This window comes from Pedobacter endophyticus (genome assembly GCF_015679185.1).
In the GTDB taxonomy this organism is placed as follows: domain Bacteria; phylum Bacteroidota; class Bacteroidia; order Sphingobacteriales; family Sphingobacteriaceae; genus Pedobacter; species Pedobacter endophyticus.
The window spans coordinates 2,076,173-2,306,858 of sequence record NZ_CP064939.1 but is presented as its reverse complement, the minus strand read 5'-3'; the positions used below and the strand labels follow the sequence as shown (position 1 = coordinate 2,306,858).

General features: G+C 41.9%; 178 protein-coding genes and 1 tRNA gene (2 of these 179 cut by a window edge). 86 read left to right on the top strand and 93 right to left on the bottom strand.

Annotated features, from left to right (window positions below; translation table 11 throughout):
* The 10 genes from secY to IZT61_RS09130 form a co-directional block, all read left to right on the top strand.
* Window positions 1-552, top strand: partial view of a preprotein translocase subunit SecY gene (gene secY, locus IZT61_RS09175; protein WP_196100851.1) — the final stretch only. Its footprint begins 789 nt before the window's first position; 552 of the gene's 1,341 nt are visible here — the last part of the coding sequence; its start codon lies beyond the left edge, outside the window; the stop codon is at window positions 550-552.
* Between the two features lie 122 nt (window positions 553-674).
* Window positions 675-1,451, top strand: a complete 777-nt coding sequence (gene map, locus IZT61_RS09170; RefSeq protein WP_196100850.1) for a type I methionyl aminopeptidase — start codon at window positions 675-677, stop codon at window positions 1,449-1,451.
* 80 nt (window positions 1,452-1,531) lie between these two features.
* Window positions 1,532-1,750 (top strand): translation initiation factor IF-1, encoded by a 219-nt coding sequence (gene infA, locus IZT61_RS09165; protein WP_010599888.1) that lies wholly within the window; start codon window positions 1,532-1,534, stop codon window positions 1,748-1,750.
* Between the two features lies 1 nt (window position 1,751).
* Entirely contained in the window at window positions 1,752-1,868 is a 117-nt protein-coding gene (gene rpmJ, locus IZT61_RS09160) for a 50S ribosomal protein L36 (protein WP_010599887.1), read from the top strand.
* Between the two features lie 70 nt (window positions 1,869-1,938).
* The gene (gene rpsM, locus IZT61_RS09155; RefSeq protein ID WP_187591694.1) at window positions 1,939-2,316 is read left to right on the top strand and encodes a 30S ribosomal protein S13; all 378 of its coding nucleotides are present in this window, start codon (window positions 1,939-1,941) and stop codon (window positions 2,314-2,316) included.
* Window positions 2,317-2,467: 151 nt separating this feature from the next.
* Window positions 2,468-2,857, top strand: coding sequence for a 30S ribosomal protein S11 (gene rpsK / locus IZT61_RS09150; RefSeq protein WP_010599885.1), 390 nt, complete (start codon window positions 2,468-2,470; stop codon window positions 2,855-2,857).
* A gap of 60 nt (window positions 2,858-2,917) precedes the next feature.
* Window positions 2,918-3,526, top strand: coding sequence for a 30S ribosomal protein S4 (rpsD, locus tag IZT61_RS09145; protein WP_196100849.1), 609 nt, complete (start codon window positions 2,918-2,920; stop codon window positions 3,524-3,526).
* A gap of 85 nt (window positions 3,527-3,611) precedes the next feature.
* Window positions 3,612-4,604, top strand: coding sequence for a DNA-directed RNA polymerase subunit alpha (locus IZT61_RS09140; RefSeq protein WP_196100848.1), 993 nt, complete (start codon window positions 3,612-3,614; stop codon window positions 4,602-4,604).
* Window positions 4,605-4,775: 171 nt separating this feature from the next.
* Window positions 4,776-5,321: a 50S ribosomal protein L17 gene (gene rplQ, locus IZT61_RS09135; RefSeq protein WP_196100847.1), complete on the top strand. Its 546-nt coding sequence runs from the start codon at window positions 4,776-4,778 to the stop codon at window positions 5,319-5,321.
* 1,162 nt (window positions 5,322-6,483) lie between these two features.
* Window positions 6,484-9,444: a glycoside hydrolase domain-containing protein gene (locus tag IZT61_RS09130; protein WP_196100846.1), complete on the top strand. Its 2,961-nt coding sequence runs from the start codon at window positions 6,484-6,486 to the stop codon at window positions 9,442-9,444.
* A gap of 250 nt (window positions 9,445-9,694) precedes the next feature.
* Here IZT61_RS09130 and IZT61_RS09125 read toward each other — a convergent pair whose 3' ends face one another.
* Window positions 9,695-10,330: a gluconate 2-dehydrogenase subunit 3 family protein gene (locus tag IZT61_RS09125; protein ID WP_196100845.1), complete on the bottom strand. Its 636-nt coding sequence runs from the start codon at window positions 10,328-10,330 to the stop codon at window positions 9,695-9,697.
* A 1-nt stretch (window position 10,331) separates the two neighbouring features.
* Window positions 10,332-12,068 (bottom strand): GMC family oxidoreductase, encoded by a 1,737-nt coding sequence (locus tag IZT61_RS09120; protein WP_196100844.1) that lies wholly within the window; start codon window positions 12,066-12,068, stop codon window positions 10,332-10,334.
* A gap of 263 nt (window positions 12,069-12,331) precedes the next feature.
* On the opposite strand from IZT61_RS09120, the gene IZT61_RS09115 reads away from it, so the two are divergent.
* A complete protein-coding gene (locus IZT61_RS09115) occupies window positions 12,332-13,534 on the top strand; it encodes a class I SAM-dependent methyltransferase (protein ID WP_196100843.1) in 1,203 nt (400 codons plus the stop codon).
* 101 nt (window positions 13,535-13,635) lie between these two features.
* Here IZT61_RS09115 and IZT61_RS09110 read toward each other — a convergent pair whose 3' ends face one another.
* Both IZT61_RS09110 and IZT61_RS09105 read right to left on the bottom strand, forming a co-directional pair.
* Window positions 13,636-14,211, bottom strand: coding sequence for a murein L,D-transpeptidase catalytic domain-containing protein (locus IZT61_RS09110; RefSeq protein ID WP_196100842.1), 576 nt, complete (start codon window positions 14,209-14,211; stop codon window positions 13,636-13,638).
* An 18-nt stretch (window positions 14,212-14,229) separates the two neighbouring features.
* Window positions 14,230-14,592, bottom strand: a complete 363-nt coding sequence (locus IZT61_RS09105) for a DUF1304 domain-containing protein (RefSeq protein ID WP_230383915.1) — start codon at window positions 14,590-14,592, stop codon at window positions 14,230-14,232.
* 516 nt (window positions 14,593-15,108) lie between these two features.
* Here IZT61_RS09105 and dnaK point away from each other — a divergent pair.
* Window positions 15,109-17,019 carry a molecular chaperone DnaK gene (gene dnaK / locus IZT61_RS09100; RefSeq protein ID WP_196100841.1) on the top strand — a complete coding sequence of 637 codons (1,911 nt, stop codon included), beginning with the start codon at window positions 15,109-15,111 and terminating at the stop codon, window positions 17,017-17,019.
* A 671-nt stretch (window positions 17,020-17,690) separates the two neighbouring features.
* Here the strand turns inward: dnaK and IZT61_RS09095 are convergent.
* From IZT61_RS09095 to IZT61_RS09065, 7 genes are all read right to left on the bottom strand, one after another.
* A complete protein-coding gene (locus IZT61_RS09095) occupies window positions 17,691-18,764 on the bottom strand; it encodes a phosphotransferase enzyme family protein (protein WP_196100840.1) in 1,074 nt (357 codons plus the stop codon).
* A complete protein-coding gene (locus tag IZT61_RS09090) occupies window positions 18,755-19,654 on the bottom strand; it encodes a nucleotidyltransferase family protein (protein ID WP_196100839.1) in 900 nt (299 codons plus the stop codon). Before IZT61_RS09090 ends, IZT61_RS09095 begins: the two co-directional genes overlap by 10 nt.
* A 68-nt stretch (window positions 19,655-19,722) precedes the next feature.
* Window positions 19,723-21,297 carry a helicase HerA-like domain-containing protein gene (locus IZT61_RS09085; protein WP_196100838.1) on the bottom strand — a complete coding sequence of 525 codons (1,575 nt, stop codon included), beginning with the start codon at window positions 21,295-21,297 and terminating at the stop codon, window positions 19,723-19,725.
* A 600-nt stretch (window positions 21,298-21,897) separates the two neighbouring features.
* Window positions 21,898-22,194 carry a chaperone modulator CbpM gene (locus IZT61_RS09080; protein ID WP_196100837.1) on the bottom strand — a complete coding sequence of 99 codons (297 nt, stop codon included), beginning with the start codon at window positions 22,192-22,194 and terminating at the stop codon, window positions 21,898-21,900.
* Window positions 22,195-22,200: 6 nt separating this feature from the next.
* Window positions 22,201-23,097 carry a DnaJ C-terminal domain-containing protein gene (locus IZT61_RS09075; protein WP_196100836.1) on the bottom strand — a complete coding sequence of 299 codons (897 nt, stop codon included), beginning with the start codon at window positions 23,095-23,097 and terminating at the stop codon, window positions 22,201-22,203.
* Window positions 23,098-23,263: 166 nt separating this feature from the next.
* Window positions 23,264-25,681: an alpha/beta hydrolase family protein gene (locus tag IZT61_RS09070; RefSeq protein ID WP_196100835.1), complete on the bottom strand. Its 2,418-nt coding sequence runs from the start codon at window positions 25,679-25,681 to the stop codon at window positions 23,264-23,266.
* A 149-nt stretch (window positions 25,682-25,830) separates the two neighbouring features.
* Complete coding sequence (locus IZT61_RS09065) at window positions 25,831-26,247, bottom strand: DUF1801 domain-containing protein (RefSeq protein ID WP_196100834.1); 417 nt, start codon at window positions 26,245-26,247, stop codon at window positions 25,831-25,833.
* Between the two features lie 326 nt (window positions 26,248-26,573).
* On the opposite strand from IZT61_RS09065, the gene IZT61_RS09060 reads away from it, so the two are divergent.
* The 5 genes from IZT61_RS09060 to IZT61_RS09040 all read left to right on the top strand — a co-directional run bounded on the left by IZT61_RS09060 (window position 26,574) and on the right by IZT61_RS09040 (window position 30,552).
* Window positions 26,574-27,008, top strand: a complete 435-nt coding sequence (locus tag IZT61_RS09060) for an HTH domain-containing protein (protein ID WP_230383914.1) — start codon at window positions 26,574-26,576, stop codon at window positions 27,006-27,008.
* A gap of 653 nt (window positions 27,009-27,661) precedes the next feature.
* Entirely contained in the window at window positions 27,662-28,738 is a 1,077-nt protein-coding gene (locus tag IZT61_RS09055; RefSeq protein ID WP_196100832.1) for a PAS domain-containing sensor histidine kinase, read from the top strand.
* Between the two features lie 40 nt (window positions 28,739-28,778).
* The gene (locus tag IZT61_RS09050) at window positions 28,779-29,429 is read left to right on the top strand and encodes a response regulator (RefSeq protein WP_196100831.1); all 651 of its coding nucleotides are present in this window, start codon (window positions 28,779-28,781) and stop codon (window positions 29,427-29,429) included.
* A gap of 123 nt (window positions 29,430-29,552) precedes the next feature.
* Window positions 29,553-30,071, top strand: a complete 519-nt coding sequence (locus IZT61_RS09045) for an RNA polymerase sigma factor (protein ID WP_196100830.1) — start codon at window positions 29,553-29,555, stop codon at window positions 30,069-30,071.
* Between the two features lie 100 nt (window positions 30,072-30,171).
* Window positions 30,172-30,552, top strand: a complete 381-nt coding sequence (locus IZT61_RS09040; RefSeq protein WP_196100829.1) for a response regulator — start codon at window positions 30,172-30,174, stop codon at window positions 30,550-30,552.
* Between the two features lie 231 nt (window positions 30,553-30,783).
* Here IZT61_RS09040 and IZT61_RS09035 read toward each other — a convergent pair whose 3' ends face one another.
* Window positions 30,784-31,281, bottom strand: coding sequence for a hypothetical protein (locus IZT61_RS09035; RefSeq protein WP_196100828.1), 498 nt, complete (start codon window positions 31,279-31,281; stop codon window positions 30,784-30,786).
* Between the two features lie 673 nt (window positions 31,282-31,954).
* On the opposite strand from IZT61_RS09035, the gene xth reads away from it, so the two are divergent.
* The gene (gene xth / locus IZT61_RS09030) at window positions 31,955-32,728 is read left to right on the top strand and encodes an exodeoxyribonuclease III (protein ID WP_196100827.1); all 774 of its coding nucleotides are present in this window, start codon (window positions 31,955-31,957) and stop codon (window positions 32,726-32,728) included.
* Between the two features lie 170 nt (window positions 32,729-32,898).
* On the opposite strand, the gene IZT61_RS09025 is transcribed toward xth, so the two are convergent.
* The 5 genes from IZT61_RS09025 to IZT61_RS09005 form a co-directional block, all read right to left on the bottom strand.
* Window positions 32,899-33,159, bottom strand: a complete 261-nt coding sequence (locus IZT61_RS09025) for a hypothetical protein (protein ID WP_196100826.1) — start codon at window positions 33,157-33,159, stop codon at window positions 32,899-32,901.
* A gap of 171 nt (window positions 33,160-33,330) precedes the next feature.
* Complete coding sequence (locus IZT61_RS09020) at window positions 33,331-34,446, bottom strand: M42 family metallopeptidase (protein WP_196100825.1); 1,116 nt, start codon at window positions 34,444-34,446, stop codon at window positions 33,331-33,333.
* Between the two features lie 38 nt (window positions 34,447-34,484).
* Entirely contained in the window at window positions 34,485-34,925 is a 441-nt protein-coding gene (locus tag IZT61_RS09015) for a GNAT family N-acetyltransferase (RefSeq protein ID WP_196100824.1), read from the bottom strand.
* A gap of 3 nt (window positions 34,926-34,928) precedes the next feature.
* Window positions 34,929-35,546, bottom strand: coding sequence for a hypothetical protein (locus IZT61_RS09010; protein WP_196100823.1), 618 nt, complete (start codon window positions 35,544-35,546; stop codon window positions 34,929-34,931).
* 4 nt (window positions 35,547-35,550) lie between these two features.
* On the bottom strand, window positions 35,551-36,720 hold the full coding sequence (locus tag IZT61_RS09005; RefSeq protein ID WP_230383913.1) for an MFS transporter: 1,170 nt from the start codon (window positions 36,718-36,720) through the stop codon (window positions 35,551-35,553).
* A gap of 175 nt (window positions 36,721-36,895) precedes the next feature.
* Here IZT61_RS09005 and IZT61_RS09000 point away from each other — a divergent pair, with 175 nt between their 5' ends.
* Window positions 36,896-37,501, top strand: a complete 606-nt coding sequence (locus tag IZT61_RS09000; RefSeq protein ID WP_196100822.1) for a hypothetical protein — start codon at window positions 36,896-36,898, stop codon at window positions 37,499-37,501.
* Window positions 37,502-37,574: 73 nt separating this feature from the next.
* Complete coding sequence (locus IZT61_RS08995) at window positions 37,575-37,913, top strand: hypothetical protein (protein ID WP_196100821.1); 339 nt, start codon at window positions 37,575-37,577, stop codon at window positions 37,911-37,913.
* Between the two features lie 49 nt (window positions 37,914-37,962).
* Here the strand turns inward: IZT61_RS08995 and IZT61_RS08990 are convergent, their stop codons facing one another.
* The 12 genes from IZT61_RS08990 to rpmB form a co-directional block, all read right to left on the bottom strand.
* Window positions 37,963-38,472, bottom strand: a complete 510-nt coding sequence (locus IZT61_RS08990) for a hypothetical protein (protein ID WP_196100820.1) — start codon at window positions 38,470-38,472, stop codon at window positions 37,963-37,965.
* Window positions 38,473-38,604: 132 nt separating this feature from the next.
* Window positions 38,605-38,829, bottom strand: coding sequence for a DUF2442 domain-containing protein (locus IZT61_RS08985; protein ID WP_196100819.1), 225 nt, complete (start codon window positions 38,827-38,829; stop codon window positions 38,605-38,607).
* A gap of 4 nt (window positions 38,830-38,833) precedes the next feature.
* A complete protein-coding gene (locus IZT61_RS08980; protein ID WP_196100818.1) occupies window positions 38,834-39,103 on the bottom strand; it encodes a DUF4160 domain-containing protein in 270 nt (89 codons plus the stop codon).
* An 18-nt stretch (window positions 39,104-39,121) separates the two neighbouring features.
* Complete coding sequence (gene rimO / locus IZT61_RS08975) at window positions 39,122-40,456, bottom strand: 30S ribosomal protein S12 methylthiotransferase RimO (RefSeq protein WP_196100817.1); 1,335 nt, start codon at window positions 40,454-40,456, stop codon at window positions 39,122-39,124.
* Window positions 40,457-40,538: 82 nt separating this feature from the next.
* A complete protein-coding gene (locus IZT61_RS22590) occupies window positions 40,539-40,799 on the bottom strand; it encodes a GxxExxY protein (protein WP_394370740.1) in 261 nt (86 codons plus the stop codon).
* Window positions 40,775-40,915, bottom strand: coding sequence for a GxxExxY protein (locus tag IZT61_RS22585; RefSeq protein WP_394370738.1), 141 nt, complete (start codon window positions 40,913-40,915; stop codon window positions 40,775-40,777). The genes IZT61_RS22590 and IZT61_RS22585 overlap by 25 nt, the downstream gene beginning before the upstream one ends.
* Window positions 40,916-40,975: 60 nt before the next feature.
* Window positions 40,976-41,938 carry a signal recognition particle-docking protein FtsY gene (gene ftsY / locus IZT61_RS08965; protein ID WP_196100816.1) on the bottom strand — a complete coding sequence of 321 codons (963 nt, stop codon included), beginning with the start codon at window positions 41,936-41,938 and terminating at the stop codon, window positions 40,976-40,978.
* A gap of 74 nt (window positions 41,939-42,012) precedes the next feature.
* Window positions 42,013-42,348: a type II toxin-antitoxin system VapC family toxin gene (locus IZT61_RS08960; RefSeq protein ID WP_196100815.1), complete on the bottom strand. Its 336-nt coding sequence runs from the start codon at window positions 42,346-42,348 to the stop codon at window positions 42,013-42,015.
* Complete coding sequence (locus tag IZT61_RS08955) at window positions 42,345-42,575, bottom strand: hypothetical protein (protein WP_196100814.1); 231 nt, start codon at window positions 42,573-42,575, stop codon at window positions 42,345-42,347. The genes IZT61_RS08960 and IZT61_RS08955 overlap by 4 nt, the downstream gene beginning before the upstream one ends.
* 117 nt (window positions 42,576-42,692) lie before the next feature.
* Window positions 42,693-42,848 carry a DUF4295 domain-containing protein gene (locus IZT61_RS08950; RefSeq protein ID WP_010599808.1) on the bottom strand — a complete coding sequence of 52 codons (156 nt, stop codon included), beginning with the start codon at window positions 42,846-42,848 and terminating at the stop codon, window positions 42,693-42,695.
* Between the two features lie 89 nt (window positions 42,849-42,937).
* Entirely contained in the window at window positions 42,938-43,120 is a 183-nt protein-coding gene (gene rpmG, locus IZT61_RS08945; protein WP_196100813.1) for a 50S ribosomal protein L33, read from the bottom strand.
* Between the two features lie 43 nt (window positions 43,121-43,163).
* Window positions 43,164-43,397 carry a 50S ribosomal protein L28 gene (gene rpmB, locus IZT61_RS08940; RefSeq protein ID WP_196100812.1) on the bottom strand — a complete coding sequence of 78 codons (234 nt, stop codon included), beginning with the start codon at window positions 43,395-43,397 and terminating at the stop codon, window positions 43,164-43,166.
* 390 nt (window positions 43,398-43,787) lie between these two features.
* Here rpmB and acs point away from each other — a divergent pair, with 390 nt between their 5' ends.
* The 8 genes from acs to IZT61_RS08900 all read left to right on the top strand — a co-directional run bounded on the left by acs (window position 43,788) and on the right by IZT61_RS08900 (window position 60,665).
* Window positions 43,788-45,680 carry an acetate--CoA ligase gene (gene acs / locus IZT61_RS08935; RefSeq protein ID WP_196100811.1) on the top strand — a complete coding sequence of 631 codons (1,893 nt, stop codon included), beginning with the start codon at window positions 43,788-43,790 and terminating at the stop codon, window positions 45,678-45,680.
* Between the two features lie 135 nt (window positions 45,681-45,815).
* Entirely contained in the window at window positions 45,816-46,001 is a 186-nt protein-coding gene (locus IZT61_RS08930; RefSeq protein WP_196100810.1) for a CsbD family protein, read from the top strand.
* 143 nt (window positions 46,002-46,144) lie between these two features.
* Complete coding sequence (locus IZT61_RS08925) at window positions 46,145-50,299, top strand: hybrid sensor histidine kinase/response regulator transcription factor (protein ID WP_196100809.1); 4,155 nt, start codon at window positions 46,145-46,147, stop codon at window positions 50,297-50,299.
* A 735-nt stretch (window positions 50,300-51,034) separates the two neighbouring features.
* Entirely contained in the window at window positions 51,035-54,085 is a 3,051-nt protein-coding gene (locus IZT61_RS08920) for a SusC/RagA family TonB-linked outer membrane protein (protein ID WP_196100808.1), read from the top strand.
* Window positions 54,086-54,103: 18 nt separating this feature from the next.
* A complete protein-coding gene (locus IZT61_RS08915; protein WP_196100807.1) occupies window positions 54,104-55,597 on the top strand; it encodes a RagB/SusD family nutrient uptake outer membrane protein in 1,494 nt (497 codons plus the stop codon).
* A 483-nt stretch (window positions 55,598-56,080) separates the two neighbouring features.
* Window positions 56,081-57,139 (top strand): glycoside hydrolase family 130 protein, encoded by a 1,059-nt coding sequence (locus IZT61_RS08910; RefSeq protein WP_196100806.1) that lies wholly within the window; start codon window positions 56,081-56,083, stop codon window positions 57,137-57,139.
* On the top strand, window positions 57,129-58,421 hold the full coding sequence (locus IZT61_RS08905) for an MFS transporter (protein ID WP_196100805.1): 1,293 nt from the start codon (window positions 57,129-57,131) through the stop codon (window positions 58,419-58,421). The genes IZT61_RS08910 and IZT61_RS08905 overlap by 11 nt, the downstream gene beginning before the upstream one ends.
* 528 nt (window positions 58,422-58,949) lie before the next feature.
* The gene (locus tag IZT61_RS08900) at window positions 58,950-60,665 is read left to right on the top strand and encodes a hypothetical protein (RefSeq protein WP_196100804.1); all 1,716 of its coding nucleotides are present in this window, start codon (window positions 58,950-58,952) and stop codon (window positions 60,663-60,665) included.
* A gap of 376 nt (window positions 60,666-61,041) precedes the next feature.
* Here IZT61_RS08900 and IZT61_RS08895 read toward each other — a convergent pair whose 3' ends face one another.
* Complete coding sequence (locus tag IZT61_RS08895) at window positions 61,042-63,975, bottom strand: M16 family metallopeptidase (RefSeq protein WP_196100803.1); 2,934 nt, start codon at window positions 63,973-63,975, stop codon at window positions 61,042-61,044.
* A gap of 398 nt (window positions 63,976-64,373) precedes the next feature.
* On the opposite strand from IZT61_RS08895, the gene surE (IZT61_RS08890) reads away from it, so the two are divergent.
* From surE (IZT61_RS08890) to IZT61_RS08800, 19 genes are all read left to right on the top strand, one after another.
* Window positions 64,374-65,216 (top strand): 5'/3'-nucleotidase SurE, encoded by an 843-nt coding sequence (gene surE / locus IZT61_RS08890; protein WP_196100802.1) that lies wholly within the window; start codon window positions 64,374-64,376, stop codon window positions 65,214-65,216.
* A gap of 13 nt (window positions 65,217-65,229) precedes the next feature.
* Complete coding sequence (locus IZT61_RS08885) at window positions 65,230-65,502, top strand: stationary phase survival protein SurE (protein ID WP_196100801.1); 273 nt, start codon at window positions 65,230-65,232, stop codon at window positions 65,500-65,502.
* Window positions 65,503-65,668: 166 nt separating this feature from the next.
* Entirely contained in the window at window positions 65,669-66,778 is a 1,110-nt protein-coding gene (lpxB, locus tag IZT61_RS08880; protein WP_196100800.1) for a lipid-A-disaccharide synthase, read from the top strand.
* A gap of 264 nt (window positions 66,779-67,042) precedes the next feature.
* On the top strand, window positions 67,043-70,150 hold the full coding sequence (locus IZT61_RS08875; protein ID WP_196100799.1) for a SusC/RagA family TonB-linked outer membrane protein: 3,108 nt from the start codon (window positions 67,043-67,045) through the stop codon (window positions 70,148-70,150).
* A gap of 11 nt (window positions 70,151-70,161) precedes the next feature.
* A complete protein-coding gene (locus tag IZT61_RS08870) occupies window positions 70,162-71,832 on the top strand; it encodes a RagB/SusD family nutrient uptake outer membrane protein (protein ID WP_196100798.1) in 1,671 nt (556 codons plus the stop codon).
* A 454-nt stretch (window positions 71,833-72,286) separates the two neighbouring features.
* Window positions 72,287-73,291: a LacI family DNA-binding transcriptional regulator gene (locus IZT61_RS08865; RefSeq protein ID WP_196100797.1), complete on the top strand. Its 1,005-nt coding sequence runs from the start codon at window positions 72,287-72,289 to the stop codon at window positions 73,289-73,291.
* A 978-nt stretch (window positions 73,292-74,269) separates the two neighbouring features.
* Complete coding sequence (locus IZT61_RS08860; RefSeq protein ID WP_196100796.1) at window positions 74,270-76,714, top strand: glutaminase family protein; 2,445 nt, start codon at window positions 74,270-74,272, stop codon at window positions 76,712-76,714.
* Window positions 76,715-76,800: 86 nt separating this feature from the next.
* Window positions 76,801-78,978, top strand: coding sequence for a hypothetical protein (locus tag IZT61_RS08855; protein WP_230383912.1), 2,178 nt, complete (start codon window positions 76,801-76,803; stop codon window positions 78,976-78,978).
* A 17-nt stretch (window positions 78,979-78,995) separates the two neighbouring features.
* Window positions 78,996-81,290, top strand: a complete 2,295-nt coding sequence (locus IZT61_RS08850) for a GH92 family glycosyl hydrolase (protein WP_196100795.1) — start codon at window positions 78,996-78,998, stop codon at window positions 81,288-81,290.
* Between the two features lie 40 nt (window positions 81,291-81,330).
* Window positions 81,331-82,203, top strand: coding sequence for an ROK family protein (locus tag IZT61_RS08845; RefSeq protein WP_196100794.1), 873 nt, complete (start codon window positions 81,331-81,333; stop codon window positions 82,201-82,203).
* Between the two features lie 100 nt (window positions 82,204-82,303).
* On the top strand, window positions 82,304-83,278 hold the full coding sequence (locus tag IZT61_RS08840) for a basic secretory protein-like protein (protein WP_196100793.1): 975 nt from the start codon (window positions 82,304-82,306) through the stop codon (window positions 83,276-83,278).
* Between the two features lies 1 nt (window position 83,279).
* Window positions 83,280-83,945, top strand: a complete 666-nt coding sequence (locus IZT61_RS08835; RefSeq protein ID WP_196100792.1) for a basic secretory protein-like protein — start codon at window positions 83,280-83,282, stop codon at window positions 83,943-83,945.
* A 6-nt stretch (window positions 83,946-83,951) separates the two neighbouring features.
* Window positions 83,952-85,358 (top strand): alpha-L-fucosidase, encoded by a 1,407-nt coding sequence (locus IZT61_RS08830; RefSeq protein WP_196100791.1) that lies wholly within the window; start codon window positions 83,952-83,954, stop codon window positions 85,356-85,358.
* A gap of 34 nt (window positions 85,359-85,392) precedes the next feature.
* On the top strand, window positions 85,393-87,681 hold the full coding sequence (locus IZT61_RS08825; RefSeq protein WP_196100790.1) for a GH92 family glycosyl hydrolase: 2,289 nt from the start codon (window positions 85,393-85,395) through the stop codon (window positions 87,679-87,681).
* Between the two features lie 472 nt (window positions 87,682-88,153).
* Window positions 88,154-89,563: a 3-keto-disaccharide hydrolase gene (locus IZT61_RS08820; RefSeq protein WP_196100789.1), complete on the top strand. Its 1,410-nt coding sequence runs from the start codon at window positions 88,154-88,156 to the stop codon at window positions 89,561-89,563.
* Window positions 89,564-89,573: 10 nt separating this feature from the next.
* Complete coding sequence (locus IZT61_RS08815) at window positions 89,574-91,532, top strand: c-type cytochrome (RefSeq protein ID WP_196100788.1); 1,959 nt, start codon at window positions 89,574-89,576, stop codon at window positions 91,530-91,532.
* Between the two features lie 369 nt (window positions 91,533-91,901).
* A complete protein-coding gene (locus IZT61_RS22420; protein WP_196100787.1) occupies window positions 91,902-94,250 on the top strand; it encodes a TonB-dependent receptor in 2,349 nt (782 codons plus the stop codon).
* 858 nt (window positions 94,251-95,108) lie between these two features.
* Window positions 95,109-95,798, top strand: a complete 690-nt coding sequence (rpiA, locus tag IZT61_RS08805) for a ribose-5-phosphate isomerase RpiA (RefSeq protein WP_196100786.1) — start codon at window positions 95,109-95,111, stop codon at window positions 95,796-95,798.
* A gap of 186 nt (window positions 95,799-95,984) precedes the next feature.
* The gene (locus tag IZT61_RS08800) at window positions 95,985-96,368 is read left to right on the top strand and encodes a LiaF transmembrane domain-containing protein (protein WP_196100785.1); all 384 of its coding nucleotides are present in this window, start codon (window positions 95,985-95,987) and stop codon (window positions 96,366-96,368) included.
* A gap of 1,042 nt (window positions 96,369-97,410) precedes the next feature.
* Here the strand turns inward: IZT61_RS08800 and IZT61_RS08795 are convergent.
* Complete coding sequence (locus IZT61_RS08795; RefSeq protein WP_196100784.1) at window positions 97,411-98,397, bottom strand: GlxA family transcriptional regulator; 987 nt, start codon at window positions 98,395-98,397, stop codon at window positions 97,411-97,413.
* Window positions 98,398-98,515: 118 nt separating this feature from the next.
* Here IZT61_RS08795 and IZT61_RS08790 point away from each other — a divergent pair, with 118 nt between their 5' ends.
* From IZT61_RS08790 to IZT61_RS08770, 5 genes are all read left to right on the top strand, one after another.
* Window positions 98,516-98,920, top strand: coding sequence for a transcriptional regulator (locus IZT61_RS08790; RefSeq protein WP_196100783.1), 405 nt, complete (start codon window positions 98,516-98,518; stop codon window positions 98,918-98,920).
* Between the two features lie 8 nt (window positions 98,921-98,928).
* The gene (locus tag IZT61_RS08785; RefSeq protein WP_230383911.1) at window positions 98,929-99,336 is read left to right on the top strand and encodes a VOC family protein; all 408 of its coding nucleotides are present in this window, start codon (window positions 98,929-98,931) and stop codon (window positions 99,334-99,336) included.
* Window positions 99,337-99,467: 131 nt separating this feature from the next.
* Complete coding sequence (locus IZT61_RS08780; RefSeq protein ID WP_196100781.1) at window positions 99,468-99,845, top strand: DoxX family protein; 378 nt, start codon at window positions 99,468-99,470, stop codon at window positions 99,843-99,845.
* Between the two features lie 80 nt (window positions 99,846-99,925).
* Window positions 99,926-101,245: an alpha/beta hydrolase gene (locus tag IZT61_RS08775; RefSeq protein ID WP_196100780.1), complete on the top strand. Its 1,320-nt coding sequence runs from the start codon at window positions 99,926-99,928 to the stop codon at window positions 101,243-101,245.
* A gap of 151 nt (window positions 101,246-101,396) precedes the next feature.
* The gene (locus IZT61_RS08770; RefSeq protein WP_196100779.1) at window positions 101,397-102,374 is read left to right on the top strand and encodes a YihY/virulence factor BrkB family protein; all 978 of its coding nucleotides are present in this window, start codon (window positions 101,397-101,399) and stop codon (window positions 102,372-102,374) included.
* Window positions 102,375-102,510: 136 nt separating this feature from the next.
* Here the strand turns inward: IZT61_RS08770 and IZT61_RS08765 are convergent, their stop codons facing one another.
* The 12 genes from IZT61_RS08765 to IZT61_RS08710 form a co-directional block, all read right to left on the bottom strand.
* On the bottom strand, window positions 102,511-102,933 hold the full coding sequence (locus IZT61_RS08765; protein WP_196100778.1) for a secondary thiamine-phosphate synthase enzyme YjbQ: 423 nt from the start codon (window positions 102,931-102,933) through the stop codon (window positions 102,511-102,513).
* Window positions 102,934-103,240: 307 nt separating this feature from the next.
* Entirely contained in the window at window positions 103,241-104,275 is a 1,035-nt protein-coding gene (locus IZT61_RS08760) for a DUF2157 domain-containing protein (RefSeq protein ID WP_196100777.1), read from the bottom strand.
* 180 nt (window positions 104,276-104,455) lie between these two features.
* The gene (locus IZT61_RS08755) at window positions 104,456-106,669 is read right to left on the bottom strand and encodes a cation:proton antiporter domain-containing protein (protein WP_196100776.1); all 2,214 of its coding nucleotides are present in this window, start codon (window positions 106,667-106,669) and stop codon (window positions 104,456-104,458) included.
* 82 nt (window positions 106,670-106,751) lie between these two features.
* Window positions 106,752-107,105 (bottom strand): hypothetical protein, encoded by a 354-nt coding sequence (locus tag IZT61_RS08750; RefSeq protein ID WP_196100775.1) that lies wholly within the window; start codon window positions 107,103-107,105, stop codon window positions 106,752-106,754.
* Window positions 107,106-107,163: 58 nt separating this feature from the next.
* The gene (locus IZT61_RS08745; protein WP_196100774.1) at window positions 107,164-108,177 is read right to left on the bottom strand and encodes a bifunctional riboflavin kinase/FAD synthetase; all 1,014 of its coding nucleotides are present in this window, start codon (window positions 108,175-108,177) and stop codon (window positions 107,164-107,166) included.
* A 153-nt stretch (window positions 108,178-108,330) separates the two neighbouring features.
* Entirely contained in the window at window positions 108,331-109,191 is an 861-nt protein-coding gene (locus tag IZT61_RS08740) for a YitT family protein (protein WP_196100773.1), read from the bottom strand.
* The gene (gene truB / locus IZT61_RS08735) at window positions 109,188-109,919 is read right to left on the bottom strand and encodes a tRNA pseudouridine(55) synthase TruB (RefSeq protein ID WP_196100772.1); all 732 of its coding nucleotides are present in this window, start codon (window positions 109,917-109,919) and stop codon (window positions 109,188-109,190) included. The genes IZT61_RS08740 and truB overlap by 4 nt, the downstream gene beginning before the upstream one ends.
* Window positions 109,920-109,945: 26 nt before the next feature.
* Window positions 109,946-110,740, bottom strand: a complete 795-nt coding sequence (locus tag IZT61_RS08730; protein WP_196100771.1) for an undecaprenyl-diphosphate phosphatase — start codon at window positions 110,738-110,740, stop codon at window positions 109,946-109,948.
* A 19-nt stretch (window positions 110,741-110,759) separates the two neighbouring features.
* On the bottom strand, window positions 110,760-111,146 hold the full coding sequence (locus tag IZT61_RS08725) for a type II toxin-antitoxin system VapC family toxin (RefSeq protein WP_196100770.1): 387 nt from the start codon (window positions 111,144-111,146) through the stop codon (window positions 110,760-110,762).
* The gene (vapB, locus tag IZT61_RS08720; protein WP_196100769.1) at window positions 111,146-111,352 is read right to left on the bottom strand and encodes a type II toxin-antitoxin system VapB family antitoxin; all 207 of its coding nucleotides are present in this window, start codon (window positions 111,350-111,352) and stop codon (window positions 111,146-111,148) included. Before vapB ends, IZT61_RS08725 begins: the two co-directional genes overlap by 1 nt.
* 36 nt (window positions 111,353-111,388) lie before the next feature.
* A complete protein-coding gene (locus tag IZT61_RS08715; protein ID WP_196100768.1) occupies window positions 111,389-111,619 on the bottom strand; it encodes a DUF3098 domain-containing protein in 231 nt (76 codons plus the stop codon).
* A complete protein-coding gene (locus IZT61_RS08710; protein ID WP_196100767.1) occupies window positions 111,619-112,497 on the bottom strand; it encodes a cell division protein FtsX in 879 nt (292 codons plus the stop codon). The genes IZT61_RS08715 and IZT61_RS08710 overlap by 1 nt, the downstream gene beginning before the upstream one ends.
* A gap of 196 nt (window positions 112,498-112,693) precedes the next feature.
* Between IZT61_RS08710 and IZT61_RS08705 the strand changes: the two genes are divergently transcribed.
* Together IZT61_RS08705 and IZT61_RS22220 are read left to right on the top strand one after the other, a co-directional pair.
* Window positions 112,694-113,122, top strand: a complete 429-nt coding sequence (locus IZT61_RS08705) for a hypothetical protein (RefSeq protein ID WP_196100766.1) — start codon at window positions 112,694-112,696, stop codon at window positions 113,120-113,122.
* A gap of 1,085 nt (window positions 113,123-114,207) precedes the next feature.
* On the top strand, window positions 114,208-117,459 hold the full coding sequence (locus IZT61_RS22220) for a DUF559 domain-containing protein (protein ID WP_230383910.1): 3,252 nt from the start codon (window positions 114,208-114,210) through the stop codon (window positions 117,457-117,459).
* A 181-nt stretch (window positions 117,460-117,640) separates the two neighbouring features.
* Here IZT61_RS22220 and IZT61_RS08685 read toward each other — a convergent pair whose 3' ends face one another.
* The 3 genes from IZT61_RS08685 to IZT61_RS08675 all read right to left on the bottom strand — a co-directional run bounded on the left by IZT61_RS08685 (window position 117,641) and on the right by IZT61_RS08675 (window position 121,751).
* Window positions 117,641-118,636: a formimidoylglutamase gene (locus tag IZT61_RS08685; RefSeq protein WP_196100765.1), complete on the bottom strand. Its 996-nt coding sequence runs from the start codon at window positions 118,634-118,636 to the stop codon at window positions 117,641-117,643.
* Window positions 118,637-118,884: 248 nt separating this feature from the next.
* The gene (locus IZT61_RS08680) at window positions 118,885-120,183 is read right to left on the bottom strand and encodes a DEAD/DEAH box helicase (protein ID WP_196100764.1); all 1,299 of its coding nucleotides are present in this window, start codon (window positions 120,181-120,183) and stop codon (window positions 118,885-118,887) included.
* Between the two features lie 230 nt (window positions 120,184-120,413).
* On the bottom strand, window positions 120,414-121,751 hold the full coding sequence (locus IZT61_RS08675) for an APC family permease (protein ID WP_196100763.1): 1,338 nt from the start codon (window positions 121,749-121,751) through the stop codon (window positions 120,414-120,416).
* A gap of 348 nt (window positions 121,752-122,099) precedes the next feature.
* On the opposite strand from IZT61_RS08675, the gene IZT61_RS08670 reads away from it, so the two are divergent.
* Together IZT61_RS08670 and IZT61_RS08665 are read left to right on the top strand one after the other, a co-directional pair.
* Window positions 122,100-123,968, top strand: a complete 1,869-nt coding sequence (locus IZT61_RS08670) for a DNA topoisomerase IV subunit B (protein WP_196100762.1) — start codon at window positions 122,100-122,102, stop codon at window positions 123,966-123,968.
* 34 nt (window positions 123,969-124,002) lie between these two features.
* On the top strand, window positions 124,003-126,144 hold the full coding sequence (locus tag IZT61_RS08665; RefSeq protein ID WP_196100761.1) for an ATP-binding protein: 2,142 nt from the start codon (window positions 124,003-124,005) through the stop codon (window positions 126,142-126,144).
* Window positions 126,145-126,266: 122 nt separating this feature from the next.
* Here IZT61_RS08665 and IZT61_RS08660 read toward each other — a convergent pair whose 3' ends face one another.
* The 3 genes from IZT61_RS08660 to IZT61_RS08650 are packed head-to-tail and all read right to left on the bottom strand — an operon-like array spanning window position 126,267 to window position 134,588.
* Window positions 126,267-127,289 carry a YihY/virulence factor BrkB family protein gene (locus IZT61_RS08660; protein WP_196100760.1) on the bottom strand — a complete coding sequence of 341 codons (1,023 nt, stop codon included), beginning with the start codon at window positions 127,287-127,289 and terminating at the stop codon, window positions 126,267-126,269.
* 8 nt (window positions 127,290-127,297) lie between these two features.
* Window positions 127,298-129,613, bottom strand: coding sequence for a translocation and assembly module lipoprotein TamL (gene tamL / locus IZT61_RS08655; protein WP_196100759.1), 2,316 nt, complete (start codon window positions 129,611-129,613; stop codon window positions 127,298-127,300).
* Window positions 129,597-134,588 carry a translocation/assembly module TamB domain-containing protein gene (locus tag IZT61_RS08650; RefSeq protein WP_196100758.1) on the bottom strand — a complete coding sequence of 1,664 codons (4,992 nt, stop codon included), beginning with the start codon at window positions 134,586-134,588 and terminating at the stop codon, window positions 129,597-129,599. The genes tamL and IZT61_RS08650 overlap by 17 nt, the downstream gene beginning before the upstream one ends.
* Before the next feature lie 140 nt (window positions 134,589-134,728).
* On the opposite strand from IZT61_RS08650, the gene IZT61_RS08645 reads away from it, so the two are divergent.
* Together IZT61_RS08645 and IZT61_RS08640 are read left to right on the top strand one after the other, a co-directional pair.
* A complete protein-coding gene (locus IZT61_RS08645; protein WP_196100757.1) occupies window positions 134,729-135,226 on the top strand; it encodes a cytidine deaminase in 498 nt (165 codons plus the stop codon).
* A gap of 3 nt (window positions 135,227-135,229) precedes the next feature.
* Window positions 135,230-135,685, top strand: a complete 456-nt coding sequence (locus tag IZT61_RS08640) for an NUDIX domain-containing protein (protein WP_196100756.1) — start codon at window positions 135,230-135,232, stop codon at window positions 135,683-135,685.
* A 77-nt stretch (window positions 135,686-135,762) separates the two neighbouring features.
* Here the strand turns inward: IZT61_RS08640 and IZT61_RS08635 are convergent, their stop codons facing one another.
* A complete protein-coding gene (locus IZT61_RS08635) occupies window positions 135,763-135,945 on the bottom strand; it encodes a hypothetical protein (RefSeq protein ID WP_196100755.1) in 183 nt (60 codons plus the stop codon).
* A 45-nt stretch (window positions 135,946-135,990) separates the two neighbouring features.
* Window positions 135,991-136,911: a diacylglycerol/lipid kinase family protein gene (locus IZT61_RS08630; protein ID WP_196100754.1), complete on the bottom strand. Its 921-nt coding sequence runs from the start codon at window positions 136,909-136,911 to the stop codon at window positions 135,991-135,993.
* A gap of 64 nt (window positions 136,912-136,975) precedes the next feature.
* Here IZT61_RS08630 and surE (IZT61_RS08625) point away from each other — a divergent pair, with 64 nt between their 5' ends.
* Complete coding sequence (surE, locus tag IZT61_RS08625; RefSeq protein WP_196100753.1) at window positions 136,976-137,701, top strand: 5'/3'-nucleotidase SurE; 726 nt, start codon at window positions 136,976-136,978, stop codon at window positions 137,699-137,701.
* Between the two features lie 125 nt (window positions 137,702-137,826).
* Here surE (IZT61_RS08625) and IZT61_RS08620 read toward each other — a convergent pair whose 3' ends face one another.
* The 3 genes from IZT61_RS08620 to IZT61_RS08610 form a co-directional block, all read right to left on the bottom strand.
* Window positions 137,827-138,564: a DUF3800 domain-containing protein gene (locus IZT61_RS08620; RefSeq protein ID WP_196100752.1), complete on the bottom strand. Its 738-nt coding sequence runs from the start codon at window positions 138,562-138,564 to the stop codon at window positions 137,827-137,829.
* Between the two features lie 230 nt (window positions 138,565-138,794).
* A complete protein-coding gene (locus tag IZT61_RS08615) occupies window positions 138,795-141,329 on the bottom strand; it encodes an ABC transporter permease (RefSeq protein WP_196100751.1) in 2,535 nt (844 codons plus the stop codon).
* Window positions 141,322-142,011, bottom strand: a complete 690-nt coding sequence (locus IZT61_RS08610) for an ABC transporter ATP-binding protein (RefSeq protein ID WP_196100750.1) — start codon at window positions 142,009-142,011, stop codon at window positions 141,322-141,324. Before IZT61_RS08610 ends, IZT61_RS08615 begins: the two co-directional genes overlap by 8 nt.
* On the opposite strand from IZT61_RS08610, the gene IZT61_RS08605 reads away from it, so the two are divergent.
* Complete coding sequence (locus IZT61_RS08605; protein ID WP_230383909.1) at window positions 141,992-142,792, top strand: arylesterase; 801 nt, start codon at window positions 141,992-141,994, stop codon at window positions 142,790-142,792. The genes IZT61_RS08610 and IZT61_RS08605 overlap by 20 nt on opposite strands.
* Window positions 142,793-142,971: 179 nt before the next feature.
* On the opposite strand, the gene IZT61_RS08600 is transcribed toward IZT61_RS08605, so the two are convergent.
* Together IZT61_RS08600 and IZT61_RS08595 are read right to left on the bottom strand one after the other, a co-directional pair.
* Entirely contained in the window at window positions 142,972-143,235 is a 264-nt protein-coding gene (locus IZT61_RS08600; protein WP_196100749.1) for a hypothetical protein, read from the bottom strand.
* 313 nt (window positions 143,236-143,548) lie between these two features.
* Window positions 143,549-144,148 (bottom strand): RNA polymerase sigma factor, encoded by a 600-nt coding sequence (locus IZT61_RS08595; protein WP_196100748.1) that lies wholly within the window; start codon window positions 144,146-144,148, stop codon window positions 143,549-143,551.
* Window positions 144,149-144,367: 219 nt separating this feature from the next.
* Between IZT61_RS08595 and IZT61_RS08590 the strand changes: the two genes are divergently transcribed.
* Window positions 144,368-145,105 (top strand): WecB/TagA/CpsF family glycosyltransferase, encoded by a 738-nt coding sequence (locus IZT61_RS08590; RefSeq protein ID WP_196100747.1) that lies wholly within the window; start codon window positions 144,368-144,370, stop codon window positions 145,103-145,105.
* A 471-nt stretch (window positions 145,106-145,576) separates the two neighbouring features.
* Here IZT61_RS08590 and IZT61_RS08585 read toward each other — a convergent pair whose 3' ends face one another.
* From IZT61_RS08585 to IZT61_RS08550, 8 genes are read right to left on the bottom strand one after another with little or no spacing between them, the layout of a single operon-like run.
* A complete protein-coding gene (locus IZT61_RS08585; RefSeq protein ID WP_196100746.1) occupies window positions 145,577-146,728 on the bottom strand; it encodes a glycosyltransferase in 1,152 nt (383 codons plus the stop codon).
* A complete protein-coding gene (locus IZT61_RS08580; protein WP_196100745.1) occupies window positions 146,728-147,654 on the bottom strand; it encodes a glycosyltransferase in 927 nt (308 codons plus the stop codon). The genes IZT61_RS08585 and IZT61_RS08580 overlap by 1 nt, the downstream gene beginning before the upstream one ends.
* A 40-nt stretch (window positions 147,655-147,694) precedes the next feature.
* Window positions 147,695-148,738 carry a hypothetical protein gene (locus tag IZT61_RS08575; RefSeq protein ID WP_196100744.1) on the bottom strand — a complete coding sequence of 348 codons (1,044 nt, stop codon included), beginning with the start codon at window positions 148,736-148,738 and terminating at the stop codon, window positions 147,695-147,697.
* A gap of 14 nt (window positions 148,739-148,752) precedes the next feature.
* Window positions 148,753-150,081, bottom strand: coding sequence for an O-antigen ligase family protein (locus tag IZT61_RS08570; RefSeq protein WP_230383908.1), 1,329 nt, complete (start codon window positions 150,079-150,081; stop codon window positions 148,753-148,755).
* Complete coding sequence (locus IZT61_RS08565) at window positions 150,081-150,842, bottom strand: glycosyltransferase family 2 protein (protein ID WP_196100743.1); 762 nt, start codon at window positions 150,840-150,842, stop codon at window positions 150,081-150,083. The genes IZT61_RS08570 and IZT61_RS08565 overlap by 1 nt, the downstream gene beginning before the upstream one ends.
* Window positions 150,843-150,849: 7 nt before the next feature.
* Window positions 150,850-152,397, bottom strand: coding sequence for an MATE family efflux transporter (locus IZT61_RS08560; protein ID WP_196100742.1), 1,548 nt, complete (start codon window positions 152,395-152,397; stop codon window positions 150,850-150,852).
* A gap of 11 nt (window positions 152,398-152,408) precedes the next feature.
* On the bottom strand, window positions 152,409-154,724 hold the full coding sequence (locus tag IZT61_RS08555; RefSeq protein ID WP_196100741.1) for a GumC family protein: 2,316 nt from the start codon (window positions 154,722-154,724) through the stop codon (window positions 152,409-152,411).
* A 2-nt stretch (window positions 154,725-154,726) separates the two neighbouring features.
* Window positions 154,727-155,530 (bottom strand): polysaccharide biosynthesis/export family protein, encoded by an 804-nt coding sequence (locus tag IZT61_RS08550; protein WP_196100740.1) that lies wholly within the window; start codon window positions 155,528-155,530, stop codon window positions 154,727-154,729.
* A gap of 206 nt (window positions 155,531-155,736) precedes the next feature.
* Between IZT61_RS08550 and IZT61_RS08545 the strand changes: the two genes are divergently transcribed.
* The 4 genes from IZT61_RS08545 (at window position 155,737) to IZT61_RS08530 (ending at window position 159,514) form a co-directional block, all read left to right on the top strand.
* A complete protein-coding gene (locus IZT61_RS08545) occupies window positions 155,737-157,299 on the top strand; it encodes a glycosyl hydrolase family 28-related protein (RefSeq protein WP_196100739.1) in 1,563 nt (520 codons plus the stop codon).
* Window positions 157,300-157,447: 148 nt separating this feature from the next.
* Entirely contained in the window at window positions 157,448-157,897 is a 450-nt protein-coding gene (locus IZT61_RS08540; RefSeq protein ID WP_196100738.1) for an OmpA family protein, read from the top strand.
* A gap of 412 nt (window positions 157,898-158,309) precedes the next feature.
* Window positions 158,310-159,050 (top strand): hypothetical protein, encoded by a 741-nt coding sequence (locus IZT61_RS08535; RefSeq protein ID WP_196100737.1) that lies wholly within the window; start codon window positions 158,310-158,312, stop codon window positions 159,048-159,050.
* 11 nt (window positions 159,051-159,061) lie between these two features.
* Window positions 159,062-159,514 carry a hypothetical protein gene (locus tag IZT61_RS08530; protein WP_196100736.1) on the top strand — a complete coding sequence of 151 codons (453 nt, stop codon included), beginning with the start codon at window positions 159,062-159,064 and terminating at the stop codon, window positions 159,512-159,514.
* Window positions 159,515-159,547: 33 nt separating this feature from the next.
* Here IZT61_RS08530 and IZT61_RS08525 read toward each other — a convergent pair whose 3' ends face one another.
* Window positions 159,548-160,438 (bottom strand): beta-1,6-N-acetylglucosaminyltransferase, encoded by an 891-nt coding sequence (locus tag IZT61_RS08525; RefSeq protein WP_196100735.1) that lies wholly within the window; start codon window positions 160,436-160,438, stop codon window positions 159,548-159,550.
* 1,131 nt (window positions 160,439-161,569) lie between these two features.
* Between IZT61_RS08525 and IZT61_RS08520 the strand changes: the two genes are divergently transcribed.
* The 6 genes from IZT61_RS08520 to IZT61_RS08495 all read left to right on the top strand — a co-directional run bounded on the left by IZT61_RS08520 (window position 161,570) and on the right by IZT61_RS08495 (window position 168,229).
* Window positions 161,570-161,770, top strand: coding sequence for a hypothetical protein (locus IZT61_RS08520; protein WP_196100734.1), 201 nt, complete (start codon window positions 161,570-161,572; stop codon window positions 161,768-161,770).
* 110 nt (window positions 161,771-161,880) lie between these two features.
* A complete protein-coding gene (locus IZT61_RS08515; protein WP_196100733.1) occupies window positions 161,881-162,861 on the top strand; it encodes a glycosyltransferase family 4 protein in 981 nt (326 codons plus the stop codon).
* 1 nt (window position 162,862) lies between these two features.
* Window positions 162,863-164,794 (top strand): glycosyltransferase, encoded by a 1,932-nt coding sequence (locus IZT61_RS08510; RefSeq protein ID WP_196100732.1) that lies wholly within the window; start codon window positions 162,863-162,865, stop codon window positions 164,792-164,794.
* The gene (locus IZT61_RS08505; protein WP_196100731.1) at window positions 164,784-165,392 is read left to right on the top strand and encodes a D-glycero-alpha-D-manno-heptose-1,7-bisphosphate 7-phosphatase; all 609 of its coding nucleotides are present in this window, start codon (window positions 164,784-164,786) and stop codon (window positions 165,390-165,392) included. The genes IZT61_RS08510 and IZT61_RS08505 overlap by 11 nt, the downstream gene beginning before the upstream one ends.
* Window positions 165,355-166,848, top strand: a complete 1,494-nt coding sequence (rfaE2, locus tag IZT61_RS08500) for a D-glycero-beta-D-manno-heptose 1-phosphate adenylyltransferase (protein WP_196100730.1) — start codon at window positions 165,355-165,357, stop codon at window positions 166,846-166,848. The genes IZT61_RS08505 and rfaE2 overlap by 38 nt, the downstream gene beginning before the upstream one ends.
* A 262-nt stretch (window positions 166,849-167,110) precedes the next feature.
* Window positions 167,111-168,229 (top strand): glycosyltransferase family 9 protein, encoded by a 1,119-nt coding sequence (locus IZT61_RS08495; RefSeq protein ID WP_196100729.1) that lies wholly within the window; start codon window positions 167,111-167,113, stop codon window positions 168,227-168,229.
* Here the strand turns inward: IZT61_RS08495 and IZT61_RS08490 are convergent.
* The 17 genes from IZT61_RS08490 to porV all read right to left on the bottom strand — a co-directional run bounded on the left by IZT61_RS08490 (window position 168,135) and on the right by porV (window position 188,661).
* The gene (locus IZT61_RS08490) at window positions 168,135-169,139 is read right to left on the bottom strand and encodes a glycosyltransferase family 9 protein (protein ID WP_196100728.1); all 1,005 of its coding nucleotides are present in this window, start codon (window positions 169,137-169,139) and stop codon (window positions 168,135-168,137) included. The genes IZT61_RS08495 and IZT61_RS08490 overlap by 95 nt on opposite strands.
* A 401-nt stretch (window positions 169,140-169,540) precedes the next feature.
* On the bottom strand, window positions 169,541-170,512 hold the full coding sequence (locus IZT61_RS08485) for a glycosyltransferase family 2 protein (protein WP_196100727.1): 972 nt from the start codon (window positions 170,510-170,512) through the stop codon (window positions 169,541-169,543).
* On the bottom strand, window positions 170,451-172,226 hold the full coding sequence (locus tag IZT61_RS08480) for a carbamoyltransferase family protein (protein WP_196100726.1): 1,776 nt from the start codon (window positions 172,224-172,226) through the stop codon (window positions 170,451-170,453). Before IZT61_RS08480 ends, IZT61_RS08485 begins: the two co-directional genes overlap by 62 nt.
* 297 nt (window positions 172,227-172,523) lie before the next feature.
* The gene (locus tag IZT61_RS08475) at window positions 172,524-172,712 is read right to left on the bottom strand and encodes a hypothetical protein (RefSeq protein ID WP_196100725.1); all 189 of its coding nucleotides are present in this window, start codon (window positions 172,710-172,712) and stop codon (window positions 172,524-172,526) included.
* Window positions 172,713-172,919: 207 nt separating this feature from the next.
* Window positions 172,920-174,413 carry an MFS transporter gene (locus IZT61_RS08470; RefSeq protein WP_230383907.1) on the bottom strand — a complete coding sequence of 498 codons (1,494 nt, stop codon included), beginning with the start codon at window positions 174,411-174,413 and terminating at the stop codon, window positions 172,920-172,922.
* A 44-nt stretch (window positions 174,414-174,457) separates the two neighbouring features.
* Window positions 174,458-175,192 (bottom strand): DUF72 domain-containing protein, encoded by a 735-nt coding sequence (locus tag IZT61_RS08465; RefSeq protein WP_196100724.1) that lies wholly within the window; start codon window positions 175,190-175,192, stop codon window positions 174,458-174,460.
* 1,773 nt (window positions 175,193-176,965) lie between these two features.
* Window positions 176,966-177,493 carry an RNA polymerase sigma factor gene (locus IZT61_RS08460; protein WP_196100723.1) on the bottom strand — a complete coding sequence of 176 codons (528 nt, stop codon included), beginning with the start codon at window positions 177,491-177,493 and terminating at the stop codon, window positions 176,966-176,968.
* A 259-nt stretch (window positions 177,494-177,752) separates the two neighbouring features.
* A complete protein-coding gene (locus tag IZT61_RS08455) occupies window positions 177,753-178,397 on the bottom strand; it encodes a response regulator (protein ID WP_196100722.1) in 645 nt (214 codons plus the stop codon).
* 6 nt (window positions 178,398-178,403) lie between these two features.
* Window positions 178,404-179,408, bottom strand: coding sequence for a chemotaxis protein CheB (locus tag IZT61_RS08450; protein ID WP_196100721.1), 1,005 nt, complete (start codon window positions 179,406-179,408; stop codon window positions 178,404-178,406).
* Between the two features lie 6 nt (window positions 179,409-179,414).
* Window positions 179,415-181,016, bottom strand: a complete 1,602-nt coding sequence (locus IZT61_RS08445) for a sensor histidine kinase (RefSeq protein WP_196100720.1) — start codon at window positions 181,014-181,016, stop codon at window positions 179,415-179,417.
* A 1-nt stretch (window position 181,017) separates the two neighbouring features.
* A complete protein-coding gene (locus tag IZT61_RS08440) occupies window positions 181,018-183,969 on the bottom strand; it encodes a CheR family methyltransferase (RefSeq protein ID WP_196100719.1) in 2,952 nt (983 codons plus the stop codon).
* Window positions 183,970-184,385: 416 nt separating this feature from the next.
* The gene (locus tag IZT61_RS08435; protein WP_196100718.1) at window positions 184,386-185,453 is read right to left on the bottom strand and encodes a sensor histidine kinase; all 1,068 of its coding nucleotides are present in this window, start codon (window positions 185,451-185,453) and stop codon (window positions 184,386-184,388) included.
* Between the two features lie 269 nt (window positions 185,454-185,722).
* A complete protein-coding gene (locus IZT61_RS08430; RefSeq protein WP_196100717.1) occupies window positions 185,723-185,971 on the bottom strand; it encodes a cold-shock protein in 249 nt (82 codons plus the stop codon).
* A 131-nt stretch (window positions 185,972-186,102) separates the two neighbouring features.
* Complete coding sequence (locus tag IZT61_RS08425) at window positions 186,103-186,537, bottom strand: hypothetical protein (protein WP_196100716.1); 435 nt, start codon at window positions 186,535-186,537, stop codon at window positions 186,103-186,105.
* A gap of 212 nt (window positions 186,538-186,749) precedes the next feature.
* Window positions 186,750-186,837 (bottom strand) — tRNA-Ser (locus IZT61_RS08420).
* Between the two features lie 125 nt (window positions 186,838-186,962).
* Window positions 186,963-187,403 carry a DoxX family protein gene (locus IZT61_RS08415; RefSeq protein ID WP_196100715.1) on the bottom strand — a complete coding sequence of 147 codons (441 nt, stop codon included), beginning with the start codon at window positions 187,401-187,403 and terminating at the stop codon, window positions 186,963-186,965.
* A gap of 67 nt (window positions 187,404-187,470) precedes the next feature.
* A complete protein-coding gene (porV, locus tag IZT61_RS08410; RefSeq protein WP_196100714.1) occupies window positions 187,471-188,661 on the bottom strand; it encodes a type IX secretion system outer membrane channel protein PorV in 1,191 nt (396 codons plus the stop codon).
* Between the two features lie 276 nt (window positions 188,662-188,937).
* Between porV and IZT61_RS08405 the strand changes: the two genes are divergently transcribed.
* From IZT61_RS08405 to IZT61_RS08375, 7 genes are all read left to right on the top strand, one after another.
* Window positions 188,938-189,624 carry a class I SAM-dependent methyltransferase gene (locus IZT61_RS08405; protein WP_196100713.1) on the top strand — a complete coding sequence of 229 codons (687 nt, stop codon included), beginning with the start codon at window positions 188,938-188,940 and terminating at the stop codon, window positions 189,622-189,624.
* 261 nt (window positions 189,625-189,885) lie between these two features.
* A complete protein-coding gene (locus IZT61_RS08400; RefSeq protein WP_196100712.1) occupies window positions 189,886-190,761 on the top strand; it encodes a carbon-nitrogen hydrolase in 876 nt (291 codons plus the stop codon).
* A gap of 325 nt (window positions 190,762-191,086) precedes the next feature.
* On the top strand, window positions 191,087-192,163 hold the full coding sequence (locus IZT61_RS08395; RefSeq protein WP_196100711.1) for an agmatine deiminase family protein: 1,077 nt from the start codon (window positions 191,087-191,089) through the stop codon (window positions 192,161-192,163).
* 320 nt (window positions 192,164-192,483) lie between these two features.
* Window positions 192,484-194,925 carry a TonB-dependent receptor domain-containing protein gene (locus tag IZT61_RS08390; RefSeq protein ID WP_196100710.1) on the top strand — a complete coding sequence of 814 codons (2,442 nt, stop codon included), beginning with the start codon at window positions 192,484-192,486 and terminating at the stop codon, window positions 194,923-194,925.
* A gap of 300 nt (window positions 194,926-195,225) precedes the next feature.
* Window positions 195,226-198,357, top strand: a complete 3,132-nt coding sequence (locus IZT61_RS08385; RefSeq protein WP_196100709.1) for a SusC/RagA family TonB-linked outer membrane protein — start codon at window positions 195,226-195,228, stop codon at window positions 198,355-198,357.
* 11 nt (window positions 198,358-198,368) lie between these two features.
* Window positions 198,369-199,805: a SusD/RagB family nutrient-binding outer membrane lipoprotein gene (locus tag IZT61_RS08380; protein ID WP_196100708.1), complete on the top strand. Its 1,437-nt coding sequence runs from the start codon at window positions 198,369-198,371 to the stop codon at window positions 199,803-199,805.
* Window positions 199,806-199,888: 83 nt separating this feature from the next.
* Window positions 199,889-201,970 carry a S9 family peptidase gene (locus IZT61_RS08375; protein WP_196100707.1) on the top strand — a complete coding sequence of 694 codons (2,082 nt, stop codon included), beginning with the start codon at window positions 199,889-199,891 and terminating at the stop codon, window positions 201,968-201,970.
* 837 nt (window positions 201,971-202,807) lie between these two features.
* Here IZT61_RS08375 and IZT61_RS08370 read toward each other — a convergent pair.
* On the bottom strand, window positions 202,808-204,442 hold the full coding sequence (locus IZT61_RS08370) for an ABC transporter substrate-binding protein (protein ID WP_196100706.1): 1,635 nt from the start codon (window positions 204,440-204,442) through the stop codon (window positions 202,808-202,810).
* A gap of 46 nt (window positions 204,443-204,488) precedes the next feature.
* Between IZT61_RS08370 and IZT61_RS08365 the strand changes: the two genes are divergently transcribed.
* Complete coding sequence (locus tag IZT61_RS08365; RefSeq protein WP_196100705.1) at window positions 204,489-204,941, top strand: ABC transporter substrate-binding protein; 453 nt, start codon at window positions 204,489-204,491, stop codon at window positions 204,939-204,941.
* A 452-nt stretch (window positions 204,942-205,393) separates the two neighbouring features.
* Here the strand turns inward: IZT61_RS08365 and IZT61_RS08360 are convergent, their stop codons facing one another.
* The 9 genes from IZT61_RS08360 to IZT61_RS08320 all read right to left on the bottom strand — a co-directional run bounded on the left by IZT61_RS08360 (window position 205,394) and on the right by IZT61_RS08320 (window position 218,419).
* Window positions 205,394-207,133, bottom strand: coding sequence for a HAMP domain-containing sensor histidine kinase (locus IZT61_RS08360; protein WP_196100704.1), 1,740 nt, complete (start codon window positions 207,131-207,133; stop codon window positions 205,394-205,396).
* A gap of 88 nt (window positions 207,134-207,221) precedes the next feature.
* Window positions 207,222-208,346 (bottom strand): sensor protein KdpD, encoded by a 1,125-nt coding sequence (locus tag IZT61_RS08355; RefSeq protein WP_196100703.1) that lies wholly within the window; start codon window positions 208,344-208,346, stop codon window positions 207,222-207,224.
* 46 nt (window positions 208,347-208,392) lie between these two features.
* Window positions 208,393-209,463: a porin gene (locus IZT61_RS08350; protein ID WP_196100702.1), complete on the bottom strand. Its 1,071-nt coding sequence runs from the start codon at window positions 209,461-209,463 to the stop codon at window positions 208,393-208,395.
* Between the two features lie 84 nt (window positions 209,464-209,547).
* Window positions 209,548-210,108, bottom strand: coding sequence for a potassium-transporting ATPase subunit KdpC (gene kdpC, locus IZT61_RS08345; RefSeq protein ID WP_196100701.1), 561 nt, complete (start codon window positions 210,106-210,108; stop codon window positions 209,548-209,550).
* Window positions 210,109-210,422: 314 nt separating this feature from the next.
* On the bottom strand, window positions 210,423-212,450 hold the full coding sequence (gene kdpB / locus IZT61_RS08340) for a potassium-transporting ATPase subunit KdpB (RefSeq protein ID WP_196100700.1): 2,028 nt from the start codon (window positions 212,448-212,450) through the stop codon (window positions 210,423-210,425).
* 95 nt (window positions 212,451-212,545) lie between these two features.
* Window positions 212,546-214,264 (bottom strand): potassium-transporting ATPase subunit KdpA, encoded by a 1,719-nt coding sequence (gene kdpA / locus IZT61_RS08335; RefSeq protein ID WP_196100699.1) that lies wholly within the window; start codon window positions 214,262-214,264, stop codon window positions 212,546-212,548.
* Between the two features lie 4 nt (window positions 214,265-214,268).
* Window positions 214,269-214,346 (bottom strand): potassium-transporting ATPase subunit F, encoded by a 78-nt coding sequence (locus tag IZT61_RS22580; RefSeq protein WP_196101258.1) that lies wholly within the window; start codon window positions 214,344-214,346, stop codon window positions 214,269-214,271.
* Between the two features lie 907 nt (window positions 214,347-215,253).
* Window positions 215,254-216,840, bottom strand: a complete 1,587-nt coding sequence (locus IZT61_RS08325) for a M1 family metallopeptidase (protein ID WP_196100698.1) — start codon at window positions 216,838-216,840, stop codon at window positions 215,254-215,256.
* 241 nt (window positions 216,841-217,081) lie between these two features.
* Window positions 217,082-218,419 carry a sigma-54-dependent transcriptional regulator gene (locus IZT61_RS08320; protein WP_196100697.1) on the bottom strand — a complete coding sequence of 446 codons (1,338 nt, stop codon included), beginning with the start codon at window positions 218,417-218,419 and terminating at the stop codon, window positions 217,082-217,084.
* Between the two features lie 674 nt (window positions 218,420-219,093).
* Between IZT61_RS08320 and IZT61_RS08315 the strand changes: the two genes are divergently transcribed.
* The 4 genes from IZT61_RS08315 (at window position 219,094) to IZT61_RS08300 (ending at window position 226,618) form a co-directional block, all read left to right on the top strand.
* Window positions 219,094-221,562 carry a PIG-L family deacetylase gene (locus IZT61_RS08315; RefSeq protein WP_196100696.1) on the top strand — a complete coding sequence of 823 codons (2,469 nt, stop codon included), beginning with the start codon at window positions 219,094-219,096 and terminating at the stop codon, window positions 221,560-221,562.
* 489 nt (window positions 221,563-222,051) lie between these two features.
* A complete protein-coding gene (locus IZT61_RS08310; protein ID WP_196100695.1) occupies window positions 222,052-223,743 on the top strand; it encodes a sodium:solute symporter in 1,692 nt (563 codons plus the stop codon).
* A gap of 43 nt (window positions 223,744-223,786) precedes the next feature.
* Window positions 223,787-224,299 carry a DUF2911 domain-containing protein gene (locus IZT61_RS08305; RefSeq protein ID WP_317193186.1) on the top strand — a complete coding sequence of 171 codons (513 nt, stop codon included), beginning with the start codon at window positions 223,787-223,789 and terminating at the stop codon, window positions 224,297-224,299.
* 237 nt (window positions 224,300-224,536) lie between these two features.
* A complete protein-coding gene (locus tag IZT61_RS08300; protein WP_196100693.1) occupies window positions 224,537-226,618 on the top strand; it encodes a glycoside hydrolase domain-containing protein in 2,082 nt (693 codons plus the stop codon).
* Window positions 226,619-226,712: 94 nt separating this feature from the next.
* On the opposite strand, the gene IZT61_RS08295 is transcribed toward IZT61_RS08300, so the two are convergent.
* Window positions 226,713-227,396 carry a LytR/AlgR family response regulator transcription factor gene (locus IZT61_RS08295; protein WP_196100692.1) on the bottom strand — a complete coding sequence of 228 codons (684 nt, stop codon included), beginning with the start codon at window positions 227,394-227,396 and terminating at the stop codon, window positions 226,713-226,715.
* Window positions 227,397-227,676: 280 nt separating this feature from the next.
* Between IZT61_RS08295 and IZT61_RS08290 the strand changes: the two genes are divergently transcribed.
* From IZT61_RS08290 to IZT61_RS08280, 3 genes are all read left to right on the top strand, one after another.
* Window positions 227,677-229,263, top strand: a complete 1,587-nt coding sequence (locus IZT61_RS08290; RefSeq protein ID WP_196100691.1) for a cysteine peptidase family C39 domain-containing protein — start codon at window positions 227,677-227,679, stop codon at window positions 229,261-229,263.
* A 141-nt stretch (window positions 229,264-229,404) separates the two neighbouring features.
* On the top strand, window positions 229,405-229,596 hold the full coding sequence (locus IZT61_RS08285; protein ID WP_196100690.1) for a hypothetical protein: 192 nt from the start codon (window positions 229,405-229,407) through the stop codon (window positions 229,594-229,596).
* A 336-nt stretch (window positions 229,597-229,932) separates the two neighbouring features.
* Window positions 229,933-230,686, top strand: partial view of a thioredoxin family protein gene (locus tag IZT61_RS08280; RefSeq protein WP_196100689.1) — the 5' portion only. It continues 527 nt past the right edge of the window; the window shows 754 of its 1,281 coding nt (coding positions 1-754); it begins with the start codon at window positions 229,933-229,935; the stop codon falls past the right edge of the window.

The following is a 230,686-nucleotide window of genomic DNA, read 5'->3' as shown; positions in this document are numbered from 1 at the left end:
AATGCTGCCGGCGTTATGCCAATCATTTTCGCACAGGCGTTAATGTTTATTCCAGGTGCTTTAATGTCGTTTGTTCCTTCATTGCAGGGCTCATGGTTAATTCAATTTAGCAACACAACTTCATTAGCTTATAGCTTAACATTTGCATTCTTAATTATCGCATTTACTTTCTTCTATACTGCAATTACGGTAAATCCGACTCAAATGAGCGACGATATGAAGAAAAACGGTGGTTTTATTCCTGGTATCAAGCCGGGCTTAGCAACATCAACATTTATTGATGATGTTATTTCGAAGATCACTTTTCCAGGTGCAATATTTTTGGCAATCATAGCTATTTTGCCTTCTATAGCCGTTAAATTCGGTATTAAACAAGAGTTTGCGCATTTCTTTGGTGGTACCTCGTTATTAATTCTGGTAGGTGTAGTTTTAGATACTTTGCAACAAATAGAAAGTTATCTACTAATGCGTCACTACGATGGGTTAATGAAAACCGGCAGAGTTACAGGTAGAACAGGTGTTCCTGCTGCCAGTAGCAATGCGGCTTTGTAAACAATAAATTATTGAATGAGCGCATTTTTGCCAAGGGCGTCCCTTTGGGAAATGATAGAATGAATGAATTGCTTTTTAGCTATTCACTCATTCAAAATTCACTCATTCAAAAGTAGAGATAAATGTCGAAAATTTATTACAAGTCTCTTGAAGAGATCGAGTTAATACGAGAAAGTGCTATGCTCGTTTCTAAAACCCTGGCCGAAGTGGCCAAGGTGATAAAACCGGGTGTAACTACGTTATCATTAGATAAGCTCGCCTATGAGTTCATTAGCGATCACGGTGCTGTTCCAGCTTTTTTAAATTACAATGGCTTTCCAAATTCGCTCTGCATTTCGCCAAACGAACAAGTAGTTCATGGTTTTCCCAGCGATTATGCGATACAAGAAGGTGATTTAATCTCTGTTGATTGTGGGGTAATATTAAACAATTACGTTGGCGATTCGGCTTACACTTTCTCTATCGGAGAAATTGACGCAGAAAGACAAAAGCTAATTGAGGTTACGAAACGTTGCCTGGAGTTAGGTATAGAAAAGGCCGTTGTTGGTATGCGTATTGGCGATATTGGTTTTGCCGTTCAGCAATATGCAGAGGCCAATGGTTTTGGTGTAGTTAGGGAACTGGTTGGGCATGGTGTTGGCGTAAAGCTTCACGAAAAGCCAGAGGTTCCAAATTACGGCAAGCGTGGTTCGGGCCCAAAGTTGGAAGAGGGAATGGTGATTGCTATCGAACCGATGATTAATGCAGGCGTTGCCGGTGTTAAATTTCATAACGACGGGTGGACAGTAACCTCAAAAGATAACAAGCCGTCGGCCCATTTTGAGCACACTGTAGCGGTAAAAAAGGGCAAAGCAGAGATTTTATCGAGCTTTTCTATTATCGAAGAAGTTTTACAATAAAAAAAATAAATAATTAAAATTTTTTATTTAATTTTGCATCCCTGTTTAGAAGCAGCTAATTAAGTAACAATCAATAAAATATGGCTAAACAAGCCTCAATTGAACAAGACGGAGTAATAAGAGAAGCATTATCTAATGCGATGTTCCGGGTAGAACTCGAGAACGGGCATGAGATTATTGCGCACATTTCGGGAAAGATGCGGATGCACTACATCAAAATTCTTCCTGGAGATAAGGTTAAATTGGAAATGTCTCCTTATGATTTAACAAAAGGACGCATTACTTATAGATACAAATAAAATGAAAGTTAGATCATCAATTAAAAAGCGTAGCGCTGATTGCAAGATTATTCGCCGTAAAGGTAAACTTTACGTTATCAACAAGAAAAATCCTAAATACAAGCAACGTCAAGGGTAATTAGAAAAGATTGTAATTTACCGTACAACGGTGGCCCGCCGTTCGGAATTACTTAAAAACATACAAAAATATGGCAAGGATTTCAGGTATTGATTTACCAAGAAACAAAAGAGGAGAGATCGGTTTAACCTATATCTACGGGATAGGAAGAACAACTGCACAGCGCATTTTGACTACTGCAGGTATCGATTTGAACAAAAAAGTACAAGATTGGTCTGATGATGAATTGACAGCAATCCGTACCATGATTAACGACGAGATTAAAGTAGAAGGTGCTTTACGCTCAGAGGTTCAGTTAAACATTAAACGTTTAATGGATATTGGTTGTTACCGTGGTTTACGTCACAGAAAAGGTTTACCTTCTCGTGGTCAACGTACTAAAAACAACTCACGTACTCGTAAGGGTAAGAGAAAAACAGTTGCTAACAAGAAAAAAGCTACTAAGTAATAGATAGATATGAGATGTGAGATTGGAGATATTAGAAATGTATCCTTTAATCTGCTCAAATCTGGAATACAAGAGAAAAATTAGGATACTGAGTGCCGGGGTAGAGAAAGTCTCATATCTCAAGTCTCATATCTAAAATCTAAAAGATAAAATGGCTAAAAGTAAAAAAGTAACAAAAAAACGTATCGTTGTAATTGAGCCTGTTGGTCAGGCACACATCAATGCTACTTTCAACAACATCATCGTTACCTTAACAAACAACAACGGACAAACTATTTCTTGGTCTTCAGCTGGTAAAATGGGCTTCAAAGGTTCTAAAAAGAACACGCCTTATGCAGCAGGTCAGGCCGCTTCAGATTGCGGTAAAGTTGCGTTTGATTTAGGTTTACGTAAAGTTGAAGTATTTGTAAAAGGTCCAGGTTCAGGTCGCGAATCTGCAATCAGAACTTTGCAAGTAGCAGGTATCGAAGTAACGTCTATTAAAGATATTACTCCACTTCCTCACAACGGATGTCGTCCTCCTAAAAAGAGAAGAGTTTAATTAATTTTAAAGCTAAGAATCTTCAGTTACAGGCTGAATGATACTTTAAAAACAGAAAAAATGGCAAGATATACAGGCCCAAAATCAAAAATTGCACGTAAATTCAGAGAACCAATCTTCGGTCCTGATAAAGTGTTAGACAGAAAAAACTATCCTCCTGGCCAACATGGCGTTTCAAAAAGAAGAGGAAAACAATCTGAGTATGCAATCCAGTTAATGGAGAAACAAAAAGTAAAATACACTTATGGTGTTTTAGAAAAGCAGTTCAGTAACTTGTTTAAAAAAGCGAACTCACGTGCAGGTATTACCGGTGATAACTTACTTCAATTGTTAGAAGCTCGTTTAGATAATACCGTTTACCGTTTAGGTATTGCAACAACCCGTTCTGGTGCACGCCAGTTAGTTAGCCATAAACACGTAACCGTGAATGGTGAAGTTGTAAATATCCCTTCATATCAGTTAAAAGCTGGTGATGTAGTTGCGGTTCGTGAGAAATCAAAATCATTAGAATCAATTAGTAACTCAGTTGCAGGCAGAACAATTAATAAATTTGCCTGGTTAGAGTGGGATGCAAAAGAGTTAACAGGAAAGTTCTTAACTTATCCTCAACGCGACGAGATTCCAGAAAACATTAAGGAAAACTTAATCATCGAGTTATACTCAAAGTAATAAATAATATAGTTAATTACCTCCAAAGGGTAATTAACTTTTTTACTATTACTATATATTCACTAACGAATTTAAAAAAATATAAATGGCAATTTTAGCATTTCAGAAACCAGACAAAGTGATCATGCAGAAATCGACAGATTTCGATGGTACATTTGAATTTCGTCCTTTAGAGCCCGGTTTCGGTGTAACAATTGGTAATGCCTTAAGAAGAATTTTACTTTCTTCTTTAGAAGGTTATGCTATTACTACTATTCGTTTTTCAGGCGTTTCTCATGAGTTTTCTACCATGAAAGGTGTTGTAGAAGATTTAACCGATATCATTTTGAACTTAAAGCAAGTACGTTTTAAGAAAACTGGTGATTCTGGTGATGCTGAAAAAGTTTTCATCATTGTAAACGGTCAAGATCAGTTTAAAGCTGGTGATATTACTAAATTCTCTAATAACTTTACCGTTTTAAACCCTGAGCATGTTATTTGTAACATGGATAAAGCGGTTACTTTAGAAGTTGAATTAACCATTAATAAAGGTCGTGGTTATGTTCCTGCTGAAGAAAATAAAGTTGCTGATGCTGTTGTAGGTGTTATCGCTATCGATTCGATCTACACACCAATGAAAAACGTTAAATACACAATTGAAAACTTCCGTGTTGAACAAAAAACGGATTATGAGAAATTGGTATTAGATATTTCAACTGATGGTTCAATTCATCCTGAAGAAGCATTAAAAGAAGCGGCTAAGATCCTTATCCAACACTTTATGTTGTTCTCTGATGAGAACCTGGTATTAGAATCTCAGGCAAAAGAAGAAACTAAAGAAGTTGATGAGGAAATTTTACACATGCGTAAAATCCTTAAAACTGAATTAGTAGATATGGATCTCTCAGTTAGAGCATTAAACTGCTTAAAAGCTGCCGATATCCGTACTTTAGCTGATTTGGTTTCTTACGATGTTGCTGATATGTTAAAATTCAGAAACTTCGGTAAAAAATCATTAACAGAGATTCAAGAGCTTGTAAAATCAAAAGGTTTATCTTTCGGAATGAACCTGTCTAAATTTAAATTAGACGAAGAATAAAACAGTCTGGAGTTCGGAGTCGAGAGTCTTGAGTCCGGTTTTACTCTAGCTACAATCAGTTTCATTTGTCATTTTCTTTGAAATTGATTATTGGAATTTGAAAATTAAATAATTTTTAACAGTGTATAATTCCCTCTGAGACAGAGACGGTATACACTTAACAAAAGAACAATGAGACACGGTAAAAAAGTTAATCACTTAGGCAGAACCGACAGCCACAGAAAAGCGATGTTAGCTAACATGGCTACTTCACTTATTAAAGCGAAAAGAATTACTACAACTTTGGCAAAAGCTAAAGCTTTGCGTACTTATGTTGAGCCGTTAATCACTAAATCGAAAAGCGATACTACACACTCACGTCGTACAGTATTCTCTTATCTTCAGGATAAAGAAGTGGTAACTATCTTATTCCGCGAGGTTGCTGAGAAAGTTGCAAACCGTCCGGGTGGTTACACTCGTATCATTAAATTAAACAACCGTATGGGCGATAACGCTGAGATGGCTTTAATTGAATTGGTAGATTATAACGAAGTTTACGGTAAAGATGTAGAAGCTAAAGAAGAAAAGAAAACTACTCGTCGTGGTAGAAGCAAATCTTCTGCTCCTAAAGCTGAGGCTACTGAGGCAGTTGCTGCAGAAGCTACTACTGAGGAAGCTGCTGTTGAAGAAGCTCCTGCTACTGAAGAGCCAGCTAAAGAAGAAGCAAAAGGCGAATAAGTCTTACCGAATCCTCCCTAAAGGAGAGGCCGCAAGGAAAAATTTAAAAGTCCTGTTCGAAAGAGCAGGACTTTTTTTGCTTTTGCTCGTTAGCTGAAGCCAACGGTAGCCAATTTTTTTTGTCATGCTAAGAGGCGAAGGATCTCTAAGCGATAAAATACCAACTTGAATTGGCGTCGCACTCGCCTAATTTGCTAAAGTCGGTGAGGTATTTTAGTTTCTGTGTTGATGGCGTAGGGATTACTTCGTAGCTGCTTCGCGGTCTTCGCTAAGCTCAGAATGACACTGTGCCGAATCCTTTGTTTTTTTGTCATCCTGAGGGGGTAATTTACTGGATAAAACCAATGTGGAATGACAACGCTTTTGTAGAGAAGGACTGCTAGAAAAGGTCGTCATTTCGAGCGCAGCCGAGAAATCTCTATCCAACGTTCAAAGACTTCTCCCCAATGGACTGCTATTGAGCAATCGGTCAAAATGACGATTTTGTATTGTTTCTAAAAACGTCGATGGTACGCACGAAGGATCTCTAAGCGATAAATACCAACGTAAATTGGCGCCACACTCGCCTAATTTGCGAAAGTCGGTGAGGTATTTTAGTTTCTGTGTTGATGGGGTAGGGATTTACTTCGTAGCTGCTTCGCGGTCTTCGCTAAGCTCAGAATGACACTGCGCCGAACCCTTTGTTTTTTTGTCATCCTGAGAAGTAAATTACTGGATAAAAACTAATGTGGAATGACAACGCTTTTTAGAGGAGGGCTGCTAGAAAAGGTCGTCATTTCGAGCGCAGCCGAGAAATCTCTATCCAACGTTCAAAGACTTCTCCCCAATGGACTGCTATTGAGCAATCGGTCAAAATGACGATTTTGTATTGTTTCTAAAAACGTCGATGGTACGCACGAAGGATCTCCAAGCGATGAAATCCTGGCCTGAATAGGCGCACGAACCGAATTGCAAAAAAAACCTGTGAGGTATTTTAGTTTCTGTGTTGGGGTAGGGATTTACTTCGTAGCTGCTTCGCGGTCTTCGCTAGGCTCAGGATGACATTGCGCCGTACCAATGACGAATGAACGAATACAAGCTACACAAACGTTTGACTCATTTTTTCATTACATACCGCTTTTTCAGGCAGGTATCCATAAATTAGCATCAAAACAAATTTGAAATGAAGTTTAAACTTTTGCTATTCTGTGGTTTGCTAGCGCAGCTTTCTTTGCACGCCCAAATCCTAAAATATACTAATGGAAACAATAGCTGGAATCCGGATTCGCTGGGAAATCATCGCGTTGTCGTTCAGTTTTCCGGAACCGGAAATGTAGCGCATGCAAAAATAGATTGGCGCAGGAGGGACGAGAACCCGCAGTTAAAAAAAATCATTATCAAAGACGCTCAGGGCAATAATGCAACTGTTTTAGGGACTGAGAACTTTAGCAGGGAAAGCGCCGACATTTATTTCGAGGCACCGCAAAAAGGCAAATACTATGTTTACTATATGCCTTACACAAACGAGGGCCGAAGCAATTACCCAAAGGGAGTTTATTTAAAGGCAGAAAACAAAGAGTTAAGCAGAGCCAATCATGTTCCTGTAAATACAAGCGTTTTAGAAGTTCAATCTGTTGATGCTTTTAACTCTTTCTATCCGATGGAGGTGATTGCAACTGCAAAAGAAACAGCAGCGATTAAGCGAGAATACTCATCCGAACCTTTTGTGGTTTTTTCAGAAGATAGGATGTATCCAATCAAAATGCAGAATGATCTGCCTTATCGATGGATACAAAAAGGAGTTTCAAATACTTTTTACGGTACAGCGAGCAGGGGCGAGAATTACGCGTTTCAGCTCGGTGTTTATGCTTTGAAGAGCTTAAAGGATGTAAAGGTTACTTTTGCCGATTTGAAGTCATCAACAGGAAAAACGATTCCTGCAAAATTTATCAATTGCTTAAATACAAACGGAACAAGTTACGATAACAAGCCTTTAACTGAAACAGTAAACGTTGCCGTAGGAGAGGTACAACCTATGTGGATAACGATTGATATTCCAAAATCGACATCTGCAGGCATTTATAATGGGAAGTTCACTGTAAAAGCGAATGGCAAATCGAAAACGATTGATGTAAAATTGACTGTTGGCAAAGACGTGTTGGCCGATGCAGGTGTCGGAACTCCGAACAAACAAACGCGATTAACCTGGCTAAACTCTACCATGGCGCAGGCAAATACGGTTGTTGCACCTTACACGCCACTTAAGGTTGATGGGAATATGATATCGCTATTGGGAAGAAAGTTTGAAATTAATGCCGATGGTTTCCCAAAACAGATTCAAACGTTCTTCAATTCAGAAATGACGGCTTATGTTGAGCAACCAAACAACATTTTAGCCGAACCAATCCATTTTCATTTCTTTAACACATCCAAAACGCAAGAAAAATTTACCACCAATAACTTTAGAATTACCAGCAAAGAAGCCGGAACGGTTAAATGGATAGCCACTAATACCTCGCAAAACCTTAAAATGGATATTGAGGCTTCGTTAGAGTTTGATGGTTACGTTCATTATGCGGTAAAGGTTACGGCCTTGAACGATGTGGCTTTTAGTAACGTCGATTTTCACATTCCTTTTAATAAAGCAAGTACAAAATATTTAATGGGCCTCGGCGAAAAGGGCGGCTTTCGGCCAGACACGGTAAAATGGAAATGGGACGTTGCGCATAAAAACCAGGATGCCGTTTGGATTGGGAACGTAAACGCGGGTCTGTACTACAATTTACGCGACGAAAATTATGTCCGCCCGCTAAATACCAACTTTTACCTGCAAAAGCCATTACTGTTGCCAAAATCGTGGGGCAACGACGATAAAGGAGGTATACAGATTAATGTAAAAGGTAGTTCGATGTTGGCTGACAACTTTACTGGTGCCAGAACCATGAAAAAGGGCGATGTGCTTTATTACAATTTCAACCTGCTCATTACGCCTTTCCATTTACTAAATACGGATTTCCAATGGGATAATCGTTTTTACCACAAATACGGCGATCTGGATACCATTAAAGCTACCGGAGCTTCAGTTGTCAACATTCATCATGCTACGCCAATCAACCCGTGGATAAATTATCCTTTTATCGAATGGAAAAAAATGAAGGATTACATTGATGAAGCGCACACCAAAGGTTTGAAAGTTAAAATTTATAACACCGTTCGCGAGTTATCAAACCATGCTTATGAGTGGCCTGCGCTGCGCAGCTTAGGTACCGAAGTGTACTCGCCCGGCAAGGGTGGAGGCTTTAGCTGGCTGCAAGAACATTTAGATTCTAATTATATTGCCGCCTGGTTTGTGCCTGAAATTAAGGATGCAGCGATCATAAACAGTGGCATGAACCGTTGGCACAACTATTATGTAGAAGGAATGAACTGGCTGGTGAACAACGTTGGGATTGACGGCGTTTATCTGGATGATGTGGCTTTTGATCGTGTAACAATGAAAAGGATCAAACGCGTTTTAACACAAGATAATCATCCCGGGATCATCGATTTACACTCAGCCAACCAGTACAATAAAAGCGATGGATTTAATAACAGCGCCATTTTATACATGGAGCATTTTCCTTACTTAAATCGTTTGTGGTTTGGCGAGTATTTCGATTATGAAAAGAACACGCCCGATTTCTTTCTGACCGAGGTGAGTGGAATTCCGTTCGGTTTAATGGGCGAGATGCTGCAAGACGATGGCAATCCGTGGCGGGGAATGATTTACGGCATGACCAGTCGCTTGGGTTGGTCGGATAAAAGCGACCCGAAACCTTTATGGAAAGCCTGGGACAACTTCGGTATTAAAGGTTCAGAAATGATTGGCTATTGGAGCGAAAACTGCCCTGTAAAAACAGACAATCCAAACGTTTTAGCAACTGTTTATAAACAAAAAGGTAAAGCCATGATTGCGCTGGCCAGCTGGAACGAAACTGATACCCAGGTAAACCTGAATATCGATTGGAACAAGTTGGGCTTAAATGCCGACAAGGTAAAAATTTCTGCACCAAATATCGACAAATTTCAAACCGCAGGCGCTTATCGTGATGGAAAGTCGATTCCAGTCGAAAAAGGAAAGGGTTTGATACTGATTTTAGAGTAAATAACGGACGGAAAAAAACCTTCAGTAGTCGTCATTTCGACCGTAGCGGAGAAATCTTTGTAACTTATAGCTTAAAGATTTCTCCATTTCGCTGCGCTCCAGTCGAAATGATGACTAAATGTATGGTTGAAAAGGCGACTGAACATTAAGCCGTAGTTCCATAGCAACGGATGTCCGCAGCCAAAAAAAAGAAGTCAAGTTTTTAAAAACTTGACTTCTTTGGGTTTGAACTCGATTTCCTTATTATCAATTATATCGTTACATTTTGCATACCGTACTGTTTCAATACATCGGCAGGCACGCCAGCCCATTGGTTTGGTGAGTTGCCTACATAACCAATATCTTTTACACCCATTTCGGTGGTGTAAAAGCCAGAAGCAGTTAAATCACGCATTCTGTTAAAGAAAACAACTCCCGGCTGCACCTCAGGCTTTGCCTTATTCGGATAGGCAATTTCATCAACAATGGCTATTTGCTCGGTGGCCGACGCTTCGACAAAAGATTTTTGAAACTTGTTGAAGCAATAAATATCCAGCCATTTTAAGCCGCCGCGCATCGGTATCTTATGTTCGGGAATATCCTTAACAATAAACTCAATAAACTCAGGTACTTTAGCGTCTGACGCACTGCCCGAAACGTCATCTTTTGGAATAATAATATCAGCTAAAACCGTTATGGTAGCCATTTCGTGATCGCTGAAATATTTTACAGATTTGAGCGCTTTATCTCTTTCTACCTCCCACTGCTCGCGTCCGGCCTCTACCTTTGGTTCCTCAACAGGAATCGGTTTGTCACTCGTATTTTCGGGCTGTTTACAGGCTTCAACCAGTACAGCTGTACTCAAAGCGGTTAAGCCCAAAGCCTTTATGGAATCTCGTCTGTTCATGTTAAATGGTTTGTTTTTTCTTTTGAGCTAAAATATATTCTGCAGTTCGCATTGAGAGGGCCAGGATGGTCCAGGTTGCATTTTTATCACCCTGCTGTACAAAAGGGCCGGCATCAACAACAAACAAATTCTTGCAGTCGTGTGCCTGGCAATACTTATTCAGTGCAGATTTTTTAGGGTCGTCGCCCATGCGAATTGTTCCAACCTCGTGAATGATTTTTCCGGGATTTAATAAGCCGTAATTGGTTTCGGGGCCATGAATTTTTGAGGTTACTACGGCGCCCATTTCTTTCATAATGGATAAGAAAGTTTCTTGCATGTGTTTCGCCTGCAAAATTTCTTCTTTTGCCCAGGTGTAGTTGAACCTCAACACAGGTATGCCATATTTATCGACCATATTGGGATCGATTTCGCAATAATTGTCGGCTCTGGCAATTGCAGTTCCACGGCCGGCCATACCAACGCTTGTGCCATAAAAGCGGCGATAATCATCTTTTAAAGATTTGCCATATCCGCCAGCTTCTTTCATTTTGCCATTTCTGTCGGGCACCATGCCGTTCAGTTTGTCCATGCCGCTACCAAATCCATAAGAAGGCATGCCTAAGCCACCACCATATTCGATATGATATCCCCTTGGGAAGTTTAATTTTTTGTTATCAAGCCACCACGGAGAGTAAATGTGAACACTTCCGAGCCCATCTTCGTTATAACGTTTTCTATCCATTAATTGCGGTAGAAAACCGTAAACGCCAGCCCCTGTAGAATCGTGAAGGTATTTTCCGACTACGCCGCTGCTGTTTGCCAGGCCGCCGGGATGCGCTGATGACTTTGAATTAAGGAGAATTCGGGCCGATTCGCATGCACTGGCACCCAAAATAACCAGTTTTCCGTTCACCTGATATTCTTGCAAATCTTTTCTATTCACGTACGAAACGCCTTTTGCCGTGCCGTCTTTATCGGTAATTACCTCACGAACCATCGCGTCGGTAATTACGGTCAAGTTACCCGTTTTTACCGCTGGAATAACGAGGCACGATGATGCCGAGAAATCGCCATAAACCTTGCAACTTCGGCCACACTGGCCGCAATAGAAACAAGGTGCACGATCGTTGTTTCCCTTTATTGCCTCTGTCATAACAGCTCCGCGGCCTGTAATTACTTTTACGCCAGCTTTTTCGGCGCCTTTTTTAATAAATAACTCGTTTAAGCGTGGCTTCGGCGGTTTCATAAAAATACCGTCAGGCTCGTTTTCTATTCCTTCAACCGTTCCGTAAATCCCGATCATGCGATCTACTTTATCGTAAAAAGGCTTAACATCTGCGTAAGTAATAGGCCAGGGGTCTGTCAATCCATCCGTTGGTTTAAAATCCTGTGGCCCCATCCTTAAAGAGATCCTGCCCCAATGGTTGGTACGGCCACCAAGCATCCGTGAGCGAAACCACTCGAATTCCGTTTTGTTTTTCTGCGTATAAGGTTCGCCCTCCAACTCCCAGCCTCCGTACGAAGCATCAAAATCGCCAAAGGGCCTTACTGTTCCTGCGCCACGTCGCGGCGATTCCCAGGGCCATTTCAATTGGTGAGAATCTAAACGGGGATCGAAGTATTGTCCGGCTTCGAGCATTAAAACCTTTTGGCCGGCATTTGCCAGAACGTATGCCGCCATTCCGCCGCCAGCGCCCGAGCCAACAACAATGGCATCGTAAACCGTAGGCGATTTTTTTATCTGAAAGTCACTCATTATATATGTTTGATTCTTTTATTCTTCCTAAAATAATCTTATTTTTTTTAAAATGGAATTCATTTGGCTCTTTGGAATGATTACAGATAGCGATCTTTCAAGTTACGATCTGGATTTAATCATTAATATAACCTGTCGACTATATAAACGAATGTAGTTTAAGTAACTTATTTTGTAGGTTTAAAAGTCGCTCTATTGTTACATTTTCGCATTCACCCAATTCAAAAATAAATTGGTTTATCTTTGTGTTTTAAAACTTATCGATGGTATTTTCAGCACAGATAGAACAGTTTATTTCAGCCATAGAAACGAGCATGGCCGCCCAAAACTTCGTGAAAATTTCTTTGGGAAATTATAAAGGCGATGATGAAGCTTTAAAGCAAATTCTTGTAAGAAGGGTTGTAATAAAACGCGAAGATAAACTGGCCTTTACCTTTCGGTACAAAACCCGCGATGTGGTCAAAAACTTTGCGCCGAATGAAGGCGTGAATTTGATTGCTGAATATTTGCATACCGGATTTAAGATCGGAACGCTTTTTACAACCGAGAAAGACTTAATTTTTGAGGAATTAAACAATGGGAAAATTGTGCTAAGGGAAGTAAAAGCTACTGTAAAAGAAGTGCCCAAAGTGAGCCACGATAAAGAGAAATCTCGATTGATTAGGTCCGAATCGAAAAGATATTTAACGGAGCTGAAGATTACAGATGAAGACGGAAAAGTGTTTAAGAATGCGCAGGATAAGTTCCGTCAGATTAATCATTATATCGAAATATTAAGTTCGCTAATTAAAGAGTTGCCCGAAGGTACAATTAAAAAAGTTGCCGATATGGGCTCGGGCAAGGGTTATTTAACCTTTGCTCTGTACGATTATTTGCACTCTGCTTTGAAGTTGGATGCCGAAGTTGTGGGCGTTGAGTTTCGAAAAGATATGGTTGATTTATGCAATGCCGTTGCGGGGAAATCGGGCTTTGATCAACTAAATTTCGTTGAGGGAACAATTGAGGGCTATAATGCTGAAAATGTAAATTTGTTAATTGCACTTCATGCCTGCGATACGGCTACCGACGACGCCATTTTTAAAGGCATTAAGGCCAATGCCGAATTAATTGTGGTTGCTCCGTGCTGCCATAAGCAAATCCGTAGAGAAATTGAGCAGCATAAAGTTAAGAACGATGTAACGTTTTTAACAAAATATGGTATATTTTTAGAGCGTCAGGCAGAAATGGTTACCGATGGAATCCGTGCGCTGATCCTCGAATATTTCGGATATAAAACGAAGGTTTTTGAATTCATTTCTGATGCGCACACGCCCAAGAATGTGCTTGTGGTTGGAGTTAGAAAGGCTGAAAGCCCAAAACCTAAAGACCAAAGCGAAAGGCAGGCAGAAGTTTTGCAAAAAATTAGAGCGAGCAAAGCTTATTTCGGTATCGGTTACCATCATTTAGAAAAGTTGTTGGAGCTGTAGCATGATGAAATCATCATTCTGTTTAAATTCAGTGTTAAAAAGGTAGTACTTAAGAAAGGTCGTCATTTGAAGCGCAGGCGAGAAATCTTTTATTCCGTTTGTCAAGTATAAATCCAAAGCAAGACTGGCTTTTTCTTGGTCTTTAATAAATCATCGATTTTTTTCATCGTAGCATCTGATAAAACCGGGCAGCCAGCACTTTGTCCGAATAAGGTTTGGGGATAAATTTCTTTATTAGGAACTGGTGTGTAGGAATGCAAGACAACTATTCTTTTAAAAGCATTGCTGTTTGTTTTTTCCAACCCATACATTTTATAGTGGATGTTGATTCCCCAATTGCTATACGAGCGGCCTTTAACGCTAAACTTTCCCAGGGAGGTGCAGTTGCTTCCTACCTCATTGCTGAACACTGGCTTGGTTGCTGTACTTCCACGGCCTACGCCATGAGCGCAAAGCCCCTCAATAATGACTGCTTCTTTCTCAAAATCGTAAACAAAAAGCCTGTTTTTGCCCGAATGAATGCTCATATCAATCATGATGACGAGAGAAGTGTCCATATTATCTTTTTGGCAGAACGCTAATGCAGCACTGATTTTCGATTCGCTTATTTTTTGATGTGCTTGTGGTTTAAAGCTGTAAAGGGTAATAAGAAGAATAAAAAATAGAGCGTTTTTCATGCTTTTATCTTTTCGTAATTACAAATGCAATAAGATCAACGCTACTAATGCGGGTATCGATTGTACGTATAGGATTTTTTTACTGGCTGTTGCTGCACCGTAAATTCCGGCAATGATTACACAGGTTAAGAAGAATACGGCAACATACAATTGCCATTGACGATCGTTTATGCAGAGCGACCAGATTAAGCCTGCTGCCAAAAAACCGTTATACAATCCCTGGTTGGCCGCTAGCGTTTTTGTAGGCACAAACAGATCTTTAGGAATGGTTTTAAACACTTTCGGTGCGCTCGTTGTCCAGGCGAACATTTCTAGCCATAAAATGTAGATGTGTATCATGGCGACAATACCGATGAAAATTTCTGCTGGTAAATGCATCATATGGGATTTTTAAATTAAAGATACGAATAAATCGAAGGATTATCTACTTTTCATTACCGTTGGTTTTAACCAATGTGTTGGGTTTTAATTGATTTGCGGTTAACCTCAGTTTGATAATTATTTCAAGAGAAAAAGCTGCTTTAACTGCATTATTTTGGCATTCCGCCCTGCTAAATTTGATTTGCAAGGTGTCTTTGTGTTTTTAAATGTCTTGTAGCTACTTCTCGGCAACGGCGGGGCAGGTGCTCCCAACGAGATTCAAACTTCCATTTCCGGATTAATTTAGGAACCAAGCTTTCCACTTTGCCTATAATCTTTCTGCTTTCACCTTTCCGCCTTCACCTTTCTGCTTTAGTCTTTAAGCTTTAAGCTAATTTCTGTCATGCTGTCAGTATCAAATCGTGTTGTTTTTTACATTTTATCAGGCTTTTCTTAATATTTACTGCCAAAAACCAATTGGCACAGGCATTGTTTAATAGAGTAGAAATTATATATTAAAAGAGAAATACAAATACAATGGGAAAAATTATTGGAATAGACTTAGGAACAACAAACTCTTGCGTGAGCGTAATGGAGGGCAATGAGCCTGTAGTTATTGCGAACAGCGAGGGTAAACGTACTACACCGTCTATTGTTGCTTTTGCAGAAAACGGTGAGCGTAAAGTTGGCGAGCCTGCTAAACGTCAGGCTATAACCAACCCAACAAAAACAATATATTCAATTAAGCGCTTTATGGGAAACAGCTTCGACGAAAGTGCGAAAGAGGCTGGACGTATTCCTTACAAAGTTGTTAAAGGCGACAACAACACGCCACGTGTTGAAATCGACGATAGAAAATATACTCCACAGGAAATTTCTGCGATGATTCTTCAGAAAATGAAGAAAACTGCTGAGGATTTCTTGGGTCAGGAAGTTACTGAAGCGGTTATTACTGTGCCAGCTTACTTTAACGATGCGCAACGTCAGGCTACTAAAGAGGCTGGTGAAATTGCAGGTTTATCTGTAAAACGTATCATTAACGAACCTACTGCTGCAGCTTTGGCTTATGGCTTGGATAAAGCACATAAAGACATGAAAATTGTTGTGTTTGACTGTGGTGGTGGTACGCATGACGTTTCTGTATTGGAGTTGGGCGATGGTGTTTTTGAAGTAAAATCTACTGATGGTGATACGCACCTTGGTGGTGATGACTTTGACCACGTAATTATCGATTGGTTAACTGACGAATTTAAATCGGAAAACAGCATGGACCTTTCTAAGGATCCGATGGCTTTACAACGTTTAAAAGAAGCTGCTGAGAAAGCTAAGATCGAGTTATCAAGCACAACCTCTACCGAAATTAACTTGCCTTATATTACTGCTGATGCCAGCGGCCCGAAACACTTAGTGCGTACGTTAAGCCGTGCTAAATTTGAGCAATTGGCCGATAGCTTAATCAAACGCACTATCGAACCTTGTAAATCAGCTTTGAAAAATGCGGGTTTAAGCACAAGCGATATCGACGAGATTATTTTAGTTGGTGGTTCAACTCGTATTCCTGCTATTCAGGATGCTGTTAAAGCTTTCTTTGGTAAAGAACCAAGCAAAGGTGTTAACCCTGATGAAGTTGTGGCAATTGGTGCTGCTATTCAAGGTGGTGTGTTAACTGGCGATGTGAAAGATGTATTGTTGCTAGATGTTACGCCTTTATCGTTAGGTATTGAAACAATGGGTGGTGTGATGACCAAATTAATTGAGTCGAACACTACGATACCAACCAAAAAATCGGAAACATTCTCAACTGCAGCTGATAACCAGCCATCTGTAGAGATCCACATTTTACAAGGCGAGCGCCCAATGGCTGCTCAAAACCGTACAATTGGTCGCTTTATTTTAGATGGTATTCCACCAGCACCTCGTGGTGTGCCTCAGATAGAAGTATCGTTCGATATTGATGCTAACGGTATTTTACATGTAAGTGCAAAGGATAAAGCTACTGGTAAAGAGCAAAAAATCCGTATCGAAGCTTCTTCAGGTTTAACTGATGCTGAAATTCAGAAAATGAAGCAAGAAGCTGAAGCAAACGCCGAAGCTGATGCAAAAGCTAAAGAAGAAGTTGATAAAATCAATGCTGCTGATGCTTTAATCTTCTCTACGGAGAAACAATTGAAAGAGTTTGGTGAAAAATTATCTGCTGATAAAAAAGCACCAATCGAATCGGGTTTAGAGAAATTAAAAGCAGCACATGCTTCTCGTAACTTTGCAGACATCGATGCAGCGCAAGCTGAATTACAAAATGCCTGGAACGCAGCGTCAGAAGAAATGTACAAAGCCGGTGAGCAACCTCAAGGTGGTGAACAACCACAAGCTGATGGTCAGCCTCAAGGTGGCGGCGATAACGTTACTGATGTTGATTTTGAAGAAGTAAAGGAAGACGATAAGAAATAGTCTTTAGTCTCAAGTCCTGAGTCGAAAGTCTTGGGAGGATATAGAAAAGCGTTCTGATGAAAATCGGAGCGCTTTTTTTTGTGGGCGTATTTGAGTGTTAAGGTTGGGCTAAAGCCCAGGGAAATGTGTTCTTTTGTTCCGTCGGTTGAAACCGACGGCAAATGCATGCATGGGGGCTAACCTTGCAATAATCGGTTCTGATAGGTTAATTTTTAGGGTATTGCTTTGTTCTCCAAATGCATGCATGGGGGCTAACCTTGCAATCGGTTCTGATAGCTTAATTTTAGGACAGTGCTTCTTCCTATTGCCGTCAGTTTCAACCGACTGTATTTTAGTGCAAAGTGCTTTCGGTTGGTCCCCATTGCCGTCGGTTTCAACCGACGGTAATATATGCCTAGCCTGCAATCTATTCTGATAGCTTAATTTTAGGGTAGTGCTTCGCCCTCATTGCCGTCGGTTTCAACCGACTGTATTTTAGTGCAAAGTGCTTTCGGTTGGTCTCATTGCCGTCGGTTTCAACCGACGGTATTTAGTGCAAAGCGCTTTTAGTTTGTCCTCATTGCCGTCGGTTTCAACCGACGGTAATATATGCCTAGCCTGCAATCTATTCTGATAGCTTATTTTTAGGCTACTGCTTTGTTCTCCTTGCCGTCGGTTTCAACCGACGCACCTCATAAATTCGCCTCAATAATATCTTGTAATTCCTTCTCGTTTACCGATAGCTCGTGAAGTAAAGCAAATTGATTTTTGGCCCGATCCAGATTTTGCGTCGGGTAATTGATAGGGTAGTAGACATCGCCATTCAAGAAATCGGTTAAAAACCGCAACGCCTGCATATAGATGATATATCGGCCAGAAAATAAGATAAGTTCTTTTTCGGTAGGAGTTAAGATATCCTTCATTTCTGATAAATAACCCTTAACGGTAGCTTCAAAGTAAGGCAAGCGGATTTTAATCTTGCTCAAATCCGTTTCATTTTCAGAAAAAGCACATAAATACGTCCGCATCATGTCGCCCAAATCCGAAACAAATTTGCCTGGCATAATGGTATCTAAATCTATAACGCAAACACCGGTAAATGTTCTATCGTTTAATAATACGTTGCTGATTTTCGTATCATGGTGCATTACGCGGTCCGGGAAATCGGTGCGATGTGAATACGATTTAAAATGGTCAAGAATGTACCTATGTCTTAAGGCGCCATCTATTTCGGTTTTTGCCAGTTCTTTCAGCTCGTCTGATGTTTCAGTTAAAACAGTGCTGAACTGCTCGAAGCGTAAATCCAGATCGTGAAAGCGCGGAATGGTATCTTCCAGCATCGATGCATCAAAGTTGTTCAACAAACGGCTCAGTTTGCCGAATTGTTTGGCTGCTTCGTATGCTTGCTTTGGATCGGTTAAAACATCTAACGAAACCGTATCGGGCACAAAAGGAAGCATGCGCCAGTATGCTCCCTTTACAAAGGCCATTTCCTCGCCATCAATTGTCGAAACGGGCTCAATAAACAGGTAGTCGCTATAGTTTGATTTCAGGTAACTTCCAACAGCTTTGAGGTTGGTTGCAATGGTCTGCGGATTTTTAAATACCGCTGTATTAATGTTTTGAAGTATAAATTTTTTATGGGCAGATACAGGCGCAAGCAAATAAGTACGGTTAATTAAACCCGTACCTATTTGTGTTATTTCTGTATCTTCTTTAGTGTATCCGTAGGCGCTTAAAACTTCGGAATCTAAATTTAACTCCATAGTTTTTCCGGGTACGTTCCGTTTTCAACCAATTGGTTTATACTGTCCTGAACATAAGGTTTATCTTCTTTATAGGTTACGCCAAACCATTTATTTGATGTAGGCACAACTTTAAAGGTTGCCTGACCACTTTTTACCAGACTTTCGCCTATTAATGGAATAAAAAATTCAGCTTTTGGCTTGTCCTTGTTTGCCTGTGCAAATTCAACGAAAAGCTTTTCCGTAATGTTGAAAACCGCGGGAGTAAAGCCCCAAAAGTTCATCGAAACCGGGGTATCGAAGCTCAGTGGAAATTCCTCACCATCTTCTTCGTAAAAGATTTTTCCGTCTTTTGGATAAACCTTTGTCCGTTCTACAATTTCTTCTAAATTGCCTGATGCGTCTACCTTGCAAACACCGCGAGACACGGCGCCAAACTCCGAAAGTGTTTTTCCGATCTCATAGCCTATAATAGAGTAATTGCTATCTGTAGCCTCGGTGGTTAAGAAATCGACCATCTTTTTAAAAGCGTCAAATCCATAATAATCGTCGGCGTTGATTACACAAAATGGTTCTTTAACCACTTTTCTTCCAGATAAAATTGCATGGGCAGTTCCCCAGGGCTTTTCTCTGTAAATTTCTTCTTCGATACCAAATTGAGTTAAATCGAAATTCTGAAAAACGTAATCAGTTTCAATTCTTCCGTTCAATTTAGGCTCGAAAATCGATTTAAAATTTTCTACAAATTCTTCTTTGATGATGAATACAACTTTGCCAAATCCGGCGTTAATTGCATCATATATCGAGTAATCGATGATGGTTTCACCATTAGGTCCAAATCCATCAATCTGTTTCATACTTCCGTAACGGCTTGCCATACCTGCAGCCAATATTAATAGGGTAGGTTTCATATTGCTAAAATAGTGTTTTGAGCGTTAAATTTCATATAGGTATTTTGTACTATTGGGTTATGTAATTGTTAAAGGCCGAATAAACCGCCGCCACTCCTTGTTCGTGTTTTTTTCCCGGTTAACATACCAAATATTCCCCTAACAATTTCTTTGCCGATTTGACGGGTAATTGTGGCGCCCATTACTTGTTCAACCAGGCTTTTTTCGCCCGGCTTTGGCTTACTATCTATCGCTTCTTGCTCTTTGGCATCGGCCTCTGCCTTTACCTGCTCTTCGGCCGCCGTCTGCTCGTTTATACGCTTTGTTAGTATATCATATGCACTTTCCGGATCGGATGTTTCTTTGTATTTGTTATACATCGCACTTGCGTTTACCAGGCGCTCGAAATCGGCCGATGTTAGTGGACCCATTACTGCCCGAGGTGGCGTTAGCATGGTTGCAGACACCTCTGTTGGTATCCCTTTCTCGTTTAATACAGTAACCAGAGCTTGCCCCGTTCCAAGCGCAGTTAGCACTTTATCTATTTCGTAAAAATCAGACTTTGGATAAGTGTTAACCGTTTTTCTCAGTGCATCGACATCGTTCGGCGTAAATGCCCTTAGCGCATGCTGTACGCGGTTGCCCAACTGACTTAATACGCTTTGAGGTATATCTGTTGGGGCCTGGGTACAAAAGAACACGCCAACTCCCTTCGATCTGATGAGCCGAATGATAGTTTCAATTTGCTCTAAAAATGTTTTCGATGAATTATTGAACAGTAAGTGAGCCTCATCGAAAAAGAAAACCAACTTGGGCTTGTCCAAATCGCCCACTTCGGGCAACGTATTAAAGAGCTCGGCGAGCAAGCTTAACAGAAATGTAGAATATAAAACGGGCTGATTTTGTACATCGGCAATATTTAACAGACTGATTACGCCCTTGCCATCTATACGCTCAAATAAATCGTCGGCATCGAAAGATTTTTCTCCAAACATTCCGGCCAGCCCTTGCTGTTCGATAGCCACAATTTTTCGTAAAATGGTGCTCGATGTTGCACCCGAGATACTGCCGTAACTTTCCTTTATTTCCTTCGCACCTGCACCCGCCGAAAGGTAAGAAAGCAGTTTTTTCAGATCATTCAAATCGATTATGGGCATTTTGTTATCGTCGGCATATTTGAAAATTACCGCCATAACGCCCGCCTGGGTATCATTCAAATCTAAAACCTTCGAAAGTAGCGTTGGCCCAAACTCTAATACCGTTGCCCGCATTTGTGCACCGAGTTTGCCAGAAAGTGAAAAAACCTCGATTGGGAAGCCTGTTGGCGTAAAGGTTTTGTTGAGTTGCGCTGCTCTTTCCTCAATTTTGGGGTTGATACTGCCAGGTTGGTTCAATCCGGATAAGTCGCCTTTCACATCGAGCATAAAAACCGGAACACCAGCGTCTGATAGTTGCTCGGCCAATAATTGCAGTGTACGTGTTTTTCCTGTGCCTGTTGCACCGGCAATCAGCCCGTGCCTGTTCATCATTTTTAGCGACAAGTTCACCTCGGCATCGCTATAAACGCTACCGCCTAATATGCCGGCACCTAAATAAATAGATGAGCCTTGAGGCGCATAGGATGCCTTTATTTTTTCGATGAATTTTGAAGAAAGATCGCTCATTCGTAATAATTAGATTGCCAATTTAAGAAACTAATATTAAAAAAAGGGGCATTTTTGTTTAAGTTTTAACCGAATTCCTACGCAAACGATTGATTAACATGGGTTTTTGGTGCATTGGTCATTGAGTCATCCGATGAATATTAGCGATATGTCGATATTCATCGGATGACTGACATTGGTCAATTGGTTCATTGGTCATTGAGTCATCCGATGAATATAAGCGATATGTCGATATTCATCGGATGACTGACATTGGTCATTGGTTCATTAGTTCATTGGTCATTGAGTCATCCGATGAATATAAGCGGTATGTCGATATTCATCGGATGACTGACATTGGTCAATTGGTTCATTAGTTATTGAGTCATCCGATGAATATAAGCGGCATGTCGATATTCATCGGATGACTGACATTGGTCATTGGTTCATTGGTCATTAAGTCATCCGATGAATATAAGCGGCATGTCGATATTCATCGGATGACTGACATTGGTCATTGGTTCATTAGTTATTGAGTCATCCGATGAATATAAGCGGCATGTCGATATTCATCGGATGACTGACATTGGTCAATTGGTTCATTAGTCAGTTGCCCACTGCCTACTGCATTTGTTTGTAATAGTTCAACTCATTCTTTAATGAACTCATCTCCTCCTGCATATTGTTAAGCTGTTCTAGCAAGTGAGAAACGGCATGAAGGCCCTCGAAATTAATGTCTAAATCGTGACTTAAACGTAAAAAACGCTCGAGCTTTGTCAGCTCATCAGCATTTAAGAAGAATGTTTGTTTCACCACTGTGGTTTGGATGAGGCCAACATCTTCAAGTGATTTAATGAAGTTGATTTCGATCTGATGGTGGGCGCATATATCTTCTATCGCTATTAATTTATTTTCCATATCTGGTTAGGTTTTGGAAAGTTTTTCGAAAAGTTCTTTTTGTGTAGCATTCAGGTTGGTTGGTAGTTTTACCTGCCATTTAATGTACAAATCGCCAAACTGGTTTTCTTTTTTGTAAACAGGAAAACCTTTTCCCTTAAGGCGAAGGGTGGTATCGGGCTGCGTACCTTCGGGTATCTTCAGCTTAACCTTGCCATTTAAGGTTTCTACTATTTTTTCGCCACCCAAAATTGCTGTGTACAAATCGATTTCTTCCTGAATGTAAATGTCGTTTCCCTTTCGCTTAAAGGTAGGGTGATCGGCAATATTGAACGTGATGTACAAATCGCCCGGAGGGCCATTGTTTACACCGGGTGCGCCATAGCCCGATAATTTGATCTTTTGACCATTTTGCACCCCGGCCGGAATAGTTATGCGTACCTGTTTACCGTTTACGGTTAAAGTTTGTTTATGAGTGGTGTAGGCATCGAGCAGGTTGAGCTGCAAATCGGCATTATAATCCTGCCCCTTAAAAGGAGAATTTCTGCCACTTCGGCCGCCGCCACCGCCAAACATCGAAGAAAAAAAGTCTGAAAAGTCTTCACCGCCGAAGCCACCCGAATAACCTCCGCCCGAATAGCCGCCGCTTTGCGATTGGTATTGCCTGCGTTGTTGTTCCTGCGCATCTAACTGATCGGCATGTTGCCAGTCTTTACCGTATTTATCGTACTTTTTCCGTTTCTCAGGATCGCTTAAAACTTCGTTTGCTTCATTAATCTGCTGGAACTTCTTGTTGGCCTCTTCATTATTCGGATTTAAATCCGGATGATACTTCCGGGCTAATTTTCGGTAGGCCTTTTTAACGTCGTCTGTCGAAGCATCTTTCTTTAAATCGAGGATTTTATAATAGTCTATGTAGTCCATAATCTGTAAACAAAATATTGATGGCAATGTTCAATTTGCTTGTTTAAAGGTACAGGTTAAATTCAACTTTTTAAGGTGCTGTGCAACCTTAATGGTGTTTTTTAATTTTTGAACACAAAAAAAATGCCCCATTTTGGGGCATTCGTATTCTTAACCGAAATTTGAATTACTTTTTGTTTTTTACATATTTTTCAAGCCACTGGTCTTGCTCCCAAAGGGCGTGCAAAATGTTTTCTTTGCCACGGTAACCATGCGCCTCGTAAGGTAAAAACACAAAGCGAACGGTACCCCCGGCGCCTTTTATTGCGGCAAACAAACGCTCGCTGTTAATAGGGTAGGTTCCGGTATTGTCATCGGCATCGCCATGTATCAATAATAAAGGTGTTTTAATTTTATCAGCATAGCTAAACGGGCTCATTTCGTAGTAAAGCTGCGGTGCCTGCCAATAGGTACGGTCTTCGTTTTGGAAACCGAATGGGGTTAACGTACGGTTATATGCACCACTACGTGCAATGCCAGCAGCAAACAAGTTGGTGTGCGCCAAAAGGTTAGCCGTCATAAACGCCCCATAACTGTGGCCACCTACGGCCATCCTCTTTTTATCACCCACACCCAGGTCGGCCAGTTTATTAATGGCTGCTTCCGCATTCAGCTTTAATTGCTCCACAAAAGTATCGTTGGGCTTTTTACCGTCTTTTGCTACAATCGGCATTTCGGCATTATCTAAAACGGCATAGCCACGCGTTACCCAATAAATTGGCGAGCCCCACGAAATTGACGTAAACTTGTCTTTCGAGCCACGAATTTGTGCTGCATCGGCTGCCGAGTTAAATTCGCGTGGGTAAGCCCAAATTAAAGCGGGCAAAGGTCCATCTTTCTCTTTGTTGTAGCCTTTTGGTAAGTAAAGGTTGCCCGTTAAATCGATACCATCAGCACGTTTATAAGAGATTTTTTCTTTGGTAATACCTTCAAGCGATGGATACGGATTGGCAAAGTTTGTTACCGGTTGATCGGCTATTCTCAATACCAAATTCTTGATGTAAAAATTCGGAACCAATGTTTGACTTTCTTTGCTGGTTAGCAAAACCAATTTATCCGGGTCGATAACCTCTTGCACATACTCGAAAGTACCTTCTGCACTTCTCCAGATGATGTCATTCTTTTTAGTAGTGAGATCGAATTTGGCAAGGAAAGGCAAATCGCCCTTTTCAGACGAGCCCACAGGGTTGTTCATTAACAACTTGGTGCCATTGTCGACAGTATGAATCACTTGTCTGCCATACTTGTTTTTTGAAGTTACAGGCGAACCAGGATTTCCATAGGCATCTGTTTGGTTGCGGCTGTAAAGTTCTTCTACGGCGCCGGTTGTTGGGTTAAACCTGCTTACCTTATTGGTTTGTTTGCTGCGTAAGCCTTCGTAAATAAGGGCCAGGGTTGCATCGCCCCATTGAACGCTGCGGTAACGCGTTTCGGTTTTAAAAATTTCTTTTTCGGCGCCGGTAAAGGGTGCGCTAAGCGAATAAACTGCGTCATGAAAAGGCACTTGTTTTTTAATTAGCCCACTATCAAGCGGTTTGGCCCAAATAACGGTTGCCGGCTGGTCGTCTCTCCAATCGAAACCACGCGGTACATTTTGCGTATTGTCGTAACCAGAAGGCGTTCCTTCTGATGAAGGGAGCTCAGCAATAACCTTAACGGTTTTACCTGCCAAATTGGTTATGGCAACGGTTGATGGAAATCCAGAAGCAGTTACCAAATAAGAGAAGGGTTTGCGAATCGTTTCAACCATCATATACGCTTTATCGGGCGATAGGTTTACCCTTGCATAAATAGCTGGCTTACCAATTGGGGTTTCTGTGCCAGCCGTGTTTTTTACCAATTGCGACGTGGCAAAAAATTCGAACAATTGCTCGTCGAACGGCGACTTAATTAAATCCTGATAGGTTACACTTGGAGACACCTTACCCAAATTCTGCTGTACCGTTGGGCCTTTTGGCGTTAGCGGCCTTGTAGGCGCAGCACTTGCCGGCTTCGTTACCGCACGATAAATAATGGTGTTGTCGTTAAGCCAGGTCAAGCCGCTACCTAAAACGGTATTCAGGTACGACTTGTTTATTTTGGTTGCCTTTTTGGCGTTGATATCAATAAGGTATAAGTCTACACCTTTTTGTGTGGTGTTGGTAAAGGCAATTTTGTTTTCTGAAGGATTCCAGATTACGTTGCTTGCATACATTGGACTTGGCAGCCCCGCAACCTGAAAGGTTTGGTTAGACTTAATGTTTTTTAAGCTGAAGTTGTTTATAAAGTTTTGCCTGCTGGGCGAATAATTGTTCGGGTTTAACCTCAGTCCGGCAATCCTGTACTCGGGCCTTGCCAGTTCTTCAACAGAGGGGTAGGAGTTTCGCTCGCTAAACAGCATCCATTGGGCTTTGCCATCAAGACTGATGCTTGGCGTAGGTTTTGCCAATAATAAATCGGCAATTTCTTTCGGTGGCGTTTGATAATTGATGGCATCTTGTGCTTGTGCATTTAAAGAAACGCAAGAGCCGGTTATTAATAAATAGAGGTAAAGTTTTTTAATCATTAGTTAGTTCGTTTGAAGATTAATTGAAATACTCAAATATAAAAAAAATAAGCTCAGCCCAAGTAATTTGTCGCTTATAATAATACAGAAGTAGTTTTTGAAAAGGAGGAAACACAAACCGGAATGGCTTATCCACAAAAAGTGAAAATCTAGGGGTAAGTACTTTTTATTTCGTTTACCGAGTTTTCGATCATCTTTTTAAAAACATCTGCATCCACATCGCTCAACTTATTAATGTAAACACAGGCTTTGCCCGTTTTATGCTTGCCAAATTCGGCGAGTAATTGTTCGCGATTTTTAAACTGGGCAGAAAAATAGAGCGCTATTTCTTTCTTTCTCGGCGAGAAACCAGCCAGAGGCGCATCGCCCGCTCTACCGCTTTCATATCTATAATGGTAACTGCCAAAACCAATAATTGCCGATCCCCACATTTTAGCTTCAAAGCCTGTAGACTCACTCATTATTTCTACGATTTTAAAGCAATCGCTTCTTTTTGCGTCGTCTTCTATTGTGTTTAAAAAATCAATAACGCTGTTATCGTTTTCCTTGGTTTTATTTTCAGCCATTTTCAATTTCTAATACTTGAAGATATGCATTTCATCGCATTTTAGTTTTCTACTTTATAAATATGGTTAACGTTGCTGGCGCTATCACTATAGTGGTTCAAAATTTTATTGCTATTTTGGAGGAGAAGTTCATTTCCGTGAAAGACAGCATGCACAGTTGTTCGGGAGTTTGATACCTTTTTAACCGAAATTTGTACCTTTTTTACCCTGAAATGTTGACAAATGTCAAAAAAACACATCCTTTTCACATATTTATACAGTTTTTGTTAAATTAGCTATCAAATCGTCCACAGTCCTGATTTAATTTATTTTTTTATTTGAAAAAAATGATTAATTCAATGGTAGCACAATTAAAACAAGGGGAAATTCTAGAGCGTTTGGTGCGCAGAGATAGAATGGGAATTAGTGAGCTTTCTAGAAAGCTAAATGTAAGTCGTAGAACAATTTACAATTGGTTTCGCCAAGACAGGTTAAATCAGGTTGTGATTTGGCAAGTTTGTAAATTATTGGGCCAGGATATCTCAACGGCATTTCCTGATGCATTTATTGAATACAATGCTGAGCAGGAGAGCAGAACTGCAGAACAAGATCTTTTAGGCACTGAAACAAACTCGGTTTATTTTTGGATGAATAAATACATTCATCTCTTAGAAAAATACAACGATCTTTTGGCTGATGAAAAGCAGGGCACACTGAATGATAAAGTGAGCAAGGATTATTCTCTTGGCGACAAAAGGCCGGATACTTTCCTTTATCAGTAGCCTTTTTTTGCAGCTATTTAATGAATTGTGCTTTCGCAATTTGTACAAAACTGCGAAAAAAACTGTCATTGTAAAATGAAGTAGGCCTTGCATTACACACATCTATACGGACGTGATCATTTTCGTTCGAGTGATTGTTTTGTGATAAAAAGATTTAAAAAAAACTGAATCGCAACAGTTATTGGATCTACGTTATTTCACCCTCCGCAAAAAACAAGAAAGCCACCGCATTTGGTGGCTTTCTTGCTGAAAGATAAATCTTTTTATGGTGTGCCTGCCCTCCGCGGATCTCCCGCTCACAGGACTTTTTTGTCGTTGTTTTTCTGATAACAATTTAGGAAATAGTTAGTTTTAATGCCACAAATAATTTTAAACATTTTGAAGAAAATGTTAATATCTGTTCAAAGGTTTATACAGCTGATTTGCTTTTGTATAAATCGATCATTATTTGATGCCATGTACCATCGGTTGTAACACTATTTTAAGTAGTCTGAAGCAGTACAAAGCAGTAAATCTAAGTGATCTTAGCTTTCTCTCACTGTTGTACCGTTGACGACCAATCAGGTTCGATGGAAAACCAATAGGCGGGTTATGTGTTTGTGTTTCGCTGGTTGTTTGATAACCCCGGCGTTTTAAATGTTAAGCTATATATTATGAGCGAATTAAATTGCGATGTTTTTTGCCGGCTGGGCGACCGATCTAAAGATGGATATTTTATTTTCAAAGTACGAGAAAAGCAATTCACTTATATCAATGGTTCGTTTGCAAACATCCTCGAGCTACAGGTTGATGAAATTTTAGCAAGCCCAGGCCTCATCTTTAAAGATATCCATCCCGAAGATAGGCTTCATGCGCACTCGTGTTATATAGAATGCCTCGACGATGATATGGAAAAGAAATACGAGTTGCGCTTGCTGAAGGACGATCGCGAGCAATACATTCGGATCATCGTTTCACCGCTTAAAATAGCTGGCGAAACCTATTTAATCGGCACGGTAGAAGAAACCACAGTAACAAGGCACAACAAAATTCATATCGAACAAATCAATGCCCGTAAAAATATTACGCTGGAGGTTTTAGCGCACGATCTGAAAGAGCCTTTGGGCATGATGCGACTTGCGGCTTCATCGCTACAAGAGAGTTTGGCCAGAATCGGAAATGAGGAAATGTTGAGTTCGCTGGTTTTTATAAAGGATATGTGCGAGCGAAATCTATTGCTGGTTAGAAGTATGATCAACCATGAGTTTTTGAAATCGACGAGAGTAGAAATCGAGAAGGAAAGGACAGACCTGGTTTGGGAGCTTCGCGATGTAATTCGCTTTTACCGCCGTTCAAATCTTGGCAAAACAAAGAATTTTGTGTTTACTCCCTCTGCCGATACCATTTACCTGCATTTAGATAGTATGAAATTTATGCAGGTAATCAATAATCTGATCTCAAACTCGATAAAGTTTACCGCCGAAAACGGAACAATTTCAGTGCGTGCCGAAGAGCTTAAAACCAGTGTTTTGGTAAGCGTAAGCGATGATGGAATTGGAATACCGGATGAGTTACAAAAAGGACTGTTTGACCGCTTGCCGGGAACGCTGCGGCCTGGCTTAAACGGAGAGGAATCGGAAGGCTTCGGAATGGGTATCATCAAGTCGATTGTTGATCTACATCAAGGAAAGATTTGGTTCGAAAGTGAGGTTGGCGTTGGAACCACGTTTTACATCGAGCTGCCCAAGTAAACCTGTTTTAATTTAAACTGCCGTAACTTATCTTTGGGATATGATTAACATTATTCTTGCGGATGATCATCACATTATCCGTACCTCTCTTAAAGCACTAATAGAAAAATATGAGGGCATTAAAGTTGTGGCAGAAGTTTCAGATGGAGAGGCTGTCATCGATCTGCTCGACCGAGGAATACATGCCGATATTATCCTCTCCGATATCCTGATGCCGCAGCTCGATGGCATCGGTTTAAGCACCAAAATCAGCGCACGCGGATATCAGATCAAGGTTGTTCTTTTGTCTATTTTAGAGGATGAAAAACATGCTTCAAATGCTTTTATTTCAGGCGCTTCTGCTTATCTTTCAAAAGATATTGAAGCAGATGAGCTCCTGTTTTGCTTACAGCATGTAATGAAGGGGAAGCGTTATCTTTCGTCTAATTTGTGTATCTCGATCTTAGAACGTTACAATACGCAGTTGAATAGCCTTTCGCAAACAAGCGATCACCGCATCAATTTTTCTGAAAGAGAAATCAACGTGTTAACGCTCATTTCGGAGGGCTTAACAAACCAGGAAATTGCCGACAAATTGTTTTTGAGCAGGCGCACTGTAGAGAGTCAACGCGAAGCTTTAATTAGCAAAACAGGCACTAAAAACTCTGCCTCGCTAGTTCGTTTTGCCATGAAAAACGGCTATATTATGTAGCGATTTTGACGCGTTTTCGGTCTCAATTTGTCACATTTTTATTAATCGTAAAAAATCGGGTATTTATACAATCAACATCCCATATCAGCTATTGTTAACCTATAACATTCACCTTAGTTGCTTATGGAAACATTAAATTTCGACACTGATATTTATCAATATAAACAACCACTTTTAGATCGGGCGTTGGCTTATACCCGAGATGAAGATGAAGCGGCCGATTTGGTTCAGGATACTTTTGTGAAGGCTTTTCGCTTTTCGGCCAAATTTGAGTTGGGTACCAATGTTAAAGGATGGTTGTTTACCATATTGAGAAACACGTTTTTAAACCATTATCATAAAACCAAGCGTAAAAGTGAGGTTATTCAACAAGATGAAGAACTCAGCTCCTCACAACTTTACATGAGCTCGTTCTCTAACGCCGGAACCGCAAAGTTTATGATGGAAGACATTCAGAAGTCGCTTAATGCCTTGCCAGAAGATTGCAGGTATTGTTTCTGTAGATACTTCGAGGGTTATAAATACCACGAAATAGCCGAAGATCTTGGCATTCCGCTAGGTACTGTGAAAACCAAGATTCACGTGGCCAGAGGCTTGCTCAAAAAGATGTTGAAGAATTACCGTGCTGGCATTGCGGCCTAATCGGCTCAAAATTTATCCATAACTTTTGGTTAATCAGTTTGAATTTATTCGCGTATAAATACCTTTACATCGCACACATAAGTTAATTAGCTTTGTGAGCATGAATGTGAATAATTCTCCAAAAATTTTTGTTGTCGACGATGAAGAAACGATTCATGACCTGATCGCCTTGATCTTTGAAGAGGAGGATTACCAAATCACTTCAGTATCGAACGCTGAAAATTTGATTGAGAAAATAAGTAATGAGCAGCCCAATATCATCTTGCTCGATATCCATCTTCTTGATGGAGACGGGCGAGACCTTTGCAACATGATTAAGGCCAGTTCAAAAACAGCACACATTCCGGTTTTGCTATTGTCGGCACTTAATTTTGATGGCTTAGATCTTTCTTGCCAGCCCGACGGAATAATTGAGAAGCCTTTCGATATGATGAATATCATCCAAAAGGTGAATCAGCTGTTAAAAACTAACCGGGTATGAAGATTTGGTAGTTTATATTGCCGAAAAGAAAACAATATTTTAAGGTTAATTGTTATTTTTGTTAACTCTTTCATGTTTGAGCGCATGTTAGGGTTTAGATATGGGATAGGCTTTTAGTCTATCCCTTTTTTTGCTCAAAAAAGCCACCTGATTTTTTATAGAAGCCGTAACCCAAAGATTTTGAGCGATTATAAGCCGCAAAAAATAGCTGTAAACGTTGCGATGGTGCAATTATCTGGCATTTTGTTGATGTAATTCGAGTTTAAGCTCCTTAATTTGTTCCTGCGCCTGCCGATTTTCGAGGTAGAAATAAATGGCTGCTGCCAGGAAAATTTTACCGAGGATGAAAACCGCTGCGAAGACCCATCTCCAGGCTTTATTGATCCGCATTTGGTTCGATGCCGATTCTACTTCGATATAGTGTTCACGCTTGTTCTGCTCTCCGGAATTGTGTTGGAAGCGATCGAATTCAGGAACAGGCTTTAATGCTTTTTCCTTTAACTGAATTTCCTTAAGCTCATCTTCAATTTTTTCGATAATTCCTGCTGGTGGCTGCACGGCCATATTTTGGGCCAATAATTCCATATCAAACTCCAACTTGTTTAGCGCATCGGCAAACTCTGGGCTCTGCTTTTTAAGTAATAAAACTTTGTTAACTTCTTCTTCAGTAGCAATGCCAAGAACATAAGTTTCCAATAAGCCACTTTCGAGTATTTCCTTAATTTCCACGAGTATTCCTTATAATTATCGAGTTGCTACATTGACAGATTGTTAACATAACCTTCAACCAATTTGCAGCGGTAATTTAAATAATTTCTGCCACACCAAACGGTACAATGCGCTTTACAATCAACGTTTTTACAAAGCTAAATCTTTTTTCTTGATGAAGACGGTATTCATTAACGCATAAAACGATCTGTTATTTTGCGTCGATGGTTTTTAATGAGATTCTAATCTAAATTTTTTGATTTTCGTCAATAACAAAGTTGTAACGGCCGTAATAGCTACAGCGTATATGCTTTATTAATTGAGTTCGATAATTTAGGTACATATTTCGTATTCCTTAAATAACATAAAATCGTCCTTTCGACCGGGGTGCGCTAAGGGAGCTCCTATGGAGGAGAAATCGACTGAGTTTATCTTGAGCGAAGTCGAAAGGCTCAGGTCCGATAGCTATCGGATGACACCCGTCGAGCTTAACTAAATAACATTGGGCGGGCGCTCGAATTCGATAGCTATCGGATGACGACGGTTATCAAAAGCAATCTTTTGAAAAACGACGTCACTTGCATTGTTTTTTATGCAACAAAGAAAAGCCGGCATCACAAGTGTTGATTATACTGCTAGGCTTTTGATCGAAGATTTCTTATTTTGCAATTGATTTTTTACTGAAATTTACCTCATGAAAATAGCAACCTATAATGTAAATGGAGTTAACGGCCGTTTGCCCGTGCTGCTGCGCTGGCTCGAAGAAACACAACCCGATGTAGTTTGCCTGCAAGAATTAAAGGCCCCTCAGGAAAAATTTCCTGAACAAGCTATTAAGGATGCTGGTTACAACGCCATTTGGCATGGACAAAAAAGTTGGAACGGTGTAGCAATTTTGGCTAAGGACTTTGAAATAAAGGAATTAAGAAGAGGTTTGGATGGCGATCCTGAAGATTTGCACAGCAGATACATCGAGGCGATGGTAAACAATGTAATTATTGGCTGCCTTTATCTTCCGAATGGCAATCCGGCGCCCGGCCCAAAATTCGACTACAAATTGCAGTGGTTCGAACGCTTTACTGCACACGCAGCAAAATTGCTCGAATACGACTTACCTGTTATTTTGGCTGGCGATTACAATGTTATTCCGACTGAACGAGATGCGTATAAGCCAGAGCGCTGGGTAGAAGATGCACTTTTTAGACCGGAAACACGCCAGGCTTTTAAAAACTTATTGGCTCAGGGTTGGACAGACGCCATTCGTAAGCTTTACCCCGATGAAACCATTTATACTTTTTGGGATTACTTTCGGAATGCGTATGGGCGAAACGCGGGGTTACGAATTGACCATTTTTTGCTAAGCCCACAGGTTAACGGTAGGTTAAAAGCCGCCGGGGTTGACCGAGCGGTTAGGGGCTGGGAGAAAACGAGCGATCATGGTCCGGTTTGGATAGAGATTGAAGATTAATCCCCTCTCAACCTCCCCGAAGGGGAAGAATTAGCGATAGGCAAATATATTTAGAGGTGCGCATAAGCAAATCACAAACTATACAGGTTTTTATTTTGCTGTCCGCTTTGATTCTACTGTGCTATGCGCCGCCCTTTTTAAACTTCATCTTTAAATTTTAGACTTTAGACTCAGGACTGTGGACTCCGAACTTCGTCTCGCTTATTATCGCTACAATCTTTATAATAGAAATAGGCACCGAAGCCGATTATCAATATGATGTTGCTCGGTTTAAAGCTGTGGTTAAGCCAGTAATCGAACGGGGGCGCATTGCCCTTAAGGCTTTGTTCGATGCTAGGCCACGAGTTGATGGTAAATATTACAAAAATCATCAGCAAAACCTTTAATAAGGTTCTGATGATGATTTTAGAATGATTAATTTTTGTTCCCATTTTTTAATTTTCGGGCAAAAGAAATATTTAATGAGAAGCTTCCAGCTCGTTTGGCAACTTGCAATCTCAATCCCGTTTTACTTCGCTTTGGTCTTTCAGTTTTCAGTTTTGGTCTTTCAGTTTTCAGTTTTGGTCTTTCCGCTTTGGTCTTTCAGCTTTTTACCCTCAACCTTATTTAAATTCTCTGAAATCCTGCCCGTTTTCAATGTTTAGCAAGCTTTGGTAAATCAGGCTGATTACATTGTCAACATCTTCTTTGTGTACCATTTCTACCGTGGTATGCATGTAACGCAATGGCAAAGAAATTAGTGCCGAAGGAACACCTCCGTTCGAGTAAGCAAACGCATCCGTATCAGTTCCTGTCGATCGCGATGATGCCTGGCGCTGAAATGGAATCTCGTTTTTCTCAGCCGTTCTAATCAAGAGTTTGTTCAGGTTGGTTTGCACAGCAGGTGCATACGAAACCACAGGCCCGCTTCCGGCCGATAAATCGCCTTGCGTATTTTTGTTTATCATCGGCGTTGTCGTATCGTGCGTTACGTCGGTAATAATCGCCACGTTGGGTTTAATGCGTTGTGCAATCATTTCTGCGCCACGCAGACCAATTTCTTCTTGTACCGAATTTACAATGTACAAGCCGAACGGAAGTTTTTTCTTATTCTCTTTCAACAATCGGGCAACTTCGGCAATCATAAAACCGCCAACACGGTTATCTAAAGCCCGGCCTACATAATAACGATCGTTTAAAACCATAAACTCATCTTCGTAAGTAATTACGCAGCCCACATGGATTCCTAATTCTTCCACTTCTTCCTTGGAGGTACAGCCACAATCCAGAAAAATGTTTTTCAACTCTGGTGCCTGCTCTTTTTCGCCGTGGCGGGTGTGAATGGCCGGCCATCCAAAAACAGCTTTTACCAAGCCTTTTTCGGTATGGATATTTACACGTTTAGATGGTGCAATCTGATGATCGGAACCACCGTTACGGATAACGTAAATCAATCCTTCTTTGGTAATGTAGTTTACATACCACGAAATTTCGTCGGCATGTGCCTCAATTACCACTTTATATTCAGCTGTAGGATTGATAACCCCTACCGCGGTGCCATAATTATCGATAAAATGTTCATCAATATATGGCTTCAAATAATTTAACCAGAGTTTTTGCCCTTCCCACTCGTAACCGGTAGGCGCTGGGTTATTGATGTATGCTTCTAAAAACTGTAGCGATTCTTGTGTTACTACAGGTACGTGCGCTTTTTTTTCTTCGTCTTTCTTTTTTGCCATATCTTAATTTTTCGCCGCCAAGGCATAAAGCTATTCATTTAAATTCCTTCGGAACTTGTTGGCTCTTCTTTGTTTAATATTATTTCCATTATCACAAAATCGTACCCGTCTTTCAAAAAGGTATCTTGCGTTGCGATGAATCCAAATTTATGATAAAATTCTTTAGCATTTACACGGGCATTGCACCAAAGCCTCGTTGCTTTCTGAATTTTACAAAAATCTAATAAGTATTCTATCAACTTAGCACCATAACCTTGCTTTTGTGCATGCGGTAAAATGGCCAGTTTTCTAAATTGATACACATCGTTTTTCGGAAATAGCGATACGACACCGGTTAATATATGATCGGCATAGAGGCCAAAATGTATGCCATCGAAATCGTCGGGTAGTTTGACAAAATCAAACGGTTTGTCAGGGTACATCGCTTCGTGCCGAATGCGCCAGGTTAACGACGGAAATATTTGTTCAATTTGAACCATAAATTAAAACAGGTAGCTGAAGCCTAATTTGCCCCCTAAGCCAACATTAACTTCCTCGCTGTTGATTGTTACGTCCGGGCCTAAATCAAGTCCAAAGTTTATTTTCTTTCCAACATGAGTTTGAAAACCCCACCTTGGCCCCATGTTAATCTGGTAATCTACTTCATTTTTTTGGGTAGGGAATATGGCCAGAACGTCAAATCCCACATAACCAGCAGCGTTGTTTACGGTATTTTTGCCTTTTTTTATCCTTCGTTCAAAATTGAAATAATGCCTAAGCCCAGTGTTAAAAGAGGGATACAGTTTAAATTCTGTGGTACTTTTCTCATCGAAGGCATAATCAAGGCTTCCATCGCTGTTTACTATCGGCCTAAGCTCGGATTCAGTTCTGTATATTAAAGAACTCTCAACACCTGCACCAATATAAAAGGTAGTTAACCTGCCAATTTTTTGCTCTCTTTCGTAGCCGAGGCCCAACAGATTTAGCCTGATTTTGTTGAATGAGGTTACTTCATTAGGCTTTTCGGCCATGCTGGTAGAATCCTGCGCATGAGTTGTTAATGTGGCGCCGAAGCAGATAGCCAGGCCCATGATGGTTTTGATTGCGTTTTTAAATTTCATTACTTTAAGGTTTTGTTTGGTATAGCCTGTAAAGTAACATATTTAGTACAATTATCCCAACCATTCCATAACAAAATAAATTCCAGCCACCTTGCTGCCACAAAAACAAGCCCAGTGCCGAACCGCAACTTGCTCCTATAAAACTTACTGACATAAAGATAGTGTTAAGCCTGTTCCTGGCCTCTGGTACGAGCATGTAAATCCGCGTTTGATTGGTTACGTGAATGGCTTGTTGACCGATGTCGATAAGCAGAACGCCGATAACGAATAGATAGAGGTTGTTTCCGGTAAAGTAAAACAGGGCGATACTAACAATTTGCAGAACAAAACCGATCATCAAATTTTTACGCGGGTTGCTGCCGTCGCTAAGTTTGCCCACCAACGGTGCAGCCAGTGCCCCGGCAGCGCCGGCAATTCCGAACAACCCAATTTGCAGGGTTTGAAAGTTGAAGGGCGGATTGGCCAGAAACAATACCATTGTAGTCCAAAAGGCGCTGATAATGGCGAAAGCCAGGAAATTGATGATTGATGTTTCTCGTAAAACCGGTTGCGATTTGATGTACCCGAACATGGATGTCATCAGCTGTTTATACGTTCCTTTAAACGTTGGGTAACTTTGAGGAAAGCGCCTGGCCATTAAGGCAACCAAAAGGACACAAATTGCAGCAGCCATGTAGTAAACGGCCCGCCAGCCCAACCAGAAACCCACACTTCCGCTTACAGCCCGCGAGGCTAAAATTCCCACCAACAGGCCACTCATTATTATGCCGATATTGGCGCCCCTGTTTTCGTTTGTGCTGAGATTGGCGGCAAGCGGCAATATGAGTTGTGGCACTATAGAACAGGCACCAATTAAAACAGATGCAAGCTCGAGCATAAAAAAGGTTGATGAGATTGCGGCGCCTAATAGCGACACGATAGCCAAAGCAGATATAATCAGGATCTGTTTTTTCCGTTCGAACATGTCTCCCAACGGAACTAAAATAAACAGGCCCACGGCGTAGCCTATTTGCGTGAGGTAGGTTATCCGTCCGGCATAACTTTCACTTACATTAAAATCTTTGGCCACCAGAATAACCAGTGGTTGACAATAGTAAATATTTGCTACGATCAGGCCTGTACAAAAGGCCATTAAAAGTATGTTTTGGCGAGATAGGTTCTCTGTGTGCTGCATGTTGATCGAAAAGGGTTAATTTGGGATGGATGACACAATAGGAAAACGCTGGTTTTTGAGGCCATTGCCAGCCAATTTTGTAGCGTTTCCCTTCGGGGATGAATTTATGAATCATAAAACCTAATACCAATTAATGCTGTTTATTTTTTAACGGTAAACTAGATAATTGGGATTAATGGAAAACAACGAAGAATTGCAGCCTGTGCCAAGCCAGCAGGAGGGAAGTAAAATTGATGTCGTATCGCAAAGGGAATTTGCAACGAATACTGAGGCATCGCTTTTGTTTAATAAGGCCGTGCAACGCCTTTTATCGGTTAATAACTGGGGCGATTACGCAGGTATGTCGGCTTTTCAGCTTTACGATGCCGATGGTGTTGAGGTACAGCGTCAGGCCACCGAAGGCGATTACATTCGGATAGATATTCCCGGGCCGGGCGCTGCGGCAGGAAAGGGATTTGACTGGGTTCATATTGAGAAAATTGAGAATAGTGTTACTGAAACCGAATCGTGGGTGGCCATGCGGGTAAGGCCATCGGCCCATCCAAACTCGAGTGAGGACGATACTGCACATTTTTTGAAAGATATAGCCACTTCGACTTTTATCATTCGGCAGGTGGATCGCATTGTTTATGCTGAAGAACACGGGCGCAACGAAGTGCCAAATACGGATGGAGTAGGGGTTTACGATAAAGGCAGAAACCTTATTGTGGCGCTTGCAGCAAAATTCGGACTATCTTATCCTCAATGGAAAAGCCTGGTAAATGGTTTACTGAGCGATTGATTTATGGTTAATGCCTCAGCTAAAACAAATTGCCTGTCTGTCTGTTGTGTTCTTAAAATAAAATAGAGCTATCATGAAAAAGAAATTCGCAATAGGATTATTAACACTTGCATTATGCGGTGGTTTAACTTTGAGTGTTAATGCACAGGAAAAGAAAAAAACAGAGGTTGGCAAAGCCTTAGATCATACTGGAAAAGCGATAGAAAAAGGTGCTACATCGGTAGGAAACAAAACTGCTGAGGTAGCTGTAAAGGGCGGTTCGAAAATAACCGATAAAACCTGGAAGGGCAAAATGGCGCCAGATGGATCTAATGTTTACATTGATTCGAAAAACAGAAAATACTACGTGAATGCCAAAGGCGCCAAAATTTGGTTAAAAGCGACTGAGATTAAAGATAAGCCTAAAGGTTAATTGTTGCACAGTACAAAAAAGACAGCTAGTTCGAACTAGCTGTCTTTTTTTATGGTTGTTTGAACGAAAAAATGTTGTTTATAAAAGCGTAAGGAGTGGGCGTAGATTTTTCTAAAGGTACTTCGATTTTATCTATTAAAAGCTTTTCTACCTTTTTATCGTCTGTTTTTTTGAGGTTGACAACATACGCTTTGCTATCGCCCAATTTTAAATAAAAATCAGTGTCAGCGCTGGTGGCCAAACTGAATATTTCAGCCGAGAAAAGTTGATAAAACTCGAACTTCTCACTGTCGTAAGAAAATGGCTGACGGATTTCATAGCTTATCGGGCGCATTCCTCCTGAAACATTTTTGATGTACAATTGAATTTTCTCTTTGCTGAGATAGCCTGTGGTAGCTGGGTTGAGTAAATCGGCACCCGCATTATTTTTTAACACCACAGTTAAGAAACCTTCCTGAATGGGGGAGCAAGCACAAAGGCCACCACCCGGATCGATAATTTTTTTACAGCTCACGCTTGTTATAAACAGCACTGCGAGTACAATTAACGTTTTCTTCATAATTTAGTTTTGACACTTAAACGCATGCCAATCGCAAAAAGCTACAGCATAGCTAATTTTATCTCAAAAGTCCTAAATTAGTACTCCATTACCTTTTCTACTGATTGGTGTCACACCAACCACAGCCTCAGTCTATTTTCCTTCCATATATAAAGTTTCGGGGCTGAAATCTTGACCAGAGGGCCAGGTTATCGAACCCAACGAAGTCTTCACTGCATAAAAAACTTGAGGCTCTTTTAATTCAGTAAAAATTCCTTTATTTAAATACGGTTTTACGTCAAATGTTTTCTCCTCTTCATTCTCAAAAGTAATCTTTAATTGATAATCATCAATTGCTTTAACTTTAACTACTTTCATTGTTTTATTTTAAAGGATCAATAGAAAATATCTTTTCACCGTTTATTGCTAATTCCCAATTTGCCATCAGTTCATCTCTATGGATCTCAATCCATGCTTCAACTAATTTTCGTTTATTATTAGCGATTTTGCCTTCAATTATAATAGCATCTTTTAATGAGAATACAGCTTCATCATCCTGATATTTAACATGAATGTGTGGTAAATGATGTTTTTTATTATCAAAATAATACATCATCACAATTATTCCGTAAAACATTGAGATTACTGGCACTGTTAAAGATAAGAATTTTTATTTTACAATCATTCCATACAGATCGAAATCTTCTGCCCGGTCGATTTTCACATTGACAAAACTGCCATTTGCCGCGTAACCAGTTGCGGCATCGATCAAAACTTCATTGTCAACCTCTGGTGAATCGAATTCCGTTCTTCCTACAAAGAAATCACCTTCTTTTTTATCAACTAACACCTTAAAGGTCTGGCCTACTTTTCCTTGGTTAATATCAAAAGAGATTCCTTGTTGAATTTCCATAATGTCGTCAACACGTTGTTGTTTAACTTCCTCCGGAATATCATCAATTAATGTATGCGCATGCGTTTTCTCTTCGTGCGAATAGGTAAAACAGCCTAAGCGGTCGAATTTTGTCTCCTCTACCCAGGCAGCCATCTCTTCAAAATCGTACTGGGTTTCGCCGGGGTAACCGCAAATCAGGGTGGTACGCATGGCAATGTTAGGCACCTTATCTCTTATCTGATTAACCAAATCTATTGTTTTTTGCTTGGTGGTGCCACGACGCATCGATTTTAACATGTTATCGGTGATGTGTTGCAAAGGCATGTCTAAATACTTGCAAATGTTTTCTCGCTCGTTCATAGCATCTAAAATTTCCATTGGGAAACCACTGGGGTAAGCATACTGCAAACGAATCCATTCAATGCCCGGAACATCAGATAAACGACGCATCAACTCATCGAGCTTACGCGTACCATACAGATCGAGGCCATAATACGTTAAATCCTGCGCAATTAAAATTAGCTCTTTGGTGCCGTTTTTGGCCAGAATTTTCGCCTCGTTCACCAACTCTTCCATTGGCTTACTCATGTGCTTGCCACGCATTAGCGGAATGGCACAAAACGAGCAGGGACGGTTACAGCCTTCGGCAATTTTGAAATAGGCGAAGTGCGACGGTGTAGTTAGCAAACGCTCGCCAATAAGCTCATGCCTATAGTTTGCGCCCAGTTCGTGCAATATATTTTGTAAATCGTTTGTGCCGAAAAAGGCATCAACATTGGTAATCTCCGATTCTAATTCGGGTTTATAGCGTTCTGATAAACAGCCTGTAACTACTACTTTGCCAATCTTTCCAGCATCTTTTAACTCGCTGAACTGAAGAATGGTGTCGATAGATTCTTGCTTGGCATTATCGATGAAGCCGCAGGTATTTATGACAACAATATCATCTTTACCCATGCTGTCGGCTTCGTGAACAACGTTTAAATTGTTTCCACGCAATTGCCCCATCAAAACCTCTGAGTCGTAAATGTTTTTTGAGCAACCCAGCGTGATTACATTGATTTTGGGTTGTGTTATTGCTGTTTTACTGCGTACTATTTTAGTATTCATATTAGTAGGTGATTTCACCGATTTGAAGTGATATCACTGATTGGAGTGATTGATGATTGATTAAATGTGGTGCTTTATCGCTTTAGACAGATAATCTCTTGACTTCGCAACTTGTGTTGCCAAAGTTAATTAATAATCCTGTTTTAACTCTACTAGCTTTTAAGTAAGAGAGAAGTTGACTTTGAAATAACTTAGGTTGGAAACCAGTAACAGCTTTTAGCTCAACAATTACCTTGTTTTCAACAAAAAGATCGCATCTGAATTTCCCTATTACTACATTTTCGAAACTTACATTGAATTCCTTTTCCGCAAAATAAGCTAATCCCGCTTGCTGTAATTTAATTTTTTTAAAGCATTAACATAAATTTTCTCCAAAAACCCAGAGCCCAATTCGTTATGAACGTGATAACAACAACCGATGATTATTTGTGTTAACTTATCTTTTTCGTATTCTTCCATCACTAAATCTACACAAAAACCGATGGAATCAGCCTAATCGGTGAAATCAACCAGGAAGTGCTATTTAAATAACGAGTTCACAAACTCTTTCTTATCAAAAAGCTGTAAATCACCTATCTTTTCGCCTACGCCAATGTATTTCACTGGAATTTTAAACTGATCGGAGATGCCTATTACCACGCCGCCTTTCGCTGTTCCGTCTAATTTGGTAATTGCCAGCGCATTTACGTCTGTTGCTTCGGTAAATTGTTTACACTGCTCGAACGCATTCTGACCTGTAGAAGCATCAAGTACCAGCAAAATCTCGTGTGGTGCACCGGGAACAACCTTTTGCATTACTTGCTTAATTTTACCAAGCTCGTTCATTAAACCGACCTTATTATGTAAACGGCCGGCCGTATCTATAATCACTACGTCTTCTCCGGCGGCAACGGCAGATTGTAAGGTGTCGAAAGCTACGGAAGCAGGGTCAGAGCCCATTGGTTGTGCCACCACCCTTACGCCAACACGCTCGCCCCAAAGTTTGATCTGGTCAACTGCGGCAGCTCTAAAAGTGTCGGCAGCACCTAAAACTACTTTGAGGCCCGATTCTTTTAGTTTGTGCGCCAATTTGCCAATTGTAGTGGTTTTGCCAACCCCATTAACGCCCACAACCATAATTACATAAGGCTTATGGTCGCCGTATTCAAACTGGCGGAAATCGTTGCTGTTATTTTCCGATAGGAGCAGCTGAATCTCATCACGTAGAATGAAATTCAATTCTGATGTGTTGAGGTATTTATCTTTCGAAACGCGTTCTTCGATGCGCTTAATAATCTTCAAGGTGGTGCTTACGCCAACGTCTGACGTTACTAAAACTTCCTCCAGGTTATCAAGCACTTCATCATCAACTGTCGATTTTCCGGCAACAGCTTTTGTTATCTTATTGAAAAAACCGTCTTTGGTTTTCTCTAAGCCTTTATCCAGAGCTTCTTGTGCCTCTGGAGCGGTTTCTTTCTTTTTGAAAAAATCAAATAAGCCCATTAATTATATTTTTTTGAAAAATCGGTAGGTGTTAAGGTTGTTATTTTGCTATTGGTAAAATCTTTGGTGTTTCTTTAAACGATCAAATCAACTTGATTCAACCCTGCCGATGCACTTTGAACGGCGTCTTCAAAATCGGCGAAATTGGAATGAAGAGCAAGTACAATTGCGTCTCCGTTAACGTTTAAAACGTTTATAGAATCAACAAGTTCTTTGATAATCTCAATTGTCTTATCATGACCCAATCTCTTTTTGCAGATATAATATATGTCAGTAATTGAAGAAGCTAAAATGAATCCTTGATGAATACTTCCATCAGACTTATTAAGTGAATCCATAGAATCATTAAAAAACGGCTCTCTCTCTAATATCGCATCAATAATTATATTGGTGTCGAATAGAACTTTCATAGATTATGTTTTTTTTTGAGATATTCCCATTTTGCCTGATCAGCGTCAACCCCTTTTAAAATGCCCGCATATTTGTCAAGAAATTCTTTCATGCTTTTTTTGGGGGCATCTGGAGCCGCCTCATCTAAAAGAATTACTTCAACCTCCTTATTTTTAACATCAAATCCATCAGGAACAACGATAGTTCCATTTTCAGAAACCTTAGCCCTAAATTTATAAGTTCCCATAGTCTTGTTTTTTAACAAAGATAATCAATTTTTAGGGAGCCAAATTTTCTATAACAAAAAAAGCCCTCCCGGTAAAACGGAACGGCCTTTAATATTTTGTACTAAAAAATATTAACCTTATTTAGATGCAATAGCATCTTTTACGTGGTCGTTATGTACGATAAGTTCTTTGAATGAGTAAGCACCAGTTTTAGGTGATTTTACCATTGTGATTACTTTCGAATATTCTTTACCTGTACCTGTTTTAAGGGTTGCAACTACTTTCTTTGCCATGTTGTTATTTTTTTAATAATTGAGTGATTGAATTAGTGAGTTTTAGAATGATAAATCAACCCTAAACCTTACGCCTTAAACCATCAACCTTATTTAATCTCTTTGTGTACGGTTACTTTTCTCAATACCGGGTTAAATTTTTTCAATTCTAAACGCTCAGTAGTGTTTTTACGGTTTTTTGTAGAAATGTATCTCGACATGCCCGGCATGCCGCTATCTTTATGTTCAGTACATTCTAAAATAACTTGAACTCTGTTACCTTTTTTTGCCATTTTAATATTATTTATAAACTGTTAATCTCAACAGTTAATGTTTTTACAAAAATCCTTTTTTTACGAAACGGTTGATGGCTTCGTTAATACCTACCTTGTTGATGGTTTTAATCGCCGAAGTAGAAACTTTCAACGTAATCCAACGGTTTTCTTCAGGAATATAAAATTTCTGAAGTTGTAGGTTTGGGTAAAATTTGCGTTTGGTTTTAACGTTCGAGTGAGAAACGTTGTTACCTACCATTGCTTTTTTTCCTGTTAAATCACAAACTCTTGACATGACTTGTAAATATAGTTGTTAATATCGTCCGCTTAATTTTTTTAAGAGTGTGCAAATATCTGAATAATAATTGTAAACAGCAAGAGGGGAGATAAATATTTTTTTGATTGTTAAATTGCTGGCTAATTGTTTTTTGGTTCAAAATGGTTAGCTGTTAAACCAGAGGATAAAATGGTAAGCGAATCGGCAATTAGCAATGGACAAAAAACAACGGGAATAGGCAATTAACCAATTCAGAAAAATAACCAGTTAACCAATGACCAATGGCCAATCACCAATTAACCAATGACCAATGAACTAATCACCATCATGAAAATCATAAAATCCTAAAATCGTGGCTAATTTCTTTAAATTAGCCACCACTAATCAAAACATAATATAAACAGTGCCATGCAGATCACGTCTTTTAAGCAATACGAAGAAGATTATAAAAAAAGTGTAGATAACCCGGAACAATTTTGGGGCGAGGTAGCACAGAACTTTCAATGGCGGAAGCCCTGGTTCAAAGTGCTTTCCTGGAATTTCAGTGAGCCGAACATTAAGTGGTTTGAGGGTGCTAAGCTGAATATTACCGAGAATTGCCTCGACAGACACCTTGAGAAAAATGCCGATAAGCCTGCAATAATTTGGGAGCCAAATAACCCCGAAGAAGAAAGCGTTACCCTTACCTATAAAATGTTACATGAGCGGGTTTGTCGCTTTGCGAATGTATTAAAACGGAACGGCGCAAAAAAAGGCGATCGTATTTGTATTTATATGCCAATGGTTCCCGAACTGGCCATTGCCGTTTTGGCTTGTGCCAGAATTGGAGCCGTTCATTCGGTTATTTTTGGGGGCTTTTCGGCTAAATCTATCGCCGATCGGATCAACGATTCGCAATGTAAACTGGTTATTACGGCCGATGGGGCCTATCGTGGCAACAAGCAAATTCCATTGAAAGATGTAATCGACGATGCGCTGATCGGCTGCCCGACCGTACAAAAATGTATTGTTTTAACGCATGTTCGCACACCCGTTTCAATGCTGAAAGGTCGCGATGTTTGGTGGGAAGACGAGGTGAAGCACGTAAACAACATTTGCGATGCGGAAGAAATGGATGCTGAGGATATGCTCTTCATTCTCTACACTTCGGGCTCAACCGGGAAACCCAAGGGCGTGGTACATACCTGCGGCGGCTACATGGTTTACGCGGGTTATACCTTTGCAAACGTATTTAATTACCAGCCGGGAGAGGTTTACTTTTGTACCGCCGATATTGGTTGGATTACTGGCCATTCATATATTGTTTACGGCCCGCTTTCGCAAGGCGCAACTTCGCTTTTGTTCGAAGGCATACCAACCTATCCAAGCCCTTCACGCTTCTGGGATATTGTAGAAAAGCATAAGGTAAATACATTATATACAGCGCCCACCGCTATTCGTTCGTTAATGGGCTTTGGGGATGAACCATTGCAAGGAAAGGATTTAAGCTCTATCCGTGTTTTGGGTTCGGTTGGTGAGCCGATCAACGAGGAAGCCTGGCACTGGTTTGATGAAAAAATCGGTCACGGTAAGGCGCCCATCGTTGATACCTGGTGGCAAACTGAAACAGGTGGAATTATGATTTCGCCAATAGCAACGGTAACGCCAACCAAACCCAGCTATGCCACGTTGCCGCTACCCGGCATTCAGCCTATTTTGGTTGATGAAAATGGCAATGAGATTGAAGGTAATGGCGTTAGTGGAAATCTTTGTATTAAATTTCCCTGGCCCGGCATGTTGCGCACTACCTACGGAGATCATGAACGTTGCAAGCAAACCTACTTTTCGGCCTACGAAAACTTGTATTTTACTGGCGATGGTTGCTTACGCGATGAAGACGGTTATTACAGAATTACAGGTCGCGTAGATGACGTGTTAAACGTATCTGGCCATAGAATTGGTACGGCCGAAGTAGAAAACGCCATTAACATGCATGCCGGCGTGGTAGAAAGCGCTGTTGTAGGTTATCCGCACGACGTAAAAGGGCAGGGGATTTACGCTTTTGTTATTTATCCGGATATGCACGGTGAAGCCGAGCTTTCTAAAAAAGATATACTACAAACCGTAACCCGCGTAATTGGCGCAATTGCCAAGCCAGATAAGATTCTTTTCGTTTCAGGGCTGCCTAAAACACGTTCAGGAAAAATTATGCGCAGAATTTTAAGGAAAATTGCCGAAGGCGATACATCCAACTTAGGCGATACATCAACGCTTTTAGACCCGGCAGTGGTGGAAGAGATTATCGAAGCGTCGAAGAGCTAATAGCCCGTTGGTTTTATAATCGTCGGATAAAATTTACTTTTTCGAATTGTTGTAAATCCGCTTCCAAAAAACAAAAGCCCTGTATTGGTGTTGTTTAAGTACAACATTTAATAATACTAACTAAAAACTACCAAAATGGACAAATTGGAAATAAAAGGAAAGTGGAACGAGATTAAAGGAAAAGTTAAACAAGCGTATGCTGAGTTAACCGACGATGATTTAGCCCACGAAGAAGGTCAAGACGACGAATTGTTAGGCAAACTTCAACAAAAAACAGGTAAAGGAAGAGATGAACTTGTAAAGTGGATTAACTCTTTATAAACTCTTTTAAATCATAAAAAAAGCGATCGCATAAAGCGATCGCTTTTTTTATGGACGTTGGTTTTGTAGGATTTGGTTAAATTTTTAAGTAGATTTATTCATCCCGAAATTTTTAACCAAATGATTATAAAAACCAAGGCTGTATGAACCGTGTGTTTATCTTTCTGTCCTTTATTGCCGGGCTGTTCTGCGCTAGCGGAGCCCATGCCGTAGACGTTGAGCCACCTAACTCATTTTATTACAGACAGCTCGATAATCGAAACGGACTTTCGAACAGTTCTATCAATACGATTTTTCAAGATAGAGATCAGCTATTATGGATTGGAACCTGGGATGGTTTGAACCGGTACGACGGAGCAAATTTTAGTGTTTACAACCACAATATAGATCAGCGCCAGAACAGCATTGGCAGCAATGTAATCCAATCGATAAAAGAAGACCACAAAAATAACATTTGGATCAGCACCATTGGCGGCGTTTCGCGGTACAACAAGGTTTCGGGCAAGTTCAGCAGGTATTTTTATAAGAACACAGCAATCCAGAAGATCCGCGAAAACGAATATGAGTTGATTATCAGCAAGGCTGGCGAAGTATTTTGCTTCGCGGCAAACGGCATGCTTCGTAAGTACGATGATGCAAAAGACCAGTTTCTCGATTATCAACATTTTAATGATGCAGAAAGTATTATAAAGACCTGTTTTATTGGCGATAGGCTGTGTTTTTTAGATAAGAGCGGACGTTTGCTAGTGGCTAAAATTGGGCCCAAGAAATTACAAGTTCTTAAAACGATAGCTATTCCCGGAGGCGTAAATAATCTCGTTGCTGCAAATGATAAGGTCGTTTTTTCTAACATTAACGACGAACATTTTAGTATTGATGCAAAATTATCGGCACAACGCCTTCCGTTACCGTCGCGGAAAATCAGATCCATAGCTTTCTATCAATCCCATTATGTGATTGCATGGGAAAATCAGGGCATTCAAATCGTCGACAACAGGTTTCAGCCAACGACGTTTCTGGCAAGCGAGGCAGAAAAGGTAGCAAACCTTAAAATTACTGCGTTAAGCGTGGGCGAAAATAGCGTACTGTGGCTCGGTACCGACGGAAACGGACTTATCCAGATTTATCCAAACGAAAACTATTTCGGCCTGATGACCAAAATTAACGGCGTAAACATTAACAAGCCGATTAGGGCCTTTGCCGAAGACAATGGCAATTTGTGGGTTGGCACAAAGGGGAATGGCCTGTTTATTTTGAAAGATTTCTGGAATGCGGGTAAGTCGCCGCAGAAAACGCAAAAAATTGATGTGAGCAACGGGCTCGAGAACAATGCTGTTTTTGCGATAAAAAAGGGCTCGGGCGAATTGATTTATATCGGCACCGATGGCAAGGGGCTATCAATATACGATAAACGAACAAATAAGATCGTTAATTGGGCAAACATCAAAGGGGCAGATCGCTATCCCGAATTTCGGTCGGTTTATGCCATACTGGAAGATGCCGACGGTTCGGTTTGGCTTGGCACCAGTGGTTTTGGCCTTGTACACTTAAAAATCTCCCGCCAAAGCAATCAGGCGCTTGCATTAACCTATTTTAAACAATATTATTCTTCATCAAAGGAGACCAACGGACCTGTAAACGACATTATTTATGCCTTGGCCCAAGGCAAAGATGATCGCCTCTGGATTGCCTGCCGTTATGGAGGGCTCAGTGTGATCAATAAAAAGAACGGCCAGTTTACCACTTACAAAGCTTCGGGTTACGAAGGCAGTTTGTCGCATAGCGATGTGCTTTCTCTATTTTACGACAGCAAAAATCGGCTTTGGGTGGGCACCAGTTACGGTTTAAATTACCTTAGCTACAGTGAGTCGCTTAAAAGTGAGCCGCGTTTTAATAAGATTACAATGAACAGTGGCTTGCCCAACAATACTATACATGCCATTCAAGAAGACGGGGCGGGCAACATTTGGCTCAGTACAAATAAAGGGATTGCAAAAATAAACCCGCAAAATAATAGTGTTGCCAATTATCAGGAAAGCGATGGTTTACAAAGCAACGAGTTTAGCGATGGCGCCACGTTTAAGGCATCGAACAATAACTTGTTTTTTGGAGGGATTTACGGTTTCAACTACTTTTTGCCAAAGCACATTACCGAGAATACCAAACAGCCCAATTTGTTGATTTCCGACTTGCAAATGGGTGGAAAGGCATTTTTCAATAATCAGTATCTCGTTATAAAAGCCAATCAACAAGCTGTTGAAAGCTTTGATATTGAGCGAAAAAGCAACTTTTTTCAGTTCTCTTTTAATGCCTTAAATTATTTTAACGCATCAAAAAACGAATTTGCATATCAGCTTAAGGGCCTCGACCAAAGCTGGCGATACACCGGTACCGATGGAAAGATTGCGTATTACAATATCCCGCCGGGGCAATATGAATTGGTTGTACGCTGGAGTAATGGCGAAGGCGTTTGGACAAAAGACGTTGTTGCGCTGCGGCTGCATGTGAAGCAATATTTCTGGCTTACTTTGCCGGCTTACGCTTGTTATTTTGTGCTCTTGGTTATTGCCGGATACGCCTTTCACCGCTACCGGAAAAATAAGCTCGAAATGAAGTTTAAGCTCGAACGCGAGTCGTTGTTTAGGCAAAAAGACGAAGAGAATCATCGCCAAAGGATCAATTTCTTTACCAACATAGCCCATGAGATTCAGACCCCGTTAACCCTTATTTTAGGTTCCGTAGAGCATTTCATGCAAAAAGAAAATTCATCCGGCAAACCGACTGGCCAAAGTTATTTTCTTTCGCTTATTCATCAGCATACCGCCCGTTTAACCTATTTGGTGCATCAACTGCTCGAATTTCGCAAGGCTGAGGCCGGCTATTTGAAACGTAGTGATGATTATTTCGACATTTCTAAGCTACTCACCAGTTTGAGTCAGCTTTTTGTTCCCGCTTCAACCAAAAAGGAGCAGACCTTTACCCGGCATATCGAAGACGGAATTGCGGGCTTCATTGATAAGGATAAGTTTGAAAAAGTGCTTTTCAATCTCCTTTCCAATGCCTTCAAACATTCGGGCGAAAGAGAAGAAGTAGTTTTTACAGCTACATACGATCAGCATAGCCAGGAGCTGGAGATTGTTGTATCGAACTCGGGCTGCAGGCTTGCAGAAAGCGATCTGGAAGATATTTTTAAGGAATTTCAGGTGGGGAAGAGTAGCGACCTGAATAATTTCAGTACCGGAATTGGTCTTGCGTTTACAAAAGAGCTTGTTGCCATTATGGATGGCGAATTAAACGCTTCTTTAAAAAACGATTGGATTTCGTTCAGTTTTAAACTGAAATTACAACAAGCTATCGAGGGTAAAAAAGATGAGGTGGTAACCTCGGCGCCTTCGTCGCTATTCGAATCGATTTTGAAACCTTACGAACAAGAACCTATAGCCTCGGTGGAAGAAAATAATAAGGTGGCGTTGATTGATGATTTAAAGGCCGTTTGCACCCACAGCGTGCTCGTGGTTGAAGATGATTTGGCGCTGCGGTTCCTAATTAAAAACATCTTAAAAGATCATTACAATGTTTATGAGGCTGAAAATGGCGTTTCAGCACTCTCATTTCTGAAAAATAACACGCCCGATATTATTATCAGCGACGTGATGATGCCCGATATGGATGGGTTGGAACTCTGTAAACACATTAAAACCGTTCCTGCAACCTGTCATATCCCCTTTATTATGCTCTCGGCAAAAGGCACTGAGGAAAACAAAACCGAAGGTTACGAAACCGGGGCCGATGCCTATATTGCTAAGCCGTTTAACGTGAACTACCTGCAAATGCGGGTGCGAAAACTGCTGGATTACCGCGAGCGGATGAACCATTTAATTAAAGACAGAAATATTAACAATCAATTTGTAGATGTTGATTTGGAGCAAGGGGATAAGGAATTTTTGAATGCATTGGTTAAGGCAGTAGAGGATAACCTCGCAGAGCCCGATCTCGACGCGGCCAAGTTAGAAGATGCATTGTGCATCAGTAAAATGCAGTTGTACCGCAAACTAAAATCGCTGGCGGGGATGACACCATCTGAATTTATTAAGCGCATTCGATTAAAACACGCTGCGGTATTACTGCAAAATAGCAAGCTTAATGTGTCTGAAATTTTTTACCTAACCGGCTTTAATAATAAGTCATATTTCTTTAGGGAGTTTAAGAAAATTTACCACCTGGCGCCGAACGAATATCGGCAAAAGCAATATCAGGCTGATGAGAGCCCATTGCCATCCGATAGCTATCGGATCTGAGTTTTAATATATCCAAAAAAAATCAATAGGGCATGACGTTGTTTTTTAGAAGAATATCATTGAGGAGTTGTCATTTCGACCGAAGTGCTCCTTAGGAGAAGAAATCTTGCGCAAAGTTATGTTCAAAGATTTCTCGGCTGCGCTCGAAATGACGATTTTGTGTTGTTTTTGAAGAACGTCAATGGTAGCCTAGCGAAGACCGCGAAGCAGCTACGAAGTAAATCTGTTTCCTATTAGCACTGCTCTTTGCTTAGCCTACTCACATTCATTGTTTTTAGGGCAGTGCTTAATTGGCGCTTCGGTTTCATCGCTTGGGGATCCTTCGCTGCCTGCCCGTCCGGTTTCAGGCGGGCGATCAATGTCATTTAGTTAAGGAAAAAACAAAAAACTTTGTCACCCTTGGCATTTCGGCTTGAGCTTGTATTGAGCGTAGTCGAAATGCTCAATACGGGCTTAGTCGAAGGGCGATGTTTATTTGTTTTTTCCTATAGAAAAGGTCGTCGACTCAGTTCATCTTTAGCGAAGTCGAAAGGCTCAGATCCGATAGCTATCGGATGACACCCGTCGAGCTTAACTAAATAACATTGGGCGGGCACTCAGGACGACATTGTACCCATAACCCAAAAAACCACCTCAAACCAGCGTTTCGCAACAATAGTGAACTAAAATGTTATCATAGTACACTCCTTTTGCACACACCCTAGTCTATATTTGTTCTAATCAAATATAAATCAGATGAAAAAAAACAGACGTATCTATGCATCGTTGGTTTTCTTGTTTTTAGCCATTACGGGTTTCACAAGTTATGCACAAACTAGAGTAACCGGAAAGGTGACTGATGAAGCTAATCAGCCTTTGCCGGGGGTAGTAGTAACGCAAATGAACACTCAAAACAAAACCTCTACCGATGGAAATGGAGTATATGTATTAACACTACAAGCAGGCTCGGCACAAAGCTTAACCTTTAACTACGTGGGTTACGGTTCTGTAACTAGAAATGCCACAGGTGGAAATGTAGATGTTTCATTAATACCCACCACCCAATCGTTAAACGATGTGGTTGTAGTTGGATATACCACCCAAAAAAGGGCGAACTTAACCGGTGCTGTAGGAATATTAGATATGGCCGACGCAGAAAAACGCAGGGTGCCCGATGTAGCGCAAGTGCTTCAAGGGCAGGTAGCAGGTGTAACCGTTACACAAAGCACAGGTGCACCCGGCGATCCGATCAATATCCGCATCAGGGGCGAGGGAACTTTCGGCTCTGGCAACAGTCCGCTGTTTGTAGTGGATGGCGTTCCAACGGTCGATATTTCGCACATCAACACGAACGACATTAAATCGCTAAACGTGTTGAAAGATGCCTCTTCGGCCGCAATTTACGGATCGAGGGCCGCAAATGGCGTGGTAATTATTACCACCAAGCAGGGAGTGGTCAATTCGACAGCTATCGATATTAATTATTTTAATGGCATTCAACAGGCAACCAATTTGCCAACTATGCTCAATACTACCCAATACCTCAATAAAATTGAAGAGGCCTGGGGCAATTCTGGTTATAGCGGCACAAACCCTTACATTGCCGAAAAGGCAAGAACCGATTTGGCAAATACCGATTGGCTGGATGAGCTTTTTGTTACCGGACATTCGCAGGTGGCACAGGTTAGCGCCAGCGGCGGAAGTGAAAAAGTACAATATTTTTTATCCGGTGCTTACTATAAACAGAACGGAATTGTAGTTTACGACAATGATCAATATCAACGGATTAATTTTCGCCCGAATATTACTGCCAATTTAACCGATAGGCTGAAAGTTGGCGCCAATCTTCAAATCTCAAATGAGATGCAAGACGCCTTGTCATCCAGGGGAGACGCCCCGGGAATTATCAGACATGCTTTTTTACGGCCTCCGGTAATTTCAGTTTTCAAGTCGCCGGGCGATCCGACCTACACGGCTGCGAATCCATTTACCGATCTGCCTTTTTATAAAGGTCCCGGAAATGATTGGGATCAAAACTTCGAGAAATCGCAAAACCCGATTGCGCTTGCCTATTTTAGCAACGATAAAAGAAACCTGTTCAAAACGTTCGGAAATGCTTTTGCAGCTTACTCGTTTTTAAAAGATAAGGAACTGACTTTTAGGAGCAGCTTCGGGGTAAACCTGCTGTTTAGGCACAATAAGGCATTTTTAACTAATTTCGGCGATAACGACGGTGGCGGCTCAGCGCTTGATGTTGGTTTGGGCAGAATTAATCGGCCAAACGGGTTAAACGAAGAGCGTGGTCAGGAACTGGAAACCACCTGGACAAATACCTTAAATTACACCAAAACTTTTGGCAGCCATAGTTTAACTGCTTTGGTGGGTTCGGAATTTATAAAGAATAGGGCCGACGCCATATCTGCATCTCGCCGAAGATTCGATTATACGGATCCCAACTTCCAATACATCGATTTTGGCGGCTTGCCCGATCTTTACAACGGTGGAAGCGCCGCTGAATACGGATTGTTCTCGTTGTTTTCTTCTGTTGATTACAACTATGCCGGAAAATATTTCTTAACAGCAAATATACGGGCCGATCGCTCTTCCCGCTTTGGAGAAAACAATCAATGGGGCTATTTTCCATCGGTTGCCGCTGCATGGCGCATCTCGGGTGAAGACTTTTTGCAAGATAACAGGGTAATCTCAAACCTAAAACTCAGGGCAACTTACGGTAGTCTCGGTAACCAGGGAATCCCAAATTATGCCTACTTAAATGTAATCAACAAAGTTGGTAATCAATTTCAGATTGTAAGATATGGAAATCCTGATATTAAATGGGAAACCACCACGCAACTCAATATTGGGCTGGACGTAGGCTTACTGAAGAACAGTTTAAATTTGAGCGTTGATTATTTTATCAAAAACACTTCCGATATTTTGTTGCCAATCGGTTTACCGGGCTTTATCGGCAATGTGAGCCCATCGTACCTAAATACGGCCAAGGTTGAAAACAAAGGTCTCGAGGTAAGTTTGGGCTACACCAATAATGATAACGCTTTTAAATACGGTGTTAATGCGAACTTTTCTACGCTTACCAATGTGGTGAAAAAACTGCACCCTAACTACCCAAATATAACATCGGCCTATAGCAGAACAGAAGTTGGCCATTCGCTGAACCAGTTTTATGGTTTTAATATGATTGGCGTGTTTCAAACCCAGGCCGAAATTGATAGCTACCTTACGGGTAGCAGTGCTAAGCCCGGCGATATCAAGTTTGAGGATATCAATGGCGACAAAACCATTACCGATGCCGATAAAACCTACATCGGCAACAATATTCCTAAATTTAGCTATGGCATCAATCTGAACGGTTCTTACAAAGGGTTTGATCTTTCTGTACTGTTTCAAGGGGTAGAAGGAATAGACAAGTTTAACCAGTTAAAACAGATTATTGATTTTGATACGCGGCCATTTAACTATACCACCGCGGCATTGGGCAGTTGGAGTGGCCCGGGAACTTCGAATACCATCCCGCGGGTAAGTTTCGATGATAACGGAAGCAGCAAATTTTCAAATCTCTATGTCGAAGACGCCTCCTATATCAGGTTGAAAAACGTTGAGCTTGGCTACTCGTTTAGCGGTTTGCAGAAGCTTGGTGTAAAAAATGTGCGTTTATACGTTTCGGGGCAAAACTTATGGACAAGCACCAACTACTCAGGGCTCGATCCGGAAACGGTAGATCAGGTAGATTATGGTACCTATCCGCAATCGAGAGCCATCTTGTTTGGTGTAAATGTGAAATTTTAATTGATAAACCTTTTTGATATGAATAAGATAAACAAATATGCATTCGTGGTCACAATGGCTATCATATGCTTTGTAGTGGGATGTAAGAAAGAGCTGTACAAAGATCCGATAGGTTTAATACCAGAAGAAGTGCTCAACGAAGATCCTACCGCCAATGTAATTGCCTCATCGGTTGATGCATCCTATCAGATGCTTTCGAACACCCTTAACTTATTGGGCCAGTGGAACTGGGATGCGGGTACAGTGTTCAGAAATGATTTGATCGTAAATGACATCGCCTCTGATGATTTGCAAAAAAAGTGGAACCCGGATGGTGATCAGGCGTGGATGGATCAGGTGGATAATTTCAGCTTCATTGCAACCAATCAGGCGTTTAACGGCATTTGGGCCTACGATTACGAGGGCATAGCAAGAACCAACAAGGCAATTGCCTATTTAACCAACGACGCAGGCGTGGCAAAAGCGGGCTTAAGTAGCGATTTAAAGAACAGATCGTTAGGCGAGAGTTACTTTTTAAGGGCTTACTATTACATGGATCTGGTGAACAATTTTGGCGATGTACCAGTGGTACTTATACCGTTAAAAAGATTCTCTGATGCTTATGAAGTAGCAAAAAAAGTTCCCAAGGAACAGGTTTGGGAACAAATAAGCAGCGACTTGAGCAAGGCCAAAGGGCTGTTGCCAGCAACCAAGTACGCTAATGCCACCGAAAAGTGGAGGGTTTCTAAAGGTGCAGTAATTGCATTGCAGGCTAAAGTTGCGCTGTACAACGAGAAATGGGCGGAGGTAATTACCTTGGTGAATGAGCTGCAGGCGCTAAATTTTTATAGCTTAAACGCCAATTATTTCGATAGCTTCGATCAAACCAAGGAGTTTGCTGAAAATGAAGTCATTTTTGCATTCGACCATAAGTCGGGAACGCTGATTAGAAGCGGTAACGGCATTTGTGCACCTTTAGACTGGGGCTTTTTTGCACCAACCGCTAATTTTATCAGTGCTTTCGAAGCCAACGATCCGAGATTGGAATTAACGGTGAGCGTGGCGCCAAAAAATGTAAATAAGCTTTTGGGTACCCTAAATGGCGCCAACAAGGGAAATGACGATGCGCCCAGCAACCGGATTTTTATTCGCTATGCAGATGTTCTGTTATGGAAAGCAGAAGCCCTAAACGAAACTGGCGATTATGCCAATGCGGTTGCCATCATCAATCAAATCAGAACAAGGGCCAGAACCTCACGAACCATTACAGGGGGAACTGCGCCAGCGGGCACCTTGCCCAATCGCCCGGCATCGACCGACAAAACGCAAATAAAAACCTGGTTAATGCAGGAAAGACGGGTAGAACTTGGCTTCGAAAGTCAGCGATTTAACGATCTAAAACGATGGAAAATGGCCAAGCCCGTATTAACTGCTGTAGGAAAGAATTTTCAGGATAAAAACTACCTGTACCCAATTCCGCAGGGCGACGTAGATAAATCGGCAGGTACAATTCCTCAAAACCCGGGATATTAAACAAATTAATGAATGCAAATGTTAATTTGATAGGTTTTTTACGCTGTCATCCTGAGTGCAATGAAGGATCCCCCGGCGATGAAAGGCAGAACGCCAACAACCCACTGTCAAAGAGGGCGAGTGAAGCGGGCAAGGACGGTGAGATGTAGGTTGCGCCTGCCCGTCCGTTCAGGCGGGGATGCAATGTCATTTAGTTAAGCTCGACGGGTGTCATCCGATAGCTATCGGATCTGAGCCTTTCGACTTCGCTCAAGATGGACTCAGTCGAAGACCTTTTTTATTCGATCAAACCATTAACATCCGCCCTTCGACTCCGCTCAGGGTGACAATGTTCTATAATTTTATCCTTGGCTGAACGACATTGGGCGGGCGTGGGAAAGACGGCAAGAATAATAAGTATTACCTGCTCGTCTGGTCAGGCGAATTAGCACTAACGATAACAACAACTATTACATTCTAATTTACATTTATTCCCGAAATACGATGAACGATACCGCCTTACGATTTGCCGAAAACCCAATATTATCGCCAAAAGACCTGGTTCCGAGCCGAACCGGACTTGAAATTGCATGCTTGTTAAATCCAGGCGTTTTTAAGTTTCAAGATAAAACCTGGCTCTTGATCAGGGTAGCCGAGCGTCCGCAACAGAAGCCGGGATTTATTTCATTTCCTGTGTTGCACGGAACGGGAATTGAGATTATAGAAATTGCAGAAAACGATCCCGATCTGATTGCTGATGACCCGCGGGTAATTACCTATCAGGGGGCCGATTACTTAACGACCTTATCGCATTTGCGCCTGGTTTGTAGCGACGACGGTATCAACTTTTATCAGCCTGAAGGTTATCCGCTATTGCAAGGCGAGGGGCCCGATGAAGCGTTCGGTATTGAAGATTGCAGAGTGGCATTTATAAACGACACGTATTATCTAACCTTTACCTCGGTTTCTGCTCATGGCGTGGGCGTAGGCATGCGCACTACGAAAGATTGGAAAACCTTTGAGAAACACGGAATGATTATTCCACCGCACAATAAGGATTGCGCCATTTTCGAGGAAAAAATCAACGGTAAGTTTTATGCGCTGCACCGCCCAAGCAGTGTAGATTTGGGCGGGAACTACATCTGGCTAGCCGAATCGCCCGATGGCATTCACTGGGGAAACCACAAATGCCTTGTTAAAACGAGGAAGAACAGTTGGGATAGCAGACGTGTTGGCGCTGGTGCTGCACCTATTAAAACCGACAAGGGGTGGCTTGAAATTTATCATGGCGCAAATTCCGAACACCAATACTGTTTAGGTGCATTTTTAATGGACTTAAACGACCCCTCGAAGGTGCTTGCCCAAACCGATGAGCCCATTATGCGACCAGTTGCCGAATACGAACTCTGCGGTTTTTTTGGCCAGGTGGTATTTACAAATGGCCATACGGTTGAGGGCGACGAATTAACGATCTACTACGGCGCTGCAGATGAGTTTGTTTGCGGCGCTAAATTTTCTATTCAAAAAATATTGTCGCAATTAAGCTATCATCATGCTGACTAAACTAAAATCAGAAATTACGCACTTTAAAAATCAGTCGTACAATTTCAGGGTACTCACTTTAACCAATTTAATTTATAGTATTGTACTTCCGGTAATCGATATTTTTGTTGCCGCTTACGTGATGCGGAGCTCGAACGATCCGGTTAAAGTGGTTATTTATCAACTCACCATTTATACTGGCATTCCCCTTACATTTTTCCTGAACGGGTTTTTGCTGAGCCGATTTTCGATTAAAACGCTTTATTCCCTCGGCATGATGCTCAGCGGCGTTTCGATGATGGTAATGATGTCGTTAACCACCTTGGATAATACCGGAATCGGCATTGCCGGATTAATTATGGGTATGTCGTTCGGCTTTTATTGGGCCAATCGCGATTTTCTGGCACTCGCCATTACCAACGATGAAAACCGAAATTATTATTACGGCTTAGAGACCTTTTTCTATACCATTATTGCTGTGGTTATCCCGGTTTTAATCGGTTGGTTTATTGAGTTAAATGCAAGCACAGGCGAAGCTGGAATGGCCTATAAAATTGTTACGGGCATGGTGTTCGTTATTACAATTTTGGCTTCGGTAATGTGTTTCAGGGGAAACTTCAAAAATCCAACCGAGAAGAAATTTGTCTATTTCAAATTCGATCCGTACTGGTACAAACTAATCCGTTTGGCTACCCTAAAAGGCTTGGTTCAGGGGTTTTTGGTAACCGCACCAGCAATGTTGATTATGCTTTTGGTGGGCAAGGAGGGTGCTTTGGGTACCGCACAATCTATTGGCGCCATCATTGCCGCCATTGCCATGTACATCATCGGACGCAATACTTCACCAAAGCACAGGTTGTATGTTTTCGGCGCAGGCTTAACGTTATTTGCCATTGCCGCTATCATCAATGGTATTTTGTACAGCAGTTTGGGCGTCATCCTTTTTATGCTCTTTTTATTGCTGGCAAAGCCCTTGCTCGATTTAGCTTACTTCCCGATTCAGTTTAGTGTAATCGATATTCTAACTAAAAAAGAGAAAAGAAGCGAATTTGCTTACATTTTGAACCACGAAGGCGGCCTCTACATCGGAAGGTTAACAGGCGCTGGTACTTTCCTGATTCTGGCTTACGCTTTTTCTGTAGAAGTCGCTTTGCGCTATGCCATTATTATTGTGGCTATCTTACAACTTGCTTCGTACTGGGTAGCTAAAGACATTATTAAACAAGGAAAAATCGAAAATATAGAAGAAGCACCAATTTTAAGTAATGAAGAACCTGGGGTGGTTGCACCGGTGATTGAGTGATAATTTGGGATAATATGCAGGTTCGTTATAATGAATGATCATAACTTTACAAAGCCGTTATTGTGAGCAGCATTCAGGGCTTCGATCGGTCGTCATGAGGCTGTATTAAAGAGCAAAACGAAAACCTAAGCGCACAATTAAATTTTGCGCCTTAAACCTCTCCATTTGAATGTCGCTGGTTTTGCACTGTCTGTACATCCCTCTCCTCAAGGAGAGGGAAAGCAAAGGCACTGCTTTTGACCCGAAACGCTCATAGGGAGAGGTTATGGAAAGCGATACGAATCCGATAGTTATCGGATTTAATTTTGGCAAGTAAATCTATGCCAAAGGCATCGCTTTGGGAAAAGTCGACTTTTGAGACACCCTCATCCTAATGCTCACGCTTTAGGGTTCCCGCCTGCGCGGGAAAGACGGCAAGGCTTAAGCGTGATGCCATATTGATTTTTTTGAAAGATATTCAAACTCAGAACGCCAACAAAATAGTCGCAATACCATCCGCATTTGCGGTTAATTTTTAAAACATATTTTATGAAATATAACATCAACATACTTTTCACACTTGCGCTTACTATCTGCGTTGGCTTTGCGCAAGCACAAATAAAACAACTAAAATTAAATCGCGTAGCGGAAATGGCCAACGTTCCTCAGCCTTTAAAAATTATCGACTGGAAGCTGATGGCTCAAAATTTTGATAAAACTGTTTATGATTTTAAGGCAAAAGGCCAATACTGGCCAATGATTTGGATAGACAGCACCCGAAAAAACTTCGATCAACCTGTGATGGGCATTTACACTGCTGTTGGCGATGTAAGGCAAGGCACTAACAATAAAGGGATGTTTCACGAAGCGCTGGCGAACATGGGTGCTGTTATGGGAGCTAGCTTAATCGGCATTGATAAAAGCAACCAAAATGGAACAAATTATGTGGCCATGCTGAAAAATTATTTTAACCGCGAAACGAAGTGGAACATCATGATGAACAATACGGCTCCCGAAGTTGCACTGCTTGGGGGCGGCTATGGTCGCGATTGGTGGTACGATGTTTACCCGAATGTATTGTTTTATGCCATTTGCGAGCAATATCCTAACGAAAAGGATTTCGATTGGATTGCCAGGAGCATTGCTGAGAAATTTTATCAGGCCGATTCGATTTTAAAAGGCGATTACAATTACTCGTATTTCGATTATGCACAAATGAAACCGATGAAAAATCAGATCTGTGCACAACAAGATGCCGCTGCGGGCCATGCTTGGGTACTATATGCCGCTTATAAAAAATTTAGTGACCCGAGGTATTTAAAAGGCGCAATAAGCGCAATGACCGCCTTAGAAAGCAACAAAATTAACCCAACCTACGAATTACTGATGCCCTTTGGCGCCTACCTGGCAGCAAGGATGAACGTAGAGCAGGGCACCAATTTCGATGTGCAAAAACTATTGGGCTGGACTTTCGACGGAACCGCGGTTTGTCGTGAGGGTTGGGGCGTTTTAACAGGTAAATGGAACGGCTACGATATTTCGGGCGTTGTGGGAAGCACCGTAGATCATGGTGGATATGGCTTTTTAATGAACACTTTCGACGCCGCCTGGCCACTGGTTCCTACCGTTCGATACGATCCGGCTTATGCTAATGCCATCGGAAAATGGATGCTGAACGCGGTAAATGCGTCACGATTTTTCTACCCACAATACATGCCCGCCGATAGGCAAACTATTCCACAGTTCGCTGCGGTTACCAAAGGCGTAATAGCTTACGAAGGTTTTGCTAAAACCTCAACATTCGATAGCCTTTACACCGATAAAAAAGGACCTGTTGCCCAGGGCGATGGACCAAAATGGGTTCCCGGTAAAAACCCCGAGGTTTCTCAGTTTAGTGTGTATGGCAGCGGGCATGTTGGCATCTTTGGTGCTATTGTGGAGAAAACCAACATAGAGGGCGTTTTAAAACTCGACGTTTTAGCGACAGATTTTTATAAAAACAAAGCCTACCCCACGTATTTAATTTACAATCCTTATGCGCAGAATAAATCGATTGTTTATAATGTTACAGGTACCGATAAAGTAGATCTTTACGATGCAATTGCCCAAAAGTTTATTGCAAAAAATGTAACGAGTAAAACGAATGTTATTGTTTCGGCTACGCAATCGGTTTTGATTGTAGAAACTCCTGCAGGCAGTAAACTAACTACCGAGGGCAAAAAGTTGATGGCAAATGGAATTGTGATCGATTATATGAAGAATTGATGGGAGGATATTTGAAACCTATGAGGTCTTTACAACCTCATAACCTGAGTTCGATGTATTGTTTGCATTAAGATCCCCAGTCAAGCTGAGGATGACGACCGGTCATGTTAAATAGCCAATACAATCCAAACCCTTATTAATCGAGCTCAGGCTCATAGGTTTATTTTTACCGTCGTTACGCCTTGAATTAACGTCATTTCGACGATAGGAGAAATCTGTTACCTACATTGCACTGCATTACACACTCGTTTTGCCTTGTGCTTTTCTGGTACAGATTTCTCCTCGTTCCTCATCGAAATGGCGGGTAGCTGGGTTTTCGCTTTAGTCTTTCAGCTTTAGTCTTTCAGCTTTCAGCTTTCAGCTTTCAGCTTCAATCTTAATACCCAAAAATCTCTTCCAACCCCAATTTAGTCACCGGGCCGAACTTTGCCAGGTCATCCATGCTTACTTTTTTCTCTGAGGCAACAATGCAATAGTTATACGGTTTTTGAGAAAGATTGCGCTCATGAAAAGCTTTCACATCGGTAAATGTTAAAGGTTTCAAGTTTGCATATTCATCACTTCGCGAGTCGTGATCGAAGCCCAATTTCTTATCCGCCAGGTAAGCGTAAATGATGCCATCCTTTGTAATCCGAGAAGTTTCGAGCCCGTTTAACGAGTTGCTTTTCGAAAGTGCGAACGATTTATCCGATTCTGGCAAAACATTCAACAGCTCATTCATTCCTGCAACCGCCTCGGTCATCTTGTCGGCCTGCGTACCCACATAAGCAACCACCGTGTTTTCCTTTTCCTTGCTATTGGGCGAAGAGTAAACCGCAAAAGTCGAGTAAGCCAGCGCTTTCGATTCGCGAATGGTTTGAAAAACAATAGAACCCATGCCGCCGCCAAAATAGTTGTTAAATAGTCCAATTTTTGCAGCGTTCGCAGGGTCGTACAGACCGCCGTTTCTTACCCAGCGTATTTCTGCCTGTACCATATCGTAATCGGCAAAATAAACCTTGTTCGAATCCGTATTCGTATAGGTAAACTTTTTCATTGGGGCAGCGTCGGTAAATGCTTTGCCAAGTGGATGCGCCTTAACAATATCGGCAGAAAATGCTTCAATCGTTTTCGGACCGAAATAAGTAATCGTGTGTTCGTAATTCGTTAGGTTATGCAAAAGGTAAATCAAATCCGACGATTTCATGTTTTTAATTTCATCGTTTGTCAACCCATAATTAAAAGGATTGTCTTTGCCATACTGTGCGTAGTTCATTAAGCCACCTAAAATAGATGATTTATTCAGTTTCGCATTCTCTCTCGATTTTAATAAACGGCCCTTTAAATCTTCCAAAGCCTTTTCATTTGGTTTGCAATGCGCCAAAACATCCTCCAATAACGCCACCGCTTTATCAAAGTTTTCTTGCAAGCCACTTAACGAAACCGTTGTAACTTCATTGCCAACGTTTACATTATAGCTGCAGGCCAGGTTGTAAAATGCCTTGCTAATCTCCTCTGCCGAATATTTATCGGTGCTTAAAAACGACAGATATTGAGCCGCATAAGGAAGCAATTTATAATTGTAGGCGCCCATTTCGAAGCGGTAACCCATTCGGAAAATCGCGTTCTCCGTATTTTGAACCGCAATTACATCTGCAATCGCTGCCTTGCCAAACTTCAGGTCTTTTTTATAATCTAAAAATTTTGGCGCAATAGGAGTTACCTTCGCATCGATAATGCTTTTGGTAAAAGGAGAAACCTCGTTCGTATTCGTTTTAACGGCCGTTATGGCAGGCTTTTCTACCTTTATAATGCTCTTATCTTCACCCTTGTGCTTATATAAAACCACGTAATTGTCGATAAAGAACTTGTTCGCGAAATCTACAATCTCTTTTTTCGTAACCTTTGCCATTTTATCCGTCGATGAAAGCATCTTATCCCATTCCGTTCCGCGGTTTTGGATAAAGGCATTCATTGTTGCTTCTGCCCGAACATCATTATTATCATATGCCTGTAGTTCTGCCAGCTTAATGTTTGCCACAGTCGCCTTAATTAAACTTTCGTCAAATTCCCCTTTTTTAAGCAATTCTACCTGCTCCAGCATAATTTTTTGCGCTTCTTCCAAACTCTGTCCCGCCTTCGGAGAGCCAGATAAAATAAAGATTCCATAATCTTTCATTTGGTTATAGCCTGCGCTTGCCCTCAGCATTTTTTGCTGCTTGTTAATATTAATATCCATTAAACCCGCCTTGCCATTCGCCAAAATACTGCCAATCAGATCCAATAACAAGCTTTGATGCGTATTTTGTGCATAGCCGCGATAAGCCACATATAAATTTTCTGCACTCGGACCATAAATATCAACCTTTTGGATTTTTGTTAATGGTTTCTCTGCGGCAGGATTGTACAAAGCAAGCGGTTTCGAGGCCATAAAAGAAAAATTCTTATCAATTTTCTTAATTAAGGCATCGTAGTTAATATCGCCCGACATAATTAGCGCCATATTATTAGGCACATAATATTTGTTGTAATAGTTTCTGATTTCAACCAGCGACGGATTTTTTAAATGCTCAATGGTACCAATTGTAGTTTGTTGCCCATAGTTATGCGTTGGAAATAAAGCGTAGAGCATTTTCTCGTACATCTTACGCGGGTCGCTATCCATGCCGATATTCTTTTCTTCGTACACGGCCTCCAACTCCGTATGAAAGATGCGGAAAACCGGGGCACGAAAACGTTCTGCCTGAACGGCTAGAAATTTATCGATTGCGTTCGATGGTAAATCCTCTTCGTAAACCGTTTCCTCAACAGAAGTGTGCGCATTCGTCACATTGCTGCCAATCGCCTTCATCATTTTATCGTACTCATTTGCGATAGAGTAATTAGATGCCTCACCCGAAGTTTTATCTATTTGCGCATAAATTTCCTTACGTTTCGCCGGGTCGGTAGTTTTATTGTATGTTTCGTACAATGCCTCAATCTTATCCAAAAGCGGTTTTTCCTTGGCATAATTTAAAGTCCCGAACTTGTCCGTTCCCTTAAACAATAAATGCTCTAAGTAATGTGCTAAACCCGTGTTTGTTCGTGGGTCGGTATTGCTGCCTGCCCTTACCGCCATTTTAAAAGTGATGTTCGGCTCCTTGTTGTTTTGCGACAAAATAACCGTCAAGCCGTTTTTCAGCGTGTAAAATCGGGTTTTCGTCGGGTCGTTCGTTACATATTTATAACTGTAACCGCCAGCGTTTCCTGTTTTCCATTGGTAAGTGCTTTGCGCATTTGCAAAAGTACCCGTAAGCAGAAAACAAGCTAAAGTAAATAGTTTGATTTTCATTGAGTTTGGTTTATGAGAAATGAGTGTTGAGATCGTTCCTGGCGATCCCCGTTCATAATTAATAAGTTAATTACCCAAATATATACCGTTTCCGTCATCGAATGAAATGCAACAAAAGAATTTTTAGTTATTTACAAATCCTGACTAGCGCGGGCATGAGCGGTCGTCATCCTGATACCGATAGCTATCGGTATGATTCAGGATCTTTATAACATCAACACTAAGCATGAAAGATGCTGATCCCGAAACTTCGGGGCAGCATGACGACCATTCGTAGTTGGCTAAGATAAACATAGCCTAGCAAAAGTAAATCGAACTGAGGTAGTATACTCAAACAATTTTTCGTTACTGCTCGCTCTCCCGCCGACCATAGTAAAATAATCCTTATTTTTACAACCATGACGAAGCAAGTTACAAAACCGAATATTTTAGTGGTAAACGATGATGGCATAACCGCCACAGGGATAAAAAATCTGATGGAAGTAATGCAGGAACTTGGAAATGTAGTTGTGGTGGCGCCCGATAGTCCGCAAAGTGGAATGGGCCATGCCATTACCATCGGAAAACCCATCCGTTTCGATAAAGTGGACTTATATGCAGGTGTTGAAATGTATAAATGCAGCGGCACACCAGTTGATTGCGTAAAACTGGGTGTAAATAAAATATTTAAAGGTAAAAAGCCCGATTTGTGCGTTTCCGGAATCAATCATGGCTTAAACAATTCCATTAATGTGCTTTACTCCGGCACCATGTCGGCCGCAGTAGAAGGGGCGATCGAAAAAATCCCTTCCATTGGCTTTTCTTTGGATGATTTTGCAGCAGATGCAGATTTTAGCCATACTAAAAAATACATTAAAAGCATTTGCGAGCAGGTTTTGGCAAACGGACTCCCGGAAGGCACTTTGCTAAACGTTAATTTTCCAAAAGGGAATCAGTTAAAAGGCATAAAAATTTGTCGGCAGGCCAACGCCAAATGGATGGAAGAGTTTGATGAACGCCGCGACCCTTACCAACGACCGTATTACTGGCTAACCGGCGTTTTTGAGAATTTTGATAAGGGTGAGGATACCGACGTTTGGGCACTGGAACACAATTTTGTATCTATAGTTCCGGTTCAGTTCGATTTAACTGCGCACCATGCTATTCAAGCCTTAAACAGCTGGGATTTCGGCATCAAGACCGCTAACGGCAACGGCGCACCAAACAAGACCTCAGCACCTGATGGTGTTAACCTCGGTTAAGCTTTTTTTGAACATGAACGAAATACTCAGAAAAATAAATGATTCCGTTTGGATTGGTTTAGCAATCGGCTTAATTATTCCAGCGATATTATGCTCCATTGCCTATTACATTATTCACCATGTTGGCGCTTTGGCCAAAGCCGATTTATTATACATTGGCGGTATTGCGGTGAATGCTTATACCATGCAAATCTTTTTCAAATTCAATAAGGTTAAAACCGGGCAAGGAATTTTGGCTGCAACATTTGTGTGTGCGTTTGTTTTCTTTGCATACAAGGTTTTTTAAAGCGCTGTAAGTATTGCCTTTCCGTCAGTTGAAACTGGCGGCAAAACCAATAAAAGAATGAACCAATGAACCAATTAACCAATAACAAAATGAAAGTCATCGGATGAATATAGCAAGCGGGTTAGGGATTCATCCGATGACTAGTGAACCAATGAACCAATAATTTATGAAATACTACCTCGTAGCAGGAGAAGCATCGGGCGATTTGCACGGTGCCAATTTAATGAAGGCTTTAAAAATTGAAGACGGCAATGCTGTATTTCGTTATTTTGGTGGCGACAAAATGCAGACGGAAGGCGGGCAATTGGTTAAGCATTATGCCGATATGGCTTTTATGGGCTTTACCGAGGTGGTTGCCAATTTGCGAACCATTTTTAAAAACCTCCGAACCTGCAAGGAAGATATTTTAGCTTGGAAGCCAGACGTTTTGGTATTGATAGACTTCCCGGGTTTTAACCTTAAAATTGCAGAGTTTGCCAAGGCCAATAACATGCTGGTTTGCTATTATATTTCGCCCAAGGTGTGGGCTTGGAATCAAAGACGCGTACTAAAGATTAAGCGTGTAGTCGATCACATGTTTTGCATTTTGCCATTCGAAGTAAGCTTTTATAAAAACTGGGGAATGGAGGTTGATTATGTCGGAAACCCGCTTTTAGATGAGATTGCCCAATTTGAGGCCGATCCAGAGTTTAGGGCAAGCGCCGGCTTGGGCGATGAAAAAATAATCGCTTTGCTGCCCGGAAGCAGAAAGCAAGAAATAGAACGATTGTTGCCTGTAATGCTCAGCGTTGTAGATGAATATCCGGATTATACCTTTGCCATTGCGGCCGCCCCAACCTTTGGCGAAGCCTATTATCAGCAATTTATCGGCACAAAAAAGGTGAAACTTCTTTTTAACAATACCTATAATTTATTGCATCATGCTCATGCAGCAATCGTAGCGTCGGGAACGGCCACCCTCGAAACCGCACTGTTCCAAGTGCCGCAGGTTGTAGTTTATAAAGGGGGCGTAATCTCAATCGCCATTGCCCGAATGCTGATCAAAATCAAATTTATTTCGTTGGTTAATTTAATTGTTGATAAAAAGATTGTAACCGAGCTGATTCAAGAAGATTGCAATACAGAAAAAGTAAGTAAGGAGTTGCACCTTATTTTAGATGGATCGGGTCGAGGCCAGATGTTTACCGACTATAAAGCGCTGCTAAACCTGATGGGAAAACCCGGCGCTTCGGCAAAGACGGCCAAACTTATTACTACCTACCTTGCAAAAAAATAGTTTGCCACTCAACGTAACATTTTAGGGACTATAAACGTTTTTTTAAAACAAAAATGCCTTTAAGGCGTTACTAAATCGTTTTGCGGAAATCCTATATCATCCATAATTAATTTCATACGCTCCATTAATTAAGTGAATAGTTAGCCACAAAGCATAACTAATTATAAACTAAACTAGTGAGTGCCAATGAGAAACATTCTACTCAGGTTGTCAGGATTCCTATGCCTGATCCTGCTTTCAAGCCCCCCGTTGTTTGCAAAATTAATGAGCAAAAAGACCAGTTACAGTCTTTATTATTTTCAGCAAGACACAACAAAACGAGACACAACCAAAAAGGTTCCGGTTACAAAACCCACGGACACGGTGAAACCGCCGGTGAACCCTTTAGGTGGTGCAAGTCCGGCGACAGCGCCAACCGCAGTACCAGCAACGCCTGCGGCAACAGCACCTGCAGCCACGCCGGGCGCCAGCGCTGGCCAAAAAACAATTACCGGTACCGTTGTAGATGAAAAGAAACTTGGTTTGCCAGGTGTAGGAATCAAAATTCAAGGTAAAACAGGTGGAACTGTTACGCAAGAAAATGGAAAATTTAGCATTAGCGTAAGTGCCCCTACCGACGTTTTGGTTTTCAGCTACATCGGTTATCAATCTAAATCTATGCCCGCAGGAAACGGGGCAACCCCTTTAGTGGTAAGCCTGGTTCCTTCCGATTCGCAAAATCTAAATGATGTTGTCGTGGTGGGTTACGGTACCTTAAAAACCAAGGAGGTAACCTCGTCAGTAGCGCACGTTGATACTGCCCAGTTTCGGCAGGGTGGAGCCCGAAACGCCTTAGACCTTATACAAGGAAAAGTGGCAGGACTAAACTTAACGCGAACCAGCGGTTCTAACCCAAATAGTGGGCCCAGTGTTCAACTTAGGGGCGCTATTACCGTAACCGGCGATGCCAGCCCACTTTATGTAATTGATGGAATCCCCGGCGGTAACATCGATCTGTTGCAGCAAGATGATATCCTTTCTGTCGATGTGTTAAAAGATGGATCCGGTGCCGCAATTTACGGTACCAGTGCCAATGCCGGTGTAATTTTAATTACTACCAAAAAAGGTAAACCTGGTGCTCCAACCTTTAACTATTCGGCTTATATCAGGAAAGAATACATTCAAAACCGTCAGGATTTTTTAACTGCCGATGAGTTTAGGGCCGGAATACAATCTGGCCAAATCGATGCCGTAGATTACGGCGGTAGCGAAGATCTGTACGGCAGCTTAATCAACAAAAACAACTTTTCGCAAAACCACAACGTTTCGCTTTCCGGCGGTACAAGCAACACCAACTACAGGGCCAGCTTAAATTACCGCGATTTGCAAGGCATCGGTTTAGAAAACGGTAGAAAAGAATACACTTTCAGGCTAAATGTTAACCAGCGAGGTTTAAACGATAAGTTAAACGTTCAAATGAACCTGGCTACCAATTTTAACAACGCAAATTTGCTTGGGGGAAGTGGATGGGAAGAAGAACTGGTTAAAAACCCAACCAAGCTTATCTACAATCCCGATGGAAGTTTTTACCACGATACTCAAAGTACAAACCAATACGCCAGGTTGTTTCAAGAGCGGAACTACAGAAAGCAACAGACTACTTCGGCCGATATCAAAGCAGATTACGATCTGGCCAAAGGCTTAAAAGCTTCAATTTTCGGTTCCGTACAACGCAACAGCTACATCGATGGTGCCTGGGCATCTATCTTCTCCGAAAGATCGATCGAAGATTCTGATTATCCAAATGGAGGATTCGCCAGCAAGGGCAATTACTTATCGCAAAACTTTGCCGTTGAACCAACCGTAAGTTACAATACCACCATAAACGATAAGCACTCAATTACCGCCGTTGCAGGTTATAGCTACCGTTATAATATTGAAGAAGGCCAATCGGCAGATAACAGAGGTTTCTTAAACGATCAGTTTCACGAAGATAACTTAAGCCAGGGCTTGGCCCGTTCCGATGGTCGTGCAAACCTGTCAAGCTTTAAAAGCGACAACACACTGATTGCATTTTTCGGTCGTGTAAACTATGCCTTTAACAACAAATATTTATTGCAGTTGATTTTGCGTCACGAAGGTTCATCTAAATTTGGGGTGAACAACAAATGGGGCGATTTCCCAGCTGTTTCTGTCGGATGGAACATTTCCGATGAGAATTTCATGAAAAATGTGAAATGGGTGAATTATTTAAAACTAAGAGCTGGTTACGGGGTAACCGGTAATACAGGTTTTACCAACAACGCTTCCCGGGTATTGTTGGGTGGCGGTGGTCGCTACCTCTACCCAGATGGAACATACCGCGAAACTTACGGACCAACAACCAATGTTAACCCCAACTTGAAATGGGAAACCAAACGTGAGTTGAATATTGGTGCCGATTTTACGTTATTTAACAGCAAGTTGACGGGTGCATTGGATGTGTTTGACAGAACAACGAAAGACTTGTTAGATACTTACACTACACCTCAACCGCCTTATGTGCTTGCCAATATTTATGCAAACGTTGGTACAATATCATCAAAAGGTGTGGAGCTTGCATTGAGCTACAAAGCGATTCAAAAGAAAGATTTCAGCTTTACAATGGATTTTACCGGAAGTACATTGAGCAATAAATTCGTTTCCTATTCTGACGATGTGTTCAAGGTAAAATATAAAACCTTTGGCGGCATTGGCGGATCAGGAGATTTAGGCGATGCGATTACTACTTACGAAGGTTCGAATGTGGGTGAGTTTTGGGGCAAGCGTTTTGCAGGTTTCACCGAAGATGGAAAATGGTTGTTCTTTAACAGAAACGGCGAAGCGGTAACAAATGATAAGATTAATTATTCAAAAGATCCGAACTTAACTGATTTGGCCAAAATTGGTAACGCCATTCCCAAATACTATGCTTCTTACACTGCAAATTTCGGTTACAAAAACTGGGATTTAAGAGTATTCGTACGTGGAAAATTCGATTACCAGATCTTAAACACAACGGCGCTTACTTACGCAAATCCATTTGTTAAGGGCAGCAATTACCTCAGATCGGCGTTTAACGATCCTAAATTCAGCCAAATCAACGATACGTTTATGTACTCTGATTATTATTTAGAAGAAGGAACAAACGTGAAGATTGATGAAGTTACCCTGGGTTATAACTTCAAGTTTAAATCTAAAACCATTCGCAACTTACGCGTTTACGCAACCGGGCAAAACTTGTTTACGATAACAGGTTATTCCGGCAACGACCCCGATTTTATTGCTGATACCGGCTTAGGCCCTGGTGTTGATAACAGAAATGCCTATCCAAGCACGAGATCATTCTTGTTTGGCGTAAATGTTGGATTTTAAAATATACCACAATGAAAAAAAATATCAAATATATCGCATTATTTCTGCTCGTTGGAATAGGCTTTTCGTGTACCAAGCTTGATGAAAAGGCTTACGATCAAATTCCTGCAGATCAATTTTATTCTAATAAGAACGAGGTAATTTCGGCTGTTTTACGGCCTTATACACACGCCAACGCATGGGCAACCCCATCGGGCCAGGATGGCTGGTGGCGTATGGCCGAGCTTTCGGGCGATCAACTGGCGTGGCCAACAAAAGGACCTCACGGCGAAGATGGAGGTAAATGGAAGCGTTTGCATTACCACACCTGGACGGTAGATGAAGGTGGCTTTAACAATGCGTGGAACCTGATGTATTGGGGAATGGGCTTGTGCAACAGTCCGATACTGAATCTCGAATCCAGAAGCATCGCCGAAATGGGAATTACCCAGGAAGAAAAAGAATCTTACATCGCCGAATTGAAATTGTTAAGGGCTTTTCATTACCTTAAATTGATGGATTTGTGGGGCAATATTCCCATCACAACCGAAATTCCACAAGGAACGGTGTCTCCTGATGACTATCCACCAACCACCCAAAGGGCAGAGGTATTCAATTTTATCGAAAAGGAGATTAAAGAGAATATTGATAAAGCGCCAAAATTATCAAGAGGCATGCTTGGTCGTATGACGCAAGCCGGTGGATATGCCATGTTGGTTGATTTGTACTTGAATGCTGAAGCTTGGACAGGCACCGCACGTTGGGATGATTGTATTGCCGCGGCCGATAAACTGATTACCAATCAGGCAGGCGGGCAAAATGGTGCAATGGCACTTGATCCGAACATTCTCGATCAATTTTCAAATACCAACGATTTATCAAAAGAAGTAATCTTCTCTATTGCTTATAACTACAAAACGGCCAACTTTGAGCCGGGCTTTGCGGCCGATTTTTTCCACTTTTCGCAGCGTGAGATTTACGGCGGCGGTAGAAATGGTAATGATGGGGTTGTAGTTGTGCCAGGCAATTATACCACTTATGATACTGATGATTTAAGGCGAAAAGAATGGTTGCTAATTGGTACGCAATACAAATTTGCAAACCCGAAAGATCCTGTTCAGGGTACTGTCGAATACGCAGGACAGCCTTTGGTTTTTGTTGATAACATTCGCAGGAACAAATCAAACTCTACCGTTTCTAACATGAGCGAGGGCGAGGAAAACAGCGGTGTTAGGTTTAACAAATATCGTTTAGGCAACTCTGTTGCTGGCTTTGTAGTAAATGGTACTGACACTACGGCGGTTGCACCAGATCCAAATTACAACAACACCGACTGGAACATTTACCGTTTAACATGGGTTTATTTTGCTAAGGCAGAAGCTTTAATCCGCAAAAATGGTGGTGTTGCAACAGCCGATGCTGTAGCGCTGATTAATACTTGCAAAAAGCGGGCTTATACCGACGCCACATGGCCAGCTCATGCCTACACAGTGGCCAACTTAACCTTAGATGAACTTTTGGCTGAACGGGGGCGTGAGTTTATTTTTGAGGGTTTCAGACGAGATGACCTGATCCGGTTCGGGAAATTTGCAACTGCAAGCTGGTGGGATCATACACCATCAAGCGCAACTAAAACGCTTTATCCTATACCACAACGACAACGTGATTTAAATGCTAAACTAACCCAAAATCCGGGTTATTAATTCAAACACAAGGGCAGCAAGAAATTGCTGCCCTTCGTTTTTATGGATGTTTTTACAGACTAAGCACAACCAGATGGCCGACGTCATTTAGTTAAGAATAAAGCTAAGAAGATTGTCACCCTGAGCATTTCGACTGGCGTTCATCTTGAGCGAAGCAGAAAGGCTCAATACAGGCTTAGCCGAAGGGCAGATGTTAATAGATTTGTGCTGTAAAAAAGTCTTCGACTGAGTTTATCTTGAGCGAAGTCGAAAGGCTCAGCCTGACACCCGTCGTTCTTAACTAATGACCTTTACCAGATGGTCGCGTAAAATAGCGGTTTAGCGCTTCCCAATAAATTTTACTAAATTGATTAACATAAAAAATGTTAAATTGCAGCTTTTACACCATGTTGGAATATTAAAGCTGCAATTTTTATTTAGCTTTGATACATCAACCAAATAGAACACCAGCCAAATGAAATCGCTTTCTATCAAAGACATTGCTGTTAAAGCCAATGTTTCCATTACCACAGTTTCATTCATCATCAACGGCAAGGCTAAGGAGAAATCAATTAGCGAGGCCGTAATCGAAAAAGTTAAAAAAATTATTGAAGAAAGCGGCTACAAGCCGAACCAGATTGCCAGAAGTTTGAGAACTGGCAACTCTAATATTATCGGTTTAATTATCGAAGATATCTCCAATTCATTTTTCTCCCGCATCGCCAGGCTGATTGAAGATAAGGCCTATAAAAAAGGCTACAAAATCATTTATTCGAGTACAGAAAACAGCGTTGATAAGGCCAAGGAGCTGATTAATATGTTTAAATCGCGAAAGGTCGACGCATATATCATTTCTCCAATTAAAGGCATCGAAGAAGACATTCAAATGCTGATCGATGATGGCAATCCGGTAATTTTATTTGATAGAAACCTTCCCGGAATAGACACAAGCTATGTTGGCGCCGACCATTTCAATGCCTCTTATCAATCGGTAGAAAGTTTTATAAAGCAGGGCAAAAAGAACATCGCATTGGTTACCACCGATATTGATGTGCAGCAAATTACCGAACGTTACGAGGGTTACAAAAAAGCCCTTGAAGATAATGGAATTCCTTATAACGACGATTTGGTAGTTAAGATCCATTTTAACCAGGAGGAGGCGGAAACCATGGATGAGGTTGAAAAACTGTTTAAAACTAAAGACATCGACGCTGTTTTGTTTGCAACCAACTACTTAGCCATTAGCGGACTAAAGGTTCTAAAGCAAATTAATAAAAAAATCAGCGATGAGTTCTCTGTTATTGCATACGATGATCACGAAGCTTTTGAATTGCACACCCCAAGCGTTTCCGTTGTTCAGCAGCCTCTAGAAGAAATTGCAGAAAATGTAATTAAGCTCATTTTGAAACAGCTTTCATCGAAAACCAAGTTAGAAAACCAGAAGATTATCATTCCCGCACGGTTGATTATCAGGGAATAAATTTTGTAAAATAAACATATACAACATATGTTTTTCCGCATTGGCTTTTCAGCGTCTACTGCGTTTTTGTAGCTTAGATTTTACTCGCCAATATTTTGACCATATAGACATATAGGACATATAGTTTTAGTATGACCGCCCAGGTCTCTATGTTCTCTATGCCCATATGTTTCTTACCAGAACTTATATTTTCTTTGACCACATTAGGCACATAGGAAACATAGGTCTGTATGACCGCCTAATCTCTATGCCTATATGGTTTCTTACCAGACCGTTTTGTTTGACCACATTAGACACATAGGAATTATAGGTTTGTATGACCGCCTAATCTCTATGTTCTCTATGCCTATATGGTTTCTTACCAGGCCTAATATTGGCTTTGCCCACATTAGGCACATAGGAATCATAGGTTTGTATGACCGCCTAATCTCTATGATCTCTATACCTATATGGTCGCTTTTGCATATCGCATGCTAACTTTAACCATATAGACACATAGGAATTATAGGTTTGTATGACCGCCTAATCTCTATGTTCTCTATGCCTATATGGTTTCTTGATACACCTAATATTTTCTTTGACCACATTAGGCACATAGGAAACATAGGTTTGTATGACCGCCCAGTCTCCATGTTCTCTATGCCTATATGGTTTCTTAATAGACCTAATATTTGATCAAATAGGAAACATAGTTTGGTTGAGGTCTGAACTCTATGAAGGCCCAACCCTAAAAAACCGAAACTAGCCACCAACACCCCTTTTTAATGTCATGAAAATTTTACCGACCCCATTTTTATTATGGGTTTAATTTCTCTAATATTGAATTGGTAAAACGTTTTATGTTCAGATTAGCCGTAGTGCCCATAATCCATCAAAGCAAACTTATTCCTTGAGCATTTCAAACCTTTCAGAATAAGATATTTGGTTGATTATTGAGTAAATCGATTTATCATAAGCACACAAAAACCAAATATAACTATGAGAAAATTTTCCTTATTTGCACTCTGTCTTTTTGTAATCGCCATTACAAGGGCACAAGACAAAGCGCCCGCTTATCCACTTATTACCCACGATGCCTACTTTAGCGTTTGGTCATTCGGCGATGGGTTGAACGAATCGGTAACCAAGCACTGGACCGGTAAAGAGCAATCATTGTTGGGCGTAATTAGGGTCGACGATAAGTTTTACCGTTTCCTCGGTAATGAAACGAAAAAATACAGACAGTTGCTTCCGGCCACAGATGAATCCGCTTATCAGGCAAGTTATACTTTCGATACGCCCGAAAAAGGATGGGAAGACCTAGATTACAATGATAACAGCTGGAAAAAAGCAAATGCACCTTTTGGCGACGATCAGCGGGCAAAAACCAAATGGAACTCCGACGATCTTTACTACCGCAGAGAATTTACGTTGAGCGATATCTCGGGTGCAAAAAAGGTACTCAAGCTTAATCACGACGACCATGTAATGGTTTACCTGAACGGTAAGCTCATTTACAAAAAAAATAATTACGTTTCAGATTTCATTTACTTGCCCATAGCCGATGGCACCTTAAAAAAAGGCAAAAATGTGTTGTCCATTCATGTTAAAAACACAGCAGGCGGGCGACACCTCGATGCGGGAATTGTAGAAGAAGAAGATACCAAATTTCCAATTCTTAAGGCCAAGCAAACCAACGTAACCGTAAAAGCCACAACAACGGCCTATACTTTCAAGTGCGGCGATGTAGATTTAACAGTCGATTTTACCTCACCACTTTTGGTAAACGATATCAAGTTAACAGCAAGGCCGATTAGCTACATCAGTTATTCGGTAAAGGCGAACGATGCCAAGGCACACAATGTTGATATCTATTTGGGCGCATCATCAAATCTTGCAGTTAACTCGTCAAGTCAACCCGTTTCGGCCTGGGTAAAAAAAGCAGGCAACTTGTCTGTTCTTAAGGTTGGAACCGTAGAACAGCCGATCCTTAAAAAACGAGGCGATGATTTGCGCATCGATTGGGGTTACCTTTATGTTGCCGTGCCTCAAAAATTCGGGGCCAAGCAGTTTCTTGGTCAGCAAAATGCCAACCTTAGCGCATTTGTCAATTCAGTTTATCCCGCCCAAAAAGAAGTATTAGAAACCAGAACAATCGATTTGGGCACCGTGCTTCCTTTCGGTTTGGTTAAAGCAACAGCCGTAGAAAAGTTTATGATGCTGGGTTACGATGATATTAAATCAGTAGAATATTTTAAAACTCAACTATCGCCCGTTTGGAGAAAAACAGGCTCGCAAAAATTCGATGACCAGTTGATCAAGGCATCTTCGGAGTTCGCTGCTTTGAAAGGCAAATGTGCCGATTTCGATGCCAAATTATATGCCGATGCGGTTAAAGCAGGCGGAGAGGAGTACGCCAAGCTATGCGAGTTGGCCTACCGTCAAAGCATTGCTGCCCATAAAATTGTATATGCACCATATGGCGACATTTTATTCCTGTCAAAAGAAAACTTCAGTAACGGCTCTATCAACACCGTCGACGTAACCTACCCATCGGCGCCACAGTACCTGGTTTACAACCCCGAATTGCTAAAAGGGATGTTAAACGGTATTTTCTACTATTCAGAAAGTGGAAAATGGAAGAAACCCTTTGCTGCACACGATTTGGGGACTTATCCACTGGCGAATGGGCAAACCTATGGCGAGGATATGCCAGTTGAAGAAGCGGGGAACATGATAATTTTGACGGCTGCCATCACAAAGGCCGAAGGAAATACAAAATATGCCGCCAAACATTGGGAGGTAATGTCGGTTTGGGCCGATTATCTATTAAAAGAAGGTTTCGATCCTGCAAACCAGTTATGTACCGACGATTTTGCAGGGCATTTGGCCAGAAACGCAAACTTATCCGTTAAGGCAATAGTTGCATTGGGCGGATATGCACAAATGGCCCAAGCCATGGGTAAAACCGAGGTGGCCACGAAATACAGAAATGCAGCCTTAAAAATGGCGCAGGATTGGATGAAAATGGCCGACGATGGCGATCACTATGCCCTGACATTTAACGATAAAAATACCTGGAGCCAAAAATACAACCTTGTTTGGGACAAATTGTTAAAGCTGAATCTTTTCCCGGCAGAGGTATATAAAAAGGAAATCGATTTCTATTTAACCAAACAAAAAGACTTTGGGCTGCCGTTAGATAGCCGCAAAACCTACACCAAATCAGATTGGATTATGTGGACAGCAACCCTGGCCGATAATCAGGCCGATTTTGAAAAGTTCATCCATCCGATTTATCGCTTTGCAACCGAAACCGACAGTAAGGTTCCGTTGAGCGATTGGCACGAAACTACCAATGGTAAAATGGTCGGTTTTCAGGCCAGAAGCGTTGTTGGCGGTTATTTTATTAAAATGCTTGCTGATAAATGGGGAATTAAATAAAGGCATTTCAGGGGGCGCTTTTCTACATCTACCTAGGTTAAGCGCCCTACCTGAAATTTTAAGGTAAGAAATACAAGCAAACTGAAATGAAACCCCTAACACAACGTGCTGTTTTAACCACCGTAATTGCATTAATGATGCATTACAATAGCACTGCGCAGGTCAAATCAAAAGAAAAAACCTCTTTTCAGGTATCGGCCCCTTGGAGCGCCGATTACGATGTCAGATCGGATATTGCCATGGTTTACGGCATAAACGATGCCAATGGCAATTTTGAGGAACGCGTAAAAGGCTACCGCGATAAAGGTTACGAAGTGCAATTTATGACCGGAATTGCCTGGGGCGAGTATAAAGACTATTTTTTGGGCGAATGGGATGGTAAAAATCATTTAGATGAAGGGCAGGTAATGCAAAACGGCGAAACCATTTGGCACGGCAAAAACGTTCCATATACCGTTCCGTCGGCAAGTTATTTGGCCTACATGAAAACCCATGTAAAAAGAGCAATTGATGCCGGCGTTTCCGCAATTTACCTCGAAGAGCCAGAGTTTTGGGCAAGGGCAGGTTACAGCGAAGCCTTTAAAAAAGAATGGCAAAACTATTATGGTTTCCCCTGGATGGCTCAGCACGAATCTCCCGAAGCCACCTATTTATCATCGAAACTTAAATACCAGCTTTATTTTAATGCCTTAAAAGAAGTATTCAGCTATGTAAAATCGTATAGCTTAAGCAAGGGCAAAAGAGTAAAATGTTATGTGCCTACACACTCCCTGCTAAATTATTCATCTTGGCATATTGTAAGTCCCGAGGCCAGTTTGGCCAACCTCGATGGTATGGACGGTTACATTGCACAAGTTTGGACTGGAACTTCTCGCGAACCAGTTTTTTATAATGGAAAAAGCAAGGAACGCGTATTCGAAAATGCGTTTTTAGAGTACGGATCAATGGTTTCGATGACTGCACCAACCGGGCGAAAAATTTTCTTTTTAACCGATCCGATTGAAGACAGAGCCAGATCGTGGGACGATTACAAAATAAATTATCAGGCCACTTTTACCGCCGAATTATTGTACCCAATGGTTGATAATTACGAGGTAATGCCCTGGCCAAATCGCATATACAAGGGCAAATTTGCGGTTGAGGGAATGAAAGAGCGCCAACCCATTTCGCCCGCTTACGCCACACAAATGCAGGTAATGGTAAACTCGTTAAATCAGATGCCATTATCAAAAAACAAACTGAATGGCAGTCACGGCATTGGCGTGTTACTATCCAATTCATTAATGTTTCAAAACTTCCCCAGCCATCAGGGTTACAGCGATCCATATCTTTCCAACACATACGGCCTCGCCGTTCCGTTGTTAAAGCATGGCATCCCCGTAGAAACTGTTCATATCGAAAACCTCGCCAATAAAAATACCCTTAAAGATATTAAGGTGCTTGTGATGAGTTATTCGAACATGAAGCCCCTTTCTGCCGAATATCACGAGCTGTTATCCAAATGGATCAAAGCCGGGGGCGTGCTGCTTTACTTCGGAAGAGACGACGATCCATTTCAAAACGTAAAAGAATGGTGGAATACGGGCCAAAATAGTTTCAAAGCTCCGTCAGAACACTTGTTTCAACTTCTTGGCATTAATCCGGGCGCTGCCGATGCCAGCTACAAAATAGGCAAAGGAAAGGTATATGTGGTTAGGAAAGACCCAAAAGAACTGATTATGAAAGCAGGCGGCGATGCCGATTACCTTGCTGCAATTAAAAGCGCCTACGAAACAGATGCAAAGGCCGGCGATTTAATCATCAAGAACAATTTCCTGCTAAACCGGGGCCCGTTTGTAATTGCTGCCGTGGTTGATGAAAGTCCATCAAGCGAGCCGCTCACCCTATCTGGAAATTACATCGATTTGTTCGATCCCGAATTACCCATTTTAACACAAAAAGTAATTGCGCCTAAAACGCAGGCTTATTTGTTCGATCTTGATAAAATTGAACATAAAAACAAACCACAAGTTTTGGCGGCGGCGGCAAGAGTAACCAACGAAGTAGTTAATAAACAGCAATATAGTTTTATTGCTAAAAGCCCATCGAACACAAACAACATTATGCGCATTTTATTGCCCAACAAAGCAGGAAGCATCAGCGCGAAATTGAACGGTAAAGATTTGATCATCAACAAAAATGAATGGGACGAAAAATCGCAAACACTACTTTTAGGATTTCAAAATTATAGCGAAGGTGTAGAGGTTAACATCAAGCTGAAATAACAAACAAACACACACAAATGAAAATCAAACTAATTGCATCCCTTTTATTTTGCGTATCGGCCAACGGGTTAATGGCGCAGCAAAAAGATTGGGTAAACTATGTAAACACCCTGCAGGGAACCAATTCAAAGCACGAGTTAACACGAGGTAACACCTACCCAACTACCGCATTGCCTTTTGGTATGCACACCTGGACACCACAAACGGGCAGAAATGGCGACGGATGGAAGTATCAGTATTTTAAAGATAAAATCAGAGGCTTTCAACAAGCGCACCAATGTAGCTCGTGGACGCGTGATTATGCCGTTTTCTCGTTAATGCCGATGGTAGATGAACTGGTGGTCGACGAAAATAAACGCGAAACCAAATTCAGCCACAACGACGAAATTGCCAAACCCAATTACTATAGGGTAAAGTTCGAGAACAACATCACAACAGAAATTTCGCCGTCAGAACGCGGCGCACATCTGCGCTTCTCCTATCCAAAAGGTAAAAAGAGTTTCCTGGTGCTTGATGGATATACCCGATTAAGTGGTGTACAGATCCATCCCAAAGAAAACAAAATTACAGGCTGGGTAAATAACGGCGAGGGATTTAGACGGGGATGGAAAAGTTATTTTGTTGTGCAGTTCGATCAGCCTATCAAGTCATTTGGTACCTGGGAAAATAAAAAGAATACCGTTAACGCCGATTCTACAACAGCCGAAGGCTTAGGCAAAGGCGCATACATCCAATTTGCCGATGGCGCAAAAGTGCAGGCCAAAACAGCCTCCTCATACATCAGCGCACCCCAGGCAGAACTGAACCTTAAAAGAGAGCTAGGCGCCGATAAAACATTGGAGCAAACAAAAGCCAATGCCGCCGCCGTTTGGAATAAATCATTAGGCAAAGTAGAAGTAGAAGGCGGTTCCAAAGCCGATACCGAAACCTTTTACTCTTGCTTTTTCCGTGCAAGCCTGTTCTCACGTAAATTTTATGAGCTAAACGAAGCTGGTAAACCGTATTATTTCAGCCCTTACGATGGTAAAGTGCACGATGGCTACATGTTTACCGATACCGGTTTTTGGGATACCTTTCGTGCTCAGTTTCCACTGAATACGTTGGTACAGCCCGAAATGCATGGTCGGTACATGCAAGCCATGTTGGCCGCTTACGAGCAATGTGGCTGGTTGCCATCGTGGTCGTTCCCCAGCGAAGCCGGAAGCATGATCGGCAACCATGCCATCTCATTATTTGCCGATGCCTGGGCCAAGGGAATCAGAACTTTCGATCCGCAGAAAGCCTTAGATGCTTATTACCACGAAGCCATGAACAAAGGACCATGGGGACCTGCAAACGGAAGAGACGGCGTAAAAGAATATAACGAAATGGGTTATGTGCCTTACCCAAAGTATCGTGAAGCGACCGCTAAAACGCTCGAATACGCTTACGATGATTACTGCGCTTATCAACTTGCAAAAATGGTCGGCAACAAACACTATATGCAGGTGTTTGAAAAGCCGATGTACAATTATAAGCATGTTTACGATGCAGGTACCCGGTTTATGCGTGGTAAAGATGCAAAAGGAAACTGGTCGCCAAATTTCGACCCGACAGAATGGGGCGGGCCTTTTACCGAAGGGAATGCATGGCATTGGCAATGGTCGGTTTTTCAAGATACCGAGGGCCTTATTAATTTAATGGGTGGCGACAAAAATTTCACAGCCAAGTTAGATTCCGTTTTTAGCGAACCTAACAAAGTTAATGTGGGTACTTACGGCGGGATGATCCACGAAATGACCGAAATGGTAATGGCCAACATGGGGCAGTACGCCCACGGTAACCAGCCCATTCAGCACATGGTATACTTATACAATTATGCAAACCAGCCCTGGAAATCGCAGTTTCATGCCCGTCAGGTAATGAAAAAATTGTACGATGCTACCGAAAACGGATATCCGGGCGATGAAGATCAGGGGCAAACCTCTTCGTGGTATGTATTAAGTGCTTTGGGCTTTTACAGTGTAACCCCGGGTACCGGCGAATATGTGCTGGGCAGTCCGGCGTTTAAGAAAATCACCATCAACCTCGAAAATGGCAAAAAATTCATTATCGATGCACCCGCTAACGATGACGGCCATGTGTACATTAAATCGGCTACATTAAACGGCAAACCATACACAAAGAACTTTATAAACCATGCCGATTTACTAAAAGGAGGTATATTAAAACTACAAATGGATGCCCAACCAGAACTAAAAAGGGGCTTACAAGAAGGAGAGAAGCCATTTTCGTTAAGTAACGGGAATTTTACTACTTTTGAAAAAAATTAAAAAGTAATTACAAAGTAACAAATAGAAATATAATTAAACAATGGAAAAACCTGTTGCACTGGGTGTAGATATTGGCGGATCGCATATTACAGCCGCATTGGTAGATTTAGAAACAAGAGCTTTGGTTAGCGATTCCATTAAGCGTAGCCCTGTAAATTCGCAGGAGAACAAGGAAGTAATTTTATCAGCATGGTGCGATATTATCGATAAGGCGTTTAGGAACATCAAAAACGGCGCTCGCAACGTAGGCATCGCGATGCCGGGACCCTTTAATTACGAAGAAGGGATTTCTTTGATCAAGGATCAGGATAAATTCAAGTCACTTTACCAGGTAAATGTAAAACAAGAACTGGCCAAAAGATTGGATATTCCTGCAGATCATATTTATTTTATTAACGATGCTGCCGGTTTTTTACAAGGCGAAGTATTTGCAGGCGCAGCCAAGGGCAACGCCAACGTACTTGGCTTAACATTGGGTACCGGCCTCGGCTCATCAATTTGCATCAATTACAAGGCCAGCGATGCAGACCTTTGGAATTCGCCGTTTTTGGATGGCATTGCCGAAGATTATCTTTCTACCCGCTGGTTTGTAAAACGCTACAAACAGCTCACAGAAAAAGAGGTTGAGGGCGTAAAAGAGCTGGTAGAAATCGTTGACACCGACCACTCTGCCACCCGCGTTTTTATGGAGTTTGGTTACAATTTGGCTCAGTTCCTGATTCCCATCATCAGAAAAAACAAAATAGACACCGTAATTATCGGCGGAAATATTGCGCAATCCTTTCATGCCTTTGCTCCCGAGCTAAAAGCTACCCTAAAAGGAAACGATATTAACACCGATATAAAAATCTCGGAACTTAAAGAACATGCCGCATTAATTGGTGCAGCGAGCTGCTGCGATGTAGGTGATTAAGGAACGGAAATGATTAAGACAAAATTGTTATAAAACTTTATTGCGTTTAACTAAATCGTTTTATTTAAAATAATTATTTTGCACTCCTAAAAATATATCAATGCTTAATAAAATTTTCAGTACCGTTTTAATCATTGCCATTTCATCGGCTGGTTATGCGCAAAAGAAACGCGATCGCGATTTTGAACTTACTATTTCAGGCGATAACGACTTAAGCGGCAAAACAGCAGCCAAACTGAACGAAGCGTTTAGAAACACCTATCCATTTTTTGCGATGGCCGATGGTTACAGAACTAAAAGAAAGGTGAGTTTAACCTTTACCACCAGCGCAACGACAACCATTAACGCAAAAGAAGGCGAAATTGTGGTCAATCAGGATTGGGTGAAATCAAAGTCTGAAAGTAAGATAGAAAAGGAACTGAAAAACGCCCTTGCAAAAAACTGGTCATCGTACACCGTAGATAAGCGCAAGGGTTATAAGCTGACATTTGTAAGCAAAGATCCGAACCTCGACTCAAAGGTGAGGCAAAACCTGATTGATACTTATTTCGAAGTTTATCCTACACTGGTAAAAACCTTTAACAACCAATCGACCAAAGATGTACTCTTTGTTGTAGATACGGCTTACAAGGCAGTTGCTGAGGCAAGCGGAAACCGAATTTTGTTTAGTGCCGGTTATATGAAGGCGCACCCCACAGATATTGATGTGGTAACACACGAAACGATGCATATTGTTCAGGGATACGGTTACGGCTCGGGCCCCGTTTGGCTAACCGAAGGCATTGCCGATTATGTTCGCTACAAGTACGGCGTTGATAATATCGGTTCTAAATGGAGCTTGCCCGATTATAATCCTAAGCAAAATTACACCAACAGTTATCGCATTACCGCCCGCTTTTTTGCGTGGTTGGAAAAAAATGTTAAACCCGGCCTTATTGCCACATTAGATGGCCAGTTGAGAACCCATACCTATACCGAAAAATCGTGGGCCGACCTCACAGGCAAAAACCTCGATCAGCTTTGGGCAGCTTATACAAAAAATCCACAAATCGAATTAACCTATAGCAGCAAATAACATGAAAAAAATCATCCTGTCAGGCTCCATCATCCTCGGCCTTTTAAGTTTTTCAAAAGCAGATGCGCAAGAGGTAATCAAAAAGAAAGGTTATCAACTTACCTTTCAAAGCAATTTTGCACAGTTAGATCCCAAGCTAAAGAAACGTTTAATAGAAACTTTCTTTATCGTTTACCCAAAACTGGCCAAAGAGTATAATCCGGCAACCGAGAAAAACGTTATTTTTTCTGTAGATACCGCTTACGATGGCGTTGCGGCCACCAGCGATGGCAAGGTAACCTTTAGTTCAAACTGGATGATAAAGCACCCCGAAGACATTGATGTGGTTACCCATGAGGTAATGCACATTGTACAAGATTACGGCCGTAGCGTTGGCCCCGGCTGGTTAACAGAAGGCATTGCCGATTACGCCCGATACAAATTTGGTATCGATAACGCCGGCGCAAAGTGGGCTTTACCCGCACTAAAACCCGAACATTCGTATAAAAACAGCTACCGGATTACCGCCCGGTTTTTTGCATGGATAGAAAAATCGAAACCCGGCACCATTAAAGCCGTAAACGAATCGCTGAGAGACCATACCTATCACAACAACATCTGGGCAAAGCTTACCGGCAAAGATTTAGACGCCCTTTGGTCAGATTATGTTAATCATCCTGAAATATAATTATCGATGAATATTTTTACAAAACGCCTATTTCTCGCTCTTCTCGTGTTACAGTCCGTTTTGCTATGCAGTCAGAAAACCATTGCCCAGCAATCGGCCAATCTACAGAAGCGCCAGCAAGATTTCGTCGATTTGCGATTCGGAATGTTTATTCACTACAATATTCCGACCTATATGAATCAGGACTGGCCTGATCCAGAAGCATCGCCGTCGATTTTTAACCCAAAAAAGCTCAATACAGATCAATGGGCAAAAGCCGCCAAATCGGCCAATATGAGCTACGGTTGCTTAACCACCAAACATCATAGCGGATTTTCTATCTGGGACACCAAAACAACTGATTACAGTGTAATGAGCAGTCCTTATAAAAAGGATATTGTGAAGGCTTACACAGAATCGTTCAGAAAAGCCGGTTTGAAAGTAATGTTGTATTATTCAATTTTAGATACACACCATAAAATCCGCCCCGGGATGATTACTCCTGAGAAGATTGAGTTTATAAAGGCTCAGCTTCGCGAGTTGTTAACCAATTACGGGAAGATCGATGCATTGATTATTGATGGGTGGGATGCCCCATGGTCGCGTATATCTTACGATGATGTACCATTCGAAGAAATGTATCGATTGATAAAATCTATTCAGCCCGAATGTTTGGTAATGGATTTAAATGCTGCAAAATACCCCGCAGAGGCACTTTATTATACCGATATTAAATCGTACGAGCTCGGCGCAGGTCAGCATATTAAAAAAGAGAGCAACAAATTGCCCGCTTTAACCTGCCTGCCCATAAACACGGCCTGGTTCTGGAAAACCGACTTCCCGACAACGCCTGTAAAAACTGCCGATGATATGGTTGAGAAGATGATTAAGCCCTTAAACGATGCATATTGCAACTTTATTTTAAACGTTGCACCAAACCGCGATGGGCTGATTGACGATAATGCCTTGGCAGCCTTGAAAGAAATTGGACAAAAATGGAAAAACAATGGTCCATTACCGGCATTGCCAGCGGCGCAAGCGCCAATTATTTCGCCAAATCTCGCTAAAAAACAGGCAAGCAATTCGAGCTGGAGCTATGACATGGATATTATGGATTTTGGTAACGACGATAATTTCAATTCAACCTGGGTTTCCAATCCAGAAGTTAAAAATCCCTGGTACGAAGTTACCTTCGAACGCGATCAGGCTTTTAACACCATCGTTATTGCAGAGAAAGAGCCTAACATTAAAGCCTATCGCTTAGAGTATAGCGAAAACGGTGTATGGAAGCCCATTGTTTCGGGGAATGATGCCTCGCGGATAAAAATTCACCGTTTTAACAGAGTTTGGGGTAAAAAAGTAAGAATATTGGTTGATGAGGCCGATAAAAACACCGAAATTGCTGAATTTCAAGTTTATAACGAAAGAAGATAACCAAATATAACACACAACAACGAGATCAATAACAATGAAAAAACTTTTTATCGCCCTATTAAGCTTTGCTGCCTCAACCAGCTTTGCACAAAACGTTGGCAAAATTACAGATCCTGTCGACTGGATAAATCCGCTGATGGGAACGCAATCCAAGCCAAGCCTGTCAAATGGTAACACCTACCCGGCAATTGGTTTGCCTTGGGGAATGAATATGTGGACACCGCAAACCGGCAAAAACGGCGACGGATGGGCCTATGTTTACGATGCAGATAAAATTCGTGGCTTTAAACAAACCCATCAGCCATCGCCATGGATGAACGATTACGGTGCATTTTCTATTATGCCGGTTACAGGTAAACTGGCCTTCAATGATGACGACAGAGCAAGCTGGTTTAGCCACAAGGCCGAAATTTCTAAACCTTATTATTACAGCGTTTACCTGGCCGATGCCGATGTAACGACCGAAATAACACCAACAGAAAGAGCTGCCCAGTTTAGGTTTACCTTTCCTAAAACAGATAGCTCGTTTGTGGTAATCGATGCGCAAAACAAAGGATCGTACATCAAAATTATCCCTGCCGAACGAAAAATTATAGGCTACACCTCTAAATATGCCCGTGGCCCGCTTCCCAAAAACTTTAGAAACTACTTTGTAATCTATTTCAACAAGGATTTCAAAATGGCTAAAACCTGGGATGACAAAAAATTAAATGATAAAGACTTAGAATTGACGGTAGATCATGCAGGTGCCGTTATCGGGTTCGCCACACAAAAAGGCGAGCAGGTAATTGCTAAAGTCGCTTCGTCGTTTATCAGTTTCGAGCAAGCCGATTTAAACCTAAAAAGAGAATTGGGCAACGATGGTTTCGATGCTACAAAAGCAAAAGGCCGTGCCATTTGGAATAAAACTTTAAGCAAAATTGAAGTTGAGGGCGGTACCATCGATCAAATGCGCACTTTCTACTCATGCTTATACCGCACCTTGTTTTTCCCTAACAAGTTATACGAATTGGATGCTCAAAATCAAATTGTTCACTACAGTCCTTACAACGGACAGGTTTTGCCGGGTTACATGTTTGCGGGAACAGGTTTTTGGGATACCTTCAGGGCATTGTACCCATTCTTAAACCTCGTTTATCCGTCGATAAACAAAGAAATGCAACAAGGCTTAATCAACGATTACAAAGAAGGCGGTTGGTTGCCAGAGTGGAGCAGCCCGGGTTACGCCAACATTATGGTGGGCAATAACTCGGCATCTGTAGTTTCTGATGCTTATATTAAAGGCATGCGTGGTTACGATATCGAAACTTTATGGCAGGCATTAAAACATGGTGCCAACAACGAAGGCCCAATGGAAGCCGTTGGTCGCGATGGAGTTAAATATTACAATGAGTTGGGTTATGTTCCTTTTGATGTGAAGAAAAACGAGAACGCGGCTAAAACCCTTGAGTACGCTTATGATGATTTTACCATCTATCAATTGGGAAGAGCGTTGGGCAAACCAGCATCAGAAATTGATATTTATAAGAAAAGGGCCATGAACTATAAAAATCTTTTCGATCCAGCATCGGGCTTAATGCGTGGCAAAAATCAAGATGGAACTTTCCAAAGCCCCTTCAGTCCTTTTAAATGGGGCGGTGCCTTTACCGAAGGCAACAGCTGGCATTATACCTGGTCGGTTTTTCAAGATATTGATGGTTTAGCCAGATTGATGGGTGGCCATGAGAAATTTGTAACCAAACTAGATTCAGTGTTTTCTATGCCTCCGGTATTTGATGAAAGTGCTTACGGCGGCGTTATACACGAAATCCGCGAAATGCAAATTGCAAACATGGGGCAATATGCACACGGAAACCAGCCGATTCAACACATGATTTATTTGTACAACTACGGTGGTGCACCATATAAAACGCAATATTGGGTTCGCGAAACCATGAACAGAATGTACAAGGCTACACCAGATGGTTATTGCGGCGACGAAGATAACGGACAAACATCGGCATGGTATGTATTTTCGGCCATGGGCTTTTACCCGGTTACGCCTGCAGTAGATCAGTATGTTTTGGGCGCTCCTTTATTTAAGAAAGTAACCATTACATTAGATAACGGCAAAAAGGTAACCATTAATGCGCCTGCAAATAGCGATAACAATCGTTATGTACAGTCGTTACAAATGAACGGAAAGCCGTATTCTAAAAACTGGATCAGCCACAGCGGTTTGCAAAAAGGTGCAGTGTTGAATTTCAATATGGGCGCTATGCCAAACAAAACCAGAGGCTCAAACCCGGTTGATTTCCCTTATTCATTATCGACAGAGAAATAAGAATAGAGTTGTCATTCTGAACGAAGTGAAGAATCCGCAAGCGATGAAACGCAGTACGTCGAAGCCGCAGTGCCAAAAGAGGGCGAGTGAGTGGGAATAGTAAGAAGTATTTGCAGATTCAAAATCGTCATTTCGAGCGCAGCCGAGAAATCTTTGAACCTAACTTTGCGCAAAGATTTCTCTCCAATGGAGCTCCCATGGAGCACTTCGGTCGAAATGACGACTCCTTTTAGAGAAACTCACGCGATTGATCCTAAAAGAATCGTCAATCATATTGATTTTTTCGCTAGATAATTATTACTCAGGATGACAAACAAAATCCCCAACAGAGAAGTCAAGTTTTAAAAACTTGACTTCTCTAATTGATAACCTCATTTTTCGTGGTCAACTGACTGCACAAACAAACTATTAAACAGATAAGCGGGCTTTAGGCTACAGTTTCCTGATTCCCGGCTATTTTAAAAAACCAAATATGAAAATAAACGTCTTAAGGGCGAGTTGCGCAACCATACTTTGGTTGGGCGCAACCTTACTGGCCCATGGCCAACGCCTTGATCTTAAAGATCTTTCTGCATTTAAAAATCCCGGTAACTCCTGGTCGATAGTTGGAAATGCATTCGCCGATTTAAACGCCGACAATGTGTTAAAAACAAGTAAGGGAGATGGAATCCTCATCAACCAGTCGTCGGGCAAAAAACCCGGTTCAGACCTATACACCACTAACGAATACGGCGATGTTGCCGTAGAGCTGGATTATCTAACCGCCAAAGGCACAAATTCGGGCATTTATCTTCAAGGAAACTACGAAATTCAGATCGACGATGCCTGGGGTTTAAAAAACGCCACCTCATCAAACAATGGCGGTATTTACCAGCGTTGGGATGATTCAAAGCCCGAGGCCGAAAAAGGTTTCGGCGGAATCGCACCTCGCCAAAACGCAAGCAAGGCGCCGGGATTGTGGCAACACATCAAAATTATTTTTCAGGCGCCAAAATTCGACGGTTCAGGCAAAAAAACTGAAAATGCCAAAATTGTAAGTATCGAATTAAACGGTGTAACCATTCACGAAAACGTTGAATTGTTCGGTGCAACCCGCGGTGCTGCCAGCCTCGAGAAAGCAAAAGGCCCTTTGCGTTTGCAAGGCGACCACGGAACTGTAGCTTTCCGGAATATCGAAATAAAAGAACTTTCTGATATGCCCAAAGCCAATCAGAACGGTGGTGCCGATCCCATTTACATCGATGCACCAAGTAATAACATGATCAGAAGCTTTGTAGACGTGGTAAGGGGAGTACGTTCAGTGCATGCCATTTCAGTTGGCGGACCTGAAAAAGTAGCCTATAGTTACGATTTGGATAACGGCACATTGCTGCAAGGCTGGCACGGAAACTTTATCGATGCGACGCCCATGTGGGATGGTCGCGGTAACGGCACCTCTCGTCCTTTGGGCAGTATTACCCGTTTTACCACCAAGCCGGTTTTGGCCATTGCTAAGCTCGCCAACGAAAACGACAAATGGATTGCAGATACAGCCGGAACTGGTTTTAAACCGAAAGGCTATGTTATGGACGACCAGGATCGCCCGGAATTTAAGTATACCATCAACGGAACCCATGTTACAGATGCCGTTAAGGTAATGGCCAACGGACAAGGTTTGAGCAGAGCGGTTTCAGTAGATAAGCCTTCAAAAGACCTTTATTTCTTGCTGGCCTCCGCTTCCAATATCGAAGAAGTATCAAAGGGATTATACCTGATTGATGATAAATCTTATTACATACAATTGGCCGATGGATCTGCAAAGCCCGTAATTAGAGATGTTGATGGCAAAAAAGAAATGATTGTTGCCCTGGGCGATAAGTTAAATTATACCATTTTGTTTTAATTGAGATAACATGAGAAATACATTTAAGAAATTAGCCATACTGGCATTAAGTTTTAGCTTCTCTGCAGTGCTTGCTCAAGAAACACCCAAAGAAGAAGATTTTTTTAAGATAAGCAAGGTATGCGTACCCGAAGGACCGATTTTAGAAGTAGGTGGTTTGGTAACGATGCCAAATGGCGATTTAGCTGTGTCTACCCGCCGTGGAGACGTTTATATTGTAGAAAACCCAACAAGTGTTAAGCCATATTGGCGCAGGTTTGCATACGGTTTACATGAAATTTTGGGCATTGCCTATAAAGATGGTGCACTTTATGTGGCGCAACGCGGTGAACTGACCAAACTGGTAGATAAAGATCAGGATGGAAAGGCCGATGTATATGAAACAGTGTACGCATGGCCATTAAGCGGTCATTACCACGAATATAGCTTTGGGCCAAAGTTGATGCCCGACGGTACTTTCATGGTAACCGGAAACGTAGCCTTTGGCGATGAAGAATGGTGGAGGGCCGAAAGCCGCGTACCTATGCGTGGGTGGGCAATGAACATTACCGAAGACGGAAAAATGACGCCTTATGCTGCTGGTTTCCGTTCGCCGGCGGGCATTGGTACAATTGATGGTAAATTCTATTACACCGAAAACCAGGGCGACTGGGTAGGCTCAGGGGGTTTATGGAAAGTAAATAAAGGTGATTTTATGGGGCATCCGGCAAGTTTAAGGTGGACAACCCTGCCTAACTCTCCCGTAAAGCTACAATCAGACTTTTTCTACTCTCAAATGGATGAGCGAAGAATCAAAAATGAGCAGGGAAGATACATTAAGCCTGAAAACCGGGTGAATGAGAACTTCAAAACTTTGTTCGATATGAAGAAGACTTTCCCCGAACTGCGTTTGCCATCTGTTTGGTTGCCTTACGGAATTTTGGGCATCTCATCTGCTGAGCCTGTAAAGATTCCGGAAAATACCTTTGGGCCATTTGCTGGCCAAATTTTAGTAGGCGATCAGGGAATGAGTATCATTTCGAGGATTTTCTTGGAAACCGTAAAAGGCGAAGAACAAGGTGCCGCTTTCTTGTTCCGTAAAGGCTTCCGTTCGGGCGTTTTGCGTTTAGAATGGGGAACCGACGGTTCTTTATTTGTTGGCGAAACCAACCGCGGATGGGGCTCGGCAGGCGACGCGAACGAAGGATTAGAAAAATTAGTTTACAACAATAAAATGCCTTTCGAAATGAAAGCCGTAAGGGCAATGCCCGATGGTTTTGAAGTTGATTTTACCATGCGTGTCGACCGTAAATCGGCAGAGGATTTGGCTTCATACAATGCCGAAAGTTTCATTTACAAATATCATCCGGTGTATGGTTCACCTCCGGTAAATACGGAGAAGTTAAAAATTTCTGGTGTAAAAGTATCGGCAGATGGATTACGGGCTCGAATTATCATTCCCAACCTCCGCCAGTATTACATTCACACGCTAACGTTGGATGGAGTAAGATCTCAAGACGGTTTTTATTCGCTTATTCATCCCGTGGCCTATTACACCTTAAATCAAATTCCAGACGGAGCTAAGCTTTCAATGAACGAGGTAAGCACAAAAAACTCTGCTGCAGCACCAACTCCAAAAAAGACTGCAATTCCGAAAGTTGCCGCAGGGAGAATGCCCGAAGCAAAGAAGCCAACTGCTGCCAAAACGGCGACAACAACTTCCGCCAAAGCGCCAACCTTTAAAGAAGTAGAGGGTTTGCTAACCAAAAATACCTGTTTAGCCTGCCATAATCAAACTAAAAGACAAATCGGCCCACCGTTCGTTGATATTGCAAAACGCAAGTACTCGGCAGAAAAGATTTTCCAGTTGATTCACAATCCGCAGCCGCAAAACTGGCCGGGTTATTCAACAGAAATGCCGCCAATGCCGCAGGTAACCAAGGCCGAAGCTTTAAAAATCGCCGCCTGGATTAACTCGTTAGATAAATAAAGTTCGATTTGTTGTTAAAACGGTGGTGGAAACGAATTTAAATTAGCCATTCGTCATTGCGAGGCACGAAGCAATCTCACAACTGGCATTTCAAGGAGATTGCTTCGTGCCTCGCAATGACGACCGTTCATGTTTTGCTGTCATTCTGAACGCAGTGAAGAATCCCCAGGCGAAGAAATGCAAAACGCCAACAACCCACTGCCCAAGGAAAGTGAGTTAACGAAGGGCAGTGCAAAATAGGGAACAGATTTACTTCGTAGCTGCTTTGCGGTCTTCGCTGCGCTCAGATCCGATAGCTATCGGATGACAACAACGGTAGTATTGGAATAAACACCAGCCTTTCGCTTTAAAAATCAATAAAAATTAAAAATGAAGAGAACCCTTTTGTTAGTAAGCCTATTCTTATTAACCTGCTTTGCAGCGGATGCACAGCGAAACAAACTATCGGGCACCGTAAAAGACGCCGATAACAGCGGCATTGCCCGCGTAACCGTTCAGGTATTAAACACCAACCTCAGTACCAGTACCGACGCCCAGGGCCGTTTTGAATTAAATGATGTTCCATCTGGAAAGCTGAGTCTGAAATTTAGTGCCATTGGCTATGCAAGTGTGGTAAAAACCATTCTCAACGAGCAAACGGTAGCTGTAGTGTTAACCGAAAGCAATTCGAAATTAGATGAAGTAACGGTTACCGCACAAAAAACGGAAGAAGATTTGAAGAATATCCCAGCAAGCGTAACCGCTTTTTCTGCATCCGACGTTAGCGATTTCCGAATTTTGAATACAAAGGATTTAACCACGATAGTTCCTAACCTTTATAGCAGTAATCCGGGCGACGGAAGAAACGTCACTTCCATTCGTGGTATTGGAACCACATCTTACGATCCTGCTGTTGCCACCTATATAGATGGCGTAAATCAATTCGGCTTAGATACTTATATCGCCAGTTTGTTTGACGTAGAACGGATAGAGGTTTTACGCGGCCCACAGGGAACGTTGTACGGTCGCAACGCCATGGGAGGCGTAATTAATATCATCACCAAAAAACCGACTAATTATACAACAGGTTTTGCAGGCATCGATATTGCCGATTATGGTCAGCAACGCTACAGTTTGGGCATCCGCACGCCGCTGGTTAAAGATAAATTGTTCTTTGGTGCGGCAGGTTTGCTGAACAGGCAAGATGGTTTTTATACCAATACGTTCAACAATACCAAATTCGATAAGCTACACGGGTTTTTAGGTAATTATTACCTGAAATTCCTGGCGTCATCCAAATTCGATTTAACGCTGAATGTGAAGCATAACGAGAACAGAAATAATGGTACATTCCCTTTAGCGGGTTCGGTTGAGGAAGCATTGAACAATCCGTTTCAGTTAAACCAGAATTCTACAACAGAAATGGTCGATAATTTATTTAATGCATCGCTATCCGCCAACTATGCGGGCGACCATTTTAACTTTAGTTCTCAAACCGCTTATCAATCAAATTACAGGTATTACCGACAACCAATTGACGGCGATTTTTCTCCGGCTGATATTGTTTCAATTGTAAATAATTATGGTAAGGATTGGAATAAGGTTCAGGTTTACACGCAGGAGTTTAAATTTAGCTCGCCTGCAAACAATCAATCGAGATTTAATTGGGTAGCTGGTCTGTACGGTTTCTATCAAAACAATCCGGTAAAGCAAGGATCGTTTTTTGGTGCCGACGGTGCGTTTTACGGCGCAGAACCGAACACTACGGCGGTAACTATCAACTCGGGCAAGGGTTTGGGCGTGGCCGCTTTCGGGCAGGTTTCTTATCATATTACGGATAAATTAACTGCTAATGCAGGGCTGCGATACGATTATGAACGTAAGAAATTGTTATCATCGGGACAGTATTTGATTGAAGGTATAGATCCGATAGTTACGCAGAGCGATACTTCGGCAAAAGCGAATTTCAACGCCGTTTCGCCAAAGGCAAGCCTGGCCTATGCATTTACTGCTAACAACAATGTTTATGCAAGCTATTCAAAAGGGTTTAGAGCAGGTGGAATTACCCAACTGGCTTCCGACCCGACGGCTAAACCACTCGATGCCTACAAGCCCGAATATAGCAACAACATCGAAATTGGTTTCAAGAACACATTCTTCGATCAGCATTTGAGTTTAAATGTTGCTGCTTTTTATATTTCGGTTAACGATGCTCAAATTCCGGTGTTAATTTTGCCCGATGCTTTAACCACTACACGTAACGCAGGTAAATTGACTAGCAAAGGAGTAGATGTGGAGCTTTCGGCCAAGCCGTTTAAGGGTTTGAGTATCGATTATAACTTCGGATATACCGATGCAGAATATAAATCGCTAACCTTGTTTAAAGACGGAGAAATGGTTGATCTGGCAGGTAATAAACAAATTTATACGCCAGAAATGACTTCAATGCTCGCCTTGCAGTATGCTTACCAAATAGATAAGCCAGCGCAGCTAAGCGTTATTGCTCGTGGCGAATGGCTTTTTACCGGCGACCAGTTCTATGATCTGGCAAATCAAATTCAACAAAAGGGCTATCACATTTACAATGCGAAGATTGGCTTTTCGGCAAGAAAATTCGATCTGTTTTTCTGGGGACGAAACCTAGCGAACAAAACGTATATAGATTATGCGTATGATTTTGGCGCAGCACATTTAGGCAACCCGAAAATGTACGGAATTAGCCTTGTTGGCCGGTTTTAGCTACTTGCAGTTTTTTTATGCGTCGTCTTTCCCGCGCAGGCGGGAATCTGTTGAAAAAGGAATGAAAGGCGCTTTATGATCCCCGCATACGCGAGGATGACGTGTTGAAGGTTAGGTTAGTCATCCAATGAATAAGCATTTTGCTAATTCGTCGGATGACTTTTTTTTGCTCAAAAAAAGAAACGGGGATTCCGCCATTATAGGCAGTATCCCCGTCATCTAAATTAACGCTCTCACATACATAAACGCTATAAAATGAAATTATTGCATGGGTAGTGAATTTTTTTTTCGGTGCACTGCATCTTTTTAGCGCAGGCCAATTTGTGCATTCGGTCCCATTACACATAGCGCTCGGTACAAGCTACAATGACAGCACCGATTTTGTCATACTAATTTTTAATTCTAGCAAAAAGTCAATAAGGCGTTACGACGCTTTTATGATTACTCGCCTAGATTTCTCTAGAAGAGACCGTCATTTCGACCGCAGTGCTCCATGGGAGCTCCTTTGGAGGAGAAATCTGTGTGCAAAGCTAGGTTAAAAGATTTCTCGGCTACGCTCGAAATGACGATTTTAATGTCGTTTTCAAAAAAGTTAGTGGTAGAATTTATTGCATAAAATCGATATGAATGACTTTTTAAAAGCGGTCGTCATCCGATAGCTATCGGATCCCGCGCAGGCGGGAGCCTTAAAGCGAGCGCATCAGCATTAAGATTCCCAATTAAATTAAGAATGACGACCGTTCGTGGTTCGTGTTATTGTTGCCCTAAAATAAAAAAAAGGATTCAGCCACATAGCAGTATCCATCATTGCCGTTGACTTCAGTCAACGGGTTAATTTTAAATTATTATTTTTACTTCATGGCTGCATTAGATAAAACTGAACAACATGCTGAAAAGCTCGCTGCGGCATTAGCGGCGGTAAAATATGTTAAAGATGGTGATGTTGTGGGCTTAGGAACGGGCTCTACCGCTACGCTGGCCATCGAAGAACTCGGCAAACGGGTAAAAGAAGGATTAAACATTACCGCTGCTGCAAGTTCAATCAGAACTGAAAAACTTGCAAAATTTTACGGCATAAAAGTGCTCGATCTTGGGCTTTTAAGTTCAATTGATATTAGCATTGATGGCGCTGACGAATTTACCGAATCGCTTGATTTGATTAAAGGCGGCGGCGGGGCTTTGTTTCGCGAAAAAATTATGGCCACGCTCAGTAAAAATTCAATCATCGTAACAGATTCTTCGAAAAAAGTCAAAAAACTTGGCGCCTTTACCGTTCCTGTCGAAGTAATTCCCCTGGCTTATCGATACGTGTTCGACCAAATCATACAATTGGGCGGAAAGGGCGTGCTGAGAAAGGCGGACGATCAAACGTTTATCACCGATAATGGTAACTATATTATTGATGCAGATTTCGGTCTGATCGATAATCCTGCACAATTGAATTCTTCCCTCAACCAAATTAATGGCGTGCTTACAAGTGGCCTGTTTATCGGTTTAACATCCAAAGTAATCATGAGTGTGGGAAAAGAACTCATTGTGTTTGAGTAATCACACCATTTGGCCTTCTCAATTTCCATTTTGGCGCTTTCACCGATTATTTAGCTCAGCCAAAACTCATCAGGATAATTTCGCCGACATTTTTATTTCGCTCACCGATAATTTAAAGTGATTAAAGGAAAAGCCTTTTTCCTAAGGTCATTTTCGTGATACTTTTGATTTATAAAAACAACGGTCATGGAAAATTTCACCAAAAAAAATCACGCAGATAAACAATTAGGATTAGGCATTTTAATTCTTGTAATTGGTTCAGTCTTTTTACTTAGAAATTCAGGTTTAGCTATTCCCCACTGGATCTTAAGCTGGCACACCATTATGCTCGGCGCTGGTATTTGGCTGGGCTACCGCAAAAATTTTGAAGGCAGTGGCTGGCTGGCCTTGACCATTATTGGCGGGATATTCACTTTTAAGGATCTTGTGTTTTTTGATTTTTCGAGAGTAACCGGAGCCATTGCGTTAATTGCCGTTGGTTTGTACCTTATACTTAAACCAAAAAAAGTTAAAGCTTTCGATAATCACTTTCCCGATAACAGTGCAGGCTTTTCTGACTTGAACAAATAAAATTCTTAACTCCATCATATATATCAAAAAGGGATGCTTTTTTACAAGTGTCCCTTTTTTGTATATGTCATTCTTAGTTTTAATTCCCGCCTGCCGGACGGGCAGGTTTTGCATAAAAATCAACATAAGTGACGCTTTTAAGGCGGCCGTCATTGCGAGGCACAGCCTGTCCCGACTTCTCGGGAAAGCAATCTCTCCGTGGCGGCCGTTTAAGATTGCTTCGGCTCGCACAGGCCCGGCCTCGCAATGACGACTCGGAGAAAAACCTGTCAGACCAGCTCCTTTGTTTTTTCAAAAACTGATTTCTGAGGATGACGATCGTTCATAGTTGGCGTTTCATTCATTTGGCGAACCCATGTGTTAAGTCGCTGTATTCAATCAACTACCAAATAACGTCAATGCTAGGCACGAAAAATCTGTAAGCTGTAGAACGTTGGCTTAAACAAAGTACAAGCCCAAAATTATGCGAATTCTTAGTCATCCTATAAAGCACAAGCAGTTTCAAATATTCATCGATGAATTTTGGCAAAAAAGAAACGAGGAGCTCAATAGCCATCCGATGAATAGCTGCATTGTGCGTACAATTCATCGGATGACTACCAAAAAAGAAACGGGGATTCCACCATTAAGGCAGCATCCCCGTCATCTAAATTAACGCTCTCACATACATAAACGCTGTAAAATGAAATTATTGCATCACGGGCAATTTTTTTTTGTTGTGCGATAGCTAAGGACTTATTTTTCTTGCCGTCTTTCCCGCGGAGGCGTCCCGAAAGTTCGGGATTAATGCAAAAGGAAATTTCAGCGGCTTACTATTTCCGCATAAGTGAAGACGACGTGCCGAATTGCTGGTTCTTCATTTGTTAGTTACTCATCCGATGAATATCTGCATTGTGCTTACAATTCATCGGATGAGTACCAAAAAAGAAACGGGGATTCCGCCACTATAGGCAGTATCCCCGTCATCTAAATTAACGCTCTCACATACATAAACGCTAAATATCGAATATATTGTGTTGGCCATGTCTTTTTTTATTTTTTTTTAAGCCATTAAAACCGGTGCCGATTTTTGATACTTGTTTCGGTACTCAATAGGGGTAAGGCCGGTAATTTTCTTAAACACATCCCTGAACGATTTTGTATCCGTATAACCTACGTCGAACATCACCTCAGTAATGTTTTTTCTGCTCGATTCAAAGCTCCGTTTGGCCGCTTCAATCTTTACTCGCTGGATGTATTCGATCACTGTATTTTTAGTGGCAGTTTTAAACCGCCGTTCAAAGCTTCTTCTGCCGAGGGCGAGCATATCGGCCAGTTGATCAACTGTAATTTTTTCCTGATAATTGCCATCAATAAATTCCTGAGCTTTTTTGATTTTCGCATCCTCATGTCCTTTCTGGCCCTGAAACATCATAAATGCCAATTGGCTTTCTCGATCGATCTCTATGGCGAAATATTTGGCGGCTAAAATAGCGGTATCCCGATCGGTAAATTTTTCTACCAGGTACAAAAGCAAGTTCCAGTAAGAGTTGGCGCCCCCGCTCGAGTAAATGCCACCAGCATCGGTTATGATACTGCCGTCGACCAATTCAATATCCGGAAACATTTCTCTAAACTGACTTGCAAACAGCCAGTGCGTTGAACATTTTTTTCCGCTTAGCAATCCCGTGGAAGCCAATAAAAAGGCACCCATGCACAGCGAAGCTACTTCCGATCCCTTCGCATGGTGTTTAATAATCCACGGCAAAAGATCGTTGTTCAGTGCCAGAGCGTTGTTTATATTTCCACTGATGGCGGGAATAAAAATCAGGTCCGTTTCCTGTATCTCGTGTAGCATTTTATCGGCATGAACCGAAAAAATTTGGTTGTTCAGCCGCACTTCTTTGGTCATGGCCACAAGCTCCACCTTAAATAGCGGCGCTTTGCCCGAGGCTTGCAAAAACTCGTTCACGGCAGTAAACAAGTAACGGGGATCGGCTATGGCCTCAATTACCGCAGTTTCAGGAACTAAGATCGATACATGTTTCATAACCCAAATATACCCAACGCCTTTGTCGTAAACAACCCGTTTAATTGTCGTTTTCGCAAGTTCAAATATATTGTGCCGCGAGCTAAATTTGTCTGTTGAGCAACAATTGAAGCCAAAAATGGAAAAGTACACTTTACATAACAACATTACACTGCTTTGCGAAACTGCCACCTCGTTTCCAGATGGCGTATTGGCGGCGCACCAAAAACTACATCGGCTATTTCCGCCCGGCCAAAACCGAAGATACTTTGGGATAAGCAGGCGCAACGGCCAACGGGAAATAATATATAAGGCTGCAGTGGAAAAAATCAGCAACGACGACACGCAGGGTTTAGCGGTATTGATCATCGAAGCGGGAGAGTTTGTGAGCGAGTTGATTAGCGATTTTAGAAACGATGTAAGCCAGATTGGCCAATGTTTTCAGCGGCTTTTACAGCAACCGGATATAGACCCAAACGGCTATTGCCTGGAGGTATACATCAATGAAAACGATGTTCGCTGTATGGTGGGAATAAAAAATTAAGCATTTTGATGAGCATAAATTCATATCTGACATTCAACGGAAACTGCCGCGAAGCGATGACATTCTATCAGCATTGCCTTGGGGGCGAACTAAGTTTTCAAACGATAGCAGACTCAACTGACGGAAACAAATTTCCATTAAGAATGCGAAAGAACATTTTGCAAGCCACATTGATAAAAGATGGTTTGTTACTCATCGCAACCGACATGGTAGGCGATGCGGGGCTAATTAAAGGAAATGCAATTGCAATGATGTTGAATTGTACTTCCGAAGAAGAATTAAAGCGCTCATTCACGAAACTTTCGGTCGGGGCCAAATCCGCTCATCCTTTACAAGAAACTTTTTCGGGCGGCATATTCGGCAATTTAACCGATAAGTTCGGCAATCACTGGCTGCTCAGTTACGATGATAGTTAGATAGTTTGCAGTTAACAGTTTGCAGTTTTCAGTTAACAGTTTTCAGTTAGCAATTTACAAATGAGCAATCTAACAATTCAACAATTAACCAATTTAACAATTAACCGAATAACCATTTAACCAATAAAAAGATGAAAAAACTAAAAACCTGGTACTGGATAGCGACCATTATTTTTGCACTGATGATGATCATGGACGGCATTGGCGGCGTTACACAGCAAGAAGCCGGAAAAGAAGTATTGCAACACCTGGGTTACCCCATGTACCTGTTAATTATTTCGGGTGTGGCGAAGTTGCTAGGCGCAGTTGCCATTTTGCAAACAAAATATAAAACCGTTAAAGAATGGGCCTTTGCTGGCTTTGCCTTCAATTTCATTTTAGCTTTTTTTTCGCGGTTGGCTGTTGGCGATGAACTTGCTTTGCTGATACCGCCCATTGTGGCGCTCGCCATCATGTTCATTCCCTACATTTTATGGAAACGATATGGAACAAATGTTAAAAAGAGTTAAAACTCAAACGACAGTTCTACAGGAATGGTTTCAGCGCTAAATATTATTAACTTTGATGTTTAAATTAACCAAACATCAAAATGAAAAAAGGTATTCTCTTAATCGTCGCGTTGCTTTTTACCACCAGCGCGTTCTCTCAAAACGTAATTCAACTCTTTAATGGTGCCAACGATTTTTTTAAGTTGTTACAGGAAGAAAAGTTTACTCAAGCGTATGCCTTTTTTGATGATACCCTAAAAACAAGAATCGCCGAAGATGGACTTAAAAAGCTTTGGGGCGACATTGGCGAGCGGTATGGCAAAGCAGAATCATTAGATGCCATTCAAAGTAAGGCACAAGGCGAATTCTTCGCCGTAACGGTTGAAGGCCATTTTGAAAAAGGAGATCAGAATTTTATTTTGGGTTTCAATAAAGCGCAAAAAATTGTGGGCATTTTCTTAGCACCGGTAAAAAGAACAACCGAATACATTAAGCCCGCTTATGTAGATACCAGTTCTTACACCGAGAAATCGGTTTATATCGGCCCGCAAAAAACACAGCTTGCAGCAATTATTACCACCCCTAAAAACGTTAAAAACTTTCCGATGGTGGTATTCGTCCACGGGTCGGGGCCAAGCGACATGGATGAAACTGTTGGCGCAAATAAGCCTTTTAAAGATATAGCAGGAGGTTTGGCCACCAAGGGAATAGGGTCTATCCGATACGTAAAACGCACACTTGTATATCCAAACGAATTTGCAGTTCCTTACACCGTAAAAGAAGAAGTGCTCGATGATGCTGCCGCGGCGATTGCCACGGCGAGGACAACCGCAGGCGTCGATCCGAAGAATATTTTTGTGTTTGGACACAGTTTGGGTGGAATGTTAGCGCCAAGAATAGCCGCTGCAGCACCAGATTTGGCTGGCATTATCATGGCTGCGGCCCCAGCCCGAAAGCTAACCGACATGATTATCGATCAAAACAAATACATGTTCGATATTGTAAACGACACAAGTGCCGCGAGCAAGCAACAGTTGGAAAGAACCGTAACCGAAATCAACAAGAGCAGGATATCGCAATTGGGTACAACCATTAAACCGGATTCGGTAATTTTGGGCCTGCCTGCCAAGTATTGGGCAGATTTAAATGCCTACAACCAGGTTAGCGTTGCGAAAACTTTGGCCAAGCCCAGAATTTTTGTTGTACAAGGTGGAAATGATTTTCAGGTAAGCAAAACCGATTTCGATCTGTGGAACGGTGCGCTTGGTCAAAAAAAGAATGCTAAACTAAAATTTTATCCAGATTTGAACCATTTATTAAGCCCGCAGATGACTAAAGGTACATTGTCTCAATATCAACTTCCGGTGAGCGTATCTGATGTGCTTGTTGAAGATATCGCCAACTGGATAAAAGGAAAATAAAAATCGATTTATTTACTCATAACAAAACCTCGGATAAAAGCCGGGGTTTTGTTGTTTTTAGGCATTGCCTGGTTTGCTTCGAGAAAAACAATCAAACAATTCAAAAAATAAGGGGTTTAAAAAAAGACGATCATCTTGAAACTAATTATCTATGGCAAGGAAAAAAATCACTTTAAAAGGAATATGGGGAGTATTAAAGGCTTCGTTCACTAGTTTTACCGATCATAAGGTTACCAAGTTAAGTGGTTCGCTGGCGTATTATACAGTTTTTTCTATGGCTCCCTTATTGGTGGTTATCATTTCTCTTTGCGGTGTGTTTTTGGGCAGAGAAATTGCGGAAGGACAAATTTACGCACAACTGGAAGGCTTTTTAGGGCGAGAATCGGCATCCTCATTGCAGGAGCTAATTAGAAACGCTTACCTCGAGGATAAGAGCACTATTGCATTAATCATCGGAATAGTTACCTTATTAATCGGTTCAACAACCGTTTTCGGCGATATTCAGGATTCGATTAACACCATATGGGGATTAAAGCCAAAACCTAAACGTGGGTGGGTGAAAATGCTGCAAAATCGATTCCTTTCGTTTTCGGTAATTATCAGTTTGGGCTTCGTATTGCTGGTTTCGCTGGGTGTAACTACCGTTTTAGATTCCTTTAGCAATAAATTGCAGCTTAGGTTCAGCGAAGTTTCCGTAGTCGTTTTTTACATCGTTAATCAGGTGGTTACACTGGCCGTAATTTCATTAATTTTCGGCGTAATATTTAAGGTATTGCCCGATGCGATAATTAAATGGAAAGATGTAGCCTCCGGAGCAGTTGTTACAGCCATTCTCTTTATGATTGGTAAATTCGCCATTTCGATCTATATAGGCAAAAGTGATGTCGGAGGAACCTATGGCGCAGCCGGATCGTTGGTTGTGCTGCTGTTATGGACATACTACTCGTCGATTATCCTCTACTTTGGTGCTGAATTTACTAAAGCCTACGCCGTTGCTTACGGTTCGGAGATTTATCCGTCTCATTATGCCGTTGTTACCAAAGAAGTTGAGGTAGAATCGGGCGCCGATTCTATTCAGGATAATCATCCTGAGATTAAACAAACGGTTAAGCAGGAAGAAAAAAAGTGATTTTCTCGCAGAGATTAATTAATCCAATTATTTTTTGATGCCTCAGTTTTTAGGAATGAGCAGCTCTGTTTCAATGGCGGTTATTAACGAGTTTAGTTACAATGGTTAATTATGGACATGTTCCAGACATATGATTTTACGCTCCCCAAGCCGTGATAACTAAATGTCGTTGGCCACCCCGGTTGCGGTGCTCGCAAAGATAAATTCCCTGCCAGGTGCCAAGCGCCAACCTCCCGTTACGAATTGGAATGGTAACTGAACTGCCCAAAAGCGCCGATTTTAAATGCGCCGGCATATCATCCGCTCCTTCGTAATCATGCTCGTAATCCCGATCGTTCTCTTTTACTGTTTTATTGAAGAACATTTCAAAATCTACCCGAACCGTAGGGTCGGCATTTTCGTTTATCGTTAGCGAAGCTGATGTATGTTGAATAAACACCTGACAAATGCCGACGTCGATTTCGTCTATTTGAGGCAAGGCGTCTTCAATTTCATCAGTAATGATATGAAAACCCCGCCGATGTTCTCTCAGCGTTAGTAATTGTTGAAATATTTTCATTTGCCTTAAAGTTTATTTACCGAACCTGATAGCCATATATACTCTTCTCCATAACTTATAATTTCTTTCGGCGAACGAATATCGATTTGGGGATATCCAAGTTTTAAATTAACTGCATTATAGCCTCTTATCCTTAAAACATTAACAATGTGTTTGAAATTCCAGCTTACTAATATGTCAGCTTTGTTAATGGTAGCTAATGCGATGTGAAAACAATCATCTCGGCTTGTTCGGCCTACTACATTTTCGGCACTATAAGTCTAATATACCTTTAATTTTCTAACGACTTTAGCATGGCGACAAAATCCTACTTCAAAAATTCTACGTTCCAAATTTTTTCAGCTTTTCTACCGATAAGCCAAAAGGAAGCGGCCAATACAGCGAAGAACAAGGCTTTGTGCCAGCTATCCCAAAAGTATTCGAAATATCGCGTATAAAGATTTATGAACAAAAATGTGATGCCAAATTCCCTCGCAATATCATCGTGATATTTAAGTCCGAACAACGTACTGGCAACACAAACTGCTGCCGAAATTAACGCCCAATAAAATAAGTTGAGTTGCCTTATAGCATACCATTCTTCTAAACTGGCAAAATTGCCAAATACCGATAATGCCCACAACGCCACAAAAAGATAAACCATTCCGGCGATGTAAGTTACCTGAAAAAAGTGCTGTAATTTTGGCCGTACTTTCATAACAAAGGATGCCGCGGTGAGCACCGCTCCAAAAACCACAAAGCGCAGAGGATAGTTCATCCCCAGGAAATAATAATTCCAGCGGCTTAAATAGCCTGTTTCAGTGCCGAACCATGCCCCTAAAGAGATGAGGGCAAAAATCCAGATTAACCTCGAATTGAACAAGTAGCCCAAAATCCCATAAATAAAAACAGAAACTAAAATCAGAATGGAAAAATTACCCGAGCCATGATCTAACGCCTTACCTAAATATGCAATGGCGTTTGCCGTGAGTAAGATTGCCGAAAACAGAATAGCTTCATTATTAAATTTGAGTTGAGCCTGCTTTCTCTTTCTGCGAAAGCCTAAAAGGTAAAGCCAGGCCGCCAACCCGCCAGAAACAAGTGCAATTACAATATTTGGCGTATCGTAAATTCGCTTTATATAGTTGAGGATAGAATTATCGATCAACAACGAGCCCAATGCAATAAAGCCACAGGCCAGTGCAGTCCAAAATGCATATTGAGCTAATCGGAGCCAGTCGAAGCTTTTTGCTTCATAACTTTTGCGCAGTTTAGTACTTGTTTCTTCGCTAATTAAGCCGTCGGTTTGCCATTGCTCAATCATATCATCAAGAAACTCACTCTTTTCGCGGTCAACTTTCATAGATTACGTTATATACGAATATAGTGAAATAAGTCTGAAGTCTTTAGTCTAGAGTCAAAAGTCTAATTCGCAATTAGCAATAAGTAATAACCAATGAACCAATGACCGTTTAAGCCTCGGTCTTTCGGACTCCGGACTAAAGACTCTCGACTGAGGACTCTCGACTGAGTACTCCAGACGCTAAATCACCTCTTTAATCTTCTTATTGTTTCCAACAATCCAAATTACGTCGCCATTATCGAAAGTGAAATCGGACGATGGATTCAAAATTTTATCTGCGCCGCGTTCTATTCCCACAATTAATGCGTGTGCTTTTTCCCTTATTCCAGCGTTTCTGATACTCAACCCGTACACCGGCGACTCGGTATTTACAACCACCTTTTGCAAGGTCATTTCCTTATTTGGGAAATTCGTTTCTTGTTCGGTTTCCGGAATCTCCACCTCTAAAATTCCCTTAACAGAGGCAAGCTGGTCATCTGTACCGATTAATAATAATTTATCATGAGGATATAGCCTTTCATCACGTCCGGGTGTAGGAATGTTGTTTCGTCCCCTTTCTATCATGGCGATGTTTACGCCGTACTTCTCGCGGATCATTAAGCTGGCCAGCGTTCTGCCTACCACTTCCGATTCAGGCGAAACAGTCAGTTCTGCCAAATGGGTATCCCAGGGCAATATAGCTGGTTTCTGAAGCTCGCGGGCGTTGAGGTTTAACATAAACCTTTTCTCTAACTTGTCGTAAAACGATTGCAGCCTTCTGGCGAAGATAACCATCCCTAAAACGATCAGTGCCAGGGCAATTACCGCCGCTACCCAGGTGTCGAAAAATTCGTACATCATAAAGCCAACGAAGAAAATGCCCAAGGCGATTCTGAAAAACTCAATAGCGATTAACGGCCCCCGAGTGTATTTTTTGTTTAACCACAAATGCGAGTAAGCGGTTTTTTGAATCCTCCGAATAGATAATGCCCATAAAAACGGCGACATTAAAATAAAGGAAACGGCAATACTGATGATGATGGATACCAGATTGTTGGCAATATTTCGAATAATGAAAGGTTGAACATATCGATAGGCCAGGAATATAATGGCAATAATAATAACCGAGTGAATAATGGTGTTGGAGATATATGCCCGTAACAATATTTTCCAATCGCTCAATGTTGTAATTCCTTCGGTGCTCGAGCTGTAGCGTTCAATTCCGTTAAGCCATTTCTGTGGGAGCGTTCTTTTCAGGTATTGATAAAAAGGATCTGATAGCTTGATCAAATACGGAGATGTAAATGTGGTAATGGCTGCGGCGGCTACGGCAATTGGATAAAGAAACTCGCTGGTTACCTTTAATGTTAAGCCCAGTGAAGCAATAATAAATGAGAACTCGCCAATTTGAGCCAAACTCATGCCCGATTGAACGGAGGTTTTTAGCGGTTGACCGGACAATAGAGCGCCAAAAATGGTGAATATAATCTTGCCTATAATAATAATGAGCGTAGCTATCAGTATTGGAACGGCATATTTTACCAACATCGATGGGTCGATCAGCATCCCTACCGAAACAAAGAAGATCGCTGCGAACAAATCTTTTACTGACTTGGTTAAGTGCTCAATGCGTTCTGCCTGCGTGGTTTCGGCCAATATTGACCCCATGATAAATGCGCCCAAAGCAGGCGAGAAACCCACTTTATCGGCCAGTAGTACCATTACCAAACAAAGCGCTAATGAAACTACAAGCATGGTTTCATCGTTCATGAGCTTTTTTGTAGCTTTTAGAAAACTGGGTATCAAAAAGATGCCGCCCAAAAACCACAGCACGAGGAAAAAAGCAAGTTTGAGGATTGAAAATAGCATTTCGGTGCCCGCCGATTGCTGACTTACGGCCAACGTTGAAAATAAGACGAGTAGGAGGATGGCCACCAAATCTTCGACAATGAGCACTCCGAATACAAGGCCGGCAAATTTTTTGTGCTTTAAGCCGAGTTCTTCAAAGGCTTTTATGGTAATCATCGTTGAAGAAATGGACAAGATTCCGCCAAAAAACAGGCTGTCCATACTCGACCAGCCCATGGCCCGCCCAATAAGGTAGCCAGCCAGGATGATGAACAATACCTTTACAATGGCTGTGATGGAGGCCGAGCCACCAACTTTAACGAGCTTTTTAAAACTGAACTCGAGCCCCAAACTGAATAATAGGAAAATTACGCCGATTTCGCCCCAAATGTTAATGCTTTTGGTATCGGTAACCGTTGGGAAAAAGTTGAGGTGCGAGCCCACTAAAAGGCCAGCTAAAATATAGCCCAAAACCAGGGGCTGTTTAATTCTTTTAAATATAAGTGTGGTTATTCCGGCGGCCGCCAGAATTAAGCCCAAATCGGCAATTAAATCAGGTAAATGCATCTAAAAATCTGTAATATGATAAAATAATTCCAGGCGAACCTGGCTTTGTAAATCCGCAAACGGGCGGCGAGCAAATTATTATTTACCAGAAAACGTGTTTCGGATAAAGCATTTTAAATAAGCACCAATAGTTAAACCTCAATTGTTTGACTACGGTTGCGCTATTAACAAATTTGTTTTTTAAAAAGAGGAAATAGGGAATTAAAAGAAGAAACAAAACGCAGCTAAAAATTTTTACAACTGAACTGCTGACCAGATCTTTTTGCAGGCGCTCGTTGGTCTTGTTAAAATCGGCGTGGCTTTTTATTTGTTTTTTAGCAGAAATGAAAAGCGCTTTGGTATGATTAATTAAGGTATGTTTTTTTGCATCTTGCGAGCCATAGCCCGTAAAATTTAAGGATGTGATTAAGAAAATGATAATATAAAAAAGCCTCATTGCCGCCAATATAACGAAAATGAGGCTTTTTTGAAAGTAAAAGCTTTAGTAAAACTATTTAGTTAAGGGTTTTAAAGTAATTTAAAGTAGCCTCTTTGTCTTTTTGCAATTGGACAGTTAAAGCTTCGAGGCCAGTGAACTTGACGTCGTGACGCAGGAATTTTAAAAAGTTCATCTTAATATCCTGTCCATAAATTTCCTGATTGAAATCGAAGATATTCACTTCAATATTTCTTGTCATGCCATTAATTGTTGGCCTTTGCCCAATGTAAGCCATGCCTTTAAAAGTCTGGAGTCCGGAGTCCGGAGTCGCGAGTTTAGGCGCATTAGTCGTTTTATTCTCAGACTCTGGACTCTGGACTTCAGACTGAAGACTCATCTCAACTGTTACGGCGTATATGCCATCACTGGGAATAAGCTTATATGTTTCTTCGACAAAAAGGTTTGCGGTTGGAAAGCCGATGGTACGGCCAATTTTATCGCCTTTGATTACTTTCCCGAGAATTGAAAACGGACGACCAAGATAATCGGCCGCCAAATTAACATCGCCGGCTAAAAGGGCCTGACGTATTTTTGTGGAACTTACGGCGACATCGTGAATATCTTGCTCCATAATTTCTTCAACGGTAAAGCCATAATGTAAACCTGCGGCTTTTAAATCGCTCAAATTGCCCAACCGATCTTTACCGAAACGGTGATCGTACCCGATAATGATGTGTTTTGTGCCGATGTTGTTTACCAAAGTGTGCTTAATGTAATCTTCGGGCAATTGATTAGAAAAATCACGGGTAAAGGGCGTAATGATCAGGTGATCAACGCCCAGGCTCTTTAAAATCTCGGCTTTTTCGTTGATGGTGTTGATCATTTTCAAATCCTGATTTTCGGGATCGATAATCATCCGCGGATGGGGGAAAAAGGTTAAAATTACGCTTTCTCCGCCATCGGCCTTTGCCCTTTGCACCAATTGTTTAATTATTTTTTGGTGGCCAAAATGCACACCATCGAAAGTGCCAATGGTAACTACTGCGTTATCTAATTTGATAAATTCGGATAGGTTATGGTATATTTTCAAGGGTATTTTATTTAATGGACTGGGTTTGCATGAGGGATGGCAGCGGTATCCTTTTTTGTTGCCCTGAGCGTAGCCGAAGGGGGACAAAAAAGATTAAGCGTACAGCCCGACCCCTTGCGCAGCTTGGGGGCATGCCCAAAATCTTATTAATTATTAATGCAAGGCGTGTCGTTTCACTACACCACCCTTTAAATCGGCAATTTGTTGTTGTATTACAAATGCATCGGCATCAATTTGCCTGATTGCTATCTGTAATTTACTCATTTCGAGCTTGGTAACTACGGTAAATATGATATCGATATCTTTCTTCTCGCCATATCCTCCCTCGCCTTTGTAAATGGTTACGCCCCGCTTCATTTCGCCAATGATAAAGGCTTTTATTTCTTCCTGGTGTTCTGAAATAACAGTAACCCCGGTGTACTGCTCTATGCCGTTCACAATAAAATCGATCGTATTAGATGCTGATAAATAGGTAAGTATGGCGTAAAGCGCTGTTTCGATGTTTAAGAAATAGGCCGCAAAAGCAAAAATGATAATGTTTAACACGAGGATAATGTTACCAACGGTAAGGATGCTGTTTTTACTGATGTACAGCGCCAGTACTTCGGTTCCGTCGATTACGCAGCCTCCACGCATGGCCAACCCAATTCCGCCACCCAAAAAGAGTCCGCCAAAGAACGCGATCAACAATTTATCGTGTGTAATGGGCTGAAAAGGCAGTACAATTAACGCTACGGAAAGAGCAACAATGGCAATTGCGGTTTTAAGCGCAAAGGTTTTCCCGATTTGCCTGTAACCCAAAATTACGAACGGAATGTTGATGATTGCAATAAGGTACGATAGTTTCCAGCCTGTTAAAGTGCTTACTAACAATGAAATACCTGTAACCCCACCATCGATAAAATGGCTTGGCATTAAAAAGCTTTTTAAACCGAAGCATGCGGAGGTAACGCCCGCCAGAATTAGAAGTGTTTCTTTTAAAAATCTGGCATTTTTGTTCTTAATATGGTTCATGCTTCTTGTTGAGCTTTAGTTTCTTCTTTCTTGCTACGAATATAATTAACAAGCTCTAAAACCTCAAATGAATCGGCCAGCAAAAAGTTGCCGCTCCGGGTGCGGGTTAGTTTTGATAGATATGCGCCGTTATTGAGTTGTTTTCCAAAATCTGAAACCAGTGAGCGGATATAGGTGCCTTTGCTGCACACAATCCTGAAATCGATTTCGGGCAACGCGATGCGGGTAATTTCAAACTCGGGCACGTTAACAAAGCGCTTGCGGAGTTCTACTTCTTCGCCAAGTCGTGCCTTTACATACAAGCGTTCGCCGTTTATTTTTACTGCCGAGTGTGCCGGCGGATATTGCTCAATATCGCCGATAAATGGCTTACAGGCATCATAAATTTGTGTTTCGGTGATGTTGCTGATATCGAAGGTTTGGTCTGTCTCGGTTTCCATATCAAACGATGGGGTAGTGGCGCCCAAAACCATCGTTCCGGTATATTCTTTTTCTTCGGCCTGAAAGGTGTCTATCTGCTTGGTTAACTTGCCGGTACAAATGATGAGCAGGCCGGTTGCCAGCGGGTCTAATGTGCCGGCATGGCCAACTTTGAGTTTTAGCGGTTTTAGCGAATTGCGGATTTTGCCAACTACATCGAACGAGGTCCATTTGTAGGGTTTGTTGATCAGTAGCAGTTCGCCCTCGGCAAAATTGAAATCTTTAAACTTTGAATTTTCTGTACTCACAAATCTTTTTTGCGCAAAGATACAGATTATATAATTTGTAAGTTGTGTCCGGTGTAAAGCAGGATGATGATGATCAATCCGGCGATAATTCTGTACCAGCCAAACATCCTGAAACCATGTTTGTTAAGATAGCCGATAAAGCTTTTAATAGCCAAAAGGGCTACAATAAAGGCGATTACATTGCCAACAATTAATAAATTAATTTGCTCGTGGGTGATGGTGTGCCCTTCTTTATAAAAGTCGTACAGTTTTTTGGCAGTTGCGGCAAACATAGTGGGCACAGCCAGAAAGAACGAAAATTCGGCTGCTACTTTTCTGCTTAGTTTTTGGCTCATACCGCCAACAATTGTTGCGCCAGATCGAGATACGCCCGGAATCATGGCGATGCATTGAAAAAATCCGATTTTTAACGCGGTTAAATAGTTTACGTTTTCTTCTTCGTTTATAGTCGGTTTGTTGAACCATTTGTCAACAAATAATAAGATTACGCCACCAACTAACAGCGAAATGCCAACAGCTAAGGGACTTTCTAAAAGTTCGTCGATTTTTTTACTCAATAGCAACCCGAAAAATGCTGCTGGTATAAACGCGACTAAAAGCTTAATGTAAAAGTCTATTGTTTTAAAAAAACGCTTGAAATATAGTACAACCACCGACAAGATTGCGCCGAGCTGAATGGCAACGGTAAATAGTTTAACAAAGGGATCGCTTGCTATACCCATAAACGATGATCCGATAATCATGTGGCCGGTGCTTGATACGGGCAAAAATTCTGTTAATCCTTCAATTATGGCGAGGATAATGGCTTCTAAGAAGTTCATAAGTTAGATGATGGGTTATTTAAGCCCATTTTATAGGAATGTTATAATTTTTCAATTTTTTGTCTCTCGATATTAAAACCAGCTTTTCTGCAATTGCTTGCGACACGATGATTCTATCGAACGGGTCGTTGTTAACAAAATCAAGGGTTAGTAATGTAGATAAGTGAGTCTCGTTTATAGGAATGATTTCAATCTGGTTTCGCTCTGCGAAACGGAATAGCTCATTGAAATCTATTCGCAGATCGAGTTTGCCAATTTGCTTTTTTATTGCGATTTCCCACAAAGAACCTATGCTTAAGAAACAGGGAGTGTCTACACGCACAAGTTCTTTTTGAACGGAAGCAGGTAATTGATCATCTCCAGCCACAAACCACAAAAAGGTATGTGTATCTAATAGAAAAGCCATTAAATGTAATCGGCAAACATTTCCAAAGGCTCATCAAAATCGTCAGAAAGGTTGATCTTGCCTTTTGCAAAACCAAATTCGCGTGATTTTAATTTGGTTTCAGCAGTTTTATTTTTTGTCTTCAGAAATTCAACAAAATCGGCAACTTCCTGCCTAAGATTCATAGGAAGCGAATTGATCTCGATTTGCAAATTTGTAGTTGTCATATTCTAAAGTTAAATAAATGCTGGTGTTTTGGCAAATTATTTTTTTAGTATGGCAAAAATTCCAAATGCAAAACCAAACAAAACAACTAACGGAGCAAGAAGCGTTCTTCTGAAATCGTAAATATCGCCTTCGGTGCCCATCATTAAGATAAAGCCAAGTGCTACAATAGCAATGGCGATAATTAATAACTGATAGTTCTTTTTTGTAAATACCAATTCGCTGTTAACGTCCTTTGTATTCGGACTTGTTTTTTTTTCTAATGCCATTATCTGTATAAATGATAAGATTTTAAACGTAAATATCTGCTCACTGCAAACCAAGTGCTAATGCCGGTTATAAAAATGCCAATGATAATTAAACTAACAAACACAAGACCAAATTCTTGGTAATTGTTAAGGATAATGATCTCTGGAACTTCCTTTCTGGCATAAATTAAGGTAGCCAACAAAATAATTATTGCAATAAAGGCTGCGATTAAACCATGCAGTGCAGCAAATAATAAGAAAGGACGTCGAATAAAATCTTTTGTTGCACCAACAAGCTGCATACTTTTAATTAAAAATCGCTGCGAGTAAATGGCTAGGCGTATGGTGTTGTTAATCAGCGCAATAGAAATTGTTAGCAACAATGCAGCAAATGCGAGGATGATTAAACTGATGGTACTGATGTTTTTGTTTACCATATCGATTAATGAGCTTTGGTAAACTACTTCTTTTACCACAGGATTTTTCGAAATGTTTACTTTTAACGCCTCAATGCTTTTGTTGTTTGCATAATCGGCTTTCAGGTACACATCGAACGTAGAAGTCAAGGGGTTGTATCCTAAGAAATTAACGAAGTCTTCACCTAAGTCTTGTGTCAGGTTCCTTGCAGCCAGCTCTTTATTTACATATTGCGTTTGCTTAACCGCCGGATTTGAGTTTAATTCCTTTTGAAAAGCCAGAATATCGGTTTCTTTCGCAGCCTCATCTACAATGATATTCAACACAATGTTTTCCTTAACGTAGTTGGATAGGTTTTTGGCATGTACAAGTACCAACCCAAGCAGGCCGAGCATTAATAAAACCAAAGCAATACTAATAATAGTAGAAATATATACGGTTTTGGTTTTCTTAGAGGCGTCGCTTACTTCGAATTCTTCCATGTATTTCAGTTTTGTTTTCTGCGAAAATAGAAATTATACCTGATAATGCCCAATGTTTAGTTGGTAAATGACGATTAAAGGTTGACCAGCGTTTTACATTGGCGCTCAAATTGTTTTATGAAATTAAAATTTTTAAAAGGCGGTACGAAATTTGCATAAAGGGCGTTAATTATTAACCTAAAACAATTAATCCCTTATGAAAAGAAAAATTACATCCCTCGCCCTGCTTCTTGTTTTTACTACGGCCTTTATTTCATGCAAAAAAGATGAGACCTCATTAAAAGCCCGCATGATGGGGAAATGGATGATCAGCAAAATTGAAGTGAGTGGCTATACAGCGGCCGAAACGCTGAGCGACCCAACAAAAGTTAACGGAACTTTTACTTATGGAACGGGCGGCGATTATGTTGATTTCAAATCGAACAACGACGATCAGGTTGAGCTTAGTTTAAAGGGCAACAGAACAATTGGTACTTATATTATTATCTATTCAGACCAATTTACAATGGATTTGAACGACGGACAGAACTACGCCAGAGTGAATAATTTAACCACCACTCAATTTCAATTTACCTCGAAAATTGATAAAACCAACGTTACAAAAGTATATTATTTAACAAAATAGGATTTTAATCTCCCGATTATTTGCTTGCGCCATTGATATTGTCAATGGCGCATTTTTTGTTTCTTGTCATTGCGAGGTACAGCCTGTCTTCAAAGCTTCGGGATCAGCAACTTTCATGCTTAGCGTTTGTGCTAAATAGATCCGCAGTCAAGCTACCAATGAAAGCACCCGTTTTGTCAATGCTGAGGAACAGCCTGTCCCGATTTCTCGGGAAAGCATCTGCAACCTACACCTTACCGTTCTTGCCGACTCACTCGCCCTTTGGCAGTGGGGTTTTGGCGTTATGCGCTTCATCGCTGGGGATCTTTCCTGCCCGTCCGGTCAGGCGGGCGTTATACTACTATTGACGTTTTTTGCAACTTGCTGTTTTATAAGACACTACATGAACGGTCGTCATTCCCAGCTTGTACCGATAGCTATCGGTAGGGAATCTTACTGCAAAAATAGCGCAACGCTTTAGGATTCCCGCCTGCGCGGGAATGACGGCAAGAATAATTTACGTCATTCATATTGATTTTTATCCCATAAATCTAAACTCAGGATGACAGCGTTAAAAACTGTCATCACAACTCCTTTCTTTTTGCCTAAAAACTGATCTCTGAGGATGACGACCGTTCTATGATGTAATATGAAATGTCTTAATTAACTTTCTGCTGTGTTCTCTTGCTTCAGCAATTGAAAAAGTGTTTTCAGGATGGTGTTTTAGTGCTGCCGTTTTTTGCAATTCTTGGTAATTTTCTTCGGGGATGAGTACGTACCGTTTATTATCTATAGTTATATGTGTCATCACTACTCATTTTGATATACGAATATACTAATAAAAATAGATTTATTAGATTAAAAGGGTTTCATAAAACGGAGTAGGTTTTTGTAGGAACGTACAATTATTGCTTTTCCGTGGCTTCTGCGTTCCCGTGGCTGTTTGGCGAAGTAGGTTTAGTGAAGCAATTGAGGACTTACAAGGCAGTCCTAAAGCCATAAACGCGAATGTTGTGTGTTTTTGTGCCAAGAATCTAGCCAAAAATATGTTTTACTAAACCCCTTTATTTCCGTAATTTTGCCCCTTTAAAAATTAAAACCTTGCAATGGATTACCAATTCAAAGAAATAGAGCAAAAGTGGCAGAAGTTTTGGGCGGATCATGAAACATTTAAAGCCGAAAGCAATTCTGAAAAACCAAAATACTATGTGTTAGATATGTTTCCGTATCCATCCGGAGCGGGTTTGCACGTTGGTCACCCACTTGGTTACATTGCATCCGATATTTTTGCGAGGTATAAGCGCCTCAAAGGGTTTAATGTTTTGCATCCCATGGGTTATGATTCGTTTGGTTTACCTGCAGAGCAGTACGCCATTCAAACCGGTCAACATCCGGCTATAACCACTGAAGCAAACATTGCAACATACCGTCGCCAGTTAGATCAAATTGGTTTCTCTTTCGATTGGAGTCGTGAAGTTCGTACCAGCGAGCCCTCTTATTATAAATGGACGCAGTGGATTTTCATGCAACTGTTCAACTCCTGGTACAATATCGAAACAGATCGTGCAGAAGACATCAGTACCTTAATTGAAAAATTTAATGCCTCGGGAACCGCCGACGTTAAAGCAGTTTGCGATGATGATGTAAAGTCTTTTTTGCCGAGCGACTGGGCAACATTTTCTGACGAGGAAAAGCAAATTGAGTTGTTAAAATACCGCATGACTTATCTACGGGAAAGTACAGTGAACTGGTGCCCGGCTTTGGGAACGGTTTTGGCCAATGATGAGGTTAAAGACGGTTTTTCTGAACGCGGAGGTTTTCCGGTTGAGCAGAAAAAGATGATGCAATGGAGTATGAGAATTACTGCATATTCTGACAGGCTTTTGCAAGGATTAGACACAATAGACTGGCCAGAACCTATTAAAGAGATGCAGCGCAACTGGATTGGCAAAAGTGTTGGGGCTTCGGTTCGATTCAAGATCGATACTCCGGACTCCGGACTTACGTCTTCGGCCTTTATTGAGGTCTTCACTACTCGTGTAGATACCATTTTTGGTGTTTCTTATTTGGTGCTGGCTCCTGAGCACGAATGGGTTGCTGCGTTAACTACGCCTGAGCAAAAACAAGAAGTAGAGCAATATATCGCCCAAACGAAAAAGAAATCGGAGTTAGATCGAATGGCCGATACCAAAACGGTTTCGGGGGCTTTCACCGGCACCTATGTAATTAACCCGGTAAGTGGCGAACGCGTTCCGTTGTGGATTGCCGACTACGTTCTTGCAGGTTATGGAACCGGTGCGGTTATGGGCGTGCCAAGTGGCGACCAGCGCGATTGGTTGTTTGCAACGCATTTCAATTTACCGATTGTACAGATACTGGATGCCCAGCAGAATATTGATACACAAGCCGACCCAACCAAGGAAGGGAAGTATGTCAATTCTGGGCTTATAAATGGAATGACTTATAAAGAAGCAGTTCCCTTTTTAAATAACTGGTTGGAAGAGGAAGGTATGGGCAAAGCAAAAGTGAATTTCCGACAGCGTGATGCGATTTTTGGCCGCCAGCGTTACTGGGGCGAGCCAATTCCGGTTTACTTTAAAGATGGCTTGCCATACCTGATAAAAGAGGAAGAGTTGCCTTTGATTTTGCCCGAAATTGATAAATACTTACCAACTGAAACAGGTGAACCGCCTTTGGCGAGAGCGGAGGGATGGAGATACGAAGCCCCACCCCAACCCTCCCCAGAGGGGAGGGAGCTGAAGGACGCCTACCGTTCCAAAGCAGATCCGATGCTTTATGGAATGCTAAAAGAGCATGCTAAAAGCAATCGTACTGAGCCCACAGAAGCCGAGGATATTTTATGGCAATTTTTAAGGCACAATAAAGCCGGGATGAAATTTAGAAGACAACATCCGATTGATGCATATATCGTAGATTTTATTTCTCTTAAAAAAGGTTTGGTGGTTGAGGTTGACGGCGGATACCATAATGACATAATAGAAGAAGACCAACAAAGAACGGAAATGTTATCTCGTTATGGCTTTGAAGTAATGCGATTTACGAATGATGAAGTAATTGGCAATCCTGAGGGAGTGGTTACTCAAATTGAGCAGAAACTTGCCACAATGGAAGATACAAAAGTCCTCCCTACCGGGGAGGATTTAGGTGGGGCTGGATATTTTTACGAGCTCAGCACCATGCCGGGTTGGGCCGGAAGTAGCTGGTATTGGTACCGTTACATGGATGCCAATAACGATTCTGCCTTTGCATCAAAAGAAGCTGTCGAATACTGGAAAGATGTCGACTTATATATTGGCGGTTCTGAACATGCAACCGGACACTTATTATACAGTCGTTTCTGGAATAAGTTTTTGAAAGATTTGGGTTACACCAAAGAAGAAGAACCTTTCAAAAAGTTGATTAATCAGGGGATGATTCAAGGTAGAAGCAATTTTGTTTACAGGATTAACGACGAAAACGGCAAGCCTACCAATACTTATGTTTCGGCCGGATTGAGAAAAGAATATAAAACATCGGCATTGCATGTCGATGTGAATATTGTAGAGAATGACACATTAGATATCAACAGATTTAAAGCCTGGAGAGAAGAATATGCAAATGCAGAATTTATTCTTGAAGGTGGAAAGTACATCTGCGGCGTAGAGGTCGAAAAAATGTCGAAATCGAAATACAACGTGGTTAATCCCGATGATTTGATTGAGCGCTATGGCGCCGACACTTTACGCATGTACGAGATGTTTTTAGGCCCGTTAGAGCAAAGCAAACCGTGGAATACAAACGGAATTGAAGGGGTGTTTAAGTTTTTGCGCAAGTTTTGGCGGTTGTTCCATAACGAGGCATGGGACTTCACAGTTTCTGATGCCGAGCCAAGCAAGGCGGAGTTAAAATCGTTGCACAAAATTATTAAAAAAGTACAGGATGATATCGAGCGTTTCTCGTTCAATACCTCTGTTTCGAGCTTTATGATTGCGGTTAACGAATTGACAGAATTAAAATGCAACAAACGCAGCGTTTTACAAAACATGGTGATTATTTTATCGCCTTACGCACCCCATATTTGCGAAGAACTTTGGGTTCAGCTGGGTAACCAGGCTGGAAGTTTATCGTACACCGCTTTCCCAACTTTCAACCCTGCACATTTGGTTGAAGATGAGTTTGCTTATCCCGTATCGGTAAACGGCAAGATGAAAATGAACCTCAATTTAAGCTTAACCCTGGCTCAGCCAGAAGTAGAGGCCATTTTGTTAGCCGATGAACAGTTTGCCAAATACCTCGACGGCAAAACGCCTAAGAAGATCATCTTTGTAAAAGGAAAAATCATTAATGTTGTTGTTTAAGCTGAAAGCAATAGTAAACGTTTATAAAGAAACCCCGAGTTGAAACATCAATTCGGGGTTTTGTTTTTGCGCTATTGTTTTTAACCGCCTTCGATGCGATAGCTATCGGAGAAAGGCGCCAAAAAAAGGATTGCTCCAGACTATAATTCGAAAGACTTCTAAATGTAGAAGAACGATTGGCTTAAGCTTTAAGGTTTACTTTTTGCGTTTTAATAAAATCGCTTATTAAGTAAGCGATCAATTTAGCGGTCGACTTGCTTTCTTGGCCATCCAACAGCATTGATGCGCCCTCGGCAATGTGTAAATAAGCAAACTGCTTGTCGCAAGTTAGAATGAGTTTACGAATATCGTTTACTGAGAAACCAGTCGGGCTGCTGGCGCTGCTGAGCACATTTTCAATACAATCTAAGTCGATCTCCAGCCCGGCGCTTGCTTTCATACCCGAAAGTAATTTCTTTTCGTCGGCCCCTTTTAAAATATCGTCGAAAAATACGGCAGTTAATTTTGGGTTGCTGCCGATCTGACTCATAATGGCTTCGTTATTATAGTTTTGATGTAAGCCGTACATAAAGTAGTTGCCTAAATAGTTGTTGGCAAAGGCATAAGTAAAGCCATTTCCGCTGTGGCGGCCTTCCATTGTGCGCAAATCGGCATGTGCATCCAGGTTCAATACGTCTATAGCTTGTCTTTTCGCCAGGGAAGTTCCTTTTAGTATCGGGTAACAGTTGTTGTGACCTCCACCGATAACAATGGGCGTTTTGCCCGCTGCTACAATCGCTTTGATGATTGGATAAACCAGATCGTCGATTTTTGCAACTTTTTCTCTTAACGCATTCACCGACGAACTGTCGGGCTCGTCAATCTCAAAATGGCCAAGTACCAAAATTTCGTTGCCACGCAAAAAGTGATTGCTTTGAATGTTCATTAAGGCTTTTAATGCGGGTTGCCATGCTGTAGTGGCGCCGGCGATGCCTAAATTGGCCCTGATTCCGATATCTTCAGGAATGCCGAGCAGCACAAACCTGGCTTTGCTTTTAGCCAGTTCGGTGGTCGAAACCAATGTATTTGCCGAAGAGTCGCTGTAGGTTTGCACCCTTTCGCCAAGCTTGGTTTCACCGTAGCGTCCATTCACCAACTGATCGATATCGCTTTGCGAATATATTTTAAATCTGTCCATTATAAATCCTCATTCAGATAATCGCTCTTATTGTGGCCTTAAAACATGTCCTCAAACTCAAGATAGCGATTATGCGGTGTCAGCTAACTTAGTAAAAATAAAGCATACCTTTGGTAACGAGGGAAAGGCGTGATACAAAAAAAGCCAAGCTTTTTTAAAAAACTTGACTTCTCGTATGTGTTGACTGTTAGTGATTTCGTTTTTGATTCTAAGCCTTGTACCTTCAGCCTTTCATCTTTCTGCCATAATTAAGCTTTGGCTTTTTTTCTGTTACCACCAAAGCGCCTGTTATTGCTGGCATTACGTGGTTTGCCGCTCATATTTCCATCGCCGCCTTTTTTGCCGCCACCACCTTTGGACTGTGCCTGCGGTTTGCGTTTAACCTGATTTTTGGCCAGCATACTTTCCCAGCTTAACGGATACGGATGATCATCAACAACCGGTAAGGTAATTTTAATCAGTTTCTGGATATCCAGTAAGTATTCGTTTTCTTCAGCATCGCAAAATGAAATAGCAATACCATTTGCTCCTGCACGACCAGTACGGCCAATGCGGTGTACGTAAGACTCGGGAATATTTGGCAGCTCAAAGTTGAAAACGTGCGATAACTGATCAATATCGATGCCCCGGGCCGCGATATCAGTAGCTACCAACACACGAATTTTCCGGTCTTTAAAATCAGTTAACGCTCTTTGTCTAGCATTTTGCGATTTATTTCCGTGAATAGCTGCAGCCTTTATCCCCGCATGGGCTAAATCTTTAACAATTCTATCGGCGCCATGCTTGGTACGCGTAAAAACCAAAGCAGTTTGAATGTCCTTATCTTCCAATAAATGGATCAATAACTTCTTTTTATCTGGCTTATCAACAAAATAAACCGATTGAACGATGGTTTCGGCAGTCGACGAAATTGGCGTAACCTCTACCTTTGTTGGGCTGGAGAGAATGGTGTTGGCCAGCTTTTGAATTTCATCGGGCATAGTGGCCGAGAAAAACAAGGTTTGGCGTTTTGCAGGCAATTTCGCTACCACTCTTTTTACATCGTGTATAAAACCCATATCGAGCATACGGTCGGCTTCATCAAGAACAAAAAGCTCAATGGTGTTTAAATTGACAAAACCCTGGTTCATTAAATCCAGTAAACGCCCAGGCGTAGCTACCAAAATATCAACGCCCCTTTTAAGTGCTTCTACCTGCGAGTGTTGATTTACGCCGCCAAAAATGACCAGATGGCGCAAATTTAAATGGCGTCCGTAAGCTTTAAAGCTCTCTTCAATTTGAATGGCAAGCTCGCGAGTTGGTGTTAATACTAACGCTTTTATGTTTTTTGTGGCTTTACTGTTGATGTGTTTTTCGTGCAGTAACTGCAACATCGGGATGGCAAACGCTGCAGTTTTACCTGTACCTGTTTGTGCGCAGCCTAATAAATCTTTTCCTTTTAATATTGTTGGTATGGATTGCTCCTGTATTGGGGTAGGTTGTGTATAACCTTCGGTCTCAAGTGCCTTTAAAATCGGCTCAATGAGGTTTAACTCTTTGAATAACATGTATGGTTTTTTAAAACATTATTGAAGAAGCTAGAACGATCAATTATGTTGAAGGACTAACTTGCGGAGAGAATGTGCCATATCGTTCCGATTGCTATCGGATGGCAAGCCCTTATTCCTGCTTCGGAGGCAAAGGTACGAATTAATAATGGAATATAGGCAGGTTATTTGATTGGCTGGGGCGGTGGCGCTTAATTCTTCATAAAAATTGCCTTTCATCCGGCTCGATTTCACTTCTTATTAAACAACCTCGAAATGAAGTAAATGGCCAAAAACCCGACGAAGATGTACAAACCATTTAATGCAGCATTCGGATCGTCGGCGTAAATGCTGAAAGCAACAAATGTGTAAGCACCAATAAATACGATGGGCAATACCGGGTATAATGGAACGGTATAAATTGTTTTTTTATCGAGATGTGCAGTTCTTTTGCGGAGAACAAAAAGGGTTGCCGCCGAGCTGGCCATACTAATGCTTTCGAGAAAGATGGTATAATTTAGTATTTTATCGAACGTTTTTGCGTAAAAAATGATAACCACCGCTACCAGGGTAAAAGCGGTTAAGCTTAAGGTAATTACCTCGGTTTTTTTGTTTATTTTGCTAAAGGCCCTTGGTAGAGCACCTTCTTCGCCCATGGCAAACATAGCCCTCGGGTTACTTAGTAAGTTTACATTTACATAGCCCATAACCGAAATGAAAATGATAACGGAGAGCATATTAAAGCCTGCCTGGCCAAATATTTTCGAAGCCAATATGGCGGCAATGCTTTCTGCCGACTTCAACTCTTCGAAACCGATAACTTTAACGTAAACATAGTTAAGTATCAGGTAAAGGCTAACAATTACGGTTAAACCAATAATAATGGACCGCGGAATTACTTTTTTGGCTTCCTTAACCTCTCCCCCAAAGTTGATGGTTTGGGCATACCCGGCGTATGAGAACGAAACTGCAATTAAACATAAACCTAAAGCCTTTCCATAATCGAACCAGGTTGGGGTGTTTCCGGTTGCAGTTTTAAACACTGGCGAAATGGTTTGCGGTTGGCCGCCAAAAAACACGGCGCAAATGAGCGTCAAAATTAACCCGATTTTAATAACTGTTAACACGTTTTGCGTTTTGGCGCTGGCTTTTAGCCCTAAAAGATTAATCAGGTAAAACGTTAGTATGGTGGTAATGGCAATAGCTACCCGGTAAGTTTCTGTTTGCATACTAGCAGGCAACACAATTTTAGCAAGGTATTCTGCCCCGATAATTGAAATGGCCGCTACCGAAGCGGCGCTCGAAATAAGTACAATGCAGTTAATGGCAAAAGCAATGGAAGGGTGATAAGCTATGGAAAATATTTTATAATAGCCGCCGGTAAGTGGATATCTTGATCCGATTTCGGCATAAGTTAAAGCGCCACAAAAGGCAACAAAGCCACCAATAAACCATGCCAAATAAAAAAGGGCCGGAACCTGAGCGCTGGAGGCAACGTTTACAGGGGTACGAAAAATGCCCATGCCAATAACCAGACTAACCACAATCATGGATAAATCGAAGAGTGAAAGTTGCTTTTTTTGCTCCATGGAAAGGCCGGTTATTGTTGATGCGAAGATAGGGAAATTATAGGTGATAGCAGAGCGAGGCGAACAACAGCTGGTTTTCAATACCTTATATTACTGCTTAATTATGCTCGCTTAATTTTTTTCCTCGCCATTTGTTGAAATTTTATTTTGCGAGCCTCGAAGAATAAATCTATTATTGCAGAATAATATTTATTGTTGAGCACCTGAATGTAAAGACAGACTTTCAAGATGCTAACAAAATCATTCCTAACACCTTATTGGCTTGATTTAGACTTACCGAATCTCTCGGAACTGTGGGCCGTGCATTGATTTGCATGGGTTATCAAATCAATAAACAACATTGAACTTATGGCAGAAGTAATTTATAACGACGACAGTATTCGGTCATTAGACTGGAAAGAACACATCAGACTACGCCCCGGTATGTATATCGGTAAGCTTGGTGATGGCTCTGCGCAAGATGATGGAATATATGTTTTATTAAAGGAAATTGTAGATAACTCTATTGATGAGTTTGTGATGGGAACGGGCAAGACGATCGAAATTACCGTTTCAGAACAAAAAATAAACGTTCGCGATTACGGACGTGGCATTCCGCTTGGAAAGGTTATCGATTGCGTAAGTAAAATCAACACAGGTGGTAAATACGATAGCAACGCCTTTCAAAAATCTGTGGGCTTAAATGGTGTCGGTACCAAGGCGGTAAATGCCTTGTCGACCAGCTTTACTGTTCAATCTTATCGCGACGGCAAAACTAAAAAAGTTGAGTTTTCGAAAGGGGAGATTGTAAACGAACAGCCTATAATTGATACCACGCAGCGAAACGGCACCGCCATTACTTTTTATCCCGATGAAACCATTTTTAGGAACTATCACTATATTCCTGATTTTGTTGAGAGTATGGTTTGGAATTACGTTTTCCTCAATACGGGATTAACGATCAATTTCAATAACCAGAAATATTTTTCTGAAAGAGGTCTTTATGATTTACTTTCTAAGTTTAATAAGCCCGAAGAAATCCGCTACCCGATTATCCACATGGTGGGCAGCGATATCGAAATTGCGATGACGCACGGTCAGCAGTATGGCGAAGATTACCATTCGTTTGTTAATGGCCAGCACACTACACAGGGCGGAACGCATCAGGCTGCTTTCAGGGCTGCTGTAGTAAAAACCGTTCGCGAGTTCTTTAAAAAAGAGTTTGATGCCGCCGATGTGCGTTCATCAATCATTGCTGCCATTTCGATACGCGTGCAGGAACCCGTTTTCGAGTCGCAAACAAAAACCAAGCTTGGCTCTCAAAATATGGGCCCCGAAGGTCCGTCTGTAGCTACTTTCATCAACGATTTCGTTAAAAAGGAATTGGATGATTACCTACACAAAAACCCCGAGGTAGCCGATGCCTTGTTGAAACGAATCATGCAATCGGAGCGTGAGCGTAAAGACATTGCAGGAATTAAAAAACTGGCCAACGACAGGGCGAAAAAAGCGTCGTTGCATAATAAAAAACTTCGCGATTGTAAGGTGCATTTTAATTCAACGCATGAGAAGCGTTACGAAACCACCCTGTTCATTACCGAAGGTGATTCTGCTTCCGGATCTATCACAAAATCGCGTGATGTAGATACCCAGGCGGTGTTCAGTTTAAAAGGTAAGCCGCTTAATTGTTATGAGTTAACCAAAAAGGTAGTTTACGAAAACGAGGAATTTAACCTTTTACAGCATGCGCTAAATATCGAAGATGGGTTGGACAGTCTGCATTACAATAATATTGTTATTGCAACAGACGCCGACGTGGATGGAATGCACATCAGGCTATTGATGATGACTTTCTTTCTTCAGTTCTTTCCTGATTTGGTAAGGGCCGGCCATGTTTACATATTACAAACGCCTTTGTTTAGGGTTAGAAATAAAAAAGAAACTATTTATTGTTACAGTGACGAGGAACGCCGAAACGCGATAGAAAAATTGGGCAGCAAGCCCGAAATTACCCGTTTTAAAGGGTTGGGAGAAATTTCTCCTGATGAGTTTGGCCTCTTTATCGGTAAAGACATCAGGCTCGACCCCGTTATTTTAAAAGATCAAACCATAAAAGGACTGCTTGAATATTACATGGGTAAAAATACGCCCGACAGGCAGCAGCACATTATTAAAAACCTGCGCATAGAAAAAGATGAGGTAACGGAAGAGGCTAAGGTGATCGATGATGTAGCGTAACTGGCAGTGATCCGTCACGAAGTTAAATCAACGCATGAAACCTACTAAAAATTCAGCGATAAAATATTTGCTGGTCGTATTTTTAATTCTTGTCATTTTTGGCACAACTGCAGGTTTGTTCGTTAATTTTTCTAAAATACCCCTGCTAAAATCGGCCAGTAAAATGGTGCGTGCACAGCGCAATTTCAGCAAGCTGGATAGTTGTATTTTTAGTTTGTACAATGCCGAGAACAGCTGCCGAATGTATATTGTAAGTGGCGAACGGATTTATTATAAACGCTTTGTAAATGAAATAGCCGAAGTGTCGATGATTCTCGATTCTATTGAGGCCCAAAACCTAAACGAATCATCGTTTTTTATAGATGGTGTTGATGCCTTAATTGAACAAAAGAAAATGCGCACGGCACAGTTTATTGAGCTTAAACACTTATCTGATAGCCTTATTAATTTCTCGGTCAAGGTAAATAAGCAGGTGCCCCAAACCGTGCAAAATGATCGGGTTTTTACCACAAGGCAATTTAAAAGCATCATTAAAGTTGATACCATAAAATCGGGCAGGGCACCGGTGCAGAAAAAAAAGTTTTTTCGCCGAATTTTTCAAGCCATACGTGCCAAAGACACAAAAGCGGTTGATAGCTCAAAATCCACCATTGTTAGAACTCAGATTTCTGCCGATACTTCCTCTGTCAGCATGGAGTATAATAAAAAGCAACTTAAAACCATTAACGATTTTTACTCCAATTTATACAGCCTAAATAAGCAGTTGAAAACCAAAGAGCGCCAACTGCTGGATATCAATCATAAGCTCATCGTTTCAATTGTTGATGGATTAAAGAAATACAAGGAAAAAGAGAAAAACTATTACGCTGCTATTGAGGAACTGGCGAGTGTATCGACTTTTACGACGATAGAAAACCTGGATAAATTTAACTGGATTTTGCTTGCCTTTATTTGCGGATTGTTGCTTTTTGTGTTTTATACCATTTACAATTTCTACAAAAACGAGAAGGCGCTGATCGATTTTAGCAATAAGGCGGCCACCTATGCACTATCGAAAAGCCGTTTTTTGGCTAACATGAGCCACGAAATCAGGACGCCCCTGAATTCGATCGTCGGTTTTTCTGAACAGTTGAACAATGCCAACCTGCAGCCCGAACAGCGTGAACAGGTAATTGCCATCAGGAACTCTTCGATTATGTTGCTTGATGTTGTTAATGATATTCTCGATTTCTCAAAATATGAAACCGACCAGGTTACTTTAGAAAGGATTGCTTTTTTGCCTTATGTTGCCATTAAAGATGTTTTTGAGAGCCTGAAATTACAGGCAGATAAGAAGAAAATTGCTTATGAACTGGACATTAATTTCGAGAAATCGATAGTTATTTTAGGCGATCCATTGAGGCTTAGGCAGGTAGTGATGAACCTGCTAAGCAACGCCATTAAATTTACCAATGCAGGCAGCGTGAAACTGAGCGCCAGGCTTATGCCGGGACAGGGCAATAACGCTCAATTGTGTGTAGAAGTGGCCGATACGGGACTCGGCATTAATCGCGAAGACCAGAAAATTATTTTTGATGAATTTGCGCAAGTGTATTATGCATCGAACAGACGCAAGCAACAAGGCACCGGACTGGGCTTAGCGATCTGCAAAAAGATTGTGGAGTTGCAGGGCGGTAAAATAGAGGTGAAGAGTGAGGAAAACGAAGGATCGGTGTTTTCCTTTATTTTGCCATTCCAAATTTCAGAACAATCAGTTGAGGAAAGCATTATTGATGTTTTTCCCGTTGCCGACTTAAAAAAATTGGAAGGAAAAAAGGTGCTGATTGCAGATGATAATCTGCTGAATATATTACTGGCCACTACGATTTTAAAAAAATACAACATCGCATTCGATGCAGTTTACAATGGCAAGGAAGCCCTCGAGCTTTTTAGCGAAAACAATTACGACCTCGTTTTGACTGATATCCAGATGCCTGAAATGGGCGGCCTTGAGCTTACACATAAAATTAGAAGTATCAATGATAAGCGCAAACAGCATGTTCCGATTCTAGGTGTTACCGCAAATGTAATGCAAGAAGACCGTGAGAAATACCTCCAATCGGGAATAAATGAACTGGTGCTAAAGCCTTTTATGGAGCAGGAGCTTATCGAGAAAATAGTGAAGTTTGTTGGTTAGTTTTGAGTCTTGAGTCTTGGGTCTTGGGTCTTGGGTCTTGGGTCTTGGGTCTTGGGTCTGAACAAAATGCCAGACAAGTTAGCTATTTATCAATAAAGCAATGAACAAATGAACCAATCAGCCTATTCTTTCGGCGAATCTACCGTATCTTCCGGATGTTGCGGGGGCAGCACATCTACTTCGTCCTCAACAATGGTAACTTTGGTGAACACCGCATACTTACTGGGTCTGATTCCGCCATCATATTTTTCGGCATACGCTTGTGTAAATTCTGCCCCGAAATAAAGTATTATCGAGGTATAATAAATCCAAAGCAGGATAACGATGATGGAGCTTGCGGCGCCAAATGCCGATCCGGGGTTTCCTTTCTCGATATAAATTCCAATCAGGTACTTACCAAGGCTAAACAGAATTGCGGTAAACAAAGCACCAAGAATTGCCGACCTCCACTTAATTACCACATCGGGCAACACCTTAAATATCACGGTAAAAACAGCGGTTACGGCGGCCAAGGTGATGGCGTTATTTAAGATGTAAATAATAAGCGCCATGGTTTCATCTGCAACAGGTACAACTTTATCAATTTGGCTTTGAGAAAGTAAAGTGCCCAATCTATCGCCCAAACTCACCACAACAGTGTTTACGACAAGTGAAACCAGCAATAAAAAACCCATTGAAACAATTAGCGAAAAGGAGAGTAGACGGTTGGTAATCATTTTGAGCCAGCCTTTTTTCGGAATGGCCCTCACTTTCCAAATCATGTTGATGCTATCCTGAATTTCGATAAAAATAGCAGTAGAACCGACTATCAATGTAGCTATACCGATAATTAAGCCAATGGTAGATTGTCCTGATTTTGTGGAATGCTCAACAAATCCCTGAATTTGGGTTGCTGCATCGGGGCCCACCATATCGGTAATTTGCGCAAAAAACTTGTCGCGGGTTTCGGTATTGCTTTTATCGCCCAGAAAAAGCGTAGCTGCCGATAGAATGATGATAATGAGCGGTGTAAGCGAAAAAATTGTGTAATAGGCTAAAGAAGCACTAAGCTTTGTAATTTTATCTTCTGCAAATCCTTTTCCCGCCGCTATAAAAAGATGGTATAAAGCTATAAAGAACTGTTTTATCTTTTTGATTATCTTCATTATATCTATTAAAATGGGTACCCAATACCGATATTAAAAATCAGGTTATCTCTTCTCCAGTCTTTGTCGCCAAAATTGACATCGTCAAATACCCAGCGCTGACCAATTGGAAGGTACGGTTTTCGAACCGGAAACGCAACATCTAAACGAACAACAAAAATCGAAGCGTCTACACGTAAGCCAACCCCGGTACCCACGGCCAGTTCTTTTAAAGCATTTTTAAATTTAAATTCTGATCCTGGTCTGCCCGGGTCGCCCGTTGCCGGATTTCCTACATCTTCTTTTCTCAACCAGATATTTCCGGCATCAACAAATAATGCACCGTATAAAATACTTACCAATTTAAATCTCAACTCTGAGTTAAGCATCAGTTTAATGTCGCCACCTTGATCTGCAAAAACTGCATCTTCGGGTACTCTGTACGTTCCGGGGCCCAAGGTGCGGGCTGCAAAGGCACGAATATCGTTACTTCCGCCGGCAAAAAACTGGCGAACAAATGGGAGTGAAGTGCTATTGCCGTAAGCATAGCCGTAACCCACGTTTAATCGGTTTGCCCAAATTAAGCTTCGGGTAATTTTATAGTAATCGCGTAAATCGGCCTCGGCCCTAATAAACTGGGTAAGTGGCGTATTCAATATGGTGCGTTTGCCTTCATTATTTTTACTGGTAAATAAGCCCCAAACGTTTCCTGCGGTTTCTATTCCACCGAAAAAATAGGTGTTGTTCCGGCGGCTATCTTCCATTTGATTGGTATACGTGAAGTTATAGTTACTTCCTATAATAAATTGGTTTTCAAGCGTAGAACGAAGCAACGGGTTTACCGCAAAGAGACTATCTTCTACACGCTTGCTAGGAAAGCCTGTTGAAACATAGTTTATGGAGATCGGGTTGAGGTTATGCTCTTTATAAAGGTTCTCTTTAAAATTGTAACCAAATTCTGCTTTTGATGCGTTTAGTGTGTACTCAGAACCTCTGTTAATCATTTGATATGACAACGTAGCAATGGTTTTTGGAATAAATGAGTTGGTACTGTTTGCTTTGAAGAATGGTACAATAAATCGTGGAAAAGTGAGCTTAGCCTCGCCAGTTAACGAAAGTGAGTTTTTCCCTTGCGAAGTACCTTTTACCTGTGTTTCAAAACCGCCGCTTACGCTAACATCCAACTGCTCGGCGCCCCTAAACAAATTTCGGGTGGTTTGTGTAACCTTCAATTCAGAGCCCACAAAATTGTTCGATTTACTGGTTCCTACGACCGAAAAGCTGAGTGAATTTTTCTTTAGCGGCGTGAGGAAAATGTTCAAATCGAGCTGGTTGTTTTTAAAGCTGTCAACAGGTAAAAATTCCATTCTTACATCTTGAAAAGCCCCAATGTTCACCATTCTGTTTAGCGATTTGTTATGGTCTTTACGGTTGTAGGCTTCGTTTCTCTTAAAAAACACCAGACGATCAAAAAGCCCCGGTTTAAACGTATTGCGGTTATCGTAAATTTTGAAATCATTATATTCTAAAGGTTTCAGATTTCTTAAAACGCTGTCGCGTCTCAACGAGTAATTAGGAAAAATGTTCACTTCCTTGATGGTGTAAGGCTTGAGGCCCGCATCGGGAGCAATGTCTTTCACTTTTACCGTAACATTAGCCAGATTATTGCCAATGGTACTATCCACCTGAAGAATTAGATAATCGGGGCTGAAGTAAAAATAACCTTTCTCTTTCAGGTCGTTATCAATCCTGATCCGCTCATTTTTGTAAACATCCAGATCGTAAAAATTGCCTACTTTTAAAAGTGTTTTGTCTTTATTTTCATTGATCACCTTTGTTAACACCCCTGTATCTGGTGGAAATGTTACTTTGTTTATTTTATAGCGGTCGCCGGTATTTGCTGTGTAAATCGCTTTCCCTTTTTTTCCATGCGTAACCGTATCGCCGGTAACCTCGGCCTGTAAATAGCCCTGAGAAATGAGGTAACTTTTTAAAACATCGTTATTATACCTCAGCTTTACTTCGCTCAACAATACAGGCGGTTCACCCTGTCTCCTTAGCCAGTTTCTAAATCCCTTTGGTTTTGTGGGTTCTCCGGCTAAATTGTAAATGCCCAGTTTATATTTTATGCCTAAAATAGATTTGTTCGGACGCGGTCGGGTTTTACTTTCCAAATCGGCCTTTACCTGTTTTTGATCGGCAATTCTTTTTCCCGAATCTGGGTTAATGTTAATATCGGCGCCGGTATATAAAAACTGGCCTGGTTTTAAATTTTTGGTCGAGCTACATCCAGCGCAAACTAAGCAGGCCAGAAAAAATATTGTTGGTCTAGTTAGTTGTTTCATCTTTACGTTTTTGTTCAATGTTTCTGTTTCTTTTTGGTCTCTTCTTCTGGAATATCTCTCTAAATTTATTGTAGTCCATTACCAGGGCAAAGCCTAGTCCGGTTTCTACTATCTGGCCCTGAATAACGCTTTCGGTTTGGTTTCTTCGATAGGCCCTTAAACGGTATCTGCCATCGGCCGATAATGCGTATTCGATATTTACGTTACCGGCAATGTTGGATGAGTTTTGATTAGCTGTTTGCGGTCCTTCCAATCCGAAAGAACTTCCAACAGTGATTGTTAACCTATCGTTAAGTAATTTTTTCGACAAGCCAATTTCCAGATCTGTTTTTTGCTCAAGCGACCCTGTAGAATAATCTTCGGAAGAATTTACCCCAAAGTTTAGCTCTACACCCTGTATTAAATCGGATGCCAGATTGTTCAGCTGCTCGGTTAGCAATTTGCTCACGCTAGATCGGGCAAGTGTTGAAAGGCCGCCACCGCCGCCAGCCAAACTCTCAAACGGATTGTTGGCAATAAATCTGTTTAGTGCAAGCAATGCAAAAACCTGCTTATTCAACTCGTTCTGATCGCGGTTTACATTAATCAGCTTGGTTTGAATTACCGTGGCCAGCGTTCCGCCCTCGCCCTCGGGCAAGGCTATTCTAAATGAAATAACAGGTTTGAGCAATTCGCCCTTCAACATTAAGTAAACCTGAAATGGAAGTTTCGTTTTGGCTACGTAATTGTCTGCTTCGTTTAGTAAATCGATAGGGGCGGCCTCAACTTCGTACAAAGCGGTAATATTGGCATTTGCCGAGGTTGGTTCTCCCGTCCAAACAATGGTACTTCCCTTCACCAGCTTAAACTCTTTTTTAACTACAGCCAGTGTTAAACTGTACGAACCATCGATTATTTCGTAGCGGCCTGTCATGCTAATTTTTCCGCTCGGATCAATCGTCACGTTTAAATCTGCATTACCTTTAACCTTTAAATTATCGCCATTGGCAGGGTCTACAATCACATTGAGCTCTGCATCGGGATCGATTGTTACCGTGGCAACAAGGTTCAGTCCCTTAATTGGCGATTTGCTTAAGCTATCTACCTTTAACGCTTTTTGACCGTTAAACGGAGGCGCATCCGCATCAATAAACTGAACAATTCCTTCCTGATCAATTACCGATGGATCGTTTGCCGGCAACGCAAAGAAAAACTTGGTTCCCTTGTTTACTTTAACGTCCATGTTTACATCGGGCTGGTTTAAATCGCCACGAACACGGATGCGGCTGGTTAAGAAAACCGTTCCGTAAATCATTTCGTTATCGGCCGCCGTTGAGTTTAACGCCCTGAAATTATTCATATTAATATCAAGCCCAAACCGATAGTTTTTGTAATCTGTGGTATAAATTTTACCATCGATGGTTGCCTTTTGATTTAGCGAATCGATCAGCGTGAAATTATCGAAAGCAATTCCTTCGCTGTTGAACGAGATTTTTTCGTTGGGTATGCGGAAATAGGAGTTTACGTACGCAATATTTACCCCAACGTTGTTGAAACCAATATCACCAGTAATTTTTGGCGCACTTATTTGGCCTTTAACACTTAGTTCACCCGACACGGTTCCGGTACCGTTCTTTAATTGACCTTGCGAAAGGCTTTCTACGCTCTTCATGTCAATTTTATCGATGTTTACCTTTAAGTCTAACGCACTTTTCGGCCCGGTGTAATAAAACCCGTTTACCCTTAGCTCGTGTACGCCGGTTAATGCTGCATTCACTTCAAAAGCATTTTCGGTATTATTATTTACTGCTAAGCGCAAGGTGCCCAATTGATCTTTTTGATAGCGTAACTGATCGATCGTTAAATTGGCCTCAAATTTTGGTGTCGATGCTAAGTCTTTAACATTTGCTGTTCCGTTTAACCGTCCGCCAACTAATGTGGTATCGGTTTCTGCAAATTTTGTTAATGTTTCCAGCTGAAAATCCTTAAAATTAACTGTTAGCGGTGCATTGGGCTGCGTAGGGTTGCTGTTTATAGCGAGCGATTGGCCACTATTGCTAATTTCGAACTGATTAACCAATATACCCGATTGGCCAAACTGGATGTAGTTATTTTGCGAAACTACCCATTTTTGGTAGTCTAGTAACAGTTTTTGCGGATCGAGCGTGAATTTAAAATCCTTATTAATCGATTGGAAAGTTCCACCGATAACATACTTGTCTTTCAACTGCCTGTCGCGTAGAAAAATGTTTACCCCAAGTACGTTATTGGCCGCATCGCCACTGATTTCGGTATTAAAAAGTGAAATAGATGGGCTTGTTAAACCTTTAACGGTTAAGGCGTATTCGAGCTTGTTGTTATCGTTATTGATATTTAAAACGGTTGTATCTACTTTAAAATCGCCATAAACAACCTGCGGAAAGTTCCCCCTGATTTGAAGGCTGTCTTTTTGCGTATCAATCAATCCGTAAAACTCCGATTTCTTAAAAGTGGTTAGCTCGGGAACAAAGTTTTTCAACAATTTAGAGTCGTAAACCTGTACCGCAAACCTAACACGTTGATCGGGAATTTTAGTTACCTCGCCAAAGGCGTAATATTTGTTTATTTCGTTAATAATTGCGCTTCCAACTTTAGTTAACTGATATTTACCATCAATTTTTGCAGATAAGATTTCAGATTTTAAGGTCAACTCGTTTGCTGTGGCAGTAGATTTCGCCCTAACAGAAATGGTGTCGACATCAAGTTTCTGTTTGTCTTTTACAATTTGTAAGCCAGTAATGTCAACAGCACCATTTAGGTAATCTGCATCAGCGGTTGGCAGATCAACCTTGATCAATCCGGCGGCTGTTAAAACTGTCGGGCTAAAGTGAAGCGCCTGGAGATCAAGCTGTTTTAAGTCTAAATTGGCCTTAACCGATGGGTATTTTCCCGCAAGGTTTACTTTTGCATTTAAGTCGAAATTTGCATTAGCATCGGGCATACTACCTTTTATGGCTATGTTTTGCGCCGAGTATGTTCCTGCAAGATTTAAATTTTTATAAGTGTATTGGTTGTAATAAGCGCTGATTACTTTGGCATTAAACTTTGCGCTGATCTTTTTCGGATCTAAACCGGTTCCGGAAACGTTGGCCTTTGCAGAAACACGCCCCAGTTTGGGTTGCATTTTTAGTAACCTACCCACATTGAAATTGTTCAATGCAACATCAGCTTTGTAATTTTCCCTGCCTTTAGGGCCTTTCATTACCGCATTTAAAACAGCGCCACCCATATCTGTTTGCACGTTCAGGTTGGTGTTAAAATCTGTCATCGATCCCTTAAACTTACCTTTTGCATCAATTACATTTGGCAATTCGATAGTTGGCGGTAAGGACTTTTTCGGTACGGCTACCAAAATATCACTTTTGGTAACATGCACCTTTTTAATGTTTAAATCGAGGTAAGCCTTATTAACATCCGGCAAGCCTTTAGCTGTACCGCTGATGTCGATTTGCGTATTTTTTAAGCCGCTTATTTGCAGGCGTGGTATGTTCAGGTTATTTAAATATCCATTCACATCGGCATTAAGCTTAATTTTTTCGTTGCGATAGTTGGCTGGCAAGGCATCGCTGAAATAGCTGGCATCTTTAAGACCAATTACGGTGTTTTTAAAGTTTAGTGCCAGCTTTACACGTTCAGGATGTTTGGTTAAATCATCCATCGATGTAAAGTTCAGTTCTGTTGCGTTCTCAATGGTTGTATTTGGCGTTTTAAGCACAAAATCGCTCAGCTTAATTTGTTTATCATTGTAAACCGCATTTCCCTTTAATTCATTTAAGGCAAAGCCACTTTTCTCTTTTAGCGAGCCATTTTTAACGTTGGCTTTTATGCCAGCGGCACTGTAACTGATATCGGCAGCGCCAAAATTCAAGCCTGTAATTTTAAGGTGATTAAAGTCCATCCCCTTTGGCGCAGGTTTGGCACCTAAATTATCAAACTGGAAATTATTATCGGCTAAACTGATGTTTTTGATTGTTAATCCGAGTGGCGATGCCTCTGGCGCTACCGTATCCTTAACTTTTTTCAGATCGTTGCTGGGCGCAGGTTTAAATGCAAACAGAATATTTGATTTGTTTAAATGCGCATCGCCAACGGTATATTTACTGTTCGTTAGGTCAACTTTCAGGTTTACAAGGCCGAGGTCGTTCACATCTGCAACCGCTTTTGTGGTCGAAATCTGATCGTCGTAATTCACCTTAACATTATTGAAAGCAAAATTTTCGACTTCAATGGTAGGCAACTTGCCAGTTTCTTTTTCGGCGCTATCTACACTGTTGGTAATGTGCTGTACGAGTTGCGTTAGCGGTTTCTGTTGAAGGTAGCGTAAAGAGGTGTTGCTTAGGTTTAAATCGCGTATAACATAATGCTGATCAGCTAAATCGAATGTTTTAAGCTTGGTTTTTAAGGCGCCGAGATAAAGTTTTACATTGTTTCCGGCAACATCATCGCGATAGGTGATGCCAATATCTTCGAGAGAAATTTTATCGATTGAAAATTTAAGCGTCGAGGACGTATCCTGAGTAACCTTTTCTTCAGGTTTTTTCTCCTCACTCATGAAAGCATCAACTAAAAAAGAAAAATTGAAGGTCGTATCGGGGTTGACCCTTTTTACGTTTGCCCGTATATTTTTTAGTTCAATATTGTTTACCTCAACGGTGTTTTTCAGCAACTTAAACAAGCTGATATCCACAGCGAGCTTTTCGGCATAGAGCAGTGTATCACCTTTTAAATCTTCGATATAAAATTTATTTAAGACCACATCTTTCGGCAAAGCAATCTTGATGCTTTCAAGGCTGATCTCGGTTTTGGTTTTGGTTTTCAGGTAATTAATGGCCTTTCCCTTTACAAAGTTTTGCACTGCAGGGATATTTAGCGAAAGGGCGATGCCAACTATTAGTATAATAATTGATGCGATAACCCAAAGTAAAATTTTGAGACTTTTGCGTACGTATTTATTCAAAGCTGATCATGTTTGGTGATTGTTAAATGCTAAAAGCATGCCATTAAATTTAATTATTGACACATTTATTATAAATACAAAAAATAAACTAAATTGTTCAGCTTGCCGCAAAATTTAACAATGCGGTTTAACTAAATAGAATGACTTCGATAGATTTAACTATAAATTTTGAACAATATGCCGGCGTTGATGAGCTGAGCAAGATGGATTTTTCGTTATGCAAGTTGGCTGAAGATGCCCTTGCAAATTCATATTCGCCATATTCGCGGTTTAGGGTAGGCACAGCTGTTCGGTTAACTTCTGGCGAGACGGTTTTAGGCAGTAATCAGGAAAACATTGCGTATCCCTCAGGGCTATGTGCTGAACGTGTTGCGCTATTTACAATTGGTGCCAGTTTTCCAAACGCTGTTATCGAAAGCATGGCGATAACGGCGCAAACTGATGATTTTGAAATCGTAAAGCCCGTAACTTCTTGCGGAGGTTGTTTGCAGGTAATGGCCGAGTTTGAGCGTAAGCAAAATTCGCCCATCGAGGTAATTTTTTATTGCATTGGTGGTGAGGTTTTGAAAGTGTCCAGCATAAAGAGCTTATTGCCTTTTGCTTTTGTTGAAGATCGATTGAGCGCAGTAAAACCTTAAACCATGAAAAAAAGTGCTGGAATTTTACTTTTTCGCAGAGTAAACGAAGTGGTGGAATTTTTTTTGACCCACCCGGGAGGACCTTTCTTTACGAAAAAAGACTTAGGCGTTTGGTCTATCCCCAAAGGTGAACTCGATGAAAACGAAGAACCACTGAAAGCTGCAAGAAGGGAGTTTGAAGAGGAAGTTGGAACCAAAATTGATGGAAAATTTATTGAACTCAGCCCGATTGTGCAGAAAGGAGGGAAGCAGGTTTTGTGCTGGGCGGTGGAGGGCGATATCGACGCAAAGACTGTAACAAGCAATACGTTTGAAATGGAATGGCCGCCGAAATCGGGTAAAAAACAGCACTTTGTTGAGGTAGATCGGGGGGATTGGTTCGACTATGAAACTGCTGTGAAAAAAATCAGAGACCGGCAAATTGCACTTCTGGATGAACTGGTTTCGATATTGGGATAAAGCAAGTTATCCGTGAGTTGAAACTGACGGCAAAGGCGGGGCAAATTCATTGCCGTTGACTTCAGTCAACGGAATTATTATTTTTTTACAGTAATGGTTCTGCCTGTAATCAGATGGAACTGGTATATCTTGTACAGGCTATCATCATCTATGTCGATACTTTCGACCAAACCCGTTTTGCTGAACGTATCGGTCACCATATCGCCGATTTTTACTTCCTGCAGCACATCGTCGGGTGTATCGTTGTTTAATCTTATCATGCGGTAAAAGTATTAAAAAAGCAGAAGTTTGCGGATGAAATTGCGTTAAGCAAGTGCATTTCTGTTTACAATTATTTCTAATAAGCTGTGAAGTAGTGCAATTTGCACCTCATAGGCGCTGCCTTCATTTTTAATTTCATCGTCTACGTGCATATCTTTTCCTTCCCAGTTAATGGTTAACGTTTTCGCCTGAATGGGTTTTATAGGAAAAGTTGGCGTTTTGCCATCAATAACATCTTTAATATATTTTTCCATCACCTTTCGCTTGCTTGCCGGCACAATAATCACGTCGAAAAAACCATCGCCCGGGTCGGCCTTTTCGCTGAGCTTTAAATTTGGCCCCAGTCTCGAAATGTTCATCACTTCAACCATTAAACATTCGTCGTCTATCACTTTGTCGTCTATCGAAACCCTACATTTAATAGCGGGGTAGGAGCGGGTAATTTTCAATAATTCAGATAAAGCGAGCTTAAACTCATCGTCGGCATGCTCAATATGCTCAGTATCGAGTTCATCAAGCGTAGCAATCAGTTTTGGAAAAAGGCCGAATCCGAGCGCTTCAATAAAATAGGCAGCCTCGTTCAAGCCGATCACTTGTCCTACGTCGAAATTGCGCAATTTGTAGTTGTCCCAGGTCGACACATTTTTGCTAACATCCTCATTAATTCCCAAAGAGGTTGCAATATTGTTGGCGGTTCCGAAAGGCAAAAGGGCAATGGGTCTTTTAAACTTAAGCTTTTTGTTCAATAAGTTCATAATGGTTTTGCGGATCGTTCCATCGCCTCCGGCAATGGCGATAAACTGCGTTTCGGGCGCAATGTCTTTTAACGATGTTTTTTCTGATGAAACATAGGCACATTTGTATCCGTGTTTTCTCATGATCTTAATAATCTCCGTTTTGGAATATTTACCTTCTCCCGCATTCGGATTATGGATTAGTCTAACCAGTTTATCTGCCTTTTTCATATTGTTTTGAACAATATACCCGCTTATAGGTTTTAATTGTATCACTTATTTTAATATTTACGATATGAACATTCTCATTACCAACGATGATGGTATATATAGCCCCGGCATTGCGGCATTAGCCATATTTGCCCTGCCTTTTGGAACGGTTAGAATTGTTGCGCCGGATGTTGAGCAATCTTCGATGGGACATGCCATTACCCACTCCAGACCGCTTTCGATCAAGAAATCGCCGATAACTTTCGAGCATATCACTGCGCATAGGGTAAATGGAACCCCTGCAGATTGCGTTGCCCTCGGCTTGCACATGTATCCAGATACAAATGTAGTTTTATCGGGGATTAATATGGGACCAAATCTAGGCAATTCGATGTGGCATTCGGGTACGCTGGCCGCCGCCAAACAAGCAGTGCTATTGGGCGTCAAAGGAATTGCTTTGAGTACGCCTGTTGGCAAAACCGAGCCAGACTTTGATCATTTAAAACCTTTTGTTGATGAAGCCCTGAATGCGCTTTTGGTCGACGATGAATTGGGCTTGTACAATGTGAACTTTCCGCCAGGCCCAAAGGGTGTGAAATGGACCCGGCAATCGGTTCGTTTATATGATGGACACGTGGTGCCCGGAATCGACCCGATGGAGCGAAAACATTACTGGATTACCGTTACACCTTTGGAAGCGGCTGAAGAAAATACAGACAGATGGGCTGTAGAAAACGATTTTGTATCGATTACACCTTTGCGTTTGGATTTAACTGATGAAGCGGAATTAGCGAAGCGGGCGTCGAACTAAATTGCAGCTTTCTGTTTTTTGAAAAAAAAGTGTTACTTTTGTAATGCGACTTGAAGCAGTCCTAACTGCTTAGGGCCGTAACAAATCAAAAAATATTTTGAGCCTCGGTTTTTAACCGGGGCCTTTTATTTTCTTACAATTCCAAATGGGTCTAAACTGCTGGCCTCTTTGAGCAGAATAGGTTCTAATGCATCAAAAATTTTCTCTACGCCATGTTTTCTAAGGCTTCCTTTTGGATACTCTTTTCGATACAAACAATGAGCAATAATATCGCTAGTCTGAATAAAATAAGAAAGGGTAGACTTTCGGTGATTGATGTCTTCAATTATGTTTTGTATTGGAGAATTGTAGGTGTTTGATCCAAAATGTGACGGCGTTGGATTATAGATTCGACTTTTTCGCAATTGATTGCGAAGTTGGTTTTCATTGCTTTCATCGCAAATAATTATTCCTTTATCAACCGCTATTTTTCCTAAGTATTTGTCGTATCTATTTAGGAACCTGTTCCATGCAAGCTCTTGGAAATTGAGAATTTGTGGATGGTCTTGCTTCCTGAAGCAAATATTAAGAATTTTTGCATTTGAAAATATATTCGGTATTTCATTAACATAAAACTTCAACATTTTAATTCTATCATGCTTTTTTATCGCCTTGTAAGCATCTGAACTGGTTCGGAAAATTTCTGTTGCGTGGAATTCAATACGCGATGTAAGACCGAAAGAGGCTTGAATATTTTTTCGTAATATTTTTAAGCTGTGCAGATTGGATTTCCATTCGTCTTGATGAAGAATGAGACCTGTTAAAATATAATGAGGAGATGAAAGTGGAGAATTGCCAGGATCGCCGCTTTCATCTACATACATGATGTGCATAATGATAATTTGCTTGGTTGTAAATTTCGCAATGTTACAAGCTTACCGTTAAACCCGTATACACTCCAACTTTTAATTGCCTATTAATATAGTTATTTCGAAGTTATAACGGGCAATTTTGTTTTATTCACAGGTAACAAATACCATTTATAACAGTGAATGGAGAAAATGTGTGTTCATTTGGAAGTTCAGGTTTGTTGCTTTAAGCAAATTTCATTTCACTACCCCTCGCTGCGTAAAATTTTTAGCGGCGGTTGATTCAAAATGCTTCGGGTGCTTAGCATGCCGGTAACCACAACCAAAAGTACAACAGACCCGAAAAGCAATAAGGTTGGAACTGGTGGCGGAACAAAAGCGGCATCGAAACTAAATTTGGCCAATGCCCAGCTTCCCGAAAGGGCTAAAATTAAGCCAGCGGCCGCTGCAAAGGCACCAAGAAAAAAGTATTCGATGGCGTTTATGGCCATGATTTGTTTTCTGCTTGCACCCATAGTGCGCAATAAGATGCTTTCCTTAATGCGTTGGTTTTTACTGGTCAAAACCGCCGAAATCAGCACAATCCATCCGGTAACCATGCCAAAACCAGCCATGAATTGGATAACGAAGCCGATTTTATCTAAAAGTTCATCAAGCAGTTTCAGTACCAAATCGAGATCTATTACCGAAACATTAGGGAATTTTTTAACCACTTCGCCCTGAAATTTTGCTGATAATTCGCTTGTCGGCACCCGGGTCATCAACACATGAAACTGCGGCGCTTCTTCTAAAACGCCCGCCGGAAATACCACCCTAAAATTGGTTTGCATTCTGCTCCAGTTTACCTCCCTCAAGCTGCCAACAACAGTAGGAATCATCATTCCCTGCACGTTGAACATAATTTTGTCGTTTAAGCCCACATTGATCTGTTGCGCATAACGCTGATCTAATGAAATATAAACGGTTTCGTTCGGCTTGATTTTGCCGATCCAGTTCCCTTTAACAATTTTTTCGGCGGCAGTTAACGTGTCTTGATAAGTTGCCCTGATTTCGTTTCTGTACGCCCGGCGATTGGTGGTATCTTCATTTGCTTTTTTTCCGTTTATTTCCTCAATACGCATGGTAATTACAGGGACTTGATTCATCAACGGCAGTTTAAATGCTTTTGTAAGACTGTCCAACCCTTCTTTTTGAGTATTCTGAATATCGAACATCACCATATTTGGCTGATTGTTTCCAGAAGAAAGCGTAACCCGGCTCATCAAAATCCCCTGAACAAAAAACAGGGTACAGATAAAAGCGGTAGACAAACCGATAGACACGGTAAGCATCAAAGTTTGATTATTTGGCCGATAAAGGTTGGCAAAGCCCTGGCGCCATAAATAACTGGCCGTATTTGGCAGCAGTTTCCTTACGAAGAACATGAGCAGTTTAGAGAGAATGATGAGCAAAACAAAAGCCACACCGATACTCACGGTAAAGGCCAGCGTTTGCACCCACGTTTTCATTTGCAAATGTGTAAAGCCCACAACAAACGCAGCCATTAACAGATAAACGAACCAGATTAGCGGTTCGCTTTTGCGCTCAGTTTTTTCGAATGAAAGCCGGATTGCATTTAGCGGCGAAATTCTTCGCACAGCGAGCAGCGAGGGGAGGGCAAACAAAATGGAAATGACCAGCCCCAATACGATGCCCTGCCCAATAGCCGGCCACGAAACCTGCATGCTGATTTCTACGGGCAAGAAATCTTTTAATACCAGCGGCAGTAGAAACTGGATTCCGGTGCCAATGGCGGAGCCCAGTATAGCGGCTATTAAACCAATAAAAAAAACCTGAACAAGATAAATTAAAAATGCATGATGCGACTTTAAGCCCAGGCAACGCAAAGTAGCAATTGCGCTCAACTTTTCTTGAATATATACATGAATGGCGCTACCAACGCCAACGCAGCCGAGTAATAACGCAATGAACCCTGATAAAGCAAGGAAGCGGTTTACATCTTTAAACGATCTTCCGGTCTGCTCTTTCCGCGATTCGACGGTGTCAGCGTCGAAACCCTCTTTTTCCAGCTTCGGCTCATTCTTTTTTACCCATTCATCAACCCCCGATGGATCATCAAACCGGTAATAAAATTTGTTATTTATTCTGCTGCCGGTTTTAATCAGATTCGTTTTCTCCAGATACTGCAATGGAATGTAAACAGTTGGCGCAACACTGGCCGCAATGCCCGTTTGGCCGGGCGCCTTTATAATGCTTCCCGTTATTTTGAAAGTTAAATCGCCAACTTTGACCGAATCACCAACTTTGGCGCCGAACTGCAGCATTAAGGTTTGATCTACCAGAGCGTTCCTGTCTTCCTGAAAATGTGCTGCGGCAGCCACCGGAATTGTTTCTATCGTTCCGTAATAGGGATAGTTGCCAGTTAGTGCTTTCATTTGAACCAATCGGCTGCCACCGCTGTGTTCAAAATAAATCATTGAGGCGAAGGTTTTCTCTTGCGATCGTTCATCGCCCAACGTGTCGAGCATCTTCTGCATAGCCTTTGTCACGCCCTTTCGGCTATCCAGCACCAAGTCTGCGCCCGTAAGCTCCTTTGCCTGTGCATCGATATCGTTCTGCAAATTGTTTTTAAAGGAATACACGGCCACTAAGGCGGCAATGCCCAATACAATAGACGAAATAAACAGCAGCAATCTCGATCGGTTCTTTCTACTATCACGCCAGGCCATTAAAAAAAGCCACGAAAATTTAATGTTCTGTTTCGGAATCAAACTAGGCATAACTTACATTTTCGTCTGAAAAGATTGCTCCGCCTTTAATTTTTATTGTTCTTCCTGTTCGGGCGGCAAGTTCCAAATCGTGTGTTACAATGACCAGCGTTGTGCCGGCATCCCTGTTTAGATCAAAAATTAACCTGATTATTTTTTCGCTGGTTTCTGCATCGAGGTTTCCGGTAGGTTCATCGGCAAAAAGAATAGCGGGTTGGTTGGAGAAAGCCCTCGCTAACGATACTCGTTGCTGTTCGCCACCCGATAATTGAACGGGATAATGCTGGGCACGATCGGCCAGGCCAACTTTATCTAAAAGTTCCATCGCCACCGATTTTATATTTTTTGCCCCACGCAATTCTAAAGGAACCATTACGTTTTCTAAAGCGGTTAAGGTGGGCAGAAGCTGAAAATTTTGAAAGATAAAGCCCACATATTGGTTTCTTACGGCTGCTCGCTCGTCTTCGCTCAGTTTTTCCAATGCAATTCCGTTAAGCTCAACGGTGCCGCTGCTGGCACGATCGAGCCCGGCACATAGACCCAGAAGCGTAGTTTTTCCGCTTCCAGACGGGCCGGTAATGGCAACAGTAGAGGCCGGTGCAATTGAAAAATTGATATTATCCAAAACGGTTAACCCCTGGCCAGCGCTTTGGTAAATTTTACTTACATTTCGAATGTTTAAGATATTTTCCAATTTATCTTTTGAATTTGAGTATTACGATGAACCAAACATAAACAGAACTTTGCCTGTTAAGCTAATGGTTTTTTTATTAGAGAAGGAACACTATATTATGTTACGAGAACGCTTTATCGGCCTATTTGTTTTGATTATGATTTTTACGGCTTGTGGAAACAACAAAGGCAATGAAAATAACGAAAAAATGCTGGATTCTGCGGAACGAAAGGATGCAGAAGCCACCGCAACAACTAAGAACATTCTCTTTTTTGGTACAAGTTTAACAGCCGGATATGGCCTTGACCCAACCGAGGCGTACCCTGCATTGATTCAAAACCGGATCGATTCGCTTAATTTGCCTTATAAAGTGATTAATGGAGGCTTAAGCGGCGAGACTTCGGCTGGTGGAAAGGGCAGAATAGACTGGCTGCTGAAACAACCGATTGATATTTTTGTGCTTGAGCTTGGCGCCAATGACGGGTTACGTGGATTGCCGATAGCGCAAACCATTAAAAACCTTCAGGATATTATCGATCGCGTTAAGACAAAATATCCCAATGCAAAAATGGTTATTGCCGGGATGCAGATGCCACCGAATTTTGGTGCAAAATATGCCAATGATTTTAAGAATATATTTCCCGATTTGGCCCGAAAGAACAACATGGTTTTAATTCCGTTTCTTTTAGATAAAGTTGGGGGTGTGCCAAAATTAAATCAGGCCGACGGTATTCACCCAACTGCAGAAGGCGATAAAATTTTGGCCGAAAACGTTTGGGCTGTGCTCAAAGATTTACTTTAACATTCTTGCGTTGGAGGTTCGCGTTTCGAGCAATTAACGCTTAGGCTTGCGCTGTTAAATGATAACAAACAATGTTTCTTTGTGTAAAGCGCAACGTAAAGCAGCTTTACAATCTGTATCCATATACAGTTTCTTGAATGCTGAGCGTAGTTATATGGTGTATATTTGGCCTGCTAGAATTAAATCAACGGGAGCGATTTAAAAGAAAGTATTAGCCCATCAGGATTGATGGGCTTTTTTTTGTAATCTCTTTTTTCAATCCCGCCCCGTTTATTGAACAGTTTAGCGATGCAGGGCGGTTCTAAACTAGCATGCTTATTTTTTGCCCTTGTATGCAGTTCACAAAATTTTCTCATACCTAAGCCAAGATGATCTTCGCAGCCATCATGACGCCCGAAGGAGCAAATCTCTGGTACAAAAGTCTTTAATGCAAAAACAGCCACAACTTGCTGTCCGTAATTGCGCCTGTATAATGTTGTGCAGAACTTTCCCAATTGCAGGTAATTAACGTTTCTATAACATCTCGGGTATGGTAATTCGCGTAAATACTATTGAGTTAGATTAAATCACGGGACGATTTAGATTAGTTTAAAGGCTCCTCTGGATGGTGGACCTTTATACAGAACTTAGTGAAAGCAGTTCACTTAACCATAGCTAGCAAACATTGCTAGCTATGGTTTAATTAAAATTTAGACCTCAGTTTATTGTAGCTATTAGCGAACGCTATTTAATATGGCTATCAGCAATCGAATGGGCTTAATTGAAAAGTTGTTTCAATTGTGTTATCGATTTTCTTAGCCTCGTTTTGAGGGTGCCCAATGGCATGCCCAATTTTTTTGCTGCTTCTTCATGAGTAAAATGCTGAAAATACACCAGGTTGATGATGGAGAAATTTTCCGGTGATAATCGTTCGGCCAATTGTTTGATGCCAATTAAGTCGGTATTTACAGAAGAAAAGTATTGAACGTTGAGTTCCTCTTTACAAAAATCGATGGGCTTGTTTAACGTGCTGTTTCTCGTGCTTTTCATCCGCAGATAATCAACTGTTGTGTTTCTGGCGATGGTTTTCATCCAGGTAAACAGTTGCGAACGCTGGGGCTGATAGGTATGAAGTGCATTATTGATTTTAACAAACGAATCGTGAAGCAGGTCTTCTGTGGTTTCGGCAGATGGAACAAGGTTGAAAATTACCGCTCGTAAACTTGATGCATAGCAATTGTAAAGTTCGCACAGCAAATCGTCTGACTGGTTGCTTTTTTGGTGGGGTGCTGTTCGGGTTTCTGAACTGGTTTTTGTGATGAGCAGAAGGTGAATTTGTTTTGATGTTTTGGCAGACTTGATACGTAAGTTTTTCATTTAGCAGGGTAAAATTTATAGCGTTAATGCCTCGATTTAACGGGGCTTAGGTAATTAGTAGTGACTTACTTACTTGGTTATTCCAAATGGTTGTAAATCTTACAGTTGCAAAAATAAAAATTAAAATAATAGGATTTATTTTAAAACTATAGGGCCTTAAAAAACGTATATAATTTATACATAGGCAATCAGTTTTTATGTAATTAAATGATTTGAGTTATGGGCGATTTATTCAATGCATCGGCGAGGGGAATTAGCTACAATTTGTACGCTGGAACTTTGGATGAGTTATCTTTGGAATCAAAGACTGTAATCAATACCATCAACCAGTATTCGTATTGTGTAGCCAAGGAAGATAGCGAATTTAGAAACGCCCTCGAAGGGTCTGACGTTTTACTCCCTGATGGTGAAGGTGTGGTAATAGCAGAGCGAATTTTGACCGGAAGAAAGATTAATAAAATCTCCGGTGCCGATTTACATCTCCATATTCTTACCAACTTAAATAACAAAAAGGGACGGTGCTTTTACCTTGGCTCTTGCGATGAAACACTTCAAAAGATTAAAGACCGGATAGGACAAGAGTTTCCAAATATAGAGGTAGGCTATTACGCTCCTCCATTTAAGAAAGTGTTTAGCGACCAGGATAATCAGCAAATGATTGCTGCTATTAATGCTTTTCACCCTGACGCACTTTTTATTGGGCTTACTGCACCAAAGCAAGAAAAATGGTCACAACAGTTTAAATCGCAGATTGATGCCAAGGTTATTTGTGCAATTGGCGCTGTATTCGATTTTTATTCGGAAACGGTAAAGCGGCCCAGTGAACTGTTAATTCGATATAAATTGGAGTGGTTTGGGCGCTTTATGAGCAATCCGCGGAAAATGTGGAGACGCTATTTCTATTATGGCCCGGTTTACATCTATTATATTTTAAGGCAGAAACTTACTTTTCATTAAGCTCCTCATCATTCTGTCAGTTGAAACTGACGGCAATGAATGGACAGGGGAATTGCATTTTTCAAATTACATTTCATTGTCGTTGACTTCAGTTGACGGTACGCCAACCATGAACGGTCGTCATCCTCAGAGATCAGTTTTAAAAAAACAAAGGAGTTGGGATGACAGTTTTTTTTGGCGAATCGTCATTTCGACCGAAGCGGAGAAATCTTTGGACTCCGCATCGAAAAAATGCTTCAAAGATTTCTCCGTTCCGCTGCGCTACAGTCGAAAAGACGACCAAATTTGAGAATCTGTCATTGGTAGCTTGACTGGGGATCTATTTATTATCAAATTGTATATGATTCATTGCCAATGTATCCCGTCAGTTGAAACTGACGGCAATGAATGGACAGGCGAATTGCATTTTTCAAATTACATTTCATTGCCGTTGACTTCAGTCAACGGTTGGCAAAGGGCCTTCGGCTCCGCTCAGACTGACATTGTATCAGAATATATTTTTACAAGCTGCTGCAAATTCGCCTCCGGAGAAAAAGACTTCTCGTAAGCTTCTAGCGCTTGATTTTTCAGTTTCAACTTTTCATCAGCATTCAGCTCATCAAAAGTCGTTATCGCTTTCCGAAGCGAAACTGCATCGCTTGGCTCAAACAACAATCCATTTACTTTATCGCTCACAATTGATGGAACGTTGCCAAGATTAGCAGCAACAACTGGTGTGCCCAAAGAAAAGGCTTCGATAATTACCATTCCGAAAGTTTCGAACCACTCAGAGGGAAAAACCAAAGCTTTGGCGCTTCGCATCAACCGCGCAACCTCCGGCGGCGGCAGCTGGCCAAGGTATTCGATATTTGAATTTCTTGCGGTGGTTTCTGTTACGAGATGATGTAATGGCCCCGTGCCTGCGATTTTGAGCAATGCGTGCTGGCCCTCGAAGGCTTTTAGTAACGTTTTTATTCCCTTTTCTTCCGTAAGTCGGCCGACGTAAAGAAAATATTCGCCTGTTGCTGGCTCCCGCAGGGACTTGCGCATGGTAAAATTTGGTTTTATAAGCAATGCCGTTCTAGTAGAGGTAACCCCCGATTGTTTAAATACCGTTCGGCTGTGTTCTCCCAGAAAGATCATCGCGTTAACGATTGACCATGTGCCCATTTTCCGGTGAAGATAATTTGATAGCGCCAGCCAAAACGTAATGGCTTTCGACCCTTGGTACACACCTTTTTTTACGGCAGACCATGGAAAGTTCTGTTTAAGTGAGTCGGTAAAGAGTTGTCCGTTAAAAAATAAACTCCCCGATGGGCAGAGTAACCTGAAGTTATGCATCGTCATTACTACCGGTACCTTTAGTCGTTTTGCTGCATATAAAATTGCAGGCGATGCAGCAAAGTGGAAGTTGTGAATATGGATAACGTCGGGAGTAAATGATTTGATCTTACCAATTACCCGCTGGTATGCTGCGGGATTAAAGAAAAGAAAAAATACTTTGAGTAAGGTTTTTGAGGCATTGTGAAACGGCAGCAAATCTACAATATGGCCGTTCGATCGTAGCAGTTCGGCCTCATTTTCAACAACTGAGTCTTCGCCGCCCGGCAATTTATAGTACGTATGGATAATCAAAACCCTCATTATTCGGCTTTTCGGATATTGTTAGTAAACTTTAAAAAATCGTTTTTAAGTTTGCGAATTACTAGCGTTGAATAATTGTAAGGGCTTTTGATTTGCGATTGAAGCCTCGGATTGATGTTATTTGCCGGGCAAAACCTAAAACTTCTTTTCACACCCGGGTCAATCGGTGTAATGAGGTAATTCACTCCTGATGTGTTGGTCGATTCCTCATCAAAGCCAATGTTATCTACTTTAGAAAGCGTTGGGTAAATTACTTTCAGCCGATTTTCGGCCACATGCGTTTGCATCTGAATATCCCAGGTGGATATGATGCCCGCAATCTGTTTTCGTAACAACCGCGGCAAATCTGCACCTTCGGCGGTGAGGCGACGCATGAAACCGGGCGATGTTTTCATCAGCTTTTCCAGTTCATCATGTTCCCAGATAATATTCGGAAAACGATTACCCCAACTGCCCCAGCCATACGAGCAAAAACGCTTGTAAACGATGGTATCGTAGGGGTAATCTTCTTTTTTAATGGGGAAAACATAAGCTGTAACGCAAAACACCGACTGGTCGTTCTTGTAAAATTCCAGCGCATCCGTCAAATATTTAATATAATTTGGGCTAACGATCAAATCGTCTTCAACAACAATAAAACGCTCGTAATTTTCGCTGAGGTAAGTCAGGCCGGTTCTAAAATTCGGGCCTGTACTCAGGTTATGCTCGCGGTAATGCTTTATTACCGACTTAAATCCCTTTAAATTGTCAATGTAATCGCGAACTTCCTGAATTGCTTTTCGTCCCGCCTCATCCTTTGGCCCGTCGCTAAAAAATATGATGTCGAGATGCGGGCATTCGGGGTTTTTAAGCAACGCTTCTATGCAGCGTTTAAGCTTGCTTACCCTATTGTAGCAAAATACGCCTATAACTAATGATTGTTCCATAATCTAAATTTTTGAGTTGCGTTTTAATAAGTATTCATTTTTAAGCGGTAATCATTTTCTTGATTCTTTTATTTGCTGCCCTGTAATAGCTCACCACATAGTATTTTGTAAAGCGGCCGAGGGTGAGTTTGGGTACGCCCAGTATTTTCCGCACATTACTGGTAAATTGTTGTGCCGAAACATCGAGGCCAAAATTTGGGTGCTTCAAAATGAGCCATTTGTACAGGTTTGCAAGGCCATATGTTTTTTCTGATGGCAAATGCCAAATCGCTACGTCCGTATCTGTATTTTCTACGTTTCTGTAAAATACCGGATTGGTCCAAAACCGCTTCAGGAGGTCTTTGCGCTTGCTTGCGATAAAGTTGTTTTTATAATAAATATAGCTCAGGGTTTGCGCTTCTTCGTTAAATTTGGGTAGCCCGGCCTCAAATCTTGCAAGAAGTTCGGGCCACAATATTTTAAAATCGTTAAAAATAGTATTGATGTTTTTTACGTTTGCCAAAAAGAACTCGCCATAATGGTAACCGGGAATCTCATTAACTTCGCGTCCTAAAAGCTCTTCATACAGAGTTTTCATATCTTTTCTGCTCAATCCGTGAATCACCAAATCTGTGCTGCAGTCATCCTCAAATGAAATAAACCCCGCAGGTGCCGCCACATCGAAAAGTTCATCAATGTTTTTGGTGAAAATGCAATCGGAATCGAGTATTAAATACTGATCTTGCTGGTTTGTGTTGTTTTTGGTGATGTATTCAAGGATCGAAAACTCGTAAAACTGGTTTTGAAATAAATTGAAATAACCTTTTGGCGTTTTATAGTTAAAATCTGTGTAAATAATTTCAACATCAAGTGCTTCGAGCGCAACCCTCACATCCTTGCCATCGAGCACAGGAAATTGACGGGTGTTACTAAAAAGAATATGTTTTTGTGTTTTGTTAAAGCGCTTACTTGTTGCAAAAAACAAGAGGATGCAGCGCCAGTAAATATTCTGATGCTTAAGGCCCGACGATTTCTCGCCCGTTTGGGGGTAAATGCTTTCTTCGCCAACTGCGTCGACACAAATCCACGTACAAATATGGTTCATAGTTTGATGTTTATTTAATCGTTAACGGTTTCAATAACTCTTTGATCTGATGATTGCGGTACTGTCTCATTTACATTTATGTATTCAATATCGTAAGGATGATCATCCGCCGCCGTACTGGCAGTTCTCTCCAAATAATAGAGGCACACGCCTACAACGCCCCAATATATGAGTGGCAACACGTAGTTAAACGAGAAGATGAGGCCGGCAACGCTAAACGCAATTAAAATGGCCGATTTTTCATCGATGTTTTTAAAAAAAGCCTTGTAACCTAAGTACAACACGTAAAAATATTTAAGTATTAACCCAAGAAAGCCATGGTAAAAGAGCATTTCCATAAAACCTTCGTGAAAATGCTGCCCGGTTTTTTCGGGCCACCAGTCTACCAGCGGGTTTGGCATTTCAAAGCCTTCAAATGTCCACCCGAAAAACGGCCGTTCCAATACCATCGGAAAGTAAACGCGTCTTTGGTCTGCCCTGAACTTTCCCGTTCCATCTTCGCGGGCTGGGTCGAGTATTTCGCTAAACCGATCGGCAAAAAATTCAATTGTACCCGGAAAAAGCTGCGAAACAATAAAGTAAACAAGCAACAGCACCATCGCCGCTGACCAAAATACTTTAGCTGTTCTCGAGAAATGGATAAGCTCATTCCGCGTAGCAATAAAGAAGTAAACGCCAAGGGCGAAGAGACTACTTGCCCAAACTGAACGGTGCTGGTGGATAACAATTACAACGAGACAAAATATAAAAGCAACGAGCGATGCTGTTTTCCGTTCGCGGAGATATTTATCGAAGAACCAGAGCATGGGAATAATCATCATAAAGATAGATCGGGCATGGATAATCCTGCTATCGCCAGAGAAAGGGCCGTAGTCATCCATTTCTACACTGTCTAAACTAAATGAAAAACCCCGCCCATACACAAGCATAAAAATGATGTAGGTGGCCAGATAAAATTTCGCAATAAATTCGAGAATATCGAAGTCGAACGACCTGCAAATACACTTTACATAGATGATAAATATGGCAGGAAAAAGAATGGTATACAGCGTAAGTTGCTGAAATATGGAGCCATAATCGACCATCGACTCAAAAATAAGGCGAACAATAAAAAAGCTAACCAGCCCCAGGTAAACCTGTTCGCTGGTTTTGAGCTTGGGGAAGTTGAATAGCAGCAAAGCGTAAATCAGTAAGCTTAATATCTTTTCGTAAAGCAGGATAACGACCGAATTGGGCAAAACCAGCCACGAAAAAATATTTTCCATCAGAAAAAAGGAAAAGAATAGCAGCAGGATTTCCTTTACCTCAAATTCATAATTAAATATCTTGATTACGTAGTTCATTAAAACGCGTTTTTTATCCTCCTGATTACCTTGGGCACAATATGTGTCATTTGCAACACGTTCAAAACCTGGTTAAGCATCACTGTTTTAGGGTGCTTTCGTTCATCGATCCATTTAATGGGCCTTTCGCCCTTGAGGTACATGCTTTGAAAAATATCTTCCTTTTCGGGGATGATCTGCCTGTAAATGTCGGCCTTCTTATCAACCAGTTCTTTGTTTATATACCCCAAATGTTTCAACCTGAAATTGGTGTTGTACTTAAGCCCCTTAATTCCCTTTACATTGGGCGAGTCGATAATAAGGTCTTGAAAATAGCCGTCGGGGTGTTCCCGCCACATTAGCCTATCGTGGCCCGCAGAGTAGTTTAATCTGTAAAGCGACCCAGCAAAGTGGTTTCTATCCATAAAATGGAACCGCCTAAAGGCATACTTGTTGAAGAGTTTGCTTTCCATCAACTTATCGAAATGCGCCCGCGTAAGTTCAGGTTCAAATATTTCATCGATATCGATCCACAGGCACCAATCGGGTTTACGCAGGCGAACGCGATCATAAAGCAGATTTTTGTCTCTACCCTCGTTGTAGCCCTCCGTTTGTATAATATCAACAACTTTCGGATGCGCTTTAAGTTTCTCGTAAGTTCCGTCGGTAGATCCGTTATCCAAAACAACAATTTCATCGGCCAGTTTTTCGAAACACTGCAGCCACTCATCGGCGAAGAACATGCCATCTTTGACACGTAGCATGATTACAAATTTTGCCATTCTTTTTTTAAGTTTTGATCGTAAGTTTTTCCGTTCTCATATTCTTTGTTAAACCTTTGTTAAGCACATGGCGCAACTGGCTGCGAATTTCGCCATCTGTTAAAAGCACCATTGTGATATAAAAAAAGGTAAAACAAGCACCGTTAATTAATAAGTTTACCAGCCGCATTTGGGCAGGAATAAATAAATCGGTGGCATAACTAATTAGCCAGCCCGCCAGTATAGCAAGCGGAATGACAACCAGCCACCTTTTTAAAATATTGCCAACCAATGCCGTGCTCAAAAAGCCCAGGCGGTGCAGCCGATAAGAGAAAAATATAAAATCGACCAGAACGCTTACTGTTACCATCACGATGATTAAGCCAACGATACCAAAATACTTGCCCGAAAAATAAAACAGCACGCCAGAGATAATTCCTTTGCAGATATTGATGTAGCTGTTCATTTTGATATCGCCAAGTGCGTAGCCTATGTTGGCCATAAAATAGCCGATCTGGGCAAAAAAGAAGTTGGCAATTAATAAGAAAACGATGGTGTTGCCAATGTATTTGCCCGGCCCCGTCCACAACGTAATTAAGGTGTGGTAGTTGATGCAAAAAATCAGCCCGATAAAAATGGCTGCGTAGTAATAATATTTAAACTGCGTGTTAATTAAGCTTTTAATCTGCCTGTGGTTGCCCTTGCCATTCGCATGCGATATCATGGGCATTAGCGCTACCGAATGCCTGCCAATTAACGACTGCGACATTTGAATGGGTCTTTTATTCACTTCAAAAAGCGTTATTGTTGTTGGTGCCACAAACCTGGCCAGCACAATCATATCCAAACTGGCCGAAAAACCCCCAATAATGCGGGAAATAGACGTAAACGAAAATATTTTTACGAATCTTTTTAAGTGGGTTACATCAAAATCGATAAACAGCTGATGCTTATGAAGTACCCTGCGCAATGCGATGTAGTTGTAAATATTGATGTAAAATGCCCTCAACATGTTCGATATGGCTATTGAAATTACCCCAAAGCCTAAAAATAAAAGCACCACATTTACCGCCAAAAAGATAAAATTACCCGATAGGGAGCCAATGGCCACATGAACCGGATTTTGCAAACCCTGATTTATGCCCGACAGGCTAAAGGAAACCAACGATAAACCGGTGGCGATGATTGATACCATTAACGCCGTTTGAAGGCCCGCATATTTAGAAACATCTTTATCGATAATGGTGCCGATAAGTAAATAAAAAACGATACCAGCAATAATCGAGAGCCCGAAAATGAACGCAGACGTCATGATGCCTGAGCCAATAGTTTTATTGATTTCTGAGAATTCATTCTGCCCGTAAAGCTGCGCTATTTTCTGCTGCAAAACATCGCCAACTCCGGGATCGGCAAGTGTCATCCACGCCAGTATATTGCCCGTTGCCAGCCAAAGGCCAAGCGTTGCGCTATCAATTTTGTGCAAGTATAAAGGCAACAATATGAGTGCGTTAATAATATTAGTTATGACATAACCATACTGAAAGATGAAATTCCACTTTAGTATTTTTTTGTTCATTTTACTGAGCGCTATTGAATTAGTTTTTGATCGTAAGTACCGCCATAAACCATACCCGATCCATAACCATATCCATAATTGTTTTTTCCGTAACCGCGTTGGGCAACTGCATTAAATACGATTGCCGGGTTCGGAAGATTGTTTAATTTAATATTTTCGTCAATACGTTCGATAAATACTTTCGGCGTATAGGCATGGCGCACTACAAACAAAGTGGCATCGCACAGTGGTGCAATTGCATACGCATCTGATACGGGGCCGATGGGTGGCACATCAATAATGAGGTAATCAAAATGTTCATCTAAATAGGTGAGCAATTCTTCCGCCTTGCCATTTAATATCAATTCAGCAGGGTCTACAGGGAGCTTTCCAGTTAATAAAAGGAAGAGATTAGGGTCTGCGTTTGAGTCCTGAATAATTTCTTCAACGCTGGCTTTGCCCTCAAGATACTCCGAAATGCCCTTTGCTTGCTTAATACCAAATTTGTGGTGAATGGTGGGGTGGTTAAGGTCGAAATCGAGTAAAGCAACCCTTTTGCCCGTCATGGCCAACGTAACCGCCAAATTAGATGCTACAAAACTTTTCCCCTCGCCGGCAATGGCCGAAGTTACCATTAAGCGCTTGTTTTGCTTGCCGATACCCAAATAATGAAGCGTTGTGCGCAAACTTCTAAACTGTTCAGCAATTAATGTGCGCTGGCTGCTGCCAATTACAATTTGATTGGGCGAACTGTTTGCACTTATCTCCGCAATTACAGGCAATTTCGTAAGCGACTGTATTTCATGCTGAAACATGATATTGCGTCGCATTTTTTCTTTTGCTGCTACGAAACCGATGCCAAGTATGCCGGCGCCAAATACGGCCGCCAGATAAATCATTTTCCTTTTAGGGCTCACCGGATATTCTGAAGCTTCGGCTCCGCTTACAATTTGGCTGTCTGATCCATTGGCGATATACGATAAGGCCGTTTCCTCTTTTTTCTGCAAAAGGAAAGTGTAAATACCGCTCTTAATTTGCTGCTGGCGGGTAATATCAACTAAATTGCGCTCCGTTTCCGGCATCGATTGTAATGCCGACGAATAAGTGCTTGTTGTGCCCGAAAGGTTGTTTCTACTGGCTGCAAGGCTGTTGCGCTGGTTGCGCAGGTTTTGAAGAATTTGCGGTTTAATTTTGTTAATCTGATCGTTGTAAGCCACCATTGCCGGGTTATTTTCTCCAGTGGTTTTGCGCAGGCTTTCGGCGTTTAGTTGCAGCTCATAAATATCCTTTACCATCTGGCTCAGCCCCGGATCGTTAATACCTGCCGTTGAAGGCACTATTCCGCCCGTTAAATCTCTCGAACGCACATAGTTTTCGATCTGGTTAAGCACCGAAAGTTGCATGTTAATTTCGCCGATTTTTTGGTCATTAACACTCACATTTTCCAAATACAGTTTGCCCTGCGTACCCACATCTATTGCGCCATTGCTCGATTTGTATTTTTGCAGCTTATTCTCAATATCCAGCAACTCTTTTTCTACCGTTAGCAGCCTGTTGCTGATGAAATTTTGCGTGTTGGCAGCCAAAAGATTGTGCTGGTCAATTGCATTTTTATTGTAAACCTGCAAAATGCCGTTCAAAATATCTTCAGCTCTTTTTGGGTTTTCATCAAGCACGGAAACCACCAAAATAGTTGATAATTTATTGGCCTCGGCCACTTTAACTCCGCTGGCGATTGTTGCAGCTACCTTTTTTGGTGAGCTAAGCGTAAAGGCAAACGTGCGATCGTCATTTGCCAAAGCACTTTCACTTTTTTGAAACATCATTACGCCATACGGAGTCTTGTGCCATTTGTTAAAATCATAAGCTTTTTCATCGATAACAACTCCAGCCTTAGTATAAGTAAACTTTACTTTTGATTTGGTGGGGATGAGGGTATTTGGATTTTGTAGGGCAATCCGTACCGGAGCATCTTTATACATCACCTGGTTCGATAAAAAACCCTGCGCATAAACGGTGGCATACAGTGATAGGTCATCTACAACCTGGTTGATTATCGGGCTCGAAACAATTACCTCACGCTCGTTATCAACACTTTTCTTTTTGGATAGGTTTGACGACATGGGATCTTCGAGATTAACTTCCTCGGCGCCCTTTTTTTCATTGATCAGGATTTTTGCCTCTGCACTGAACATTTGCGGCGTAATTTGCAAATAAATCCAGGCGCTTACCACAGCAACAATAAACAGGCCCAAAAACAACGGCCAATAGGGCAGCAGCTTAAAAATCATCAGCCCTTTAGATCCTCCCGATACCTTGGGCTCATTCGAGTTTTTAATTATATTCATAACTATCTCGCTATACGGTCAATAATGATTGCGCCAAATGATAAGGCACTTAATAAAATAGGAATTAAAGTTGAGCTACGTGTTGAGCTAGACACTTTTGCCTTGTTTGCCTCCACGTAAACGATATCGTTCGATTTGAGGTAATAGTAATCAGAAGTGAAGATTTCGTTGGAGTTTAGGTTGATCCGTTTGATTTTTTTAACGCCATCTTCCTCCCGAACAATCATTACGTTATCTTTTCGGCCATAAATGGTAATATCACCTGCCTGTCCCAGTGCCTCTAGCAGCGAGATTTTTTCGTTCGGAACGTTTACTACCGATGGATGCGCTACTTCGCCTAAAACAGAAACCTTAAAGTTTAGCTGGCGAACGATAACGATCGGATCGACCAAAAGTTTTTTATCAACCAGATTTTTCGTAATCATTTCTCTGATCTCGTTGGTCGACATTCCGCTGATTTTTAAGGTGCCCAGAATCGGAAACTGGATGTTTCCCTGATCATTTACCAGGTAGCCGGGCGATTGAAGTGTGGCGCCATTTACCCCGCTGGTGCTTACAAATGAGTTGTTGGGCTTGTTAAAAACCTCGGTTGCGGCAGGGTTTAGGCTCGTTACGGCAATGCTGAGAATATCATTCGGCTGAATGAGATTTTTAGAAGAAAGGTTATTCGCTTTCAAAACAGCATCCTGTTGATCGATAAAATAAACCGTTTTTTTAGAGCTTGCACACGAGCTCAGGTACAGAATGATGATAAATAAGCAGCTTTTTGAAAGAATCTGGCGAATGCAGTTTTTAGTTCCGGTCATTTTATAAGTTATTAAGCTTTGTATAAATTGTTTACAATCAAATACTTAAATATAAAGTGTATCTTTATACCTAAGGCTTTTAAGCTAATAAATGACGGGAGAATCTAGAATTTCTATATATACTATACGTTTTTTATGCTGCCTTGGTTTTTAAATACAACAGAAAAAAAAATATAGCGTTTAAATTGCTTATAAAGTTAATAAATATGTCCCGATTTTTTTTAATTATTTCTCTTTGGTTGCTGCTGTGTAGCTGCAATAAAGAAAAAGTCATCAACAATGGCTTCAAATTCCAGAAGGTTGATACCTCTGACAACTATTTCCAATCGTACGGTTTGGCTGGCGATGGAATAACTGACGATACCGAAGCGCTTCAGAAGCTGGTAAACGATTCGGCTACCATTTATCTAAAGGCAGGAAATTACCTGATTTCCCAAACGATTGTACTTCGCAACGGCCTAAAATTTATAGGGCAGGAGGGAACCACAATTATTGCAGGCAGAAATATGCAAGGAACCCTGCTCCAAAATGGGCGCTTCTTATTTGCCAATGAAAGCAACAACATTTTGATCAGCAACGTTCGCTTTAGAAGCTCCGATCGCCGGTTCGAGTTTAGTGAATGGAACAATGCATGCATCTTCGTTCTAAATAGCACGAACGTTACCGTCGATAGCTGTTTCTTCGATTTCGAACTTTCTTATTCGTCTATTGGCATGGAGGCCGTTTGGATTAGTGGCTCAAAATCGAAACAGAATATCATTAAAAACAATAAGGTGCATACACTGGGCATAAAATATGCAGAAAATGGCGCCGACTTTACATTAGTTGAAAACAATGTGCTTACCAACGCCTATTCAAATGCCATTACCGCAAACGGAAATAATGCGGGTGATGAAATAGAGGGGTGCAAAGTAATTAAAAATACAATTTTAAATGCGGGCCGGATGGGTATCGAAGATTGGGGCAACACCAATGGAACGGTGATAGAAGGCAATAAGCTTACCGGAACCGGGGTCGACCCTGCTCAGGAACACGACGGTATCGGAATATCGGCCGTGGGCGTAAACGTAAATGTACTGAATAATGAAGTAACCAACAGCAGGCTTTACGCCATTGAGGCCCGAGGTAATTACGGCGTGCAGGTTACGGGCAATAAGTTGTTAAACAACCCGCTTTCAACAGCCATCATTCTCAATTTCACCTTCGATGCCCCCAAAGCAAATCTGGCCGCTGCAAAAGTGAGCGAAAACGAGATGGAGAACTGCGAAAAGGGCGTTCATATTTTTGGCGATTACCAGGCCGAGGTGTCCATTGAGTTAAACGTTTTCCGCGATGTCATAGCAAAGGCGATCAGTCTCGAATCGGGTTCCTCCACCTATAAAATCCAGGTGCTTAACAATAAATTCTTGTTTACAGTGAAGGCAAACAGCGATAGATATGCGTTTTTCAGTTATACCCATTACGAGCCCGGCGCTGCCAACCAAATTGTTTATGCCTCAGACAATTCAATTGAATATGCTGGCACAGCTTCAGGTGGCGCCGGAATCGATTTTGGATTTGTGATCAGAACCGATCGTGCCACCATTAATAATTTGGTGGTAAAGGGAAACAACAACCGAAACGCTGGCAACATTCCGGTTTTGGCAATTACTACACTCGGCGCAAGGCCCAACCAGTGTGTAATTACTAATAACCATATTTATGGAAGCGCAGTAGAATTGAATGGGTTTACAAACAGCGTTCAAAAAGACAACACCGTTGTAAACTAAACTAGCCAAAATGTATAATGCTGTTTAGTTTTACCCTTAATTGGTTTAAAGCCTGCACAGCGGTACAACCAGAGCGATTGTGGCTGAACTTTTTGAAAATCAGTTTGTTGGTTTGTATATAATTAATAGCAAACTAAAACCAAATTGTATGAAAACCAAGTTGATTGCCATCGTTGCTATGCTGTTTCTATTTATTGGTGTTAAGGCAAATAGAGACGAGCCAACGGTAAAAAAAGCAAAATATAGCGCAAGTGCGTTATCGGAATTAACCAAAAATTTAGAGTACGACTTTGATAAGCCTTCGCTAAGAACAGCCTATTATAAGAAGCTCGACCAGCTTGCCGACGCGATGATCAGTGATAATTACGCTGTATCGTTACGAGGGCACGCCGATGGTATTGGAGCCTACAAGTATAATTGGGTACTTTCTGACAAAAGAGCCATAAGCGTAAAAGATTACCTGGTGAGCAAGGGCGTAGAAGCAGACCGAATTGTAACTACGCCTTTCGGCAGCACGCTTCCCATTGCTAGTAACAAAACAGCCTCGGGCAGACAGAAAAATCGCCGGGTAGAGATTTCGTTGAAAAAGATGAGTTAAACGCAGTGTTAAATTTCTCGAGATACTCATCGGATGACTTTAGGCGACGTGCTAAGGTATTTATCTGATGATTACACCAACATTAGAGAAGTCAAGTTTTATAAACTTGACTTCTCTTTTTATAAACAACATGCTAATTTCGACACCTGCCGTCATTTCGAAGCGCTCCGCAGGAGCTCCTTTGGAGGAGAAATCTTTGAACTTCTCATCAAAAAATGCAATGGATCGTGTCCAAGTTAAACAAGACCGTGTCCAACATCATATAAGCCTTTGCAAAGTAATTTTGACCCATACAGTCATCGGATGAATTTAGGCGGCGTGCCAGGTATTCATCCGATGACTAACAGGTGTAACCGCTTGCCCACCGCAAATTGAGATTAAACTGGACTCGCTCCAAAAGTATTATCCATGCATGGTGAAATTAATATTAAATAGATTAAAAAATAGTAGCACCTTTGGAAAATTAATCCAACCATTTCAAAAGGTACAATTACCAGGCGGCGGCACCCTTAACTCACTTCAGGGCTTGCCAGATCTGTATTTTGGGTTTTCAACTCAAACATATGGTGGCACAAGTAGTAGTTATATGCTAGGAAGTACTCTCGGTGATGGCGGCCGAAGTTCAAAGATTGAATTTAATATTAGTGCAATGAATAACTCTTCACAGCTGTTTTTGCAAATGGCAACAATACACGAAGTTGGGCATGCATATTCAACGTTTTATGTTAAATCGGGGGTATATGGAAATCCTGTAGATACTACAAAATATTCTACCTGGGCAATGAATATTGTAAGCTTTGAAGCTGCTGCCTCAAGTCAGTCAGTGAATGGCAACTATTCCGACCATTCCTTATTTTTAGAGAATTATGTCGATAATTTTATTAAAATCTTAAAGGATATAAATGGTAGTAACTACACTGATAAGCAATATCAAATGGCAGCCCTTTACGGCCTAAATAACGCTGGTACGCCACCACCGAATTCGATATTTAACGGGATAAATGTTTATAACATTTATAAAGGCATACTAGAAAAATTTTACAATAATTTGTTAACCAAGTATGGAATCACAACTGCTGAGAGAGATGCTTTCTATCTAGATAATCTGGTCAACGTACCTGCAAGTAAAAAACTTCCTACAAATTGCCCTTAAAATATCTACTTATGAAAACCTTTTTTTTGATCTTTTTCTTTTTTCTTTTTGTAAGTAACTCCTACGCTCAGGAAGCCCGCAAAAAGATCTTTTTTCTAGCAGATACGACAAACATATCAAAAGCGAATATGTATATGGAAATAAAATGGGTTGATGTTTTTGAACAATCCTTTATTTTTTTCTGCAAATGCGCCCCTCCTTACAGAAGTTATGTTACTTTTTCTTATATAAACAAAAAAGGGAATAAGAAAGCCGAAATAGTATCAAGGAAGCCGAATTATCCCTACATCAGCTTTAAAGAACTGATGGACATGTCGGCCGAATGGTACAATTTCTTCGATAATAAGTATGACCTTTACATTACAGAGACTTTGCCAGGGAATAAATATAGGACGAATAAGGTAAGGTTTGTACCTCCAAGCTTGCCTACACAAGATCATGCAATCTTAAACGAAAAACAATAATGAAATATTATTAGTTAACTTGTTATAAACAGCTCAATCCCTGAACAAAATCTCCCGATCAATAAGATCCAGCACTTCTTCGTCTTTCTCCAGGTCGAACTTCCGTGCAAAAAGATCTTCGGATGAGGTGATATGCTCAAAATCAGATTTTTGGAGCACTTTCGGGTGTGCGCTTTTCGGGCTTTCCCATATTGTAAATCGCTTTTCGGTTTTTTCTATGCTATTCAACAATTTCTCGTCGGTGCTGTTACCAATGAGCATGTGGATAAACACTTCGTCAGCCACAAAAGTATGTCGGTGAAACCTTAAATATTCCGGGTGTTGTTCAACATAATCTACAATGTAATTGAGCGCATACATATCGAGGTTGATCCACGTTTCACCCGCGTACGGAAGCATTTGATCCGGCACACGCCGGCGCAGCAACGGAATATACCTCGAAACCAAATTCAGGCTTTTCGATAAAAACAGCTCGTACCATTTCGTGCCGAAGTAGTATTTGTCTACCCTATATAAGCCCCCTCTATCCTTACCCGGCCACTTGCTCATATTCGGAATCGGGAAAAAGTTAATAAAAACCGAATATGGCGAGTTCTCGAAAAACTCATTGATTTGTTTTTTGCTCTTAATCGGATAATCCTGCCCGCTGAGAAGTAGGATCCTATCAAAATGCTGTCCGGTCATTTTAATTGATTTTAAGCCGGCTAACAAAGGCAGTGTCAGGCCATATTTACCCCATTCCGAATTGTACCGCTCTAAGAACGTAACCTTATCGCCAAAGTCTTCAAGCGTTTTAAAAGGGCTAATATCTACCTTGCGATCGATATGGATAAAGAAGTGTGATAACTCGTCATTTAACCGATCCAGCAAACGGTAAATCTGTTTAGGCGACTTGTGTCCCATGATTAAATAGGCTTTCTTCATACTGTAAAAAAGGTTATTACGCTTTTATAATAGGTTTGATTTTTGACAGATAAAACAGGTTTCCATTCTGCTCACTAGTAAGGAAACCGCCTTCATAAGTCATATTAATTTGAACATTGTTAAGCCCCAAAGGTTTTCAGGGCGGCTTTGAATAGCCGAAATTGTAAAACGATTTTACAGCCGTGTAAACCCTTCCCTGTTAACGGCTGTGGTTTTTGCCCACCACGTCCTGCTGAATTTATTTCAGCACCTTTTAGGCTTTAAGCTACAAAGACCGAAACCAGTTCAGAAAGACGACCGTTCATAGTTGGCGTTTTAAACCTCACCCTATGAGTGGCGGTAGTTTTTGTTCTGCCAGTACATCCCTCTCCTTAAAGAGAGGGAAACCAAGGACCTTGCTTTGAACCCAACCCCTCATCGAAGGGGGTTTAAGCGGTAAAGATTCCGAAACCAGTTCAGAAAGACGACCGTTCATAGTTGGCGTTTAAACCTCACCCTATGAGTGGCGGAAGTTTTTGTTCTGCCAGTACATCCCTCTCCTTAAAGAGAGGGAAACCAAGGACCTTGCTTTGAACCCAACCCCTCATCGAAGGGGGTTTAAGCGATAAAGATTCCGAAACCAGTTCGGAAAGACGACCGTTCATAGTTGGCGTTTAAACCTCACCCTATGAGTGGCGGTAGTTTTTGTTCTGCCAGTACATCCCTCTCCTTAAAGAGAGGGAAACCAAGGACCTTGCTTTGAACCCAACCGCTCATCGAAGGGGGTTTAAGCGATAAAGATTCCGAAACCAGTTCGGAAAGACGACCGTTCATAGTTGGCGTTTTAAACCTCAACCTATGAGTGGCGGTAGTTTTGTGCTATCCTTTGTTCCCTCTCCTCAAGGAGAGGGAGAGCAAGTGCATTGCCATACGCCCAAACGCTCATAGGGAGAGGTTCTGTTCTTTGTTCCCTCTTCTCAAGGAGAGGGAGAGCAGCAACCTTGCTACAACCCCAAACATTATTAGGCAGAGGTTGCGAGAACTACTATTTTTTAATTCGGTAAATACGGGATTTACCAAACGTTGGTCGTAACCCAAAACTTTTGCAAACCGAAGTGGATTCTTAACATATAACCCTTAATACCTAAAACTATGAAAAAGTACATCTTAATGGTAGCCGCAGTGGCAATGTTTATGGCCTCTTGCAACTCTGATTCAAAATCTGGCGCATTAGATTCAACCAGTACTGATACCGCTATGACATCAACAACACCCGACACAACAATGCCAGATTCGACAATTGTTGACAGCAGCATGAGAGACAGCGGCACCACAACCACCCCAACGCCTTAAAGACTTTTAAGAGCGCAGTGTAACAGCCTTTACACTGAAGGCCAAACATGGTGCAGTAACATTATTTAAGATTCATGATAAGCATACCTATCAAGTAACGAACACGAAATATGTCGAATAATTTATCAAACGGACGCTTACGAGTATTTACATGGCACATTCACGGCAGTTACCTGCTGTATCTTTCGCAAGGCGATTACGACCTTTACATTCCCTATAACGATGAGCGATCAACAGGTTACGTAGGCCGGGGCGAAACATTCCCTTTTGGCGACAATGTGATTGAAGTTCATGCCTCCGAAGTCAGAAATATGGATTTCGATATTATCCTTTTCCAAACCGACGAAAATTACCTGATAGATCAGTACAACATTTTATCCGAATCGCAACGCACCTTACCACGAATTTATCTCGAGCACGATCCGCCCTGGGATCACCCAACCAACGCCCGGCATCCCGTTCGCGAGGAAGACGTGCTGGTGGTGCACGTTACCCATTTCAATGCCCTGATGTGGGATTGTAGCGGCTTAAAAACCCGAGTAATTGAACACGGTGTGTTGCCACATCCTTTTAGTTATCAAGGAAATAAAGAACGGGGCATCGTGGTAATTAACAATTTGCCCACCAGAGGACGCTTGCTCGGTCTCGATATTTTTGAGCAGGTACGGAAACAAATACCTTTGGATTTAGTGGGCATGGGTGCCGAAAGCTACGGCATTGGCGAAGTACTGCACCCCGATTTGCCGGCATTCGTTTCTCAATACCGCTTCTTTTTTAACCCGATCAGATATACCAGCCTGGGGCTTGCGGTATGCGAGGCCATGATGCTCGGTTTGCCGATTGTGGGCCTTGCCACAACCGAAATGGCCGTAAAGATCAAAAACGGCTATTCAGGATTTGTATCTACCAACGTTTCAGAACTGGTCGATTACATGCAAATGCTGCTCGAACAGCCAGCCACTGCACAGGAAATGGGCAGAAATGCACACGAACATGCCCGCCAAAAATTTGATATCAAGCGGTTTGCAAGCGATTGGAAACAGCTTTTCGAAGAAGTTGTGCGCAATGTAAACACCTACCAAATTAACTAACATGAAAAGAAAGATAGCATTTATCAGCGAGCACGCCTCACCACTGGCATTGCTTGGAGGAACCGACAGCGGAGGTCAAAACGTTTACGTGGCCGAACTGGCCATCCAATTGGCCAAAATGGGGTACGAGGTTGACATATTTACCCGCAGGGATCAACCAAAAGACAAGCAGGTAAACGAGTTTGCGCCAGGCGTTAGGGTAGTACTTATTACCGCCGGCCCGCCAACCGTTGTGGCCAAAGAAGAACTCCTTCCGTATATGCCCACCTTTCGAAAAGAAATGGAAAGGTTTATCGTTGATAACAACCTCAACTACGAGCTTATTCATGCCAACTTCTTCATGTCCGGAGTGGTGGCCATGGAGTTAAAAGAAAAGCTCGACGTACCCTTCGTTATTACCTTCCATGCCCTGGGCCATATCCGTTCGCTTCATCAGGGAGAAATGGACCGCTTTCCGGCCGAAAGAACAGATTTGGAGCGATTGATCGTTAAAAATGCCGATAAAATCATCGCTGAGTGTCCGCAAGATGAAAGCGATCTCATCAAATTCTATCAGGCAGCGCCCGAAAAAATTGTCACCATTCCTTGTGGCTTCAATCCCGAACATTTTTACCCCATTCCCAAAAAAGAGTGCAGGTCCATGCTAAACCTACCACACAACGAGCGGGTAGTGCTGCAGCTTGGCCGAATGGTGCGGCGAAAAGGGATCGACAACGTGATTGAAGCTTTTGCAAAAGTGAAGCTCAACCAACCTGCAAAACTTGTAATTGTGGGCGGCGAGAGCAGCGACGTTGAAAACGACCTCGAGCTTAATCGCCTTCGCGAACTGGCCCATAATCTTGGTATTTTAGATCAGGTACATTTTGTAGGCAGAAAAAACCGCGACGAGTTGAAATACTATTACGGCGCTGCCGATGTGTTTTTAACCACTCCGTGGTATGAGCCCTTTGGCATAACACCCCTTGAATCGATGGCTTGCGGAACCCCTGTAATCGGCTCGCGGGTTGGAGGAATAAAGCATACCGTTGTTGAGGGCGTAACCGGGTACCTTGTAGACCCTAAAAACCCCGAAGAACTGGCCGAAAAGTTGAACGAGTTGCTGCCCGATCAGGATCGCCTTTTTAAAATGGGCAAAAATTCCATCGAGCACGTAAGGAGGCATTTTACATGGCAGCAGGTAGCCGAGCAAATGGACGCCTGTTACAAGGCTATCCACGATCGGAAAATGGACGTGCAGAACGCGGAGCTGAATATGATTGGTTCTGCCTTTGAAGAAGCCGCTTACACCTTTCAAAAAACCGCGGCCGAACTATCCAGCCTGATTTCAATAGCTGGTTCAACAATGGCCAAAGCGCTCAAGGCAGGCCATAAAATCCTCGTTTGTGGAAACGGAGGTAGTGCCGCAGAAAGTCAGCATTTTGTAGCCGAACTGGTTGGTAGGTTCGAAATTCCGCACCGAAAAGGTTTGCCAGCCATTTCCCTCAACTCCGATACCGCAATAATTACGGCCTGGGCTAACGATTTTGGCTACGATGATATATTTGCCCGGCAAGTGCAGGCATTCGGAAGTGAAGGCGACATCTTACTGTGTATGAGCACCAGCGGAAATTCTGATAACATTATAAAAGCGATGCAAATGGCCCGTAAAAAAGGCATGTTCTGCATCAATATGCTCGGCAAAACGGGAGGGAAATCGCTCAATTACGGGCACCTTAACCTCGTGGTTCCATCAGATAGTACCCAAAGGATTCAAGAACTGCACCTCCATCTCGTACACTTGCTGTGTACCATTATCGAAAACCGTCTCTTTAACGCCCTTTACACCAGCAAAACTACTGCAAAAGAACGAACATTGGCCGTTAAAGGACAGGATGTTTTGCTTGGCGCCGATTATGCGTTGAACGGAAAAAGGTTAGGAAGCTATGGAAGTTAAGCCCGCTATTTTTTTAGATAAAGACGGAACCCTCATTCCCGATATTCCCTACAATGTCGATCTCAACCTGATTACCTTTAACCAAGGTGTGATCGAGGGATTACGGGAATTGCAAAAAGATTACCTGCTAATCATCGTTTCTAATCAATCGGGAATAGCCAAAGGGCTATTTACAGTAGATGCCTTTGAGGAGCTCAAACACGGATTACTCGATCTTTTTAAGGAGCATCAAATTAACATCAGCGGATTTTACTTCTGTCCGCATGATCCACATGGAACTGTAAAGCCTTATAACACCGTTTGCAATTGCAGAAAACCAGCCGAAGGCATGTTGTTAAAAGCCGCAAAAGACCACGCTATCGATCTGCCCAACTCGTGGATGATTGGCGATATCCTTAACGATGTGGAGGCAGGCAAATTGGCGGGCTGTCAATCCATTTTGATCGACAATGGCAACGAAACCGAATGGAGTTTAAACGGTAATTTGCAAAGAGTGCCCGATTTTATTGCAAGCGATTTTTTAGAAGCTGTTGAATTTATCAACCAAAAAGAAAGATTTTATGACTGGCAAAGCGACCAACATATTGAAAAGATTTAAATCAAAAAAGGTGCTTGTAATCGGCGAACTGATCGTTGATGTGTATGTACAGGGAACCTGCAGCCGCATTGCGCCCGAAGCCAGCGTCCCGGTAATTGATGTGCAAGACAAAAAATACTGCCTCGGCGGTGCCGCTAACGTAGCCGCAAATTTGGCCGCATTGGGGGCAGATGTATCTTTTTTAAGTGCTTGCGGTAATGATGATTATGCCATTACTGCTCATAACCTGTTAAAAACCGCAGGCTTAAAAACTGACCATATTTTTAAGGTAAGCGAGCGAACCACACTTTATAAAACCCGGGTAAGTTCAGATAGTCAGCTACTTGTTCGTTTTGATGAAGGCTCAACCCATGCCATTTCTACCGATATCGAACAGACGATGAAAACCGCACTCGAGCAATTATACCGCGAAGCCGACGCCGTTTTTATTGCCGATTATGGCAAAGGAATACTGGTTGATGCATTGATTGCTAAATTGGAAGAGCTGAGCGCCGAACAGCCCAAGGTAATGGCGCTAGATACCAAGAATTACCACCGTTACCTCAAACTGAAGCCCACAATTGTAAAGCCAAACTGTCAGGAGGCCAGTGTGCTAATCGGTCAAGGCGAAAATCCAAGACCCGATTTGCCGAAATGGAGCCAGCTCGGCGAAACGCTTTACGCAAAAACCGCCGCCCAGCTTGTGTTATTAACTCTGGATGCACAGGGCGTGTGCGCATTTGAAAAAGGTACCTTCAAATTTCATAAAGCGGTGCCGCAAGTTCAAAACCCGAAAGTTAGCGGCGCAGGCGATACCTTTTTAGCCACGGCACTAATGGCACTCGCAGCAAATGCCGATCTCGAAACCATGGTAAGCCTCGCCATTGCGGCGGCGCATCAGGTAGTTCAGCAGCCGCAAACGTCGGTATGTGCCCTTAGCGATTTGGCAAACCAAACTTCCGAGCCCGGTAAATGCCTCGAAAGCATTCAGGCAATTAAGGCATTGCGGGCCGAGCTCGAAAAAAAAGGCAGGAAGATTGTGTTTACCAATGGTTGCTTCGATATTCTGCATAGCGGACACGTAAGTTATTTGCGGGGCGCAAAGGCGCAGGGCGATGTGCTTATTGTTGGGTTAAATAACGATGAAAGCATCAGGCGGTTAAAAGGACCCGAACGGCCGATCAATAGCCTAAAAGACCGGATAGATGTTTTGTCGGAATTGAGCTGCATCGATTATATTATTCCTTTCGGTAAGGCGGGCGACGATACGCCGATTTCATTGGTGCAGCAGATCAGGCCGCATGTTTTTGTTAAGGGGGGCGATTACCGCGACAAATATCTGCCAGAAGAACGTACGTTGAAAAAACTTGGCTGTGAGATTATCTTTTTGCCAATGGTAGCCGATCGATCGACTACCAACATGATCAGCAAGATTAGGGAAAATGCCGTATTTGCCGCACCAATTGCGGTCAATTGAGGTGGGTTTGGCACAGGATGCTCCTGAATTCGTCATTTTGAACTGGAGCTTTTTCCCAAAGGAGTGTCTTTGGCACAGCTCAAGGAGAAATCCCCGCCTGCGTGGGGCAGGTTAGCTAAGTGCTGTGGATGGCTTGTGCTCCTCGGCAAGAGATATCTCTCCCGATGAAAAAATCGGGATTCGATAGGGCGGCGGGTGTGAGGTTTTCAATATGACGAGCCCGTACTCAAATTATTAACATAAAAAAATTACCATAACCACTATGGAATTTCGCAATTGCAAAAATATGCTGATCATCCGGCCAGACAATATGGGCGATTTATTGATGTCATCGCCGGCCATACGGGCAATTAAAAAAAGTTTCAATTGTAAAATAACCGTCCTTTGCTCTACCAAGGCCAGTGAAGTTGCCGCAATGATCGAAGAGATTGACGAGCAAATAGCATTCGATCTTCCCTGGCTGAAATTCGATTCGACAACTACCGAAAATGTAGACCATTTAATAGAAACTTTAAAGCAAAGATCCTTTGATGGCTGCATTCTTTTCAATGTGTACAGTCAAAACCCGGCTCCCTGTTTAATGCTGGCTTACCTTGCAGGAATACCATGTCGGGCCGCTTATTCAAGAGAAAATTTATACGGCTTGCTTACCCATTGGCTGCCCGATGACGAGCCATTTTCGTTAATCAGGCATCAGGTTGAGCGGGACTTAAATTTAGCGAGGTTTTTAAAGGCAGATGTCGCGGACGACACCATTAAAATTACTGAGCCGGTACCACAATCAGCCTTCGCATTGCTTGAGCGCTACGATTTCACTCCAAAAGGCTACTTTGTGCTGCATACTGGCGTATCAGAAAATAAACGTCAGTACCCAAAAGCACATTGGATTGTTTTAGCTAAACTGTTGATTGAGCAATACCAACTGCCTGTGGTGTTTACAGGTTCTGCCGCCGAAAGCAGTTTCGCCCAACGGCTGGTAAACGAAATTGGGCATGGAGCCATCAATTTGGCGGGTAAGCTGAATTTGCAGGACTTAACCGCTATAATTAAGCAGGCTAAATGTATGGTCAGCGTAAATACCGGGCCAATGCATCTGGCGGTAGCGCTCAAAACTCCCCTGGTTGCCCTTTACGCACAAACCAACCCACAACATACCCCTTACAAGTCTAAACATCGGCTTTTGGAGTTCAGCGTGCCCGAAGAACTGCGGAGCGCTAACCAAATTATCCGTGCCGTAAACGAAAAGTATTATGCGCAGAACATTCCATATCCAACCCCACAACAAGTTATTGAACAGCTGAGCGGGTTGGTTGACGAAGCAACCGCTGTAGCACCGCTTCCTGAACCAGATTTTCATCCGGATATTTTGTCCAGTCGATAGTGTAATGAAGTTCCTGATCAACCGGTGCCCATCGCTCCGGTTCGCCATCCATGCTGATTATCACACTCGGCACCTTTAGTCCCGCCGCAATGTGCGATATGCCTGTGCAGTTTGCAATCAAACCCGATGAGTGATTGAGCAGCACGCCCAGGGTGCCAAGATCAGTTTGTCCGGCCAAATTAAGCGGCTTGTATTTCATTTCTGCGGCCACCTCATCAGCAAGGTTTGCTTCAGCCTGGGTTCCCGTTAGTACAATTTGATAACCTTTGCTACAACAAAGATCGGCCATTTTGGCGAACGATTTTGTGGGCCATTGGCGCCATGCAGCCCTCGAACCGGCATGTGCGCAAATGTAACTTCGCTCCAGCGGGAAGTTTTTCTCAGCAAAGTGCGCTACGTCTTGCCCAAATAGCGGATATTCCATTTCTTTACGCAGCACCTCAAGCCCTAAAAACGACATCAGTTTTAAATGCCTCGAGCTTTCGTGGCCAAAGTTCGGATAGCGCATCAAAAACGGATTACTGGTCATTTCGTCCTCATCGAGTGAAAAACCAGCGAGGCATTTCGGCCTGAATTTCGCAAGCATTTCATTTACAATGGTGCCGTTACCCTGCATTTGTAATAAGAGATCGAACTTTCTTTCGCACATCATTGCAGAGAACGCTTCGAACGCAGTTTCATCAAAGGGTTGCTCTGGCAATCCCGGGTAGCCCGGGAAGGCAATAAACTCATCAAAATAATTCGGGAATCGATCAATAAGGGTTTTACTTCCGGGCAAGCCAATAAAAGAAATGGTAGCAGCCGGAAAGTTGGCTCTTAAATTTCTCATTGCCGGAATTGAGCATAAAATATCGCCCAGTTGCAGTGCCCTGAAAATTCCTATTTGCTTAATTTTTGTTTTATCAAACATGTTTAATAAAGAGTTTTAAAAGTTCGTCATCCGATAGCTATCGGATGACAATTGACAAGCTTAACTTAATAGCATTGACGCCCGCCTGGACCGGACGGGCAGGCAACAAAGGATCCCCAGCCGATACAACCCCGAACGCCAAATCCCCACTGCCAAAAAAGGCAAGTGATGGGGCAAGGGCGGTAACCTATAGGCTGCAGATTCTTTCCCGAGAAATCCTATAGTGTGGACACCTCTCGTTTTTTGGACCGTCATTCCCGCGCAGGCGGGAATCTTAATGCAAGGCACCCAGTTTTTGCTCATTAGGATCCCCAGTCAAGCTGAGGATGACGACCGTTCATAGAAAACGCCCTAAAAACATGTTGTCATCCGATAGCGACCAGATTCGACCGAAGCGCTCCCTAAAAAAGCAGCTTTTTAAATTTAATAATTCCGTAGCCCCGCCAATAAACCGAAACAAAGGGAATCAGCATTGAGGTAAGCAGCATTTCGGCAATATGTGTTGCCGATTTACGGGTTATTCTTATCCGCTTGTAAAAAAACCACCCCAGGGGAATAAGCATTAGCACAGCCGTCCACCGGGCTATTCCCTTGTTTTGCATACCTACTGCAATAACGGTGAGCAAGAATAGCGAAATAAACAAGTAATAGTTCCACAAGGGGCGAGGCTGTATCTTCTGGCGGTACAATTCGGGATATTTCTTAAACAGCAACACATCGTAAAGCCCTTTTTTCTGCTCCTTTAAGCTTACGCCCCAGGGCACTGTGCGCACGGGGTGCACAACCACTGCTGCACTGTTTCGCCTGATTGGAATGTTGCTGATGATGAGTTTAAATTCCAGATCAGAATCCTCTCTCCAGGCCAGAGCAAAACGCTCATCAAATCCGCCAACCTTTATTAATGCCTGTTTGGTTAAGGCACAATTGGCGGTAATAAATTCTGCAGTTGCTAAGCCCGCGGTGTTAAGTTCAAAATCGCTCGGCCGCTCGGGCAGGGGCACAATGGTTTTGCCTGTATAAGCAATAAGGGTTTCGAAGCGGTAAGCATCCAGTATTTCCCTCAACCAATTTTCTTCCGGCAGGCAATCGTCATCGGTAAAGGCAATAAGCTGGTACCTGGCCTGTAACCAACCCAGATTTCTTGCCGCTGCGGGCCCTTTTTTAATACTGCTTTGAATCAGGCTCAGCCTGAACTTAAAGTTTAAGTTTTTGAGTTCAGTTAGGTCGCTTTCGTTAAAGGGACCATCGTGAACAACAAGGACTTCAAAATCTGGTCCCGGCAAGCTTTGTTTTTCGAGCGATTGCAAACAATTAAGCAAAAGTGTCTGCCTGTTGTAAGTCGGAATAACGACCGATATCCGTTTTTGCGTCATTTTTTAATATTAGATAAGATCCCATAATTAAGGCGTCGAAAGGGGAGCCCCAAAAGCATTCTATTGCATCCCTTGGCGTACATACAATTGGTTTTCCCAGGGTGTTGAAAGATGTATTTACCAGAATAGGCACGCCCGTTTTCTCTTTAAAAGCTTTCAATAGCGCATAATAGGCGGGGTGTTGCGCTTCATTTATCGTTTGAATCCTTGCCGTTCCGTCGGTATGTCTAACCGCTGGAATTTTGTCGGCAACTTCCGGCCTTACATCGTGCACAAAAAGCATAAAAGGCGATTTTGTGGCATCCTTAAACCAATCATTCGCATCTTCCTCTAACACCACGGGCGCTACAGGTCTGAAATCTTCGCGATCCTTTACCTCGTTCAACCTGGCCTGCATATCCGGCGAAATCGGCGAAGCGAGGATCGATCTGCTACCGAGTGCCCTCGGGCCAAACTCCATTCTACCCTGGAACCAGCCAATAATCATATTCTCGGCCAATAGCGCAGCCACTTCGGTAGCCGGATCTTCCATTTTTTGGTGCGGAACTTTGGCCAGATTCAGAAAAGCTTCAATTTCAGCGTCGCTGTATGATGGGCCCCAATAGGCATGCTCCATTACAAAGCTTCGTTCGGTCGGTTTCCGCTCATTTACATCTACCTGCATGGCCGCCCCCAGGGCTGTTCCCGAATCGCCCGCTGCGGGTTGTACCCAAACCTGATCAAAGGCACTCAAATCTCGTATTCGTGCATTTAATACACAGTTGAGCGCCACGCCCCCGGCCATTACCAAATTTTTGCTTTTGGTGGTTTGTTGCAGCCAGTTTACCAGCTCGAGCACCGATTCTTCGAGCACGTATTGAAGCGATCGTGCCAAATCGAAATGAAAGGCCGTAAACGGCTCGTGCCTTAATCGGGCAGGGCCAAAGCGCTCAGTAAGGTTCTCGTTTTCAATGGTATATTGGCCCTTTTCACCAATCTTTATAATCTCTCTGAAATCTTTTATGAACTCCGGTTTTCCGTAAGAAGCCAGGGCCATTACCTTGTACTCGTCAGACGAGTGTAGGAAACCAAGATGAGTGGTAAGGTTTTCGTAAAGCAGGCCCAACGAATGGGGAAGCGGCACTTCAGCTATGCGTAGCATCTCATTTCCGTTGCCAATACCATAAGTGGTGGATGTTGTTTCTCCGCGGCCATCCAACGTTAAAATGGCGGCTTGCTGGTACGGCGAAGGATAAAAGGCGCTTGCCGCGTGGGCCACATGGTGCTCGACAAAATGCCACTGCCAATCGGCCGTTGTCGATCCGTAAAACCGCTTTTGCAAATGGTGGGGCCAGCCATCAACCAGTTGGGCAGGTGCATTTAAAATAGACGATAAAAATAAATTTTCCCAGGGGTTCTGTTCGCTGTCAGCTTGCAAACCGGCTGGCGAAAACGGGATTTCGCAAAAAGGATCCGTACGGTGTTCTGTCGGTATTAGCAAATAGGGGTCAAATGAGTAAGCAATATGATCTACCTGGCTCAAATGGATGCCGGCAACGCTGAGGCAATAATCTATGGCATGAAAAGGCAGTTCGTATGTGCTAAATGGAATCGGCCTCTTTCCGTGTTTAAAATGTGTGAAACGCTCTTCTTCTGCGGCGGCCAATAACTGGCCATCTTTTATAATACAAGCTGATGAATCGTGAAAAACTGCATTGATACCGAGTATGTACATTATGATTGAAACTTTAAATTATGACCAGAAAAACATTTTACGAAAAGACCCGATAGGTTCCTATCGGGTGGACACATCTTTGAAACATCGGTTTGCAAGCTGAAATCATCAAATCCGATAGCTATCGGATGACAACATGTTTTATGACGTTTTCTAAGAACGGTCGTCATCCTCAGCTTGACTGGGGATCCTAATGCGCAATAAATTGGGTGCCGAGCATTAAGATTCCCGCCTGCGCGGGAATGACGCGCAAGAACGAGATGTGTCCACACCATAGGGTAGGTTCGGGTCTTTATTTTACCTTGGTGGCATACGTTTGGTGGTGTCTCTCCGCATCGTATCCCGCATCGTTGTGTCGCGTTTTTTCGGGTCTTGCTTAGGCTTGTTTCTTTTCTCTGTTTTCTTTTTCGTGCTGTCTGGTCGGGTTTGTGCAAAAGTGCCAAAACTGAATACCGAGAGCAGCATTAACATCAGTAACTTTTTCATAGATAAGGATTTAATAGGTGAGAATTTATGTTTACTGAGAGAACAACGTTCAGATTTGGAATGTTTACAATTTGTTTATTTTTAACGGCCACCTATAAATAGGTTATGGTATTAACGTATTGATTATAAGTGATATAAACGCTTTTATTACGGTTAGGTGCAATTGAAAACAGGTATCTTGTAATTGCTTTCGGGTATTAACCGAAGTTAAGTGGCTTCCTGGTTGTTTCGGTTTAACCTGCGCCTGCTTTTTCTAACAATGGCACTCAACTCATCGTGAATGTCGATAATGTTGCCGATCAGGAAGTAATCACGCAGGTTATTCCTGATGCTGGTGCGCATAATTCGCCGCACAATCTTTCTCGGTACTTCGCCGAGTTCTTTTACCTTCATTAACAGATTTAACGATACGAGCGCCAAAAATGCGGCAATGATAAAGAGGAAGCTCCATTGCTGCAAACTTAATAAATGGTAGTTGCTGCTTAGTTTATCGGTTGCCCAGTTGATGTTTATCGAAAGCGTTTTGTTAAGAAAAAAGGCAGCCAATGCCCCACCCGCCAATGGGCCGAGCGATGAAGAAATGGCAACCACAATATTTTTTACCGAAAGAAATACAATTGCATCTCGTTTGGGTGCCAGTTTAAGGCCAATGTTGGTAATAGAGAGATTGATGCCTGCATTTGCCACGCCCATTGCGATATGTATTATGGCGAGAAAGGCCAGGTTTACGGCCAGCTGATTGATTACGCCAACGTAACACCAGCCAATAAGCACCACAATGTAAATTGGCGCCGCGAGCGAAATAATACTCTTGTTGCTATACCGATCAGAAAATTTGCCCCAGATGTTGATAGTTAAGATGCCCGCAATCTGGCTGATTACGTTTAAAATAATGATGTATGATAGCGGCAATTTAAGCGCAGTAAGCATAAATACGGATAAAAACGGGTTGGCAATGTTGAGCGCAAACGACCAAAAGGAATTGAAGACCAACAGGCGCCTGAAATTTTGGTTCCGTAGGGGAAGCTTAAACACTTGTACAATGTTATTTTCGGAAACATGCGGATAGGGCTCAGCAACTTTAGATAAAATATAGCCTCCTATTAAACCAACAACGCCCGCTGCGCCGAAAAAGCAAGCGTACACCTTGAGCTCATTTTGTGGCGCACGTGCTTTTACCAGATCGAGTATCAGGGCGATTACGATGCTCAACACCACGTTTAAGATTTGCGTGTACCTGCCCCGGCGGGAAAAATAAGTGCCCAGCATTTGTTCAGGAATCATGTCTTTCATCCACGAATTCCAGCTGGGGCCGGCAATAGAACCAAAAATGTAATGCATGCTCAGCATGGTGGCAAGAAATACGAACGAAAATTCGTTAAACACAAAAATGCCCAGGCCAACTATAATCAACGGGATGCGGGCAAGGTAGGCGCATATAACGGCCACGGCCCTCCGGTTGTGGTATTTGCTTACCAACCAAACCGATAATAGTTGCAACACATTTGTAGCAAGGGGCAACGATGCCAGGATCCCGATTTCGAAGTTGTTGGCGCCGAGCAACAGGGCAAGTGCAACCAAAAAGGTGCCGCTGGTTAAGGCGGTCATGGCTTCCGCAGTAAGGCCGTCCCAAATCACTTTTTTGAGGCCATCTTGAATTTCGGCTTCCGAGAGGTATTCCTTTGGCTTAAAGTTCATCATACCGTATCTGTAATTTGCCAGTGCAGTTGTTATGGCTGGCGCTGTTATTCATCGCCCAGCATTTTTTTAAACGCTATTGCATTAAACGCTGCGTAGGCCAGTTGGTCGTTGTCGAAATAAACGTACAGGTCTTTTTTTTCGCTTAACCATTTTGCGCATTGCGTTGCCCAGGCCAGTAAATGTTCATCGTTATAATCGCCCTGGTATTTTTCTGTCGGCCCGTGTAGCCTGATGTAAACAAAATCGGCCGTAGCAACAATGGGCGATTGATGTCCGCCGAGGTGATAAATGCAAAAAGCACAGTTATAGCGCCTAAGCAGCTCATAAACTTCATCGCAATACCAGCTCGGCTCCCTAAATTCGAATGTGTAGCGGTAACCTTTGGGTAAAGCGCTTAGAAACGCCTCGAATCGCCCGGTATTCAATTTCCATTTTGGGGGAAGCTGAAAGAGTATGGGTCCCAGATTTTCGCCGAGTGTAGCACAGCGATCTAAAAAATTAACGAGCTCCCGGCTTTCTACGTTTAGTTTTTTTAAATGGGTAAAGTAGCGGTGTGCCTTTACTGCAAAAACAAAATCGGGGGGCACGGCGGCTTTCCAGGCTGCGTAATTTTCTATCTTCGGTTGCCGATAAAATGAATTGTTTAATTCTACGGTGCAAAAGTTTTTGGCAAAGTGTTTAAGCTGGTTTTGTTTCTTAACATCCGCAGGGTAAAACGTATTGTCCCAATGTGGATATTTCCATCCCGATGTGCCGATAAAAGCTTTTCCAGATTCCATTGAACCGCGATATAAACTGTTTTAAAAAAGAGAAGGAGGTTTTGCACCCGTCGCTCTATTAAAAAACCATAACAAAATGCGAATGGTTTGTGTAAAAGTGAGAAAACGCAGTAGACTGGATTTGATGTTGTCAGTGTGGGTTTTAATTTTCAGGAAAAGATCAATATGAGTGACGTTTGCAATTTGGTCGTTTTTGCTATATGCGCCATGCGTCCCCCTTCGAAGGGGGCAGGGGGATGATTTCCAAAAAATCCTCTCCCGACAATGATACTGCTGTTTTTTCGTTATCGCAGCCCTTCCGAATAAGCTCGGAACAGGTCTCCAAAGAGGGACAATTAGACAGTGCGTTAAACCAAGAGCAATAAACGTCGATGGTAGGCACAGCCGATCCCGACTTCTCGGGAAAGCATCCCTTACCTATTCCCAGTGCTCTTAGTTGACTCACTTACCCTCTTTTGGGCCATGGTTTGTTGGCGTTCTGCGTTTCATCGCTTGGGGATCCTTCCCAGAAGTATCGGGACATGCGTTGCACTACCATTGATGTTTTCTGAAAACATTAAAAAAATCGTCATTTCGACCGAAGTGGAGAAATCTTTGAACCTTGAATAAAGATTTCTCGGCTACGCTCGAAATGACGACGCCTCTTAGCGTATTTTTTTAAAAACAACGTCAATCATATTGATTTTTATGCAATAAATTAAAACTCAGGATGACAGCTTAAAACTCGTCATCCCAACTCCATTGTTTTCAAAAACTGACCTACCAATGACAGCACTGGTTTTGTCATGCTGAGGAACAGCCTGTCCCGATTTCTCGGGAAAGCATCTGTAACCTACTTCGCACCGCTCTTGCCCACCCACTTATCCTCTCTGGCAGTGGGTTGTTAGCGTTCTGCCATTATCGCTTGGGGATCCTTCCCCGAAGTATCGGGACATGCGTTGCACTACCATTGGCGTTTTCTGAAAACATTAAAAAAATCGTCATTTCGACCGAAGTGGAGAAATCTTTGAACCTTGAATAAAGATTTCTCGGCTACGCTCGAAATGACGACGCCTCTTAGCGTATTTTTCTAAAAAACAACGTCACTCATATTGATTTTTATGAAATAAATTAACCTCAGAATGACAGCTTAAAACCCGTCATCCCAACTCCATTGTTTTTTCAAAAACTAACCGCTGAGGACGACCACCGTTCTTGGAAAACGCCATAAAATAATGTTTTGATTATCAAATCAGCTTAACAGAAGCAAAAGCGGCAAAATCAATCAATTTTATAAAAGTGCCTCCACGGGCATTTAAAAGTACCTCGGAGCACTAATTTGCTGCTCAGAGGTACAAAAAGGTAGCTCAGAGGTACAAAAAGGTAGCTCGGAGGTACTAAAAGGTAGCTCGGAGGTATTAAAAGGTAGCTCGGAGGTACAAAAAGGTAGCTCGGAGGTACTAAAAGGTAGCTCGGAGGTACAAAAAGGTAGCTCGGAGGTACTAAAAGGTAGCTCAGAGGTACAAAAAGGTAGCTCGGAGGTACAAAAAGGTAGCTCGGAGGTACTAAAAGGTAGCTCAGAGGTACTAAAAGGTAGCTCGGAGGTACAAAAAGGTAGCTCAGAGGTACTAAAAGGTAGCTCAGAGGTACAAAAAGGTAGCTCGGAGGTACAAAAAGGTAGCTCGGAGGTATTAAAAGGTAGCTCGGAGGTACTAAAAAATTGGTCTGTTCATTAAACTGTGTGGATCTGTTTAGTAACCTGTGCTATCGTTTAATTATTGACAGGCCCCGATGTTAAAAAGACTCATTCGGGTTACTTGCATGATAGGTTTTAAGGTGCTTTTTAAGTATTTCCCTGGCCATGTGGATGTGCGTTTTTACTGTTCCGAGCGGAATGTTCAGCTCTCCGGCAATTTCGCTGTATTTGTAACCCTCAAAGTAGCGTAAAAATGGATATCGGTACACTTCCGGAAGCTGATCAATCGCTTTATGTATATCATCCATCACCATTTTACTGGTGCAGGAATTGCCAACGGCTCCGTATAGCATCGACTGATCGGACAGGTCGTGGTCGTGATCAATTACCGCTCTCGATCTGGTAATTTTATGATAGGAATTGATGAAGGTATTGCGCATAATCATAAATAACCAACCTTTAAAATTCGTTCCCTTTTCAAACTTTTCGCTGAAACGAAATGCTTTGATTAACGTTTCCTGAACCAGGTCGTCAGCATCATCAATGTTTTTGGTAAACTTTAATGCATTCGACCTCAACATTCTCATGTGGCTATTAATATTGTTGGCAAATTTTAAGGTATCCATAGGGTCTGATTTTATTAAAAATCAGCAACAAAGCCTATTCCATAGCAAATGCAATTTTTTGGCTGCGAAATATACCTGCTAAAAGTAAAAAAGACTTTGCAGTGAACCTACGAAGCCTTTTCGTTTAAAACCGCCAAATGATGATAAAAAGCACTTAAAGTATTTATTTTTATTAAAACAGTACTTTTCACCCTTTTTAGGTATTAATAACGGCGATTTGTTGTTCAAAAATTCAGAAAAAGTGAACAAAAACAGGACACTAATTTAGATAGCCGTTTACTACTGCAAAGCGAATTAAGGCCGCTGTGTTCTTCGAGCCCGTCTTATCTATTAATGTTTGGCGATGCCCCTCGATGGTTCTTTTACTCAAAAACAATTTATCGGCCATTTCTTGATTGGTAAAGCCCTCTGCAACCAAATGCAACACCTCAATTTCGCGCATCGAAAGGTCAATTTGCTGGTTGTTCTGCTCCGATTGCAAGGTTTGGATATAGCGATCCAGTACTTTTTGGGTCAGTTCGGCACAAAGGTATTTGGTGCCCGCCGAAACGGTCTTTAGCGCAAATACCATTTCATCTTCGTTCACATTCTTTAACAAATAACCGTTGCTTCCCTCATTAAAGGCCTGCGCAACGTATTTTTCATTGTCTAGCATCGACAATACAATGGTTTTGATCTGAGGATGCTTCAGTTTAAGCTCTCTGATGAGGTTTATGCCGTCCATTTCGGGCATGTTGATATCCGTTAGCACAATATCGGGCACAATCCCGGCTTCAATTTGTTCGAGCACTTCAAGGCCGTTTGCAGCCTCAGAAATTACCTGAACATTGGGCTGAGATTCCAATAGCATTTTGATCCCATTTCTAACGATGATGTGATCTTCAGCCAATATGATTTTTAACATAGTTTTTTAGTTTTGATCCAAAGGCTTACTCACGTCCGTAAGTAGATCTTTTAATCTATCAATGTGAATTTTAAGGTCCGACGCTCTGTTTTGTCTATCGTTGGTTAATGCAACCGGTTCGTTATAGCGGCTATCATAAGAAAGCAGGAAGTTTCTTCTTTCCTCCATCATCCGTATGGCTATCCACAGGGTTTCTTCCGTTTTTTCAATATAGCTGGTTTGCAGCACATTTTCAGAAAATACGTGGCCGGTAAAACATCGAAACCTTGCTACGCCGTGTTCTTCAATTTTGGTGAGCATCCCACCACAATCGGGGCAGGTGAAAGGGGTAGGATCACCAAGTTCACTCGTTTGCTCAAAGCCACTCGCCATCCGGATGGTAATTTCCGATTCTTTTTTAATACGCTCGGGAACGTCCGAGGGCTTGCAACTTTCCCTCGAATACCTGTCGGCCAAAATGTAGCCCATATCATCAACTGACACCCGGTAATCGACATCGATATTTTTGATTACACTGCGTGGCATATCGGCAAACTCCGCTTCGCTTGGTTCTTGCACAATACAGGTTCCACCGGCATCTTTAATGGCTATCATTCCCGAGGTGCCATCATCAAGGAGACCGGTTAAAATTATTCCAGTTACACAAGAATCGTAAGCTGCAGCGGCGGTGCGGAAAAGTACATCAATTGCCGGCCTCCAGTGGTTTTCTTTAGCGCCCTTTGAGATCAGGATTTTGCCTTGAACAAGCATCATGTGCGCATCAGGTGGCGCTAAATACACCATCCCTTTCTTAATTACCGTTTCATTATTTGGTATTTCGACAGGGAGTTCTGATCTTTTATTCAGGATGGAAAGCACCGTATCTGTAACGGTTTCTTTACTGAGATGGATTACGATAAAGATGGCTGCATCTATATCCTTCGGCAAAGTGGTAAGCAGTTTAGAAACTGCAGCTATACCGCCGGCAGATGCTCCGATGGTTATTATGTTATTTATTTCAAGTTCTTTCATTTCTTATTAAACACCTTTAGGTAAGTGTATTTTAAAAGTAATTCCGTCCGCATCCTCAATCGTCATTGTTCCGTTTAACAGCGAAACGCGGTTTTTGATGCCGCGAAGCCCCGAGCCTTTTTTAAATGCATCGTTCAGCTGGCTCGATAATCCCCTGCCGGCATCACTTACGATTAAATCTACTTCGCCATTTTTGGCGCAAAGCGATACCGAGGCACTGTTTGTGCCTGAGTGCTTAATGCTGTTATTCAGCAACTCCTGAACAATTCGGAAAAGATACAATTGCGTTTCTTCAGGGAGTTGATCAGCCCGTTGATCAATCGATGTTGTTACCTTAAATCCTGCCCGCCCCAGTCGGTCGGTCATATCCTTTATTCCCGCGACAAAACCAAAATCCTTTAATATGGAGGGTGTTAACTCTACCGAAATCGTCCGAACCTCTCTAATCGCCTGATCCAATAACGAGTTTATTCCGTCTAAATGGCTCTTAAACGATTCTTGTTTGGCAAGCTGACTAAGGTTAAACCTAATGCCATAAAGAATTTGGCACACACTGTTGTGCAGGGCAGCACTCAGGTTGTCTCTTTCCTTTTCCTGCGCTTCAATCGCGGCTCTGCGGAGTAGTCGGCGTTGAATGTCTTCTGTCTCCTCGCGTAGTTGCAGGTTTCGTTTTCTATCCGTGATGTCAGTCATTATTCCCGCATAATAACTGCTGCCGTATATAGGGTTTACCGATTTTCCCTTTACTAAAATTGTTTTTAGGTGTCCGTTCCTTTTTATCAACCGCAGTTCAAGATCAATTTCATGACTTTCATCGCAATTGGAAAACAGGGCGTTCAGTTTTGGGCGATCTTCCTCTACAAGAATGTCGAGAAGTGCTTTCCAGGGCACAAGCTGGGCCCGGTTCTGAATATCGAGGATATTTTTGCTGTACTCATCAAGAAAAATCTTTTCTCCCTTGGATTTTACCATCCAGGTTCCGGTAAGGGAAACTTTTAACGTTTGGTTAAGTCTTTCGGTAGTTTCCCATAACTCCTGTTCGTTTCGTTTAGCATGGGTAACATCAGTTATTGTGATGTAAAACGATTGTTGATCGGTGTTGGTACCGGGCGCCTTAATTCCATTGAGCTGCACATAGCGGGTTTCTGTTTTTTTAGTTTTTAAACGTACTTCGCATTGCAGGCGCTCATCAGTTTCACTAATACGCTCAACAAAGCTGGCATAGGCATGTTGCGAATCGTCGACAATGAATGATTTCAGGGGCTTACCCTTTATGCCTGCTCCCTGGTTATAAATCAGCTGTAATCCGGTTTCATTAATTTCGCTGATCGTTCCGCGGTTGTCGAGAATGAGGTAACCTACGGGCGCTGTATTGAACAGCGACACAAATTTTAGCCGCTCCATCTCGAGCGCCGCATAGGACGACCTGAGCTCCTCGTTCTGCAATTGAAGCTCCAGTTCGTAAATTTCGAGCTCGTGCAGCAACTGGGCAGTTCGGTCGCCCCCCTCCGGATGTCTTTTGTCTGCGTCGGTGTAAAAAAGCTGTTCTGCCTTACTTCTTAATGCGCCAAGTACCGATTCTCTATATATGATGTCATTGTTTTTCAACTTACTTTTCCTTAAATTTTAAGACTAAAAGATTAAGCTTGTGGCCGTCTTCTGCAATCCGCTGAATTGATATATCTAAGTTCAGCATGCCAATACCGTTGAAGTGATGCTGTTCGTAAAAGTGTTCAATAATAGGGACTGGAGCTGAAAGCTTCTCGGCCAGAACTTTCATTTTCCATTTATTGTTAACAATTTCCAGAAAGGAATGTTCTCTGATTTCTGAATCAACCAATTGAAACAGTTTAGTAAACTTTCTGTTTGCTGCCAATACTTTTTTATCGCTGGCTAAAATCAGCGTGGCTTCGTCAAACTGCTCGATAATGCTTTGGGTATATTTTAGAAGTCCGCGCACCTGGGCACTAATGGATTTTAATGGCGTAATTTTGGTAAAGGTGAGTACGGCGCCGCTAATAAAATTATCCATTGTGCGGTAGGGCATAATGCGGAGGTTGTACCATTCATTCTTTTTTGTTTTTACTTCAAGTTCGCGGCCATTCAGGGTTATAATCACTTCTTTTATGGTTTGCTCTATAGCTGGGTACTCAAAATTGGAAACAATATGCGTTATTGATCGGCCAATATCGGATGCGATTACGTTAAACAGCTTGGTAACCTGCGGCGTAAAGCGCAAAATGTTTAAATGGTTATCCAAAAATATGGTGCCTATCTCTATATTATCGAGCAGGTTTTTCATGTCGTTATTTAACTGCGTAAGCTCCTCGGCCTTGGTTTGGTATTGCAGGTTAATCGTCATCAGCTCCTCATTAAGCGATTGCATCTCTTCTTTTGTAGTCAGCGCCTCCTCATTGGTACTCTGCAACTCCTCGTTGGTGCTTTGCAGTTCTTCGTTGGTCGATTTTAGTTCCTCTAATGAGGTTTCCATCTGCTCAATGGTGGTGTGCAGCTGCTGTTTGGTATAGGTAAGTTCTTTTTCGAGCTCTTCTACCACTCCCTCATTAGCCCCACTTTGCTTACTCCGTCGTTGCATTTTTTTGGCCGGGCGCTCAAAAAAGGTGACTAACAGCATGCCTTGCAATGCAGGTTCGTGGATGTAATCTACCGTTACGTTTACTACAAACAGCTTGTCGTTTTCCTTTATCTTAACGTCGTTAATTTCGACCTTGATTTTTTTTGTCGAAGCCTGATGAAGTGCATTTCCCAGGGCATATTTCAGCTCTTCGCGAATCATCCGGTGGATATTCATCACGGCCTCACCCGGGTGCAGGTGAATAAAACGTTGTGTAGCGCCATTGATGTCAATAATCTCACCTTTATCGTTCAATAACAGCGACGGGGGTGTATGGTTATCGAGCAATATTTTGTTAAAATGCTCCACAATGGGACTTTGTTTTCTGCTTTTCGACGACATATCTGATTTGACGAGCTTATCCTGATTGGCAATGTGGAAAGGAAAATCCAACAGCTTGCCCATCGATGATGCCCCTTCTTTTCGCTCAAAGAGCTTCCATTTGGAATCTACATTGTTAAAAAACTCCTGAAAACCACTTACCGATTCGGCCGGACCTAAGAATAGCAGTCCATTTACGTTTAATGAATAATGAAAAATAGGAATAAGCTTTTTCTGTAGCTCTGTAGTGAGGTAAATCATTACATTTCTGCAGCACAATAAATCGAGCCGGGTAAAAGGCGCATCTTTAATGAGGTTGTGCTGGGCAAACACAATCATTTCTCTGATTTCTTTTTTTACCGTGTAGCCATTATTTTTCCTTTCGAAAAAGCGTTCCAACCTTTCGGGGCTGAGCTCAGATGCAATGTTAGAGAAATAAAAACCCGTTCTGGCTACTTCAATGGCATTTGCGTCGAGATCGGTAGCAAAAATCTGCGCTTTCGGTTTACGCTTCAATTGCAGCGCATCCAAATATTCGGTTATAATTATGGCAACAGTGTAGGCTTCTTCTCCTGTTGAGCATCCAGCGATCCAAATGCGAATCGGCTCCTCGGGGTTCTTGCTGCCAAGCAAAGGATACATGTGCTCGGTAAGGGTTTCAAAGGCCGGTTTATCGCGAAAAAACTTAGTTACTCCAATTAAAAGTTCGTTAAAAAGAATATCAACCTCGGCCGGATTTTCACGGAGGTAATTCACGTAATGCTCATAATCGGGCAATTGATGAAAGGCAATCCGGCGCTCAATACGGCGAGAAATGGTGTTCTTTTTGTATAAACTAAAATCGTGGCCGGTGTGCGACCGGAGAATCATAATGATTTTCTGAATGTGAACCTTATTGGTTTTATTAGCGTCGATATCTTCTATCGAAACCCCCAAAACCGGATGGCTCAGGTATTTAATCAGCTTACCCGGCATTTCCTCGGGCAAAAGGATATAATCTGATTGATGGGTGGTTATGGCCGCCATCGGCATGCTCGCATAAGTAGCATCTTCGGGGTCTTGTACCATCGTCATGCCAAGTTTCTCCTTAATCATGCGCAGGCCGGTTTCACCATCGGCCCCAAGACCGGAAAATAAAATACCCACGGCCATATTCCACTGATCTTCGGCAAGGCTCTGAAAAAAATGATCGATGCACATCCGTGTGTTGTCGTTCTGTGCGGCCTTAAACAACAGCAGGTAGCCGTCGTGCAATCCGATATCGAAATGCATAGGCGCCAGGTAAACATGGTTTGGAATAACCTTGGCACCATCTTCGGCAAACTGCACGGGCATTGAGGTAAACGACTTCAATACCTCTAAATAATTTCCCTGTTCTTTTGGGTCTTGATGAATAACAATGATAAAGGCCATGCCGGCATCAGTAGGCATGTGCTTAAAAAACTGTTCAAATGCAACAACTGATCCACTTGCTCCGCCTAGTCCAATAATCGGAAAGGCCTGAGTTTCTACCTTAACCGCGTCTCCTTCGCCCTTAAGCTGTAAACGCTCGAGGTTGAAAGTGTCATTTTTTTCAATTTTTGATTGATCAGATTTTCCCTTCATGCCGCTAATTTATCCATTAAAATCAATCACTGTCCTATTTGTTGATGTTTTCTTTGTTACAATTTTTGTAAACGGCGTTGTCAATTGCTGTACTGCTGCATTGGTTAATTGTTTAATTGTTGAATTGCTCAACTGCTAACTCTCCCGAAGGGCAATGTCATTTAGTTAAGCTCCACGGGTGTCATCCGATAGCTATCGGATCTGAGCCTTTCGACTTCGCTCAAGATAAACTCAGTCGAAGACCTCTTCTGCAGGAAAAAACAAATAAACATCGCCCTTCGACTAAGCCTGTATTGAGCGTAGTCGAAATGCTCAGGGTGACAATGTTTTTTGTTTTTTCCTTAACTAAATGACATTGCCCGAAGGGATGCCTTTGGCACAAATTCTCCCCAAGGGATGCCTTTGGCACAAACTCCCTAATCACATTCATCCAGTTCAATGAAGAAGTTTGAGCCCTTATTTTCTTCGGACGTGAACCAGATTTTGCCATTATGCCACTCTATTATTGTCTTTATGATCGACATGCCGAGGCCCACGGAGCTTTCGCCTCTGAGGCCCGTTCTGCCTGCAACATTAAACTTATCAAACAGCTTATCGTGAAACTTTTTCGGAATGCCGATGCCTGTGTCGGCAATCTCGATAATCACTTTGTTTGCCTCTCGAGAGATATTGATGGAGATAACTCCTTTGTCGGGCGTAAACTTAATGGAGTTTGAAATTAAATTATTGACGGCCTGATAAAATTTCGTCGGGTCGATCATCACAAATATTTCAGTAAACGGGCAGTTGAACTCAAAGCGGAGATGAAGGTGCAATTCCGACGATTTGTATTCGGCGATAATCTCTTCCAATCCTTTTACAATATTGATTCGCTGCTTTTGAACTTCGACGCCGATAGATTCGAGAAATTCTTTTTTTATAAACTCCTGTATCATCTTGATGCCCCGCTTTGCATTGGTTTCAATCATGGTTAAAATTTGCTGCATCTTATCGGGATTGAGCGAGTTGCCCTTGCCCTGGAGCAGTGAAGACAGCATCTGGATGGTTCCGAGTGGGCCTGCCAAATCGTGACTGATAATATTTAGCACCGCGTTTTTCTTGTTGGTGTATTCGATCAGGTTTTTGGTATGAACAATTTCTTCGGTAACGTCTTCAAAGTGCCCGATCAGGCACCGGGGTTTTTCGGCAGTAATAACAGCGGTAAGATTTAGGTAATAAGTGCGTTGCTCCATCACCAACCGAAACTCAATACGCTCTGCAACATTACCGGGACCCAAACTTTGATAAACCTTACGAACATATTCCCGGTCTTCGTCGTGTATCAAAAGCAATAGCTGCGTCAGGTCGGGGCTTGCATGCTCGGCAAGAAAGGCCTCGAAAGATTTATTTTTATATAAGAACCGCTGCTCTTTTAAACTGTACGAAAAATAAGATCTTGATTCTCTTTCGATCAGGTCCTGTAGCGGAAAACTCGGTTTAGGCATGTTGTTTCGAATAGGTTTAAGCAATATAATAATTGTTAAGCGTAGCGAAGTACCCTTTTTTCCTAGTATTTAACGTAAACGGTTTGTATAAATACCTGGTTTAAGGCATTACAGCATCAAAAACTTCTGATTTTGAGCTGAGCTAAGTAGCCATTTTGAATTTTTGGCAACGGGAGTATGAAAAAGGAAAGCGCTAGCACCAATTAAGATGAATACCGCTTTCTGTGGTGACAGATTATTAGATAAACTATTGCGGTTGGAACAACAATTTAGTGAAGTGACGAGGGTGAAACACGTGCTTTAAACCTTGGGTTGCTTTCACTATCCAGTTTTAAAATAAAAACGTTAATGGCAGCGAGCGCCCGGTTTCTAAAGCCGATATCAAAGGTGACTGCGGCGCCCCTGGCAGGCAAAGAATCGGAATCAGTTTCGAAAAACTTGATGTGCTGACCGTTCGAGTCTTTTATAAGGCCAACTCCAACCTTTTTGTTATAGGCAATAATAGTTCCTGTTCTCATAAAATTTTTTGTTTTTTCTTCTTTAGTTTATGCTGTTGTATTTGCCAGATGGATGCAGGTCGATCAGTTAAATCGCCTGTGCGCAGACCAGAACTAGCAATGCGCTCACCTGTGTTTGTTTGGGCTTCTGCTCAAGCATAATATTGCTTTGTTTCTGATAGTAACTGGATTTTTCTTGCTATGCTGGCCAATTTTACGAGATGGTTCTCAAGCCAGTCTGCTTCGGTATTTCGGCCCTGGCTCATGTTTGCATGAAGGAAATCGGAAGTGAACTTTACAACGAGGTCGCCATTGTAAGCGAGCATATTGTATGTTATCAACGAAACTACTTGCTGGTTAGGGCGATTGTCGTATTTGATGAAGCTGAGGTAACGCATTTTGCTAATCTGTAAGATCTTTCCATAGAAACAGCTGAGGCCATTTTCCGAAATCCAGTTAATACGCCCGTTAGCTGTCCAATCACATTCGTAATGGCCGCCTCTTTCCTCATCAAGCCCTGCTAAGATCAGCGCTTGCCAAAATGCCCAATCGGGCACGTTAATTTTAATTGTTCTCTCTATAACCATACTGATATGCAAATATATGGCGAAATTTTAAGGCAATTCACTGTAACCTGTATATCCCGTAGTTAACGGCCAAAATCAGGTATTTTACATCAAAAAGTGAGGGTTTGTAGTGGCCGGATTTGCGGTTTAAACTGCGGTTGTTATCTTGAAAGGCCGGGTAAATTGCCCACCAGCGGAAACAAAAAAAGGAGCCCCTACGGACTCCTTTTACTTGGCGGAGAGCGAGGGATTCGAACCCCCGGACCTGTTACAGTCAACAGTTTTCAAGACTGCCGCATTCGACCACTCTGCCAGCTCTCCGCCGCAAAAGTAGCGATTTGGCGCAAATCTGCAAACCATTTCTATAATATTATTTTAACAAAAATGCTAGGCGTTGTCAGTCATTTAGTTAGCATTGAAAATAATACGTGAACTATTTTTCATTGTTAAGCTTCTGAAACACTTTGTTGCCGCTCAACCGAAATAATGCCGTTGCCTTCTACAATAAAACAGATTAACCCGATAAGCACCAGGGTAGAAAACCAGAACTCTGAGTAAGGCTTAAAGATGCCGGCGGACATATTAATGAAAAATACGGCGCCAATAAGTATCGGGAGGTTAACCAGACAGAAAAACCGGGTGTGTGTGCCCAATGCAATGGCTAAACCACCTATAATATGTGCCAAAATGATTAAATGAGCAATAAAGCTTATGCTAAATGCAGCACCAAGCATTGCGCCACGCATCAGGTGGTTAAATACCTCCATGTTAATATAGAAATCTATGCCTTTCCATATTAATACTATACCTAAAAGAATTCTAAAATAATCGAGCCATTTTGGGTGATTCTGATCGCCCCAGTCGCGGATTTTTTTGATCAAGTTCATAACTTCTATATTTTGGTTGATACAATTTACAAAAAATAGAAGTAATAGTCAATTTTTTAACATTTATCTAGTTCACCCTTGGGTCTCTGCTGCCGTTTCCGGCGTTACCGAAATTAAACATCAGGCTAAACCGCAAGGTGTTGGCAAGAGGGCTTTTCTGTGCATTCGCAATCAGATAGGCAAAATCGATATTAAAAACCTCGTACTTAAATCCCGCCCCCAGGGTAAGGTAACGGGCATCGCCCTTCAATGGGTTTTCGTAATGGTACCCGGCCCTCAGGGCAAATTGTTTGTTATAGCGATATTCAATTCCTGTAGAAATATTTACTTCTTTCAACTCTTCGCTAAAACCACCCGGGGCATCGCTAAATGAACCAAAAATGCCTGCTGGTACGGATCGGTTCGGGTTTCGGCCACTAATTATCTCGCCGTCGGCACCGTAAGTAGGTTGGGTTGGCACCAGTAATTTGTTAAAATCGAGCGCAAAGGTAAATTCGCTGTATTCGTCGATCAAAAAGGTTGATGCGCCGCCGAGCTTTAAGTTGGTTGGTAAAAAATAATTGGTTCCGCCGGTTGAGTAACTGATTTTGGTACCGATGTTTGAAATGTTTGCGCCCAGCGACAGGATGGCATCGGTATTTAAAAATTGAGTTTGTGTTCTGTAAATCCCGGAAACATCAACGGCAACAGCCTGGCCATCGGAGCTTTGCTGTGTAGCGCCAAACTGCCCCGACGATAGGTTTGAATAAATGTAACGCAGGGTTGTGCCCAGCGCAAATTCTTCACCAAAGCTCCGAACATAAGAGGCATCAATAGCGAGTTCGCTCGGTTTAAAGGTGCCGAGGTTCTGCTCATTCTCATCAATTAAGGTTACCGAGCCCAACGAGAAAAAACGCAACGAGGCCGCAAGGGTGTTGCGGTCATCTAGTTTGTAATAGCCAGACAGGTAAGCCAGATTAATATCGGGAACAATGTTCTTTAACCATGGGCTGTAAGAAATTCCAAATCCGGAACTTTCACTAAGGTAGGCGAGCTTAGCGGCGTTTATGCTCGAACTGTTTACATCGCCCTCAACAGCAACACCGGCATTGCCCATACTGCCTGCACGGGCATCGGGCGTAATTAGCAGGAAAGGTACGGCAGTTACAACGTTATTTGCCTGGCTGCCGTTGGTTTGTGTTTGGGCCGGTAAATTCAGGCCGCCAATGACAAATAAAAATGTGATAAAAAACCAATTAGGGAGATTGTTTTTAAACATACCTAAAATTAACGATTAATTCTGTTTAGTAGTACCCCTGTAGGTTTAATTTGTTTATAATGAAAACCTTATTGACAACTTGAGCTAAGAAAGTTCACAATTTTGGTACAATGTTCTGTTACATAAGGTCTTCGTTTCGTTTAACAATCGCTTTAGCAAGCCTGCAATCGATTTTCATTTTCTGTAAAGGACATGTGCATACTAAACCAATGCGGTTGCGGGTCTTCGCTTTGGCATTTCTTAATGTTATTTTTGATTAAACCAGATATAATAAACATGATGTATTTACAGGCATTTACAAACAAACTTAGAAGCAAGCTTTATTCATCGCTCTTGTATCGCTTCGGGTTCGGAAATCGAATTTCGCGATCCATTTGGGAAGATCAGTTTAGCGGCAAGCATTGGGATTACCTTTTTTCGAAACCGGAATCGCAACATTATCATGCCATTGTGAGCCTGTATGAGCAGTTTGGAAAAAAAGGAAAGATTTTAGACGTTGGCTGCGGACAGGGCGTACTGTACCAATACCTTAATGAAAAGTTTGGCAAAGACCTTGATTACCTCGGTATAGATATTTCAGAGGCAGCAATAAAAAAGGCCACAGCACTATTTCCAACGGGCAATTTTAAACAGCTCGATTTTGATAAGCAAGAGCTGTTTGAAAAGTTTGATATCATCATCTTTAACGAAACACTTTATTATTTTACAAAACCGCTAGACACCATCGAAAGTTGCAGTGCGTATAATTTAAACGCCAACGGATCAATCATCATTTCGATGTGCGATTTGCCCGGCCATAAGGTAATTTGGAAGGGATTGAAAGAGCGGTACACATTTCTTTCCTTTCAGGAAGTGCAAAATGAACAGCTTCAAAAATGGTACGTGGCACTGTTGGATGTATTAAAGGTAGCTGCATGCTGGTTGATGGCCTTTGAGCCGGTTGAATCGCTCATGTACATTTAAACTGCCGCACAAACTGCTGCTCTCAACATACTCTGCGGGGAATATACCGACCTAAATTTCACACAAACCTTACATCGCCCATCTTTATACCTTAAACCTTTTTAGTAACTTTGCGCAATAATTTTGAATCACAGAAGTTTGTTCCGATAGCTATCGGAAGAGTGGATGGATTTGAAACGATTGAACGATTAATTTATTCATTCTTTCATTCAATCATTCTTTCATTTAATTATTGAATCATTCTCTCATTTGGAAAAAAGCATGAAGAAAGTAAAAGTTGGTTTGGTGCAGATGAGCTGTACAAAAGATAAACAGGAAAATTTAACTAAGGCGATTGCAAAGGTAAGGGATGCGGCCGCAAAAGGCGCACAAATTGTTTGTTTGCAAGAGTTGTTTACCTCGTTATATTTCTGCGATGTTGAAGATTATGATAATTTCGATTTGGCAGAGGCGATTCCCGGTCCATCAACAGATGCCTTGCAGGTGGTAGCGAAGGAGTTGGGTGTGGTAATTATTGCTTCGTTATTTGAGAAACGTGCCGAAGGTTTATACCACAATACAACTGCGGTTTTAGATGCCGATGGCTCGTACTTGGGAAAATACCGCAAAATGCATATCCCCGACGATCCGGCATTCTATGAAAAGTTTTATTTCACTCCAGGCGATTTGGGCTACAAAGTTTTCGAGACGAAGTTTGCTAAAATTGGCGTTTTAATCTGTTGGGATCAATGGTACCCTGAAGCTTCGCGTATTACGGCGTTAATGGGGGCAGATATTATGTTCTATCCAACGGCAATTGGTTGGGCTACCGATCAGGATGAAGAAACAAATAAAGATCAGTATAATGCCTGGCAAACAATTCAACGTTCGCATGCCGTGGCCAATGGTGTTCCGGTGGTGAGTGTAAACCGTGTGGGTTTTGAGCAAGACGGCGCTATGAAATTCTGGGGCGGAAGCTTCGCAACGAATGCACAAGGTCGCTTGCTTTATCTGGCCTCGCACGATCAGGAAGAAACCGAAGTTGTTGAGCTCGATTTGGCAGAATCTGATTTCTTCCGCAAACACTGGCCATTTTTAAGAGATAGAAGAATTGATTCTTATCAGCCGATTACGAAAAGGTATATTGATGGGGATTAAGCCTAAAGCTTAAAGACCAAAGCTTAAAGACCAAAGGATCAAACGAAAACCAGTTTAGAGTTATAAATAGGTGGTACCTAGATTTCAGAAGAATGCTCGTTAGAGTAGTCGTCATCCGATAGCCATCGGATTCGAGCGCTTGGCCAAGAGCAAAACAAAAGTGCATTGTCATCCTGAGCGGAGTCGAAGGACAGATGTTCATTTGTTTTTCTCTTGAAAAAGGCCTTCGACCAGGCAGGTAGCCGAGAACCACGAAGTTTTTGATTTTTCATCCATATTTCCAGAGAAGCGTACGATAACACCCTTAAAATTACAACCGAAATAAATGTCAAATTTCCCTCCAAGAGAAAAATTAAATATCAATCAATTCGATTACTCGCCGAAGCAACAAGGATACTCTTTCCCTGCTGAATGGGCAAAACACGAGGCAACGTGGTTGAGCTGGCCGCATAAGGAAGCAAGCTGGCCGGGTAAGCTCGAAACGATTTATGAACCTTATTGCCAATTTATCAAGGCCGTTGCTGAGGGCGAAAAAGTTCGCATCAACGTTAAGGACGAAGAAATGAAAGCTTTTGCCGTTTCTGAGCTGGAAAAAGTTGATGTTGATTTAGATCAGATCGAATTTTACTTCAATGAAACCAACGATGCTTGGTGTCGCGATCACGGTCCGGCATTTGTGGTTAAGAACAGTGAAAAAGCGGTAATCGATTGGGGCTACAACGCCTGGGGCGGAAAATATCCTCCTTTTGATTTAGACGATGTGGTGCCAACAAAAATTGCCAAACATTTCGGCTTGCCCTTGTTTACGCCAGATATTGTGATGGAAGGGGGCTCAGTAGAATTTAACGGCGCCGGAACGATTTTAACTACAACGGCCTGCTTGCTGAACGAAAACCGTAATCCACATTTAACTAAAGAACAAATTGAAAAATATCTGCTCGAATATTACGGGCAGGAGCAGGTTTTATGGCTCGGAGACGGCATTGTCGGCGATGATACCGACGGCCATATTGATGACATTACCCGCTTTGTAAACGAAGATACCGTTTTGACCGTGGTAGAAAGCAATCCATTGGATGAAAACTACATTTTGCTTCAAGAAAACCTTGAGACCTTGAAACAAATGAAGTTAAAAGATGGTCGCCCGTTAAATATTGTGGAACTCCCAATGCCATCGCCAGTAATTTACGATGATACCCGCTTGCCCGCTTCGTATGCAAACTTTTACATCGCCAATGCGGCGGTAATTGTTCCGATCTTTGGTGATGTAAACGATCAAAAGGCACTGGAAATTATTCAAGGTTGTTTTCCTGATAGGAAAGTGGTAGGCATCAATTCTGTAGATATTATTTGGGGCTTGGGCAGTTTTCACTGTTTGAGTCAGCAAGAGCCAGCGGTTTAGTTGCCCGTTGAAACGGCTTATTGGTTCATTAGTTATTAGTGGGGGCGAGTCATCCGATGAATATAGGCAATTGGTTTTAAGTTCATCGGATGACTTGCACAATTTCATTAGCGTTATTTCTCCTGGTTCCTCGTCGAAATGACGGGCGTATCTCGGACTTCAGACTCCCGACTTCGGACTCCCGACTTTCGGACTCCTTTCTTTCTACCGATAAAAATCGCACCTTTGCCGACCGAAATTTGCAGGTGAGCATAAAACTGTTCTAATGCATTGTAACAAAATGCAATTTGCAAAGACTAATTACGAAAGATTAACTTAACATGAAACGATTTTTACTTTCCATTTTATTTATAGGAATGTTCTTCAATGTAAATGCACAGTTTCCTGGTGGCTTGGGAGGAGCCGCCAAAAAACCAGCAGTTTTTGGAAGAATATCGGCAGTGATATTAGATTCGCTGACAAAAAAGCCAGTTGATTATGCTACCGTATCACTAATCAAGGTAAAAGATAACAAACCTGTAAACGGAAGTGTAACAGATCCTAGTGGAAAAACCACGATACAAAATGTTGCTCCGGATGAATACAAGCTACGCGTGGGCTTCATTGGCTATGTGACCAAAACCGTTTTAGTAACCACTACACCGGCAAAGCCTGACAACAATTTAGGAACAATATATTTATCGCCTAACGAAAATACACTGGCCGATGTTCAGGTTGAGGGTACAAAGGCAGTAATTGAAAACAAGATTGATCGAATGGTGTACAATGCCGAGGCCGACGGAACAAATGCAGGCGGCGACGCCACCGATGTAATGCGTAAGGTGCCAATGCTTTCTGTAGATATTGATGGAAATGTGCAACTGCGTGGCGGTGCAGTGCGGGTTTTAATCAACGGCAAACCCTCGGGTACCATGGCAAGTAGCGTTGCCGATGCGTTGAAAATGATTCCTGCAGAACAAATTAAAAGTGTTGAGGTAATTACCAGTCCATCGGCAAAATACGATGCCGAAGGATCGGGCGGTATCATCAACATTATTACCAAAAAATCAGATGCCCAAGGGGTAAGCGGTACCGTTAATGCTTCTGCAGGTACACGCCAAAACAATGGTGCTTTTAACTTAACTGCTAAAACTGGCCGACTAAGCCTAAACACTGCATTGGGTACCAACCTGGCCTATGCGCAAAAATCGAGAGTTGCTTTCGAAAATATAACCTATTTAAACGATGGTTCAGTAAGTTCGGTGCTACAAGACGGCTATTCTAAATGGAGCCGCAATGGATATAACGGAAGTTTTGGTCTCGATTACGATTTCAACGCCTATAATAACATCAGTTCTTCGGTAAAGTACAACAACTTTTCAAACGGAGGGCCGGGTGTTTCCAACTACCTGAGAAATGGTGAGTCATTTACCAACAAGAGCGATATGGATATGGGTTTCAATAATCTGGATTGGAACGTCGACTACAAGAAAACCAGCAAGAGAGAAGGAGAGGAGTTTACCGTTTCGGCACAGCTTTCTACCAGTAGAAACCCAACCAGTTTTAGTAACGAATTTATCCCGGCGGGCGAAACCAGCGGACCAGTAATTCCCACTAACAATACAGGAGTTAACCACGAGTACACCGCACAAACCGATTACGTTTATCCGTTTAGCAAGGCAACAATTTTAGAGGTTGGTGCAAAGGGGATTTTTAGAAACCTGAACAGCCAGTTTGATGATAGTGAACAAGATTTTGAATACAACCAAAATGTTGCGGCAGCGTACGGCGTAATCAGTTTCAAATTAAGTAAAAAACTGAATTTCAAGGGCGGTTTAAGATCGGAATATACCCGCATAGATTTTAACACGCAGACGAACGGACTGCAAAAAAACGACTATTTAAATTTATTTCCGAGTGCTATAATTTCGCAAACGTTAAAAGGAAATGCCACATTAAAGCTAAGTTATAACCGCAGGGTGCAAAGGCCAAGCTATGTGTTTCTAAATCCTTTTCTTAACGATAGCGACCCATTCAATCTTCGACAAGGTCAGCCGAATTTGAAACCCGAGTTGAGCGATAATCTAGAGCTGGGTTACTCTACCTATATTAAAGGTTCGGTAATTAACGCCTCGGTATTTTACCGTCGCACAGCTGATGTAATTGAAGGATCGGTGAGTTCGTTTACTGATGAAAACGGCGCCACAAAAACGCTAAGCTCGTACCTTAATGTTGGTACAGCCCAAACTTATGGGGCCAATGTATTTGCATCATACAATCCAAAACCAAAATGGACCTTAATGACCAACTTAGGTGTAAACACCTATGAGGTTAGCAATTCGGAAACCGGCTTAAGCACCGGAACGTTCTTAAACTACAACATTTTTGGTCGTTCGGCTTATGGTTTTGGCAAAGGTTACAATTTTGAGCTGTTCGGTGTAGTCAATTCTCCGCGAAGAACTTATCAGGGTAAAACCGATGCGATGATATTTTATGGCGCATCATTTAAAAAAGAGATCTTAAATAAAAAGGGATCAATTGGGATAAATACACTGAATCCGTTTACACGCGATTTGCATATCAAAACAGTTAACAATGCGGTAAATGGCTTGGGTACACTTTATCAAAGTACAAACATTTATTACCCGCTGCGCTCGTTCGGTATAAACTTTAGTTACTCGTTTGGTAAACTGAAATTCACCGAAAAGAAAAAAATAAAGAACGACGATATTAAACAAGACCAGCAGCAGCAAGGTGGTGGAATGGGAGGTTTGCAACAGTAAAACCCAATTTTAAATATATAGTTGAAGCTTTCGGCGTAATTCGGAAGCTTTTTTGGTTTATTGCATAAAAATTGAGGGAAGTTTAGGGTTGTTCGAATGCTGTTTGCCACTTATTAACTTTTTTACAGCAGTGTTTCGGTGATGTTTTATTGCTTAGTTCTTCAGATCAGCGCTAATCGCGGCTTAAATGTAAAATTTGTATATGGTTTGCTGATTTTTGGTCTCATTTTGTGCGGGTTTTTGTATGTAAAAAGCATATATTGCATGTACCTAATAAAATCACCCTAAACTAATTGAGACATGAGAAAAATCTTTACATGCCTGCTTTTTCTTTGTATTTTACTTATCGGCTTATCCTCAACGGCCCAGGTAAAAACAGTAAGCGGAAAAATTACCGCATCAGATGATGGAGGCCCTTTACCGGGGGCCAGTATCAAAATTAAAGGTTCCAACGCCGGAACCTCAACCGATGGAAGCGGAAATTTTAGTATTCAGGTTCCAGCATCAAATTCCGTTTTAGTAATCAGTTTAATTGGTTATAAAACTAAAGAAGTTCCCGTTGGCAACCAAACCACCATCAGCGCAACACTCGAATCTGATTCGCAGCAGTTGCAGGAAGTAACCATATCTACAGCGTTGGGAATAACCAGACAGGCAAAATCTTTAGGTTACGCGGCGCAAACCGTCAGATCAGAAGATTTAAACTTTAACCACCAACCCAACCTCGTTAATGCCTTGCAGGGAAAAGTTGCCGGTGCAACCATTTCGAGCACAGGTGGCGGCCCTGGCCAAGGTGCAAGCATCAGGGTAAGGGGAGTAAACTCCATCGATCCCAACATTTCCGGCGATCCGCTTTATGTAATTGATGGGGTGCAAATCGACAACTCAACCTCAACCGTAGGTGCGAATCCGGGTGGTACCGCTTATGGCGCTCGAGGGGTAACTAATAGAGCGTCGGATATCAATCCCGAGGATATTGAAACCATCAATATTTTAAAAGGAGGTGCTGCAACGGCTCTTTATGGTTTAAGAGGTGCCAATGGTGTTGTGGTAATTACCACAAAACGAGGCAAGCAGAACGGGCTTCAAGTCAATTTGAATAGTAGTTACGGGTTTGACGAAGTATTAATCAGCCCCGATGTGCAAAAAGAATATACCCAAGGGGTGTTAGGGGTTTATACCAATCCACCCGGCGGTATCGGACCAGCCTGGGGGCCAACCATTGCCGAGGCCAAACTTATCGATCCGACGCATCCAGACCAATTGTACGATAATTATGATCAGGCTTTTGGAACAGGACAGCAGGTTAAAAACTCGGTTTCGGTGGCTGGCGGAAACGATGCAGTAAAGTTTTTTTCATCTGTATCTCAGCTTTACCAAAAAGGGATGATGCCCAATACCGACAACAAAAATTTATCGGCCAGGCTAAATACAGATTTGAATATCAGCCCGAAATTTAAGGCATCGGTAAATATGAACTTTACCAATTCTGGTGGTTACACCTACAGTGCCGACCGTTTTGGCGAAAGTTTAGCCTATTGGTCGCCGCGATACGATGTGTCTGATTACCAAAATGCCGATGGCTCTCAAAAATATTTCGGCACAAACAACCCAATTTGGGGAACCGCAAACAACAAGCTCAAAGGAGATGTAAACCGCTTTATTGCGGGAGCGAGCTTAAGTTATGATCCGGTTAAATGGTTGAATTTTTCTTACCGTTTTGGTGTAGATACCTATAACGATAACCGTGTGAGAACCGCACGTGGCCCCATGTACACCGGAGAGGCTATGTACGATAACGATCAGGGCTATTACGGAGAATACAACACCAAATTCAGAACACTGAACAGCACCTTAATGGCTACCTTCAATACCAAAATAACCGACGATATTACGGGTACTTTGAGGTTGGGACAAGAGGTTTACGATAGAAAAATAAAGGAAATTGGAACCCTTGGAAGTATTTTGGGAATTTATAATTTCTTTAATCTATCTAATGCCGGGGTGCTTACACCAAGCCAAAGCATCAGACAAAAACGATTGGTGGGTTACTTTGGCGAGGCCACATTCGATTATAAAAACTTTTTGTTCTTAACCATAACCGGAAGAAACGATATTACATCGACGCTACCGAAAGAAAGCCGGTCGTTCTTTTATCCATCGGCGAGTTTGAGTTATGTGTTTTCAGATCAATTTAAGCTGCCAACCGTTATCAGTCAGGCTAAGTTAAGATTATCGTACGCCCAAATCGGAAAAGATGCTTCTGAGTATTCTACCTTCACCGGCTATACACCTTATACATCGCTACCAACCGGAACAGGCGGTTTAACAATCGGCTCCAACCTTGGAAATATCGATTTACGCCCTGAGTTTACCAACACTTACGAAGCAGGGCTCGAAATGTCGTTCTTCAAAAACCGCTTAGGATTCGACTTTACCTACTATTATTCACTCAGTAAAGATCAAATTGTTCAAACGCAAATTTCATCAGCCGTTGGTTATGTAACCAAATCAATTAATGCCGGTGATATCAGAAACCGAGGTGTAGAACTGGTAATTAATGGTAGGCCAATCGTGAGTCAAAACTTTAATTGGAGCGTAAACCTTAATCTATCAGCCAATAGAAACAAGGTACTTTCGATGCCAAATGGTATTACCGAAATTGTATACGGCGCAGCCCGAGGTTACGGAAATGCTGGCGTTACTATGAAACTGATCGAGGGGCAGCCTTACGGAAACATTTACGGAAGTTATTTCCAACGCTATTCGGCATCGCCTCAAGATCCCATTATTTTGGATAAAAATCTTCCCTTGCTAATTGACGCCAACGGTTTTCCAATCATTTCTGGCGGAACGCAACGTTTGTTAGGTAATTCTCAACCCAATTATATTGTAGGTTTGGGCAACACGTTTACTTACAAAAATTTCAGCTTGAATCTTTTATTTGATGCGCGGTTAGGTTTTGAAAAATACAATTGGCTTGAGGATTTTTACTCTGCATTTGGCTTACCCGATTATACTGTTGATAGAAGAAGCTTTAAGGTTTTTGACGGCGTATTGGCCAGCGGAGAACCGAATACCAAACAAGTTTGGCTAGGCCAGAGGATAGCGCCTGATGGTGTAGATTATGGCGAAGGTTATTACCGCAGATTCTACAGAAATGTGTCGGAACCCTTTGTTAGCGATGCTTCGTGGGTGCGTTTACGTTCAGCAAGCCTATCGTACCGATTACCCGAAAAATGGTTGCCCCAAAAGGCCATAAAAAACGCTTCTGTTTCGGTAACAGGAAACAATCTTTGGTTATGGACTAAATACTACGGTGTAGATCCAGAATCGAGCTCTTACGATGCGGGCAGCAATAACGATGGTTCTGCGGGTTTTACCTATCCATCGGCACGTACCATTATGTTTACGCTTAATGTTGGTTTTTAAAAAGAATTACGATGCAAAAGATTATAAAATACACATTATTCTCGGCGATGGTTGCAGCACTAGGGTTGCAAAGCTGTAAAGACAGCTACTTTGATAAAGTGGCTGATAACCCCAATCAGGTTACGGCGCCGAACTTAAACGCCTTACTGGCCACATCAACCTACAAGGCCGGATTAAATAATTACAATGTGGCCACCATTATTTTGCCTTACGTGCAATATACGGCCAATCCTTCGGCAAGCGCCGCTGGCGACACCTTCCAATCGATCGACTTTAGTAGCACCTGGGATGCGCTTTATTTTGCCATGGCCGATGCCAACGAAATGAAGAAACTTGCCGTTACACTCAATTCGAGCGAGTATAAAGGCGTGGCAGATGTGCTAATTGCCTACAACTTAATTATGGTGAACGATTTATGGGGCGATGCTCCTTTTTCAGAAGCCTTTGATATTAATAATTTAGTACCAAAATACGATAAGCAGCAAGAGGTTTACACCCAGTCGATGGCATTGATAGATGAGGCTATAACGGAGCTGGCCAAAACAGATTCGCAGGTTAAACTGGCGGCAACAAGCGACCTTATTTACGGCACAACAGTCGCCACAGAACGGGCCAACTGGTTAAAAATGGCCTATGCCATTAAAGCACGATTGCTGAATAAAGTGAGTAAAACCAGTACCTACAACCCGACCGCTGTTTTAGATGCCGTAAGCAAATCGTTTACCAGCAATGATGAGGACGCCAGAATGCAGACCTTTAGAATACGTAATTTTTGGGCTACCGTTGCCGTAGATAATGCAAACCAATCGTTGGGGGGATGGCTTTCTGAGCAACTGATTGATGCCCTGAATGGCACAACATACCCCGGAGTTGTAGATCCGCGATTGGCAAAAATTACCGACAAAACCGTGGATGGCAAATATATCGGAACCGTAAATGGTGCCGGCAACCGCTTACCGGGGGCAAACACCAGAAAAGATGAAAACTACATTTCCATAAATTCGCCATGGACGGGCAATACATCGCCGATTTTTCTGGTAACCTATGCCGAACTGAAATTTATTGAGGCCGAAGCGGCTTTCAATATCGATAAGACAAGGTCGTACAATGCGTACCTCGAAGGTATTCGTGCCAATATGGATAAGTTTCAGGTGGCTGTTGAAGATAAGCTGGCTTACCTTGCTCAACCAACCGTTGCAGTAGGGGTGGCGGCCTTTACGAAAGATTTGATCTTCAAGGAAAAATACATCGCAACTTACCTCAACCCCGAAGCGTGGAACGACGCACGTCGATTTGATTACAAGTACAAAGATTTTAGTATGCCTGCTAATGCTGCCCTTCCAACATTCATCCGCCGATTGGATTATCCGCAGGGAGAAAGAAGCAAAAACGGTAGCAACGTGCCTACTGACGTTCCCAGAACGACCAAGTTGTGGTGGGATCAGTAACAATTTTATGAAAAACAACAATTCAAAGCCCTTTCCATACTTGGTTAGGGCTTTTTTTGATAATTTCCTTCAAATTTTAAAACATGACGAGAAATCTGTTTATTTTACTGTTTACCCTATTTTCGAGCCCGGTTTTCAGCCAATCTTTTTCCATTGAGGCCGTATTAAGCTATCCATTTCCGTCAGAGCTGGTAGCTTCCCAAACGGGATCGAACATTGCGTGGGCTGCAAATGAAAAGGGAAAAAGAAACATTTATATGGCAACAGCACCCGATTATAAAGTGACAAAGATTACAAATTACACCGACGACGACGGGCAAGAGCTTACGAGTTTATCTATTTCAGATGATGGCAAGTGGATTGTGTTTGTTCGCGGCGGCGATCATGGCGGCCGTGATGGCGGGCCCGTAAATGCAGGTTCGATGCCGGTAGCTCCAAAAATGCAGGTATTTGCCATTCCTTTTACTGGCGGAAATTTAATTACGATAGGGGAGGGCGACCACCCGTTAATAGCTCCTAACAGTAAGGATGTGGTTTATGCAACGGCCGGTCAAATCAAGATTGCAGCCTTAGATGGATCTGTACCGGCTAAGAATATGTTCTCCGCCAAGGGAACCAACTCCGGTTATAAATGGTCGCCCGATGGGTCAAAGCTTGCCTTTGTAAGTAACCGCAACGACCATGCTTTTATTGGCATTTATACCGATCAAAATACGCCAATTCGATGGCTGCTCCCTTCTTTTTCGAGAGATAACATGCCCGTTTGGTCGCCCGACGGAAAGGAAATTGCATTTGTAAGAACGCCCGGCGCAGGTGGTGAGCCCGATTCGATTTTGACCAGAAAACACCAGCCCTGGGCCATTTGGACAGTGAATGTAGCCACTGGAATTGGAAAGCGCATTTGGAAAGCACCCGAAACAATAAGCGGTTCTTATCCGTCTATAGCGGGAGGCGCAAACCTGCATTGGGCCGATGGACGCATCGTATTCACTTCGTACGAAGATGGCTGGCCACATTTGTATTCAATGAATCCCGATGGATCGAAAAAGATACTGCTAACGCCAGGAAATTTTGTTGTAGAAAATATCGAATTAAGCAGAGATAAGAGAACATTGGTTTTTGCCGCAAATACCGGCCTAAACGCCGACGACCTCGATAGACGACATATTTACAAGGTTTCGGTACATCGGGCCGATATGCAAGCACTGAGCTCGGGCCCGGGGATTGAAGCCAATCCGGTGGTTTCAGCTGATGGGAAACGGGTTTTTTGTTTGAGCGCTACCGCACAACGTCCGTTGTTGCCTGCACTTTTAGAAAGTAATAAATCGATCAAACTCATTGGCGAAGAGTTGATTCCAAGCGATTTTCCGACAAAAAAAATGGTTACGCCGAAACATGTACAGTTTAAGGCAGCAGATGGAAATATGGTATATGGGCAACTGTTTTCGCCCCAAAACGCAAATAGAAAACATCCCGCCATTGTTTATGTACACGGCGGCCCGCAACGCCAGATGTATTTAGGCTGGAGCCCGATGGATTATTATTCGATCGATTATGCTTTAAATCAATATTTGGTAAGCATGGGCTTCACTGTGTTGTCTGTTAATTATCGGTTGGGACTGGGTTACGGGTTCAACTTTCACAAGCCATTAAATGCAGGTGCCCAAGGTGCAGCTGAGTATCAGGATATAAAAGCTGCGGGAGAGTGGCTGGCGCAGCAACCGAACATCGATGCCACAAAGATTGGCATTTACGGAGGTTCGTACGGCGGTTATCTTACGGCTTTGGCTTTAGGAAAAGATTCGAAGTTATTTGCCGCGGGCGTTGATATTCATGGTGTAAACAACAGGTTCAGCAGCGCAGCAACAGAAGGCAGACCACCTGCGCCCGATGCCGCACTGGCCGCTAAAATTGCCCAGGAGTCGTCGCCAGTAACTTACATCAATACCTGGACATCGCCAACCTTAATCATTCATGCCGACGATGACCGGAATGTGGCTTTCGGCCAAAGCGTTGATCTGGCCAAACGTTTTGAGGATAAAAAGTTCGAGTTTGAGTTTTTGGCAATTCCTGATGATACACACCATTGGATGAAATTTTCCAACGGGGTAAAGGTAAGTGCAGCTACCGCCGATTTTTTGAAACGAAAATTGATGGGGAAGTGATTTGCAACACCTTAGTCGCCCTTAATGGTTGGTGTCCTCACCAACCAAATGTCAAACACCTTAAGTCGCCAGCGCCTTCTTTGTCACCACCTCAGGAAATCGCTTTTTAGTTTTCCTTGCTAGCCTTTTCTGTTTCTGCGTACGCTGACGACAAAACATGAGCGTTATGTTGCCACGGAAGCACGGAAAACACGGAATATTTTCAATTATTATCCGTGACTTCGGAGTTTCCGTGGCTAATTTTTTGTTGCCCGGCTTGACTTTAATTGGTCGGTGGGGACACCGACCAAGCGGTAGGCGCCCTTAGTGGTTGGCGTCCTCACCAACCAAATGTGAAACGTCCTTTCGACCAAAGTGGAGAAATCTTTGAACCTTGGATAGAGATTTCTCGGCTGCGCTCGAAAGGACGACCCTTTTAGAAGCATTTATTTTATTTTTTTATTGGTCGGTGAGGACACCGACCAAGGGTAGGCTCCCTTAATTATTAGTGTCCTCAACAACCAAATGTGAAAGATTTCTCCGTTCCGCTACGCTACAGTCGAAAGGACGACTTAGTTATAAACGCCGTTCAATTAATTTTTATGCAATAAATTAAATTACCATTGGTATTTGACTGAATTACCGATGTTTAGTCTATGTGTTAGCCGAATGAATGAAACACGAACTATGAACGGTCGTCATCCTTCCCGAAGCTTCGGGAGGGATCTTAATGCACAAAAACTTGGCCGCCTTGCATTAGAATTCCCGCCTGCGCGGGAAAGATGACAAGGATGATAAATGTCACTCATATTTAATTTTAATGCATTAACTCTAAACCAGCCTCAAAAGCATCTATAATTAGTTTTTCTGAATCCGTTTCAAGATCATCAAGCTCAAAGGATTAAAAGAATATCCGCTAATATTGTTTTGAAGCATAACCACCGACTGATCGTAAAATAACGGTACAACCGGAGAATTATCCATCACCAATTGATCCATTTTGCGGTACAATTCGAAACGCTTTTCGTCGTCGGCCTCGTAATAGCTCTGTTCAAACAGCCTATCGAAATCCTTATTGTAAAAAGCAAAATAGTTCGGTCCGTTAGGCACCTTATTCTTGGAGTAAAACATCGAGAGGAAATTCTCGCCATCTGCATAATCCGCCAGCCATGATCCCCTAAAAAAATTAACATGGTTTTTGGACATCAAATCCCTCAGGCTTGCACTCGGACTCACATCAATTTTCGTCTTTATACCAACGGCTGTAAGTTCACCCTGAATAAATTCAATCAAATCTTTATACGTTGTGGTAGTGTTCAGGGTAATTTCGGGCAAGCCCCTACCTTCAGGGAAACCCGCTTCTCTTAACAAATTGGCGGCTTTTGTGGGGTTATAAACATAACCGCGAACTGCTGTGCTATCAAACCCCGGCATCCCTTTGGGGATAAAGCCCGAGGTAGCCGCGATACCAATTCCGTTGCGCAAGTACTTGATCAGTTTATCGCGATCGATCGAGTAATTTATCGCCTGTCTGATTTTTTTAATGCGCAAAGGCGAGTTTTTTACAATAGCTAAATTCGTATCAACCAATATCCCAACGTACTCGGTACATAAATATGGGCTTTTCGTTACCGTAAACTTTCCTTTATACTTTGCACTCATTTTGCCACTTTTCGTAAGGATATCGTCGCGGTAACTCCCGTCAACGTTGTAATAAAAATCGAGGTCTTTTTTTACGAAACTCATGAAGCCGCTTTGCTTATCGGTTATAAAAGTGGCTTTCACAGCGTCTAAATAGGGTAGGGGCGTTCCTTTTTCATCTTTCTCGAAATAATGGTCATTTTTTAGGAGCACCAAAATTTCGCCCTCTTTCCAATATTTAAATCGAAACGGGCCCGTTCCCACTGGGTGGCTTCTAAAGTCCTTTCCATAGTGTTCTACAACTTCTTTGGGCACAACCGAGCAATACTGGGTGGTAAGCAGATTCATAAATGGCGGAAATGGCCGAACAAGCTGGATCTGAAATGTCGTATCGTTTAGGGCTACAAAACTGTGCTGATCTTTTACTTTATCGCTAAAAATCCATCCGCCCGATGAAGCCACCTTGGGGTCGATGAGGCGATAGAAACTGTAAGCAAAATCGCTGGCTACAACTTTTCGCCCTTTGCCATTTTTAAAAATCGGATCGTCGTGAAAAAAAACGTCGTTCCTTAAATGGAAAGTGTAAGTGAGTGCATCTGGCGAAACCTTCCAACTTTTTGCAATGCATGGAACGGTTTTTAACGAATCGTTAATTTGAACCAATCCATTAAAAATCTGGTTGGTCATCCAAATTGCATTCTGGTTTCGGGCAAAAGCCGGATCGATTGACGTTAAACCTTGATCGAGATTAATATTGAAGACTTTTTTGTCCTTATTGTTTGTGTTTTTGGTACATGAAATAAATATTATACTGCAAAAAATCCAAAATATATACTTAAATGAGCCTCGCATGAGTGTAGGAATGTTATTTTTGCACAAATTAATAAATTTAATGCAGATGTCTTTTTTAAACGAGTTATTTATTGGCCTTGATACCGCTCAGCAAGAAGAATTACAGGAACGTTTGGATTTGGTAGAACATAAAATTAAGTTTATGGATAAAATGCCGGTGGCCTGCTTAGATGCCGCGAACAATTCGAATTATTTGCTGGCCGAAGAAATTGCAATGGCAGGAGGGATGCTTGAAACAGACATTTTAGGCGCTGCATTTATCATTTATTATGAACCCGGCAAAACCTTAACCGACCTGATGCGGGAAGTGCCCGCCGTTTTAAACCCCGAATGGCAAGCGGTAAAGAATAATAGGATCATTTTGCTAAACGATGATGTAAACAGAAGCCGAACGGCCGAAAATGTGGTAGCGTTAATAGAAGATATTGCCGAGATGCTGCACCCCGGTTCGTTCATTTTTGGCCACGAGGGCGATAAGTGGATTAGGTTTGGCGCTTAATCTCGTCGTGTTAATCCAATTTCATTTAGTTGGGATAAAAGCAATCGAAGACTTTTCGATAGAAAAAATCTACAGACATTTGCCCTTCGACTAAGCCTGTATTGAGCCTTTCGTCTACGCTCAAGATAAACTCCAGTCGAAATGCTCAGGGTGACAATGTTTCTTAGTTTTATCCTTAACTAAACGATATTGGCGGCTGTTATCATCGATGTTTTTCGAAAACAACACAAAAATCGTCATTTCGAGCGTAGCCGAGAAATCTTTGAACCTGGCTTTGTTCAAAGATTTCTCCTCCAAAGGAGCTCCTTTGGAGCACTTCGGTCGAAATGACGACCCCCATCAGAGCGTGCACTAATCCCAACAGCATCGTCACTTCCTATTGATTTTTTTCGCTAAAAAATGGAAGTTCAGGCTGACAATATTTCTTCGTTTTAACTAAACAACATTGCCTATCAACCCACAGCGGGCAAGCGGAAACTAAATCGGCTTCCTTCGCCAATTGCACTATCAACCCAGATTATCCCATTTTCAGCTTCGATAAAATCTTTCGAAATGGCCAGCCCCAATCCTGATCCCGATTTGTTCTGGCCATCGGTCGGTACCTGAAAGTAGCGATCGAACAAGCGTTTCTGGTACTTTTCATCTATCCCTTTGCCAAAGTCTTTCACTGAAAACTGAACATATTGATCCTTTTCAAAAACATCGATAATTACCGTCGATTTTTCGCCGCTGTAACGTAAAGCATTCGACAAGAAATTAACCAGCACCCAAACCGTTTTTTGAACATCGGCATTTACCTTGGGCAAATTTTCGTTGCAATTTAGGCTTAGCTGAATTGATTTTTGTTCGGCCTGAAGCTTTACGGCATCAATGGCAAACTTCGCAATAGCTTCGGGAGCCGCAATGTCGAATGTGAGTTTAAGGTTTCCCGTTTCAACCTGCGAAAGATCGAGCAATTCGCCCGTAATTTTCAATAGTCGGTCGCTATCTTCGCGGATGTGGGTCAAAAGCTGAATCTGTTCATCATTCATCGCACCAATTCGTTCATCATTTAATAACTTCAAGCTCATTTTAATCGACGATAGTGGCGTTTTCAGTTCGTGCGAAACCGTCGCAATGAAATTGGTTTTGGCTTCATCCAATTCCTTAAACTGCGTAATGTTTTTTAAGATGTACACGCTTCCGGCAGATTTTGAGGCCGCCACAAGCGCTTGTTCATCTTGTTCGCCATAAACAGGAATAACGATTTCGCGATCCTCGAGCAGAAAATACGATTCCTTGTTATCTGCGTAAATTTTTAGGGTCTTATCCCCAGTGTCGGGGCTGATGATGCGTTTGAGCAACTCGTTCTTTTTAATTAGTTCGGCAACATTTTGGCCAATCGCTTTTTTCTCGTCAAGGTTCATCAACTTCGCCGCTAACTGGTTCAAAAACAGCACTTCACCCTTCTCATTTAAACCGATAATGGCATCCTGCATTTGGGCAATGATGGCTTCGATACGCGATTTTTCAGATTTGAGCTTAGAAAGATTGCTGTTTTCCCATTCGTTCAGTTTCACCACCATGCCATTAAAAGCTTCGGCCAGTTCAGTAAACTCATCGTCGTTTTTAAAGTGCAGGCGCTGTTTGTAGTTCTTTTTGCCAATTTGTTTAATGGCGTCGGTAAATTCCGCTAACGGATTGGCTACGAAACCGGGAAAATTAACAATGAACACAAATAAAATCAGAAAGCTGAACAGTGCGGCAATTGAAATATAAAGATTGGCCCGTACCGAACTTGCGTTTGCCAATTCGTTTTTGGCATATATGGCCTGCAAATTAATTTGTTCAATCTGTTGAAGCGTGCTGCGTAACGTGCGCATGTTTCCGTTAGTAAAACCCCGTTGTAAAGCTTGGTACGCTGATGCCAACCGCCGAACAGCGATTTTTTCGCCATCCTCGGTTATATTTTTACTTTCCTCGGTTAAGTTCTTCTCAAATTTTTTAGCATCTTGAATAGGCAGCGGGAAAGTGTTTTTATCAATTATATTCCGCATGGCGGATACGTACTGCAACGATTTATAATTGTCTTTTAGAATCACTTTCGACTTATCAGAAAGCTCGTTCAAAAAGAATATAGCGATTAATCCAAACGATAAAACGACTATAAAGAGGAAGCCGAATCCGAGACGGAGCTTGGTTTTTATTTTCATGGTTTCTTGTATTTAATTTCAGTTAGTGCTTTAAAATATAGCTACTCCAAAAAGCATGATATAGGCGTAAATAGGGCAATAATTCATTTTAAGAAAGCACAACCAAATCAATATCTTTTGCGGCTAAATTACGCAACAGTTGGTTAAAAATTGCTGTTCTGATAATTACCTGAAAGATATTTAAATGTGGCTTGCCGATGCAAATTGTGCTGATTTCTTTGTCGGCAGCCACATCAATGATCGTTTCTGTAATTCGGTTGCTTTTCAGCTTCATCACCTCTGCCCCGAGCGTTGTTGCCAGCTTAAAATGGTTAATTAAATGCCGCTGCTTATCCAGTTTAATCCTATCGAAACGCTCGGCATCGCTTTGTACATACAGCACAATCCATGGCGAGCGATAGTAGGAGGCCAGCCGGGCCGTTTTTCTGATTACGACGCCAGCAGTTTCCGGGTTCGATGATATACACGCCAGAAACCTTTCCTTGCGCAGTTTTACCGACTTCGGAATTTCAGTCTGAATTTTCCTTTCCAGTTGATGAACAGCTTCCTTCAGTGCCAGTTCTCGCAGTTGCAAAATCTTATCCACTTGAAAAAAGTTGGTTAATGCCGAATTGATCTTATCCTTTGCATAAATTTTGCCTTCCTTAAGCCGGCCAATTAGCTCGTCAGCCGCTAAATCGATGTTGACAAGCTCATCGGCCATTTCCAAAATCTTATCAGGAACCCGTTCAGTAACAACCACGCCGGTAATTTGGCCGATTTCTTCGTTTATACTTTCGAGGTGCTGAATATTTACCGCAGAAATTACACTGATTCCGGCTTCCAGCAAATCGTAAACATCTTGCCAGCGCTTACTGTTCTTGCTGCCGTGGCTATTGCTGTGCGCCAATTCGTCTACCACTACAATTTCGGGGTGCCGATTCAAAATGCCGCTTAAATCCATTTCTTCAATCTCCTTGCCACGGTAAAAGATTTTCTTTCGTGGGAGCACCGGTAAGCCCTCCAGCATGGCCTCTGTTTCGGCTCTTTTATGTGTTTCTATATAACCAATGCAGATATCGACGCCATTGCGCAAGAGTGCTCGCGAATCTTGCAGCATTCGATAGGTTTTGCCTACACCGGGGCTCATTCCGAGGTAAATTTTCAGTTTTCCCTTCCGCGATTTTTGAACCAGTTCAAGGAAATGCTTAACGGAATCATCTTTTTCTTGCATGGTGATGTGTTTTTATTAGGCCAAATAAGAGGCTTGTATTGTGCTATCAAAAGGCTACGGCTATGCTTGCAGTAAGTGTAGTGTTTGCATTTACTACGCTGTTTTCACGTTCGAAGATCTTATCCTTGCTATCGAATACCTTTCCCTCCACGCGAATTACGGCGTTTGCTATTGGCCAATAATCGATGTTTAACGAATATCCTTTCGTTTTAAATCCATTTGGTGTTTCCGTTGGAATAAAGATGCCGTTTTTATCCTCATAATACTCAAATCTACCTGCCACGGCCCACTTTTCGGCAAGCTTGTACTGCGCAATCAGCACCGGCGAAAGCACCTCATGCTTACCCGGTTTTCCGTTTGGTTTTTGTTGTGTGCCGTAATCAACGCCTGCTGTAACCCCAAATCTGTCTGTGAGCTGAAAAATGCCGTAAAAATTATGGTAAAACCGGGCTAAACCGACAGAATCTGCGCCTTCTGTGCCGAGGTAATTGCTGTAGTTAACGGTAATTTTTGCAGTGGGTTTCCATGCAAGCTGGACGCCGCCCGCAGGCTTATTGTTACCTACTTGCCGACTAATTCGCTGCCATCCATTAAGGTAGAGTAGGGTCGCGGTTAATTTTTTATCGTGCGTAGCATAAGTAACCTTTGCGCCCGATTCATAATAAGGTGTGTTTTCAGAAGCAATATTTCGGGTTAAAGTCCAGCAATCTTTAGAAATTGCACTTTCGAAGCCGATATGCGAGGAAAAGATGCCCGCATCAATCCAAAGATCTTCTGATTTTGAGAGTTTAAGCCCCGCGTTTGCCTCAAAAACACTTTTCAATACACCCGGTTCTGTCGCCAGGTTTGCGTTTGCATAAGTGCCGCTCATTAAGGCGAAATTCGCTCGTACTAAATCTCCGGCATAAGCCGCCTTGATAAAGGCGAGATTCAGGTTTACTTCGTTCGCTTTGTTGTGCGAATAAACAAAAGATGGACGGTTATGATCCGCCGGATTGTTGAAATCGTAGCCATAATACGCTTCGAGATAACCGGAGAATTTCAGCCCTGATTCCGTTTGCGCAAACGCACCGACGCTTATTATAATGGTTGTTATTAATAGGATGAGCTTTTTCATGTTGTTTTTTAATAGGGATGATGAAGGATTGTTCTGTGCTTTTTGGCCGGACAAGTAACTGGTTGACACAGAACGACCGATTGGTTACAAATTATCTAAGGCGAGATTCAATTTCAATACGTTTACCGAGGAAGGTCCAAATAGGCCCAAAAACGGTTTATTGGTGTTTATTGCGACCAGTTGTTTTACCTTTTCGGGGCTCGTTTTTCTTGCCTTTGCCACTCTTGCGATTTGAATAGCGGCAGCTTGTTCGGATATGTTCGGGTCTAAGCCACTGCCCGATGCCGTTACCAGATCGGCAGGGATTTCGGCAGTTTTCAAACCCGGATTATATTTCAGTAACGTGTCAATTCTCGATTGAACATCTTTTAAATAATCGCGATTTGTAGGGCCTTTGTTCGAGCCTGCAGAGCCGGCAGCATTATAATTTGCAGCAGAGGGGCGGCCCCAGAAATATTGCGGTTTGCTAAATGATTGGCCCAGCAATGCATAGCCAACGGTTTTACCGTTTTTGATCAGTTTTTCGCCGCCACCGCCGCCTTTGGCAAACTTGCCAGCTAAGGAAATGGTAACGGGATAAATGATGCACAAAAGCACGATTAAAACTAAGGTTAAGCGGAGGGATGGAATGATGTATTTTTTCATGATATTGTATTTTTATGTGTTTGTTATTTCACTGTTTTTTTGTTAAGGTGCCGAGTTGAGGTATTGATGACGGCGGTATGAACGATCGTCATTCCCGCGCAGGCGGGAATCTTAAAACTTTGGCCTTAAGATCCCCAGTCAAGCTGAGGATGACGACTGTTCATGGTTCGCGTTAATCGTTCTATTGCTTAAAGTTAGGTGGCTAATTGAAAATACGTAAATCGCAGGTACAGCCAGTCCCAACCCTTTTTTGCAATGCGGTTCTGACGTTCTGCATTTCATCGCCTGCGGATCCTTCCTGCCCCTCTGCCGTGCTAAACCAAAAGCCCAATGACTAAATCAATTAATTTAATGCCGATAAAAGGCGCTACAATTCCTCCGATGCCGTAGATAAACAGGTTTCTTCGCAGCAATGCCGAAGCGCCGATCGGCTTATACGACACGCCTTTGAGGGCCAGCGGAATCAGGATTGGAATAATAATGGCATTGAAGATTACAGCCGACATAATTGCGCTTTCTGGCGTATGCAGCCCCATAATATTAAGGTGTTGCAATGCCGGGATGGAAGCAATAAACAATGCGGGAACAATGGCAAAGTACTTAGCCACATCATTGGCGATAGAGAAAGTGGTTAAAGTTCCGCGGGTAATCAAAAGCTGCTTCCCAATTTCAACAATCTCAATTAGCTTTGTCGGGTCATTGTCCAGATCGACCATGTTGCCCGCCTCCTTTGCGGCCTGGGTTCCACTATTCATCGCTACACCAACATCGGCCTGGGCCAGTGCAGGGGCATCGTTTGTACCATCGCCCATCATGGCAACCAGTTTGCCCTTCGCTTGCTCATCTTTGATGTAGTTCATTTTGTCTTCGGGCTTCGCTTCCGCAATAAAATCGTCTACACCCGCTTTTTCCGCAATATATTTGGCCGTTAAAGGGTTATCGCCCGTTACCATTACGGTTTTAACGCCCATTTTGCGCAGGCGCTCAAACCTTTCGCTAATGCCCGGTTTAATTATATCCTGCAGCTCGATTACGCCCAGCGCCCGTTCATTTTCTGAAACCACTAAAGGCGTTCCGCCATTGGTAGCGATATTTCTTACGTGTGCCTCAATATCCGAAGGAAAAGTATTTTCTGCCTTTTCAACGATGGTTTTCATCGAATCAAAAGCACCTTTTCTGATGCGGATGCCGTCTGCAGTATCAAGCCCGCTCGAACGCGTTTCGGCAGTAAACTTAATGAATGTAGCGCCCTCGGGAGTGCCCGGCACCATAACGCCATGCGTATTGGCCAGTTCAATAATCGATTTGCCCTCAGGAGTTTCATCAGCCAGCGAGCTCAACACGCAGGCATTTGTAAAAACCTGAAGAGATACCCCATTTGCGGGATAAAAGTTGGTGGCCTTACGGTTGCCGATGGTTATCGTTCCGGTTTTATCAAGCAAAAGCACATCGATATCGCCTGCAGTTTCTACGGCCTTGCCCGATTTTGTAATCACGTTTGCCCGCAAGGCCCGGTCCATTCCGGCTATGCCTATGGCCGACAATAAGCCGCCAATTGTGGTCGGAATTAAGCAAACGAAAAGCGAAATCACTGCGGCAATAGTAATTGGTGTATTGGCATAATCGGCAAATGGTTTTAAGGTTACACAAACGATGATAAATACCAGCGTAAAACTTGCCAAAAGGATGGTAAGGGCAACTTCGTTTGGTGTTTTTTGGCGCGACGCACCTTCAACCAGGGCAATCATTTTATCTAAAAAACTTTCGCCGGGTGCGGTGCTTACTTGCACTTTAATCTCATCTGATAAAACCTTTGTTCCACCGGTAACCGACGATTTATCGCCTCCCGATTCACGAATTACAGGTGCAGATTCGCCAGTAATGGCCGATTCATCGATGGTGGCAATGCCTTCAATAATTTCTCCATCGGTTGCAATGATATCGCCGGGTTCGCAAATAAATACATCGCCTTTTTTCAACTGGTTCGAAGAAACAATTGCTGTTGTTCCATTGGGCAGAAGAATTTTTGCGGGTGTTTCTTCGCGGGTTTTTCGTAAGCTATCGGCTTGCGCTTTTCCTCTGGCCTCTGCTATAGCCTCGGCAAAGTTGGCAAATAGCACCGTAGCCAGCAGTACAAGAAATATGAAGAAATTGTACCAGGGTGAACCTTGTTCGCTGTGACCGAAAGAATAGGCGGTAACATAAGCCATAATCAGCGTACCGATTTCGACCGTAAACATCACCGGGTTGCGAACCATTATCCGCGGATCGAGTTTGATAAGCGATTGCTTTAATGCGGTTTGCACCAGGGCAGGTTCGAACAATTTATTATTAGGTTTCATTTTTTTTGGTAATTACAGTTGGAATAATTTTAATTTTATTACAGTTTGTTGAAAATTCGGCACGATTGCTTCGTTGAGTAGCGCCAACAACTACGCTAATGCGGCATCGAAAAATACTCTGCCAAGGGACCGAGTGCCAAAGCTGGAAAGTAAGACAGGGCATTTAACACCAGGATCACGGCAAAAGTCATTAGGGCGAACGTTTTGGTATCTACTTTTAGCGTACCCACCGACTCGGGGATATATTTTTTGGCCCCCAGAAGCCCTGCAATTGCAATGGGGCCTATAATTGGCAAAAAGCGACCAAGAAAAATGATGACTCCGGTGAGCACATTCCAGAAAACGTTATTATCGGATAAACCCTCAAAACCGGAGCCGTTATTGGCATTGGACGAAGTGACCTCGTAAAGCATTTCAGAAAAGCCGTGGAAACCCGGGTTGTTCAGCCAGTTTTTTGGTTGTACCGTCCAATTTGCATCGCCGCTGTTGTTGAATACATAACTTGCAATTGCGGTGCCGCCGAGGATTAACAGGGGGCTGAGCAGGGTTATAATTGCGGCAATTTTAATTTCCCGGGCCTCTACCTTATGGCCTAAAAACTCTGGTGTTCTGCCAACCATCAACCCTGAAATAAAAACGGCGATAATTAAATAAATGAAATAGTTTAGCAACCCTACACCACAACCGCCGTAAAAACCATTAATCATCATAGCCAAAAGTTGCCACAAACCTGTTAACGGCATCGTGCTGTCGTGCATTCCATTTACCGAACCTGTTGATATAATGGTGGTTACGGTGCTCCAGTAGGCGGTAGCGGCAGGCCCAAAGCGAACTTCCTTACCTTCCATGGCTCCGGTTGTTTGCGAAATGCCAAGTTTGGCAAGCTCAGTACTTCCAGCGAGTTCAGCGCTTAAGGTTGGAATCAAAAGCATAAACAATCCGATGGTCATTACCCCAAAAATTGTCCAGCCCAGCTTTCTCCTTCCAATAAAATAACCAAAAGCAATAACCATGGCCATCGGAATGATTACCTGCGCAATCATTTCCAACATATTTGTCAGATAATTGGGGTTTTCGAACGGGTGCGCCGAGTTTACGCCGAAGTAGCCGCCGCCATTAGTGCCCAAATGTTTAATGGCAATCATCTGCGCTGCCGGGCCACGCGAAACGTTTACCGTATCGCCTTGAACCGAAATAAATTGGTCTTTTGCATCGTAACTTGCCGGCGTGCCATTAAAGGTTAAAATTAAGGCTATAACTATCGATATTGGCAATAACAGCCTTGTAATCGATTTAACAAAAAACACCCAGAAATTGCCCAGTTGAATTGCTGTTTTATCTTTGAAAGCCTTAAACAACACAACTGCGGCGGCAATTCCGGTGGCCGCACTTACAAATTGCAGAAACATTAAAACGAATTGCTGCGTAAGATAAGTTACCCCGCTCTCGCCCGAATAGTGTTGCAAATTACAGTTGGCTACAAAACTGATGATGGTGTTAAAGGCCAGATCTGCAGACATACCTAGGTTTCCATCTGGATTGAGTGGAAGTTTCCCCTGCCCTAAAAGCATGAAAAAACCGTAGATCAACCAGAGAAAATTGAGGGTTAACAGCGCCTTTAAGTGTTTTTTCCAGTTCATTTCTTCCTTAATATTGATGCCCGAAAGTTTGTAAATCAAGCTTTCGAACGGTTGTAGAAAGTCTGTCCAGACCTTTTCACCTGCAAACACCTTGGCCAGGTACTTGCCCAACGGAACTGCAATGGCTAAGGTGAGTAGAAAAGTGGCAACGATGCCAATGATTTCAGTGTTCATTTTATTAAAATTTTTCTGGTTTGATCAGTACGTAAATCATATAGATGAATACGCAGACTGCTGTGATGAATAGTGCTAACATGGCTTTAGATTTTTTCGAACCAATCGATTGATTTGTAAGTTGCCCAACAGAGCAAAAAGAGAATTAGAATAAGAATCATAATTTTTCTGTTTTGAAATGCCTATTGCCAACTGTCGTGCCGAATTAGTGTTTTATATTGTAATCAGCTGTTAAACAGGTATTTGCGGTGTGTTGTGCGGTGAATGGAATATTTAGAAACAAAAAAACCTTTCCATTTTGGAAAGGTTTTTATCGTTTTGGTAGGTACCGTTAGAAAAACAAAGAAGTTGAGGCGACAGGTTAAACGCTGTCATCGTGAGTTTTAATTTATTGCATAAAAATCAATATCAGTGACGTTATTTTTTAGAATAAATGTTCAGAATATGGCTAAGAGAGGTCGTCTTTTCGAGCGTAGCCGAGAACCACGAAGTGCTCAGCGCAGCTAAATCTTTCATGTAAAGTTCAAAGATTTCTCCTCCGTAGGAGCTCCTATGGAGCACTTCCGTCGAAATGACGATTTTTTTAACGTCAATAGTAGTGCCCGCCTAAACGGACGGGCCGACAACGATGGATCCGCAAGCGATGAAACACACAACGCTAACAAAAAGGGGAGTGAATGGGTGAGATCGGTAAGGGGGTGCTTCCCGAAAACTCGGAACAGGCTGTTTCTACCATTGGCGTTGTTTACTAGTTAGTTGAAATAGAGCTACTTAGCCTATGAGTTAGCCCAATGAATGAACACCAACTATGAACGGTCGTCATCCTCAGCTTGACTGAGGATCTTAATGCTAATGCTTCTGCTCTCGCTTTAAGATACCCGCCTTCGCGGGAATGACGACGGCTTTAATAACGTCACGCCATATTGATTTTTTCCAAAAAAAATATCCCTCAGCATGACAAAATCTCCCTACGCCATCATTCATGCCGTTTAATTTTTAAACTTGCCCTTTTGGTTCAACAAGTCGAAATATTTATCGAGGTTAAAACCTAACGATTTTTCCATAGATGCTTTAAAATCAGCGGGAGTGGGGTGCTTGTTTTTCCATTCGCTGAAATAAACCTGAAAAGCTTTGTCGAATTTTTCCTGACCTACTTGTGCTTCAAGCAAGTAGAGCCAAAGTGCCGTTTTAGCATAAGAAATCAAGCCATATTCGTCAGAACTCTTGAAGTCTGCCGCTGGTGTTTCGATGGCCGACTCCATTGGCACATTTGATAGCGCCATGTATACGCTCGTCAGAAACTGGTCGGTTGGCAGTTGCTTAACCTGTTCTGGTATGGCAGCACCAAAAATGGAGTTCGATTTGTATTTTTCTGCTTCGTATCTGAATTGGTAAAAAGTATTCAAGCCCTCATCCTGCCAGGTGTGCATCCTTTCGTTACTGCCCAGCATGCTCATAAACCAATTGTGGCCAACCTCATGTGTAATTACGCCATCTAATGTCTCTTTTTTGGCGTCAGGACTAGTAATTAAGGTAATTGTGGGGTATTCCATACCACCGCTTGCATTATTTTTTGGACCTTCAATGGCTTGCACCACCGGATATTCATATTCGCCGATCCAAGCACTATATCTTTTAGTTGCATCCTTGATATAATCGATACTGTTTACCCAAAGCGTATTTTTCTTATTGTGGTAATAGCTAAAAGCATCAACGGTTTTCCCCGAAGCAAGTTTTACCGTATCATATTGAATCACCAAGTTTTTATCGGCAAACCAGGCAAAATCCGGCACATTGTTAATCGAATAAGTTAGCGTTTTGGTAGGCGCCTGCCCGAGTGGCGAGTAAAGCGCCGGTTTATTTCCTCTTTCGGCAGTGTTTTTTGCGCCGATGGTTTTGTACGAAGCCAGCTCATCCGCATTTTGCATTACGCCCGTAGCGCCAACGATATAATCAGATGGCAATGTGATGTTTACCTTGTAATTTCCGTATTCGCTGTAAAACTCGCCCATATCCAGATAAGGAAATTCGTGCCAACCATTTTTATCAAACACAGCCGGTTTTGGGTACCATTGGGTAATCATAAATTCGCTATCCGCAAAGCCCGATCTCGAAAAATAACTCGGCAGCTTGACATTAAAATCGGTAGCAATAGTGATCGAATCGCCGGGCTTTAATGGCGACGGAAGCAACACCTTTATAATATCGATGTAGTTTGGATTTGGATGCGCCTCAGTTTTAACAGTCTGTCCATTAACTTTAAAGTTTAAGCCATCGATGCTGCCGTAGGCCACATTTTTCAGTTTATCCTTGCGGGAGGCATCGTTACTAATCTGTTGAAATAGTGCCGTCGATTCGTTTTTGTAGGCATTTGGCCAAATATGGAACCAGATAAAATCGAGATTGACAGGTGAATTGTTTTTGTAAACAATGGTTTCTGATCCCTTTAGTGATTTGTCCTTATCGTTTAAAGTTACATCGATATTGTAGCTCAAATCTTGTTGGAAATAACCTTGTTGGGCAAACAGAGAAAGAGAAAAAAGGGACAGGAGAACGGTAATGAAGCTTTTTTGCATATTAAATTTTTCTTGAAAGATAGGAAAAAATGCTACAAGGCGATGAAAGTGGTTATTTTATGCTGGAGAAATTTAAGAATGATTGTCACCCTGAGCATTTCGACTGGAGTTCATCTTGAGCGTAGCTGAAAGGCTCAATACAGGTTTAGTCTAAGGGTATATGTTCCAAAAAGTCTTCGACTCCGCTCAGACTGACATCCATCATACTTAACTAAACGGCATTCGAGCGCCAGCCTCCTGCCTAAACCTCTTTAATACCGTATTCCTCAATTTTGCGGTAAAGCGTAGTCAAGCCGATGCCTAACAACCTCGAGGTTTCTGTTTTGTTTCCCTTTGTATGAATAAGAACTTTTTGAATATGCTGCTTTTCTACCTCTTGAAGACTGTAGCTGTTTTCCGCGGGAATAAATTCAAAAAATTCGGTAGGCAAAGCCGAGGCATTCAATTGGTCTCCGTCAGATAAAATGACCAACCGTTCGATTACATTCTTAAGTTCCCTGATATTTCCCTTCCAGTTATGGCGTTCAAAAAGGCTTAAAATTTTATCATCCAGCTTCAGTTGTGGCTTATTGATTTTAATAGAAAATTCTTTAAGATAGTGTTTTGCAAGTAAGGCTAAATCTGTTTTCCGATCGCGTAACGGTGGAAGCAAGATCGTAAAAACCGACAATCGGTAATACAGATCGGAGCGAAATTTACCCGTAGCTGCATCGGCCTTTAAGTCTTTATTGGTCGCGGCAATGATGCGCACATTTACCTGCTGCATGTGCGTATCGCCAACTTTGATAAAGGTTTGATTCTCGAGAACCCGCAAAAGCTTGGCCTGCAAATCGAGGCTCATTTCTCCAATTTCATCTAAAAACAAGGTGCCGCCATTCGCTTCTTCAAGCAAACCTTTTTTGTCTTTATTGGCTCCTGTAAAAGCCCCAGCCTTGTACCCAAAAAGTTCACTCTCAAGCAATTCGGGACTGAAACCACTGCAATTTAGCGCTACGAAGGGCTTCGCTGATCTTAAACTTTCGTAATGGATAGACTGTGCAAAAACTTCTTTGCCCGTACCAGTTTCTCCCAGTAACAAAACGGTAGTATCCGTTTTACTCACCTTTCTGGCTAAACCGACCGCTTCGTTTAGCGGCTTAGATTGGCCTATAATGGTGTCGAAGCTGTGTTGTTGTGAAATTTGCTTTTCCAGATCGAAAATGCGCCGCTGCAAATTGGCTTTGTCCATCGCTTTGTAAAGCAGCGGAATAATTTTATCGTTGTCGTCGCCTTTAACCAGATAATCAAAAGCACCGTTTTTTATCGCCAGCACGCCGTCGGCAATGGTTCCGTAAGCTGTTAAATTAATGATTTCTACAAAAGGCTTGATAAGTTTAATGTCTTTTACCAGTTCAACTCCATTAACGTCGGGCAACTTCACATCGCTGATCACGATACTTACGTCGTTCGTTTTTAGGAGTTTAATTCCCTCTTTTGCCGTATTTGCCTGCAAGGTTGCAAAGCCTTCCAACTCTACAATCCTCGAAAGTAAACTGCAGATTTTTTTTTCATCATCAATAATGAGCACTAAGCCGTTCATAAGCGGGATTTACGAAGCAATAATAAGGATTTGAAATTGAAACGCTGGTAATTTGAGCGAAAATTAAAGGTCAGTTATCTGATGAATATTGCAATTGTTGTTATTCATCGGATGAACCAAATTGGCATTCTTAGCGATAATTATTACGTAAAATCTGGTAACTATCGGATCATGCTTGTTCTTGCCGTCTTTCCCACGCAGGCGGTCCCGAAGCTTCGGGATTAATGCAAAATGCAATTGTAAAAGCCTTGGCGATAAGATCCTTAGCCAAGCTGCCAATGACAGACATATGAAAGATCGTCATTGCGAGGTACGAAGCAATCTCTATTCGTAAATCAAATTGCTTCGGCTCGCACACGCCCGGCCTCGCAACGACGCCTCGGTGAACAACCTGTCATCCTAACTCCTTTGTTATTTCAAAACTGATCTCTGAGGATGACGACCGTTCATAGTTGGCGCTTAGATAGCTTAACTTAATAGCATTGGGACGGGCAGGGAGCAGAGAAATCTTTCACTTATAATTCTTTAAGCCCTCAACAGTCATCCAATTAATATTTGCAGCCGGTTATTATTAATCGGATGACTAAAAACTTAATCTACTTGTACCTTTTTCGTTTCTAACGCTTCAAAATAAAAGCATTTTAGCATATTTGGAACAATACAAAGCAAATTACATGTTCAAGAAGTTATTCATTATACTCATTCCCTGTTTTTTTACCGCTGTTTGTTGGGCGCAGCAAGTCCGCCCATCCAAATCGGCAGAAATTTATAGGGAGCTGAAAACCCTCAAGCACCTGCCAAAGGTTTTGTACCTCGCAGCACACCCCGATGATGAAAATACGGGATTGCTTTCGTGGTTGATAAACGACCAGAACGTAGAAACGGCCTACTTATCATTAACCAGGGGCGATGGTGGACAAAACCTCCTTGGCACCGAACAAGGCGCAGCTTTGGGTTTAATTAGAACGCACGAACTTTTGGAAGCCCGCAAATTAGATGGTGCAAAACAGTTTTTTACCCGGGCAATCGACTTTGGCTTTTCGAAAAATACGGAAGATACCTTTAAGCAATGGGACGCCGATAGCATTACGGCCGACGTGGTTTGGGTGATCCGCAAATTTCGCCCGGATGTAATCATATGCCGTTTCCCGCCAACCGCCGCTGCCGGGCATGGTCAGCATGCGGCTTCGGCCGTGGTTGCCGAAAAGGCATTTAAGGCTGCGGGCGATAAAACAATGTTTCCGAACCAGCTAAAATATGTAAACGTTTGGCAGCCAAAAAGATTGGTTTGGAATACTTTTCGGTTCGGCTCGGTAAATACCACTTCTGAAAGCCAGCTGAAGGTTACCGTAGGCCAGTACAATGCGCAATTGGGCATGGGCTACGGCGAATTGGCCGGGCTGAGCAGAAGCTTACATAAAAGTCAGGGTGCCGGAACGCAATCTGTAGCCGGGGTTAGAACGGAATACTTCACGCCGGTTTTAGGTGAGCCCGCAAAAACCTCTTTGTTTGATAAAATTCCCATGACGTGGTCGGAAAAGGGAATTAATAACATCGACGAGCTGATTGATATTATTTTGCTTTCGTTTGATTACAACCGTCCCGACCAGAGTTTACACGGCTTACTGATGCTAAGGAAGAATATTGCCCAAATTCAAGATCCATTTCTCCGGAAAGAAAAACTTGCCGCGATTGATCAGATGATCTTGAGTTGTGCGGGTTTTATGGGAGAGGTGGTTACCAACCAGGCGGAGGTAATTGCAGGCAACAGCTATAATTTTCGGCTAAACGTAATTGCCAGATCAGCAACGCCCGTAACACTAGCGCAGGTAAACTGGATAAGTCAAACTGACCGCTTAAATAAAAGGGTAGGCGGCGATACCTTGATTACAATAGAACGGAAAATTCAAATTCCGGCCAATGCGCTGCCTACTTCACCTTATTGGTTACAAAAGCCTGCAAAAAATGCGGCCACTTACAGCGTTGCAAACGATACCTTAATCGGCTTGCCCGAAGATGAGGCCGCACTCAATGTTTCGCTGTTGTTAAAGATTGGCGACGAAAACTTTACCGTAAAGTTGCCCTTATCATTTAAAAAGCTTGATCCCGTGAAAGGCGATGTTGTAGAGCAACTCCGAGTGATTCCTGCCTTAGACTTAAGTTTTGCGGAGCCGGTTTATTTCGCCAAAGAAAAGGAGGCCCTAAAAGTTACGCTTCGTTTAAAAGCGAATAAGAACATCAATTACGGGCGTGTAACCTTTAGAATCGGAGCCACAACTGTTAAAACGTTTACGGGGATAAACCTGGCCGAGAATACCATTACCATAAAAGATTTCTTGATTCCTGCAGAAGACCTTGAGAAGATAAAGGCTGATCAAAATAAGCTTGAGGCTGTTTTTGCTGCCGAAACCAGTGAGTTTACCGATGGTCAGGTGCTCATTCAATATCCCCACCTGCCTACGCTACAATATTTTATACCTGCAACCACCTGGCTGTTAAAGGGCGACGTAAAAGTACTGGCACAAAAAGTTGGCTATATTCCCGGCGCAGGCGATTTGATTCCAGAGTTTTTGCGACAGGCCGGCTTACAGGTCGATGTTTTAGCAGAGGCCGATATTTTAGACGCGGCCAAATTAAGTACTTACGATGCCATTGTAACCGGTGTGCGGGTAATCAATACCGATAAGCGAATAAAGAACTGGCAAACAGCGTTAAATACTTACGTAGAAAACGGAGGAACTATTGTGATGCAATACAATACTTTGCAAGATATGGCCCTGCAAAATTTTGGAGTTTATCCGTTCAGCATCAGCAACAAACGGGTAACCGAAGAAAATGCAGCCGTCAAGTTTTTAGCTCCGAAGCATAAGCTGTTAACCTACCCGAATAAGATTACCAGTAACGACTTTAACGGTTGGGTGCAGGAATGCGGTACTTATTTCCCCGACAAATGGGATGCAAAATACGAACCGCTTTTTGAAATGAATGATACTGGCGAAGAGCCCTTACAAGGCGCCACTTTATATGCGAAATACGGAAAAGGCAACTTTATCTATTCGTCTTTGGCTTTTTTTAGACAATTGCCTGCAGGAAATATCGGCGCAGCAAGGCTGTTCTTCAATTTTATATCGGCGGGGAAATGATTAGTTCATTCGTTATTAGCTTATGATTTGTCAATCGCACAAAGGAGTTGCAATCGCGGTTTTTTACGTTGTCATCCTGAGGTTTAATTTTTTAGCAAAAAATCAATATGAATCATAATGCTTTTAGAGCGGAACTCATAGAAAAGGTCGTCATTTCGAGCGCAGCCGAGAAATCTCTACCCAAGATTCAAAGATTTTCGCGAAAGAACCCCTAAGCGATGGGTCCGATAGTCATTGGATGCAAACGACGAAAACCCACTGGCCAAAAGGGATTTGGTCAACTAAGAGCAGTGCGAAATCGGTAAGGGATTCTTCGTGCTCAAAATGACAAGTTTGAAAGACACTAGTATAAAAACCTGTACTTTCACGAATTTTAATGTACAAATAAATGAAAAACCACCTTAAAAACTGGAATACCTGGTACGTTTTATTGGCCCTTGCACTCATCGGTCAAATTGTGTTTTATTATCTCTTTACCAAACACTGGGCATGAGTAACATAGATTGGTTTGTACTCCTGTTTACCTTGCTGGCGGTCGTTATTTACGGTGTGTTTATCGGTCGCGGGCAAAAAAGCAATGCCTCCTACTTAAAGGCCGATAACAAAATGCCCTGGTACATTGTGCTTTTGGGTATTATGGCCACTCAAGCCAGTGCAATCACCTTTTTGTCGGCCCCGGGGCAAGCTTACACCGATGGGATGCGCTTTGTTCAGTATTATTTCGGCCTGCCATTGGCGATGATCGTAATTTGCGTTACATTCATTCCCATTTTTCAAAGGCTAAACGTTTATACGGCCTATGAGTACCTCGAAAACCGCTTCGATAAAAAGACCAGGGTGCTAACCTCCTTGCTTTTTCTGTTTAGCCGCGGCTTATCTACAGGAATCAGTATTTATGCGCCGAGCATCATTTTATCGAGCGTATTGGGCTGGAATATTTATCTTACCAATGTGCTTACGGGCGGCATCTTGCTGATATACACCTATGTTGGCGGCGCCAAGGCCATTGCCCATACCCAAAAACTTCAGTTTCTGATTATCCTCGGCACAATGGCTTTTGCAGGCTATTTACTGGTGCAGAACATGCCAAACGGAATCGGCCTTAGCGATGCACTTTACCTTGCTGGCAAATCTGGAAAGCTAAATGTAATTACTACCGAATTCGACTGGAAAGATAAATACAACATTTGGAGCGGATTGATAGGCGGGTTTTTTCTGGCGCTCTCTTACTTCGGAACCGATCAAAGCCAGGTTGGCCGATACATTACCGCCAAAGATAATACCAACGCCAAAATGGGTTTGTTGCTTAATGGTTTGGTTAAAATACCGATGCAATTTGCAATCCTGTTAATTGGGGCTTTGCTGTTCGCTTTCTTTTCCCTTAAGCCAGCGCCGATATATTTCAATGAGCATTCCTATCAATCGTTAAGAGAGAACCAACCCCAAAAGGCTGCGGAATTTGAACGAGAACATCAGGTTTTGGCACAAAGATTTAACAGTCAATCTAAGGCGATTCTTGTCCAAAAAGAAGAAAAATCCCCAGAGTTAAACGCATCGATAACCGATTTTAAGAGAACTCAGGCAGCAATCAAGGATTTGCATACCAAGGTCGAAAACGCGATCAACGCCTCAAACCTCAATGCAGAAAAGACCGATACCAATTACATCTTCCTGTATTTTGTAAAGAACACCTTGCCCGTGGGCATGATTGGCTTGCTTTTCGCTGTCATCTTTTTAGCCAGCTGGGGTTCCATATCTGCAGCTTTAAATTCATTGGCCGCTTGTTCGCTTAAGGATGTTCACCTCATTTTTAACAAAAAGGAAATAGATGATGCAACCGAATTGCGCTACAGCCGATTACACACATTGGTCTGGGGAGTTTTTTCGATCGCCGTAGCGATGTTTGCAACGCAAATGGGCTCGCTTATTGAAGCTGTGAACGTATTCGGCTCTTTATTCTATGGGCCAATTTTGGGCATTTTTCTCGTGGCTTTTTATTTTAAGAAGATCGACGGCCTGCTGGTTTTCATTTCTGCCATCTTATCAGAAATTGCGGTAATTGCCGTTTATGAGTTCGATGTAGTGTCCTTTCTATGGTTAAATGTGGTAGGTGCAGCTGCGGTAATCATTTTTTCGACGCTCGGATTATTATTTTATCAACCCAAAAGATTAAATTCGTGAACTAATAACAACAAAAACAGATAAAAATACCACTATGGAAAAAATGATTAAATCTATCGCGCTGCTTTTTACAGCAATAACGATCTCGGTAAGTTCGATGGCCCAAGATGCGAGCCAACCTAAACCAAGTCCGGCAGCCACCGCTACAGGCAAGGTAAAAGGTGCAACAATTACCATCAATTATAGCAGCCCGGCAGTAAAAGGACGTAAAATTTGGGGCGGTTTAGAAGCTTATGACAAAGTGTGGCGTGCTGGTGCAAATGAGGCTACAACCTTTGAAACCGATAAGGATATTATGGTTGAAGGCAAAGCGCTTGCAGCAGGCAAATACAGCTTCTTTTTAATCCCTAAAGAAAGCGGAACATGGACAGCCATTTTTAACAAAGAACCAAAACAATGGGGCGCTTACAAATACGAGGAATCGAAAGATGCCTTACGTGTTGATGTAAAAACCAAGCCATTAAAAGCAACGCAAGAACGTTTGGTTTACAAAATCACCAAAAGTGGTTTTTCTTTAGATTGGGATAAGATATCTGTTCCGGTAACGATTAAATAAGCAACAAAAAAGTTGATATAAAAGCCACTTCGAGAAATCGGAGTGGCTATTTTTTTTTGACAGGGGTTTAAAAAGATGGGCCTCAATGAGAGTTGACTACATAGAGCAACGTGGCTTAGCAAAAAAAACTATGTTTTTCATGTGCCTATGTGGTCGACAATTAATACTCCAAACACTACAATATAACATCTACTTTATGTTAAAATGTTAATTTAGGCCGATAATAAAAAACAAGCAATGAAATTTTCCCTCAATCTAATAGTTCTTATCGCAGTCTTTCAGTTAAACGTTTTATCTCAGTCGCAACCCATAATATTCGGTGCTACCGATGCTAAACCGGTAGATTTGGTGAACGTATTTCTAGGCTCATCCGGGGATCACGGCCAAATGTCGCCTGCTGCTTCCTACCCGTTCAGTATGTTGAGTATTGGCCCCCAAACCTATCCAAAAACACACACCGGATATGAGTATCTGGCCAAAAAATTTGAGGGCTTCACGCACAATCGCTTTGAGGGCGTCGGTTGTCAGGGATCAGGTGGAAACATCTTTATCAAGCCTTTTTTGGGTGAAGACCCAATGCGTTCGGAGCTTATTAAGACTTCGGAGAAAGCAAGTCCTGGGTTCTACTCCGTCGAATTTGAAAACAAGATCAAAGTTCAGTTAGCCGTTTTACATGCCGCGGGGAAACATGCTTATCAATTTCCCAGGGGCAAAAAAGGCTTTTATTTGGATTTAGGCTATGCTTTTAACGGCGCTTTTGTAGAAGAACAACATCGGATAAACGGGAATTCCGTTTCAGGCTGGATCATATCCAAAACCACCTGCGGCGTAGGGAAATATAAAATATTCTATAATTTAACGGTTGCTGGGTCGTCGAAGTGGAAGGAGAGCGGCGATCATAAATTGCTGCTAATGCTGCCTGAAGAGGCTTCAAATGCGCAAATCGACATCGCTTTATCTTCAGTTAGTGCGGAAGCCGCCAAATTGGCCATTCATAAAAGAACTTTTGAGCAGGTAAAAATGCAAAGCGCCACAGATTGGAACAAAGCCCTAAGCAAAATTAGCGTTTCGGGAAATGAAGAAAGTGCTAAGCTGTTTTACTCGCTGCTTTACAGAACGATGCAATCGCCTTACGTGATTTCAGAAAGCAATGGCGAATATAGAAATACGAAGGGCGAGCTTAAAAAGGATAAACAGGTTCGTTATAACGGTTGGGCGATTTGGGACAATTACCGAACGCAGTTGCCGTTGCTTTCTATCATCGATCAGGACAAATATGCGGGGATGGTTACCTCGATTGCAGATTTATACAATTCAGGTAAAAAGGATTACGCCGGGCAAACCGAGCCCTCTAACACCGTTCGCTCAGAACATGCTATTGTTGTACTATTAGATGCCTATCGGAAGGGCTATCCGGTCGATTTCGCAAAAATTGCCGATTCCCTTGAGAAAGAAGTTAAGGGACTGGATTATAAATCGCCCGATAAAGCGTTAGAGTCGAGCTACGACAATTGGGCGCTTTCCGAAATCTATAAAGTTTTAAGGAACACTGAAAAAGCGGAACTTTATAAAAACAAGGCACTCGAATATAAAACTTATTGGAATAAGGACTTTAAAGATCTGCGCAAAAATGATGTAGACAGAATGCAGGCCAGAGGTTTGTACCAAGGTACCATTTGGCAATATCGTTGGTTTGTTCCGTACGACTTTAAAGGGTTAATCGAATTAGATGGTGGCGAGCAGTCGTATTTGGCCCACCTGGATGAGTTTTTCGAACGCGACCTTTATAATCACGCTAACGAGCCCGATTTGCAGGTGCCACTGATGTATAACGTAACCAAACAAGGTTATAAATCGCAGTACTGGATGCATCAGCTTGCGGCAGACACGGTAATTCAAAATTATTTTAACGACAATAGCAGAGGAATTGGTTCGTTTATTGGAAAGATCTATAAAAACGAGCCCCAGGCTTATCTCCGAACAATGGACGACGACGCGGGAGCGATGAGCGCCTGGTATGTCTTTACGGCAAGTGGCTTTTCTCCGGCCTGCGTTGGCTGGCCTGTGTATTACCTGAATGTGCCGCTTTTTCCTTCGTTGACCTATCAGTTGCCAAAAGGGAAAACGTTAAAGATCGAAACAGAAAACTTCGACTTAAAAAACAAATACATTAAGGCGGTTTTCCTAAATGGAAAGCCATTTAACAAGAATTATATTACCCAAGAAGAGATTAATGCGGGTGGCGTGATGAAGATTGTAGCGTCTCCAACGCCGATTAAGGAATCGAAAACGGAAAACTGGATCTCGAAGATTGAGTAGGTGGTTTTCTTCTAACCAATCAAATAAGCTTAGTCGAAGTCCATTAATCACCGTTCGCTGCGAACCGTGGTCGGCTAGCACCGTATTATTGATATTAATGATGCATTTCGAAATCTTTTCTAAAGGGAATACTGATGTTAACAATAATGCCCTTTTTTAATGTAAGTAAATTACCACTTCTTCTTTTAATATGGTCAGTGGAGACAATGAAGGATTTACTTGCCCTTTTAAAACGAGTATCGTGTTTCAGATCATTTTCTATAGCCGATAACTTATAATAAGGAACAATGAAATCGTTGATAGTGTGAATATTGATATAGTTCCCATTTCCTTCGATGGCAACAATTTCATTAACGTTAACATTGACAAATGAATTTTTAGACAATTTTACAACGATAAAAGGATTTTCATCTTTTATTCGTTTGTTTACTCTTGCTACAAGGTGTTCGAATTGTGGAAAGTCGAAAGGCTTAGATAGAAAGTCTTTTGCATCTACCCCGTACCCGTCCACAGCATACTCAGGATAGGCGCTTACTAAAATCAAATTTTTAACCTTATTGTGTACAAGTTTTGCTAGTTCAAGTCCAGATAAATTTGGCATTTGTATATCACAAAATAAAAAATCAATGGGCTCTTCCAAAGCTTCAATTTCTTTGAGTGCCATTAGCGGATTAGTATAGCTATGATCCAGATTTAATCCAGGCAGCTTGAAAATATATTCCTCTAATTGCTCTACAGCAAAAAGATCATCGTCAACTACAATACAAGAGAACGTCATCGAGATAAGTTTAAAAAATTAAGCTATCGGGGATGACGAGTAGCGGTTTATTTGATTAGATGTGATTAATATAGTTTTTTTTAATCAAGATTCCAAGTGATTTTCATTTCACATAATATTTTGTGCATTTGGAATAAAAAATAAAATGATGTGAAAAACATTTTGCAACTTAGGTCTTAGTTGATTTTATACAGCTTATAGCCAAATCCCTAGGCTTATTTTCATCCCACAATGATATGGCTTTTATGCCGTAACGATTTTGTATTAACCAAATGTAAGGATGAATTTATCTGCCAAAAAAAAACCAAATTTAGAAAGTGTAACCGAAAGTTTAATTAAAACACTTAAGGTAAAGGTAAATAATGCAACTATTTCTCAAGCTTTGCAAGATCATCCGGACTACCCAAGTATGCTTTCTATAGTTGATTGCCTAAATGATTGGAGCATAGCAACAGAAGTTTACAATATCAAACGAGCTGAATATGATCGTGACGATTTATTGTTTCCCTTTATTGCGCATGTAAAAGAAGAGGGCGGGCGATTCATTTTAATTCATAATATTGACAACAATGGTGTTAAGTTTTCTGACGAAAAACGAAAAAATGCTATCACTACCGAAGAAGAGTTTCTGAATCGCTGGGATGGAATTGCGTTACGAGCGGAAAAGACCGAGAAAAGCGGTGAGAAAGATTACAATCAAAATCGTTTGAAATATTTTTTTCAGCGTTTGGTGTTGCCCTTAGGGTTAGCTTTGGTTTTGTCTATCTTTTACTTAGGAATTAGCCGAATTTCATTTTCCTGGCCCTATTTGTTGTTAAGTCTAGTCAAGCTCGGCGCCTTGAGCATAAGTATTTTGCTACTGATGCAGAGTATCAATTCCAACAACCCATTTATTCAGAATTTATGCACTTTCGGAAAGAAAAATAATTGCAATGCCATATTAAAATCAGATGCAGCGAAGGTGACCAGTTGGCTGTCCTGGAGTGAAGTGGGCTTTTTCTACTTTTCAGGATCATTGTTGCTATTATTGGTTCAGCCCGCATCGATTATATTATTGGCTTGGCTGAATGTTTTGGCCTTACCCTATATTATTTACTCGATTGGGTATCAATACCGGGTCAAAAACTGGTGCATACTCTGCTGTACGGTTCAAGGCATGTTGGCATTAGAATTTTTAATAGCTACAAGTTTTGATATTTTTACTTTAAGCTTGTCAAGCCTTTTGCTCTCAGTCTTGTACCTTCTACCTTTAACCTTTTTAATTCCAATCATCGCATGGGGTTTTCTAAAGCAGATATTAAATAATAAAGTTGAAATTGAAGGGTTGAAATTCCAGTTAAATAGCTTTAAATATAATAAAGATCTATTCAATCAGGCTCTATATAATCAGCCTAGATACGCAATACCAGATAACATAAAACCTATTTTTTTTGGAAACAATGAAGGAAAAGACATTATTACCATTGTAAGTGATCCTTTCTGTTCACCTTGTCACCAAACTCATGCCATTGCAAAGGCTTGGGCATCAGAAGATGAAAATATCAAGATAAAGATGCTATTTCATGTTGCCGAAGACAAATCAGATCCAGGCGCAGAAGTGGCTAACTATATCCTTTCGTTAAATGAAAAGGATTCAATTTTAGCGCAGAATGCCTTGGAAGATTGGTACTCTGGACAGATAAAAAACTTCAAACTTTTAAATGAAAAATACCCTGCTTCTGCAACAGATCAAAGTATAGCCGTAGGAAAAATGCAAAAAGATTGGTGTAAGTTGGCAGATATTACTTATACACCAACTGTTTTTATCAATGGATACAAAATTCCTGTACCCTATAAAATTGACGACTTAAGGAACTTACTATACTAATACTTTAAAGACCTTTCTGGAAGACTGGGGCTGCTGGTTGCAAACAGGTGCCCTAAAACGAATGGCAGCGTTACTGTCATCGCTTAAATTGTTCTTGCGTGAAAGAATAATATAAATTTTATTTACTTTAAAATTAAAAAAATGAAAAAAGCTAATCTTTTAAACAGAGCCGAAATGAAAAACATTATCGGTGGTGTAGCTGAAAAGCCGAAAAGTTATAAGTGTTGCCCAAACGGCTATTCAGTAGGCTCGGACGGTAAAGAAATAGTTTGCAGCGATTGTGTCACTGGCACTAACCCTACGTGTTCTCAAGGTAGCGTAGTGCTGTGCTAATTAAAATACTGGTGGTTTCAAACTGATTCCATCAGTATGTATTTTAGTTTGAATTCAACTGATGTTTTCCTTAAAAAAATTATCTATCAATAGCGAAAATGAAGGAAATGAGTCTTACTAGTAGGATCGAAAATAAAAAAATGACACTTTTGCTGACAATCTAAATGCTAACATGTTATAATTATCGCTTATAGATACCTAATAAATGTCCTCGCGGCGAATGTTACAGGTATTAAATAGTCCCACTGTTCCTTAAGGTGCTATGGTAAAATGTCTCCAAAAAAAATCTATCGCTCGAAAACATAAATGTTTATTAAAACATAACTAAATTTAGATATGAAATTTTCAGTAATCACCATTATATTTATTTTTCTTTTAAACTTTCAAAAAACTGTCTTTGCACAGAGTATGGGCGTCAAGTTTGAAAGTATGCCCAGTTGGAATGCTGTTAAAGAGAAATCAAAAAAAGAAAATAAAATAATTTTCCTTGATGCCTACACAACCTGGTGCATTCCCTGTAGAGAGATGGCTGTAAAGGTTTTAGCAAAAAAAGAAGCAGGTGCCTTTTTCAATAAAAATTTTATTAATGTTTCAGTTCAGTTTGATAAGAATAAAAAAGACAACAAATATATTAAGGGATGGTACAAGGATGTTGACTATTTAAGAAAGACCTATAGTATCAATAGCTATCCTACCTATCTTTTTTTTAATACTAATGGAGAATTGGTTCACTCTATTTCTGCAAATTTTAATGTTAAAGAATTCATAGCTAGCGCAAAAAAAGCACTTAATCCACAAACGCAATATGCAACTTTAAAACGTCAATTTGAAAACGGAAAACAAGACACCTCCTTTCTTTTGTCACTGATTAATTCCGCTCAGATCAACCGGGATTATGTACAAGTGATGAAATATTCCAATCTTTATTTGTCAAAACAGGAAAATTTATTATCACCAAACAATATTAAACTCATTACGCGATCTACAGTTAAAACAACAGATATAGGTTATCCAATACTTATAAATAATGCTTCTCTTGTTGATTCTGTTATGGGGCAGGGAACAGCTAAAGAATTAATTAAAGCTATTT

Bases quoted from the DNA above. Each gene is read 5' to 3' on its own strand.
- IZT61_RS08755 (WP_196100776.1), bottom strand. From the start codon at position 106,669: ATGCATTTACCTGATTTAATTGCCGATTTGGGCTTAATTCTGGCGGCC.
- IZT61_RS08440 (WP_196100719.1), bottom strand. From the start codon at position 183,969: ATGAAGGGAAAATCTGATCAATCAAAAATTGAAAAAAATGACACTTTC.
- rpsK (WP_010599885.1), top strand. From the start codon at position 2,468: ATGGCTAAAAGTAAAAAAGTAACAAAAAAACGTATCGTTGTAATTGAG.
- IZT61_RS09000 (WP_196100822.1), top strand. From the start codon at position 36,896: ATGGAAAACAACGAAGAATTGCAGCCTGTGCCAAGCCAGCAGGAGGGA.
- IZT61_RS08525 (WP_196100735.1), bottom strand. From the start codon at position 160,438: ATGAAGAAAGCCTATTTAATCATGGGACACAAGTCGCCTAAACAGATT.
- rpmB (WP_196100812.1), bottom strand. From the start codon at position 43,397: ATGTCAAGAGTTTGTGATTTAACAGGAAAAAAAGCAATGGTAGGTAAC.
- IZT61_RS08725 (WP_196100770.1), bottom strand. From the start codon at position 111,146: ATGGCTTTTCTATTAGATACACATACCTTTTTGTGGTTTGTGGCTGGA.
- IZT61_RS08375 (WP_196100707.1), top strand. From the start codon at position 199,889: ATGACGAGAAATCTGTTTATTTTACTGTTTACCCTATTTTCGAGCCCG.
- IZT61_RS08685 (WP_196100765.1), bottom strand. From the start codon at position 118,636: ATGGACAGATTTAAAATATATTCGCAAAGCGATATCGATCAGTTGGTG.
- IZT61_RS08535 (WP_196100737.1), top strand. From the start codon at position 158,310: ATGGTGAAATTAATATTAAATAGATTAAAAAATAGTAGCACCTTTGGA.
- IZT61_RS08530 (WP_196100736.1), top strand. From the start codon at position 159,062: ATGAAAACCTTTTTTTTGATCTTTTTCTTTTTTCTTTTTGTAAGTAAC.
- IZT61_RS09075 (WP_196100836.1), bottom strand. From the start codon at position 23,097: ATGGACTACATAGACTATTATAAAATCCTCGATTTAAAGAAAGATGCT.
- IZT61_RS09055 (WP_196100832.1), top strand. From the start codon at position 27,662: ATGAGCGAATTAAATTGCGATGTTTTTTGCCGGCTGGGCGACCGATCT.
- IZT61_RS09120 (WP_196100844.1), bottom strand. From the start codon at position 12,068: ATGAGTGACTTTCAGATAAAAAAATCGCCTACGGTTTACGATGCCATT.
- IZT61_RS09060 (WP_230383914.1), top strand. From the start codon at position 26,574: ATGATTAATTCAATGGTAGCACAATTAAAACAAGGGGAAATTCTAGAG.
- IZT61_RS08900 (WP_196100804.1), top strand. From the start codon at position 58,950: ATGAAATATAACATCAACATACTTTTCACACTTGCGCTTACTATCTGC.
- IZT61_RS08605 (WP_230383909.1), top strand. From the start codon at position 141,992: ATGTTTAAGATATTTTCCAATTTATCTTTTGAATTTGAGTATTACGAT.
- IZT61_RS08425 (WP_196100716.1), bottom strand. From the start codon at position 186,537: ATGGTTATAGAGAGAACAATTAAAATTAACGTGCCCGATTGGGCATTT.
- IZT61_RS08310 (WP_196100695.1), top strand. From the start codon at position 222,052: ATGAGTAACATAGATTGGTTTGTACTCCTGTTTACCTTGCTGGCGGTC.
- IZT61_RS08950 (WP_010599808.1), bottom strand. From the start codon at position 42,848: ATGGCAAAGAAAGTAGTTGCAACCCTTAAAACAGGTACAGGTAAAGAA.
- rimO (WP_196100817.1), bottom strand. From the start codon at position 40,456: ATGAATACTAAAATAGTACGCAGTAAAACAGCAATAACACAACCCAAA.
- IZT61_RS09005 (WP_230383913.1), bottom strand. From the start codon at position 36,720: ATGCAGCACACAGAGAACCTATCTCGCCAAAACATACTTTTAATGGCC.
- IZT61_RS08730 (WP_196100771.1), bottom strand. From the start codon at position 110,740: ATGAACTTCTTAGAAGCCATTATCCTCGCCATAATTGAAGGATTAACA.
- IZT61_RS08985 (WP_196100819.1), bottom strand. From the start codon at position 38,829: ATGAAAGTAGTTAAAGTTAAAGCAATTGATGATTATCAATTAAAGATT.
- xth (WP_196100827.1), top strand. From the start codon at position 31,955: ATGAAAATAGCAACCTATAATGTAAATGGAGTTAACGGCCGTTTGCCC.
- rpsD (WP_196100849.1), top strand. From the start codon at position 2,918: ATGGCAAGATATACAGGCCCAAAATCAAAAATTGCACGTAAATTCAGA.
- IZT61_RS09090 (WP_196100839.1), bottom strand. From the start codon at position 19,654: ATGAAACCTACCCTATTAATATTGGCTGCAGGTATGGCAAGCCGTTAC.
- IZT61_RS08365 (WP_196100705.1), top strand. From the start codon at position 204,489: ATGTCTTTTTTAAACGAGTTATTTATTGGCCTTGATACCGCTCAGCAA.
- lpxB (WP_196100800.1), top strand. From the start codon at position 65,669: ATGAAATACTACCTCGTAGCAGGAGAAGCATCGGGCGATTTGCACGGT.
- IZT61_RS08680 (WP_196100764.1), bottom strand. From the start codon at position 120,183: ATGTTATTCAAAGAGTTAAACCTCATTGAGCCGATTTTAAAGGCACTT.
- IZT61_RS08290 (WP_196100691.1), top strand. From the start codon at position 227,677: ATGAATTTATCTGCCAAAAAAAAACCAAATTTAGAAAGTGTAACCGAA.
- IZT61_RS08990 (WP_196100820.1), bottom strand. From the start codon at position 38,472: ATGAAGAAAACGTTAATTGTACTCGCAGTGCTGTTTATAACAAGCGTG.
- IZT61_RS08400 (WP_196100712.1), top strand. From the start codon at position 189,886: ATGAAGAAAGTAAAAGTTGGTTTGGTGCAGATGAGCTGTACAAAAGAT.
- IZT61_RS08915 (WP_196100807.1), top strand. From the start codon at position 54,104: ATGAATAAGATAAACAAATATGCATTCGTGGTCACAATGGCTATCATA.
- IZT61_RS08750 (WP_196100775.1), bottom strand. From the start codon at position 107,105: ATGAGGCTTTTTTATATTATCATTTTCTTAATCACATCCTTAAATTTT.
- IZT61_RS08560 (WP_196100742.1), bottom strand. From the start codon at position 152,397: ATGAACAAAAAAATACTAAAGTGGAATTTCATCTTTCAGTATGGTTAT.
- IZT61_RS08545 (WP_196100739.1), top strand. From the start codon at position 155,737: ATGTCCCGATTTTTTTTAATTATTTCTCTTTGGTTGCTGCTGTGTAGC.
- IZT61_RS08845 (WP_196100794.1), top strand. From the start codon at position 81,331: ATGGAAAAACCTGTTGCACTGGGTGTAGATATTGGCGGATCGCATATT.
- IZT61_RS08830 (WP_196100791.1), top strand. From the start codon at position 83,952: ATGAATATTTTTACAAAACGCCTATTTCTCGCTCTTCTCGTGTTACAG.
- IZT61_RS08550 (WP_196100740.1), bottom strand. From the start codon at position 155,530: ATGACCGGAACTAAAAACTGCATTCGCCAGATTCTTTCAAAAAGCTGC.
- kdpC (WP_196100701.1), bottom strand. From the start codon at position 210,108: ATGAAAAAATACATCATTCCATCCCTCCGCTTAACCTTAGTTTTAATC.
- IZT61_RS08355 (WP_196100703.1), bottom strand. From the start codon at position 208,346: ATGCAAGAAAAAGATGATTCCGTTAAGCATTTCCTTGAACTGGTTCAA.
- IZT61_RS08465 (WP_196100724.1), bottom strand. From the start codon at position 175,192: ATGGAATCTGGAAAAGCTTTTATCGGCACATCGGGATGGAAATATCCA.
- IZT61_RS08920 (WP_196100808.1), top strand. From the start codon at position 51,035: ATGAAAAAAAACAGACGTATCTATGCATCGTTGGTTTTCTTGTTTTTA.
- IZT61_RS08415 (WP_196100715.1), bottom strand. From the start codon at position 187,403: ATGAACTTGATCAAAAAAATCCGCGACTGGGGCGATCAGAATCACCCA.
- IZT61_RS08490 (WP_196100728.1), bottom strand. From the start codon at position 169,139: ATGTTTGATAAAACAAAAATTAAGCAAATAGGAATTTTCAGGGCACTG.
- IZT61_RS08320 (WP_196100697.1), bottom strand. From the start codon at position 218,419: ATGAACGGCTTAGTGCTCATTATTGATGATGAAAAAAAAATCTGCAGT.
- IZT61_RS09070 (WP_196100835.1), bottom strand. From the start codon at position 25,681: ATGATTAAAAAACTTTACCTCTATTTATTAATAACCGGCTCTTGCGTT.
- IZT61_RS09020 (WP_196100825.1), bottom strand. From the start codon at position 34,446: ATGGCAAAAAAGAAAGACGAAGAAAAAAAAGCGCACGTACCTGTAGTA.
- IZT61_RS08775 (WP_196100780.1), top strand. From the start codon at position 99,926: ATGAAAAAAGGTATTCTCTTAATCGTCGCGTTGCTTTTTACCACCAGC.
- IZT61_RS08930 (WP_196100810.1), top strand. From the start codon at position 45,816: ATGGACAAATTGGAAATAAAAGGAAAGTGGAACGAGATTAAAGGAAAA.
- IZT61_RS08705 (WP_196100766.1), top strand. From the start codon at position 112,694: ATGAAAAGAAAAATTACATCCCTCGCCCTGCTTCTTGTTTTTACTACG.
- porV (WP_196100714.1), bottom strand. From the start codon at position 188,661: ATGTTTAAAAACAATCTCCCTAATTGGTTTTTTATCACATTTTTATTT.
- IZT61_RS09125 (WP_196100845.1), bottom strand. From the start codon at position 10,330: ATGAACAGACGAGATTCCATAAAGGCTTTGGGCTTAACCGCTTTGAGT.
- IZT61_RS09025 (WP_196100826.1), bottom strand. From the start codon at position 33,159: ATGGGAACAAAAATTAATCATTCTAAAATCATCATCAGAACCTTATTA.
- IZT61_RS22580 (WP_196101258.1), bottom strand. From the start codon at position 214,346: ATGTTAGCACTATTCATCACAGCAGTCTGCGTATTCATCTATATGATT.
- IZT61_RS08855 (WP_230383912.1), top strand. From the start codon at position 76,801: ATGAAACCCCTAACACAACGTGCTGTTTTAACCACCGTAATTGCATTA.
- IZT61_RS08835 (WP_196100792.1), top strand. From the start codon at position 83,280: ATGAAAAAAATCATCCTGTCAGGCTCCATCATCCTCGGCCTTTTAAGT.
- ftsY (WP_196100816.1), bottom strand. From the start codon at position 41,938: ATGGGCTTATTTGATTTTTTCAAAAAGAAAGAAACCGCTCCAGAGGCA.
- IZT61_RS08910 (WP_196100806.1), top strand. From the start codon at position 56,081: ATGAACGATACCGCCTTACGATTTGCCGAAAACCCAATATTATCGCCA.
- IZT61_RS08925 (WP_196100809.1), top strand. From the start codon at position 46,145: ATGAACCGTGTGTTTATCTTTCTGTCCTTTATTGCCGGGCTGTTCTGC.
- IZT61_RS08665 (WP_196100761.1), top strand. From the start codon at position 124,003: ATGAAACCTACTAAAAATTCAGCGATAAAATATTTGCTGGTCGTATTT.
- IZT61_RS08300 (WP_196100693.1), top strand. From the start codon at position 224,537: ATGAAATTTTCCCTCAATCTAATAGTTCTTATCGCAGTCTTTCAGTTA.
- IZT61_RS08630 (WP_196100754.1), bottom strand. From the start codon at position 136,911: ATGAAAAAGGCAGATAAACTGGTTAGACTAATCCATAATCCGAATGCG.
- IZT61_RS09115 (WP_196100843.1), top strand. From the start codon at position 12,332: ATGGTATTTTCAGCACAGATAGAACAGTTTATTTCAGCCATAGAAACG.
- IZT61_RS08670 (WP_196100762.1), top strand. From the start codon at position 122,100: ATGGCAGAAGTAATTTATAACGACGACAGTATTCGGTCATTAGACTGG.
- IZT61_RS08450 (WP_196100721.1), bottom strand. From the start codon at position 179,408: ATGAAAGAACTTGAAATAAATAACATAATAACCATCGGAGCATCTGCC.
- IZT61_RS08380 (WP_196100708.1), top strand. From the start codon at position 198,369: ATGCAAAAGATTATAAAATACACATTATTCTCGGCGATGGTTGCAGCA.
- IZT61_RS08660 (WP_196100760.1), bottom strand. From the start codon at position 127,289: ATGAAGATAATCAAAAAGATAAAACAGTTCTTTATAGCTTTATACCAT.
- IZT61_RS08615 (WP_196100751.1), bottom strand. From the start codon at position 141,329: ATGCCTAGTTTGATTCCGAAACAGAACATTAAATTTTCGTGGCTTTTT.
- IZT61_RS08515 (WP_196100733.1), top strand. From the start codon at position 161,881: ATGTCGAATAATTTATCAAACGGACGCTTACGAGTATTTACATGGCAC.
- IZT61_RS08635 (WP_196100755.1), bottom strand. From the start codon at position 135,945: ATGATAAGATTAAACAACGATACACCCGACGATGTGCTGCAGGAAGTA.
- IZT61_RS08715 (WP_196100768.1), bottom strand. From the start codon at position 111,619: ATGGCATTAGAAAAAAAAACAAGTCCGAATACAAAGGACGTTAACAGC.
- IZT61_RS08675 (WP_196100763.1), bottom strand. From the start codon at position 121,751: ATGGAGCAAAAAAAGCAACTTTCACTCTTCGATTTATCCATGATTGTG.
- IZT61_RS08485 (WP_196100727.1), bottom strand. From the start codon at position 170,512: ATGACGCAAAAACGGATATCGGTCGTTATTCCGACTTACAACAGGCAG.
- dnaK (WP_196100841.1), top strand. From the start codon at position 15,109: ATGGGAAAAATTATTGGAATAGACTTAGGAACAACAAACTCTTGCGTG.
- IZT61_RS09045 (WP_196100830.1), top strand. From the start codon at position 29,553: ATGGAAACATTAAATTTCGACACTGATATTTATCAATATAAACAACCA.
- IZT61_RS08295 (WP_196100692.1), bottom strand. From the start codon at position 227,396: ATGACGTTCTCTTGTATTGTAGTTGACGATGATCTTTTTGCTGTAGAG.
- IZT61_RS08790 (WP_196100783.1), top strand. From the start codon at position 98,516: ATGGAAAAGTACACTTTACATAACAACATTACACTGCTTTGCGAAACT.
- IZT61_RS08315 (WP_196100696.1), top strand. From the start codon at position 219,094: ATGTTCAAGAAGTTATTCATTATACTCATTCCCTGTTTTTTTACCGCT.
- rplQ (WP_196100847.1), top strand. From the start codon at position 4,776: ATGAGACACGGTAAAAAAGTTAATCACTTAGGCAGAACCGACAGCCAC.
- IZT61_RS09065 (WP_196100834.1), bottom strand. From the start codon at position 26,247: ATGGCTGAAAATAAAACCAAGGAAAACGATAACAGCGTTATTGATTTT.
- IZT61_RS08360 (WP_196100704.1), bottom strand. From the start codon at position 207,133: ATGAAAATAAAAACCAAGCTCCGTCTCGGATTCGGCTTCCTCTTTATA.
- IZT61_RS22585 (WP_394370738.1), bottom strand. From the start codon at position 40,915: ATGGAAGAATACGAAAAAGATAAGTTAACACAAATAATCATCGGTTGT.
- tamL (WP_196100759.1), bottom strand. From the start codon at position 129,613: ATGAAACAACTAACTAGACCAACAATATTTTTTCTGGCCTGCTTAGTT.
- IZT61_RS08580 (WP_196100745.1), bottom strand. From the start codon at position 147,654: ATGGAACAATCATTAGTTATAGGCGTATTTTGCTACAATAGGGTAAGC.
- IZT61_RS08455 (WP_196100722.1), bottom strand. From the start codon at position 178,397: ATGTTAAAAATCATATTGGCTGAAGATCACATCATCGTTAGAAATGGG.
- IZT61_RS08780 (WP_196100781.1), top strand. From the start codon at position 99,468: ATGAAAAAACTAAAAACCTGGTACTGGATAGCGACCATTATTTTTGCA.
- infA (WP_010599888.1), top strand. From the start codon at position 1,532: ATGGCTAAACAAGCCTCAATTGAACAAGACGGAGTAATAAGAGAAGCA.
- IZT61_RS09130 (WP_196100846.1), top strand. From the start codon at position 6,484: ATGAAGTTTAAACTTTTGCTATTCTGTGGTTTGCTAGCGCAGCTTTCT.
- IZT61_RS08825 (WP_196100790.1), top strand. From the start codon at position 85,393: ATGAAAAAACTTTTTATCGCCCTATTAAGCTTTGCTGCCTCAACCAGC.
- IZT61_RS08430 (WP_196100717.1), bottom strand. From the start codon at position 185,971: ATGAGAACAGGAACTATTATTGCCTATAACAAAAAGGTTGGAGTTGGC.
- IZT61_RS08895 (WP_196100803.1), bottom strand. From the start codon at position 63,975: ATGAAAATCAAACTATTTACTTTAGCTTGTTTTCTGCTTACGGGTACT.
- IZT61_RS09050 (WP_196100831.1), top strand. From the start codon at position 28,779: ATGATTAACATTATTCTTGCGGATGATCATCACATTATCCGTACCTCT.
- IZT61_RS09080 (WP_196100837.1), bottom strand. From the start codon at position 22,194: ATGGAAAATAAATTAATAGCGATAGAAGATATATGCGCCCACCATCAG.
- IZT61_RS08470 (WP_230383907.1), bottom strand. From the start codon at position 174,413: ATGATGAACTTTAAGCCAAAGGAATACCTCTCGGAAGCCGAAATTCAA.
- IZT61_RS08815 (WP_196100788.1), top strand. From the start codon at position 89,574: ATGAGAAATACATTTAAGAAATTAGCCATACTGGCATTAAGTTTTAGC.
- IZT61_RS08860 (WP_196100796.1), top strand. From the start codon at position 74,270: ATGAGAAAATTTTCCTTATTTGCACTCTGTCTTTTTGTAATCGCCATT.
- IZT61_RS08285 (WP_196100690.1), top strand. From the start codon at position 229,405: ATGAAAAAAGCTAATCTTTTAAACAGAGCCGAAATGAAAAACATTATC.
- map (WP_196100850.1), top strand. From the start codon at position 675: ATGTCGAAAATTTATTACAAGTCTCTTGAAGAGATCGAGTTAATACGA.
- acs (WP_196100811.1), top strand. From the start codon at position 43,788: ATGCAGATCACGTCTTTTAAGCAATACGAAGAAGATTATAAAAAAAGT.
- rfaE2 (WP_196100730.1), top strand. From the start codon at position 165,355: ATGACTGGCAAAGCGACCAACATATTGAAAAGATTTAAATCAAAAAAG.
- IZT61_RS08540 (WP_196100738.1), top strand. From the start codon at position 157,448: ATGAAAACCAAGTTGATTGCCATCGTTGCTATGCTGTTTCTATTTATT.
- IZT61_RS09010 (WP_196100823.1), bottom strand. From the start codon at position 35,546: ATGAAATTTAAAAACGCAATCAAAACCATCATGGGCCTGGCTATCTGC.
- IZT61_RS08640 (WP_196100756.1), top strand. From the start codon at position 135,230: ATGAAAAAAAGTGCTGGAATTTTACTTTTTCGCAGAGTAAACGAAGTG.
- IZT61_RS09105 (WP_230383915.1), bottom strand. From the start codon at position 14,592: ATGATGCATTTACCAGCAGAAATTTTCATCGGTATTGTCGCCATGATA.
- IZT61_RS08800 (WP_196100785.1), top strand. From the start codon at position 95,985: ATGGAAAATTTCACCAAAAAAAATCACGCAGATAAACAATTAGGATTA.
- IZT61_RS08850 (WP_196100795.1), top strand. From the start codon at position 78,996: ATGAAAATCAAACTAATTGCATCCCTTTTATTTTGCGTATCGGCCAAC.
- IZT61_RS08475 (WP_196100725.1), bottom strand. From the start codon at position 172,712: ATGAAAAAGTTACTGATGTTAATGCTGCTCTCGGTATTCAGTTTTGGC.
- IZT61_RS08620 (WP_196100752.1), bottom strand. From the start codon at position 138,564: ATGTATGTAGATGAAAGCGGCGATCCTGGCAATTCTCCACTTTCATCT.
- IZT61_RS08555 (WP_196100741.1), bottom strand. From the start codon at position 154,724: ATGAATATAATTAAAAACTCGAATGAGCCCAAGGTATCGGGAGGATCT.
- IZT61_RS08575 (WP_196100744.1), bottom strand. From the start codon at position 148,738: ATGAACCATATTTGTACGTGGATTTGTGTCGACGCAGTTGGCGAAGAA.
- rpmJ (WP_010599887.1), top strand. From the start codon at position 1,752: ATGAAAGTTAGATCATCAATTAAAAAGCGTAGCGCTGATTGCAAGATT.
- IZT61_RS08795 (WP_196100784.1), bottom strand. From the start codon at position 98,397: ATGAAACATGTATCGATCTTAGTTCCTGAAACTGCGGTAATTGAGGCC.
- IZT61_RS09085 (WP_196100838.1), bottom strand. From the start codon at position 21,297: ATGAGCGATCTTTCTTCAAAATTCATCGAAAAAATAAAGGCATCCTAT.
- IZT61_RS08840 (WP_196100793.1), top strand. From the start codon at position 82,304: ATGCTTAATAAAATTTTCAGTACCGTTTTAATCATTGCCATTTCATCG.
- IZT61_RS08885 (WP_196100801.1), top strand. From the start codon at position 65,230: ATGAACGAAATACTCAGAAAAATAAATGATTCCGTTTGGATTGGTTTA.
- surE (WP_196100802.1), top strand. From the start codon at position 64,374: ATGACGAAGCAAGTTACAAAACCGAATATTTTAGTGGTAAACGATGAT.
- IZT61_RS08645 (WP_196100757.1), top strand. From the start codon at position 134,729: ATGACTTCGATAGATTTAACTATAAATTTTGAACAATATGCCGGCGTT.
- IZT61_RS08390 (WP_196100710.1), top strand. From the start codon at position 192,484: ATGAAACGATTTTTACTTTCCATTTTATTTATAGGAATGTTCTTCAAT.
- IZT61_RS08510 (WP_196100732.1), top strand. From the start codon at position 162,863: ATGAAAAGAAAGATAGCATTTATCAGCGAGCACGCCTCACCACTGGCA.
- IZT61_RS08480 (WP_196100726.1), bottom strand. From the start codon at position 172,226: ATGTACATACTCGGTATCAATGCAGTTTTTCACGATTCATCAGCTTGT.
- IZT61_RS22220 (WP_230383910.1), top strand. From the start codon at position 114,208: ATGGATTACCAATTCAAAGAAATAGAGCAAAAGTGGCAGAAGTTTTGG.
- IZT61_RS08585 (WP_196100746.1), bottom strand. From the start codon at position 146,728: ATGAGGGTTTTGATTATCCATACGTACTATAAATTGCCGGGCGGCGAA.
- IZT61_RS08435 (WP_196100718.1), bottom strand. From the start codon at position 185,453: ATGCCTAAACCGAGTTTTCCGCTACAGGACCTGATCGAAAGAGAATCA.
- IZT61_RS08350 (WP_196100702.1), bottom strand. From the start codon at position 209,463: ATGAAAAAGCTCATCCTATTAATAACAACCATTATAATAAGCGTCGGT.
- IZT61_RS08595 (WP_196100748.1), bottom strand. From the start codon at position 144,148: ATGAAAAACTTACGTATCAAGTCTGCCAAAACATCAAAACAAATTCAC.
- IZT61_RS09110 (WP_196100842.1), bottom strand. From the start codon at position 14,211: ATGAAAAACGCTCTATTTTTTATTCTTCTTATTACCCTTTACAGCTTT.
- rpsM (WP_187591694.1), top strand. From the start codon at position 1,939: ATGGCAAGGATTTCAGGTATTGATTTACCAAGAAACAAAAGAGGAGAG.
- IZT61_RS09140 (WP_196100848.1), top strand. From the start codon at position 3,612: ATGGCAATTTTAGCATTTCAGAAACCAGACAAAGTGATCATGCAGAAA.
- IZT61_RS08875 (WP_196100799.1), top strand. From the start codon at position 67,043: ATGAGCAAAAAGACCAGTTACAGTCTTTATTATTTTCAGCAAGACACA.
- IZT61_RS08740 (WP_196100773.1), bottom strand. From the start codon at position 109,191: ATGAACCATATTAAGAACAAAAATGCCAGATTTTTAAAAGAAACACTT.
- IZT61_RS08495 (WP_196100729.1), top strand. From the start codon at position 167,111: ATGGAATTTCGCAATTGCAAAAATATGCTGATCATCCGGCCAGACAAT.
- IZT61_RS08785 (WP_230383911.1), top strand. From the start codon at position 98,929: ATGAGCATAAATTCATATCTGACATTCAACGGAAACTGCCGCGAAGCG.
- IZT61_RS08590 (WP_196100747.1), top strand. From the start codon at position 144,368: ATGGGCGATTTATTCAATGCATCGGCGAGGGGAATTAGCTACAATTTG.
- kdpA (WP_196100699.1), bottom strand. From the start codon at position 214,264: ATGAACACTGAAATCATTGGCATCGTTGCCACTTTTCTACTCACCTTA.
- IZT61_RS08870 (WP_196100798.1), top strand. From the start codon at position 70,162: ATGAAAAAAAATATCAAATATATCGCATTATTTCTGCTCGTTGGAATA.
- IZT61_RS08565 (WP_196100743.1), bottom strand. From the start codon at position 150,842: ATGGCAAAATTTGTAATCATGCTACGTGTCAAAGATGGCATGTTCTTC.
- IZT61_RS08770 (WP_196100779.1), top strand. From the start codon at position 101,397: ATGGCAAGGAAAAAAATCACTTTAAAAGGAATATGGGGAGTATTAAAG.
- rpiA (WP_196100786.1), top strand. From the start codon at position 95,109: ATGGCTGCATTAGATAAAACTGAACAACATGCTGAAAAGCTCGCTGCG.
- IZT61_RS08760 (WP_196100777.1), bottom strand. From the start codon at position 104,275: ATGAAAGTTGACCGCGAAAAGAGTGAGTTTCTTGATGATATGATTGAG.
- vapB (WP_196100769.1), bottom strand. From the start codon at position 111,352: ATGACAACTACAAATTTGCAAATCGAGATCAATTCGCTTCCTATGAAT.
- IZT61_RS08960 (WP_196100815.1), bottom strand. From the start codon at position 42,348: ATGAAAGTTCTATTCGACACCAATATAATTATTGATGCGATATTAGAG.
- IZT61_RS22420 (WP_196100787.1), top strand. From the start codon at position 91,902: ATGAAGAGAACCCTTTTGTTAGTAAGCCTATTCTTATTAACCTGCTTT.
- IZT61_RS08505 (WP_196100731.1), top strand. From the start codon at position 164,784: ATGGAAGTTAAGCCCGCTATTTTTTTAGATAAAGACGGAACCCTCATT.
- IZT61_RS08995 (WP_196100821.1), top strand. From the start codon at position 37,575: ATGAAAAAGAAATTCGCAATAGGATTATTAACACTTGCATTATGCGGT.
- IZT61_RS08520 (WP_196100734.1), top strand. From the start codon at position 161,570: ATGAAAAAGTACATCTTAATGGTAGCCGCAGTGGCAATGTTTATGGCC.
- IZT61_RS08955 (WP_196100814.1), bottom strand. From the start codon at position 42,575: ATGGGAACTTATAAATTTAGGGCTAAGGTTTCTGAAAATGGAACTATC.
- IZT61_RS09040 (WP_196100829.1), top strand. From the start codon at position 30,172: ATGAATGTGAATAATTCTCCAAAAATTTTTGTTGTCGACGATGAAGAA.
- IZT61_RS08405 (WP_196100713.1), top strand. From the start codon at position 188,938: ATGATGTATTTACAGGCATTTACAAACAAACTTAGAAGCAAGCTTTAT.
- IZT61_RS08865 (WP_196100797.1), top strand. From the start codon at position 72,287: ATGAAATCGCTTTCTATCAAAGACATTGCTGTTAAAGCCAATGTTTCC.
- IZT61_RS08460 (WP_196100723.1), bottom strand. From the start codon at position 177,493: ATGGATACCTTAAAATTTGCCAACAATATTAATAGCCACATGAGAATG.
- kdpB (WP_196100700.1), bottom strand. From the start codon at position 212,450: ATGAAACCTAATAATAAATTGTTCGAACCTGCCCTGGTGCAAACCGCA.
- IZT61_RS08395 (WP_196100711.1), top strand. From the start codon at position 191,087: ATGTCAAATTTCCCTCCAAGAGAAAAATTAAATATCAATCAATTCGAT.
- IZT61_RS08570 (WP_230383908.1), bottom strand. From the start codon at position 150,081: ATGAACTACGTAATCAAGATATTTAATTATGAATTTGAGGTAAAGGAA.
- IZT61_RS08385 (WP_196100709.1), top strand. From the start codon at position 195,226: ATGAGAAAAATCTTTACATGCCTGCTTTTTCTTTGTATTTTACTTATC.
- IZT61_RS08820 (WP_196100789.1), top strand. From the start codon at position 88,154: ATGAAAATAAACGTCTTAAGGGCGAGTTGCGCAACCATACTTTGGTTG.
- rpmG (WP_196100813.1), bottom strand. From the start codon at position 43,120: ATGGCAAAAAAAGGTAACAGAGTTCAAGTTATTTTAGAATGTACTGAA.
- surE (WP_196100753.1), top strand. From the start codon at position 136,976: ATGAACATTCTCATTACCAACGATGATGGTATATATAGCCCCGGCATT.
- IZT61_RS08905 (WP_196100805.1), top strand. From the start codon at position 57,129: ATGCTGACTAAACTAAAATCAGAAATTACGCACTTTAAAAATCAGTCG.
- IZT61_RS08370 (WP_196100706.1), bottom strand. From the start codon at position 204,442: ATGCGAGGCTCATTTAAGTATATATTTTGGATTTTTTGCAGTATAATA.
- IZT61_RS08765 (WP_196100778.1), bottom strand. From the start codon at position 102,933: ATGAAAATATTTCAACAATTACTAACGCTGAGAGAACATCGGCGGGGT.
- IZT61_RS09095 (WP_196100840.1), bottom strand. From the start codon at position 18,764: ATGGAGTTAAATTTAGATTCCGAAGTTTTAAGCGCCTACGGATACACT.
- IZT61_RS08710 (WP_196100767.1), bottom strand. From the start codon at position 112,497: ATGGAAGAATTCGAAGTAAGCGACGCCTCTAAGAAAACCAAAACCGTA.
- IZT61_RS09015 (WP_196100824.1), bottom strand. From the start codon at position 34,925: ATGGTTCAAATTGAACAAATATTTCCGTCGTTAACCTGGCGCATTCGG.
- IZT61_RS08325 (WP_196100698.1), bottom strand. From the start codon at position 216,840: ATGCAAAAAAGCTTCATTACCGTTCTCCTGTCCCTTTTTTCTCTTTCT.
- IZT61_RS08305 (WP_317193186.1), top strand. From the start codon at position 223,787: ATGATTAAATCTATCGCGCTGCTTTTTACAGCAATAACGATCTCGGTA.